183 protein-coding genes, 2 tRNA genes, 1 pseudogene and 1 riboswitch (1 of these 187 cut by a window edge) are annotated in these 230686 nt (G+C 65.4%); of the genes and pseudogenes, 92 read left to right on the top strand and 94 right to left on the bottom strand.

Annotation, left to right across the window (positions count from 1 at the left end; translation table 11 throughout):
* From mnmE to ACT53K_RS13995, 5 genes are all read left to right on the top strand, one after another.
* A protein-coding gene (gene mnmE / locus ACT53K_RS14015) for a tRNA uridine-5-carboxymethylaminomethyl(34) synthesis GTPase MnmE (RefSeq protein ID WP_476229302.1) crosses the window boundary here: on the top strand, positions 1-532 show its 3' portion. Its footprint begins 755 nt before the window's first position; only the last 532 of its 1287 coding nucleotides appear in the window; the start codon falls outside the window, past its left edge; it ends in the stop codon at positions 530-532.
* An 81-nt stretch (positions 533-613) separates the two neighbouring features.
* On the top strand, positions 614-2452 hold the full coding sequence (gene mnmG / locus ACT53K_RS14010) for a tRNA uridine-5-carboxymethylaminomethyl(34) synthesis enzyme MnmG (RefSeq protein ID WP_476229301.1): 1839 nt from the start codon (positions 614-616) through the stop codon (positions 2450-2452).
* A complete protein-coding gene (rsmG, locus tag ACT53K_RS14005; RefSeq protein WP_476229300.1) occupies positions 2449-3072 on the top strand; it encodes a 16S rRNA (guanine(527)-N(7))-methyltransferase RsmG in 624 nt (207 codons plus the stop codon). The genes mnmG and rsmG overlap by 4 nt, the downstream gene beginning before the upstream one ends.
* Positions 3069-3851: a ParA family protein gene (locus ACT53K_RS14000; protein WP_476229299.1), complete on the top strand. Its 783-nt coding sequence runs from the start codon at positions 3069-3071 to the stop codon at positions 3849-3851. The genes rsmG and ACT53K_RS14000 overlap by 4 nt, the downstream gene beginning before the upstream one ends.
* On the top strand, positions 3848-4750 hold the full coding sequence (locus tag ACT53K_RS13995; protein WP_476229298.1) for a ParB/RepB/Spo0J family partition protein: 903 nt from the start codon (positions 3848-3850) through the stop codon (positions 4748-4750). Before ACT53K_RS14000 ends, ACT53K_RS13995 begins: the two co-directional genes overlap by 4 nt.
* A 40-nt stretch (positions 4751-4790) precedes the next feature.
* On the opposite strand, the gene holA is transcribed toward ACT53K_RS13995, so the two are convergent.
* Genes holA through ACT53K_RS13975 form a run of 4 tightly spaced genes read right to left on the bottom strand, consistent with a single transcriptional unit; the run spans position 4791 to position 9331 of the window.
* The gene (gene holA / locus ACT53K_RS13990) at positions 4791-5813 is read right to left on the bottom strand and encodes a DNA polymerase III subunit delta (protein ID WP_476229297.1); all 1023 of its coding nucleotides are present in this window, start codon (positions 5811-5813) and stop codon (positions 4791-4793) included.
* On the bottom strand, positions 5810-6316 hold the full coding sequence (lptE, locus tag ACT53K_RS13985; RefSeq protein ID WP_476229296.1) for an LPS assembly lipoprotein LptE: 507 nt from the start codon (positions 6314-6316) through the stop codon (positions 5810-5812). The genes holA and lptE overlap by 4 nt, the downstream gene beginning before the upstream one ends.
* The gene (gene leuS, locus ACT53K_RS13980) at positions 6313-8880 is read right to left on the bottom strand and encodes a leucine--tRNA ligase (protein ID WP_476229295.1); all 2568 of its coding nucleotides are present in this window, start codon (positions 8878-8880) and stop codon (positions 6313-6315) included. Before leuS ends, lptE begins: the two co-directional genes overlap by 4 nt.
* A 13-nt stretch (positions 8881-8893) precedes the next feature.
* Entirely contained in the window at positions 8894-9331 is a 438-nt protein-coding gene (locus ACT53K_RS13975) for a DUF3576 domain-containing protein (RefSeq protein WP_476229294.1), read from the bottom strand.
* A 206-nt stretch (positions 9332-9537) separates the two neighbouring features.
* Between ACT53K_RS13975 and ACT53K_RS13970 the strand changes: the two genes are divergently transcribed.
* Complete coding sequence (locus tag ACT53K_RS13970; protein WP_476229293.1) at positions 9538-10263, top strand: hypothetical protein; 726 nt, start codon at positions 9538-9540, stop codon at positions 10261-10263.
* Here ACT53K_RS13970 and ACT53K_RS13965 read toward each other — a convergent pair.
* Positions 10260-10745 carry a thiamine phosphate synthase gene (locus ACT53K_RS13965; RefSeq protein WP_476229292.1) on the bottom strand — a complete coding sequence of 162 codons (486 nt, stop codon included), beginning with the start codon at positions 10743-10745 and terminating at the stop codon, positions 10260-10262. The genes ACT53K_RS13970 and ACT53K_RS13965 overlap by 4 nt on opposite strands.
* A 61-nt stretch (positions 10746-10806) precedes the next feature.
* Between ACT53K_RS13965 and ACT53K_RS13960 the strand changes: the two genes are divergently transcribed.
* Together ACT53K_RS13960 and ACT53K_RS13955 are read left to right on the top strand one after the other, a co-directional pair.
* A complete protein-coding gene (locus tag ACT53K_RS13960) occupies positions 10807-11475 on the top strand; it encodes a YggS family pyridoxal phosphate-dependent enzyme (protein WP_476229291.1) in 669 nt (222 codons plus the stop codon).
* Entirely contained in the window at positions 11472-12140 is a 669-nt protein-coding gene (locus ACT53K_RS13955; protein ID WP_476229289.1) for an HAD family hydrolase, read from the top strand. Before ACT53K_RS13960 ends, ACT53K_RS13955 begins: the two co-directional genes overlap by 4 nt.
* 31 nt (positions 12141-12171) lie before the next feature.
* On the opposite strand, the gene ribA is transcribed toward ACT53K_RS13955, so the two are convergent.
* The 4 genes from ribA to ACT53K_RS13935 all read right to left on the bottom strand — a co-directional run bounded on the left by ribA (position 12172) and on the right by ACT53K_RS13935 (position 17295).
* Positions 12172-13227: a GTP cyclohydrolase II gene (ribA, locus tag ACT53K_RS13950; protein ID WP_476229287.1), complete on the bottom strand. Its 1056-nt coding sequence runs from the start codon at positions 13225-13227 to the stop codon at positions 12172-12174.
* Positions 13227-14009, bottom strand: coding sequence for an exodeoxyribonuclease III (locus ACT53K_RS13945; protein ID WP_476229286.1), 783 nt, complete (start codon positions 14007-14009; stop codon positions 13227-13229). Before ACT53K_RS13945 ends, ribA begins: the two co-directional genes overlap by 1 nt.
* Before the next feature lie 237 nt (positions 14010-14246).
* A complete protein-coding gene (locus ACT53K_RS13940) occupies positions 14247-14810 on the bottom strand; it encodes a LolA family protein (protein WP_476229403.1) in 564 nt (187 codons plus the stop codon).
* Positions 14811-14943: 133 nt separating this feature from the next.
* Positions 14944-17295: an FtsK/SpoIIIE family DNA translocase gene (locus ACT53K_RS13935; RefSeq protein WP_476229285.1), complete on the bottom strand. Its 2352-nt coding sequence runs from the start codon at positions 17293-17295 to the stop codon at positions 14944-14946.
* 141 nt (positions 17296-17436) lie between these two features.
* Here ACT53K_RS13935 and ACT53K_RS13930 point away from each other — a divergent pair, with 141 nt between their 5' ends.
* A complete protein-coding gene (locus ACT53K_RS13930; protein ID WP_476229284.1) occupies positions 17437-18654 on the top strand; it encodes a UbiH/UbiF/VisC/COQ6 family ubiquinone biosynthesis hydroxylase in 1218 nt (405 codons plus the stop codon).
* A 97-nt stretch (positions 18655-18751) separates the two neighbouring features.
* Entirely contained in the window at positions 18752-20203 is a 1452-nt protein-coding gene (locus ACT53K_RS13925; protein WP_476229283.1) for a helicase HerA domain-containing protein, read from the top strand.
* 3 nt (positions 20204-20206) lie between these two features.
* Here the strand turns inward: ACT53K_RS13925 and ACT53K_RS13920 are convergent, their stop codons facing one another.
* Positions 20207-20878, bottom strand: coding sequence for a phosphatase PAP2 family protein (locus ACT53K_RS13920; protein ID WP_476229282.1), 672 nt, complete (start codon positions 20876-20878; stop codon positions 20207-20209).
* A 108-nt stretch (positions 20879-20986) separates the two neighbouring features.
* Positions 20987-21060 (bottom strand) — tRNA-Gln (locus tag ACT53K_RS13915).
* A 178-nt stretch (positions 21061-21238) separates the two neighbouring features.
* Between ACT53K_RS13915 and ACT53K_RS13910 the strand changes: the two genes are divergently transcribed.
* From ACT53K_RS13910 to ACT53K_RS13900, 3 genes are read left to right on the top strand one after another with little or no spacing between them, the layout of a single operon-like run.
* Complete coding sequence (locus ACT53K_RS13910; protein ID WP_476229280.1) at positions 21239-22276, top strand: Ppx/GppA phosphatase family protein; 1038 nt, start codon at positions 21239-21241, stop codon at positions 22274-22276.
* Positions 22277-22286: 10 nt separating this feature from the next.
* Positions 22287-22982, top strand: a complete 696-nt coding sequence (locus tag ACT53K_RS13905) for an RlmE family RNA methyltransferase (protein WP_476229278.1) — start codon at positions 22287-22289, stop codon at positions 22980-22982.
* Positions 22983-23037: 55 nt separating this feature from the next.
* The gene (locus tag ACT53K_RS13900) at positions 23038-23319 is read left to right on the top strand and encodes a hypothetical protein (RefSeq protein ID WP_476229277.1); all 282 of its coding nucleotides are present in this window, start codon (positions 23038-23040) and stop codon (positions 23317-23319) included.
* Positions 23320-23390: 71 nt separating this feature from the next.
* On the opposite strand, the gene rpoZ is transcribed toward ACT53K_RS13900, so the two are convergent.
* A complete protein-coding gene (gene rpoZ / locus ACT53K_RS13895) occupies positions 23391-23735 on the bottom strand; it encodes a DNA-directed RNA polymerase subunit omega (RefSeq protein ID WP_476229276.1) in 345 nt (114 codons plus the stop codon).
* Between the two features lie 171 nt (positions 23736-23906).
* On the opposite strand from rpoZ, the gene ACT53K_RS13890 reads away from it, so the two are divergent.
* A complete protein-coding gene (locus ACT53K_RS13890) occupies positions 23907-25118 on the top strand; it encodes a phospholipase D-like domain-containing protein (RefSeq protein WP_476229402.1) in 1212 nt (403 codons plus the stop codon).
* A gap of 34 nt (positions 25119-25152) precedes the next feature.
* On the opposite strand, the gene ACT53K_RS13885 is transcribed toward ACT53K_RS13890, so the two are convergent.
* The 8 genes from ACT53K_RS13885 to ku form a co-directional block, all read right to left on the bottom strand.
* Positions 25153-26046 (bottom strand): transglutaminase family protein, encoded by an 894-nt coding sequence (locus ACT53K_RS13885; protein ID WP_476229401.1) that lies wholly within the window; start codon positions 26044-26046, stop codon positions 25153-25155.
* Complete coding sequence (locus ACT53K_RS13880; protein ID WP_476229275.1) at positions 26046-28526, bottom strand: circularly permuted type 2 ATP-grasp protein; 2481 nt, start codon at positions 28524-28526, stop codon at positions 26046-26048. Before ACT53K_RS13880 ends, ACT53K_RS13885 begins: the two co-directional genes overlap by 1 nt.
* 78 nt (positions 28527-28604) lie before the next feature.
* Complete coding sequence (locus ACT53K_RS13875; RefSeq protein ID WP_476229274.1) at positions 28605-29828, bottom strand: histidine-type phosphatase; 1224 nt, start codon at positions 29826-29828, stop codon at positions 28605-28607.
* A 24-nt stretch (positions 29829-29852) separates the two neighbouring features.
* Positions 29853-32636, bottom strand: a complete 2784-nt coding sequence (locus ACT53K_RS13870; RefSeq protein ID WP_476229273.1) for a TonB-dependent receptor — start codon at positions 32634-32636, stop codon at positions 29853-29855.
* 80 nt (positions 32637-32716) lie between these two features.
* Positions 32717-33685 (bottom strand): FecR family protein, encoded by a 969-nt coding sequence (locus tag ACT53K_RS13865; RefSeq protein WP_476229272.1) that lies wholly within the window; start codon positions 33683-33685, stop codon positions 32717-32719.
* A complete protein-coding gene (locus ACT53K_RS13860) occupies positions 33651-34232 on the bottom strand; it encodes an RNA polymerase sigma factor (RefSeq protein ID WP_476229271.1) in 582 nt (193 codons plus the stop codon). Before ACT53K_RS13860 ends, ACT53K_RS13865 begins: the two co-directional genes overlap by 35 nt.
* A gap of 55 nt (positions 34233-34287) precedes the next feature.
* On the bottom strand, positions 34288-36837 hold the full coding sequence (gene ligD, locus ACT53K_RS13855; protein ID WP_476229270.1) for a DNA ligase D: 2550 nt from the start codon (positions 36835-36837) through the stop codon (positions 34288-34290).
* Positions 36830-37693 (bottom strand): non-homologous end joining protein Ku, encoded by an 864-nt coding sequence (ku, locus tag ACT53K_RS13850; protein ID WP_476229269.1) that lies wholly within the window; start codon positions 37691-37693, stop codon positions 36830-36832. The genes ligD and ku overlap by 8 nt, the downstream gene beginning before the upstream one ends.
* A gap of 97 nt (positions 37694-37790) precedes the next feature.
* Here ku and pdxH point away from each other — a divergent pair, with 97 nt between their 5' ends.
* Genes pdxH through ACT53K_RS13835 form a run of 3 tightly spaced genes read left to right on the top strand, consistent with a single transcriptional unit; the run spans position 37791 to position 40535 of the window.
* Positions 37791-38369 (top strand): pyridoxamine 5'-phosphate oxidase, encoded by a 579-nt coding sequence (gene pdxH, locus ACT53K_RS13845; RefSeq protein ID WP_476229268.1) that lies wholly within the window; start codon positions 37791-37793, stop codon positions 38367-38369.
* Positions 38366-39298: a cation diffusion facilitator family transporter gene (locus tag ACT53K_RS13840; protein WP_476229267.1), complete on the top strand. Its 933-nt coding sequence runs from the start codon at positions 38366-38368 to the stop codon at positions 39296-39298. The genes pdxH and ACT53K_RS13840 overlap by 4 nt, the downstream gene beginning before the upstream one ends.
* Positions 39299-39353: 55 nt before the next feature.
* Complete coding sequence (locus ACT53K_RS13835) at positions 39354-40535, top strand: MFS transporter (protein ID WP_476229265.1); 1182 nt, start codon at positions 39354-39356, stop codon at positions 40533-40535.
* A gap of 65 nt (positions 40536-40600) precedes the next feature.
* On the opposite strand, the gene ACT53K_RS13830 is transcribed toward ACT53K_RS13835, so the two are convergent.
* Positions 40601-40846, bottom strand: coding sequence for a hypothetical protein (locus ACT53K_RS13830; RefSeq protein ID WP_476229264.1), 246 nt, complete (start codon positions 40844-40846; stop codon positions 40601-40603).
* Between the two features lie 276 nt (positions 40847-41122).
* On the opposite strand from ACT53K_RS13830, the gene ACT53K_RS13825 reads away from it, so the two are divergent.
* Complete coding sequence (locus ACT53K_RS13825) at positions 41123-42028, top strand: manganese catalase family protein (protein ID WP_476229263.1); 906 nt, start codon at positions 41123-41125, stop codon at positions 42026-42028.
* Between the two features lie 49 nt (positions 42029-42077).
* Here the strand turns inward: ACT53K_RS13825 and ACT53K_RS13820 are convergent, their stop codons facing one another.
* The 3 genes from ACT53K_RS13820 to ligK are packed head-to-tail and all read right to left on the bottom strand — an operon-like array spanning position 42078 to position 44696.
* Complete coding sequence (locus ACT53K_RS13820; RefSeq protein WP_476229262.1) at positions 42078-42971, bottom strand: amidohydrolase family protein; 894 nt, start codon at positions 42969-42971, stop codon at positions 42078-42080.
* Positions 42968-44029 (bottom strand): 4-oxalomesaconate tautomerase, encoded by a 1062-nt coding sequence (locus ACT53K_RS13815; protein WP_476229261.1) that lies wholly within the window; start codon positions 44027-44029, stop codon positions 42968-42970. Before ACT53K_RS13815 ends, ACT53K_RS13820 begins: the two co-directional genes overlap by 4 nt.
* Positions 44022-44696, bottom strand: coding sequence for a 4-carboxy-4-hydroxy-2-oxoadipate aldolase/oxaloacetate decarboxylase (gene ligK / locus ACT53K_RS13810; RefSeq protein WP_476229260.1), 675 nt, complete (start codon positions 44694-44696; stop codon positions 44022-44024). The genes ACT53K_RS13815 and ligK overlap by 8 nt, the downstream gene beginning before the upstream one ends.
* A gap of 102 nt (positions 44697-44798) precedes the next feature.
* Between ligK and ACT53K_RS13805 the strand changes: the two genes are divergently transcribed.
* From ACT53K_RS13805 to ACT53K_RS13780, 6 genes are all read left to right on the top strand, one after another.
* On the top strand, positions 44799-45959 hold the full coding sequence (locus ACT53K_RS13805) for a LysR substrate-binding domain-containing protein (protein ID WP_476229258.1): 1161 nt from the start codon (positions 44799-44801) through the stop codon (positions 45957-45959).
* Between the two features lie 63 nt (positions 45960-46022).
* The gene (locus ACT53K_RS13800; RefSeq protein WP_476229256.1) at positions 46023-46892 is read left to right on the top strand and encodes a DUF1932 domain-containing protein; all 870 of its coding nucleotides are present in this window, start codon (positions 46023-46025) and stop codon (positions 46890-46892) included.
* A complete protein-coding gene (locus tag ACT53K_RS13795; RefSeq protein ID WP_476229254.1) occupies positions 46889-47914 on the top strand; it encodes an amidohydrolase family protein in 1026 nt (341 codons plus the stop codon). Before ACT53K_RS13800 ends, ACT53K_RS13795 begins: the two co-directional genes overlap by 4 nt.
* Entirely contained in the window at positions 47911-48315 is a 405-nt protein-coding gene (ligA, locus tag ACT53K_RS13790) for a protocatechuate 4,5-dioxygenase subunit alpha (protein ID WP_476229253.1), read from the top strand. The genes ACT53K_RS13795 and ligA overlap by 4 nt, the downstream gene beginning before the upstream one ends.
* On the top strand, positions 48315-49160 hold the full coding sequence (locus tag ACT53K_RS13785; RefSeq protein WP_476229252.1) for a class III extradiol dioxygenase subunit beta: 846 nt from the start codon (positions 48315-48317) through the stop codon (positions 49158-49160). Before ligA ends, ACT53K_RS13785 begins: the two co-directional genes overlap by 1 nt.
* A gap of 24 nt (positions 49161-49184) precedes the next feature.
* Positions 49185-50126, top strand: a complete 942-nt coding sequence (locus ACT53K_RS13780) for a Gfo/Idh/MocA family oxidoreductase (RefSeq protein ID WP_476229251.1) — start codon at positions 49185-49187, stop codon at positions 50124-50126.
* Between the two features lie 114 nt (positions 50127-50240).
* Here the strand turns inward: ACT53K_RS13780 and ACT53K_RS13775 are convergent, their stop codons facing one another.
* A complete protein-coding gene (locus tag ACT53K_RS13775; protein WP_476229250.1) occupies positions 50241-51143 on the bottom strand; it encodes a helix-turn-helix domain-containing protein in 903 nt (300 codons plus the stop codon).
* Between the two features lie 113 nt (positions 51144-51256).
* Here ACT53K_RS13775 and pobA point away from each other — a divergent pair, with 113 nt between their 5' ends.
* The 4 genes from pobA to ACT53K_RS13755 all read left to right on the top strand — a co-directional run bounded on the left by pobA (position 51257) and on the right by ACT53K_RS13755 (position 56722).
* Positions 51257-52426 (top strand): 4-hydroxybenzoate 3-monooxygenase, encoded by a 1170-nt coding sequence (gene pobA, locus ACT53K_RS13770; protein ID WP_476229249.1) that lies wholly within the window; start codon positions 51257-51259, stop codon positions 52424-52426.
* A 2-nt stretch (positions 52427-52428) separates the two neighbouring features.
* Complete coding sequence (locus ACT53K_RS13765) at positions 52429-53439, top strand: aldo/keto reductase (RefSeq protein ID WP_476229248.1); 1011 nt, start codon at positions 52429-52431, stop codon at positions 53437-53439.
* Between the two features lie 1300 nt (positions 53440-54739).
* Positions 54740-55459 carry a sulfotransferase domain-containing protein gene (locus ACT53K_RS13760; protein WP_476229247.1) on the top strand — a complete coding sequence of 240 codons (720 nt, stop codon included), beginning with the start codon at positions 54740-54742 and terminating at the stop codon, positions 55457-55459.
* 507 nt (positions 55460-55966) lie between these two features.
* Positions 55967-56722 carry a hypothetical protein gene (locus ACT53K_RS13755; RefSeq protein ID WP_476229246.1) on the top strand — a complete coding sequence of 252 codons (756 nt, stop codon included), beginning with the start codon at positions 55967-55969 and terminating at the stop codon, positions 56720-56722.
* A gap of 530 nt (positions 56723-57252) precedes the next feature.
* On the opposite strand, the gene ACT53K_RS13750 is transcribed toward ACT53K_RS13755, so the two are convergent.
* The 6 genes from ACT53K_RS13750 to ACT53K_RS13725 all read right to left on the bottom strand — a co-directional run bounded on the left by ACT53K_RS13750 (position 57253) and on the right by ACT53K_RS13725 (position 66112).
* A complete protein-coding gene (locus tag ACT53K_RS13750; protein ID WP_476229245.1) occupies positions 57253-58824 on the bottom strand; it encodes a glycosyltransferase family 4 protein in 1572 nt (523 codons plus the stop codon).
* Between the two features lie 37 nt (positions 58825-58861).
* Positions 58862-61600 (bottom strand): glycosyltransferase, encoded by a 2739-nt coding sequence (locus ACT53K_RS13745; protein ID WP_476229244.1) that lies wholly within the window; start codon positions 61598-61600, stop codon positions 58862-58864.
* A gap of 58 nt (positions 61601-61658) precedes the next feature.
* Entirely contained in the window at positions 61659-62198 is a 540-nt protein-coding gene (locus tag ACT53K_RS13740) for a D-glycero-alpha-D-manno-heptose-1,7-bisphosphate 7-phosphatase (RefSeq protein WP_476229243.1), read from the bottom strand.
* Positions 62185-63645, bottom strand: a complete 1461-nt coding sequence (rfaE1, locus tag ACT53K_RS13735; protein ID WP_476229242.1) for a D-glycero-beta-D-manno-heptose-7-phosphate kinase — start codon at positions 63643-63645, stop codon at positions 62185-62187. The genes ACT53K_RS13740 and rfaE1 overlap by 14 nt, the downstream gene beginning before the upstream one ends.
* A 37-nt stretch (positions 63646-63682) precedes the next feature.
* Positions 63683-64822 (bottom strand): AGE family epimerase/isomerase, encoded by a 1140-nt coding sequence (locus ACT53K_RS13730; protein ID WP_476229241.1) that lies wholly within the window; start codon positions 64820-64822, stop codon positions 63683-63685.
* Between the two features lie 237 nt (positions 64823-65059).
* Entirely contained in the window at positions 65060-66112 is a 1053-nt protein-coding gene (locus ACT53K_RS13725) for a polysaccharide biosynthesis/export family protein (RefSeq protein ID WP_476229240.1), read from the bottom strand.
* Positions 66113-66445: 333 nt separating this feature from the next.
* Between ACT53K_RS13725 and ACT53K_RS13720 the strand changes: the two genes are divergently transcribed.
* The 6 genes from ACT53K_RS13720 to ACT53K_RS13695 all read left to right on the top strand — a co-directional run bounded on the left by ACT53K_RS13720 (position 66446) and on the right by ACT53K_RS13695 (position 73624).
* The gene (locus ACT53K_RS13720; protein ID WP_476229239.1) at positions 66446-67609 is read left to right on the top strand and encodes a KpsE/RkpR family capsule polysaccharide export protein; all 1164 of its coding nucleotides are present in this window, start codon (positions 66446-66448) and stop codon (positions 67607-67609) included.
* Between the two features lie 71 nt (positions 67610-67680).
* Positions 67681-68409, top strand: a complete 729-nt coding sequence (locus tag ACT53K_RS13715; RefSeq protein ID WP_476229238.1) for an ABC transporter permease — start codon at positions 67681-67683, stop codon at positions 68407-68409.
* Positions 68406-69053: an ABC transporter ATP-binding protein gene (locus tag ACT53K_RS13710; RefSeq protein WP_476229400.1), complete on the top strand. Its 648-nt coding sequence runs from the start codon at positions 68406-68408 to the stop codon at positions 69051-69053. Before ACT53K_RS13715 ends, ACT53K_RS13710 begins: the two co-directional genes overlap by 4 nt.
* A gap of 275 nt (positions 69054-69328) precedes the next feature.
* On the top strand, positions 69329-70906 hold the full coding sequence (locus ACT53K_RS13705; protein ID WP_476229237.1) for a glycosyltransferase family 2 protein: 1578 nt from the start codon (positions 69329-69331) through the stop codon (positions 70904-70906).
* A gap of 1 nt (position 70907) precedes the next feature.
* Positions 70908-71744, top strand: coding sequence for a DUF5672 family protein (locus tag ACT53K_RS13700; protein WP_476229236.1), 837 nt, complete (start codon positions 70908-70910; stop codon positions 71742-71744).
* An 89-nt stretch (positions 71745-71833) separates the two neighbouring features.
* The gene (locus tag ACT53K_RS13695) at positions 71834-73624 is read left to right on the top strand and encodes a glycosyltransferase (RefSeq protein ID WP_476229235.1); all 1791 of its coding nucleotides are present in this window, start codon (positions 71834-71836) and stop codon (positions 73622-73624) included.
* 109 nt (positions 73625-73733) lie between these two features.
* On the opposite strand, the gene ACT53K_RS13690 is transcribed toward ACT53K_RS13695, so the two are convergent.
* A tRNA-Ser gene (locus tag ACT53K_RS13690) sits at positions 73734-73824 on the bottom strand.
* 83 nt (positions 73825-73907) lie between these two features.
* Here ACT53K_RS13690 and ACT53K_RS13685 point away from each other — a divergent pair.
* Complete coding sequence (locus ACT53K_RS13685) at positions 73908-74774, top strand: peptidylprolyl isomerase (protein WP_476229234.1); 867 nt, start codon at positions 73908-73910, stop codon at positions 74772-74774.
* Positions 74775-74780: 6 nt separating this feature from the next.
* On the opposite strand, the gene ACT53K_RS13680 is transcribed toward ACT53K_RS13685, so the two are convergent.
* Genes ACT53K_RS13680 through ACT53K_RS13665 form a run of 4 tightly spaced genes read right to left on the bottom strand, consistent with a single transcriptional unit; the run spans position 74781 to position 78271 of the window.
* Positions 74781-75377 carry an ABC-type transport auxiliary lipoprotein family protein gene (locus ACT53K_RS13680; protein WP_476229233.1) on the bottom strand — a complete coding sequence of 199 codons (597 nt, stop codon included), beginning with the start codon at positions 75375-75377 and terminating at the stop codon, positions 74781-74783.
* 8 nt (positions 75378-75385) lie between these two features.
* A complete protein-coding gene (locus tag ACT53K_RS13675; protein WP_476229232.1) occupies positions 75386-76351 on the bottom strand; it encodes an MlaD family protein in 966 nt (321 codons plus the stop codon).
* Positions 76352-76358: 7 nt separating this feature from the next.
* Positions 76359-77165: an ABC transporter ATP-binding protein gene (locus ACT53K_RS13670; RefSeq protein ID WP_476229231.1), complete on the bottom strand. Its 807-nt coding sequence runs from the start codon at positions 77163-77165 to the stop codon at positions 76359-76361.
* Positions 77162-78271 carry an MlaE family lipid ABC transporter permease subunit gene (locus tag ACT53K_RS13665; protein WP_476229230.1) on the bottom strand — a complete coding sequence of 370 codons (1110 nt, stop codon included), beginning with the start codon at positions 78269-78271 and terminating at the stop codon, positions 77162-77164. Before ACT53K_RS13665 ends, ACT53K_RS13670 begins: the two co-directional genes overlap by 4 nt.
* 61 nt (positions 78272-78332) lie before the next feature.
* On the opposite strand from ACT53K_RS13665, the gene ACT53K_RS13660 reads away from it, so the two are divergent.
* Complete coding sequence (locus ACT53K_RS13660; RefSeq protein WP_476229229.1) at positions 78333-79004, top strand: HAD family hydrolase; 672 nt, start codon at positions 78333-78335, stop codon at positions 79002-79004.
* A gap of 44 nt (positions 79005-79048) precedes the next feature.
* Here the strand turns inward: ACT53K_RS13660 and ACT53K_RS13655 are convergent, their stop codons facing one another.
* The 3 genes from ACT53K_RS13655 to ACT53K_RS13645 all read right to left on the bottom strand — a co-directional run bounded on the left by ACT53K_RS13655 (position 79049) and on the right by ACT53K_RS13645 (position 84807).
* Positions 79049-80254 carry a DUF445 domain-containing protein gene (locus tag ACT53K_RS13655; RefSeq protein ID WP_476229399.1) on the bottom strand — a complete coding sequence of 402 codons (1206 nt, stop codon included), beginning with the start codon at positions 80252-80254 and terminating at the stop codon, positions 79049-79051.
* A 186-nt stretch (positions 80255-80440) separates the two neighbouring features.
* Entirely contained in the window at positions 80441-83608 is a 3168-nt protein-coding gene (locus ACT53K_RS13650) for an efflux RND transporter permease subunit (protein ID WP_476229228.1), read from the bottom strand.
* An 11-nt stretch (positions 83609-83619) separates the two neighbouring features.
* Positions 83620-84807 carry an efflux RND transporter periplasmic adaptor subunit gene (locus ACT53K_RS13645; protein WP_476229227.1) on the bottom strand — a complete coding sequence of 396 codons (1188 nt, stop codon included), beginning with the start codon at positions 84805-84807 and terminating at the stop codon, positions 83620-83622.
* A gap of 286 nt (positions 84808-85093) precedes the next feature.
* On the opposite strand from ACT53K_RS13645, the gene ACT53K_RS13640 reads away from it, so the two are divergent.
* The gene (locus ACT53K_RS13640) at positions 85094-85825 is read left to right on the top strand and encodes an SIMPL domain-containing protein (protein ID WP_476229226.1); all 732 of its coding nucleotides are present in this window, start codon (positions 85094-85096) and stop codon (positions 85823-85825) included.
* A gap of 76 nt (positions 85826-85901) precedes the next feature.
* On the opposite strand, the gene ACT53K_RS13635 is transcribed toward ACT53K_RS13640, so the two are convergent.
* The 3 genes from ACT53K_RS13635 to ACT53K_RS13625 form a co-directional block, all read right to left on the bottom strand.
* A complete protein-coding gene (locus tag ACT53K_RS13635) occupies positions 85902-86159 on the bottom strand; it encodes a GlsB/YeaQ/YmgE family stress response membrane protein (protein ID WP_476229225.1) in 258 nt (85 codons plus the stop codon).
* A gap of 197 nt (positions 86160-86356) precedes the next feature.
* Positions 86357-86656, bottom strand: coding sequence for a CtrA inhibitor SciP (gene sciP / locus ACT53K_RS13630; protein WP_476229224.1), 300 nt, complete (start codon positions 86654-86656; stop codon positions 86357-86359).
* A 104-nt stretch (positions 86657-86760) separates the two neighbouring features.
* Positions 86761-86988, bottom strand: coding sequence for a hypothetical protein (locus tag ACT53K_RS13625; RefSeq protein ID WP_476229223.1), 228 nt, complete (start codon positions 86986-86988; stop codon positions 86761-86763).
* Between the two features lie 160 nt (positions 86989-87148).
* On the opposite strand from ACT53K_RS13625, the gene mnmA reads away from it, so the two are divergent.
* On the top strand, positions 87149-88258 hold the full coding sequence (mnmA, locus tag ACT53K_RS13620) for a tRNA 2-thiouridine(34) synthase MnmA (RefSeq protein ID WP_476229398.1): 1110 nt from the start codon (positions 87149-87151) through the stop codon (positions 88256-88258).
* 2 nt (positions 88259-88260) lie between these two features.
* On the opposite strand, the gene ACT53K_RS13615 is transcribed toward mnmA, so the two are convergent.
* The 3 genes from ACT53K_RS13615 to ACT53K_RS13605 form a co-directional block, all read right to left on the bottom strand.
* Entirely contained in the window at positions 88261-89103 is an 843-nt protein-coding gene (locus ACT53K_RS13615) for a fumarylacetoacetate hydrolase family protein (RefSeq protein ID WP_476229222.1), read from the bottom strand.
* A 74-nt stretch (positions 89104-89177) separates the two neighbouring features.
* Positions 89178-91787 (bottom strand): PAS domain-containing protein, encoded by a 2610-nt coding sequence (locus tag ACT53K_RS13610; protein WP_476229221.1) that lies wholly within the window; start codon positions 91785-91787, stop codon positions 89178-89180.
* Positions 91788-91877: 90 nt separating this feature from the next.
* Positions 91878-93581: a histidine kinase famiy protein gene (locus ACT53K_RS13605; protein ID WP_476229220.1), complete on the bottom strand. Its 1704-nt coding sequence runs from the start codon at positions 93579-93581 to the stop codon at positions 91878-91880.
* A 224-nt stretch (positions 93582-93805) separates the two neighbouring features.
* On the opposite strand from ACT53K_RS13605, the gene ACT53K_RS13600 reads away from it, so the two are divergent.
* Positions 93806-94414: a PEP-CTERM sorting domain-containing protein gene (locus ACT53K_RS13600; RefSeq protein WP_476229219.1), complete on the top strand. Its 609-nt coding sequence runs from the start codon at positions 93806-93808 to the stop codon at positions 94412-94414.
* Positions 94411-95010 (top strand): L,D-transpeptidase family protein, encoded by a 600-nt coding sequence (locus tag ACT53K_RS13595; RefSeq protein ID WP_476229217.1) that lies wholly within the window; start codon positions 94411-94413, stop codon positions 95008-95010. Before ACT53K_RS13600 ends, ACT53K_RS13595 begins: the two co-directional genes overlap by 4 nt.
* Before the next feature lie 6 nt (positions 95011-95016).
* Here the strand turns inward: ACT53K_RS13595 and ACT53K_RS13590 are convergent, their stop codons facing one another.
* The 8 genes from ACT53K_RS13590 to ACT53K_RS13555 all read right to left on the bottom strand — a co-directional run bounded on the left by ACT53K_RS13590 (position 95017) and on the right by ACT53K_RS13555 (position 101666).
* A complete protein-coding gene (locus tag ACT53K_RS13590) occupies positions 95017-95709 on the bottom strand; it encodes a GntR family transcriptional regulator (protein ID WP_476229216.1) in 693 nt (230 codons plus the stop codon).
* Positions 95710-95745: 36 nt separating this feature from the next.
* The gene (locus ACT53K_RS13585; RefSeq protein ID WP_476229214.1) at positions 95746-96822 is read right to left on the bottom strand and encodes a Rieske 2Fe-2S domain-containing protein; all 1077 of its coding nucleotides are present in this window, start codon (positions 96820-96822) and stop codon (positions 95746-95748) included.
* A 70-nt stretch (positions 96823-96892) separates the two neighbouring features.
* The gene (locus ACT53K_RS13580) at positions 96893-97336 is read right to left on the bottom strand and encodes a MarR family winged helix-turn-helix transcriptional regulator (protein WP_476229213.1); all 444 of its coding nucleotides are present in this window, start codon (positions 97334-97336) and stop codon (positions 96893-96895) included.
* Between the two features lie 46 nt (positions 97337-97382).
* Positions 97383-98771 carry an L-serine ammonia-lyase gene (locus ACT53K_RS13575; RefSeq protein WP_476229211.1) on the bottom strand — a complete coding sequence of 463 codons (1389 nt, stop codon included), beginning with the start codon at positions 98769-98771 and terminating at the stop codon, positions 97383-97385.
* Positions 98772-98872: 101 nt separating this feature from the next.
* A riboswitch (glycine riboswitch) is annotated at positions 98873-98961 on the bottom strand.
* A 58-nt stretch (positions 98962-99019) separates the two neighbouring features.
* On the bottom strand, positions 99020-99286 hold the full coding sequence (locus tag ACT53K_RS13570) for a hypothetical protein (protein ID WP_476229210.1): 267 nt from the start codon (positions 99284-99286) through the stop codon (positions 99020-99022).
* A gap of 17 nt (positions 99287-99303) precedes the next feature.
* On the bottom strand, positions 99304-100113 hold the full coding sequence (locus tag ACT53K_RS13565) for a response regulator transcription factor (protein ID WP_476229209.1): 810 nt from the start codon (positions 100111-100113) through the stop codon (positions 99304-99306).
* Between the two features lie 58 nt (positions 100114-100171).
* A complete protein-coding gene (locus tag ACT53K_RS13560; RefSeq protein WP_476229208.1) occupies positions 100172-100387 on the bottom strand; it encodes a hypothetical protein in 216 nt (71 codons plus the stop codon).
* A complete protein-coding gene (locus ACT53K_RS13555) occupies positions 100374-101666 on the bottom strand; it encodes an EAL domain-containing protein (protein ID WP_476229207.1) in 1293 nt (430 codons plus the stop codon). The genes ACT53K_RS13560 and ACT53K_RS13555 overlap by 14 nt, the downstream gene beginning before the upstream one ends.
* Positions 101667-101813: 147 nt before the next feature.
* On the opposite strand from ACT53K_RS13555, the gene ACT53K_RS13550 reads away from it, so the two are divergent.
* The 23 genes from ACT53K_RS13550 to ACT53K_RS13440 all read left to right on the top strand — a co-directional run bounded on the left by ACT53K_RS13550 (position 101814) and on the right by ACT53K_RS13440 (position 137385).
* Positions 101814-102701, top strand: coding sequence for a tyrosine-type recombinase/integrase (locus ACT53K_RS13550; protein WP_476229206.1), 888 nt, complete (start codon positions 101814-101816; stop codon positions 102699-102701).
* 620 nt (positions 102702-103321) lie between these two features.
* Positions 103322-103789, top strand: a complete 468-nt coding sequence (locus tag ACT53K_RS13545; RefSeq protein ID WP_476229205.1) for a hypothetical protein — start codon at positions 103322-103324, stop codon at positions 103787-103789.
* Entirely contained in the window at positions 103786-104283 is a 498-nt protein-coding gene (gene nusG, locus ACT53K_RS13540; protein WP_476229204.1) for a transcription termination/antitermination protein NusG, read from the top strand. Before ACT53K_RS13545 ends, nusG begins: the two co-directional genes overlap by 4 nt.
* A gap of 97 nt (positions 104284-104380) precedes the next feature.
* Positions 104381-105799: an O-antigen ligase family protein gene (locus ACT53K_RS13535; protein WP_476229203.1), complete on the top strand. Its 1419-nt coding sequence runs from the start codon at positions 104381-104383 to the stop codon at positions 105797-105799.
* Positions 105800-105811: 12 nt separating this feature from the next.
* Positions 105812-106525 carry a polysaccharide biosynthesis/export family protein gene (locus ACT53K_RS13530; RefSeq protein ID WP_476229202.1) on the top strand — a complete coding sequence of 238 codons (714 nt, stop codon included), beginning with the start codon at positions 105812-105814 and terminating at the stop codon, positions 106523-106525.
* 31 nt (positions 106526-106556) lie between these two features.
* Positions 106557-108746: a GumC family protein gene (locus tag ACT53K_RS13525; RefSeq protein WP_476229201.1), complete on the top strand. Its 2190-nt coding sequence runs from the start codon at positions 106557-106559 to the stop codon at positions 108744-108746.
* A gap of 47 nt (positions 108747-108793) precedes the next feature.
* On the top strand, positions 108794-109951 hold the full coding sequence (locus ACT53K_RS13520; protein ID WP_476229200.1) for a hypothetical protein: 1158 nt from the start codon (positions 108794-108796) through the stop codon (positions 109949-109951).
* Positions 109948-111939 (top strand): polysaccharide biosynthesis protein, encoded by a 1992-nt coding sequence (locus ACT53K_RS13515; RefSeq protein WP_476229199.1) that lies wholly within the window; start codon positions 109948-109950, stop codon positions 111937-111939. The genes ACT53K_RS13520 and ACT53K_RS13515 overlap by 4 nt, the downstream gene beginning before the upstream one ends.
* 36 nt (positions 111940-111975) lie before the next feature.
* Positions 111976-113028, top strand: coding sequence for an SDR family NAD(P)-dependent oxidoreductase (locus tag ACT53K_RS13510; RefSeq protein ID WP_476229198.1), 1053 nt, complete (start codon positions 111976-111978; stop codon positions 113026-113028).
* The gene (locus ACT53K_RS13505) at positions 113025-114161 is read left to right on the top strand and encodes a polysaccharide biosynthesis C-terminal domain-containing protein (protein WP_476229197.1); all 1137 of its coding nucleotides are present in this window, start codon (positions 113025-113027) and stop codon (positions 114159-114161) included. Before ACT53K_RS13510 ends, ACT53K_RS13505 begins: the two co-directional genes overlap by 4 nt.
* Positions 114158-115303: a non-hydrolyzing UDP-N-acetylglucosamine 2-epimerase gene (wecB, locus tag ACT53K_RS13500; RefSeq protein ID WP_476229196.1), complete on the top strand. Its 1146-nt coding sequence runs from the start codon at positions 114158-114160 to the stop codon at positions 115301-115303. The genes ACT53K_RS13505 and wecB overlap by 4 nt, the downstream gene beginning before the upstream one ends.
* Positions 115304-115324: 21 nt before the next feature.
* Entirely contained in the window at positions 115325-116575 is a 1251-nt protein-coding gene (locus ACT53K_RS13495; protein WP_476229195.1) for a glycosyltransferase family 4 protein, read from the top strand.
* Positions 116572-117903 (top strand): lipopolysaccharide biosynthesis protein, encoded by a 1332-nt coding sequence (locus ACT53K_RS13490; protein WP_476229193.1) that lies wholly within the window; start codon positions 116572-116574, stop codon positions 117901-117903. Before ACT53K_RS13495 ends, ACT53K_RS13490 begins: the two co-directional genes overlap by 4 nt.
* A complete protein-coding gene (locus ACT53K_RS13485) occupies positions 117900-119006 on the top strand; it encodes a glycosyltransferase (protein ID WP_476229191.1) in 1107 nt (368 codons plus the stop codon). The genes ACT53K_RS13490 and ACT53K_RS13485 overlap by 4 nt, the downstream gene beginning before the upstream one ends.
* Before the next feature lie 46 nt (positions 119007-119052).
* Positions 119053-120438: an O-antigen ligase family protein gene (locus ACT53K_RS13480; protein WP_476229190.1), complete on the top strand. Its 1386-nt coding sequence runs from the start codon at positions 119053-119055 to the stop codon at positions 120436-120438.
* Positions 120435-121613, top strand: a complete 1179-nt coding sequence (locus ACT53K_RS13475; protein ID WP_476229189.1) for a glycosyltransferase family 4 protein — start codon at positions 120435-120437, stop codon at positions 121611-121613. The genes ACT53K_RS13480 and ACT53K_RS13475 overlap by 4 nt, the downstream gene beginning before the upstream one ends.
* Positions 121604-122755 carry a glycosyltransferase family 4 protein gene (locus tag ACT53K_RS13470; RefSeq protein ID WP_476229188.1) on the top strand — a complete coding sequence of 384 codons (1152 nt, stop codon included), beginning with the start codon at positions 121604-121606 and terminating at the stop codon, positions 122753-122755. Before ACT53K_RS13475 ends, ACT53K_RS13470 begins: the two co-directional genes overlap by 10 nt.
* Positions 122752-123360, top strand: coding sequence for a sugar transferase (locus ACT53K_RS13465; RefSeq protein WP_476229187.1), 609 nt, complete (start codon positions 122752-122754; stop codon positions 123358-123360). The genes ACT53K_RS13470 and ACT53K_RS13465 overlap by 4 nt, the downstream gene beginning before the upstream one ends.
* A gap of 170 nt (positions 123361-123530) precedes the next feature.
* Positions 123531-124745 (top strand): DegT/DnrJ/EryC1/StrS family aminotransferase, encoded by a 1215-nt coding sequence (locus tag ACT53K_RS13460; RefSeq protein WP_476229186.1) that lies wholly within the window; start codon positions 123531-123533, stop codon positions 124743-124745.
* Positions 124746-124768: 23 nt separating this feature from the next.
* Positions 124769-125704: a tetratricopeptide repeat protein gene (locus tag ACT53K_RS13455; RefSeq protein WP_476229184.1), complete on the top strand. Its 936-nt coding sequence runs from the start codon at positions 124769-124771 to the stop codon at positions 125702-125704.
* Between the two features lie 42 nt (positions 125705-125746).
* Entirely contained in the window at positions 125747-126697 is a 951-nt protein-coding gene (locus tag ACT53K_RS13450; protein ID WP_476229183.1) for an ATP-grasp domain-containing protein, read from the top strand.
* The gene (locus ACT53K_RS13445) at positions 126694-127353 is read left to right on the top strand and encodes an HAD family hydrolase (protein ID WP_476229182.1); all 660 of its coding nucleotides are present in this window, start codon (positions 126694-126696) and stop codon (positions 127351-127353) included. The genes ACT53K_RS13450 and ACT53K_RS13445 overlap by 4 nt, the downstream gene beginning before the upstream one ends.
* Before the next feature lie 363 nt (positions 127354-127716).
* The gene (locus ACT53K_RS13440; RefSeq protein ID WP_476229181.1) at positions 127717-137385 is read left to right on the top strand and encodes an autotransporter-associated beta strand repeat-containing protein; all 9669 of its coding nucleotides are present in this window, start codon (positions 127717-127719) and stop codon (positions 137383-137385) included.
* Between the two features lie 70 nt (positions 137386-137455).
* Here ACT53K_RS13440 and ACT53K_RS13435 read toward each other — a convergent pair whose 3' ends face one another.
* The 13 genes from ACT53K_RS13435 to ACT53K_RS13375 form a co-directional block, all read right to left on the bottom strand.
* A complete protein-coding gene (locus ACT53K_RS13435; RefSeq protein ID WP_476229180.1) occupies positions 137456-138571 on the bottom strand; it encodes a PLP-dependent cysteine synthase family protein in 1116 nt (371 codons plus the stop codon).
* A gap of 132 nt (positions 138572-138703) precedes the next feature.
* Entirely contained in the window at positions 138704-139201 is a 498-nt protein-coding gene (locus ACT53K_RS13430) for an Lrp/AsnC family transcriptional regulator (protein WP_476229179.1), read from the bottom strand.
* A gap of 108 nt (positions 139202-139309) precedes the next feature.
* A complete protein-coding gene (locus ACT53K_RS13425; protein WP_476229178.1) occupies positions 139310-141043 on the bottom strand; it encodes a hypothetical protein in 1734 nt (577 codons plus the stop codon).
* Positions 141044-141050: 7 nt separating this feature from the next.
* The gene (locus tag ACT53K_RS13420) at positions 141051-142139 is read right to left on the bottom strand and encodes a protein-glutamate methylesterase/protein-glutamine glutaminase (RefSeq protein ID WP_476229177.1); all 1089 of its coding nucleotides are present in this window, start codon (positions 142137-142139) and stop codon (positions 141051-141053) included.
* Complete coding sequence (locus ACT53K_RS13415) at positions 142136-142954, bottom strand: CheR family methyltransferase (protein WP_476229397.1); 819 nt, start codon at positions 142952-142954, stop codon at positions 142136-142138. Before ACT53K_RS13415 ends, ACT53K_RS13420 begins: the two co-directional genes overlap by 4 nt.
* Positions 142955-143092: 138 nt before the next feature.
* Positions 143093-143578 carry a chemotaxis protein CheW gene (locus ACT53K_RS13410; RefSeq protein WP_476229176.1) on the bottom strand — a complete coding sequence of 162 codons (486 nt, stop codon included), beginning with the start codon at positions 143576-143578 and terminating at the stop codon, positions 143093-143095.
* On the bottom strand, positions 143575-145419 hold the full coding sequence (locus ACT53K_RS13405; RefSeq protein WP_476229175.1) for a methyl-accepting chemotaxis protein: 1845 nt from the start codon (positions 145417-145419) through the stop codon (positions 143575-143577). The genes ACT53K_RS13410 and ACT53K_RS13405 overlap by 4 nt, the downstream gene beginning before the upstream one ends.
* A 54-nt stretch (positions 145420-145473) precedes the next feature.
* Positions 145474-147420 (bottom strand): methyl-accepting chemotaxis protein, encoded by a 1947-nt coding sequence (locus ACT53K_RS13400; RefSeq protein ID WP_476229174.1) that lies wholly within the window; start codon positions 147418-147420, stop codon positions 145474-145476.
* Between the two features lie 90 nt (positions 147421-147510).
* A complete protein-coding gene (locus ACT53K_RS13395; RefSeq protein ID WP_476229173.1) occupies positions 147511-149226 on the bottom strand; it encodes a HAMP domain-containing methyl-accepting chemotaxis protein in 1716 nt (571 codons plus the stop codon).
* Between the two features lie 4 nt (positions 149227-149230).
* Positions 149231-149746 carry a chemotaxis protein CheW gene (locus tag ACT53K_RS13390; protein WP_476229396.1) on the bottom strand — a complete coding sequence of 172 codons (516 nt, stop codon included), beginning with the start codon at positions 149744-149746 and terminating at the stop codon, positions 149231-149233.
* A 4-nt stretch (positions 149747-149750) separates the two neighbouring features.
* The gene (locus ACT53K_RS13385; RefSeq protein WP_476229172.1) at positions 149751-151748 is read right to left on the bottom strand and encodes a chemotaxis protein CheA; all 1998 of its coding nucleotides are present in this window, start codon (positions 151746-151748) and stop codon (positions 149751-149753) included.
* Complete coding sequence (locus ACT53K_RS13380) at positions 151745-152113, bottom strand: response regulator (RefSeq protein WP_476229171.1); 369 nt, start codon at positions 152111-152113, stop codon at positions 151745-151747. The genes ACT53K_RS13385 and ACT53K_RS13380 overlap by 4 nt, the downstream gene beginning before the upstream one ends.
* Positions 152110-152421 carry an STAS domain-containing protein gene (locus ACT53K_RS13375; RefSeq protein ID WP_476229170.1) on the bottom strand — a complete coding sequence of 104 codons (312 nt, stop codon included), beginning with the start codon at positions 152419-152421 and terminating at the stop codon, positions 152110-152112. The genes ACT53K_RS13380 and ACT53K_RS13375 overlap by 4 nt, the downstream gene beginning before the upstream one ends.
* A gap of 258 nt (positions 152422-152679) precedes the next feature.
* On the opposite strand from ACT53K_RS13375, the gene ACT53K_RS13370 reads away from it, so the two are divergent.
* The 4 genes from ACT53K_RS13370 (at position 152680) to ACT53K_RS13355 (ending at position 157878) form a co-directional block, all read left to right on the top strand.
* Positions 152680-153168, top strand: coding sequence for an RNA polymerase sigma factor (locus ACT53K_RS13370; RefSeq protein WP_476229168.1), 489 nt, complete (start codon positions 152680-152682; stop codon positions 153166-153168).
* Positions 153162-154085 carry a FecR family protein gene (locus ACT53K_RS13365; protein WP_476229167.1) on the top strand — a complete coding sequence of 308 codons (924 nt, stop codon included), beginning with the start codon at positions 153162-153164 and terminating at the stop codon, positions 154083-154085. The genes ACT53K_RS13370 and ACT53K_RS13365 overlap by 7 nt, the downstream gene beginning before the upstream one ends.
* A gap of 95 nt (positions 154086-154180) precedes the next feature.
* Positions 154181-156775, top strand: a complete 2595-nt coding sequence (locus ACT53K_RS13360; protein WP_476229166.1) for a TonB-dependent receptor — start codon at positions 154181-154183, stop codon at positions 156773-156775.
* Positions 156776-156777: 2 nt separating this feature from the next.
* Positions 156778-157878 carry a hypothetical protein gene (locus tag ACT53K_RS13355; protein WP_476229165.1) on the top strand — a complete coding sequence of 367 codons (1101 nt, stop codon included), beginning with the start codon at positions 156778-156780 and terminating at the stop codon, positions 157876-157878.
* A 12-nt stretch (positions 157879-157890) separates the two neighbouring features.
* On the opposite strand, the gene ACT53K_RS13350 is transcribed toward ACT53K_RS13355, so the two are convergent.
* Entirely contained in the window at positions 157891-159207 is a 1317-nt protein-coding gene (locus ACT53K_RS13350; RefSeq protein WP_476229164.1) for an MFS transporter, read from the bottom strand.
* A 41-nt stretch (positions 159208-159248) separates the two neighbouring features.
* Here ACT53K_RS13350 and ACT53K_RS13345 point away from each other — a divergent pair, with 41 nt between their 5' ends.
* The 3 genes from ACT53K_RS13345 (at position 159249) to ACT53K_RS13335 (ending at position 164068) form a co-directional block, all read left to right on the top strand.
* Positions 159249-160406: an ROK family protein gene (locus tag ACT53K_RS13345; RefSeq protein ID WP_476229163.1), complete on the top strand. Its 1158-nt coding sequence runs from the start codon at positions 159249-159251 to the stop codon at positions 160404-160406.
* Positions 160407-160500: 94 nt separating this feature from the next.
* Positions 160501-163005: a TonB-dependent receptor gene (locus ACT53K_RS13340; RefSeq protein WP_476229162.1), complete on the top strand. Its 2505-nt coding sequence runs from the start codon at positions 160501-160503 to the stop codon at positions 163003-163005.
* A 94-nt stretch (positions 163006-163099) separates the two neighbouring features.
* Positions 163100-164068 carry a glycerophosphodiester phosphodiesterase family protein gene (locus ACT53K_RS13335; RefSeq protein WP_476229161.1) on the top strand — a complete coding sequence of 323 codons (969 nt, stop codon included), beginning with the start codon at positions 163100-163102 and terminating at the stop codon, positions 164066-164068.
* Here ACT53K_RS13335 and ACT53K_RS13330 read toward each other — a convergent pair.
* From ACT53K_RS13330 to ACT53K_RS13310, 5 genes are all read right to left on the bottom strand, one after another.
* A complete protein-coding gene (locus ACT53K_RS13330; RefSeq protein WP_476229160.1) occupies positions 164056-166488 on the bottom strand; it encodes a TonB-dependent receptor in 2433 nt (810 codons plus the stop codon). The two genes, ACT53K_RS13335 and ACT53K_RS13330, sit on opposite strands and share 13 nt — an antisense overlap.
* Positions 166489-166504: 16 nt before the next feature.
* Positions 166505-167482: a FecR family protein gene (locus ACT53K_RS13325; RefSeq protein WP_476229159.1), complete on the bottom strand. Its 978-nt coding sequence runs from the start codon at positions 167480-167482 to the stop codon at positions 166505-166507.
* Positions 167483-167573: 91 nt separating this feature from the next.
* Positions 167574-168089: an RNA polymerase sigma factor gene (locus ACT53K_RS13320; RefSeq protein WP_476229158.1), complete on the bottom strand. Its 516-nt coding sequence runs from the start codon at positions 168087-168089 to the stop codon at positions 167574-167576.
* Positions 168090-168212: 123 nt separating this feature from the next.
* The gene (locus ACT53K_RS13315; protein ID WP_476229157.1) at positions 168213-168422 is read right to left on the bottom strand and encodes a hypothetical protein; all 210 of its coding nucleotides are present in this window, start codon (positions 168420-168422) and stop codon (positions 168213-168215) included.
* Positions 168423-168518: 96 nt separating this feature from the next.
* The gene (locus tag ACT53K_RS13310; RefSeq protein WP_476229156.1) at positions 168519-168704 is read right to left on the bottom strand and encodes a hypothetical protein; all 186 of its coding nucleotides are present in this window, start codon (positions 168702-168704) and stop codon (positions 168519-168521) included.
* A 254-nt stretch (positions 168705-168958) separates the two neighbouring features.
* Here ACT53K_RS13310 and ACT53K_RS13305 point away from each other — a divergent pair, with 254 nt between their 5' ends.
* Positions 168959-169672 carry an outer membrane protein gene (locus ACT53K_RS13305; protein ID WP_476229155.1) on the top strand — a complete coding sequence of 238 codons (714 nt, stop codon included), beginning with the start codon at positions 168959-168961 and terminating at the stop codon, positions 169670-169672.
* 29 nt (positions 169673-169701) lie between these two features.
* Entirely contained in the window at positions 169702-169860 is a 159-nt protein-coding gene (locus ACT53K_RS13300) for a hypothetical protein (RefSeq protein ID WP_476229154.1), read from the top strand.
* A gap of 8 nt (positions 169861-169868) precedes the next feature.
* On the opposite strand, the gene ACT53K_RS13295 is transcribed toward ACT53K_RS13300, so the two are convergent.
* Positions 169869-171275, bottom strand: a complete 1407-nt coding sequence (locus tag ACT53K_RS13295; RefSeq protein ID WP_476229152.1) for a coniferyl aldehyde dehydrogenase — start codon at positions 171273-171275, stop codon at positions 169869-169871.
* Between the two features lie 167 nt (positions 171276-171442).
* Here ACT53K_RS13295 and ACT53K_RS13290 point away from each other — a divergent pair, with 167 nt between their 5' ends.
* The 5 genes from ACT53K_RS13290 (at position 171443) to ACT53K_RS13270 (ending at position 178099) form a co-directional block, all read left to right on the top strand.
* Positions 171443-172678 carry an amino acid deaminase/aldolase gene (locus tag ACT53K_RS13290; protein ID WP_476229151.1) on the top strand — a complete coding sequence of 412 codons (1236 nt, stop codon included), beginning with the start codon at positions 171443-171445 and terminating at the stop codon, positions 172676-172678.
* Positions 172679-172732: 54 nt separating this feature from the next.
* Positions 172733-174979, top strand: a complete 2247-nt coding sequence (locus tag ACT53K_RS13285; RefSeq protein ID WP_476229150.1) for a TonB-dependent receptor — start codon at positions 172733-172735, stop codon at positions 174977-174979.
* The gene (locus ACT53K_RS13280; RefSeq protein WP_476229149.1) at positions 174979-176142 is read left to right on the top strand and encodes an MFS transporter; all 1164 of its coding nucleotides are present in this window, start codon (positions 174979-174981) and stop codon (positions 176140-176142) included. The genes ACT53K_RS13285 and ACT53K_RS13280 overlap by 1 nt, the downstream gene beginning before the upstream one ends.
* A complete protein-coding gene (locus ACT53K_RS13275) occupies positions 176139-177410 on the top strand; it encodes a D-arabinono-1,4-lactone oxidase (RefSeq protein ID WP_476229148.1) in 1272 nt (423 codons plus the stop codon). Before ACT53K_RS13280 ends, ACT53K_RS13275 begins: the two co-directional genes overlap by 4 nt.
* Before the next feature lie 62 nt (positions 177411-177472).
* The gene (locus ACT53K_RS13270; protein ID WP_476229147.1) at positions 177473-178099 is read left to right on the top strand and encodes a TetR/AcrR family transcriptional regulator; all 627 of its coding nucleotides are present in this window, start codon (positions 177473-177475) and stop codon (positions 178097-178099) included.
* Here ACT53K_RS13270 and ACT53K_RS13265 read toward each other — a convergent pair.
* Entirely contained in the window at positions 178096-178590 is a 495-nt protein-coding gene (locus ACT53K_RS13265; RefSeq protein ID WP_476229146.1) for an Mpo1 family 2-hydroxy fatty acid dioxygenase, read from the bottom strand. The genes ACT53K_RS13270 and ACT53K_RS13265 overlap by 4 nt on opposite strands.
* A 113-nt stretch (positions 178591-178703) precedes the next feature.
* On the opposite strand from ACT53K_RS13265, the gene ACT53K_RS13260 reads away from it, so the two are divergent.
* From ACT53K_RS13260 to ACT53K_RS13235, 6 genes are all read left to right on the top strand, one after another.
* Positions 178704-179390, top strand: a complete 687-nt coding sequence (locus ACT53K_RS13260) for a Crp/Fnr family transcriptional regulator (RefSeq protein ID WP_476229145.1) — start codon at positions 178704-178706, stop codon at positions 179388-179390.
* Positions 179391-179480: 90 nt separating this feature from the next.
* Entirely contained in the window at positions 179481-180545 is a 1065-nt protein-coding gene (locus ACT53K_RS13255) for an AraC family transcriptional regulator (RefSeq protein ID WP_476229144.1), read from the top strand.
* A 93-nt stretch (positions 180546-180638) separates the two neighbouring features.
* Positions 180639-181733 carry an efflux RND transporter periplasmic adaptor subunit gene (locus tag ACT53K_RS13250; protein WP_476229143.1) on the top strand — a complete coding sequence of 365 codons (1095 nt, stop codon included), beginning with the start codon at positions 180639-180641 and terminating at the stop codon, positions 181731-181733.
* Between the two features lie 3 nt (positions 181734-181736).
* Complete coding sequence (locus ACT53K_RS13245; RefSeq protein WP_476229141.1) at positions 181737-184778, top strand: efflux RND transporter permease subunit; 3042 nt, start codon at positions 181737-181739, stop codon at positions 184776-184778.
* The gene (locus tag ACT53K_RS13240; protein ID WP_476229140.1) at positions 184771-186186 is read left to right on the top strand and encodes an efflux transporter outer membrane subunit; all 1416 of its coding nucleotides are present in this window, start codon (positions 184771-184773) and stop codon (positions 186184-186186) included. Before ACT53K_RS13245 ends, ACT53K_RS13240 begins: the two co-directional genes overlap by 8 nt.
* A gap of 15 nt (positions 186187-186201) precedes the next feature.
* The gene (locus tag ACT53K_RS13235) at positions 186202-187065 is read left to right on the top strand and encodes a MipA/OmpV family protein (RefSeq protein ID WP_476229139.1); all 864 of its coding nucleotides are present in this window, start codon (positions 186202-186204) and stop codon (positions 187063-187065) included.
* A 475-nt stretch (positions 187066-187540) separates the two neighbouring features.
* On the opposite strand, the gene ACT53K_RS13230 is transcribed toward ACT53K_RS13235, so the two are convergent.
* The 3 genes and pseudogenes from ACT53K_RS13230 to ACT53K_RS13220 form a co-directional block, all read right to left on the bottom strand.
* Positions 187541-188845, bottom strand: a complete 1305-nt coding sequence (locus ACT53K_RS13230) for a type II toxin-antitoxin system HipA family toxin (RefSeq protein WP_476229138.1) — start codon at positions 188843-188845, stop codon at positions 187541-187543.
* Positions 188845-189090, bottom strand: coding sequence for a helix-turn-helix domain-containing protein (locus tag ACT53K_RS13225; protein ID WP_476229137.1), 246 nt, complete (start codon positions 189088-189090; stop codon positions 188845-188847). Before ACT53K_RS13225 ends, ACT53K_RS13230 begins: the two co-directional genes overlap by 1 nt.
* A 263-nt stretch (positions 189091-189353) precedes the next feature.
* Positions 189354-190460: pseudogene (locus ACT53K_RS13220) on the bottom strand (integrase core domain-containing protein).
* A gap of 262 nt (positions 190461-190722) precedes the next feature.
* Between ACT53K_RS13220 and ACT53K_RS13215 the strand changes: the two are divergent.
* From ACT53K_RS13215 to ACT53K_RS13205, 3 genes are all read left to right on the top strand, one after another.
* Entirely contained in the window at positions 190723-191685 is a 963-nt protein-coding gene (locus tag ACT53K_RS13215; RefSeq protein ID WP_476229136.1) for a LysR substrate-binding domain-containing protein, read from the top strand.
* Between the two features lie 74 nt (positions 191686-191759).
* Positions 191760-193049, top strand: coding sequence for a 4-aminobutyrate--2-oxoglutarate transaminase (gabT, locus tag ACT53K_RS13210; RefSeq protein WP_476229135.1), 1290 nt, complete (start codon positions 191760-191762; stop codon positions 193047-193049).
* Entirely contained in the window at positions 193046-194485 is a 1440-nt protein-coding gene (locus ACT53K_RS13205) for an NAD-dependent succinate-semialdehyde dehydrogenase (RefSeq protein ID WP_476229134.1), read from the top strand. Before gabT ends, ACT53K_RS13205 begins: the two co-directional genes overlap by 4 nt.
* A gap of 35 nt (positions 194486-194520) precedes the next feature.
* On the opposite strand, the gene ACT53K_RS13200 is transcribed toward ACT53K_RS13205, so the two are convergent.
* From ACT53K_RS13200 to ACT53K_RS13180, 5 genes are read right to left on the bottom strand one after another with little or no spacing between them, the layout of a single operon-like run.
* Positions 194521-195672: a serine hydrolase domain-containing protein gene (locus tag ACT53K_RS13200; RefSeq protein WP_476229133.1), complete on the bottom strand. Its 1152-nt coding sequence runs from the start codon at positions 195670-195672 to the stop codon at positions 194521-194523.
* A gap of 22 nt (positions 195673-195694) precedes the next feature.
* A complete protein-coding gene (locus ACT53K_RS13195; RefSeq protein WP_476229132.1) occupies positions 195695-196855 on the bottom strand; it encodes a hypothetical protein in 1161 nt (386 codons plus the stop codon).
* The gene (locus ACT53K_RS13190) at positions 196852-199191 is read right to left on the bottom strand and encodes a TonB-dependent receptor (protein WP_476229131.1); all 2340 of its coding nucleotides are present in this window, start codon (positions 199189-199191) and stop codon (positions 196852-196854) included. The genes ACT53K_RS13195 and ACT53K_RS13190 overlap by 4 nt, the downstream gene beginning before the upstream one ends.
* 36 nt (positions 199192-199227) lie before the next feature.
* Positions 199228-200529, bottom strand: coding sequence for an NAD(P)/FAD-dependent oxidoreductase (locus tag ACT53K_RS13185; protein ID WP_476229130.1), 1302 nt, complete (start codon positions 200527-200529; stop codon positions 199228-199230).
* A gap of 4 nt (positions 200530-200533) precedes the next feature.
* Positions 200534-201904: a glutamine synthetase family protein gene (locus ACT53K_RS13180; protein ID WP_476229129.1), complete on the bottom strand. Its 1371-nt coding sequence runs from the start codon at positions 201902-201904 to the stop codon at positions 200534-200536.
* Between the two features lie 315 nt (positions 201905-202219).
* On the opposite strand from ACT53K_RS13180, the gene ACT53K_RS13175 reads away from it, so the two are divergent.
* Positions 202220-202960: a GntR family transcriptional regulator gene (locus ACT53K_RS13175; protein ID WP_476229128.1), complete on the top strand. Its 741-nt coding sequence runs from the start codon at positions 202220-202222 to the stop codon at positions 202958-202960.
* Here the strand turns inward: ACT53K_RS13175 and ACT53K_RS13170 are convergent.
* Positions 202945-203520, bottom strand: a complete 576-nt coding sequence (locus tag ACT53K_RS13170) for a DUF3237 family protein (RefSeq protein WP_476229127.1) — start codon at positions 203518-203520, stop codon at positions 202945-202947. The genes ACT53K_RS13175 and ACT53K_RS13170 overlap by 16 nt on opposite strands.
* A 99-nt stretch (positions 203521-203619) precedes the next feature.
* Between ACT53K_RS13170 and ACT53K_RS13165 the strand changes: the two genes are divergently transcribed.
* Together ACT53K_RS13165 and ACT53K_RS13160 are read left to right on the top strand one after the other, a co-directional pair.
* The gene (locus ACT53K_RS13165) at positions 203620-204456 is read left to right on the top strand and encodes a type 1 glutamine amidotransferase (protein ID WP_476229126.1); all 837 of its coding nucleotides are present in this window, start codon (positions 203620-203622) and stop codon (positions 204454-204456) included.
* A 516-nt stretch (positions 204457-204972) separates the two neighbouring features.
* Positions 204973-206721, top strand: a complete 1749-nt coding sequence (locus tag ACT53K_RS13160; RefSeq protein WP_476229125.1) for a DUF6055 domain-containing protein — start codon at positions 204973-204975, stop codon at positions 206719-206721.
* Here ACT53K_RS13160 and ACT53K_RS13155 read toward each other — a convergent pair.
* From ACT53K_RS13155 to ACT53K_RS13145, 3 genes are all read right to left on the bottom strand, one after another.
* Positions 206718-208352, bottom strand: coding sequence for a peptide-N4-asparagine amidase (locus tag ACT53K_RS13155; protein ID WP_476229124.1), 1635 nt, complete (start codon positions 208350-208352; stop codon positions 206718-206720). The two genes, ACT53K_RS13160 and ACT53K_RS13155, sit on opposite strands and share 4 nt — an antisense overlap.
* 127 nt (positions 208353-208479) lie before the next feature.
* Positions 208480-211350, bottom strand: coding sequence for a M16 family metallopeptidase (locus tag ACT53K_RS13150; protein WP_476229123.1), 2871 nt, complete (start codon positions 211348-211350; stop codon positions 208480-208482).
* A 262-nt stretch (positions 211351-211612) separates the two neighbouring features.
* Positions 211613-214777 carry a TonB-dependent receptor gene (locus ACT53K_RS13145; protein ID WP_476229122.1) on the bottom strand — a complete coding sequence of 1055 codons (3165 nt, stop codon included), beginning with the start codon at positions 214775-214777 and terminating at the stop codon, positions 211613-211615.
* Positions 214778-214912: 135 nt separating this feature from the next.
* Here ACT53K_RS13145 and ACT53K_RS13140 point away from each other — a divergent pair, with 135 nt between their 5' ends.
* From ACT53K_RS13140 to ACT53K_RS13130, 3 genes are all read left to right on the top strand, one after another.
* Positions 214913-215575, top strand: coding sequence for an RNA polymerase sigma factor (locus ACT53K_RS13140; RefSeq protein ID WP_476229121.1), 663 nt, complete (start codon positions 214913-214915; stop codon positions 215573-215575).
* Complete coding sequence (locus tag ACT53K_RS13135) at positions 215572-216564, top strand: FecR family protein (RefSeq protein WP_476229120.1); 993 nt, start codon at positions 215572-215574, stop codon at positions 216562-216564. The genes ACT53K_RS13140 and ACT53K_RS13135 overlap by 4 nt, the downstream gene beginning before the upstream one ends.
* A gap of 411 nt (positions 216565-216975) precedes the next feature.
* Positions 216976-219702 (top strand): M16 family metallopeptidase, encoded by a 2727-nt coding sequence (locus tag ACT53K_RS13130; RefSeq protein ID WP_476229119.1) that lies wholly within the window; start codon positions 216976-216978, stop codon positions 219700-219702.
* 49 nt (positions 219703-219751) lie between these two features.
* Here the strand turns inward: ACT53K_RS13130 and kynA are convergent, their stop codons facing one another.
* From kynA to ACT53K_RS13090, 8 genes are read right to left on the bottom strand one after another with little or no spacing between them, the layout of a single operon-like run.
* On the bottom strand, positions 219752-220585 hold the full coding sequence (kynA, locus tag ACT53K_RS13125) for a tryptophan 2,3-dioxygenase (protein ID WP_476229118.1): 834 nt from the start codon (positions 220583-220585) through the stop codon (positions 219752-219754).
* The gene (locus ACT53K_RS13120) at positions 220582-222609 is read right to left on the bottom strand and encodes a M3 family metallopeptidase (protein WP_476229117.1); all 2028 of its coding nucleotides are present in this window, start codon (positions 222607-222609) and stop codon (positions 220582-220584) included. Before ACT53K_RS13120 ends, kynA begins: the two co-directional genes overlap by 4 nt.
* Positions 222606-223214: a hypothetical protein gene (locus tag ACT53K_RS13115; RefSeq protein WP_476229116.1), complete on the bottom strand. Its 609-nt coding sequence runs from the start codon at positions 223212-223214 to the stop codon at positions 222606-222608. Before ACT53K_RS13115 ends, ACT53K_RS13120 begins: the two co-directional genes overlap by 4 nt.
* Positions 223211-223558 carry a thioredoxin family protein gene (locus ACT53K_RS13110; protein WP_476229115.1) on the bottom strand — a complete coding sequence of 116 codons (348 nt, stop codon included), beginning with the start codon at positions 223556-223558 and terminating at the stop codon, positions 223211-223213. The genes ACT53K_RS13115 and ACT53K_RS13110 overlap by 4 nt, the downstream gene beginning before the upstream one ends.
* Before the next feature lie 31 nt (positions 223559-223589).
* On the bottom strand, positions 223590-225038 hold the full coding sequence (locus tag ACT53K_RS13105; RefSeq protein ID WP_476229114.1) for a metallopeptidase TldD-related protein: 1449 nt from the start codon (positions 225036-225038) through the stop codon (positions 223590-223592).
* Positions 225035-226387 carry a TldD/PmbA family protein gene (locus ACT53K_RS13100; RefSeq protein ID WP_476229113.1) on the bottom strand — a complete coding sequence of 451 codons (1353 nt, stop codon included), beginning with the start codon at positions 226385-226387 and terminating at the stop codon, positions 225035-225037. Before ACT53K_RS13100 ends, ACT53K_RS13105 begins: the two co-directional genes overlap by 4 nt.
* Positions 226384-228171: an ABC transporter ATP-binding protein/permease gene (locus tag ACT53K_RS13095; RefSeq protein WP_476229394.1), complete on the bottom strand. Its 1788-nt coding sequence runs from the start codon at positions 228169-228171 to the stop codon at positions 226384-226386. The genes ACT53K_RS13100 and ACT53K_RS13095 overlap by 4 nt, the downstream gene beginning before the upstream one ends.
* Before the next feature lie 16 nt (positions 228172-228187).
* The gene (locus ACT53K_RS13090) at positions 228188-230512 is read right to left on the bottom strand and encodes a TonB-dependent siderophore receptor (protein WP_476229111.1); all 2325 of its coding nucleotides are present in this window, start codon (positions 230510-230512) and stop codon (positions 228188-228190) included.
* Positions 230513-230686: the final 174 nt, after the last annotated feature.

Raw genomic sequence — 230686 nt, 5'->3', positions numbered from 1 at the left:
CCGGATCGAAGTGCCGGTGGTGCGCGAGGGGATTGCCTGGCTGTTCATCGACACGGCAGGGCTTGCCGAGGCGACCGATGATCCGATCGAGGCGATCGGCGTTGCCCGCGCGCGCGACGCGATGGCCGAGGCCGACCTGCTGCTGTGGCTGGGCGACGATCCGCCGCCCGCGCATCCTGCCGCCTTGTGGGTGCATGCCCGTGCCGATCTGGCGGAACGGGCAGCGGCGCGGGCGGAACAGATCAGCCTGTCGGCTGCCACAGGGCAGGGGATCGGCGCGCTCTGGGCGGCGATGGCGGAGGTGGCCGAGGCACTGCTGCCGCCGCCTGACATGGTGGCCTTGAACGCGCGGCAGCGTGCGCTTTGCAATGCGGCGGCCGAGGCATTGCTCCGCGCGGCTGCAGAAGAAGATGCGTTGCTGTTCGCCGAAGAGCTGCGTGCCGCCCGCCGTGCGCTGGACGCAGTTACCGGGCGTGCGGGCATCGAGGACGTGCTCGACACGCTGTTCGGGCGGTTCTGTATCGGCAAATAGGCCGCGATGTTTCACGTGGAACGCGCGCGGCCGACGCGAGGTGCTGGACAAGCACGTGGAAAATCCCTCTAGCATTTCGCCATGCAATTCGACGTGATCGTGATCGGCGGCGGCCATGCCGGCACCGAGGCGGCGGCAGCAGCCGCTCGCCGCGGCGCCCGCACGGCGCTGCTCAGCTTCGATCTTACCAAGCTAGGCGCCATGTCGTGCAACCCCGCGATTGGCGGGCTGGGCAAGGGCCATCTGGTGCGCGAGGTCGATGCGCTCGACGGACTGATGGCGCGGGCCGCCGACGCCGCCGGTATCCATTACCGCATGCTCAACCGCTCCAAGGGCACCGCCGTCCAGGGGCCGCGCGTCCAGGCGGATCGCGTCCGCTATGCGGCGGCGATTCAGGCGATGCTCCACGCGCAGCCGGGGCTGACGCTGGTGGCGGGGGAGGCCGAGGCGTTGCTGCTCGCCGGCGGTACGGTTGCGGGTGTGCAATTGCGCGACGGCACGAAGCTTGCGGCGCCCGCAGTGGTGCTCGCCACCGGCACTTTTCTGGGCGGGCGGCTGTTCCGCGGCGAGGAGCGATTCGAAGGTGGCCGGGTTGGCGAAGATTCGGCGCTGCGCCTGGCGGTGCAGCTTCGCGAACTGGCGCTGCCGATGGGGCGGCTCAAGACGGGCACGCCGCCGCGGCTCGACGGGCGGACTATCGACTGGGCGCGGACGGAGGAGCAATTCTCCGACGCCGAGCCCTGGACGATGTCACCGATGAACGCCGGGCGTCCGCTGCCGCAGCTGCACTGCGCGGTCACCCGCACGACGCACGCGACGCACGATGCGATCCGCAGCGGGCTCGATCGCTCGCCCTTGTTCACCGGTGCCATCGAAGCGCAGGGTCCGCGCTATTGCCCTTCGATTGAAGACAAGGTCCACCGCTTCGGCGACCGAGACGGGCACCAGATTTTCCTCGAACCCGAGGGGCTGGACCATCACTGGATCTATCCCAATGGCCTGTCGACATCTCTGCCGGTGGATGTGCAGGCGGCGATGATCGCGTCGATACCGGGACTGGAGACGGCGCGGATCACGGTGCCGGGCTATGCGGTCGAATATGATTATATCGATCCGCGCGCACTCGACGCGCGACTGGCGCTTCCGCCTGTTGCGGGCGTGTTCTGCGCCGGGCAGATCAACGGCACCACCGGCTATGAGGAAGCCGCGGGGCAGGGCCTTGCCGCCGGCGCCAATGCCGCCGCGCACGCACTGGGCACCGAACCGTTGATCCTCGATCGCGCCACCAGCTATCTGGGCGTGATGATCGATGATCTGGTGCTGCAGGGCGTGACGGAGCCTTATCGCATGCTCACCGCCCGCGCCGAGTTCCGGCTGCGGCTGCGGGCCGATAATGCGGAAACGCGGCTGGGGCCGGTCGGCGAAGTGCTGGGTTTGCTGGGCGAGGCGCGGCTGGCGCGGTTGCGGCGGCGCGAAGGCGAGCGGGCGGCGCTCGATTCCGCCTTTGCGGCCGAGCTGACGGCGCATCAGCTGGCGGGGCGGGGTGCGCCGGTGGCGCAGGATGGCGCCCGTCGTTCGGCCCGCGACTGGCTGCGCTTCCCGGGCGTGTCGATCGCCCATGTCGTCGACGCACCGCTTCCCGAATGTGCAGCGGATCTGCTCGACGAATATGTCGAAGACGCGCGCTATGCCCCCTATCTGGAACGACAGGAGGCCGAGGTCGCGCAGCTTCGGGCCAATGATGCGGTGCGGCTGCGGGCCGATATGGACTATGCCGCGATTCCGGGTCTGTCGAACGAGATGGTCGAGAAGCTGACGGCGGCGGCGCCGGCGACATTGGGGGCGGCATCACGGATACGCGGCATCACGCCGGCGGCGCTGTCCGCGATCCTGCTCCATGCGCGGAGATCGGCGGCATGACCGAAGAAGAAGCACGGATCTGGGTCCGCGACCGCTTCGGTGTTTCACGTGAAACAGCGCTGGAGCAGTTCGGGGCGATTCTGGTCGCGGAGTCCGAGCGCCAGAACCTGATAGCCCGTTCGACGCTGGACACGCTCTGGACGCGGCACCTGGTCGACTCGGCGCAGCTCGTGCCGCTGGCGGCGGAGGCGAGGGCAGGGGCCTGGCTCGATGTCGGCAGCGGTGCGGGGCTTCCCGGCATCATCGTCGCGCTGCTGACCGAGCGGCCGATCATCCTGGTTGAGCCGCGCGCCAAGCGCGTGATCTTCCTGCGCGAGGCGGCGGAAGCGCTGGGAATTGCCGATCGGGTGACGGTGGTGGGCAGCAAGGTCGAATCCTTTCGCCCGAAATCGCCCGTCGCCGTGGTCAGCGCCCGTGCGGTTGCGGAGCTGTCGCAATTGCTGGCCGCAACGCAACACGCCACCGATAAATCGACACTTTGGTTGCTGCCAAAGGGGCGAAGCGCGCAATCGGAGGTAGATGCCGCACGCGCGAAATGGCAAGGTGCGTTTCACGTGGAACCCAGTATCACGCAGCCGGATTCGGGCATCGTGGTCGCAAAACAGATAGGCGCCAGATGATCACCATCGCGATCGCCAATCAGAAGGGTGGCGTCGGCAAGACGACCACCGCCATCAATGTCGGAACTGCCCTTGCCGCAACCGGCAAGCGCGTGCTGCTCGTCGATCTCGATCCGCAGGGCAATGCCTCGACCGGGCTCGGCATTCCGCGCGCCAATCGCGAACTATCGACCTATGACCTGCTGCTCAGCGATGCGAATCTTGAGGACGTCGCGGTGCCGACCAAGGTGCCGGGCCTCGACATCGTCCCCGCGACGCAGGATCTGTCGGGCGCCGAGATCGAACTCATTGAGTTCGAGGCGCGTACCCATCGGCTCGATGCCGCAGTGGCGCGCCATCGTGCGGAGCGCTGGGACGTGCTGCTGGTCGATTGCCCGCCCTCGCTGGGGCTGCTGACGATCAACGCAATGGTCGCCGCGCACGCGCTGCTGGTGCCGCTGCAGTGCGAATTCTTCGCGCTCGAAGGGCTCAGCCAGTTGCTCAACACGGTCGAGCGGATTCGCAGCCGCTTCAACCCGGGCCTGTCGATCCTGGGCGTGGCGCTGACCATGTATGATCGCCGCAACCGCCTGACCGATCAGGTTTCGGACGATGTCCGCGCCGTGCTGGGCCGGGTGGTGTTCGACACGGTGATACCGCGCAACGTCCGCCTGTCCGAAGCGCCGAGCCACGGCGTGCCGGCCCTGATCTATGACCATAAGTGCGCCGGTTCCGAAGCCTATATCGCGCTCGCCCGCGAAGTGATTGACCGCCTGCCCAAGCTCAAGAAAGCCGCATGAACGAACCCAGCGCCGCCGCCCGCAAGCCCCGTCCCGGCCTTGGCCGGGGCCTTTCCGCCCTGCTGGGCGACAGCCTGCCCGAAGAACCGGTTTCGGGCGCACCCAATAGCGGGACGGGCGTGCGGATGCTGCCGGTCAGTTCGCTGGTGCCCGATCCGCAGCAGCCGCGCCGCCATTTCGACGAAGCGGCGCTCGAGGATCTGGCCGAATCGATCCGCATGCGCGGCGTGATCCAGCCGATCTTCGTGCGCCCGCATGGCCACAGCTTCCAGATCGTCGCCGGTGAGCGGCGCTGGCGGGCGGCGCAGCGGGCACGGTTGCATGAAGTGCCGGTGATCGTCCGCGAGCTGACCGACGCCGAAACGCTCGAAATCGCGCTGATCGAGAATATCCAGCGCCAGGACCTGAACGCGATCGAAGAGGCCGAGGGCTATGCCCGGCTGATCCGCGAATTCGGCCATACCCAGGAAGCGCTGGGGCGGATCGTCAACAAGTCGCGCAGCCATGTCGCGAATCTGCTGCGTCTGCTCGACCTGCCCGAAGGCGTGCGGCAGCTGGTGGTCGAGCGCTCGATCGAAATGGGCCATGCCCGCGCCTTGATCGGCGCGCCCGATCCGGAGAAGCTCGCTCGTGAAGTGGTGGCGCGGGGCCTTTCGGTGCGCGACACCGAAAAGCTTGCGCGCTCGGCCAAGCCCGCGGCGAAGCGCAAGGCCGGGGGCGGCACGCACGACTATGGCCGCGACGCCGATCTTGCCGCGCTCGAGCGCCATCTGGGCGATGTGCTGGGCCTCAATGTCCGGATCGCCCATGGCGGCAAGGGCGGGACGATCACGATCGGCTATTCGACGCTCGATCAGCTCGACATGGTCTGCCAGCGGCTCACCGGCGAGCGAATCTGAACCGGGGCCGTTCGACGAAGCGGGCGGTCCACGTGCGGCCTTATCCCTTTGCCCGGGCGGCCGCGCGGGCGATGGCGACGCATTCGGCTTCGGCGAGCAGTTCGCCCGCGCTGCCGGAATGCATCATCGCCCGTTCCGCCGCGCGCACCCGTTCGATGGCGCGGGCGATCTGGGGGGCGGACCAGCGGCGCAGCGCGCGGCCGGTGGCGGGGCGTTCCTTGAAGAATATGCGGTGCTTCTCCAGCACATCGTCGACGCTGGCGCCGCCGTCCATATCGGCGCGCAGATCGGCGAGCGTCATCAGCCGGCGGACGAGCTGGCGGAGCAGCGGAATCGCCGATCCGCCGCCTTCGGCCAGCCGCGCAAGCTCTTCGCCGACTTCGCTGACGCGGCCGTCGAGCACGGCCTTGATCGCCCCGAACAGCTCGCCATCGCCCAGATCGGCGCCGATCGCGTCGAGCGCCACGCTGTCGGCATCGCGGGGCGCGTCGGGCGCGGCATCAAGGAACAGCGCGAGTTTTTCGATCTCTCGGGTCAGAATCGCGCGGTCGCCGGCAGCCGCTGCCGCGAGCCGGTGCGGCACGTCGCCCGTGAGGCGCAGGCCATGTTCGCGCGCGATGGTGCTGGCGAGCTGGGCCGCGCCAGCGCCCTCGGGCACATAACAGGCAAAGGCCATGGCGTTGGGCGCGGCGATCGCGGCCTTGACCAGCTTGCCCGTGGTCTTGAGGGCCGGCCCGATTGCCACCACCGGATTGCCCCCGCGCTCGGCGCCGAGCAGCAGCGTGACTGCCTCGGCGGCGCCCTCCTCAATGCCCTGCACGCGAATATAGCGCGCCCCGCCGAACAGCGAGAGCGAGGCGGCTTCGTCCGCCAGCAGCCCCGGTTGGTCGCGCAGCGCCTTCATATCGATGTCGATCCGCTCGACATCGGGGCCGAGCGCCTTGCCCAGCCGGGCGGCAAGATCGGCGGCGCCGGCTTCATCGGGGCCGTGCAGCAGATAGAGGCGAATATCGGGTTTGGGTGCTTCTACCGCGGCACGGATCTGGCCGGCATTGGCCTTCATGGCTTGGCGGCGGGCGCCTTGGCGCGGACGTAGCGGGCGACACGCGCGACGATCTGGTCGGCAACGATGCCCGACAGGCGTTCGAGCGCGCTGCGCTCGGCAGCGATGGTGGCATATTCAGAGCCGACCACGTCGAGGCCGGCATCCGACCCGGCCGTCGCGTCGAGCAGCACCTGCCCGTTGCTCAGGTCGAGCAACTGGTAGCGCGCGCGCAGCGTCACCCGCTCGCGCGACACCGAATCGTCGCTGCGCACGCCCAGGCCGGCGATCTTGTCTTCCAGCTTCACTTCGAGGCGATAGCGGGCCGAGGAGTCGCGATTGTCGAGCCGGTCCTTGAGCGCATTGGCGAGCAGCCAGCCGGTCTGCCCCTGAATCGGCGCGACTTCGACGGCGGCGAGCGTCGATTGCACCGCGCCTGCACTGCCCCCGCCATAGAGCGGCCGCAGCCCGCAACCGGACAGGGCGAACGCGGTGAGGGCGAGCAGGGCAGGGGCGATTTTCATGCGACGAGGTTCACCAGCCGATCGGGTACCACGATGATCTTGCGCGGCGTCTTGCCTTCCAACGCGCGAACGATCTTGTCGGATGCGAGCGCGGCGGCTTCTACAACATCCTTGGCAGCGCCCTTCGGCATCACCAGCGTGTCGCGCAGCTTGCCGTTGACCTGCACGGCGATCGTCACTTCGTCGTCGACCAGCAGCGCCGGATCGACCGCCGGCCATTCGGCATCGGCAATCATGCCGGTTTCGCCCATGGCCGCCCAGGCTTCCTCGGCGATGTGCGGCACCATCGGCGCGACGATGCGGACCAGCGTGCGAATGGCGGCGGTGCGCGAGGCGGAGGGCGCAGCCTTCTCGATGGCCGCGGTCAGCTCATATAGCTTGGCGACGGCCTTGTTGAAGGTCAGCGCCTCAATGTCCTCGGCCACGCCGGCGATGGTGCGATGGAGTCTCCGCTCCAGATCCTTGTCTTCGCCTTCAGCTGCTTCGAGACCATCGAACAGGCGCCATAGCCGCTGGACGAAGCGCCAGGCGCCTTCGATGCCGTTCTCGCTCCATTCGAGGTCGCGCTCGGGCGGGCTGTCGGAGAGCATGAACCAGCGCACCGCATCCGCGCCGTACTGGTCGACGATCGGCTCTGGATCGACCGTGTTCTTCTTAGACTTGGACATCTTCTCGACGCGACCAACCAGGACCTTCTGTCCCGTCGCCTTGTCGACCCAGCCCGTCGCTGTCCGTTCGATTTGCTCCGGCGAGCGCCATTCGATGATGCCATTATCCCCAGCGGGGTCCCAGCCGAAATGTTCCAGCTCGGCTGCAGTCGGCGGCCGTCTTACGGAATACGTTTCATGCGTGACCATGCCCTGGGTGAACAGGCCCGCGAACGGCTCGGCCACGTCGATGCGGCCGATATGGCGCAGCGCGCGGGTGAAGAAGCGCGCATAGAGCAGGTGCAGGATCGCATGCTCGACGCCGCCGATATACTGGCCGACCGGCAGCCATTGCTCGGCCACAGCCTTGTCGAACGGCTTGTCGCTCGGCTGGCTGGCGAAGCGCAGGAAATACCAGCTCGAATCGACGAAGGTGTCGAGCGTGTCGGTCTCGCGCCGGGCGGGCTTGCCGCATTTCGGGCAGTCGACATGCTTCCAGGTGGGATGGCGATCGAGCGGATTGCCGGGGATGTCGAACGTCACATCCTCGGGCAGCGTGACCGGCAATTGGTCCTTCGGCACGCCGACCGGACCGCAATCGTCGCAATGGATGATCGGGATCGGGGTGCCCCAGTAACGCTGGCGGCTGACGCCCCAGTCGCGCAGGCGCCACACGGTGCTGCCGGTGCCCCAGCCGCCTTCCTCGGCACGGCGAATCACTTCGCGCTTGGCATCGGCCACATCGAGGCCGTCGAGGAAGTGCGAGTTCACCAGCGTGCCGGGGCCGGTATAGGCCTCGGTACCGTCGAACTCCGGCGCGGTCTTGTCGCCTTCGGAAACGACGCGGCGGATCGGTAGCTGATATTTGCTCGCGAATTCGAAGTCGCGCTGGTCATGCGCCGGCACGCCGAACACGGCGCCGGTGCCATAGTCCATCAGCACGAAGTTCGCGATGTAGACCGGAACTTGCCAAGCAGAATCAAAGGGATGCTGGGCAGTGAGGCCGGTGTTCCAGCCCAGTTTCTCCTGCGTCTCCAGCTCGGCCGCGGTGGTGCCGCCCTGCTTGCAGCGTTCGATGAACGCCTGCACTTCGGGGTTGCCGGCGGCGAGGCTCTGCGCGACCGGATGGTCCGCCGCGATCGCGACGAAGCTCGCGCCGAAGATCGTGTCCGGCCGCGTGGTGTAGACGGTCAGCCCTTCGCCGTTGGACAACGTCCACGTGAACTGCAGGCCTTCCGACTTGCCGATCCAGTTTTCCTGCATCAGCTTCACCTTGTCCGGCCAATGCTCAAGGCCCTTCAGCCCTTCGAGCAAATCGTCGGCGAAATCGGTGATCTTGAGGAACCACTGGTTGAGCTTGCGCCGTTCGACCAGCGCGCCCGAGCGCCAGCCGCGCCCGTCTATCACCTGCTCGTTGGCGAGCACGGTCATGTCGACCGGATCCCAGTTGACCGCGCTTTCCTTGCGATAGACCAGGCCGGCCTCGTACAAGTCGAGGAACAGCGCCTGTTCCTGGCCGTAATAGTCCGGCTCGCAGGTGGCGATCTCGCGCGTCCAGTCGAGCGCGAAGCCGAGGCGCTTGAGCTGCGCCTTCATCGTCGCGATGTTCTGGCGGGTCCAGGCGCCGGGATGGACCTTCTTTTCCATCGCGGCATTTTCGGCGGGCATGCCGAAGGCGTCCCAGCCCATCGGATGCAGCACTTCCATGCCCTTCATCCGGCGGAAGCGCGCGAGCACGTCGCCCATCGTATAGTTGCGGACATGGCCCATATGGATGCGCCCCGAAGGATAGGGGAACATCTCGAGCACATAGGACTTCGGCTTGGGCGAATCGTCGCGGGCGGCGAAGGTGCGGTTTTCCTCCCACGCCTTCTGCCACGCCGCGTCCGCCTTCAAGGGATTGAAGCGAGACGCCATTTCGGGTTCCGGATTACTTGGTCGCGATGGCGGCGCGGCGCAGGTCGCGGGCTCGCGTCAGGATGATGTCTTCCAGCTTCTGGACCGTCGCGGCCTGGACCGGGGCGGCAACCCAGGCGCCGTTGCGGTTCACTTCGCGCAGCGCCGCGACGCGCAGCGCATCGGCGCGCAGATCCTGGTCGAGCACGGTGACGGTGACTTTCATCCGCTCGGTCTGGACGTTGGGGTTCACATACCAGTCGGTCACAATCACGCCGCCGTTCGAATCCGTCTGGAGCAGCGGCATGAAGCTCAGCGTGTCGAGGCTGGCGCGCCACAGATAGGCGTTGACGCCGATGGTCGTGACCTTGGAGGCTGCCAGGTCGGCCTGCGGACGCCCCTTGTGATGGCCACAGGCCGTGACCGAAACAGCGAGCGACCCCAGGATCGCGATGCGCAACAGGCGGTTCATTGACGTCGATTTCCTACCGGGCAAAGGATTAGCAGATTGCATCTATAGGCCGGGATGTGGCGGGAGCAAGGCGCGAAGCAGCAACGAGGCGCCGCACCGCGCACCCGAATCTGTGTATCGCGTGCAACAGTCGCGGGAAATTTCTCTCACCAGTGGAACGTCGCTTTCGATTCGTGGTAGGCGCCCCAATGTAGAGAGGTATGCAAATGCGGTTTGGACGCTGGATGACGGGATTGGGATTGGGGGCGCTGTGCGTCGCCGGCCTCATCGTCGCACCTGCGATCCAGGCCCAGGAACGAGACCGCAGTGCTAAGGCGGCCGTTCGTCCGGTGTTGCTCGGCATCCGTGCCGCGGCCACCTTCACTCCGGCTGCGGCCGATCCCAAGCTGGCAGCGGTGCTCGCGCGCAGCGGCCTTTCCGATACCGGATTCCGCTTCACCCCCGCCGATTCGCGGGTGGTGGGCAATCGTTCGGTAACGGTGGCAGTGCGCGCACGTTCGACGCGAGTCGCGCAGAATGCCGTGCACCTGCCGGGTGCCGCTTCGCCGACGGTCAATCTGGCGCCGATCGCCTATAATCTGGGCGTTTCGGTCGGCTGGAAGCGCTTTGCCGTTTCGGGTGATGTGACGCATGTCGACCTGGTCAACCAGCCCGGCAGCCGCGACCACAGCGAAGTCGGCGTGAGCTATCGTGGCAAGCGCCTGACCGGACAGATCCAGTTCAGCAACGACCGCCCGCTCGCCGGTACGCCGGTGCTGATCGGCGACAAGCCCAGCTACTCGTTCGATCTGAACGGCTCCTACGCGTTGTCGCGCAACCTCGATGTGACGGCGGGCGTGCGCTACAAGAGCGAGCGCGATCGCCTGCCGCAGATGACCGACACGCGCCGCGACAGCCAGGCGATCTACGTGGGCACGGCCTTCCGCTTCTAACTGGCCCAGGCGTCGATTGCCGCCCAGCCATGCATGCCGAAGGCCGCCAGCGAGGCGGCACGGTGCGCATCCATGCCGCCCAGCGCGATCACCGGTATCGCCAATCCGCGAATCAGCAGGCCGAATCGTACCCGTCCCAGCGCCGGGGCGCCGGGATGCGAGCGCGTGGCAAAGACAGGCGATACGAACAGCGCGTGTGCGCCGGCGCGAATCCCGGCAATCGCCTCGCGCCGCGAATGGGCGGGGAAGGTAACGAGCCCGTGCCCGCGCCGGCCGTGCACGCCCTGCGCCTCACGGCCGAGCGGTTCGGCGCCGGCGCGCAGCAACAGCAGCCGCCGCCGCCGCGCCACCCGCGCTACCGCCGCGAACAGCGCCCGTCTTTCGGCGGGTGGAAGCGTATAATGGCGAAAGATCACGCCGCTCCCCCGCGGCAAGCGCTCCAGCGCGGTCCAAAGCGTGTCGCCCAGCCGCTCGTCGGTCATCAGCCATTGTCGGGGCAAAGGGGGGTGGCGGCGCGGCATGGCGCCTCCTATAGCGCGCGCCATGCTCCCAGACGATGCCCGCCAGCGGCTTGACGCGGTGACCACCGCCATCGGCCGCGCCGCCAAGCTTGCCGACCGCAAACCGGCCGACGTGACGCTGATCGCCGTATCCAAGATGCACGGTGCGGCGACGATCCGCCCGCTGATCGACGCGGGCCAGCGCGTGTTCGGCGAAAACCGGGTGCAGGAAGCGCAGGCGAAATGGCCGGAGTTGCGCGAGACGACTTCCGGCATCGCGCTGCATCTGGTCGGCCAGTTGCAATCGAACAAGGCCGACGAAGCGGTGGCGCTGTTCGATGCGATCCATTCGGTCGACCGGCTCTCGCTGGTCACCGCGCTCGCCCGCGCGATGGACAAGGCAGGGCGACGCCCCCACTGTTTCGTGCAGGTCAATATCGGCGACGAGCCGCAAAAGGGCGGCTGTCCGGTTGCCGATCTGCCGGGGCTGCTCGCCGAGGCACGGTCGGCCGATCTGCCGATCGCCGGCCTGATGTGCGTGCCGCCCGCCGATCTGGAACCCGCGCCCTATTTCGCGCTGCTCGCCAAGCTGGCGCGTGACCATGGGCTGGCGGGGCTCAGCATGGGCATGTCCGGCGATTACGAGACGGCGGTGATGCTGGGGGCCACCCACGTCCGCGTCGGCACCGCCCTGTTCGGAGCGCGCGCATGAAGGTCGGGTTCGACGCGATCATCTTCGATTTCGACGGTGTGCTGCTGGAGAGCGAATATGCCGGCAACAAGCACGTTGCCGACTATCTGACCAGCATCGGCCACCCGACTACGCCCGAACATTCGATGGCGCATTTCATGGGGCTGGCGGGCGCCGATTTCCTCGCCGCGATCGAGCGCTGGATCGGCCGGACGCTGCCCGACGATTTCCACACCGCGCGCGCCGAGGAAGATGCGCGGGCGCTGGAACGGGGCCTGCCGGCGGTGGCGGGGGCAATCCGCTTTCTGGAGAACCTGCCCGCCGATTTGCCCCGCGCAGTCGCCTCGTCGAGCAGAACGCACTGGATCGACACGCATCTGCGCCATCTCGGCGTGCGCGACCTGTTCGGCGACAAGCTATTCAGCGGGCGCGAGCATGTGGCGAACGGCAAGCCGGCGCCTGACCTCTACTTCCACGCCGCCGCGGCGCTGGGCGTGCCGATCGAGCGGTGCGTAATCCTGGAGGATTCGCCGGTCGGCGTGACGGGTGCGGTAGCCTCGGGCGCGACGGTGATCGGCCTGTGCGCGGGCCTGCACTGCGCCGCCGACCATGGCGAGCGACTGCGGGCGCTGGGGGTGCAGCACATCGCCCATGATTTCGACGAGGTTGCGCGGCTGATCGCGTAACGGTGCCCCAGCCTTCGCCGGAGCATCGCGACTAAAATGCGTGCCCGGTCCGATCGCGCTTGGTCGCCAGATACCGCGCGTTATGCGGGTTCGCCGGCAGCACGTGCGGCACGCGCTCCAGCACATCGACGCCCGCCGCGCGCAGCGTCTCCACCTTTTGCGGGTTGTTGGTGAGCAGCCGGATGCGCGGCTGGCCGAGCAGGGTCAGCATCCGCGCCGCCACGCGGAAATTGCGCGCGTCGATGGCGAAGCCGAGTCGGGTGTTGGCGTCGACGGTGTCGAAGCCCTGGTCCTGCAGCGCATAGGCGCGCAGCTTGTTGATCAGGCCGATGCCGCGCCCTTCCTGGCGCAGGTACAGCAGGATGCCCCAGCCGCTCTTGGCAATCTCGGCAATGGCCGCCTTGAGCTGCGGCCCGCAATCGCATTTCAGGCTGCCGAGCATGTCGCCGGTCAGGCATTCGCTGTGCAGCCGCACCAGCGGCGGTTGCCCGTTCGGCTGGCCGATCAGCAGCGCGATATGTTCGCCCGGCATCTCGTCGGTGCGGAAGGCGACGATTTCGGCATCCTCGGCCGCTTCGACCGGTAGCCGTGCGCGGCCGACGATGCGCAGCCGGTCGGCATCCTCATGCGCGTCGATGTCGGCGAGCGTGATCGCGTCGTCGCTATCGCCTTCGAGCACGAAGAAGGCCGGCAGCAGACCGGCAATGCGCGCCAGCCGCAGCGCTGCCTCCGCCGCATCCGGTTGCGTGACCGGAACCGCGCGGAAAGGGCCCTTGAGCGGCGTGGCAAGATCGAATTGCGGGTCGGCGAGCGCAGTCGCGGTATCGAAATCGAGCCAGGGCGCGCGCTCGACCAGCACCGGCGCATCCGGCGTGGCGGCATCGCGCTGATTGGCGAGCTTGAGCGTCACCGCGCGGCCGGCGGAGAGCAGCACCGGCGCGGTGCCGGCAGGATCGAACGCGGCGAGCCGCTCGGCGTCGCCGGTCTCGATCGCCAGCAGGCGCAGCGTGCCGCTCGCGCCGCGGAGGGCGATCGGCCAGCCCCGGCGCAGCGCATCCACGGCTTCGGCGGCGGCGCGCGCGCCCATTAAAAGTCGAACTCGGTCACGATCGGCACATGGTCCGAGGGCTTGAGCCAGGACCGGCACGGCTCGCACACCTTGTGTGCGGTGGCCTGTTCGGCAACCGCCGGGCTGGCCCACATATGATCGAGCCGCCGGCCGCGATCGGACGCGGCCCAGTCCTTGGCGCGATAGCTCCACCAGGTGAAGCAGCGCTCGGGCGCGGGGACGAAGCGACGCCCGAGATCGACCCAGCCATGCGCAGCCTGGAGGCGCCCCAGCGCTTCGACTTCGATCGGCGTATGGCTGACGACATCGAGCAACTGCTTGTGGCTCCACACATCGCATTCGAGCGGGGCGATGTTGAAATCGCCGGTCAGAATCGTCGGCACGTCGAGCTGGGCCGACCATTGGGTCATGCGCTCGACGAAATCGAGCTTCTGGCCGAATTTCGGGTTCACCTCGCGGTCGGGCACATCCCCGCCGGCAGGGACATAGACATTTTCCAGCCGCACACCGTTCGGCAGCCGAACGCCGACATGCCGGGCTTCCTGATTCGCCTGCCAGTCGAGCCGGTCGTCCTCGCTCACCGGCACGCGCGAGAGGATCGCGACGCCATGGTGCATCCGCTGGCCGTGCTTGATGATGTGGTTATATCCCAGTGCGCGGAACGACGCATCGGGGAAGTCGCCGTCGATGACCTTGGTTTCTTGCAGGCACAATATGTCGGGCGATTCCTCACGCAGGAATTGCTCGACGATGCCGATGCGGAAGCGGACGGAGTTGATGTTCCAGGAGGCGATCTTCACGCGCGCCGATGTAGCAATTTCGCGGCGAAGTACCAGTATATCATGCGTGGCCGCGCCAAAAGGAAAGGCCCCCGCTCCGGGGGCAATGGAGCGAGGGCCGACCTGGCGTTCGTCACGCAGGCAGGATGTGGAGCAATCCCGGGCAACAGGGGGAAAAATCCCGGGCGATCCCCACAACCGCCAATGTTGGATAAGCGATTGAACCTGTCGCGCGGATGAACGAGCGACAATTTCGGCTCAGTGTCCCCGCGGGCCTTGCTGGCGCGGGTCGTTCCAGCGGAACGTGCCGTCGGACACGGCACCGTTATAGCGCTGGTTCGACAGGCGGATGGTCGTCCGGTTGTTCTGCGAATCGAGCGCCACCCAGCCTTGCAGGCGCAGGCCGGCGGGGGCTGCGGCGTCCTTCTGGAACACCATGGTAATCCGGCCATATTCGGGGTGTTTGGGGTCGTGTACCTCCACCGAAAGCACGCGCGGATCGGCTGTGGGCTTCAGCGTGGCGAAGGCGCCGATGTCGCGGTTCGGGTCGAGCAGCACGCCCAGCGGCGAATTGCCGATCGGCCAGCGCTGCACCTGCCGCACCTGATAATCGATGAAATAGAGGCTGCGGCCATCGGCGACGATCAGTTGCGGCACACCCTGTTCGTACTGGAAGCGAATCTTGCCCGGCCGCTTCAGCGTCATCGTGCCGGCCACCACCCGCCCATTGCGGTCTTCCTGGGTGAAATCGGCGGTCATCGTCGTCACCGCCTTCAGATGTTGCTGCACCGTGCCGAGTTCGCCGGCGGGCGCCGCCGCCATCAGCAAGGGAGCAGCGAGAAGCGAGAGGGCCAGGGGGCGCGAAAACACGTATCAATTCTCCGATTGGTCGAAGCAGGGCTAGCCGGGACGGCTTGAATGCGCCGTGAACCCCGTTTCGGGCGTTTCGATCCCGCTAGAGCGGCCGCCCGTCGGTATCCATCAGCACTTCGCGGCGGCCGACATGGTCGGGTTTCGACACCAGCCCTTCACGCTCCATCCGCTCGATCAGGCGGGCGGCCGAGTTATAGCCGACGCGCAGCTGGCGCTGCAGCCACGAGGTCGACGCCTTCTGGCTTTCCGCCACCAGCTGAAGCGCGCGACGATAGGTCTGTTCCTCGGGGCTGTCCTCGCCGTCGGGCTCGCCGTCGAGCCTGAAGCCGCCGTCCTCGGGCTCTTCGGTGACGGCCGAGATATAGTCCGGCGCGCCCTGCGAGCGCCAGAAATCGGCGATCGCCTGCACTTCGTCGTCGCTCACGAACGGGCCGTGGACGCGGGTGATGCCTTTGCCGCCGGACATATAGAGCATGTCGCCCTTGCCCAGCAGCTGCTCGGCGCCCTGCTCGCCCAGAATGGTGCGCGAATCGATCTTCGAAGTGACGTGGAAGCTGATCCGGGTCGGCAGGTTCGCCTTGATCACGCCGGTGATGACGTCGACCGAGGGGCGCTGCGTCGCCATGATCAGGTGGATACCCGCCGCACGCGCCTTTTGCGCCAGCCGCTGGATCAGGAATTCGACTTCCTTGCCCGCCGTCATCATCAGGTCGGCCAGCTCGTCGACGATGACGACGATCAGCGGCAGCGGCTGCAGGTCGAGCGTTTCCTCCTCATAGATCGGCTTGCCCGTTTCCGGATCATAGCCGACCTGCACCTTGCGGCCGAGCGACTGGCCCTTGGCCTTGGCGGCGCGAACCTTGTCGTTGAAGCTGGCAAGGCTGCGCACGTTGATCGACGCCATCATGCGATAGCGGTCTTCCATCTGCTCGACCGCCCATTTGAGCGCGCGCACCGCCTTGGGCGGATCGGTGACCACATCCGCCAGCAGATGGGGGATATCCTTGTACATGCTGAGTTCCAGCATCTTCGGATCGATCATGATCAGCCGGCACTGCTCGGGCGTCAGCCGGTAGAGCAGCGACAGGATCATGCAGTTGAGCCCGACCGACTTGCCCGAACCGGTGGTGCCGGCGACGAGCAGATGGGGCATCGGCGCCAGATCGGCGATCACCGGTTCACCGGCAATGTTCTTGCCGAGCACGAGGGGCAGGGTGGCGCCCTGTTCCTCGAACTGCTGGCTGCCGATCAGTTCGTGCAGGTTGACGCCCTCGCGGGTGACGTTCGGCAGCTCGATGCCGATCACGGTGCGGCCCGGAATGGTGGCGACGCGCGCCGAAATCGCGCTCATGTTGCGGGCGATGTCGTCGGCGAGCTGGATCACGCGGCTGGCCTTGATGCCGCTGGCAGGTTCCAGCTCGTACATCGTCACCACCGGGCCGGGGCGCACCTCGACAATCTCACCGCGAACGTGGAAATCGTCGAGCACGCTTTCGAGCAGCCGCGCATTGCGCTCCAGCGCGGCCTTGTCGATGGCGTTGCCCTTGTTCGCCGGCGGGGCCTTCAACAGGTCGAGCGGCGGCAGCTGATAGCTGTCCTTGAAGTCGAGCGAGGTCTGCACCGGCGGCTTGCGCGGTGCGGGCGAGGGGGCCGTGCTGCGGTCGGCGATGACCGGACCCGGGCGATTGTCCGGCACCACCTGCCGGCGCGGTTCGCGGACCGGCTGGGGCGCATCGGCGTCGCCATCGGTATCGAACGGCACCGGATCGGCCAGGCGCGGGCGCGGGCCGGCCAGCAATGGCGTGCTACGCGGCCCGCTGAGCAGCGGCGGCAGCCGGAGCAGACCGGCCGGCACGCGCAGTTCCAGCCGGTGCCACCAGAGCCAGAGGCCACCCAGCGCCAGTACCAGTCCGGCGCCGCGCCCTGCCCAGAAGGAAATGTCCGGGCTGCCCGCCAGCGCGACCAGCCAGTCGATACCGCCCGCAATCGCGAGCCCGGCCAGGCCGCCCATGCCGCCGGGCAGGCGCCAGGCGATCGGCAGCGACCAGTCGAAATGAAGCAGCCCCAGGCCGATGGCGACGAGCAGCGCGGCAATCGCGGCGCTGCCCAGCATCCGGCGCCAGCCCCGGATCGATTCGCCTGCCCATAGCCGGAGGCCGACGATCGCGCCCACCGGCAGCAACAGCAGGATCGGCAGACCGAGCGCCGAATAGAGCAGGTCGGCGATCCAGGCGCCCGGGCTGCCCAGCAGGTTGCGCGCAGGCCCCGCGGCCGCCGTGTTCAGCGCGGGGTCTTCCGAATGATAGCTGGCCAGCGCCAGGAACAGCGCCAGCGTCGCCAGCAGCAGGAGCGTGCCGGTAATCAGCGCGCCGCTGCGGCGGGCGCCCGCTTTCATCGTGTCGCGCCAATGCGGCGCCTGTGCGCGGGACGCCATCGTCCAGCCTCCAAATATGTCCGGAAAAACCGGCGGAATCATCGCCCTTCGGGACTCCGGCGTCAAGGCGTACCGCGTTTGTACCCCGCTTCCCCTCTTGCCGGCTGGCACGCGCGCCCGAACATGCTAGGGCCTTTTGCCATGGACCAGGCGGACATTCTCATCCTTGGCGGCGGGCTGGTCGGCAGCGCGCTGGCCGTGGCACTCGATGCGCACGGCATCACCAGCATTGTGATCGACCCGGCGGACCCGGAGACGATTCTGGCCGCAGCGTTCGACGGCCGCGCTTCGGCGATTGCCAGCGCGCCGATGCGCATGTTCGAGGCTATCGGGGTCGCACCGCGTCTTGCCGGCAAGGGGTGCCCGATCGAGGGCATCCGCGTGTCCGACGGACTGGCCCCCGGCAAGCTCGACTTCGCGCCCGATGCCGACGACGGCGCGTTGGGCCATATGTTCGAAAATCGCGTGCTGCGCACCGCGCTCTACGAAGCGGCGGTCGCTGCGCCGCGCGCCGACATGCGGATGCGGACGCGCGCGGTTTCGGTCGTGCGCGATGCCCAGGGCGTCGTGGCGACGCTCGATTCGGGCGCCACGGTGCGGGCGCAGTTGCTGGTCGCCGCCGAAGGACGCAACTCGCCGACGCGCGAAGCGGCAGGGCTCAAGGTCGCGCGCTGGACCTATGATCATGCGGCGATGATCGCGACGCTGGGGCACGAGCGGTCGCATGAGAACATCGCCTACGAAATCTTCTACCCCGAAGGGCCGTTTGCGATCCTGCCGCTGCTCGACGATGCCCATGGCCACCGCTCGGCGGTGGTGTGGACGGTGAACGCGCGCGATGCGGCGGCGATGCACAAGATTTCCGACCGGGCCTATCTGGCCGAGGCGGAAAAGAAGATGGGCGGCTTTCTCGGTAAGCTCGGGCCGCTGTCGTCGCGCTCTTCCTATCCGCTCGGCTTCCACCACGCCGCCTGGATCACCGGCGAGCGGCTGGCGCTGGTCGGCGATGCAGCGCACGGCATCCATCCGATTGCCGGGCAGGGCGTGAATGTCGGCTTCCGCGACGTGGCGACGCTGGTCGAGGTGCTGGTCGACGGCAAGAGGCTGGGGCTGGACCTGGGCGATCCCGAATTGCTCGCCCGCTATCAGCGCTGGCGCGGGCTAGACACCTTCATGGTGGCGCTGGCAACCGATGGATTGACGCGGTTGTTTGGCATTCCGGGCAAGCTGCCCAATGCGGTGCGCCGGTTCGGCCTGTCGGCGGTCGACCGGCTGCCGCCGCTCAAGCGCTGGTTCATGGGTGAAGCGCGCGGCGAAAGCGGGGATGTGCCGAAGCTGCTGCAGGGCTTCACCGCCTGAACCTTGGGTCGGCGTGGGGCAGCGTTTATCGCTCGCCCACAGCTTTTCGTACCGCCGCCCTTGCCGCTGGCCCCCTTGATCCGGCAAAGCGGGCGCGATGACCGTCAGCGTGGACATGGGCGTCGACGGCACGGGCAGCCCCGTGCCGGTCGATCTGGAGGAGCTGCTTGCCACCCGCTTGCTCGTGCAGGGCAATTCGGGCTCGGGCAAATCGCACCTGCTGCGGCGCCTGCTCGAACAGTCTGCCGGCCATGTGCAGCAGGTGGTGATCGACCCCGAGGGCGATTTCGTCACCCTGTCCGACCGGTACGGCCATCTCGCGATCGAGGCGGTCGACCATAGCGAGCGCGACGTGGCGCGCTTTGCCGGGCGCATCCGCGAGCATCGCGCCTCGGTGGTGCTGAGCCTGGAGGGGCTGGAGGCGGAAGGCCAGATGCGCTGCGCCGCCGTCTTCCTGAACGGGCTGTTCGATGCGCCGCGCGAGCATTGGTATCCGGCGCTGGTGGTGGTCGACGAGGCGCAGCTGTTCGCGCCCGCCGGCGGCGGCGAAGTGGCGGAGGAAGTGCGCCGCGCCTCGCTTTCCGCAATGACCAACCTGATGTGCCGCGGCCGCAAGCGCGGCCTGGCGGGAGTGATCGCGACGCAGCGGCTGGCCAAGCTCGCCAAGAATGTCGCGGCGGAAGCGTCGAACTTCCTGATGGGCCGCACCTTTCTCGACATCGACATGCAGCGCGCGGCCGATCTGCTGGGCATGGAGCGGCGTCAGGCGGAAAGCATCCGCGACCTGCAGCGCGGCCATTTCCTGGGGCTTGGCCCGGCGATCACGCGGCGACCGGTGGCGATCCGGATCGGATCGGTGGAAACGAGCGCGCGCAGCTCGTCCCCGAAGCTGACGCCGCTTCCCCAAGCCCCAACCGAGGAGATCAAGGATCTGCTGCTCGCGCCTGCAGAGCCCGAATGGGTGCCGCCTGCGCCGCCGCCCGCGTCGGTGCAGGCGCAGTCCGAAACGCTGCTCGAGGCGCTGGTGCGCACGGCGCCCGCCGCCAACCCTGCCGAGCCGGAGCGCGATCCCGAGGAAGTGGCCGGCATTATCGCCGATGTGCTGCGCGCGATCGTCGAGGACGAGCAATCCGCGCTGCGCTCGCCGGCAGTGCTCTATCAGGATTTTCAGGTGCGCTGCCGGATGGTGGGGCTGACCCGCCCGCCGCTCGACCTGTCGAATTTCGTGCGGCGGCTGTCGGCGGCGCGCGCCGGCATCCATGGCGACCCGGATGACGACTGGGCGCAGGCGCTGGAGGCAGCCCGGGCGCTGCCCGACGACATGCTGGGGCCGTTTCTGCTGGTGGCGCGCGCGGCACGCGAAGGACTGCCCTGCCCGAGCGATACCGAGATCGCGACCAGCTATGGCACCAGCTCGCTGGGGCGGGTGCGGCGGCTGATGCAATATATCGAGAGCAGGGGCCTGTTCGTCACGCGCGTGGACCTGGCCGGCAAGCGATCGATCACCATCCCCCGGCTCGGCTGGACGACGCAGGCCTCGGAAGGCTGAGTATCAGCGGCGGCGGTGCAGCCGCGCATTGATCGCGAACACCGCCAGCGCCCACAGCGCGCCGAAACACCAGCCGGCCAACACGTCTGACGGCCAATGCACGCCCAGATAGACGCGGCTGCAGCCGATCAGCAGCACCAGCAGTGTCGCAAACCCCAGCAGATAGGCGCGCGCCCACCGGCTCGGCTGGGTCTGGGCGAGCATTACCGCAAGGGTCAGGTAGACGGCGGTGGCGATCATCGCATGGCCGCTGGGGAAGCTGGCGTTCGACACTTGCGCCAGATGGGGCACCACCTCCGGTCGGGGCCGGTGCAGGACCAGCTTCAGCAGCGCGTTGAGGAGTGAGGCGCCGATGAGCGACCCGGCCAGCAGCCCGGCTTCGGCGCGCCGGGCAAAGGCGAACAGGAACAGGATCGTCGCCGTGCCGAATAACCAGAGCAGGGTGTAGCCGCCGAGCGCGCTGAGGTCGATCATCGACTGGAGCAGCCAGCGCGGCCCGATCGGCGTGCCCGGCGCACCGGGCTGGCGCAGTGCCAGCAGGATGGCGCTGTCGAGCGGAAAGCCGCGGGCAAAGCCCAGCGCGAGGTGCAGCGCGATGCCGGCGAGCGATAGCGCCAGCAAGGCCAGCGCGGGCCATAGCCAGCAGGTGCCCGATGTAGGGAAATCGCGCGCCATGTCGCTCCTCTTGCAATCCGTGGCTTGCCCTAACGCGCGGGAGCGGCCGGTGACACTGCGAGACGGTGCGAGGGAAGCGGGACGATTGCGGGAAATGTAGAAAGCGATTGGATGCCCCGTGAGGATTCGAACCTCAATTGACGGAGTCAGAGTCCGTAGTCTTACCTTTAGACGACGGGGCACCGATCAGGCCGCGCCAGATAGGGCGAAGGCGCAGCGGTGTCAACGCCGCATTGGCCGCTCGCCTTGCGCGTGCCGTTTCGCTGCGCTAGCGTTGCATCCAAGCACCGGTCGGGCCGTTTTTGGTCCGTGACGGAAGAACATAAGTGAGTTGAAACCATGGGGGATGGCTCCGCCAGAATGCCCCGCGGGCGGCGCGCCGGGGAGGCCCGTAGTGCCCCGCCACCCGCCGGCAAGCGCCCGGCTTCGCGTTTCCCGGACGCGCGGCATTACGCCGCGCTCGATCTGGGCACCAATAATTGCCGGTTGCTGATCGCCCGGCCGCAGGGCGCGGGCTTTGCCGTGGTCGATGCCTTTTCGCGCATCGTCCGGCTGGGCGAGGGACTGGCGACCACCGGCCGCCTGTCCGATGCCGCGATCGACCGCACGCTCGCGGCGCTGCGCATCTGCGCCGACAAGCTCAAGCGCCGCAATGTCGCGCTGGCGCGGTCGGTGGCGACCCAGGCCTGCCGCCAGGCGGAAAATGGCGCGGCCTTTATCCAGCGCGTCTATCGCGAGACCGGCATCGCACTCGATATCATCACGGCGGAGGAAGAGGCGCGGCTGGCCGTGCTCGGCTGCCATGCGTTGCTGGAACCCGGCGACGGCCCTGCGCTGGTGTTCGACATCGGCGGCGGCTCGACCGAGCTGGTGCTGGTCGATTCGCAGGCGCCGACGCCGCGCATCCTCGACTGGCACAGCGCGCCCTGGGGCGTGGTGTCGTTGACCGAAGCGGTCGGCCATGGCCGTGCGGGGGATGCCGCGGCGCGCGCCGCCAGCTATGCCGCAATGCGCGAGCGGGTGCGGGACAGCTTTGCGCCCTTCGTCGCGCGGCTCCGCACGCCCAAGGGCACGCCGCGACTGCTTGGCACCAGCGGCACGGTGACGACGCTCGCCAGCGTGCATCTGGGTCTCAACGCCTATGACCGCTCCGTGGTGGACGGGTTGATCGTGCCCACGGCGGCGATGCGCGACGTGAGCAGCCGGATCGCCGCGATGGCGCTGAAGGAACGCGCACAGGTGCCGTGTATCGGCAATGAGCGCGCCGACCTGGTGGTCGCGGGCTGCGCGATTCTGGAGACGATCCTTGACATCTGGCCCGCCGAACGGCTGGGCATTGCCGATCGCGGCATTCGCGAAGGTATTTTGCGGCGGCTGATCGGCGGCACCGGATTGTGAGGGATTTTCTATGAGCAGGGGCGGCGGCCGCGGCCATGTCCGCGTGCGTACGGCGCGGGGGCGCACGGCACAATCGACGCGCTGGCTGGAACGCCAGCTCAACGACCCCTATGTCAAGCGCGCCAAGGCGGAAGGCTATCGCAGCCGCGCGGCGTACAAGCTGACCGAGCTCGACGAGAAGTTCGATTTCCTGAAGGGCGCGAAGCGCGTTGTCGATCTGGGCGTGGCGCCAGGCGGCTGGACGCAGGTGGTGCGGCGGCGGCTGCCCAGGGCGGCGGTGGTCGGCATCGACCTGCTACCGGTCGACCCGATCGAAGGCGCGACGCTGCTCCAGATGGATTTCATGGACGATGCCGCGCCCGACCGGCTGATCGAGTCGCTGGGCGGCGCGCCGGACCTGATCCTGTCGGACATGGCCGCAAACACGGTCGGCCATCCGCAGACCGACGCGCTGCGCACCATGGCGCTGGTCGAAACGGCGCTCGACTTCGCAGTGCGCACACTGGAGCCCGGTGGCGATTTCGTCGCCAAGGTGTTCGCCGGCGGTGCCGATTCGGCGCTGGTCGCCGAGATGAAGCGCAATTTTGCGACCGTGAAGCACGCCAAGCCGCCCGCCAGTCGCAAGGGCTCTGTGGAATGGTATGTCGTGGCGCAGGGATTCAAGGGGCGGAGCGAGACTCCTGAACCAGTGGCGCCGCAGGACTGAGGCTCTTGCGCGGGCAATCCGCATCCCCATGTCCCGCAGGAAAGGGGATTGCGCGATGGTCAGCACCTCGAACGAAGGCATTCTTACCGAATATCTGGTGAAATATGGCGCGATCCGCCTGAGCCCGAAGGACCGGTCCGCCGATCTGCTCGAAACGCTGTATATCAGCGAATGCTATCGCGCCGGACAGGATCTGATGGCGGCGCGGGCGGCCTATGATGACTCGGTCTGGCTGGGCGTGACGCCGGAGGAACTGGACGCGCGGCTCGATTCGCTCGAAGCGTTCACGGCCGAGCTGGCGAAGGCGCGGGCCCAGCTTTGGGGCGTGGCACAGTAATTTCTCCCGTCCCGCCAACAAAAAGGGCCGGCGTTTCCGCCAGCCCCTTGTGAACCCGATGCGTCCGGCGATCAGCCGTCGTAATCGCCACCCAGATTCTGGTTGCGCGGCGGTGCAGCTGCGGTCAGGCGAAGCGCCTCGGCCTGGGCTGCGATCGAGCCGATTTCGTCCGGCGCTTCCTCATCGTCGATGCGGACGCGCTGCAGGCTGGACACTACCGCTTCTTCCAGATGATCCGGGCGGATCGTCTCTTCGGCGATTTCGCGCAGGGCGACGACCGGGTTTTTGTCGCGGTCGCGATCGAGCGTCAGCTCGGCGCCGCCTGAAATCTGCCGCGCGCGCTGGGCGGCGAACAACACCAGGTCGAACCGGTTGGAGACCTTGTCTACGCAATCCTCGACTGTGACGCGCGCCATCTACGCTTCCTTGGAGTAATAGTGTCCGGAAAGACCGGCCAGTTAGGCGGCGAGTCCCGAAATGTCAAGGAAAGCGGCAGCCCCGCCACCACCGAACCCTATCGTCGCTCGATCGTTGAGCCCGCGTATCAGCAGGAGACGCGACGCGCGATGGCCGCTTATGCCGAAACCATGCCGCTTGCCGAAGGCGGCGCCGCCCGTCATCACCGGGCCATGCCGCCGCTTTCCCAGCCCAGTTTCACGGTCGACGGCAATCGCCTGACGCTGCTGCCCGAGGGGCCTGAGCGGATGGCGGCGCTGCTCGCGCTGATCGGCGGGGCCGAGCGGACGCTGCGCGTGCTCTATTATATCTATGTCGACGATGCGGCCGGGGTGGCGGTGCGTGATGCACTGATCGCGGCGGCAGGGCGCGGCGTGCGGGTTCATCTGATTGTCGACGGGCTGGGCAGCGAACATGCCGCGGCGCGTGCCTTTTTCGATCCGCTGCGCGCGGCCGGCGTCGAGATGTGCCGCTTCGTGCCGCGCTGGGGGCGGCGCTATCTGCTGCGCAACCACCAGAAGCTGGCACTGGCCGACGAGGCGCGGGTCATCATCGGCGGGTTCAATATCGAGGACAGCTATTTCGGCACTGCCGACGAAAAGGCCTGGCGCGATCTGGGGCTGCTGGTCGAAGGGCCGGCGGCAGCGCGACTGGTCGGCTATTTCGACGCGCTGGCGGGATGGACGCAGCGCCCGCGCGCCTCGCTGCGGTCGCTGGGGCGTACGCTGCGCACCTGGAGCGAGCCCGACGGCACCACGCGCTGGTTGCTCGGCGGACCGATGCGGCGGCTGTCGCCCTGGGCGCGGGTGGTGAAGCGCGATATGGACCGGGCAGCGCTGCTCGACATTATCGCTGCCTATTTCGCACCCAGTCCCGCCATGCTGCGCCGGCTGGACCGCGCCGGTGAGCGCGGGCGGGTGCGACTGGTGCTGCCGTCGAAGATGGATCATGGCGCGGCGGTATGGGCGGCGCGCTTCACCTATGCCGGGCTGCTCCGCAAGGGCGTGCAGATCAACGAATATCAGCCGACCAAGCTGCACACCAAATTGTTCGTGATCGACGATGTCGTGCATATCGGCTCGGCCAATTTCGACATTCGCAGCATGTTCCTGAACCTGGAGCTGATGCTGCGCATCGCCGATCCGGCCTTTGCCGCGCATGTCCGCGCCTATGTCGATGGCGAAGTGGCACATTCCGAGCGGATCACCCCCGAGCTCTACCGAGCGCGCACCAGCTGGTGGACGCGGGTGAAGCAGTTCGGTGCGTATTTCGTAATGGCGGTGCTCGACTATAACGTCACGCGGCGGCTGAACTTCGGGGCAAGGCGCGGCCCGAAGCGGTAGGTTCCAATGCTTCTTTGGCGGGGAAGATCAGCGTTTATGCCGGCACCGCCAGCTCCAGCGGGGCGACGTCGACCGAGACGTGCATGTCCTGTGCGCCCGATCCCAGTACGATGCCGTCGATCGGCGCGATGTCGGCATAGTCGCGGCCGATCGCCACGACGACATGGTCCTCCGCCATCCAGATGCCGTTGGTGGGATCGACGCCGACCCAGCCCATCTCTGGCCCGCACCAAAGCAGCACCCACGCATGGGTGGCATCCGCCCCCACCAGCCGCGGCTGGCCCGGTGGCGGCAGCGTGCGCAGATAGCCCGAGACATAGGCGGCGGGCAGCCCGGCCGCGCGCAGCCCCGAAAGCATGATCTGGGCAAAATCCTGGCAGACGCCGCCGCGCTTGGCGAAGGCCTCGTGCGGGGGCGTATCGACCAGCGTGGCGGTCGGATCGAAGGCGAATTCGCGCTGGATGCGCTGGGCTAGCGCGATGCCTGCCTCGAGGATGCCGCGCGCGGGATCGAGTTCTTGCCGGCACCAGGCGGCAATCTCGCGGTCGAGCGGAATCAGCGGCGACGGAAACAGATAGGCGGCCGGCCCCGCCGGGGTGGGATCGCGGCTTTCGCGCGCCCAGGTGGCAACCTCGGCCAGTGTCGGGTCGCTGGCCGAGGGAAGGGGAATCGGCCGGTCGACGCGGATGCGCGCGCGGCTTTCGATCGTCAGGCTGCTCGCATCCTGCTCGACCACCAGCCGCATCACATTGGCCAGCCCCGCCTCGGCGCGCGCCGGAAAGGTGCGGCCATGCGGTTCGATGGCGAGCGCATAGTCCTCGATCATCTGGCCGGACCAGAGAATCGGCTTCAGCCGCAAGTTGCAGCGCGCGAATGCGACCGGCCGGGCATAATCGAACCGGGTCACGTGGCGGATCTGGTAGAGCATCATGCCAGCACCAGCCCCGTCTGTCGCAGCGGCTCGGCCCCGTGGAGGAAGTAACGGCGGCCGATCGCCTCCGACAGCGTCCATAGTCGCGACTGGAGATCGGCAAGCCAGGTGTCGTCGACGCCGGTTGCCTTGCTCGTGACCAGCGTGGCGGCGATGCCGCGCGCCTGTTCCTGCTGCGGTTCGGCAAGCCCGTCGTCGGACAGCACCGGCAGCGCATTGAGATGCGCCGAAATCGCCGCCGCCTGAAAGGCGATGCCGCGCGGATTGCCGGGATCGAGCGCGAGCAGGTCGAGCACGGGAACGCGCGCCATGCCGGTCAGATAGCGCTGGCGATAACTGATCTGGCTATCGGCAAGGTCGAGCAGCGTCGACAGGTCATCGGCAGTCGCTGCGGGACCGCCCAGCGCGCGCAGGAAGCTGAGGGTCGCCAGTGCGCGTTCGATACGGCGGCCGAGATCGTGGAAGCGCCAGGCATCGGTACGGCCCATATGTTCGCCTGCCTGCCCCGCCAGCGCCGAATAGCGCCGCTGCAGCGATCCGGCGCGATCGAGCAGGACGCCGCGATCGGGGAACGGCGCATCGAGCAGTCGGATCATGTCGGCCGAAAGCCGGTCGCGCGACACGGCGCCGATCATTCGCGCCTGCCGGTTGATCGCCCGCACGCTCTGCACGCCGTCAGTCGATTCGAGCGCGGTGCGGGCGAGCTGGGTCAGGTCGTGCCGCTTCAGCGCGCGGGGGGCCGGGGCCGCGCCGGCGGCGACCACCAGGCCCGCCAGCCGCGCCACTGTGTCGGGCGCCAGCGCAGCCCCGGTATCGGCGCTGATCGAATGGCCGAGCAGCACGCGCAGCACCGACAGCAGGGCCTCGCCGCGCTCCAGATAGCGGCCAAGCCAGAACATGTTGTCGGCCACCCGGCTGGGCAGCGTGCCGGGGTTGCGGCGCAGCTGCGTCGAATCGCCCGAGGGGAGCAGCGACACCGGCGCCACCGGCTCGGGCCCGTGGATGCAGACATCGGCCGACCAGCTGCCTTCGCCCATCACGGCGGCGCGGGTGTCGGGATGCTCGCCGATCCGCGCGAAGCCGCCGGGCAGCACCGCCCAGCCGCCCTTGGCGTCGCGGGCGGCAAAGACGCGGACGGTGAAGGGGCGGGGCACCAGCCGGTCCTCAGCGACGAAGGGCATGGTCGAAAGCTGGACGACTTCCTGCCCGACATAATCCTGCGGCCGGCGCGCCATATCCTCCGCCAGCGTGCCGCGCGCCTCGGCGTCGAGATGCGCGCCCAGCACCGCCTTGCCGTCGGGCAGCCCCAACGGCGCCGCGCCGAACGCCGGCGCGACCAGCAACTGGTCGAGGCGGGCGAGCACTTCCGCCGCCTCGCTCGGCTGGCCGCACCACCAGGTGGCGATGTTGGGGAGTGCGAGCGGCGCCCCGGTCAACACTTCGCTCAGGCGCGGCAGGAAGGCGGCAAAGGCGGGCGATTCGAGCAGCCCGGCACCGGGCGCATTGGCGATCACGACATTGCCGGCGACCATCGCGTCGATCAGTCCGGGGACGCCGATTCCCGAATGCGAATCGAGTGCCAGCGGATCGAGCAGGCGCGGATCCAGCCGGTGCCACAGCGCATCAATCCGCTTCAGCCCAGCGATGGTGCGGACATAGAGCCTGTCGTCGAGCACCGCGAGGTCGGCACCCTCGACCATCAGAAAGCCGAGATAGCGGGCCAGATGCGCCTGTTCGGCATAGCTGGGGTTGAAGCGGCCCGGCGTCAGCAGCGCCATGCGCGGCTCGGCGCGGCGGCAGGCGGCGGCCAGCCCGTCGCGGAACGCCGCAAAGAAAGGGGCGTGGCGTTCGATGTTGAGCCTGCCCTGCAGCTCGCCGAGCGTACGGGCCATCGCCAGTCGGTTTTCCAGCGCATAGCCGGCGCCGGCGGGCGCGCGGAGGTGGTCGGCGAGAACGCGCCATGTCCCTTCCGGCCCGCGGCACAGATCGAAGGCGACGAAATGCAGGTGATGCTCGCCCGGTGGCGTCAGATGGGTCAGCGGGCGCAGGAAGAACGGGCTGCCGGTCAGCAGTGCGGCGGGCACATGCCCGTCCGCGACCAGTTGGGCCGGGCCGTACAGGTCGCGCAGCAGCGCTTCCATCAGCTCGGCACGCTGGACGATGCCGGCCTCGATTCCGCGCCATTCGGCCTGACCGATCAGCAGCGGTACGGGGGAGAGCGGCCAGGGGCGTTCCTCGCCTTCCTCGCCGATCCGGTAGCCGGTACCGATGTCCTCGGCATGGCGATGCGCGCGTTCGCGGGCGATCGTCAGCCCGTCACCGGACAGTGCGGCGAGTTCTTCGAACAGCGCCGTCCAGGCCTCGCACTGGCTGGTTGCGAGCATGTCGCCCGCCGGGGCCTGGCCGCAATAGTCGGCAACCCATCGATCGGCGATGACGCCGGCGTCGAACAATCCTGCCTCGGCGCGGCTGGCCACGAACGCTTCCCCTGTTTCCGCCCGCGTTGATGGGCGAAACCATGCTGCCTTGCAACACGCGAGATGTGCGGAGGCGCGTCAGCCGAGCAGCGCGAGCGCCTCGTCGAGCGTGCACAGCCCCTCAACGCCGCGCGCCTTGCAGCCGGGAATCGGCAGCACGCGGTCATAGGGGCCGGCCATGTCGAGCGGGGCGGCGCTCCGCAGCTGTTCCAGTGTCTGCGCGCGGTAGCGGACACGGACATAGGTGGCGCCGGCCTTGTCGCGCAGCCGCTCGAGGATCAGCGCGCCGCCCGGGGCAGGATCGTCGGCGGCGAAGCCCGGCACTTGCCAGTGCACGTCGAGCAGGCCACCGAGATTGGCCACTTGCGTGTCGTGACCGGAAATCAGCGTGACCCGCGGCCCCTGATCGCCCAGGCCCATGCGGACGATGGGGGCGAGGCCGGCGAAATTGGCGGCGGCGACAGGGCGGGGCCGGGCAAGCAGCCGGAACTCCAGCGCATGGAGCGCCGACAGGCGCGTGACGTCGGCAGCGGTCGCACGGCCCCAGCCGACCTGCTGCATCGGTTTCCCCTCGGCATATTCGAGCAGCAGCACCTGCGCCGCGGTCGAGCCGCGATCGAGCGCGCCCGACAATTTGGGGCGCTTGTCCGGGCGTGCCGGTACCAACCCGGTCGGCGTGGCGGAGATGCCGCAGCCGCTGCGCGCGACGCCGCACAAGATGGCGTCGAGCCGGGCGAGCAGCGGACGGTTCTGCGCATCGAGCGTCGCGGTGCCGCCGGGGCCCACCGCTTCCGCCACGGCGGCATCCGCCGCTGCCGGATCGAGCGGCGCCTTGCCCGATTCGATCGCGGAGAAGCGGACGTCGGGCTCGTCCTGCGGACGATGGTCGATCGCCGGCATGCAGCCGGGCAGTGCTGCCCCCGCCCATGCCTTGGCGGTTTCGATCGTGCGCTGGTCGCTGTCCGCGACGATCCGCAGCATGTCTGCCGTGGGACAGGCCTGCGCCGGCAGCAGGCCGAGGCGGCGCCAGTTGCGGCCGTCGACGCTACCCAGCCGCGCCACCGCCTGCGCGCCGTGCGGCGTCAGCCAGCCGGGCTGAACCGGCCAGTCGGGCCAGCGCTCGGGGGTGACTTCCACCGGCATGGCCGGCGCTTTGGTCGGCGGCCGGACGCCGTGGCGCATCACCACCACGACGCGGTCGACCACCAGCGGATCGGACGGGGCCCTGGCGGACTGTGCCGCCGCGCTGCCAGCGCCGGCCAGCAGCGCTACTGCCGCCAGCCCCAGTCCGATCCTGCGCATAGTCTCTCCTTACTTGTCGTTGGTTCAGAAGTGGATCTGCACGCCGCCGCGCAGCTGCTGGCCATAATGTTCGCGTTCGATCAGCAGATTCTTCGACCCGATATAGCGGCGCCACGGGGCGTCGTTGAGGTTGATCGCATCGCCGAACAGCGTGAACTGCGGCGTGACCTGGTAGCTCAGATGCACGTCGAGCTGGCCGTTGCCGTCGGTATATTGATCGGTCGCGGCACTGCCGCCCAGCGTGTCCATATAGGACGAGCGATAATTGAATGCCACGCGCGCGCTAAGGCCATATTTCTCGAAGAAGATCTGCGCGTTGCCGACATTCTTCGACTGGAAGGCGAGCGGGATATCGCCGGCGCGAACCGCGCTCGCGCTGGCATGGCCCCAGACATGGGTGAAGTTGGCCGACACGCCGAAGCCGCTGAGCAGCCCGGGCAGGAAGGTAAACTGCACCTGCACATTGCCTTCAACGCCGGTCAGCGTCTCGGAATCGGCGTTCACCAGCTGGGTGACGTTCGCTACCGGATAGGTGATACCCGCCGCCGTGAAGTTGGTCTGACGCGAGCCGCTGCTGTAGATCGGGTTGTCGATGTCCTTGTGGAACACGCCGGCCGACAGGATTGCGCCCGGCGCCGGATAATATTCCACCGTCGCATCGTAATTCACCGCGCGATACGGCTTCAGACCCGGATTGCCGAGCGAGATCGCTGCGGCGGCGGGGTCGCTGGTGTCGACGACAACATAGGGCGCCAGATTCGAATAGTTCGGCCGGCCGATCGAGGTCGTCACTGCGCCGCGCAGCAGCAGATTGTGGCCCAGGTCCAGCTTGGCGTTCACGCCCGGGAAGAAGTCGGTGTAGCTGTTGTGGCCGAAGCTGTTATAGCCATCGTTGACGGTGGAATTGGCGTTGACGACCTTCGCCTTCACATCGTCTTCGGTATGTTCGACGCGCACGCCCGGCAGGACAGTGAGGCCGCCGAATTTCAGCGACGCCATCACATAGCCGGCCGTGATCTTTTCATGCACGTCCGAATCGTTCGACAGCGTGTCGCTGATCGTCGAGCTGGTGTTCAGCTTCGCAACCGACGGGTTGGCGTTGAAATAGGCCAGCGCGTTGTCATAGTTGATCCGCTCGCCGAACGCGAACATGCCGTCATAGAAGCTGGTGTTGCGGATGCTCGCGACGGTGCTGTCCAGCGTCCATTTGGTGGTGCCGGTGCCGTAATTCTGCTTGTTCTGGTCGTTGAACTTGTCGCGGCTCAGATATTTGGCGCCGACCTTGATGCTCGAATCGTCGCCAATCGCAATCGGATGGCTATAGTCGATGCGGCCCTGCCACAGCTCTTCATAGGTGAAGCGCCGGTCGAAATTGACCTTGCTGTAGGTGAACAGCGAAGGCGTGGTGAATGCCGCCGTGGTCGGCGTCAGCGTATAGGGATAGGTCGAGGGGTCGTAATTGACCGTCAGCGCGCCCTTGGCCGTGGTGAAGGTGAATTCGCTGCGCAGCGGATCGCGCTTTTCCGCATTGGTCCAGTTACCCGACATTTCCAGCGTGCCGCCGGCAACGTCGCGGAACTCGCCGCCGAGCGTGACCGACTTGGTGTTGTCGTCCTCGTTGCGGTTGCGCACCAGGATCGTGCCGGTCGCCTTGTAGGGCGCCGTGGAGGTGGTGAGCGCCAGCCGGTTCTGGTCGCGGATCTCGTGATCCTTGAACTGCGAATAGCTGGAGCGCAGGTACAGCTTCACCGTGTCGCTCGGGTGCCAGTCGAGATTGCCGACCACGCCCAGCCGGGTGCGGGTGAGATTATAGTCGCGCAGGCCGTTGCCGTCCGGCACGCCGCTGCTGCTCCAGTTGCTCGAGCCCTGATAGTTCTCGCTGCGGATCGGTCGTTCCGAATAATTGACCGAGAGGACCGCGCCGAACTGCTGCTCCTTGCCGAAGCGGCCGCCAACCGTGCCGTCGAGTTCGTACGGCACCTTGTGGTTGAGCGAGTACCAGCCCTGCGCAGCGCGCGCGTCGAGGAAGAAGGGCTTCGCGCTATCGAATGCGGTGCGGGTGCGGATCGCCACTTCACCGGCGATCGCGTTGGCGTCCTGGCTCGGCAGCAGCGACTTGGTGATGGCAACCGACTGGATCATCGCCGAGGGAAGGTCGTCCAGCTTCACCTGGCGGCTGCCCGGTTCGGGCGCCGGCAGCGTCTGGCCGTTCAGCGTGACGTTGAGCAGCGCGGGGTCGATGCCGCGGACGATGGCGTAGCGGCCCTCGCCCTGATCGTTGGCGACCGACAGGCCGGGCAGGCGCTTGATCGCTTCGGCGACATTCTGGTCGGGCAGCTTGCCCACGTCATTGGCGTGCAGCGTCTCGATCACATTGTCGGCGCTGCGCTTTTCCGCCACCGCCTCACGCTGCGAGGCGCGAAAGCCGGTCACGACCACTTCCTGCGGCGCGTCCTGGGGCTTTGCCTCGGCGGCTTCGTTGCGCGATGATTCGGCGGGACGGTCCTGGGCAACAATGACATAGCTGTTCGGCCCGGCACTGCGCGCCACCAGCCCGGTGCGCGCCAGCATCTGGTTCAGCGCATCGGCCACGCGCAGCTTGCCCGACACGGCATTGGTGCGGCGCCCGCCGCCGACGCTGCCGGCAACGATGATCTGCACGCCGCCCTGGTGGGCGAACAGCCGCACCGCGCCGGTCACTTCCTGCGCCGGAATGTTGAAATGCTGCACCTGGGCCAGCGCAGGCTGCGCCAGCGTGGTCATCGCCACGACAGCTGTCGCGCCGAGCCAGCGATTTTTCCGTCCCATGATATTCCACCCCCAAAGCGCCGGAATGGCGCGGTCCTCGATCGCTCGACGAGGGCGGCGGGGTTTTCCTTACGGCCGATTCATCTTTTTTCGTGCCGGGCGATGACGATTCCATCGTCGCCGATCCGTGCGGAGGCGGCGGTACCCATTGCAGCCGCCTGGGCGAAGCCGGCGGGATCGTCGATGCGGAACACGCCGTAGAGCTTTTCGCCGGCCAGTCCCGCGCCCGCCAGCGTGATCTGCAGCCGGTTGTGGCGGTTGAGTTCGGCCACGGCCTCCCCCAGCGTTTCGCCGTCCAGTTCCAGCCGGCCATTGGTCCAGCCAAGTGCGCGGTCGATGCCGGCGGCGTCGATCTGTTCCACCGGCGCTGTGGCCGTCTTCGCATCGGCATCGATGGCGAAATGCGCGCGCTGGCCGGCGGCGAGGCGCGTGGTGCGTCCGCCGCTGCGCACCTCGACCATCCCCTGCGATACCAGCACGTCGACAGTGCCCGCATCGCGGTCGGCCGAGACCTGGAACACGGTGCCGAGGTCGGTGATGGTCACATCGCCGACGATAACGCGAAAGGGCGCCGCGGCATCGTGCCGCACGCGGAACAGCGCCTTGCCGTCTTCCAGCGTCACTTCCCGTCGGGCATTGTCGACCTTTGCCACCAGCGCGCTGCGCGCGTCGACGGCCAGCGATGAACCGTCGTGCAGCGCGACCGAGCGTACCTCGCCGATATCGGTATGGATGCGCTGGCCGCCGGGCAGCAGCAGCGCCACCGCTGCCAGCGATGCCGCCAGCGCAGCGCCGCCGCCGATGGCCCAGCGGGGCCAGTGCCGGGGCCGCCGTTCCTCCGCTTCCGCCGCCGCCGGCGCTTCCGGCACCGCGCCGCCCAGCATTACCAGCGTCGCCTGCGCGCGCAGCAGGGCGCCGCGGTGCGACGGGTCCGCGGCCAGCCATTGTTCAAGGCCGGGGTGGCGGGAAGCGGGCGCTGCGTCGATGCGGGCTGCCCAGGCGGCAGCCTCGTCTTCAAGCCGGGATGCGGAAGTGCCGCGGTTCGCCAACGCCCTTTTCGTCCTTCTCGATCCGTTCCGTCCGCAGCGCACGCTGGATCGTCCGGAGTGCCTTTTGCACGTCGTTTTCGACGACGCTTTCACTTACGCCGAGCCGCTGCGCAATCTCTCTTTGCGGCAGCCCCTCGATTCGCTTGAGCGTGAAGATGGTGCGGCAGCGTTCGGGCAGATCGGCCAGCAGCCGCTCGACCAGCCGAATCTGCTCGCGCGCCGCCACGGCGGCCTCCACGCCCAGTTCTTCTGCCTCGACGAACAGATGGGCACTTTCCGTAACCGCCTCGAAGCGAATAATTTGTGCGCGGCGCAGCTGGTCGCGCCACAGATTCTTCACCAGCTGCATGAAATAGGCGCCCGGCCGGTCGACATGCGTTACGCTTTCCAGCGCGGCGAGCCGGCAATAGCCTTCCTGGATCAGGTCGTCGGCATCGGAATCCGAAACGCCCGCGCGGCGCAGCGCGGCGCGGACATAGGGCTCCTGCGGCACGACATGGGCCGCCACCCAGCGGATGATTTCGGGCGAAGCTGCAAGCACCGACATGCCTTTCCAGACCCGTCGGCTAGGCGATGGATGCGTAAAGCTCGTGACAGCGGCGTTACAGATCCGGCAACATTTGGTCGGCCTCGCCCCAGCCGCGGAGTGCGCGGCCGGCGGCTCTGTCGAGCAACGTGGCGGCGTCGCGGATCGAAAAGGCACGCGGGCTCTCGATGTCGCGCAGCTCAGTCCAGGTGACGGGCGCGGCCACCGGCGCGCCTTCGCGGGCGCGGGCGACATAGGGCAGCACCGCCGTCGCGCCGCGCTGGTTGCGCAGATAGTCGATGAAGATGCGTCCCTTGCGGCTGGCCTTCTTGAGGTTGGCGGTGAACCGCTCGGGCTCGGCCTGAGCGAGTGCGCGGGCAAAGCGCTCGGCAAAGCTGCGCACCGCCGGCCATTCGGCGCGCGGCACCAGCGGCACGATCACATGGATCCCCTTGCCGCCCGAAAGCATCGGCCAGCTGGTCAGCCCCATGTCGGCCAACTGGTCCTTCAGATGCTCGGCCGCCTTCTTGACCGCGGCGAAGTCGAGTCCTTCGTCGGGATCGAGGTCGAACACCATGCGGTCGGGCTTTTCGATGTCGACGACGCGCGCGCCCCAGCCATGAAACTCGATCGTGCCCATCTGGACGCAGGCGAGCATGCCGTCGACATCCGACACGTAAAGATAGGGTTCGACCGACCCGTCCTTTTCGCGGACGTCGACATGGTGGACCTGTTCGCCAAAGCTGCCCGCGTCGTGCTTCTGGAAAAAACATTGCCGCGCGCGCCCTTGCGGACAGCGGACCAGACTGACGGGCCGGTCGGCCAGCCAGGGCAGGGCGATGGGCGCTACCGCCGCATAATAATCGGCCAGGTCGCCCTTGGTCAGGTTCGATTCGGGGAAGATCACCCGGCTGCGGTTGCTGATCTTGATGGTGGAGGCAGCGGCTTCGGGCAGTTTGGCGGGCGTCTCCGCCACCACGGCGCTGGCGGGCTTGTCTTCGCGCAGGCCCAGAAAGCTTGCATGGCGCACCACCTTTTCCGCGGTGAATTCGGCAAAGGCGATTTCGGCGACCAGTTCGGGCTTCACCCAATGCGCGCCCCGTGCTTCGGCGCGGGGCACCTTCGTTGCAGGGGCATCGGTGGCAAGCGCATCCATCCGCTCGCGCAGCGTCAGCAGTGTCTCGCTGCCGAAGCCGGTGCCGACCTTGCCGGCATAGACCAGCCCCTCCGGCCCGTTCAGTCCCAGCAACAGCGACTTGAATCCACGGCCTCTGGCGCTCGAGGCGGTCCAGCCCAGGATCACGAATTCCTGTCGGTGGGTGCATTTGGTTTTCAGCCAGGCTTTGGTGCGGGCGCCGCGATAGGGCGCATCGGCGCGTTTCGACACCACGCCCTCCAGCCCTTCGCGGCACATCGCGTCGAAGAGCTTCTCGCCATTCCCAACGACATGATCCGAATAGCGGATAGCATCGTCCGCGCCGTCGAGCAGCGCGCGGAGCCGTTCCTTGCGCTCGATCTGGGGCAGCGCCGTCAGATCCTCACCGCCTTCCGAGAGAAGGTCGAAGGCGAAACAGGTCAGCCCTTCGCCGCCGGCTGAAATCGCCGCCTGCAGGGCCGAGAAATCGGGCTTGCCGTCCTGCATCGCGACGATCTCGCCGTCGATCAGCGCGCCAGGCGGCAGGGCGGCGGCGGCTTTGGCAATGCCGGGAAACCGATCGGTCCAGTCGAGTCCGGAGCGCGTATAGATTCGCGCGCCGCCCGCACCGGTGGCGATCAGCGCGCGATAGCCGTCATATTTGATCTCGTGGAGCCACTGGTTGCCGGTGGGGACGGTGTCGACCAGCGTGGCAAGCTGGACGGGGGTGAAGGAGAGCTGTTTCGATCCTTTCGCACCGCTGGGCGCCTTCCCTCCCCTCCCGCTTGCGGGAGGGGCTGGGGGAGGGGAGGAGGCAGCGGGAGCGGTTTGGCCTTCAAGCCCCTCCCCCGACCCCTCCCGCAAGCGGGAGGGGAGCGCGTGGGGCGGGCGCTTCCCCTTTTTGGAAAGAGGCGACCTTCCCTCCGCAATTTCCTGCATCGTCCGGCCGGTCTTCACGCTGGTCAGGCCGGTCTCCACCAGCGCGTCGGTGGCCCCGGCAAAAGCGTCGTCGATCTTGCGCAACAGCCAGTTCTCGGCCTTTTCCTTGCCGTGCGGCTTCAGCCGGATCAGCAGCCATTCGCCCTGCATCCGCTGGCCATGCAGCACGAAGTGGAGATGGCCTTTCTCCAGATCCTTCGCGCTCTTGCCCGCAACCGGCTCCCAGCTTCCGCTGTCCCACAGCATTACCGTGCCGCCGCCATATTGGCCCTGGGGGATCGTTCCTTCGAAATCGGCATAGGACAAGGGATGGTCCTCGGTGCGCACCGCCAGCCGCTTTTCGGCCGGGTCCAGACTGGGGCCGCGCGTTACCGCCCAGCTTTTCAGCACCCCGTCCATTTCGAGCCGAAAGTCCCAGTGCAGCCGCGTCGCATCATGTTTTTGCACGAGGAAGCGGTTGCCGGCGCCCTTCGCGACGGTGCCGGCAGGCTCGGCGGTTTTCGCGAAGTCGCGCTTGGCGTTGTAGCGGGCGAGGCGGTCGGTTTCAGGCACGTTTCTTCGCCGCCGGTTTCTTCGCCGGCGCCTTTTTCGCTGCCGGCTTGGCCTTTGGTGCTGCCGCGCTGTCCGATCCCAGCGACTTCTTCAGCGCCGCCATCAGGTCGACCACATTCGATCCGCGGCTTTCGCCCTTGTCCGGATCCTCCAGTATCTTCGCGCCCTTCGCCTTTTTCTTCCGCTCGATCAGATCGCGCAGCGCGTCGACATAGCGGTCGTGGAAACTCTGCGGATTGAATTTGCCCGCCTTTTTCTCGATCAACGTCTGGGCGAGTTCGAGCAGCTCGGTGTCGGGCTCGCTGTCTGGAATATCGCGGAAATAGCCCTGCGCTTTCTGCACCTCATCGGCGTAGCGCAGCGTCTCCAGGATCATGCCGCGCCCGCAGGGTTTCAGGCTGACGACATATTCGCGGCCGCGCATCGCCAGCTGGCCGAGCCCCACCTTGCGCGCGCGCCGCAGCGCCTCGCGCAGCACGATGAACGCTTCCTCGGCCAGGTCGTCGGCGGGCACCACGAAATAGGGGCGCTCATAATAAAGCACGTCGATTTCGTCGGCGTCGACGAACTGGGTCAGCTCGAGCGTCTTTTTCGATTCGAGCTTCACTGCATCGATTTCGTCCTGTTCGAGCAGGACATATTCGCCCTTCTCGACCTCATAGCCCTTGACGATCTCGTCGGGTTCGACCGCGCCGATGCCGGGGGCGACCTTCTCATATTTGATCCGCTGGCCGCTCGGTTCATGGATCTGGTGGAAGGCGATCTGCGCGCCGGACTTGGTGGCGGTGTAGATCTCGACGGGAATCGAAACCAGCGCCAGCCGTATCTGTCCCTGCCAATAGGCGCGCGCGGCCATGCGGATGTCTCCTCGTTGCAGGCCCGATTCAATTCGCCAAGGGTCGCGCTTGTTCCGCCCATCGCAACGGCGGCAATTTGGCTGTAGAGGCAGACCCATGAGCACCGACCCCTTCGCGCTGTTCCACGACTGGTATGTCGAGGCGCGCGCCACCGAACTCAACGATTCCAACGCGATGGCGCTGGCCACGGCGGACTCGCAGGGCAAGCCCTCGGTGCGGATGGTGCTTCTGAAGGGCTATGACGAGCGCGGCTTCGTCTTCTACACCAACCGCGAGAGCCGCAAGGCCGGCGACCTTGCCGCCAACCCGCAGGTCGCCTTGCTATTCCACTGGAAGTCGCTGCGCCGCCAGATCCGCATCGAAGGGCCGATCGGCTTTGTCAGCGACGCCGAGTCCGACGCCTATTTCGCCAGCCGCAGCCGCGATTCGCAGCTTGGCGCCTGGGCATCGGACCAGTCGCGTCCGCTCGATGCCCGCGCGACGTTCGAGGCACGTTACGAGCAAGTGCGCGCCCGGTTCGAGGGGCAGCCGGTGCCGCGCCCGCCGCATTGGGGCGGCTATCGCGTCACCCCCGAGCGGATCGAGTTCTGGCTCGACCGCGAACATCGCCTGCACGAGCGCCGTGTCTTCACCCGCCTGGGTGAGGGCTGGCACGAAGGCATGCTCTACCCGTGAGCAACCTTGCCCGTCGCGCCGCGATCGCCAGTGTCAGCAGCGCCCTCTTCCTCGGCGCGATCAAGGGGTATGCCGCCGTCAAGACCGGTTCGGTCGCGGTGCTGGCGAGCCTGGCGGATTCGGGGCTAGACCTGATCGCCTCGCTGGTCACGCTGGGCGGCGTGCACTGGGCGGCGCAGCCCGCAGACGACGAACATCGCTTCGGCCATGGCAAGGCGGAGGCGCTGGCGGCGCTGTTCCAGGTGGCGATCATCGCGATTTCCGGCTTCGCTATCCTGCTGCGTGCGATCCAGCGGCTGGTGCAGAGCGAGACGAGTGCGCATCCCGCCGATGGCATTGCCGTGTCGGTGATCGCGATCGTCGTGACGCTGGCGCTCACCCGCTATCAGCGCTCGGTGATCCGCCGCACCAATTCGATCGCGATCACCACCGACAGCATCCATTACAGCTCGGACCTCTATCTCAATTCGGCGGTGATCGGCGCGCTGGTGTGCGAAAGCTATCTCGGCCTCGCGGGGGCCGATCCGCTGTTCGGCATCGCGATTGCACTGTGGCTGCTCTGGGGCGCGTGGCGTGCCTCGGTCGCGGCGATCGACCAGCTGATGGACCGGGAATGGCCCGAAGAGCAGCGCCGCCGCTTCGTCGAGATCGCCGCTACCCATCCCGAACTGAAGAGCCTGCACGACCTGCGCACCCGCACCAGCGGACACCGCGATTTCGTGCAGTTCCATGTCAGCATGCGGCCGACCATGACGATCGCCGAAGCGCATGACGTGGTCGAACGGCTCGAGGCGGCGCTGGGAGAGGCGTTTCCGGGGACCGAAATCCTGATCCATGTCGATCCGGACGGCCATGTCGACGACCCCGACAATCACCGGGCGGAAGCGAATCTGCTCGCGGAAAGCGCCTCCCAAACCGTCGCACCGTAACAATAGGGCGCGACGCCCCCTATCTGTGGCGCATCGCTGCTGAGGAGACGCACGCTTGCACGCCCCCGCTGCCCCTGCCGCCACGCCGTTCCGGCTGGGTCGCGGCCTTACGCTGGCCATGGCCGCCGCTGCCGGTATTGCGGTCGCCAATATCTATTACAACCAGCCGCTGCTCGGCATCATCGAGCGCGATCTGCCCGGCGCGGCCACCGGGCTGGTGCCGACCGCCACGCAGCTGGGCTATGCCGCCGGGCTGTTCCTGCTCGTGCCGCTGGGCGACCTGCACGAGCGCAAGCGGCTGATCGTACTGCAATTCCTGATACTCGCCGCCGCGCTGGTGGCGGCGGCACTGGCGCCCGGTGCCGGGATGCTGATCGCCGCGTCGTTGCTCGTGGGGGCCGCCGCCAGCGTCGCGCAGCAGGTGGTGCCGCTGGCCGCCCATCTCGCCGATCCCGACCGGCGCGGGGCGACGGTCGGCACGGTGATGGCGGGGCTTCTCTGTGGCATTCTGCTCAGTCGCACGCTGTCGGGCTTTGTCGGCACCCATGCCGGCTGGCGGGCGATGTTCTGGCTGGGTGTGCCGCTCGCGCTTGGCACGGCGGCGCTGATGGCGTGGCGCCTGCCGCGCAGCCACCCGGAGGCGCAGATCGGTTATGGCGCGTTGCTCCGCTCGCTCGGCCATCTCTGGCGCGCCTTCGGGGAATTGCGGCTGGCCGCGATTACCCAGGCCTTGCTGTTCGCAGGGTTTAGCGCTTTCTGGACGATCCTGGCGCTGTACCTCCAGTCGCCGCGGTTCGGGCTGGGCGCCGATGTCGCCGGACTGTTCGGGGTGGTCGGCGCCGCCGGCATCCTTGCGGCGCCGATCGCCGGGCGCGTGGCCGACCGGCGCGGGCCGCATCGGGTGGTGCTGTTCGGTACCCTGCTCGCAACGCTTAGCTGGGCGATCTTCGGCCTGGGGGGCAGTATCGCCGGCCTGCTGATCGGCGTGATCCTGCTCGATTTCGCGGTGCAGAGCGCGCTCGTTTCGAACCAGCATATCGTCTACGCGCTTCGCCCGGAGGCGCGGGCGCGGATCAACACCGTGCTGATGGGAACGATGTTTCTGGGCGGTGCAGCCGGATCGGCCGCCGCCACGCTCGCCTGGGGGGCGGCTGGCTGGGCCGGCGTCGCGCTGCTGGGGGGCGGCTGTTCGGCCCTCGCCGCGCTGTTGCAGCTATGGGGTCACGCAAAACGCTGAGGTCCGGCGGCGGGGAACGGCCCATCTGCCCCGCTGGTTGGAAGCTGCGGAGAGGAGCGCCGGTATCAGTCCTCGCCCCGCGTGGCGGCATTCGGGTTGGGGCCGCCATGATAGTCGATATGCGACTGCCCGCCATGGCCCATGAAATGCCCTGGCCCTTCCTTGCGTGCTTTGTCCGGATAGGGGTTGGGATAGGCACCGCCCTCACTCTCTCCGGCGCTGCGGCCATGGCTATCTGCGTCGGATACACCATCGGGCGCGCCCTTCTTGCCGTCGCCGCCGGCGGCCTGCATCTTCTCCGTCTCGGCCATGCCAAATTCCTGTATTTGCTGTTCTTAGTCCTGCGAGGTGAACGAAGCGCGGCGTGGCTCCGTTCCGCACCGATACCGGGTCATCGACGCGGCCGAAGGGTGCCGGTCGCAACATCCAGGTTGAGGATCGCGGAACGAGCGGCGTTCCTGCGCGAGTCGCGGCCGCACAATCACCTGCATTACCGACGAAAAGAAATCATCACCGACGGCACTCTGAAACAACCAAGTAATTCAGCCGCTTAACCCTGAACAACCGGCAAATCAGGAGATGGCGCGATGTTCATGCACAACAAACGGCTGCAATATACCGTGCGGGTGGCGGAGCCGAACCCGGCGCTTGGTTCGCTGATGCTCGAGCAGTTTGGCGGCCCCGATGGCGAACTGGCGGCGGCGATGCGCTATTTCACGCAAGGGCTGGCGGAGGACGATCCGGGCCGCAAGGACATGCTGCTCGACATTGCCACCGAGGAACTGAGTCATCTGGAAGTGATCGGCTCGATCGTCGCGATGCTCAACAAGGGCGTGAAGGGGCATTTGAGCGAAGGCGATCTGGAGGAGGCCGATCTCTACCTGTCGCTCAACCAGGGTGGTAACAGCCATACCCAGGCGCTGCTCTATGGTGGCGGCCCCTCGCTCACCAACTCTTCGGGCGTGCCATGGACCGCTGCCTATATCGACAGCCGCGGCGATCCCACCTGCGACCTGCGTTCGAACATCGCCGCGGAGAGCCGGGCAAAGATCGTCTATGAGCGCCTCATCAACATCACCGACGATCCCGGCATCAAGGATGCGCTGGGTTTCCTGATGACACGGGAGATTGCGCACCAGAAGTCGTTCGAAAAGGCGCTCTATTCGATCGAGGATAATCTCCCGCCGGGCAAGCTGCCGGGGATGCCGCAATATGCCAGCACCTATGTGAACGCGTCGCAGGGCGAAGGCGATATGCGCGGGCCATGGAACGAAGGCGAGGAATGGGAGCGGATCGACGATCTGACCGAAACGCTGCCCGCCGATGGCGGCGACGGTACCCCCAGTGTCGAGCTGAGCGGCGCCGACCGCATGGCGCTTACACAGCTTGCGGACCGTACCAAGTCCGATCCGTCGGCCAATCCGACGACCGGTGCCGATCTTGGCGCGGGCCCGGGCGCGGGAAAGACCAAGCAGCTTTCCGAAAGCCTCTGATTCGTTGCGCGCCCGGCCGGTTGAGTCCGGCCGGGCGCTGCGTGCTGCCTCAGCCGGAGAAAGCCGGCACTGCCTCTTCAGGCCAATAGAGCCGCATCGGATTGGCGACGAGCAGCTTGTGCTGCAGTTCTGCCGTCGGGGCGATGCGCGGGATCATGTCGACCAGTGCGCCGTCGTCGGGGATCGCATCCTGCATGTTCGGGTGCGGCCAGTCGGTGCCCCACAGCACGCGGTCCGGATAGTCGGCGACGAGCGGCGCGACGGCGGCGGCAAAGTCGTCCCAGGGCGGGCCCTTGGCGTCGAGCCGGTCGGGGCAGGTTACCTTGGTCCAGATGTCGTCGCGGCTGTCGAGCAGCGCACGGAACGCCCGCATGTCTGGCCCGTCCGGCCCCTGCGCCACGTCTGGCCGGCCCATATGGTCGATCACCAGCAGGGTGGGGATCGCATCGAGGAAGGGGCGGAGTTCAGCGAGGATGTCGGCTTCGAAATAGACCACCACATGCCAGCCGAGCGGCTGGATACGGCGGGCGACTTCGAGAAACTTGTCCTTCGGCGCGTCGTCGACCAGCCGCTTCAGGAAGTTGAAGCGTACACCACGCATCCCGCCTGCGTGCAGCGCCTCCAGCTCGGCATCGCTGATCGCGGGATCGACCACCGCGACGCCGCGCGCCTTGCCGTTCGACCGGGCGATGCCGTTCAGCGTCGCGGCATTGTCGGTGCCGTGGCAGCTCGCCTGGACGATGACGTTGCGGGCGAAGCCGAGCTTGTCCCTGAGCGCGAACAGCATGTCCGGCCCGGCATCCTCAGGCAGATACTTGGCCTTGGCGCTGAACGGGAACTCGGTCATCGGGCCGAAGACATGGCAGTGCGCATCGACCGCGCCCGGCGGCGGGGTGAAGCGGGGTGTGCTGGGATCGGCGTGCCAGCTGGTGATGCGGCTCATGCGAAAACCTCTCCGTCCATCAGCTTGCGCGCAGTGCGCAGCATCGCGGCGCTGGTGACTGCGCCATTTTCATCCAGTTCCATCACGCAGGTCGTCTCGCCGGTCGGATGCTCGACCGACAGCGTCTTGCGGCGCCCCTTCGGTATCACCGCCACTTCGGCGGCCGGAGATCCGGGGATCAGACAGGCAGTGGCGACGCTGACTGCACCGAGCACGCCGATCGAGGCATGGGCTCGGTGCGGGATGAAGCTGCGTACTGTCACCGCGCCGCCGCTGCGGGGCGGGGCGACGAGCATCATCTTCGGCACCGACTTCTCGCGCACATCGCCCAGGTTCATGCGTTCGCCGACGGCCAGCCGGATCGCCTCGATCCGCGCCTTGAGCGCTGTGTCGCCATCGAGCGTCTCGCGATCCTCATAGCCGGTGATGCCGACATCGGCCGCCTTCATCACCACGCACGGCATGCCATTGTCGATCAGCGTGACGGGCACGCCCTCGACCACGTCCACCGCATTGCCGCTCGGCAGCAGCGCACCGCAGGAGGAGCCGGCGGTATCACGGAATTCGAGCGGGACCGGCGCGGCGGTGCCGGGCACACCGTCGATCCGCGCATCCCCGTCATAGCGGACGCGGCCGCTCGGCGTCTGCACGGTGGCGACGGCGATCTGGCCGGTATTCTCCATGAAGATGGTGACGCGGGTTTCCCCGTCCGCCGCAGCCACCAGCCCGCGCTCGATCGCGAAGGGGCCGATGCCGGCAAGGATATTGCCGCAATTCTGCGCGTCGGAAACGATCGCCTGGTCGACGAAAACCTGCAGGAACAGGTAATCGACATCAACGCCCGCGCGCGCCGACTTGCGTACCACCGCAACCTTGCTGGTCAGCGGGTCGGCGCCGCCCATGCCGTCGATCTGGCGCGGATCGGGCGAGCCCATGATGCGCAGCAGAAGGGCGTCGCGCGCGGCGCTGTCGGCGGGCAAGTCGTCGGCCAGGAAATAGCCGCCCTTCGACGTGCCGCCGCGCATCCACATCACGCGGGCGGAGCTCGGCTCAGACATATTTCAGCCCCATCTCGGCAAGCTTCGGGCGCATATTATAGATGTCGAGGCCGAGTTCACCCGCCGCCAGCCGCTTGCGCTTGGCTTCTTCGGCGGCCTCGCGCGCCTGCGCCTTTTCGAGCACGGCGGCAGCGTCGGCGCGCGGTACCACGCAGACGCCGTCGTCATCCGCCACGATCACGTCGCCCGGGTGCACCAGCGCATTGGCGCACACCACCGGCACGTTGACCGAGCCGAGCGTCGCCTTGATCGTGCCCTGCGCATGCACTGCCTTGGACCAGACCGGGAAGCCCATCGCCGTCAGGTCGCGCACGTCGCGCACGCCGGCATCGATGATCAGCCCCCGGCAGCCGCGCGCCTGCGCCGAGGTGGCGAGCAGGTCGCCGAAATAGCCGTCGGTACACGGGCTGGTCGGCGCCAGCACCAGGATGTCACCGTCGCGTAGCTGCTCGATCGCGACATGGACCATCCAGTTGTCGCCCGGCGGGGCGGAGATGGTTACGGCGCTGCCGGCGATCCGCGCGCCGGCATAAATCGGGCGCATGTGCGGGGCGAGCAGGCCGGTCCGGCCCTGCGCCTCGTGCACGGTCGCCACGCCGGCATGGGCGAGGCCGTCGATCACTGCAGGATCGGCGCGTTCGATATTCTGGACGACGATGCCCGACATGGCAGCTCCTCTGTGCAATTTTGCCCGTCGAGGTGCGCGCGCGCAGGCCCGCCGGCCAATCGGAAGGATGGCATGGCCATTAGTTTTTGCTAATTATGCGCCGTGCAGGTCGACCAGCTCAATATCCGCCACCTCGCCGCGATGGCCGCCGCGGTGCGGCTGGGCAGCGTCAGCCGTGCCGCCGATGCTGTCCACCTCACGCAGCCGGCGGTGACGCAGGGAATCGCGAAGCTTGAGGGGCAGCTGGGCCTCGCCCTGTTCGAGCGGCGCGCCACCGGCATCGAGCCGACCCCCGCCGCCCTGCGGCTGGTACCGCGCGTCGAGGCGGCGCTGCGGCTGATCGGCAGCAACCGGGTGACTGCGGCACAGCTGCGCGCGTTCGTCGCGCTGGCGCAACAGGGCAGCTATCCGGCGGCGGCACTGGTAGCCGGCGTGACGGTGTCGTCGCTCCACCGTGCGGTCGGCGATCTCGGGCTCGCGCTGGGGCAAAGGCTGGTCGACCGGCGCGGGCGCGGGCTGGTGTTGACGCATCAGGGCGCGCAGATGGCCCGGCGGCTGCGCCTTGCGCTCGCCGAACTGCGCGCCGGCGTGGAGGATCTGGGCGAGCTGCTGGGCCGCACCTCCGGGCGCATATCCATCGGGGCGATGCCGCTGTGCCGTGCCCGGCTGCTGCCGCATGCGATCCACAGTTTTCGCCAGGCGCATGCGGGCATCGACATACTGATCCACGAAGGCGCGCATGGCGAGCTGGTGGGGCCCTTACGCGATGGCGAGATAGACCTGATGATCGGTGCGCTGCGCGATCCAGAGACGCTCGGCCCCGATCTGGTCCAGACCCGGCTGTTCGACGATCGCCCGACCATTTTCGGGCGTGCCGGCCACCCGCTGGCGAGTCTGACCGGCGACCGGCTGGCGGCGCTGCACCGCTTTGGCTGGATCGTCCCGCCCGAAGGCACGCCGCTGCGCACGCTGTGGCGCAACCTGTTCGCGGCGATCGGCGGGCCGCTGCCGCCGGTGCCGATCGAGTGCGGCTCGGTCATCACCATCCGCGAACTGCTCCAGGCCGGGGATGAGCTGACCCTGCTCTCGGTCGACCAGTTCTCGGTCGAGCTGGCGGCGGGGCTGGTGGTCGATCTCGGTCCCGCCCCGGGCGCGGTGACGCGGACCATCGGCGTCACCCACCGCGCAGACTGGCGCCCCACCCGCGCCCAGGCGGGCTTCCTCGCCACCCTCCAGGCGTCGACTGCAACGCTCTATACGTAAAAACTTATAGCGCCCGGGTGGATTCGATTGGCCGGGGCGACCGCCCTCGGCCATGCCGCCGCAATGCAAGACGCGATCGCCCTGATCGGCTTTGGAGAGGCTGGATCGACCTTCGCCCGGGCGGGCGGATGGGAAGCAGCGTGCGCATTCGATCGCAAGACCGACGGCGCCGAGGCTGCCGCGATGCGCGAGCGCTATGCGGAGGCCGGCCTCACCGGCGCCGCGACGCTGGCCGAGGCGCTGGCCGGCCGCTCGCTGGTCCTGTCGCTCGTCACTGCCGATCAGGCGCTCGTCGCGGCAGAAGCCGCCGCCCCGCATCTCGCGGCTGGCGCGCTCTATTGCGACGGCAACAGCGTAGCGCCGCAGACCAAGCAGGCCGCCGCCCGCGCGGTGGAGGCAGCGGGCGCCTATTATGTCGACCTCGCCATCCTCGCGCCCGTCGATCCCGCCCGGCTCGCCGTACCGCTCCTGCTCAGCGGCGCACGCGCCGAAGCCGCCGCGACGGCGCTGGCCCAGCTGGGCTTCCAGAATATCAGCATCGCCGGCGATGCCGTGGGCCGCGCCTCGTCGATCAAGATGATCCGATCGGTAATGGTGAAGGGCATCGAGGCGCTGACCGCCGAATGCGTTCTCGCGGCCGAAGCCGCGGGCGTGCGCGACGAAGTGTTCGCCTCGCTCGACGCCAGCGAGCGCCCGCGCCCGTGGGAGGCGCGGGCCGATTACAATCTCGACCGCATGATGATCCACGGGCTGCGCCGCGCCGCCGAGATGGAGGAAGTGGTCAAGACGCTGGAGGCGCTGGGCACCGGCGCCGCCATGACCCGCGGCACCGTGATCCGCCAGCGCGCGATCGGCACGCTCGGGCTCGCCACCCCGCCCGAAGGCCTCGCGCCAAAGCTCGCCGCGATCGAGGAGAGGATGCAATCCCAATGACGATGATCATCGACTGCCACGGTCATTACACCGTGCTTCCCAAGGGGCATGATGCCTGGCGCGAGGCGCAGAAGGCTGCCTTCAAGGCGGGCGAAGCCCCGCCGCCCTATCCCGAGATCAGCGACGACGAGATCCGCGAGACGATCGAGGCGAACCAGTTGCGCCTGATCAAGGAACGCGGCGCCGACCTCACCATTTTCTCGCCCCGCGCTTCGGCGATGGCGCCGCATGTCGGCGACGAGACGGTCGCGAAGGAATGGGCGCGGCGCTGCAACGACCTGATCGGTCGCGTCGTCGACCTGTTCCCCGAAACCTTTGTCGGCGTATGCATGCTGCCGCAGAGCCCCAAGGCCGACATGCAGGGCTCGATCGAGGAGCTGGAGCGCTGCGTCACCGAACTCGGCTTTATCGGCTGCAACCTCAATCCCGATCCGGGCGGCGGCCATTTCACCCATCCGCCGCTCACCGATCGCTACTGGTACCCGTTCTACGAGAAGATGGTCGAGCTGGACGTACCGGCGATGATCCATGTCTCGGGCAGCTGCAATCCGGCGATTCACGCGACCGGCGGCTATTACATCGCCGCCGACACGGTGGCGTTCATGCAGCTGCTGGAAGGCGATCTGTTCCAGGATTTCCCGACGCTGCGCTTCATCATCCCGCATGGCGGCGGCGCGGTGCCCTATCACTGGGGGCGCTATCGCGGCCTGGCGGACATGCTGAAGAAGCCTTCGCTCGACACGCATCTGATGCACAACATCTTCTTCGACACCTGCGTCTATCACCAGCCGGGCATCAACCTGCTGGCCGATGTGATCGACAACAAGAACATCCTGTTCGGGTCGGAAATGGTCGGCGCGGTGCGCGGGATCGATCCCACCACCGGGCATTATTTCGACGATACCAAGCGCTATATCGACGCGCTGGCGATCAGCGATGCGGAGCGGCACGCGATCTTCGAGGGTAACGCCCGTCGCGTCTTCCCGCGGCTGGATGCGAAGCTGAAAGCGAGGGGGCTATGACCACCGACATCCACGCCTATCTCGCGGAGTTCGACGACATCCCCGGCACCCGCGTCTATACGGCGGCACGGGCGCGGCGCGGCTATTGGATGAACCAGTTTGCGATGAGCCTGATGACGGCGGAGAACCGCGCCCGCTTCAAGGCCGACGAGCGTGCCTATCTCGATGAATGGCCGCTGAGCGAGGAGCAGAAACAGGCGCTGCTCGACCGCGACTATAATCGCTGCCTCGATCTGGGCGGCAACATCTATTTCCTCGCCAAGCTCTTCTCCACCGACGGCCTCAGCTTCCTGCAGGCGGTCGGCACAATGACGGGGATGAGCCCAGAGGACTATCAGGCGATGATGGTCGCCGGCGGCCGTAGCCCGCAGGGCGTCCGCTCGATCCGGGAGAAACGCTGATGGCACGCATTACCGCCGGCGTGGCGACCAGCCACGTCCCCGCGATCGGCGCGGCGATCGATCTCGGCAAGACCGGGCAGGACTATTGGCAGCCGGTGTTCGCCGGCTATGACTGGTCGAAGCAGTGGATCGCGCAGGAAAAGCCCGACGTCGTGATCCTGGTCTATAACGACCATGCCTCGGCCTTCGACATGCGGATCATCCCCACCTTCGCGATCGGCTGTGCCGAACGCTACGGTATCTGCGATGAAGGCTGGGGGCCGCGCCCGGTGCCGGACGTGATCGGCCATGCCGATCTCGCCTGGCACATCGCGCAGAGCTGCATCCTCGACGAATTCGACATGACGATCATCAACGAGATGCAGGTCGATCACGGCCTCACCGTGCCGATGAGCCTGATGTTCGGCCAGCCCGAGGCATGGCCGGTCAAGGTCGTGCCGCTGGCGGTCAACGTCGTCACCTATCCGCCGCCCTCGGGCAATCGCTGCTGGCTGCTCGGCGAGGCGATCGCGCGGGCGGTCGAAAGCTTCCCCGAGGATCTGAACGTGCAGATCTGGGGCACCGGCGGCATGAGCCACCAGCTCCAGGGTCCGCGCGCGGGGCTGATCAACGCCGAATGGGACAACCGCTTCCTCGAGCTGATGAGCGGACCCCATGGCGACGAACTCCGCGCCATCCCGCACATCGAATATCTGCGCGAGACCGGCTCCGAAGGGATCGAGATGGTGATGTGGCTGATCATGCGCGGCGCGCTGGGGCGCGACGTGCGGGCGCTGCACCGCCATTACCATGTTCCCGCTTCCAACACTGCGGTCGGGCATCTCGTGCTCGAACCCGTCCGCTGATCCAGACTTTCTAGGGAGAACATCATGCGTATTGCCCTGGCCGGCGCCGGCGCGTTCGGCGAAAAGCATCTCGACGGCTTGCAGAAGATTGACGGGGTGGAGATCACCTCGATCATCAGCCGCACCGCCGAACAGGCCGCCGCCGTCGCAGCGAAGTACGGCGCCAAGCACCACTCGACCGAACTGGCCGACGCGCTGGCCCGCGACGATGTCGACGCGGTAATCCTCTGCACCCCCACCCAGATGCATGCGCAGCAGGCGATCGCCTGCATGGATGCCGGCAAGCATGTTCAGGTCGAGATCCCCCTGGCGGACAGCTGGGCGGATTCGCAGGCGGTGCTCGCGAAGCAGCAGGAGACCGGGCTGGTCTGCATGGTCGGCCACACCCGCCGCTTCAACCCGAGCCACCAATGGGTCCATAACCGCATCACCGCGGGCGAGCTCGCCGTCCAGCAGATGGACGTGCAGACCTATTTCTTCCGCCGCAAGAACATCAACGCCAAGGGCCAGCCGCGCAGCTGGACCGACCATCTGCTGTGGCACCACGCCGCGCACACGGTGGACCTGTTCGCCTATCAGGCTGGCAAGATCGTGCAGGCGCATGCGGTGCAGGGGCCGATCCACCCCGAACTCGGCATCGCGATGGACATGTCGATCCAGCTGAAGAGCGAGAGCGGGGCGATCTGCACCCTGTCGCTCAGCTTCAACAATGACGGGCCGCTCGGCACCTTCTTCCGCTATATCTGCGACAACGGCACCTATATCGCCCGCTACGACGATCTGGTGAACGGCAAGGAAGAGCCGATCGACGTGAGCAAGGTCGATGTGTCGATGAACGGCATCGAACTGCAGGACCGCGAGTTCATCGCGGCCATTCGGGAGGGCCGCGATCCGAACAGCTCGGTGGCGAAGGTGTTCGACTGCTACCGCGTGCTCGGCGAGCTGGAGAGCCAGCTGGCGGGGTGAGGCCGCGGAAGGCGGTCACCCTCACCCTTCCGCCGCTTCGCGGCTCCCTCCCTCTCCCAGAGGGAGAGGGAGCGCTCACCCCTCTCCCTTTGGGAGAGGGAGGGGCCCATCGCGTCAGCGATGGGAGGGTGAGGGTGGCCGTGATTTGCCCGCTCCCGCCCGAAACGCCCGCGGCGACACCCCCACATGCCGCGTGAAGAAGCGGGAGAAATAGGCGGGGTCTTCGAACCCCACCGCATCGGCAATCTGCCCCACCGACAGTCCCGAATAGAGCAGTAGCCGCCGTGCCTCGAGCAGCGCGCGGCCGTCGAGCATCGCCGTCGGGCTCGTCCCTGCCACCCGCGAACAGGCGAGCCGCAACGCGGTAACGCTTACGCCCAGCGCCCGGGCATGAAGGCTCACCGGCTCGCGAAGGCGGAAGCGATCCTCGATCCGCGCGCGCAGCCGGGCGACAATTTCCGCCTCGCGTCGGCTGCCTGATCCGGCCGCCGTTGCCGGCCGGGCATGACGCAGGCTGCGCACCAGGATCGCGAGCAACGCCGCTTCCACCGCCGCGCGCTGGCCAGGGGCGGCCCAGTTCAGCTCGCGCTGCACCTCCGACAGCAAGGTGGCGACCGTATTGCCATCTTCCCCCGTCAGCGCCAACGCGCGCGGGCGACGGAACAGCGCCTCCAGCGCAGCGTCGCGCATCGCCAGCTGGGCAAAATAGACGTCGGCAATCGTGCAGACCCAGCCGCGCGATTCGCGGTGCCAGCTAAAGCCATGGACAATCCCTGCCGGCACCAGCAGTAGCGCCGGCGCATCGAACGCGACCGTCTCTGCCTCCGCCGTCATCGACCCGCCGCCTTCGGCGATCAGGATCACATGGTTCAGATCGCGATGCAGATGCGGGCGGATCGTCCATTCGCTGGGGCGTGAGCGATCGTCGAGGCTTTCGACATGGACAAAGCCTTCCGTGACCCCCCGCTGCGGCTCGCCATAGAGATAAAAGGCCGGGACAGGGCTTCGTTCGCGCATCGGGCACGTCTGGCACGATCGGTTGAATCGTCCAAATAAAAGGTTGACCCATCCCTCACACGAAGCGGCGCGCTGCGCCAGCATGGTGCCAACATCATAGTTGGAGAGGCGATATGCGGACTCAGGTTGCGATTGTCGGTGCCGGCCCGGCGGGGTTGTTGCTCGGTCATTTGTTGCGGGCGGAGGGAATCGAGGTGGTGGTGGTCGAGCGCGCCACGCCCGATTATGTACTGGGCCGCATCCGCGCCGGCGTACTGGAACGCACCGCCACCATGCTGATGGAGCGGGTGGGCATTGCAGACCGCATGCACCGCGAAGGCCTGCCGCATGACGGCTTCGCGCTGGCCGATGGCGACCGGCTGATCCGCATTCCCGTGACCGAGCTCACTGGCCATCATGTGCTGGTCTATGGCCAGACCGAGCTGACCCGCGACCTGATGGACGCGGCGCCGGAGCGCGGCCTGCAGGTGATCTATGAAGCTGCCGATGTCGCACTGCACGATGTCGACCGCGATGCGCCCTATCTGACCTATACCAAGGACGGCCGCGCCGAGCGGATCGATGCCGACTTTATCTGCGGCTGCGACGGGTTCCATGGCCCTTCGCGCAAGGCGATCCCGGCCAGCGTCGGCACCGCGTTCGAGAAAGTCTATCCGTTCGGCTGGCTCGGCATTCTCGCCGATGTGCCGCCCTGCGACCACGAACTGATCTACGCCAATCACGATCGCGGCTTCGCGCTTGCCTCCATGCGCTCGGCGACGCGCAGCCGCTATTACATCCAGGTCTCGCTTGACGAGAAGCTGGAGGACTGGCCCGACGACCGGTTGTGGGGCGAGCTGGCAGTGCGTCTGGGGCCGGAAGCGGCGGCAAACCTCACCCGCGGGCCGGCGATCGAGAAGTCGATCGCGCCCTTGCGCTCTTTCGTGTTCGAGCCGATGCGCCACGGCCGGCTGCTGCTTGCTGGCGACAGCGCCCACATCGTGCCGCCCACCGGCGCGAAGGGGCTCAACCTTGCTGCCTCGGACGTGCATTATCTCTCCGAAGCGCTGGTCCGCCATTTCAAGGCGCATGACAGCGACGCGATCGGCGGCTATTCGCAGCGGGCACTCGCCCGGGTCTGGAAATCGGAGCGTTTCTCTTGGCAGCTGACCAAGCTGATGCACCGTTTCCCGGATACGGACGCCTTTGATCGCCGGATGCAGCTGGCCGACCTGGACTATATCGCCACGTCGCGCGCGGCACAGACGACGATCGCGGAAAACTATGTAGGATTGCCGCTCTGACCATGCCGACCCTGCCCACGCGCCAGATTGGCCCCTTTACCGTCTCGGCGATCGGGCTCGGCTGCATGAACCTCAGTCACGCCTATCTGCCGCGTCCCGACGCGGCAGCGGCGGAGCGGCTGCTGCTCCATGCGCTCGACTCGGGGGTGACGTTCCTGGATACCGCCGCGCTCTATGGCTTCGGCGCGAACGAGGAACTGCTGGGGCGCACGGTGATGCACCGGCGACGGGAGTTCACGCTGGCAAGCAAATGCGTGCTGGCCGAAATCGACGGCAAGCGCGGGCTTGACGGCAGCCCCCGGGCGATTGCCCGGGTGCTGGAGGATTCGCTGCGCCGGCTGCGGACCGACCATATCGACCTTTATTATCTCCATCGGCTCGATCCCAACGTGCCGATCGAGGAGTCGGTCGGCGCGCTCGCACGGGCGGTGGAAGCGGGGAAGATCGGGGCGATCGGTCTGTCGGAAATGTCGGCAGCGACGCTGCGGCGGGCGCATGCGGTGCATCCGATCGCGGCGATGCAGACCGAATATTCACCCTGGACGCGCAATGCCGAAATCGCGGTGCTCGATGCCTGTGCGGAGCTGGGGACGGGCTTCGTTGCCTTCTCACCGGTCGGGCGCGGGATGTTGGCGGGGAGCGTAGGCCCGGAGGGCGTGCCGCAGGGCGACCTGCGCGCGAGCATGCCGCGGTTCCAGGGCGAGAATTTGTCCCGCAATTTGGAACTGGCCGCCCGCTTCCGCGAGCTTGCCGAGGATGCCGGCTGCACCATGGCACAGCTCTGCATCACCTGGCTGCTCTCCCGCCGCGAGTTCGTGGTGCCGATTCCGGGCACGACGCGGGTCGAGCATCTCGATGAGCTGCTGGGCACCTTCGCGCGGCCTGTTTCTGCTGAGGTGCTAGCGAAGGTCGACGCGCTGTTTCCTGCGAACGCCGCCGCCGGTCCGCGCTATGCGAAGGAGGCGCAGGCGCAGGTGGGTACGGAGGTTTGGGAGGCGGAGGCGCTGGATTAGGGAGCAAAGTTGCTAATCACCGTGTCATCGTCATCCGTGTTAAGACCGAGAGCGACTGATGGCGGTGAAGCGGGACGAAGTGAGCGATGCGTAACGGCAGCGAATCGCATCGCTGCGACTGGGCGGGGGCGGCGGATCTGCAGCATTCCGGCGCTTTCTGATGGCCGACAACACTATCATGCACGCGCACCAGCAGGCGGCGATGGGATGCTGACGAGCTTGCCCAATCGCTCGCTACGCTTCATCATTACGCCCACCGGCAACATCGCCCCGTCGCCGGCCTTCTCCACGGAAATAGCGGTAACGCCGTTCTCGCCGACAAGGCCATGAAGGCAATGCCGTACGGGTCATCTTCGCTGAAACGGGCGCCGAGGCAATCATAGCCCACGACTCGATAGCCAATAACAGCGCAACTGCATCGAACGACGTTTCAGTCGTCTCAAACACTGTGGACGTTTTCCGAGGCGTTTTACTTGCCGGACCATTCTTCGCTGGTTTCACCCATCTCGCCGCCTCCACGATCTGGGCACGGTGAATGTCGATGCGAACTAGCGGAGTATATGGCCAGCGAATCCGCGTTAGTACATTTATTAGGTGCTCGTCGTGGATCAAGAAGGTGCAAATGACTAGCGCCTGCACAAAGGCGTGGCGCGGGTTTATAACGCTCTGAAATTGGCTACGAACCCGTGATCGTAAATCAGACCAACGAAAGTGCACGGGCGCGATCTTGCCGTCATAACGCTCGTGATTTATCTCTGCTCCGTGAGCCCGAGTCACTGCGGGCCAGATCGACTTTTCGCTATCGAGCCAGTGGCGGCGCTTTTTCTAAATGTGGAGTCGATTGCATGAAAGGACTTCCGGTCGCTTCGTGCACAGACGCGCGAGCAATCGGCGTGACTCGGCGGCCCAGCCGTACGCGGAGCTCCTTCGGCACGATGTCCGTGCGACCTTTCCAGACCTCCGGGAGCTACATGCCAGTCGCGAGGGGATTTCGCTTGCGGTCGCTTCGTCCCGGGAGTGCCGGGTATGCTTATGGTCGGTGCGTGCGCGTTGAAGTAGATGGAACGGCTCGGATACGAGCATCCATTGCGTTTCAGCTCATAACGTTGCTAGTACCCGAGCCTCCCGTTGTGCGCGAATGGTCGAACAACATTACACTCGCGGTCAGCATGCGGTATTCTGCATAAGATTGAATTTACATTTCTGTGCAATTGCGCAGAATTATTTATGCGAAATATAATTTCATGGTTGAATAAATATGATGGATAATTTTTACTAAAAATAGATATGGGAGAAAACATTGCTCAATACCGCAAAATTTATTCTATGCGTCGGCATTCCGAGAAGTGGAAGCACTTGGGCTTACAACGCTGTAATTGAGATTTGTCAAGGTTATGGAAATGTTGTTGCACTATATAGTGATGATATACCAAACAATATTAGTGAATTAAATAATCCTGAAAATATTATAGTTATAAAATGCCACGAACCCACCAGCAGGCTCATCGACTTAGTAAATTGTGTTGGAAGTAAGGTGGTATTGACCGTCAGGGATCCGCGCGATTGCGTTGTTTCGCTTTATGATGCCTTTGGCGTCCAATTTGATGAAGCCATCAGGAGGTTGCAAAACTGTGCTGCGTCGATTGAATATTTAAATAATAAATGTAATGTTTTGTCTTTAAAGTATGAGGATGGAGTAGGCTCGATCGATAATATCATTAAAATAAGCTCTATAATAGCGCCTGTTGTATCGGAAGCGGAAATTCAACGGATTTTCGATTATCTAAAAAAGGAGAGGATTCAGGAATCAATTTCTAAATGGGTTGCTGCAGGAATACTTAATGCTGATACACCAGCATCTAGCTGGACACAAGTATCTCACTGGCATCCGAACCATATAGGTAACGGGATGATTGGGAAGTTTCGAGATCGTCTGTCGGAAGATGAGATTTCTTGTGTTGAAAGATCAGTTTCTGATCTAATGGATATTTTTGGGTATGAAAGATATTTAAATACATAATATAAAATATTTTATATTATAAAAATTAAACTTGAAATGATAAAGTCATTTATCATTGAGCCTTGGTGGGGGGGTGTATATTGTGCGTAGTGCATTCTGAGTGTGTAATTTCTGTGGATTTGCAGCCGGTGTTGCCATACTGGCCTTGTTTTAAATACCGCTGCCACCCGAGGATGCCTTTTGCCGGATAGCTGCGCCGGGGCGCCTACCGGGTCGCAGATCGCCTTCAGCGACCATTTAAAGCGGTGTGCGTGGTGTGCATAATCAAATCCGCGGTTTCCTCAGTGCGTGAAGCTGGGGTGCGTGCAAGGGCATCGTGGGCCGCAGAAGATGGGAATGTCCTAGCCTTTAATCGTTCGTTACGGTACGCTGGTCGACTTCGAGCGCAATGAGTCCATTTGACGACTGGCGCGTTTGTGTATGATGATTTTGATGGAGTAGATCCTAGACGGATCTCTTTATATTGACATTATTAAGAAATATAATGCCATTGAGTGGAGAGTTCGCGTGATAGTAGATGAATCTCACGAGGTTTTCGCTGTTACTGTCAATGTTTTAAAAATGTTCCGTCCAATGAAACTTATTGGATCTGAAAAGATCAGGTTGGGGCGGAGTTTTGATGGTGGATATGTGATGGTTGATGCTTTTGAAGGCGTCGACGCCGCGTATTCTCTAGGTATAAATGACGATGTGTCATGGGATATCGATGTTGCAAACAGAGGGATACCAGTATTTCAATATGATCCTACAATCTCGGGTTTGCCGAGGAGCCATCCCTTGTTCAAATGGGAACCCATTTGGATCGGAGGCGAGGTTAATGAAGAAAGTAACACGCAGACTCTGAAAAGCCTGATTGAGCGTAATGGCCATGTCGACAAAAGAGAAATGGTTCTCAAGTGTGACATTGAAACGCACGAATGGGGTCTCCTGCAGAGCACTCCCAATAGCGTTTTAAAACAGTTTCGCCAGATGGTCTTCGAGATACACGACCTTAAACTGCTTGCCCAACCCGAAAATGCTGAAAATGTCCGCGAAGCTATCGCAAATTTAACGGCATCTCATCATCTTGTTCACGTGCACGGGAATAATTATGGTGGATGGACGATAATTGGAAATGTCGCTATACCAAATGTTATCGAAATAACGATGGTTAGGAAGGATGTGGGGAAGTTTGAACCTGCGAACGAGATTTTTCCGACGTCGTTAGATATGCCGTGTGATCGAAATCGCGCGGACATGTTTATCGGGAATTTCGTATTCTAGACCATCGTGCCGATCCATTGGTATTATAGCATGCACTGCGTGCGCTAGGGAAAAGCGCGGTGGAGTGGCATGCGATCTTGGGCGCCCTTATTGTTGGTGGTTGATGCGCGGCGTATGGCCTTTCCGGGCATGGCGCCCGACGTACTGAGGCTGCGAAAGGACACTATTGTCCCCGGGGCTGCGTCAGACGAGATCGGTTTGCGCTAGCAGTTTGGTGAAGAATGGGTTTCCATCTAACTAGCTCGCTATCATGTCTTTGCATGCGGATTCGTCTAGTTCTGCGCCGCACCAATATATCTTGTTGCGGATGCGGGCACCTGAAGCGCCTGATAGTGAACAAGAGATAACGGTTGCTCGGGACTACCGATCCCGCCGAAGCCGCCGCGGCGGCTTCAAGTAACCCAATGCGCTTGAATTATTTCTTGGGCCTGCACGTGGTTGAGACGGCAAATGGGAAAAGCGGCATCGCCACAATGTAGATCGCTCGAGATTGCGATGGTACATCATGTCCCATATTGAGTAGAGCGTGCTTAGGTTCCTCGTCGCGTCTCTCCGTGCCTAGGAAAGTTCGGAAAAATTCCGATGATCACGGCGAGAAGGGAAGACCGACGATGGACCGGCAGCATGTGCAGAGCCATGTTTAGAACCGGGAGCGCAAGGGCGACAAGCTTGCGATACCAAGGCTTGCCGGCTGAAAGATATGCCAGTTGCAGTGTGCCCTCCCATTCTTTCGGCGATAGCCACGACAGCGGTATTAGGAAGGTCTTGGTCGCGTCGCTTCCTAGTAGCTCCAATCGATCGGGATCCGATCGTGCACTCTGACAGTAACCGACAAGCGCCGTTATCGGGTGGGGTACATATGCTGGAGGGGCCTTCAAGACCGCCTCCATGTGTGCTTCAACCGCTTCTGCCTGTGCGGCGAACGTGAGCTGTTCAACATGCGCCCGGCCGTTCCGGCCGAAGCGAAATCGTTTCTCCGCATTAACGACCAGTTCATCCAGTGCCTCTGCGAGTTCGCCAACACTTCCGGGAGCGACGAGCAGCCCTGTCTTTCCGTGTTCTACGATCTCGGGAATGCCCCCAATCCGGCTCGCAACCACGGCAATACCGCTGGCCATGGCTTCCATAATCGACACCGGCTGGTTCTCGGGCCAGACGGAGGGGAGCACAACGACATCAGTTGTTTGATACAGGCTCGGCATCTCGTCTCGAGGGACGTGTCCCATCCAACGCACCTGCGTTAAACCGAGGCGGCCCGATAGGGCCTCCAATTTGAGCCGGTCAGGTCCCACGCCCGCGATCGTCAAACGCACGCGGTGTGCTTCCCGCATGGCTGACAGAGCTTCTACTAGTGTAGCAATTCCCTTGTGTTGACCGAGATAGCCAACGTAGAGGACTTCCACGATGTCCGGCGGTGTATGCACGGACGAAGTTCGCAGTCTGAATGCGTCGCAGTCGATACCATTCGGCACAACATGCATCCGGCCGGCGGAAATGCCCTCTCTAATGTAGCGTAAGGCCAAATGTTTGCTGGGCGCCAGGAATGAATCTACGTTGGAAAGTGAATGGGCAATCGTATCCGCACGCACACGCATGGGTAGGTTAGTTGAATCGGGTGCAGAGGATGGCGGTAAGCACCCGCGGCAAGCGGCAGTATCCTCACAGATTCGTCCGCTCGGGCGGATCATCGTGTTGCGTAAGCAGAATCCCCAGTAATCGTGCAGCGTAACAATCGTACGGGCACCTTGCGCTCCTGCGATAACGGGCAGGCGGGCGGACAGACCCATTAGATTGTGCGCGTGAACAACATCTGGCTGGAATGCAGCGATCAACGCCTCCAGGTGCGCGTCAACCTCGGAATGGACCATATTTTGGCAAGCCGGATTGAAGTCTCGGGGGCTCAGGGCAACACGGTGGATTTTAAGGCCGTTGTACGAGTCGCGCACGATCGATCCGCGCGGAATGTGTCCGCCTAGATCCCCCACGAAAGCCTCTACGGTGTGGCCACGAGAGGCCAGCGTCATGGCAAGCCGCTCCGCCATCAACTCGGCACCGCCAACAAACTTAGGTGGCCAAATATTGGTGCAGACGAGAATCTTCACAATTCCGTTACCACTACCGACCGCCAATGCAAAAACATCACCTGCCCGCTGCTGTCACGATGTCGCTCACAAATTTTCCATCGTTAAACGCAATGCAATATTTATAGCCCGCGACGCAGGTGTCGAAATGATATCGCTCTTGGTAATTGCACGGCGCGCATGGCGGGTGGTTGGCAACGATGATCGGCTCAGCGCCGGGGTGAACGATATTTTCACGCAAATCGCGGCTAAGAACGAGTATGAAATCATCACGCAGGAATTGTGCGACGTGGGAGGTAAAGCTATCTGTCGTCAACAGCTTCGGTGAATAGCGAATCAACCGAAAGGAATCTATCAACTGATCGATGTTACGCGGCTGCAAGCCTGCCTTGAAGAAATCGCCATGCCAGGCGCTGTCGTCCTGAACGTAACAATTGAATCCGTCTTTGCCGAGTTCCTTGTTGACTCGTGCAAGAACGGCGGGCGGTATTGTCTGAAAAGACTTGCCGGCAGGAAAGGATACGTTCTGCAGGAATGCCGCTCGCTTAGTTTCCGTGGTCCTGTCGTCGACATAACTCTGAAGTATATTTCGAATTGTGCCCAGGGAACGCTTCATCTGCGTCATGAACTGAATCGGGTAAATGTCGTGATGCAGTGCTAGCGGCAACCAGACGCGATAGCCGATATAGGATGGCGTCGCCTTGGCCCAGCCCGTGCGTCCGAACAGGAAATATTCGGAGACCGCAAGCCGAACACGGCTGGCGAACGTCAGCTCGATCCCGCTTCGCGGGAATGTTTTTTGACGGTCGATGGCCTCCACCCAGTTCATTCGCCAATCCCGACCGAAATAGGTCTTACGCCAATCCTTCCAGCTTTCGGGAGGGAGCGGAGAAAATACCGGGCTGACCTGTTTGGCCGGTGCCCCGCCAATCACATGAAGGCCAAACCGGCCAAACAGCGCATTAGCGACGTCTACCAGCAGGTGAGGCACATGGATGGCGCAATCCGGCGCGCACAGGTCTGCGCCGCTTTCCAGCAGTGCAAAAAGGCCGGACCACAGCATCAGGTTGTCGCCCAGCCCCACATTGGAGAGGTCTATCGTGCGGAGGCGCCGCTCGGGAAGGATGCGGACCGAGGTTGCCTTTTTCGCCAGATACACGGGGAGCCCCGCTATCTGCGCCACCTTCAACCCCAGGCGCATGCCACGGGTTCGCGGCGGCTTGGCCGCTACAGAGCTGGGCAATACAGGCAATTTGGGCTGCGGGAAATTGTCGCTGTGCAGGCTGATTAGACGCTGACGCAGAAGATCTATAAGGATGGACATGCTGTCCACGTCCGTCGACGTTGTCGGCGGTGTGAAGGGTGCGCCGCCGACAATTTCGGTGAAGGCCGCGGCCCAGGCGGTGTTCAGATTCTCCGAGATGATCTTCGACACGACGTCCCGTGCCTCCGCCCCCAGCTGACGCCGCTTGGCTGTGTCTGCGAGCAGGTCCACGATTGCGTCCGCCATCGCGACGATATCGCCTTGGGGGGCCGCGATATAGCCCTTGCCCGATCGAAGATATTCCAGCTGTGGTAAGTCGAACAGAACGCTGGGCACGCCGTGTGACCAAACCTCCCCCAGGACCATGGGGTATCCTTCGAAGTCGGAGGTCATCACGTGGACCGACGCTTTTTCAATATAGCGTTCGACTTCGGTGGTGTAGCCGACGAAATGGACTCGCGAACGGATGTTTAGTGAGTCCGCATATTCCCGCGCCCAATCCATATCCGGACCGCCCCCGACAATGAAGAGACGGGCGTCCGGTTCACGCTCAAGCACGAGCGGAAACATCTTCAGCAGCAAATCGACCCGCTTTTGATGGCGCTCGACCCGGGCGATCCAGACGATCGTCTTGTCGGCAAGTGGCGCCGCCTGCGCAGGGAGCGTATCAAAGGTCAGCGGATTGTGGATCATGCGGGCAGCAATGCCCCAGCGTTCGAACCAGACCTGGTCGACTTGACTCAAAACGACCATCAAGTCGGCATGTCGATATGATAGGAACCGCAGATAAGCGATGGCGAGATCATCGACGCTGTTGATGCCTGCATCGAAGCAATTATGCCACCCGATGATGGTCGGAATGCCCAAGCTCTTGGCGACGAGCACATCCCAAATCGTTGAGAGTTCGTACCACTGATTAGTGATGAAGACGTCCACATCCTCGCGGGCTAGAATATCTGCTAGTGCCCTTCCGCGTGGTGGATAGTAGTTGTTGAACATCATCCTCTCAGGCAGGATGAATCGCTCGATTCTGGTTCCGTAGTCGTAATCGTTCAGGGGGTCCGCCTCCTGATCCGTGAGAAGGATCACGCGGTAACCCATCGAAGTCCACATCTTTATCTGGCGGGCGGTTACGCGCTCCGTTCCGCCATTATTCATCCGCCAATAATAAACGGCGATTGTTTTTATCGCCGCGGGCTTCTTTGCTGGAAATTCGATTTTATCCAGTTGCTTGAAAAAATCAATACTGTTGAAATGTTTTTCACTCGCCCTGATGATGAAATCAAGGTCGTGAGTCGGCGAAAGATTCCGATTTCGCCTGACTAGGGTGGGGGCTTCGGTAGGGGATTCGGCGGCAAGCTTGGTTTGATATTCAGAAGAGCTCTGCAGCTCGTTCAAGACCCACAAAGGGGTGGCCCCTTTGCGTAAGGCATCGATGTATCCGCGCGCGCCCTCTTCGTCCGGATCGCGTCCCAACAGGGCTCGGTATAGTCCAGCCACATATTCGTCGGGAGAAAATTTCGCAGCTTTCATGTCGGTACCCTTGTTTCGCGTTCCATGCGGCGCTTCGCCAATTAAATATTTAAAAATATTAGTAATTATGAGTTATGATGCGGCCGACGAATAGGTCCAACCGCCCTCCCGTGAATAGGTGGCCCACAATGCCGGCCAACTGCGCAGCTTCGATGTCACTCTGTCGGTCGCCGATTAGGAAGCTCCTGTCGCGATCGGTCGGGAAGTCCTCCATCGCGCGAAGGAGCATGCCGGGCCGAGGTTTTCGATCGTGATGATCGGCGCGATAACTCGGTACCAAGGCGGCCGGATGGTACGGACAAAAATAGAATGCGTCGACACTACCGCCTGCGGACTCGATTTCCTTTGCCATCCAGTCGTGCAGGTCTAGGACGTCGCGTTCGCTATACAATCCGCGAGCTACGCCCGATTGGTTAGTCACCACGACGGTCCGAAACCCTTTCGCCCGAACCAGCGCCAGTGCCGCCATGGCGCCGTCCATCCATTCTATTTGATCTGGCCTGTGCGCGAAGCCGACCTCTTTGTTGAGAACCCCGTCGCGGTCGAACAAGGCCATCGGGCGCATCACCACATCCCTTATGCCGTTACGATCCTGCATGATAGGATGCACCCATCCGTTCTATCAGCCGCGACGACGACTGGTCAGGCGTGAGTTCCGCTAGCAGTACGCGTCCACCACGGGCGAGGACCAGATCGGCGCCGACCACCTCGGCTACCCTGTAGTCGGCGCCTTTTATTAGTACGTCAGGTTCGAGTTGCTCGATCAGCTCGAGTGGGGTGTCTTGTTCGAACATGACTACTAGATCGACGCCCTTCATCGCTCCGATCACCTGCGCACGCGCCTCTTCAGACTGCAGCGGGCGCGTTGCCCCTTTCAGCCGTCGTACGGAAGCATCGCTGTTAATGGCCAGGATCAAACGATCGCACGCCCGGCTGGCCTGTTGCACCAGAGAGACATGCCCGGGATGGACGATATCGAAACATCCGTTTGTGAATCCCACCGTTAGGCCCTGTTCCTTCCACCGTCGACACACGGTGCGTGCGGTGTCGGAAGACACCAGCGCCCCCTCCTCCCAGAAACGGCTTTCCTGATGCGTATAGGCCTCGGCGATTTCAGAGAGCGTCGCCGTCGCCGTGCCGAGTTTCCCAACCACGACGCCCGCGGCCTCGTTCGCAAAGCGAATTGCCGTATCGACGGCTTCGCCGCAGGCAAGCATAACGGCAAGCGCGGCGACCACGGTATCGCCGGCGCCCGACACATCGAACACTTCCCGCGCCCTAGCGGGGAAGTGCCGCTTTCCTCCGTCGACCGGGAAAAAAGTCATCCCCTTTTCCGAACGAGTCAGCAACACGGCGCCGCCAAACACCGCCTGGACCTCGGCAACGGCTGCGGCTGCTTCCGAGTCGGTTTCGCAGGGGCGGCCGGTCGTAGCTGCCACTTCGGCGCGATTGGGTGTAAGGATGGTAGCGCCGCGATAGGCAGATAGATCCCGCCGTTTTGGGTCCACTACCACCGATTTGCTCTGATCATTGGCGCTGGCTATTACCGCTGCCAGAACGGCATCACTCAGCACGCCTTTGCCATAGTCGGAAAGAACGACCACATCCGCCCAAGACACGCTCTCCAGCGCGCGCTGGACGACGAGCGTCTCGACCGTCTCCGCGAGCGGGTGTGTGTCCTCGAAGTCGATACGGACGACCTGCTGCCCGGCAAGAATGCGTTGTTTGCGAATCGTTCGTCTCGAGGAATCGATCACCAACCCATCATGCCGGCCCAAACCGCGGGAGCCCAGCGCTGCGACAAGGTCGGTACCATCGGTGCCGATGACTCCCACGATGTCGACTTGCGCGCCGAATGCGAGGATATTCGCGACGACATTAGCTGCGCCGCCTGGCACATGTCGCTGCTTTTGCGCACGCACAACTGGGACGGGTGCCTCGGGCGAAATCCGCTCGATTGTACCGTCAAGATATACGTCGAGCATGACGTCACCAATGACCGCCACCCGTGCGTTGTGTACGCGCTCGTAAAGATAATCGATCATTCAAACGGATCCCAGCTGGCGTCTGCTCGTGTTTGCTTCAAAGATCGGGTTTGACCAGCGCCTCCAAAGCGGAGACTATGTGATACAGTGAGCTTGCGCGGACAGTCTCGGGCGTGAACCTGCCCGTTAATGCGTCGCGTTGCTCGTTCCACAAACCGGGTTGCAAGCCATTCGTAAATGCAAGGAGGTAATGCGATATGCGGTTTGGATCGCCTACACCGCTCTTTGGTTCCACAAGCGCTGCGCGAAGCCATTCCGTCAAAACCCAGATGCGGCAGCGGGTTTCGGCAACGCTTCCATCGCGATGGACCGCGCCATATGGCAGACCCGTAGATGGCGAGATGCCATGGCGAATGGCAGTATCCCCCAATGCCTGCTGAAGCGTGAGGCTCTCGCTGGACGACATCAGGCCGATTTTTCTAGACTGGCCGAGCAACCATATCCACTCAAAATGATGACCTGGCTCAAAAACCCAAGCCTCTGGCTCCGGAGGCAAGTCCCAGGTGTCGCCAAAATACTCGAATAATATGCGACCATCGAAAAAGCGTCGAGTAAATAGCTGAAGTAGGGCTTGGGCGCGTTCGCCGAACCCTTCTTCCGGGCGCTGATTTTCCCAAGCCAAATATGCTTCGAGTAGATGCATGTGTGGGTTTTGGCGGCGCGGCAGTGCCGTTGGAAGCGCTTCTACGTATCCTCCCGCGGGATGGCGCATCTCGCGCTCCAAAAACGACACGACAGAATGAGCCTCATCAAGTAACGCACGATCCTGGATTAAACGGTAGGCGCTGGCCAAGGCGAAAATCACAAAGGCGTGATCATATAGATCGCGGGTAGTGTCGAGCGGCTCGCCTAATAGTGTAGTGGAGCGGATAAAGCCCCCTTCCGGATGCCGCAAGCGTGTAAACAAGAAATCGACCCCGCCTAATGCAGCCTCACGCGCGCCGACGACGCCCCATTCCGCCAGCCTAGCAAACACATAAATTTGGCGGGCACAAACCCGCAATCTTTTGAATGAACATGCGTTTTTCAAATCAGTTGGGTCGATTTGATCAAAAAAGCCGCCTTCCGAACGGTCCACCCCATGTTCGACCCAAAGGTTCGCAACCGGTCCAAGGAGCCAGTTGCGTAATGTGTGGGTACCGTGAGAACTTTGCGGATCAACAGCGCCCAATTTCATACGATTTTCCCCAAGTGCTTTGTTTCACATGGAATATTTATAATACGGCTTTTCTATTCGGACCGGGCGGAAACGCGGCTATCGTGAGCCCGCGTTTTCAGGCTACAGAATCGTTGTTGCGCCTGGATGTCGAAGTGTGTGAATTGCTCAGAAAATGGAATAACCAAGGTGATCATGGTAACTCAATAGAGTTCAGCCAGGCTCCGAAAGGCGGTTATACGGGCAACGCAGGTGCCCTCAATTTTTCAACGTTTGCGCCGCTGCTGTAACGGTCACAAGCGGGGTAAACAATTGGCTGATTAGTTGGAAGAGCTTCGCAGGCTGATTGGCTGCGGCGTTGCCAAAGTATAAAACGTCCTTGTCACGCATCATAAAACGTTGGGTGATCAAGTACGCCTTACCGTCCATCAGGTTAATGTGATAGACGACGGGCTTGGAGATGTCGTTCTCGCTCTTTTCGTAACGGAAAAGAAATATCGCGGCAGGGTCGCCGAAATTTTGGTTGACGCCACCAGCCGTGGCAATGGCTTCCGCGAGCGATACTTCCGGGCGTGTGAAGGGAAGTTGCTCCACCCTTCCGGACGCCCCCAGTACCGAAAAGCTGCGAGGTGCGTTTATGAGCATTAATCGATCGCCCGGTACCGCACGGACATCGAGTGAACGGCGTTGCAAGATGTCGTCAAGTCGGAAATCGGCATTTGCGTTTGCGCGGACCACGCGAACAACCAGATCGTGCACGCTTCCGCGGTAGCCGCCAGCCAGCGCAATGACGTCGGTAAGCGTCTCGCGATTGGTTTGAAGGATCAGCCGACCCGGCTTGGCGACTTCACCGCCCACGATTACGGAATTGGTGATCGGCTGAACGACGGAAATCAGGACCTGCGGATTTTGCGACAGGCGCCGAAGGGATCGCTGAATCAGCATTTGGGCTTCGCTGACGGTAAGTCCCTGAATATGCAGCTTTCCCGCGTAAGGCACGAAAATGTCGCCCCGATCATCCACGCGTGTCAAAGGGAGCTTCTGAACCTGGACTCCAGGCGTACCGGAGGTTGGCGCTGTCGAGCCTTGGCCGCCAACGCCGCCGCCGCTGAACAGGGCAACACCCGCCTCATAGATGTTAATTTCCAACATATCACCCGGGCCCACCAAGTCCGTAGGAGGAGGGCTCGCCTCGGGCAGCGGCGATTGAGGTGCCAAAAAATCGACGGGATCTAGGATCGAACTGGTTTGCGTGACTTCTACAATCGAGATCTGCGATTGCGGCGCACCGTCGGCGAGCGATTTGTTCATCTGGGAACCCGTCGGGCCGCTCCGAGGCAGCGTCGCGCACGCCGACAAACCGCACAACAGCACAACGCTGATAACATTCTTACCGCGCATCTGAGTCCCGAAAATCTAAACGCAAGCCAAAGCCCCAAACCTAAAGCCAACCAGCAGGGGCTCGCGGGCTCCTAGCACCCGTTCGCAACGACCGACAAGACGCCGCCACCGAATTTCTCGATTGTCGCGTCTCCCTCTTATATATGGGCCGCATTGCCGCTTGCATGGCAGCGGCCGTTAGCTTAGCGGCGTGGGCATGGCCAGCGAGCGTCGCGCACGCGCGGGGTGTGTTTAAGGTCTTGTATGAACGTCGAGCATTCTCTGAAATTAGCCTCCGCTAAGGCATATATGCAACCCACTTTGATGCAGCGTATCGCAAGGCGCGGCTGGTTTCTGGCAATCGTGGTCCTTCCAACGATATTGGCCGCGATCTACTACGGGTTTATTGCTTCTGACGTATATATTTCCGAGTCGCGGTTCGTAATTAAGAGCCCCGATCAGAAACGTTCGCAAACGTCCACGCTAGCGAATCTGATCCAGACGACTGGATTGTCCGCCGGGCAGGAGCAGACGAGCGAGGTTCTTTCTTTTGCGCGGTCACGCGACGCGCTTCGGCTGCTTGAAAAAGATGCGCAGATCCGAGCGAGATTCTCGTCCAGCTCCGCCGACTTTCTGTCGCGCTTTCCTCGCCCACTGTCGAATGACTCCTTCGAAGCGCTTTACAAGTTCTACGGGAGAATGGTTGAGGCAAGCCTGGATCACGAAACGAGTGTCGCGGTGATACGAGTGAAGGGATTCACGCCCACCGACGCATATCGCATTAACGAGCGCCTACTCGAGCTTAGTGAGGCTTTGGTCAACCGGCTGAACGCAAGGGCTCAGAACAAGGGTATCGAAGAGGCGAAGAAGCAGGTCGATGAAGCGACGGCGCGCGCAAAGGCGGCGCGCGTGGCTCTCGCAGAATACCGTAATCGGAAGGCGCTCATCGACCCCGGTAAACAGGCAGCGGGTGTTTTGGAAATCGCCAACGGTCTCACCGCCCAGCTCGCTGCAATGAAAGCGCAGCTCGAGCAGATGCAACGTGTGGCGCCAGGGAATCCGGGGATTCCCGCGCTGCGCGCGCGCATTGCTGCGATGTCTGGACAAATCGCTTCGCAGGACAGTCGCGTAGTAGGAACGGGCACTGGAATAGCATCGAAAATGGGCGGGTACGAAAACTTGCTCGTAGAACAGGAGTTTTCGGCGCAAAGCCTCAACGTCGCAAATGCCGCACTGGTACAGGCGCATGCGGATGCTCAGCGACAGCAATTCTACCTCGAGCGCATTGTTGACCCAAATCTGCCTGATATGCCGCTTCTCCCAAAGCGGCTAACCGACATCATTGTCGTGGCGGCTGCCGCCACTTGCCTGTATTTCATTGGCTGGATGCTCGTTGTCGGCATTTTGGAACATAAGCCGGATGATTGATGATGAGGCAATCTACTCTTAGTCGATTTCGAAAGAGCGTGAAAATTCAGAGGCGAGTCATTAAGGCGCTTATGATTCGCGAATTGAATACGCGTTTCGGACGTGAGAACATCGGCTTTCTTTGGGTGATGGTAGAACCTCTCCTGTTCGCGGGCCTCGTTGCAATCATCTGGCGCTTCCTAAAGGGGCCGGAAGAGCATGGGGTCGGCATTTCCGCCTTTGTAGTAACGGGCTATATACCGCTGACCTTGTTTCGTCACGCAATCTCCCGCTCAGTAAGTATTTTCACTGCCAACAGTGCGCTAATGTACCATCGGCAGGTGCAGATCATCGATTTTATCGTGGTGCGCTTTGCTATTGAGCTACTAGGTAGCATGATGGCCTATCTTTTTATTGCTTTGGTTTTAATGGTATTCGGTCTTTTTCCTGTGCCGGCTGATCTCGGTTTATTTTTCGCAGGATGGTTTCTGTATTCTTTATTCGTGTTGTCCGTATGTTTCATAATGGCGCCGTTGTCGGAAACTTCGGAAGTGGTTGAAAAGCTTATTCCGGTCACGACTTATGTTATGATTCCTTTTTCTGGCGCATTCAGCATGTTGTCGTGGCTGACCCCCAGCCTTCGGGATTATCTACTATTCTCTCCGTTCGTAAATGGCATGGAGATGATGCGTGCTGGAATCTGGGGGGATGAAGTGGATGCGTATTATGATCCCTGGAATCCAATTTTTTGTTCCGCGATCTCGCTGATTATTGGTTTGATGCTATGCCGACACGTCCGGAAAACGTTGACCGTCGAATGATAACCTGCAAAAATATTAGCAAGATGTACAAGCATGGTGGCGGAACGAAGGTCGTTCTGTCAGATTTGAACTTCGACATCAAGATTGGCGACAGAGTTGCGCTATTGGGACGAAACGGCGCCGGTAAGAGTACGCTCATTAAATTAATCGGTGGCGTCGAACTCCCTAGTCAGGGGCGTATCATCCGAAACATGTCAGTATCGTGGCCGCTCGGTTTTACGGGTGGGTTTCAAGGTAGTATGACCGGCTACGACAACGCACGCTTCATTGCCCGGATATATGGACAGGATTATCATCGAACGCGCGAGTTCGTCGAGGAGTTCACCGAACTGGGCAAGCATCTTCGAATGCCGGTCAAGACATATTCATCTGGTATGCGTGCCCGCCTCGCATTCGCTTTGTCGCTTTCGATTGAGTTCGATTGCTATCTTATCGACGAGATCATCATGGTCGGCGATCAGAATTTTCAGCGCAAATGCCACGCTGAACTCATTGAGAAGCGAGGGGATAGGGCGATGATCCTTGCGTCGCATAATAATGAGTATGTTCGGCAGTATTGCAATCGAGGAATTGTGATTCACAACGGACACGCGGAGTTGTTTGATGACATAGAGGCGGCGGTTCGCACGTACGACGCTCTTTAAATGCCTTACGCGGGCGTTCTGCTATTTCGGCTAGTGATATCACTTTTGTCTCTGCGATACCTAGGCCGGCATCAACGCCCTACGGGGCTTTTATGGTCGGATAATGGCAGCTCACACGAACCGATTGATTGTCCGTTCACTGGAAATGCCCGGTCCGGGCTCGGAGGCGACGAGATCATTGAGCTCACGGTCGATCGCTTCCGCGGCGGACGCAGCGGATCGCAAGTCAAGCTGTTTTGTCGTAGCGCGCAGGCGTACAAAGGTGGTCCCACGGCATGATCGAACGGGCGGTTCTTTCGGCGTTAACTCACATTCAAGCCTTGACGCGGACGCCGAAATCATACGTTCGCGCGCTGTGGTGGCGCTTCCGGGGAAAGCGTCTTCGTTCCCGCGCACAGATGGCACCATTGCTAGGCGCGGCCCCTTCGGCGTATCATCTCTGGCGCTGCCGCAACGAAGTTGCGGCAGCCTCGCCGCCTGAGGAAATGCCACTGATAATCGGACTGATTGACGTGCGCGGTGATCACGCAGCGGAACGAACGCGTTCAAGTTTGGATAGCGAAGGTATACCATCGTTTGAACTGTGCGGTGGGGAGCCAGCTTCCTTCATTGCGCCGATAGAGGCAATCAACTGGGACGCGAAGCCCTGGCTGTTACCGATGCTCTCTGGCGATATTCTTGCGCCCGGGAGCGCTGGCACATACCGCGACGCCGCTCGGCGTGCCACCAAGGCGGTTATTTACGCGGACGATGACTTAGTATCTTCCGGTGGCAACTACCACGCGCCACATTTCAAGCCGAAATGGAATGAGGAACTTTTTCAGCATTTTGATTATGTATCAGGTTCGTCGATAATTAACGTACCCAAAGAAAAATTTGTAGAAACCGCGTCTAAAATAAATTGGATTGAAGAAATCACTCGACACGCGATCAAGGTTGGCGGAGCGCACTCCGTTCCTGAAATCCTTCATCATCGCGTTTCTCGTCCGAATCCCATGCGTGTAAAAGCGGTGGTATCCGAAAGCGCTAATATGCCCCCGGTGACGGTTATCGTTCCTACGCGGAATCGGGTTGATCTTTTAAAAAAATGTCTCGCCGGTCTTAGTGAAACCGAATATAAAAACATCGATATTATTGTCGTTGACAATGATAGCGACGACTTGCAAACCATTAACTTTCTTAGTTCGATTGATAACGGTAACTGTAGAGTTATAAACCATCCGGGTGAATTCAATTTTTCAGCTATAAATAATCGCGCCATCGCAGAGTGCAAGTCGCCATTCGTTTGCTTTCTTAACAATGATATTGAGGTTATTCAACCGGACTGGTTATCGATTATGGTGGCGCAAAGTGTTCGAGTTGACGTCGGGGCGGTGGGCGCGCAATTACTTTATGCGGACGGAAGGATCCAGCATGCCGGTGTGGTGCTCGGTATTGGAGGTGGTGCGGCTCATGCGCATCGCCTGCTGCATCCCAACGAGGATGGCTATTTCCAGCGGCACAATCTCCCGCAATTTGTCTCCGCTGTTACGGCGGCTTGCCTAGTAGTTTGCCGAGACAAATTTCTGTCGGTTGGCGGGTTTGATGAAAGGAGATTTCCAGTCGCGTTCAATGATGTAGATCTTTGCATGCGCCTTAACGTCAAAGGATGGCAAAGTTTGTATGAGCCTCGTTCGGTATTGATTCATCACGAGTCAGTGTCCCGGGGCTTTGATCGCGACGCAGTCGGTTCGGCGCGTTTGGCGCGAGAGCTGGCCAATTTAAAAGAGCGGTGGCATACCGATACCCTGGTTGATCCATACCATCATCCGAATCTTAGTGCCTTTAGTGAGAAGTTTGTTATTCGATTATAGCATGAATTATACGAGCATCATGAATTCTAAGCGCAAAATATCGTTGCCGCAGGTAACGTTGTGCGCGGTAACATCGACTAATGTTGATGCAACGGTTGCTTCGCTGCAGGCGTCTTCGCGATTTATTCAGTTCGCGGAATGCAAATTATTTTCTCATTTTCGGCCGCGCGATTTGAATGATGATATAAATTTTGTTAAAATTAACAAAATTTCTTCATCCGAAGAATATTCTCGATTTATAATCAATCAACTTGTTGATTTCGTCGGCACAACGCATTGTCTTGTCGTTCAGTGGGATGGGTTTGTTTTAAATCCGGACTGCTGGAAAGATTTCTTCCTTGGCTATGATTATATTGGTGCTAGATGGCCGCAATTTAGGGACGGCTTCGATGTCGGAAACGGGGGATTTTCGTTGCGGAGCGTTGAGCTTTTGCGCCAATGTAAGGATTTGGGCTTTCGCGTGTGCCATCCAGAGGACGTTGCTATCGGTAGACTCAATCGACGCCTCCTAGAGAGTCGAGGTTTGCGGTTTGCACCGCCAAACATAGCGGATGCGTTCTCGACGGAACGTGCGGGGAACTTGCGCGAGAGTTTCGGATTTCATGGGGTATTCAACATGCCGGCCGCGCTCGGCGTTCGCAATTTCTGGTCGTTGTATAAGAAGCTGGACGATACGAATACGGTGTGGCATGATTTTCGCCCGATATTCTGGGATTTACTCTTGAACAGAGGTGGCGCTTTGTGTGCCGCGAGGTTCGCCATGGACGGCCTTTTTTCAAAATTGCGTAAGATTTTGTACGGGCGCAGGGCGGTTGATCGGTGGCGTAGGAAGGGGTGAGTGGCGCATTTGGAGCGAATGTATAATTTTATTATCGCGTCCGCTTTGAATGACGTTTTATCTGGCACATCTAAAATGAAGATGCCGTAATGATAGTTTCGTGCTTCAATCGACTGTTAGAAGCTGGCAGCATTTTTTCTGGCACTTTCAAGAAAATGCTCCGCACGCTTTTGTGGCGTCGGCGCGTTCCCTTTCACTTCCGCGTTCCAGGTTTCGTTTTATATATGTGGCGGGAGCGGCGCGATCTGCAGGCCGCCTTTAACATTTCAACCGCGTCCGGTCGGGCGCAATTAGCAAAATGGTTTCTGTTCCACGGTTTTCAAGAAGTCGGCGTTGTTTCGGATGCCCTGTGTTCGACGGCGTTTGCAGAATGGCTTCGCCCTTGGCCTCTCGTTGTGATGAGAGGTCCAGTCGCCATAACATGGCTGATGGTGGAGGCCATGAAGCGTGAACAAATTGCTGCGGATATCGAGTGTGAACAAGGCCAGTTAGCGTTGCTTCGTTGGTATTTTGTATGTGCCGTAAAGAAATATGCTTGGCTCCCATTACTGACCGACGTCGAATGTGTGCAGCTATGTTCGCGGGATCCGATATACGGCGCGCCCTGGATAATTCGGTGGATTTGGGAGACTGACGCTGAAGTGCAGAATCGATTCGCGGATCCAGCTAGCGGCGAATTGTTGAGCTGGCTGTCATCCCGCGGATTAGCGCGATGGCCTATTCTGGGTCATCCGCGGGTCGGCCTTGCACGACCGAGAGTCCGAGCATCGGATGCTTCACGGCCATTTGGGGTAAATCTTATTGGCTATCCCCTAAAACGCTTTGGCATCGGGGAAGACGTTCGTTGCGCTGCCAAAGCGCTGCAGGCGGCAAAAATCCCGTTCACCATCCTCGACGTGTCGGGTGGCCAAGAGCGCGCGGAGGATCTTAGCGTCCGCGCGCATCTCTCCTCGGATGCGCGCTATCGGATTTCTATGCTTTGTACGACCGGTATCGACGCGCCGCGCATTTTCAATCTGCTTGGAGCGGAATCGTTCGAGGGACGGCACACGATCGGATTCTGGCCATGGGAGTTACCCGAGTTTCCCAAGGTGTGGCAGAAAGTTTATGGGCTTGTTGATGAAATTTGGGCATCGTCTCGTTATACGTACGATGCTTTCGTTCGATCCGCCCGCATTCCGGTGCGACATATGCCAATGGCGGTATCCTACAACCAGAGCGATGGCTTGAGCCGGAAAGACTTTGGTTTACCGGAAAGAACATTTCTTTTCATATTTTCGTACGACGCGTTATCGTCCGACGGGCGAAAAAATCCGGAAGCATGCCTTGCGGCATTTGATATGGCTTTTCCTCGAGGGGATGTAGGGGTCGGTCTTGTAATCAAAGGAATTCGTGCTCAGGAATCGGAGGCGTGGCGCGCGCTTCAGCGCCGCTCCCGCAGTGACCCGCGACTATTTCTAATCGACTCTTCCTTGGAGCGAGGTAGCTTGTTGGATCTTTACAGATCGTGCGACTGTTTTGTTTCACTGCATCGGGCTGAAGGTTTCGGGCGAAATATCGCAGAGGCGATGGGGCTCGGACTGCCGGTGATAGTCACGGCGCATTCTGGGAACATGGATTACACGCACCCTGATTCGGCGATCTTGGTCTCTGCTGGCTTGAAGGCGCTTTCGCCAGGGGATTATCCTTTTGGCGAGGGTCAGCGCTGGGCCGAGCCGGACATTAACTCGGCTGCATCGCAGATGAGGTGGGTATTCGAGAATCGTGAGAAAAGTTCTGAGATCGCGCAACGTGGAAAGAGTGTAGTTGAAGAAATGTATTCAGCTACCAATGTTGGTGCGATTTGGGCAGATATAATTAGAAACTTGACTATGACATAATTCTGGGTGAGCCGAAGTCGGCGAATGCGGGTGCACCGTACGGGATGGTGGCGGTAAGCAGTGCCAGTGTTCACCAATCGTCAGTTGACTAAACGGTATGCCGAATAAGTGGCGGAGCGGGAGGGATTCGAACCCTCGATACGGTTTTGCCGTATACTCACTTTCCAGGCGAGCGCCTTCGACCACTCGGCCACCGCTCCGCATGAAAGAGCCTGGAAGGGAGGTGCCCTACCGCCTGCGCGGCCCCTAGGCAAGCGGGCATGGGCGTGCCAAGCTTGTTTCCATGCTCAAGTCCTCGTTGGCGCTGCTTGCGCTCGCCGCCGCCCAGCCGCTTGGCCAGACGTCGCCCCAGGCTGCGCCGCTGCCGTCCGATCCTGTTGCCGGCGACTGGCACGATATTCCCGACGACGAAATCCTGATCATCACACTGGCCGATGGGCGGCAGGTGGTCATTCGCCTAGCGGCCCGGTTTGCGCCGGCCCATGTCAGCAATATCCGCAAGCTCGCCGATGCGCGCTGGTGGGATGGCGAGAGCATCTACCGCGTGCAGGAAAATTGGGTCGCGCAATGGGGCGACCCGACCGAAAAGAAGCCGCTGCCGCCTGAAATCCTTGCGCGCCCCGCCGCCGAGTTCGAAATCGGCGCCTTCACCCCCGCACAGCGCCTGTCCAAGGCGGATTCCTACTCCACGGCGTCGGGCGTGACTGCCGATGGCTGGCCGATCGCCACCGATGGCAAGGCGGCCTGGCTCACCCATTGCTACGGCATGGTCGGCGTGGCGCGCGACCAGCTGCCCGACACCGGCACCGGCAGCGAGCTGTTTACGCCGATCGGCCAGTCGGCGCGCCGGCTGGACCGCAATTACACGGTGGTGGGGCGCGTGATCGAGGGAATGCAGTATCTCTCCGCCCTGCCGCGCAGCGACGCGCCGATGGGCGTCTACGCCACCGCTGCGGAGCGCACGCCGATCAGCTGGGTGCGGCTGGCGAGCATGTTGCCGGCAGACGAGCGGCCGCACTTCCAGTATCGCGCCGCAGACAATCCCCGTTACGCCGCGATGATCGCGATGCGCGAACATCCGGCGGCGCCCACCGTCGCGACCGGGGTGAGCGTGTGCGATTTGCCGGTGGGCGTGCGGCGACGGCCCTGATCGGGACTAGTTGCCCAGCCAGCTGGCGATTTCGCCTGCGACCTGGTTCGCAGCCTGGTTGAGTGCCTGCCCCGCCTCCGGCGTATCAATTCGCGATACAGGCACGCGCGCTTCGAAACGCCGACGTTCGAAACCGGTGGCGTTCTCGCGGGCGAGCATCATGTCGACCGCCACGACCGCCTGCATCTGTGCGGCATCAATGCCAAAGGCGCGGACGTCGCCGGCCAGCGTTGCGCTGGGCGTGGTCAGCGACTGGCGGCGGCTGATCACGATGCGGCCGGTCTGTGCCGCAACGGTGTCGGCGAGCAGCCGGCCGAACAGGCTGGCTGGCCCTTCCACCCACTGCGCATCCTTCAGATAGGCGATCGTCGTTCCGTCCGGACCCGAATGGACCGGCACGCGCGTCGTTGCCAGCTCCTGCGGCGCGCCCAGCGGAGCGATCGAGACTGCCTTGGCATCGCCGGATTTCTGTTCCGCCCCCGCCGGCAGCGCCGTCGCCGCCTGCAGCGTCAGCAGCGAGGCGGGCGGCTTGGCGCCGAACGAGATGCAGCCCGACAGCGGGATGGCGGCGAGCAGGATGGCGGCGATCGCGGGCTGTTTCATCCGGTTTCTCACTTCTTGGCCTTGTAGGTCGGCAGTGCCGGCGGGGAGATCAGGCTCGATGCGCCGCCCTGGTCGAGCCGGTGCGCGACATTGGTGAGCGCGATCGACATTTCGCGCAGATCCTGCACCAGCTGCCCGACCTCGGGCATCGTCTTGTTCGAGAAGCTCTGCAGCCCCGGTCGCGCATCGCCGATCGCGGCGTCGAGCGTTTCGACGCTCTTGCGCGCGGAGGTGATCGTGGCGTTGAGGTTGGCGATGGTCGGCTTGATGTCGCTGGCCATCATGCCGTTGGTAGTCGCGGCCAGTTCGCCGATTTGCTGGGCGGCGGTGCCGGCCTTCTCGATCGCCTCGCGGGTTTCGGCCAGTGTCGCGGCGATTTCGGGCCCGCGATCGGCCAGCGACTTGGACAGGCGATTGGTGTTGGCAAGAATGCCCGAGATCGAGGCCTGGTTCTTGTCATTCAGCAGGTCGGAGACGCGCTCGGTCAGCGTCGTCAGTCGCTCCAGCAGCTTCGGTGCCGAGCTGAGCAGCGCACCCAGGCCGCCCTGCTTGGTCGGGATCACCGGCACGCCCAGCGGGCAGGCGGCGCGGGGATTTTCATCGGGGCAGCGGATCGGCGGTGCGCCCTTCACGGCGCCGTCGAGCTGCACGGCGCTGGGGCCGGTGAAGCTGCCCTGGATCGTCGCCGTCGTGCCTTCGAGGATCGGCACGTCGGGGTTCAGGCTGACGCGCACGCGCACCAGGCTGGGATCGGGCTTCCAGAATTCGATCTCCTTCACCTGCCCCGCCGGCACGCCGGAAAAGCTGACCGAGGAACCGCGGCTCAGCCCGTCGACCGATTGCTTGAAGAAGATGTCATATTCGCGCTCATCGCCGCCGCCCAGCCGCGCAAGCCAGACGATGAACAGCGCCAGCACCGCGAGCAGGATCAGCACGACCGCGCCGACGAGCACATGATTTGATCGCGTTTCCATCAGCCTGTCATGTCCTCTGCGCGGCGCGCTCGGCGCCGGCCACCGCGGCGCGACCGCGCGGCCCGTTGAAATATTCCTGGATCCAGGGGTGATCCAGCGCGAGAAGTTCGTCGATCGTTCCCACCGCGATCACGCGCTTGTCCGCCAGCACGGCAACGCGGTCGCAGATCGCATAGAGCGTGTCGAGGTCGTGCGTGATCAGGAAGACCGTTAGCCCCAGCGTCTTCTGGAGCGAGGCCGTCAGTTCGTCGAACGCCGCCGCGCCGATCGGGTCCAGCCCGGCGGTGGGCTCGTCGAGGAACAGCAACTCGGGGTCGAGCGCCAGTGCGCGGGCAAGGCCTGCGCGCTTCTTCATGCCGCCAGAAAGTTCGGCGGGATATTTGGGGCCGGCATCGGGCGGAAGGCCGGTCATCACCACCTTATAGGCGGCGATTTCCTCAAGCAGCGCCTGGTCGAGGCCGGGATAGAATTCCTTGAGCGGCACCTGCACATTTTCGGAGACGGTGAGGGTGGAAAACAGCGCACCGCCCTGAAACAGCACGCCCCAGCGCTTGCGGATCTCCACCGCCTCGGTTTCCTCGCGCCCGATCGTGTTTTCGCCGAACACTTCGATGGTGCCGGCAAGCGGCGTCTGGAGCCCGATGACCGAGCGCATCAGCACCGACTTGCCCGTACCCGATCCGCCGACCACGCCCAGAATCTCGCCGCGTCGCACATCGAGGTCGAGTTCGTCATGGACGATCTGCTCGCCGAATCCGTTACGCAGGCCGCGCACGCGGATCAGCACGTCCTCGTCATGGGGCGTCTGGCTCATATCCAGCCGATCTCGCTGAAGAACACCGCGAAAAATGCGTCGAGCACGATCACCAGGAAGATCGCCTGCACCACCGCCGTCGTCGTGCGCTGGCCAACCTGTTCGGCATCGCCTTCCACCTGCATGCCGTGGAAGCAGCCTGCCATGGCGATGATCGCGCCGAACACCGGCGCCTTGATCATGCCCACCCACAGATCGGTGAGCGGCACGACTTCGCGGATCCGCGCGATGAACGTCACCGGCGGAATATCGAGGCTGGCCCAGCACAGCAGGCCACCCCCGAGGATCGAGACGAGCGAGGAATAGAAGCCGAGCAGCGGCAGCATCAGCACCACCGCCAGCACGCGCGGCAGCACCAGCGCCTCCATCGGCGACACGCCGATCGTGCGCATCGCGTCGATTTCCTCGGTCAGCTTCATCGTGCCGATCTGCGCGGCAAAGGCAGAGCCCGAACGGCCGGCAATCATGATCGCGGTCATCAGAATGCCGAGTTCGCGCAGCGTGATGCGGCCGAGCAGGTTGATCGTGTAGATTTCGGCACCGAACTGGCGCAACTGCACCGATCCCTGCTGGGCGATGACGATCCCGATCAGGAAGCTCATCAGGCCAATGATGCTCAGCGCCGATACGCCTACTACCTCGAACCGGTGCACCGTCGCGTTAAAGCGGAACCGGCGCGGATGGGTGACGACGTTCCAGAAGGCGATCAGCGTCGCGCCCATAAAGCCGAGCAGGCCGTAGAGCGTGTACCCCGCGACGATCACGCCGTGGCCCACTTCGCTCAGCACGCGCGTGAACGTGCCCAGCGGCGGCGGCGGCAGCTGGATGGGATGTTCTGCAGCGACCACCTGATCGAACAGATTCTGTTCGTCCTGACCCAGACCGCCGACTTCCACCCCCCGCTGGCGGGCGAAACGGTGGACCACCCAGGCGCCCACCGTATCCATCCGCCCTACATCGCTGAGGTCGATTCGCGCTACGGTGCCGTCCAGCCGTTCCAGCCGGTCCGGCAGGTCGCCGAGACAGGCGAGGGACAGGTTGCCGGTAAAGCGGAGTACAGGGCCGCTCCCGGTTTCGGTCATCTCGAAGTCGGCAGCGTTGCTCATCGCGGCCACCTTTCTGCGATTCCGGCTGGAACGGCAAGCTCCTCCGCGCCTAAATGCCGCAATGCAGCACCTCGCCATTTACGATATGGACAAGACGATCACCCTGAAGCCGACCTGGACGCGGTTCCTGGTCCATGCGGCGCGCGCCCGTGCGCCGTGGCGGCTGGCCTGGCTGCCGGTGCTGGGTGTCGCCGGAATCGGCTATTACCTGAAGTATATCGACCGTGCGGGACTCAAGCGGCTTGCACAGCGGCTGATGCTGGGGCGTGCCCTGCCGCCGGAAGAGATGGCGGCGGTGGCAGAGGCCTTCGCCGATGTCGAACTGGAGACGGGCGTGCTGCACGGCGCCCGGGCGCAGATCGCGGCGGATCGCGCCGCCGGCTATCGGCTGGTGATGGCCACGGCCTCGCACCATTATTACGCGCACGCTATCGCGCGCCGTCTGGGGTTTGACGACGTCATCGCCACCAATGCGAAGCACACGCGGGATGGGCATATTCTCTCCGATCTCGACGGCGAGAACTGTTACGGGCTCGTAAAGCTCCATCGCGTCGAAAAATGGTTGGCGGCGGAAGGGCTGGAGCGCGCGGGACTGCATATACGCGCCTATTCGGACCATGTCTCGGATGCGCCGCTGCTTGGCTGGGCTGATGAAGGCTTCGCCGTCAACGCGCATGGCCCGCTGGCGCGGCTGGCAGCGCAAAAGGGCTGGGCGCAGCTCGACTGGCGATAGGCGCGCGGGTTTGCAAACAAACCTGTACTGTGTTTGCAAACCGATTAGAGCAGCACATCCACCGCGTGGATCGCTACGCCGACCATGCCGCCGACCAGCGTACCGTTGATGCGGATATATTGCAGGTCGCGCCCCACGGCGTTCTCCAGCCGCGTGGTCACCGTATCAGCGTCCCAGCCGCGGATCGTGTCCGATACCAGCCGGACGATGCCGTCGCCATAGTCGGAAGCGGCACCCACGGCGGTGCGGCGGACGAAGCGGTTGATGGTACCGGCCAGCCGCGCATCCTGCTGCAGCGTGCCGCCGAACTGGCGAAGCGCCTCACCCATGCGACCGCCGAGTGCGCGCTCGGGATCGCGCGCCAGTCGCAGCATCGCGCTGCGGCTCTGTTCCCACAGGCCGTCGATCCAGCGCTGGAAGGCCTGGTTCTCCAGCATCTCTGCCTTGAACGCTTCCACCCGCGCCCGGAGTTCGGGATCGTCCTGCAATCGCGCGGCGAGCTGTTCCAGCCCCTCTTCGGCCTTCAGCCGCAGGGGATGGTGCGGATCCTCGGCCATTTCGGCGATCAGCCGGTGCAGTCCCTCGATGATCTTGGTCGACAGCGTTTCGTCTAGCCCCGTCCAGCGCAGCACCGATCCGGCGCGGGCATGGACCATGTCGCGGATCAGATGCTCGTTTGCGTCGAGGATGCGCGCGGTCCAGCGGATCATCGCGTCGAGCAGCGGCAGGTGGCGCTGGTTGGCGATGGCGGCGGCGAGGGCCTGGCCGAACAGCGGGGCGATGTCGATACCGCGCAACCGGCTCGCGATCGCGCCTTTGACCATGCCCCCCAGCCGCTCCTGATCGAGCGATTCGAGGATATAGGCGGCCAGCCGCGAAGCCCCGGCGCCGATGCGGCCATTGCCGGGCGAAGGCGCTGCCAGCCAGCGTCCGGCGGCCGCCGCGACGTCCAGCCGCTGCATCCGCCGCGCGACGACGCGGGGAATCAGGAAGTTGGCGCGGAGGAACTGGCCCAGCGTGTCGGCGATCCGGTCCTTGTTGCGCGGGATGATGGCGGTGTGGGGGATCGGCAGGTGGAGCGGGTGGCGGAACAGCGCGGTTACGGCGAACCAGTCGGCAAGGCCGCCGACCATCGCCGCCTCGGCAAAGGCGCGGACAAAGGGAATGGCGGGATGGGCCGGCTCGAAATGGCGGGCCAGCAGGAAGGTCCCCGCCATCAGCAGCAACAGCCCGGTGGCAACCAGGCGCATGCGGCGCAGGCCGGGGGCGACAGGCGGGCGGGGGGACAGGAGCGGCGCGATCATTGCCGGAGAAACGCCGTGCACTGCCTTGCGCTCCCCTGCCGCCGGTGGGGAAGAAGGGGGAAGGGCGGTCGGGCCGTCATGCGCCCGACCATGCCCTCCCCCGCTTGTGCCCGCAAGCTGGGGAGGCGCGGGTCATTCCGCCGGCTGGACGGAGTCGTCGCCCGGGTGATGGTCAATCGCCGCTGCACCGGGCGCCGCCCCGATCACGCGGCTGCCATCGTCGCCCGGACGATAGGTGAGCAGTCGCCGCGACAGCCGCGGCCCCAGCCAGCCTTCCAGCCCCACCGCCAGACTGAACAATGCCGGCACGATCACCAGCGTCAGCACGGTCGATACGATCAGGCCGCCGATCACCACCACGCCCATCGGCGCGCGGAAGGACGAGTCGCCGTTCAGCGAAAGCGCGGTCGGCACCATGCCGGCAACCATCGCGATCGTGGTCATCACGATCGGCTGGGCACGCTTGCGGCCTGCATCGACGATGGCGACGACCTTGGGCACACCCTTGTTCATCTCTTCCAGCGCGAAATCGACGAGCAGGATCGAGTTCTTCGCGACGATGCCGAACAGCATCAGCATGCCGATGTAAACCGGCAGGCTGACCGGCATGCCCAGCATGGCCAGTGCGATCAGCCCGCCCAGCGGCGCATTGAGCAGCGAGCCCATGTTGACGATCGGCGAGACGAAGCGACGATAGAGCAGCACCAGCACCGCAAAGACCAGGAAGATGCCCGATGCCAGCGCGATGATGAAGTTGTTGATCATCTCGTTCTGCCATTTTGCCTGGCCAACGGTCATTTCCGATACGCCGACCGGCAGGGCCTTCATGATCGGAAGGTTGTGAATTTCCTTCATCACGTCGCCCGAGACATAGGGCTTGCCGGTCGCCGGGTTCATCGCCAGGTCGGCGCCGACCACCAGCCGGCGCTGCAGGTTCAGTCGCTCGATCTTGGTGGGGCCGGCGGCAAAGCGAATGTCCGCTACCGACGATAGCGGTACCGAGCCACCCGTCTGGGTCTGGACGCGCATGTTCTGGAGCGTGTCCAGCCGGGTGCGGGCATCCTGATCGAGCGCAACTCGGATCGGAATCTGGCGATCGGAAAGCGAGAATTTCGCGCTATTCTGTTCGATATCGCCCAGCGTCGCGACGCGGATCGCGTTGGAAAGCGCGGCCGTCGTCACGCCCAGATCGGCAGCGAGGTCGAGGCGCGGGGCAATCACGATCTCGGGGCGTTGCAGGTCACCCGAAATGCGCGGTGCGACCGCGGATTTCAGCCCTTCCATCTGCTTGACCAGCGTCAGTGCCGTCTTGTTGAGCAGTTCCGGATCCTCGCCGCCCAGCGTGATCGTCAGGTCCCGGCCCGACGAGCCCCAGCCGAACTGCGAGCGGAAGTTCACCCGCGCATCGGGAATGGCAAGCAGCTTGGGCGCCACGCGCTTTTCGAACTCGGTGCTCGTTTCCTTGCGCGCGCTGCTGTTCTTTTCCGCCAGTGTCGCCATCACGCGGCCGCTCCCGACCTGGGTGCGCGCATAGGTGTGTTCGACGCCGGGTTCGGCGCGCAGGATGCCGGCGACCTGCTGGACGACGCGGTCGGTCTGCTCGAGCGTGCTACCGGGCACCATCTCGATTGTGGCAGTCACGCTGTCTTCGTCCTGCGCCGGCTGAAAGGTCTGCGGCATGGTGACGAGCAAGGCGATTGTTGCCGCCAGCGACAGCACATAGCCGACAATCGCCACCCAGCGGTGCAACAGCGTCCATTCGAGCATGCGGACGTACAGGCGCATCACGGGGCCGCCGCCATGTTCGGCATGGCCGTGCGCTTTGAGGAAATAGGCCGCGATCATCGGCGTGAGCATGCGCGCGACTGCCAGCGACATCAGCACGGCGGCCACCACCGTCAGGCCGAAATTCTTGAAGAACTGGCCGGAAATGCCCGGCATCAGCCCGACGGGCAGAAACACCGCGACGATCGACATGGTAGTGGCGAGCACGGCGATCCCGATTTCGTCGGCGGCATCGATTGCGGCCTGATAGGCGGATTTTCCCATCCGCATGTGGCGGACGATATTCTCGATTTCCACGATCGCATCGTCGACCAGCACGCCCGCGACCAGGCTGAGCGCAAGCAGCGTCATCTGGTTCAGCGTGAAGTTCATCATGTCCATGAACCAGAAGCTGGGGATCGCCGACAGCGGAATGGCCAGGGCCGAGATGACCGTCGCGCGCCAGTCGCGCAGGAAAATGAAAACCACGATGACGGCGAGCACGGCGCCCTCGATCATCGCTTCCATCGCGGTGTTGAACTGTTCCTTCGCGTATTTGCTCGAATTGTCGAGCAGCTCGAAATGGACCTTGGGATTGGCCTTTTCGAGCGCCTGCAGCTTCTTTTGCGACTCTTCGAAAATGGTGACGTCGGAGGCGCCCTTGGCACGCTGGACGTCGAACGAGATCACCGGATGCCCGTCATAGCGCGCGAAGTTGCGCCGTTCGGCAAAGCCGTCCTTGACGGTGGCGATGTCGGCCAGCCGCACGGTACGGCCCGTGCCGGTCGCGATCTGGGTCTGGCCCAGCGAATAGGCGTCCTTGGCGTTGCCGACGACGCGCAGCGACTGTTCGAAGCCCGAAATCTGGGCGCGGCCGCCGGCGGCATTCAGGTTCACCTGGCGCAGCTGCTGGTTCACCTGGCTGGCGGTCAGACCGAAGCTGGCGAGCTTCACCGGGTCGAGCACCACGCTGACCTCCCGGTTCACGCCGCCGTTGCGCTGCACTGCGGCCATGCCGGAAATCGACAGCAGCTCCTTGGAGACGGTGTTGTCGATATACCAGGAGAGCTGCTCGACGGTCATGTCGGTTGCGGTCGCCGTGAAGCTGGCAACGTCGTTGTTGCTGGCGCTGTCGACACGGCCGACCTGCGGTTCCAGAATGCCGTCGGGCAGGTTGCCGCGGATCTGCTGGATTGCGCTGCGGACATCTTCCACCGCGCGGTCGATCGGGGTGCCGATCGCCAGCTGCACCACCGTCTGGCTATTGCCCTCGGAAACGGTCGAGTTGATCTCGTCGATTCCCTGCAGGCTGCGGACGGCGGCTTCGACCTTCTGCGTGATCTGCGTCTCCAGTTCGCTCGGCGCGGCGCCGGGCTGGCTGATCGAGATCCAGACGATCGGAAAGTCGATGTCCGGGCTGTTGTTCACATCCATGCGGTTGAAGCTGACCAGCCCCGCAATGGTGAGGAACAGGAACAGCACGATGGGCGGCACCGGGTTGCGGATCGCCCAGGCCGAGATGTTGCGAAAGCTCATCGCGCCGTCCCTTACTTTTTCTGGAGCTGGGGAATGACCTTCTGGCCCGGGTTGAGGAACGCGCCTGCGGTCATCACCACCCGCTCATTGCCCGAAAGCCCTTCGGTCACCACCACGCCATTGTCGGAAACGTCGCCGGTCTTGACCGGGCGACGCACGGCTTCGTTCCGGTCGTTCAGGATGAAGACGAAGCTGCCCTGCTGGTCGCTCTGGATCGCCGATTGCGGCAGTATCACGCTCGTCACGGCGCCGGCGACGATCCGCGCGCTGGCAAAGCCGCCCGGACGCAGCGCCGGATTATAGGCGAGCGCGACGCGGGCGATGCCAAGCCGGCTGGTCGGGTCGATCACCGGCGAAACCTGCCAGATTTCGCCCTTGAAGGCTTGCTGCGAGCCGACCGGTGTCACCTCGGCAGGTGCCCCGACGTGCAGTTTCTGGATGTCGCTTTCGGAAAGCTGGGTGCGCAGCTCCATCTGGCCGCCCATCGCCATGCGGAACAGCACGCCCGAGCCCGAGCTGACGATCTGGCCCGGTTCGATCTGGCGGGCGAGGATTAGCCCCGCCTCAGGTGCGCGGATGTCGAGCCGGCGGTTGCGGGCCTGGGTTTCGGCGAGCTGGGCAGTGGCGACGCGAACGCGCGCCAGTGCCTGGTCGCGCGCGGCAGTCTTCTGGTCAATATCGGCGCGCGAGATGAAGCCGTTCGACACGAGTTTCTGCGCGCGCTCGAGATTCGCCTGGGCCAGCTTTGCATCCGCCTCGGCGACGCGGATCTGCGCTGCCAGCGACTCGGCGGTCTGCGCCTGCACCGACCGGTCGACGGTGGCGAGCACCTGGCCCTTTTCCACCCAGCTGCCGGCATCGACCAGCACGCGCGTGACAATGCCGCCTTCGCCGGCCACGCCGACCGGCATTTCGCGCTTGGCCGCCAGGCTGCCCGTGCCCGTCACGATCGTCGAAATCGTCGTCCGGCCGGGGATGGCAACGGTGACAGTCGACATTTGCGCGCGGGCTGCGTCGCCGTTGCCGCTGGCGGCCTGCACGGCCGTGGTCTTCGGCTTGCCGAACATCAAAAAGGCAGCCGCCAGGATGACGACGAAGGCACCAAGCCCGATCCACAGCCAGCGCCGGCCCCGCCGCGCGGTGTCGCCCTCGTAACCGAGCCGTTCCTGCCGTCCCAACATCCCTGCCTCGTAGTTCATCGCCCGCCCTCTGCACGGCAGTACGCCGTATCCGTGGCACTGTGTTATATGAATATATCACCCGCCACAAGGGGGCTGATTCCGCTGCGGAAGGCGGCATGGCAGGGAATTCGTGCGCTACGCAAGTCGAAACCGTTTTCATTTAGAAATAATGCAAGTCCGTGCAAATAAATCCAAAATATCGGCTCTTGTTGGAGCGCCGGCCTGGCGTTCTCGCGAAGCTACGTTCATCCCCCGTTCGGGCCGGCTCTGGCAGCCGGATGGCAGCAACGACAAGGAGGAACCGATGAACCGCTGCTTCATGCCTGCGCTAGCACCGCTGACGATAGCTGCCGTCTTGGCGTCGACCGTACCTGCCGTGGCGCAGGAGGCCGCAGTGCCGGCGCTGCCAGCCACCGGTACCGTGCTGACCGTGGTTGCGGAGGGCGCGACCACGCGCGTTCCGGATATGGCGACGATCCAGGCCGGGGTGGTGACCAGCGCGGCCACGGCGGCCGAGGCGATGCGGCAGAACGCGACGCGCATGGCGGCGGTCCTTGCCGCGCTGCGCAAGGCGGGCGTGGCGGAGCGCGACCTCCAGACCGCCGCGATCAGTCTCAACCCCGAATATCGTCAGCAGGACAACAAGCCGCCGGTGATCACCGGCTATCAGGCGTCGAATCAGGTGACGGTGCGGTTTCGCGACATCGCCCGCAGCGGTGCGATCCTCGATACGCTCTTGGCACAAGGTGCGAACAGCATCTCGGGACCGGTCATGGGGCTGGCGGACGAAGACGGCGCGCTCGACGAGGCGCGGCGCGATGCGGTGAAGCGCGCCCGCGAACGGGCTGCTCTGTATGCGCAGGCGGCGGGCCTCAAGGTCGATCGCATCCTGCTCATTTCCGAAGGCGAGGCCACCACGCCGCCGCGCCCGATGCCGATGTTCGTCGCGCGGGCGCAGGCGAGCGCAGAAACGGCGGTTCTGCCGGGGGAGCAGCGCATCACCGCCACGCTGACGGTACGGTTCCTGCTGCAATAGGCCGATAGTAAAAGGGCCGCCCCCGGGGGCGGCCCTTCCGTACGACGCTGACAAGGGGGTCAGCGTAACCTGCGAGTCAGCGGACTGCGCCGCGACGCACCAGATTGACGATTGCCAGCAGGATGATGGCACCCAGCAGCGACACCAGGAAGGTGGTCGGGGTGATGATCCCGCTGTTGATGTTACCGCCGAACAGCAGGCCGCCGATAAACGCGCCGACAATACCGACGACGATGTTCAGGAAGATGCCCTGCTGGGCATCGGTCCGCATGATGATGCTCGCGAGCCAACCGACGACGCCGCCGATGACGAGCCAAACGATAAAGCCTACCATCTGTCCCTCCTGTTCTTGCCCGTCTAGGCGGGCGACAGAAGCGAAAATCCGCAAACGCTCATGTTGGTTCCGTACCGATTTTTGCGATGCTCGCCGGAACTTTTGGCAGACTTGCCGCAGCTTGGCGGAAACGAAACAAAAAGGCCCGCCTCTCGTGCGAGAAGCGGGCCGCGGTTGGGGCGCAAGGGGTGCGCGAATCAGTATTTCTGCTGGCGTTCGTACAGCGAGCGATAATGCTGGATGCGCGTCACGCGCAGCCCCGGCATGCCTGAGCGATCGATCGCGCGTTGCCAGCCGGCGAATTCCTCTACGGTGAGGTTGTAGCGTTCGCAGACCTCGTCCACGGTCAGAAGCCCGCCATTCACGGCTGCGACCACCTCCGCCTTGCGGCGCACGACCCACCGAGTCGTCTCGGGCGGCGGAAGCGTCTCGAGAGTCAGCGGTTCGCCAAGCGGGCCGATGACTTTCGCGGGACGGATCTTCTGGTTCTCAATCATCTACCAACCTCGATCGGGGCCGATGCCCCTGTTACGCATTCACTGAAACGACCATTATCGCCCGGCCTTGAACATCGGCTAAAATGGCAAGGTAAACGCCCGCTTCACTTTTGTGCCCACCGGCTGAGCGCCGCCGCCGCCGCCTGGTGGAATGCACCATGGGCAGGGGACAGCAGCGCGGCTGCCGGGATGGGCATAGAGAGCCGGGTCTGGGCGCGCGCGGTGGGGCTGGCCGCCTGGCGGGTCGCGATGCCGACCATCAGCACCGCCAGGCCTGTGGGCAGGGCGGTTATGGCGACGTCGCGATCCAGCCGGGCAAAACTCAAATCCACAATTACGCACCCAAGCTTCGTATCTCTATAATGTCTCTTTTAGCGGCGAGTGCTGAAAGGCCCGTAAAGGCGACGCAAACCTCGGCTTAACCTAGGTTCCCGATTGCTTGACGTAGCCCTATGGGTGGCGCCTCACCGCAAGCCACCCTATGTGGCGGCGATGGTTCCTGGTGATTTTCAGCTCGAGGCCCCGCTTGCCGGCAAGCGGATCGTCGTCGCCATGTCGGGCGGCGTCGATTCATCGGTCGTGGCGGCGCTGGCCGCGCGCAGCGGTGCCGAGACGATCGGTATCACGCTGCAGCTTTACGACCATGGCGAAGCGGTGGGCCGTGCCGGCAGCTGCTGCGCCGGCCGGGACATTCGCGATGCGCGGGCGGTGTGCGACAAGCTGGGCATCGCCCATTATGTGTTCGACCACGAATCGAGCTTTCGCAGCACGGTGATCGACGATTTCGCCGACGAATATCTGGCGGGTCGCACGCCCATTCCGTGCGTGAAGTGCAATATGGGGCCGAAATTCACCGATCTGTTCGCGCTGGCGCGCGATCTGGGGGCGGACTGCCTGGCGACCGGCCATTATGTCCGCCGCGCGGTAGGGGCGGGTGGGGCCGAGCTGCACCGCGCGGCCGATCCCGCACGCGACCAGAGCTATTTCCTGTTCGCGACCACGGCGGCGCAACTCGACTTCCTGCGCTTTCCGCTGGGCGGGCTGCCCAAGCCGCAGGTGCGCGAGCTCGCCGCCGAACTCGGGCTGGGCGTCGCGGCCAAGCCCGACAGCCAGGACATCTGCTTTGTGCCCGATGGCGACTATGCGTCGCTGGTCAAGAAGCTGCGGCCTGAAGCGGAAACCGGCGGCGAGATCGTCGATGAAAGCGGGCGCGTGCTGGGTATGCACCGCGGTCTGATTCACTTTACGGTGGGCCAGCGGCGCGGACTGGAGATCGGCGGCGCGGCCGAGCCCTATTATGTGTTGCGGCTGGAGCCGGATACCCACCGCGTCGTCGTCGGCCCGCGCCGCGCGCTGGCGGTGCAGGCCGCGCGGATCACCGGAATCAACTGGCTTGGCGGCGATTATCGCGGGCCGATGACCGTGAAGGTACGCAGCCTCGCCAAGCCGGTGCCGGCGCGGCTGGACGAAGACCGGGTGGTGTTCGAGGCACCCGAATATGGCGTCGCGCCCGGCCAGGCGGCGGTGCTTTACGCCGGCGACCGGGTGCTGGGCGGCGGCTGGATCGCGGAGACCGAGCGGGCCGAGATCGCCGCCGCCTGAGTTCAGCCGACGACGTTCTGGTGCTGCTCGCCCAGCTTGTCGATGCCCAGCGCAATCGTGTCGCCCGGCTTCAGATACCAGGGGGCCGGCTTCTGCCCCATGCCCACGCCCGGCGGGGTGCCGGTGGTGATCACGTCGCCGGGCAGCAGCGTCACGAAGCGCGAAATATACGACACCAGATGGGCGACGCCGAAGATCATCGTCGCGGTGCTGCCGGTCTGGACGCGCGTGCCGTTGACATCGAGCCACATGCCCAGCGTCTGCGGATCGCCGACTTCGTCGCTCGTGACCAGCCAGGGGCCGATCGGGCCGAAGGTGGGGCAGCCCTTGCCCTTGTCCCAGGTGCCGCCGCGCTCGAGCTGATATTCGCGTTCCGAAACGTCGTTGATCACGCAATAGCCGGCGACATGCGCGAGCGCGTCTTCCTCGGACACATAGGATGCTTCGGTGCCGATCACGACGCCCAGCTCGACTTCCCAGTCGGTCTTGGTCGATCCGCGCGGGATGCGGACGGGGTCGTTCGGCCCCTGGATGCAGCTCACTGCCTTCGTGAACAGCACTGGTTCGGCCGGGATCGGCATGTTCGATTCGGCGGCGTGGTCGCTATAGTTCAGACCCACGGCGATGAACTGGCGCGTGCCCGCCACCGGCGTGCCGAACCGTTCGGGCGTACCGACCAGCGGCAGCGTCTCGGGATCGATCGCGGCGAGCGCCGCCAGGCTGTCGGCGCCCAGCTCCGCAGGCCCGATATCGGGCACGATGCCCGAGAGGTCGCGGACCTGTCCGCTCGCATCGACAAGGCCCGGCTTTTCCTGGCCGGGCTGGCCAAAACGGCAAAGTTTCATGCGCGCATGTTCCTTTCACGGGAGGATATGCGTGCGGCTATTGGCGGCTGGATGCGGCGCCGTCACGCGCAAAATCACGCCGCAGCGTGCTTCTGCACCAGCGCGTCGAGTGCCTTGGCCAGTTCGGCATGGCGGAAGGGCTTGGGCAGATGGGCGAACTCGCTCGACAGGCCGGCGAGGTCGGCATAGCCCGACACGATCAGCACCGGCGCCGAAGGAAATTGGGCGCGCAGCGTCCGCGCCAGCTCGGTGCCGGTCATGCCCGGCATCAGATGGTCGCTGACAATCAGGTCCGGGTTCAGGCCATGCTCGACCAAAGTCAGCGCGGCGAGGGCCGAATCGGCTTGATGGACTTCATATCCCATGCTGCGCAGCATCTCGGCGGCGGTCGCGCGCACTCCGTCCTCGTCGTCGACCAGCAATACGTGGCCCGAGCCCGGCGCTGCATCGCGTGACGGGCGGATGGTGCGTTCGGGTACCGGCGTGTCGCTGACCGGCAGCCATAATTCCACGGTCGTGCCCTCGCCGGGCACGCTGGACAGCGTCATCGTGCCGCCCAGCTGGCTGGCAAGGCCATGCACCATCGACAGGCCCAGCCCGGTGCCGCGGCCAACGCCCTTGGTGGAGAAGAACGGCTCGACCGCGCGCGCGAGCGTTTCCGCATCCATGCCGGTCCCGGTATCGACCACCGCGAGCCGCACATATGGGCCGGGCGCCAGCTCCGGCGTGTCCGCACCGGCCTCACCGCTCGCAACGCGAATGGTGAGTGTGCCGCCCGTAGGCATGGCATCGCGCGCATTCACTGCCAGATTGAGCAACGCCATTTCGATCTGGTTGGGGTCGGCGCGCGCCGGCGCCAGCGGCTCGTCGCGCGCCACCACCAGTGCAATCTGCGGTCCCAGCGTGCTTTCGAGCAGCGGTACCATATCCTCGACCCGCGCCTCCAGCGCCACCGGCGCAATCTGCAGCGGCTGGCGCCGGGCGAAGGCCAGCAGCCGCTGGACCAGCGTGCTCGCCCGCTCCGCCGAGCGCAACGCACCGTCGATCAGCCGCCGCAGCGCGGGATCGTCGCCGACCTTGCGCAGGATCAGGTCGAGGCTGCCGATGATCGGCGTCAGCAGATTGTTGAAGTCATGCGCCACGCCGCCGGTCAGCTGGCCCATCGCTTCCATCTTCTGGCTCTGGCGCAGCGCGGCCTCGGCTTCCTTCAGCGCGGCAGTGCGTTCCTCGACGCGGCGTTCCAGCGTGTCGCGCGCGCTGCGCACGTCGGCGAGCAGCCGGGCATTGTCGATCGCAACTGCGGCCTGTGCGGCCAAGCTGACGGCCAGCGCCTCGTGCCGCGCGGTGAACCGGGCCGGCTCCGGATGGCCGAACAGCAACCCGCCCAGCACGCCACCGCTGCGCGACACCACCGGCACGCCCAGATAGCTGACGACCTCCGGATGCCCTGGCGGCATGCCCGAAAAGGGCGCGTTGTTGCCATAGCGGGGATCGCGGGTGATGTCGTCCGAGCGGATGATCCGATTGCGGAAGATCGGCCCCAATACACCGGTGGCGCGGGGACGCCCCAACGCGGCGAAATGGCTGCTGTCGTCGCCGGACAGCGTGAACAGATGCAGCCGTTCCCCATCCTCGTCGAGACTGTTGTGGAAAAAGGCGCCCAGCCGTGCGCCGGTCAGTTCGACGCCGGCATCGGTCAGCATCTGCACCAGCCGTTCGAGTGCGTGCTCGGCCGCCAGGGCAGCCCCCACGCGGTTGAGCGTTTCGAGTGCAAGCTGGTCGCGGCGCTCGTCGGTCACGTCCTCGCAGGAAATGGCGATGCCGGTGATCGCGCCAAACTCGCCATAGAGCGGCACCCAGTTCTGTCGCCAGATGCGGGGGCTTTCCGACTGGCCGGGGGTGACGCCGCAGATCTCCAGCCCGGTGATATATTCGCCGGCCAGTACCCGTTCGAACGCGCGGATCGCCTGATCGGCCAGATCGGGCACGATCTCGCGGACATGGCGGCCGATATGGTCGGCGGCAGGAATGCCGTTCCACGCCGCGAGCAGCTCGTTGATTCGGACATAGCGCAGGTCGGTATCCAGCACCGCCAGCCCCACCGGCGAGCCGTCATAGATTGCGGCCAGCTGATGCGTCTGGCTGCGCGCCACCGCCTCGCTGGCGCGCAGGGCCGCTTCGCTGTCGCGCAGCCGCCGTTCGGCAAGCACGCGCTCGGTGGTTTCCGAAACCAGGCAGAGCACACCGCCGATCGAGCCGTCATCATCGGGGACGGCCGAATAGGATACGTCGAAATAGACTGTTTCGCCGAAGCCCCGCCGTTCGATGTAGAAAGGCCGGTCGTTCGCGGCAAAAGTCTCGCCGGTCGCGCGGACATTTTCGAGCAGCGGTCCCAGATCGTCCCACAGCTCGCCCCAATATTCGCGTGCCGGCCGGCCCAGCGCATGGGGGTGCTTGTCGCCGATGGTCGGTGCATAGGCGTCGTTATACAGGGCGACAAAGTCCGGGCCCCAGAACATCACGATCTGGGTGGCGGCGGGCAGGATCAGGCCCAGCGATGCGCGAAGGCTGGCCGACCATTGCGCGCGCGGACCCAGCGGGCTGGCTGCCCAGTCCACCCCGTCGATCAGTCGCGCGACCGGGATATCCCCTCCCGTTCCTTCCCGCGCAGTCGCTTGGTCCATGCAGATCGGCTCCGTCGACACCGGGGGAGAATAACCATGGCACGGTTCTACCGGCCAGTCCCCTTGGCCGATCCCCTTGCAAGGCTCGGGCTAGCCTTCGGCCGCGCCGAAGGGAGAGCCCGTCCGCCGCTGCTCGGGCGAACGTCGTTCCAGCGCCGTGCGGATCCGGTCTGCCAGTTCCTCGCGGCGATAGGGCTTGCCTATCACGTCCAGATTGTTTCCGCGCGGAATATCTGCAACGAGATCCTCGTTATAGCCGGTCGTCATCAGAATCGGCGTGTCCGGGTGAAGCTTCCGGAACTTTTCGACCAGCTCCAGGCCATTCATGCCGCCCGGCATGACAATGTCGGTGAAGAGAAGGTCAATCGTTTCGCTCTCGGCATATTGCAACGCTTCTTCGCCACTTGCCGCAGTAAGTATGCGATAGCCCAGCGCGCGCAGTTGTTCCTGCGCCAGCGCGCGGACATCGTCGCTGTCTTCGACGAGCAGAATGGTCTCCTTTCCACCCGTCACGATCGGCTTCGCCTGCGGTCGCACTGCTGGCATAGCCGGGGCATTGCCCGCGGCGGTGGGGAACAGCATGCGCACCTGGGTGCCCTTGCCGGGCGTGCTGTCGATTTCCAGCCGCCCGAGCGATTGCTGGACAAAGCCATGCACCATCGGCAGCCCCAGCCCGGTGCCGCGCTCGGCTCCCTTGGTGGTGAAGAACGGCTCGGTGGCGCGGCGCCGTACCTCTTCCGCCATGCCCATGCCTTCGTCGCTGACGGTCAGCACGACATAATCGCCCTCCGGCAACTGATGCATCGGTGCGTCGCCGTTCAGCTTCCAGAGGCGCGTGGAAATGGTGACGGTGCCGCCGCGGGGCATGGCGTCGCGTGCATTGAGCAGCACGTTCAGAATCGCCATTTCCAGATGATTGGGATCGATATTGACCGCAGGCAGGCGGCGTTCGAGCATCGTCACCAGCCGGATCTGCGCGCCCACCGTATTGTCGAGCAGGTCACCGAAATCATGGATCAGCTGGTTCAGGTCGACCAGCCGGGGCTCGAGCCGGGTCTTGCGGGCAAAGGCGAGCAGCTGGCGGGTCAGCTTCGATCCGCGGTCGGCCGCGCGCGCCGCATTGCCAAGCAGACGTTGGTGCCGCTCGTCGCTTTCCTGCCCCAGAACAATGTCGATATTTCCGGATACGACCTGCAGCAGATTGTTGAAATCATGCGCCAGCCCGGCAGTAAGCTGGCCGATCGCTTCCATTTTCTGTGCCTGCCGAAACGCCTGTTCGGACGCGCGCCGCCGCGTGACGTCGAGCTGGCTGGCGAAGAAATAGAGGAGCTGGTCGTCCTCGTCATACACGGGGGCGATGAACACCGCATTCCAGAAGGGCGACCCGTCACGGCGATAATTGAGGATTTCGAGCGAGATGGCCTGGCGTGCCGCCACCGCCTCGCGCAGTTCGCGTACGGTGTCGCGGTCGGTTTCCGCGCCCTGAAGGAAGCGGCAGTTGCGGCCGACGATTTCGGATTCCTCATACCCGGTCAGGTCGAGAAACGCCTTGTTGGCAAAGGCGATCGGATTGTCCGGCTGGCGCGGATCGGTGAGGATCATCGGCATGCGCGTCATCTGCAGCGCGGCAAAGAACACGCCACCGCGATCGTCCAGTCCCGGCTTGGTGATCGTCGACCGCTTCCAGTGACTGCGCGGCGGGGTGCCGGTGGGGCTGTAGGAAGTTTCATCCTTTAGGTCGGTCGCGGGCTCTCCTACGGCCTCGCCTCGCACTTCGCCTTCTTCGCTGTTCACGCGGTTTGCTTTCCTCATCGTCGCACGGCCACCGTCCATAATTCACGGCGCCCGTTTCGGTTGCGAACCTTCAGGATTCAGAGGCTATTTTCTGGCGCGGCCGGGGCAGTCGAAAAGCGAGTTGCTCGCCTGATCGCGAAACTAAATCGCGTCGACGCAGTTATCTGTCTGATAACCGTAATTTTCGTACCGCTCGCAACGGGCGGGCGCAGGGAGGGCTGGCCATGTCGCGTCCGGGCAAGGGTGCCGCGCGCCGAATTGCGTGTATCTGCCTTCCGGCGCTGCTCGTCAGTACGCCGCTGGCGCCTGCGGTGCCCGCCGTTACGCATGCAGGGAAGGTTGATGTCGCCGCGCTGTTCGCGCTGCTCGACGCGCGATCCCCTGGTGCGCGCGGCGCCGTTACCATCGACAGCAAGGCGCGCAACGGCAGTCGTGGCGGCGTTCCGGGTAGCGGATCGGATGGCGGTTCGGGGTCGGGGCACCCCGTCTGGTCGATTACGCCCGACGCCGCCGGGGTACCGCGCCCCCCTGCTGCGGGGCCCGGCAGCGGTGGTCTGGTTCCTGACGGTGCTGCCAGCCCTTCGCCGGGCGGCATCGCGGAGGGGGCCGGGCCTCCCGGTACTGGTAGTACCGTGCCGTTCTCCCCGCCGCCCGGGGGCATTGTGGTCCCGGGCGGTCCGGTAGGCGTCGTGCCGCCTGGAAGTCCCGGCGGACCCTCCGGTCCACCGGGTGCGCCGGTGCCGGAACCGTTCAGCTGGGCGCTGTTGCTGTTGGGCACGGCCTTGGTCGGCGCCCGGGTCCGCCAGCGCCGCGCAGCCACCATCCGGGCATGACGGGAAAGGCTGTCATCGCGCTGGCGCTGCTTCTTCCGTTCGCCTGGAGCTGGTCCGCGCCGCGCGCCGCACCCCCGCCAGCAACGCGGCCGGCGACGGTTGTCTCGGGTGACCGCGTCCGCTTTCCTGCCGCAGCGGCGCCGACGCTCCGTCTGCCGGATGGCAGCACAAGGCGTGTCGAAAGCCTGCTCGCCGTTCATGGCCGCCTCCACCACGGTGCCTTCGCCTGGAATACGGCGGGTGTGCCGCCGGGGCCGTTATGGATCTGGATCGATCCCGCACGCCAGTTGCTGTCGGTGTTTCGTGGAGGGCATGAGATCGGCACGGCGGTGCTGCTGTTCGGTGCCGATGGCCGGCCGACGCCCGGCGGCACGTTCCGCATTCTGGGCAAGAGCGAAGCCTATCGCTCGCGTGCCTTCGATGCGCCGATGCCCGATGCGCTGTGGATGACGCGCGACGGTGTCGCCATCCACGCCAGCAATGTGCGCGAAGGCGCGGCGACGCATGGCTGTATCGGCGTGCCGCCCGATTTCGCCCGGCTGTTGTTTCAGGCGACGCACGTCGGCGACCTGGTGGCGATCCAGCCTTATCGCTGACGCCGGCTAGCCCGTCCCCAGCATCCGGAACGCCTTGCGGTTGGCGACAGCAGTGCCGGCATGGGCGCGCATCAGCCGCTCGGCGCGGTCGGCATCGCCCATCCGAATCGCGTCGAACACGGCATGGTGCTGGTGATGGGCCGCCAGCAGATGGTGATACTCGCCTTCCAGATCGTCCCAGTCGAGCGCCAGCGCCGCCGCCGAGGCGAAGGGGAGATGGTTGTTGCGCCCCAGCGCCAGCGCGATCGAGGGATTGCCGCTGGCGGCAATCAGCCGGTCGTGGAAATCGAGATTGTAGCGATAGAAGAGATCGAGATCGCCATCCGCCAGATGCCCCTTGGCGAAGATCGCATCGCCTTCGGACAGGGTGGCGGCGAGTGCCTGTTCCTCGCCCGGGGTGGGGCGGCGTTCGGCCAGCCGGCGCGCGGCCAGCCCCTCCAGCACGCCGCGCACTTCGATCGCGCCGGTGATCGCGGCGGCGTTGACGGCGCGCGGCGTATAGCCCCGTGCGCCGAGCTTCTCGACCAGCCCTTCATGCTCCAGCGTACGCAACGCGGTCCGCACCGGCATCCGCGACACCCCCAGCGCCGCAGCGGTCGGGATTTCGGCAATGCGTTCGCCCGGCCGGAACGTGCCGTCCGCGATCATGCGACGGAGCGTGACGAGCACATGCTGGCCGGGCTTGATGCGATCTTCCATGCGCCGCCTTCTAGGCAAAAGAAGCGCGGCTGGGAATCAGGCGGCGGCGCTCTCCGGCTCGGCCCGTTCGGCGGCGATGATGCGGTCGATCACCAGCCGCGAGCGGACGCCGCCGGCGTCGATGTTCAGCTTCATCAGTTTGCGGTCCGGATAGCGCAGCAGATTGGCCTGTTGGCGTTCGAGCATCTCCAGATCCTCGCCGAAGATCTTGCCCTGGCCGGTGCGGATTGCGTCGGTCAGCGCCGCGTCGTCCACCGAGAAGCGACGCGCCATGCCCCAGAAATAATGGTGCGAGGTCTCCGTCTCCGGGGTGATGAAGTCGACGACGATGCTGGAGGCCTTGTACCGGTCCTCGGCATGGTAGCCGCCCTTGCCGGCGAGCGCGACGCCCACTTCGATCAGCACATGGCTGGGTGGCGTGAAGCGGCAGATCTGCCAGCGGTCGACCGGCTGATCGTCGGGCAGGCCCGCAGCCCGCAGCGCCATTTGCCAGAAGGGCGGCGCGAGAATGCCTTCCATGAAGCGGCGCGTGACGACCTGCTCGCCTTCGATCAGCGTCTCGACCGGCGCCTCGTCGATTTCCTTCTGGCCGATGCTGGTGCTGTGGACATAGGTCTCGTGCGTGAGGTCCATCAGATTGTCGATCATCAGCCGGTAATCGCAGTGGATGTGATAGCGGCCGCCGCCATAGGCCCAGTCGGGGCTCTCTGCCCATTCGAGGTGGTGGAGCTGGGCGGGATCGGCGTCTTCGAACGCGCCGGGCCAAACCCAGACAAAGCCATAGCGCTCGATCGTGGCGAAGCGGCGGATGGTGGAGAATTTGTCGACGCGCTGGCCGGGCATGGATGTGGCGCGGCCGGCGCAGCCCATCACCAGCCCGTGATAGCCGCATACCAGCTCGCCATCGCGGACGAAGCCAAGCGAGAGCGGTGCGCCGCGATGCGGGCAGAAATCCTCGAGCGCGACGGTCGCGCCGCCTTCGCCGCGATAGAAGACCATCGGCTGGCCGCAGATGGTGCGGGCAAGGGGTTTTTCGGCGAATTCGTCCGCCGTCGCCGCGACATACCAGGTGTTGCGCGGCCAAAGCGCGCCGCTGCCAGCGATCCGACTCATCAGCCTCTCCCTTATCGATATTGGATCCAATTCATCATGAATCGTATCCAACGTCAACGGAGGTTCGGCGTCAGCGCGCGGCAATCCGCTTCAGCGTCGCGGCGAGCAGCGGCCGTTCCTCGGGCGGGACGATCTCGGCAAAACGTGCTTCGTGCGCGTCCATCGCGGCTTCGGCGGCGTCGCGCATCCGCGCGCCTTCCGGGGTCAGCGACAGCGCGGTCGAACGGCCGTCGAGCGGGCTGCGCTGCACCAGATCCTTGGCGATCAGCCCGGCAATCAGCGGCACCATGTTGGCGCTCTTGATCGCCAGCCGCCGGCCCAGTTCGCTCTGGCTGCAACCCGGATTGGCACCGATCAGGATCAGCAGTGTCGCTTCCACCGGGCGCAGGTCGAGCTCGGCCAGCGTCGCCCCCAGATCGGCCATCATCACCAGCGACGCACGACGGAGCAGATAGCCGAGGCGAGTGGAGACGGGTTCAACGAAGCCGTCGGGTTCGCGCAGAAGGTCAGTCATCGCACGACCTTATCGCGCGCGGCCGGGGTGGGCAAATGGCGCGCCGTCAGCACTCGACGACGTTCACGGCAAGCCCGCCCAGGCTGGTCTCCTTATATTGCGAGGCCATGTCGCGGCCGGTCTGGCGCATGGTCTCGATCACGGCGTCGAGCGACACCTTGTGCGACCCGTCGCCATGCAGCGCCAGCATCGCTGCGTTGATCGCCTTCACGGCGCCCATCGTGTTACGCTCGATGCAGGGGATCTGCACCAGCCCCCCGATCGGGTCGCAGGTCAGGCCCAGATTATGTTCCATGCCGATTTCGGCGGCATTCTCGATCTGGAGGTTGTTGCCGCCCAGCGCAGCAGCGAGTCCCGCCGCCGCCATCGAACAGGCAACGCCCACTTCGCCCTGACAGCCCATTTCAGCGGCGGAGATCGACGCCTGCAGCTTGTAGAGAATGCCGATCGCCGCCGCCGTCAACAGCAGGCGGCGACTGCCTGCTGGCGTCGCGTTGCCGACAAAGCTCTCATAATAGCGCAGCACGGCCGGGATGACGCCCGCCGCGCCGTTGGTGGGGGCGGTGACGACCTTGCCGCCGGCGGCATTCTCCTCGTTCACCGCGAGCGCCCACAGGCTGACCCATTCGAGCACCGAGGCCGGCTCGATCCGGGGGCCGCGGGCGAGCAGGGCCTGGTGCAGCTTGCGCGCGCGCCGGGCGACGTTCAGCCCGCCTGGCAGCACGCCCTGCTGCGCCATGCCGCGATCGACACAGGCCATCATCGCCGCGCGGATCGAATCGACAAAACCCAGCGTCTCCGCCTCGGGGCGCCACACCGCCTCGTTGGCCAGCATCAGTCCGGCAATGTCGGTGCCCAGTTCATCGCAGCGCACCAGCATGTCGCGCGCGCTGCCAAAGCCGTGATTGGAGCGCGCCGATACCGATGCCGCCTCACCATCGCGCAGGATGGCGCCGCCGCCGATCGAATAATAGATGCGCTCGCGCACGCTGCCATCGTCGAGCGTTGCAGTGAAGTGCATGCCGTTGGGATGGGCAGGCAGGAAGCTGCGCTTGTGAAAACGGATATCGGCATCCGGATCAAAGGCAATGGCGCTCCGGCCGCCCAGCAGCAGCTGCTGCTCGGCCGCGACTTTCCCGACGATCGCCTCCACGGCATCCGGATCGACCCCGTCGGGGCGTTCGCCGGCAAGGCCCAAAATCACGGCGCGATCGGTGGCGTGGCCCTTGCCGGTCAGCGCGAGCGAGCCGTGCAGGTCGCACGTCACCGACACCACGGTGCCTTCGCCCAACGCCCAGGCCGCGAACTGCTCGGCAGCGCGCATCGGCCCTACGGTATGCGAACTCGACGGCCCGATCCCAATGCTGAACACGTCAGTAATGCTGATCGATCCAATGCGCGGATCGACCGTGTTTTCCGCATGCGACAGTGACACCCTGGCTCCTAAGACGATAGAGAGATTCGGGCCCCTTCTGTCCTTGTGCCTGAGATCGCTATCCCGTCGGCGAGCGCCTTCGCGCTACTCTCCAGAATCTGTTGTGCGGACGGTCCTTTTGCCTGAGAGTTTCCGGGGCGGTTGCTCCTTCGGCGATCCGGCAAACCGGATTCTCTCCCGTTCCGACGCGACAAGTGTCGTCGCGCCGGCGAGCCATGTCAAAGCAAATTTCCCGCCCCGGCGGCGGATCAGGGGCTCTTGGGGCTGCCGCCGGTCGATGCGGCCACGATCACGCCGGCAGTTGCCAGCACGGCGAGCCCGGTCCACCAATAGCCGGGCTTACGCTTGCGCAGTCGTCGGCTGCTGCTCTCGTCGGGGCTGCCAAGCGGGCCGCCGATCGTCGCCGCATAGGCTGCGCCATGGGGCCGCATGGAAGGCGTGGTACGAATTGCCTGCGCGAGTACCGGTGTGGATATCAGCAGGCCCAGCGTCACCGCTGCTGCAATTTTACGCATGATGGAACCTCTTTCGGTCATTGGCGTGCGGGGGAATATTGCGCGGCCGGCGCGCTGCCGGCCCCGGGCAGAGCGAGCCCGGCGGGATCGGCCGAACCGTCGTCGAGGAAGAATTTGATGAGCGCGGCTGTCGATGGAACGCCCATCTTGCGGAGGATGCGCCCGCGGTGGATCTTGATCGTATATTCGCTGCGACCCAGGATTGCCGCGATCTGCTTGGTCAGATGGCCTTCGAGCAGCAACGCCATCACCTTGCGCTCGGCCGGCGTAAGGCTTGCGAGCACCGCCTGCTTGGCCTGGGCGGCCCGGTTATCCACGCAGCGCCGCTGCGCACTGGCCAGCGCAGACAGAACCGATGCCTTGAGTTCGTTCATGTCGAGCGGCAGCGCGAACACATTCTCCGCACCCGCTTTCATACATTGCACGGTGAACGCTACGTCGGGCTTGGCCGAAATGAAGATCGCGCCGGCGGTGCTGCCGTGGTCGCGCATCCAGCGATAGAGTGACAGGCCATCCAGACCCGGCAGGCGCGCATCGATGACCGCCACGCCGTTGAAGGGCAGTTCGCAGGCCTGCTGGAACTCGATAGCGTTGTCGAACGCCGTCACTCGGGCGGCCAGACCCGTCAGCGCGCGCGTCACTCTGGAGGCGAGCTTCGAATCGGCCAGCAACAGGCAGATTTCCGCCTCGGCCTTGCCCGATTCAATTCGCCGGCCAGCATCGCCCGCAGGCCCGCGCATATAGTGGACGGACGCCGAGGCCCGCGGCGTTACCCGCGGCCGCGCACCCGCGGGATCGGACTTCAGCAGAAGATTGGCTAAAGGCATGGCGAACTCTACCACTGCAAGAGGGGCAGGATGGCGGGGGCCAGGCGACCGGACTGCATCATGGCAGTGCCCGCCACACCAGCCAGCCGGCGATGATCCAGACCAGCGCGGCAGCCAGCAGCACAACACCTAAAATCGGCGGGGGCGTTTCGCGCTCTTCCTCCGTTTCGGTTGCCACGGTTATCGCCTCGAGCGCCTCGCGATCCTCGGCCGGCGTGCGGAAGGCGAGCGTGGTTGCTGCGCCCGCGTCGCGATCGATTTCATGCCTCTGCATGCTGTACCTCCCGGCAATGGAGGCCAGGGCGGACGCTGACCGGCAATCGCGTGCGCCAGGGGCGGATCAGGCTGGGGCAACCCCAATGATGGCCCTGCTGCCAGCGCCCGCCCGCCTGGCGCGCCAGCGCCGCCTGTTCGGGTGTCTCAACGCCGTCGACGATAACCGTCGCACCGATCGCCGAGGCTGCGCCGATCAGGTGGAACAACAGCGCCTCTCCCTGCGCTGACAGGGTCGCGCGATGCACGAAGAGGGGATCGATCTTCGCGAAATCCGGGGTGAGTGCGAGCAACTGGCGGAGCGAGGCATGGCCCGCGCCAAAACCGGCCAGCGCAAAGCGGCAACCAAGGCGGCGCATGCTGCTCACAAATTGTACGGCGGGCGATATATCGGTTAACGGCGCGGTTTCCGTAATTTCCAGTACGAGCCGACTGGCGAGCCCAGGCGTCGCCTCCAGCCGTGCCTGGATCGTGTTCCACCAGCGATCCGCGCGCAGACTCTGTACGGACAAGGGAACGCCCAGGGTCACGTCCGGCGCGGCGACCAGTTCTTCTATTACCTGTAGCACCACATGGTGGTCGACCCAGCGGGCGAAGCCGAGTCGCTCCATGGCGAACGATAGCGGACCGGCATTTTGCGGCGTGCCGTCTGCCCCGGCCACGCGCAACAGACTTTGCTGATACAGTATCGTGTCTGGCGCCTCGGTATCGCATATGGGTTGCCAGGCAAGGCCGCTGGCGCGCGCACCGTGCACGCCCGGTTCCGGCGCATGGGGCAGCAGGCGCGCTGCAGCCGCCATATCGGCGCAATACTGCGCTGCCCAGGCGGAGTTGCTGGCATTGGTGTTGCCGAAAAAGAAGGGCGCGCCGGGTGGGGCGCTCGTGCGCTCGTCTGGCGCTGGACGGGGGCTCGCCCAGAAATGGATCGTGCCCGATTGCGTGTCGAAACCGTGGCGCGGCAGGCGCCGGCAGAAACTGTCTGCCCAGCGCATGTCGCCGCCCTGCGGCCAGCTGTGATGCGGAAGGTGTAGTACAACCGAACCGTCGCCATCGGGCGCAGCCGTGCCACCGGGGTGCCCGCAGGATTGCTCGATCAGCCGGCACAGGCCCTGCATCGCCTCTTGGGCCGCTGATTCGCCAAATGCCTGACGAACCGGCGCGAGATTGTCGATTGCCAGCGAAACGGAATGCGCAGATGCATCAATGGCCCCCGCGCGTGGGCGCAGTGACGGGCCGGATGCCCATTTGGGCTGGCTTCGCACCTCGGCTACCTGGCTCATGACGCCCCCCAAAGTTCCGCAGTACAGGGTCGGATACTGTGTGACGCTCTAGCCAAAACTGTAACAGATCGAGACAAAAAACGTTTTGGTAATGAGTCGATCGCAGATGGTGCTGCTTCCGACCCGAAAATTGGAAGGAGCCGTCAGATGACATGGAACGTATACAATTCGGAGGGACAAAGGAAATATTTAACTTCAAATGAAATTGAGATGTTTTTGAAAACATCTCGAAAAAGGCCGATAGAAATTAGAACATTTTGTTTAACTATGGCTTATACAGGATGTAGAATTTCAGAAGCTTTATCTATGACGACCAGAAATATTGATTTCGAATCCAAGCAGATCGTGATAAGGTGTCTGAAAAAGCGTGGGGATAGGGTGTTCAGGGCAATACCAATTCCACAGGAACTGATTAAATTGCTGGAGAATTGGTTCGATACGATAGAATCGGAAGATGATCTTCTATGGCCTTGGTCGCGCATGACGGGCTATCGCCGGATCTGCGAGGTGATGGAGGAGGCGGGGATTCGCGGCAGTTACGCGACGCCGAAAGGGCTGCGCCATGGTTTTGGCGTGCGGGCGATCCAGTCGAGCGTGCCACTAACGCTCGTGCAGCGCTGGCTGGGGCACGCCAACATCAAAACAACCGCAATCTATACCGGCGCGATGGGGCCTGAAGAGCGTGAAATCGCTGCAAGAATGTGGCGGGGCGGTGGCGAGAGCAGTTCGGCCGCCGGGGAGCGGCGACTATGGTCCAACATCGATCTGGATGGCGATCTTGGCCCTTATACTGTCGACGCGGTCGTTCCCTTGTCGCCAATTCGGTCGTCCAAGCCTGAAAAGGCGGTGTCCTCGCGCCGAAGCGCAGGCGCTGCCGCTAAGCAAGAAAGTTACGAAAAGGGGCTTGGAGGCCGCTTAAAGCGAATGCTGGCTTGCTCGTTGTTACAGTTTTGGCTAAAGCGTCGCGTGAAAAATCCTTATGAATCAATGGAATGTCCTTCTTTGATACAGTTTCTCCCCCTCGTTGTCCGGTAACTTCCCACGTTACCTGAACCCCTTTTACAATCGCCGGTGACCCCCCGGGCCGGTGATAGGTACAACAGGCATCAAGATTGCGCCTACGCGCGGACCCAATCGCCTGTTCCGTGTTGACAGCAGAGCCCGAGCAGGTCTGAGGCAGACCGCCGCAAAGGGCAGACTTGGCGTTGATCGTATTTGATCCGCATCCGCCCCGTTGCTGTCACGTCGCGCATCCTGCCGCACCCAATGTACGAGCGCATTAAGCGCATTACCGAATCTGACATGCATTCTGTGCATGACGGCCACCTGAACCATTGCGATGCCTCGCGCGGATTAATGCGCGCATAGATCACCGGCGGCTTAAGTGGCTTGTCCGGATGATTACAGGTGCGCCCTCCTTCGAGGGGCCATCGGCAATGGCGGCGTTACCGTCCGATTTCTGCGGGTGGACAGTCGCCGCATAGCCCTTTGGGGCTATAGCGTATAGGCGTCAAAGGTTACTTAAATTTACGGGCTAAATCAATTAAATACAACGCAAATGGCGGGGCGTCCGAGGATATCCCGATGGCGTCGCGTAAGATGGAGTTCCGTTGTTCATGGATCCGCTTTGTACATACGGTTTCCTGGAACGGACGGTGCATCGTCTGGAAGCTGCGATTAATGCGGAAGAAGGCGTAATCTATTGGAAGGATTGCGTTTCGATACTTGAAGATATCGAAGAATTTCTGCGCGGCTATGATCGCGGTGCGCCGCCCGTGCCTGCGCCCGAGGACGCGATCGAGCGCATTCTGCGCCTTGGGGCGCCGGGGCCTGCGCTGGCGAAAATGCTCTTCCTGCTGCTCAACACGCCCGATGGCTATTGCAGCAAGGACGATCTGGCCCGCTTCGCCGATTGCGCGATCGGCAGCGTCGCTGTCTATCTGACGCGCCTGCGCACCTTCCTCGCCGGCCTGGGCCTCGAAGGCGAGCTCAAGCCGCTGTACAAGACCGGCTATCGCCTCTCCGTTCTCGCGCGCTACCGGGTGCTTGAATTGCTCGGTCGGCTCGCGCCGGTCGAGGACATGGCTGAACCGCTCGACGAAGATTTGCGGGTCGACGCATGAGACACTGGTATGTCGTGGAAACGCAGCCGGCGTCCGAGGCGCGTGCGCTGCGCAATGTCGAGCGCCAGGGCTTTTCCTGTTTCAATCCGCTGCTGCCGCGCCGGACGCGGCGGCGCGGGAAGCTGGAAACGGCGATTGTTCCGGTCTTTCCCCGCTACTTCTTCGTGCATCTCGATCTGGATGCGGAGCCCTGGCGGTCGATCAACGGCAGCTACGGCGTCAAGCGTCTGGTGCAGATGACGGCGCTTCGCCCGCAGCGGGTGCCAGACGGCGTGGTCGACTCACTGCGCGCGCGTTGTGTCGACGGCGTTCTCGCCGAACCCGAACAGCCGCTGCGCGTAGGCCAGAGCGTTCGCGTGGCAGACGGCCCCTTTCTCGATACGATTGCGACCATCGAACGCTTCGAAAGTCGTGATCGCGTTCGCATCCTCATGGAATTGCTGAACGGCGTGACGCCGGTCAGCCTCTCGCGGAGCGCGCTCGAAGCGCTCTGATCCGCCCGGGGCCATGTGCCTCGGGCTGCGGTGTTGCACCGCGCGATACAAATCCAGCCCTTGGCGGGTGCTTCCCGCCGAGTGCGGTAGCCTTGCCATGATCCGATCCGCTTCGATCCTCACCGGCCTGCGTGCCCCGTCCGCAGATGCCTCGCTTCGCCTCGCGCTGCTGGCGGGCGGGCTGCTCATCGCGTTGGCGCTGGGCGGCAGCAGTCGTGCGGATGCGATCACCATGCCGGTCCTGCGACCGCTGGCGCTCGCGCTGTTCGTTGGCGCGCTGGTACTGGCGACCGGCGACGCGACAAGGGTACCGCGCGGCCCGGTCGTCTGGGTCGCCGCCTTGTTCCTGACGGCGTCTTTCTACTGCCTTCCCCTACCTGCGGGCATGGCGAACGCGCTGCCCGGCCATGGGCTGATCGCCGCAATCGATACCCGCGCCTTTGGCGGCGCGCTGCCCCGGCCGGCTTCGGTCGATCCGGCGGCAAGTCGCGATTTTCTGTGGGATCTGCCGCTGCCATGCGCCATCTTCCTGCTCGCGATCGGCATGCCTGCCGCCGCGCAGGCCCGCGTCCAGAGCCTGTTGCTGGGTTTCGGCCTGGTCTCGGTCGGGCTGGCGGTCCTGCAATTAAGCCATGTCGGCGGTGCGAACTGGCAGATCCACACCATCGCCAATTTTGGCGACGCCTGCGGCTTTTTTGCCAATCGCAACCATTTCGCGCTGTTCCTGGCGTTGCTGATCCCGCTGCTGTTCCTCTGGGCGCCCGACCATCTGCCGCATCATCGCGTATTTCGCGCCGTTGGATGGGCCGCCGTGGCAATCGCCCTGGCCTGGATCCTGTTGCTGATCGCGGTTGGCGGCGCGCGGATCGGCGCGGTGGCGAGCGTGGCGGCACTGCTCACCTTGCCGTTCCTGTTCTCGCGGCGGGTTGGCCGGATCTCGCGGCGCGGTTGGCTTGCGACGGCCGGCCTGGTCGGCGGGATGGCGCTGCTGCTCGCGTTCGCCTTCGCCAATGGGCGGGCGACCACGCTCGAGCGGCTGGGCAGCATCGCGGTCGACGGATCGCGGATCGAACTATGGCAGGGCTCGACCGTGCTGCTTACCCGGTTCTGGCCGATCGGCGCGGGGCCCGGCAGTTTCGCCACGGCGTATCGGATGCTGGAGCCCGATGCGCTGCTGTCCCCCGACTATGCCAATCATGCGCATAACGACTGGCTGGAGACCGCCGAGACGCTGGGTCTGCCAGGTGTGCTCTGGATGGCGGCGGGGTTGCTGCTACTCGCCGCGCGCCTGTGGCACCTTGCCCATCGCCCGGCCGAGCCTGGCGCCCAGCGTCGGCTGCGGCGCTGTGGCCTGGCCATTGTCCTGATCCTGCTGCTCGGCAGCGTTACCGATTATCCGCTGCGCACGCCGGCGCTGGCGAGCCTGTTTGCGCTCGCCTGTGCCTGGCTGTGGCGCGGCGCCCGCACTTCCGGTGCGATACCCCATCCCCCCGAACTGCCCAGTCCTCGAGCGTAAGAGAGTAGAGTAATGCAACGCTTAAGCGCCGCGCTGCTGTGCACGGCGGCTTTTCTGCTGGCGCCTGTTGCGCCGGGCCACGCCCAGACCGGCACGGCAGCGCAGAAATCACCGCTTACCCGGCTTCCACCCCCTGACGGCTATCCCGCCGATGCGGCGACGCCCGTCTATCGCATCGGGCCGTTCGACAAGCTGCAGATCGACGTGTTCGGTGTGCCCGAACTCAGCAACAAGGAGATCCAGGCGGATTCCACGGGGCGCATTTCCTTCCCGCTGGCCGGCATCCTCGACGTCCGCGGGCTGACCCCGGCCGAAGTCGAGGCTCTGCTGCGCGAGCGTCTCAGCGCGCGCTATGTCGAGGATCCGCAGGTCACGGTGAACATTTCCGAAGCCGTGAGCAACGTCGTCACCGTCGACGGCGAGGTTCGCAATCCCGGGCTCTATCCGGTGATGGGGCGCATCACGCTCTTGCGCGCGATCGCCCGCGCGGGCGGCACGGCGGAGTTCGCCAAGCTGAAGAACGTGATCGTGCTGCGCGAGGTGCATGGCGAGCGGCTGGCGGCGGTCTTCGACGTCCAGCGGATCCGCGACGGTGTGTACGAGGATCCGGTCCTTTATCCTGAGGACGTCGTCATCGTCGGGCATTCGAAGGGGCGCCAGATCTTCAAGGATTTGCTGACCGCCTCGCCGCTGCTCGCCCCCGTCATCTACCTGCTGCGCAACTGAGCGCGGGCAGCCGGAACCGGAAGGTCCGACCATGAACAATGCACTTTCCGTCGGCGCGGCCCCGCAGGGCGGCGCAGCGTCCATCGCGCCCGTGGCAGGCACGGAATCCCGTCTGCCGCCGGCGCTTGTCCAATATTGGCGCGCATTTCTCCGCTGGCGCTGGGTGGTGGCCGCCGTCGTCGGCGGCTTTCTGGTGGCGGGGGCAGTCGTTACCTTTCTGAGCCCCGCCGAATATAGCGCGACTGCGCAGGTCCAGATCGACCGCAACCAGAAAAACGTCACCAACGTCGCGGGGCTCCAGTCGGCAGCCGCCGACCGCGATCTCGAATTCTACGAAACGCAGTACAACCTCCTAAAGGCCCGCACGCTGGCGGAGCGGGTGGCGCGCGTGCTCAAGCTGGGAGAAAGCGACGTCTTTTTCGCGGCACATGGCGCCAAACTGCAAACGGGAACCGAAGCGAAGCTGAGCGCAGGCCGGCAGGCGGCCAAGCGCGAAGAGCGGGCGGTGACGCTGCTCCTCCAGCATGTTTCCATCATGCCGGTAAAGAATTCGCGGCTGGTCAACATCCGGTACACCAGCCGCGATGCCGGGTTGTCGGCGCGGATCGCCAACGCCTGGGCGGAACAGTTCATTGCCGCCAGCCTCGACCGAGAATTTGCCTCGACGGCCGATGCCCGCAAGTTTCTGGAGGAGCGGCTGGCGACGCTGAAGGGCCATCTGGAGCAGTCGGAGCGCGAGGCGGTGTCCTATGCCACCGGGCGCGACATCGTCCGGCTGGAAGATACGCATGGCAATGACGGCAAGAGCCAGACCGGCCGCACGCTTGCGGCGATGGATCTGGTGGCGCTCGACCAGGAACTGGCGCGCGCCGTGGCGGACCGGGTGCAGGCGGAAAGCCGGATGCAACGCGGCCGGGTCGACGTGACGTCGGATGCGCTGTCGAACCCGACCATCGCCAATCTGCGGCAAATGCGTGCGGCGACTGCGGCCGAGTATGCCAAGGTGCGGGTGCAGTTCAAAGCCGATTATCCTCCCGCAGTCGCACTGGCGAAGCAGCTCGATACGCTCGATGCAGCGCTGGCGCACGAAATGGGCCAGATCCGCAGCAGCCTGGTCGAGCAATATCGCCAGGCCGTCGCCCGCGAAGCCGATCTTCGCCGTCAGGTCGAGGCACTGAAGTCGAAGCTGGACCGCGAACAGCACGACACGATCCAGTATAATATCTATCAGCGCGAGGCGGATACCAACCGCCAGCTCTATGACGGCCTGCTCCAGCGCTACAAGGAAATCGGCGTTTCCGCGGGCGTGGGCGTCAACAACATCGCCATCATCGATCCGGCTGATGTGCCGCGAAAGCCCTCCTCGCCCAACCTGTTGCTCAACATGGCGACGGCGCTGATCCTGGGCATCTCGGTGGCGATGGTGCTGGTGCTAGCGCTCGAACAGATCGACGAAGGCATCCGCGACCCGGACCAGGTTCAGCCCATGCTGGGCCTGCCGATGCTCGGCCCCGTGCCCAGGGCGGAACGGCCGGTGCGCGAGGAAGTGGCCGATCCCACGTCCGATTTGTACGAAGCCTATTTCAGCATTCGTTCGAACCTGGATTTCTCGACCAGCCACGGCTTCCCGCGCTCCCTGATGCTCACCAGCAGCCGCGCGGCTGAAGGCAAGAGCAGTTCGGCCTTTGCGCTTGCCTCCGGTCTCGCGCGCACCGGCAAGCGGACGATCCTGATCGACGGGGATCTTCGCTCGCCCTCTGTCCACAAATTCTTCGATTTCCCGAACCGCGCGGGCCTCGCCAACTATCTGGCCGGGCAAGACGACTGGCGGGCGCTGGTGCATCCGGTTCCGGATACCGGCCTCAGCGTCATCACCAGCGGACCGATCCCGCCCAGCGCCGCCGAACTGCTGAGCACGGAGCGGCTGGGGCTGCTGGTGGACGCGCTGCTGGCTGAATATGACCATCTCATCGTCGATGCGCCGGCACTGCTGGGCCTGTCCGACGCGCCGCTGATCAGCCGTACGGTCGAGGGAACGGTCTTCGTGATCGAGGCCGCCCGCGTCGGTGTGCCGGATATCCGGGCCGCCATGGCGCGACTGGACATGGCCCATGCGCGGCTGTTCGGCGCGATCCTTACCAAGCTGGAAATCCGGCACGGCGGCTATGGCTATGGGTACGGCTATGGCTATGGCCGGCGCTATGCGGAGGCACGGGGCTGAGCATCGTCCGGGCCGGCCGGCCCGGACACGCGATCCCGACAGCAACCATGTCCCGCAATTTGATGGCCATTGTTGCCGCGCTGCTGTGCGGCCTGCTCGCGCTCGGCGGTGAAGGCGTCGCCGCACGGCAGAACGGGCAGGTGAATGCGCTGCTGGCGGAGGCGGATCGTGCACCGCTGGCAGTGCGGCGCGACCCCGCCCGGCTGGCGGCGCTGGCGGCGGCGGCGCGCGCACGGCTGCGGGCAGGCGCACTCGATCCGGGCGCGTTATACTGGCTGGCCATGGCCGCGCCCGCCCCGGAGCGCCACGCGTGGCTTGCGCTCGGTGCGGCAGTGTCGCGTCGCGATGCGCGGATCGGGCTGGCGTTGCTCGCCGAAGCGGCGACGGCCGGCGATGCTCCGGCGGCACTGGGGCATCTCGACCGGGTATGGACCACTCATCCGGAGCTGGGCGACCGGCTGGCGCCGCTGCTCGTCGCGGCGCTGGAGGATCGGCGGGTGCTCGCGCCCTTCGTCGCGCGCATTCGGCAGGGACGGCCCTGGGTGCGGGCACTGGTCGATATTGCCGTGCGCGGACAGCTCGATCTGGAGCCGCTCGCACGCGGACTTATAGCAGCCGGGCCACCATCGCCCGGCGGGGACTATGGTCCTGCGACCCCCTTGCTCCTCGGCTTGCTGGAGCAGGGGTATCCGGCCGTGGCGCTGGCACTGGTGGCAAAGGGAATTGCCAACGGCCCCGCGCTGCTCGCCGAGCCGGGCTTTACGCCCGCAACGGTGGAGGGGAGCGCGCGGCCCTTTGCCTGGTCGCTTTCCGAGGACGGCGATGTCGGCGCCCGGCTGGAGGACGGCAATATCCTGCGGCTGGCGGCGCAGCCGGGCGGGGCGGCCGAATTCGCCTCGCGGCTGATGGCGCTGCCGCAGCGCCCGCTACGCCTGCAGCTCGCTTTCGCAGCCGGAGAAGACCCGCGGCCGGACGCGATCACGCTGCGGCTGGATTGTCTGGTGGACGGCAACAGTGCCCGCTCGGCCCGCTGGCGCTTCGCCCCTTCCCCGACGGCGCCTGTCGCGAGCGCTGACTGGCAGAATGAAGGCTGCGCACTGACCGTGCTCAGCCTTTCCGTCGAGACGCTGGCGGCGCCCGTCGCCACCGGGCTCGCGATCACCCGGTTCCGTATCCAACCTATTGGACCTTCCCTACGGCCATGATCCAGTCCCTGACTGCGCTTCCGCGCCTGCAAAAGCGGTTCGTCATCGCCCTGTGCGATTATCTTGCCTGTCTGGTTGCCTTCGAGGCGGCGATGGCGTTGCGGCTCCAATATCTGCCCGGCGATCTGGTCCGGAACCAGCCTGTGGTGGCGATCTATTTCCTCGTCTACCTGATGGCCCTTCGCCTGTCCGGCGCGCATATGCCCGTGCTGCGCCATAGCGGATGGGCCTCGCTCGCCCAGCTCTTCCCTGCCTTTTTCTATTATCTGGCGGTGGCGGGGATGGTCACGCTGGCGGGCTGGCTTCCCGGCATTCCCCGTACGCTTGGGATCATCCACGCCTTCCTGTTCTTCACGGCGATTGCGGCGATCCGGTTGCTGGCAGGCACGGTGCTGCGCGGTGGTGTAGGGCGGGACCGTGCCCGGCGGCGCGAGGCGGTGCTGATCTATGGCGCCGATCAGGACGGCGTGCAGCTCGACCTGGCGCTGTCGCATCGCCGTCAGACGCGCGTGGTGGGATTTGTCGACCGCGACCGCCACCTCTGGGGACGCACGCTCAACGGGAAGAAGGTGCACCCACCCGCGCGGCTGGATGCGCTGATCGATCGTCATGCGGTGTCGCAGGTGCTGGTCGCGCCCGCCACGCTTCGCCGCCGCGAGCGGCTGGAACTGGCCGAGCGGCTGCGGCAGCGGGGCGTGGAAGTGCGCATCCTGCCGGAACTGTCGGACATCGCGACCGGCAAGGTGGACGCGGCGCAACTCCACGACATCGACATCGGCGACATTCTCGGCCGCGAGATGATCGCGCCGGACGAGGGGCTGATGGACGCGCGCATCGCCGGTCGGGTGGTGCTGGTGACGGGTGCCGGCGGGTCGATCGGCAGCGAATTGTGCCGTCAGATCCTGCGCCGCCGACCGGCGACGCTGCTGCTGGTCGAACATGGCGAATTCGCGCTCTACGAAATCCACCGCGAGTTGCTGGCGATGGCGGAAGCGGCAGATGTCGACATCGTGCCGCTGCTGGGTTCGGTCTGCGACCGGCCGCGCATCGGCTCGATCCTGGCGGCGTGGCAGCCGCAGACGATCTTTCACGCCGCCGCCTACAAGCATGTGCCGCTGGTCGAGCATAACTGCCTCGACGGCATCACCAACAATGTGCTCGGCACGCTGGCGATGGTGGTGGAGGCGGAACGGCATGGGGTGGCCGATTTCGTCCTGATCAGCACCGACAAGGCGGTGCGGCCGACCAATGTGATGGGCTGCACCAAGCGCGTGGCGGAACTGATCCTGCAGGCGCGGGCCGGGATGACGCGCACCACCTGTTTCTCGATGGTGCGGTTCGGCAATGTGCTGGGGTCTAGCGGGTCGGTGGTGCCGGTATTCCGCCGCCAGATCGCGCAGGGCGGCCCGGTCACCGTCACGCACCGCGACATGACGCGTTATTTCATGACCATCCCTGAAGCGGCACAGCTCGTGATCCAGGCCGGCGCCATGGCGCGATCAGGGGAAGTGTTCCTGCTCGACATGGGCGAACCGGTCCGCATCTTCGATCTGGCGCGCAACATGGTGCGGCTGTGCGGGCTTACCGTGCGCGATGCGGCGCATCCTGATGGCGACATCGAGATCGTCGAGATCGGCATGCGCCCGGGCGAGAAGCTCTATGAGGAACTGCTGATCAGCGTCGATCCGGAGCCGACCCGCCATCCGCTGATCTTCAAGGCGCGCGAACACAGCCTGGCCTGGCCGGAGCTTGAGGCGCGGCTGGCCGAACTGCAGCGCTGCATCGCCCGGCGCGATCCTGCGGGCGCGCGGGCGGTGCTCTGCGCGATCGTTCCCGAATATCGGCCCGCCGACCGGGTCCATGATCTGGTGCTCGCGGCCGAAGCGGCTGCCGAAGGCGAGGCGGAGGCCGGGCATATCCCCGCCATCGCGCTGCAGCCCGAGCCCGACCTGCTTTTGTACCCCGCCGCCCTGGCGCGGCGGGCCTGACCGAGTGTTGCGATCCACCCGCATTTCGAGCGAGCTATGACCATCAGACAATTGGATGCAAACGCCACGGTGCTCATCACCGGGGGCACGGGATCGTTCGGCAAGACGATCCTCTACGATCTGCTGCGCGAAGGCGTGGGCGAGATCCGGATTCTCAGCCGCGACGAGGAAAAGCAGGACGCGCTGCGCACCCAGCTGTGCGATCCGCGCGTCAAGTTCTTCATCGGCGACGTGCGGGACCGGACCAGCGTGGACCGCGCGATGCGCGGCGCCGATGCGGTGTTCCACGCCGCGGCGCTCAAACAGGTGCCTAGCTGCGAATTCTTCCCGCTGGAGGCAGTACGGACCAACGTCGTCGGTTCCGACAATGTCATCCGCGCCGCGATCGAGCAGCGGGTCGGCAGTCTGGTCTGCCTCTCCACCGACAAGGCCGTGCTGCCGATCAACGCGATGGGTCTTTCCAAGGCGATGATGGAAAAGCTCGCCCAGTCGGCCGCGCGCGAGATCGGCCCTGACGCACCGACGACGATAAGCTGTGTGCGCTACGGCAACGTCATGTGCTCGCGTGGATCGGTGATCCCGCTATTTATCCGCCAGATCCGCTCTGGCCGCCCGATCACCATCACCGAGCCGACGATGACGCGCTTCCTGATGCCGCTGCGTGACAGCGTGGCGCTGGTCCGCTTTGCCTTTGTCCATGCCCGCCAGGGCGATCTGTTCATCAAGAAGGCGGCAGCGTCGACCATCGCCGATCTCGCCCAGGCGCTGATCGAGCTGTTCGGCGTACCCGACCATCCGATCGACGTGATCGGATGGCGCCATGCCGAGAAACTCTATGAGACGCTGGCCAGCGCACAGGAGCTGACCACGGCAGAGGATATGGGCGCCTATTGGCGGCTGCAGCTCGACGCGCGCGACCTCAATTATGCACGCTTCTTCAGCGAAGGCACCGAGCAGACCGCCGAGGGCGAGGATTATCACTCGCACAATACCGAGCGGCTGGACGTCGCAGGCGTGCAGCAGCTGCTGCTGACGCTGCCCGAAATCCAGGCCGAACTGTCGAACTGGCCACAGGCGATTGCAGCATGAAGATCGTCGTCACCGGCGCCCGCGGGTTGCTGGGCTGGCACAGCGCCGCCCGGCTGCATGCCGCCAACTGCGCCGCGCGCTATAAGGGCGAGGAGGCGCCGTTCGAGCTTGAACTGCTCGATCGCGCGCGCTTTGCCGATGTCGATGCGCGCGACCGTGCGATTGAAGGGGCGGACGCGATCCTTCACTTCGCCGGCGTAAACCGCGGCAGCGAAGCGGAGGTGCGCGAGGGCAACCCCGCCATCGCCTGCGCGCTGCTGGCGTCGTGCGAGCGGGTCGGCACCTATCCGCACATCGTCTATGCCAACAGCATCCACAGCTGTGCCTCGACCGTTTATGGTGCATCGAAGCGAAGGGCCGGCGAGATTCTGGCGGCGGTTGGCAGCCGTTATACCAACCTGTTGCTGCCGCACATTTTCGGCGAATGCGCCCGCCCCTATTACAACAATGTCACGGCGACGCTGATCGACAAGCTGTGGCGCGCCGAAGTGCCGGAGATCGATCCGACGGGGCGGGTTTCGCTGCTCCATGCCGGCAGCGCCGCCGAACTGGCCATCGACTGCGTGCTCGACGGGATCGAAGGCGAAGTGGCGCCGACGGGCAAGGACATCACCGTGCCGGATCTGTTCCGCCGGCTGCGCGATTTCCACGCCAGCTATATCGGCGGCGTGTTTCCGGCGCTGACGGACCCGTTCGATCTGGCGCTGTTCAACAGTTATCGCACCGGCGGCTTTCCGGCCCATGCGCGGCGGCCACTCGCACCACGTCGCGATGCGCGCGGCGTGCTGTTCGAAACCGCCCGCGCGATGGGCGGCTCGCAGAGCTTCGTCTCGGTCACGCCGCCGGGGCAGCGCCGCGGCGACCATTTCCACAGCGATCTGGTCGAGCGGTTCGTCGTGGTGCGCGGCCGGGCGACGATCCGCATCCGCCGGGTGCTGACAGACGAGGTGCACGCCTTCGCAGTGGACGGTGACGATCCGGTCGCGATCGACATGCCACCATTTCACACCCACCATATCGAAAATGACGGCGACGCCGATGTCGTGACCTATTTCTGGTCGCACCGGCTGTTCGATCCGGACCGGCCCGATACCTATGCCGATCCGGTCCTGGCGGAAGGCAATCCCCGATGAGCAGACTGAAGATCGCGACCGTGCTCGGTACGCGCCCCGAAATCATTCGCCTGTCGCGCACGCTCGCGCGGCTCGATGCCTGCACCGATCACCGGCTGATCCATACCGGTCAGAACTGGGACCATGCGCTCAGCGACGTTTTCTTCAACGATCTGGGTGTGCGCCGGCCGGATCATTTCCTGAATGTCGACACCAGCAGCCTCGGCACGGTGCTGGGCGGCATCCTGATCGGCGTTGAACAGCTGTTCCGCGCCGAACGACCCGACGCGCTGCTCGTGCTGGGCGATACCAACAGTGCCGTCGCTGCGATCATGGCGCGGCGAATGAAGATCCCGATCTACCATATGGAGGCGGGCAATCGCAGCTTCGACGGCAATGTGCCCGAAGAGACGAACCGTCGGCTGATCGACCACATCGCCGATTTCAACCTGGTCTATACCGAACATGCCCGCCGTCATTTGCTGTCGGAGGGGCTGTCGCACCGCCGCATCTATCTGACCGGATCGCCGATGCGCGAAGTGCTCGACCATTATCGCGCCCGGATCGAGGCGTCGGACATTCTCGCCCAGCTCGGGCTCGAACGGGGGCGCTATTACATCGCCTCGCTCCACCGGGAGGAGAATGTCGACAGCAAGCCGCGCCTGGCGGCGCTGGTCGCGGCGCTCAATGCGCTTGCGGCGCGCGACGGGCTGCCGGTTGTGCTTTCGACGCATCCGCGCACCCGGCGGCGGCTGGACGCGATGGCCGACTGCGCGTTCGATCCGCTGGTCCGGCACCTGACGCCGTTCGGCTTTCACGATTACAACCATCTCCAGCTGCACGCCCGCTGCGCGATTTCCGACAGCGGCACGATCGCCGAGGAAAGCGGGATCCTCGGCTTTCCCGCGATCACGCCGCGCGATGCGATCGAGCGACCCGAAGCGCTCGACACCGGGGCGATCCTCGTCACCGGGGTGGAGCCGGACGCGATCCTGTCCGGTGTCGACGCCGCGGTCGCGATGCATGGCGAGGGCGGCGGCGCAGCGCGCATCCCGGACGATTATGCGATCACCAACACCTCCGAACGGGTGGTGAAGCTGATCCTCGGCACGGCGCGCCTGTCCAACGCATGGGACGGCATCCGCCTCCACGACTATGTCTGAGCGGCGCGCGGAGCGTTGAGCATGCGCATTTTGTACGTAACCCAATGGTTCGATCCGGAACCTGCCTTCAAGGGCGCCGCCTTTGCGCGCGCGCTCGCCGATGCGGGGCATGAGGTGCGGGTCGTCACCGGCTTTCCCAATTATCCGGGCGGCAAACTCTATGCCGGCTATCGCATCCGGCCGTTCCGGCGCGACGTGATCGACGGCATTACCGTCGACCGGCTGCCGCTCTGGCCCAGCCACGACCAGTCCTCGCTGGGGCGGGTCGCGAATTATCTGAGCTTTTTCCTCTCGCTGCTGGTCTATTGCCTGTGGAATCTGCGGCGATACGACATCGCCTATGTCTATCATCCGCCGATAACCCCGGCACTGGCCACGGCGCTTGCCGGCGCGGTCCACCGCGTGCCCTTCGTGCCCGAAATCCAGGATCTCTGGCCGGACAGCGTTGCCGTGTCGGGCATGGCCAATCCGCGGATGGTGGCCATGCTCGATCGGGCGTGCCGCTTCGTCTATCGCCGGGCGGCGCACATCGTGTGCCAGTCGCAAGGGATGCGCGACCGGATCGTCGCGCGCGGCGTGCCGCGCGAGCGCACGAGCTGCATCTACAACTGGTCGAACTATCACTCTGCCGCCGGCGAAGCCGCCGCGCTGCCCGAACCCGTTCGGCTGGCGTTCGCGGACCGGATCAACTTTGTCTATGGCGGCAATATCGGCGGCGCCCAGGCGCTCGAGCATCTGGTCGAGGCGGCGCGGCTGGCGGCGGCGCGGGTACCGGGGCTGCGCCTCCATCTGTTCGGCAAGGGCATTCGCCTGACCGAGATCGCGGCGCTGGCGGCGGCATCCGACGGCACTGTGCTGGTGCATCCCGCCGTGCCGCGCGCGGAAATGGACCGGATCTTTGAGGCAGCCGACGTGCTCGCGCTGCACCTTGCCGACGATCCGTTGTTCGAAGTGACCATCCCGTCGAAGCTGCAGCATTATCTGTCGGTCGGCAGGCCCGTGGTCGCCGGGATCGGCGGCGAAGCGGCGCGGCTGCTCGCGGAAAGCGGCGCGGCATTGGTGGCCCCGCCCGCCGATGTGCCAGCGCTGGCCGAGGCGATGGTGGCGCTGGCGCAGCGGTCACCGGCCGAGCGGACCGCAATGGGCGCGCAGGGGGCCGACTATTATCGCCGCCATATGGCGTTCGACCATGCCGTCGCGGAAACGCTCGCCCTGCTGGAACGCCATGTCCGCACGCCAGATGGCGCAAGAACGGTAGGGATGCCGGCATGAGCGGAGCGGCACTAGCCCGCCAGCGCGACCGCAGCCTGATCCTGGCGCGGTCGACGGCGGTCGCCGGCCGCTTCGCCGGGCTGGCGCTGCAATTGTTCAGCCTGCCCGTCGCCGCGCGTGCGCTGGGTTCGGCGGGGTTCGTCCATTTCTCGATGGCAACGGCGACGCTCGGCTTCCTGATGATGGCCAATATCGGCGTCGGGCCCGCCATGGCGCTGCGCATGGCCTATCGCCGCGGCCAATCCCGCACAGGCGACAGTGCGATGCTGTTCGCCACGGCCTGGTGGACCACGCTCATCCTGTCGCTGGCGTGCGGCGCGGTCGTCGCGGCGTTGTTCTTCGTAGCGCCTGGCGTCGTGGCATCGGCACCGGCGGGCGTTGCCGGTCGCGACGTGACGCGGGTGATGGGTGTCGTCGTCGCGCTGTTCCTCATCAGCAGCCCGCTGACGATTGTCGAACAGGCGCAACTCGCCTTCCAGCACCAGCATCGCGCCAATATCGCCCAGATGGCCGGCACGCTGATAGCGGCGGTGCTGGTGCTGCTCGTCGCTCGCTTCGCGCCGTCAACCGCGCTGCTGCTGATCGCGGTGTACGCGCCCTTGCTGTTCTTCCGCTGCGCCAACGCCCTTCAGTTCCTCGCGCGGACACCCGATCTGCTGGGCGGGCGGTTCAGCCGCGCAACAATGCGCGATCTGGTCCGTGAGGGGCTGGCCATGTCCGCCGGCAGCACCTTGTCCCATTTTCTCGCGCACCTGCTGCCAATCCTGCTATTCGGCGTCTGGCTGGCCCATGACGAGGCGGCCCGGCTTTCGGCGCTGATGAACGCGCTGGTGCTGTGCACCACGGGCTTCGCCATCATCCATGGGCCGCTCGCTGGCGCGTATCCCGATGCGCGGGCGCGGGGCGATCTGCGCTGGATCCGCCGCCAGTTCTGGGGCGCGACATTGGCCACTTTGGGCATCGGCATGGGCGTCTGCCTGATGCTGAGCGTGGCCGGGCAGCTGGTTTTTCGCATCTGGTATCACGGGGCAATAGTGCCAGGGGAGGCAATGTTGATCTGGGCTGGAGTATATTTTGTGGCGCTCGCCGCCGAACGGGCACTGTATTCCTTCGTTCTGGCGTTCGAAAAGATTGATGGCGGATCGATTGCCATTCTCGCACGCAGTGTGGCCGGTGCTGCGCTGTTCGTATTGTTTGGCCGCCAGATCGGGGCGGCGGGCGTGTTTCTGGTGCTGGCGTGCTGCACCATCTTGCTGTCGGTGCTCCCGCTCGCCTGGATGACGGCGCGCATCCTCGCCAGCTCGGACGCGCGGATGGCGACGGCATGAGCGGCGGGTCTGCGGTCGTGTTCCTTCAGCCCGCCCTGCCGCACTATCGCTATGATTTCTTCCGGCGCCTCGCCGAAAAGCTCGGCGGCCGAGCGGCGGTATATTATTCGGCCTCGGCACTGGAAGGCGGCGGCGATGCGCTCAACCGTGCTGACTGGGCACGGCAGATCGGCGCGATCCGCCCATTGTTGCCTGGCATCGAATGGCAGCAGGGGGCGATCGGTATCCGCATACAACGGGGCGATGTGCTGGTGCTGTCCGGCAATCCTCGCTCGCTCTCCACGCTGGTTCTGCTGCTGAAGGGCCGGCTGCGGGGCGCGCGGATCGTCTGGTGGTCGCATCTGTGGAGCAGCAGCAGCCGTTTCCACCGTTATGTGCTGCGGTTGCTGTTGATGCGGCTGGCGGATGAAGTGCTGTTCTATACCGATCGCGAGGTCGAGGAATATCGCGGCAGCCGGCTAGGTTGGTGCGACCGGCGGCCGATTCACGCGCTGAACAACGGTATCGACATCGCGCCGGTACAGGCCGTGCGGTTGCCCTTTCGCGCCGCCGAGCGTGCGCGCAGCCTGTTGTTCATCGGGCGGCTGACCGCCAAGGCGCACGTCGAGTTGCTGCTCGCGGCGCTGGCCGACCCTGCGCTGGAAGGCGTGGTGTTGGAACTGGTCGGCGGCGGCGAGGAACAGACTGCACTGGCGCGGCGCGCCGAGGCGCTCGGCGTCAGCGGGCGGATCGTCTGGCATGGCAGCATTACCGAAGAGGCGCAGATCGCTGCCATCGCCAATCGCTGCCGTCTGTTTGTCTATCCGGGCGGCGTCGGCCTCAGCCTGATTCATGCCATGGCCTATGGCTTGCCGGCGATCGTTCATGACGACCGACATCGGCATATGCCGGAGATAGCGGCCTTCTCGGAAGGATTGACCGGAGCCAGCTTTCCGGAAGGCGACGCGGCTGGGCTTGCCGCAGCCATCGCCGGGCTGATCGACGATACGATGCGGCTGGATGCGATGGCGGCGTCGTCGATCGATATCGTCGAGCGTAAATACAACACCGAACAAATGGCTGAAGTGGTCGCGGCGATCTGCCGCGCAGAACCGGCCGCCTGACGGGCTCAGGCCGTTACCCCTTTCTCCCTCCAAGGCAGTAAAATCCATGTTTCCCAGCGTATCCGGGATCGGAGGGCGCGGCCGCCTGGTCGCGCAACTCCAGCTTTATGGTGTGGCTCTCTATTTGCCTTTGTCCGGCATCGTCTGGGTGCCGGGCGTGCCGTATGAACTGATCGCGGCCGCAAAAATCCTCGTCTATGGCGGCATCGTGCTGCTGGCGCTGTTGTCGCCGGCCCAGCCGAGCCGCGACACCCGGGCTATCCTGACGCCGGTATTCGCCTGCATGCTGGCCGCAGCACTGTCTGGCGTGATTGTCGCCGGGGGGCAGGGGGCCTATGCTGCCGCGGGCCAGTTCATCGGCCCGCTGATCTGGCTCTATGCCCTGTCGCGCATTCCCGTGGAGCAGACCGGGCCGGCGCTGGTGCTGTTCCGCCGCTCGATGTGGCTGTTCCTGCCCTTCATTCTTTACCCGGCGGGCGCCGCGCTCGGCGTCCTGCCCAATCTGCTTGCGCCGGCGGCGTTCGGCAGGCCTGATTATGAGAGCCTGGCCTTTGGCGATACGGCGGCCAGCGTTCTTACCGGCGGCTTTGCCGGATCGCGTACCGGCTGGGGTACTGCGGCATCGACCGCAACCATGATGCTGCTGGCGCTGAACGGCGCCAGCTTCTTCCGCGGCCCCCGGGCGACGTTCCTGCTGTTCCTGGCGATGGTCGCGGGCGTGCTCAGCATCGCCGTCACCGGCGCGCGGGGCGGGCTGATGGCGATCCTCGCCGGTACCATCCTGTTCATCGTCACCCAGTGGCGCGCACCGCTGCTGGCCAAACTGTGCCTGTTCGGTGCGATCGGCGTGCTCGTCGTCGGTGCGATCAGCGCCGACAGCAGCGGTGCGATTGCCGACAAGCTGATGCGCGACATGGGCGAGGGGCACAGCATCGGCGAGCAGGTGGATGCGATCAGTTCGGGGCGGTTCGACACCTATCGGCTCGGCTGGGACGCCCTGCGTGACAATCCGGCCTTCGGGGTGGGTGTGGAGGGCGCGAAGCTGTGGCTCGACTCGATCGTCTATCTCCAGATCCACAATGTCTTCCTGCGCCTGCTGGCCGAATCCGGGCTGCTGATGCTGTTGCCGCTCACGCTGCTGACCGCGCGGCTTGCGGCCATCACGTTGCCGCGACGGCAGGGCGAAACGGCAGGCGACGCCGGCGCGCGCTATGATTTCGCCCCCGTCATCCTGTGCGGCTTTGTCGTGTCGATGGTCGAACCCGCCGTGTTCTTCGGGACGATGAACGCCAATCTGGTGCTGTGGACGGCGATCTGGGCGCAGGCCCGCCTGCGCGCACCGTTTCTCCCGCCGCCCGTGGCGCTGGCCCGCTCCGCAGTCTTCCCCTCGCTTCGCCCTCACACAGAACACAAGAAGGTATCCCCGTTATGACCGCGCAACCGGCGCAGCCGATCCAGCGCATCTGGTTCTGGCAACGCTATGTCTCCCCGCATACCGTCGATCTGATGCGTCAGCTCGCCGGCCGGGGCATCGAAGTCACGCTGGTGTCGTGCGCGCAGATGGACGCGGATCGCCGGCGGCTGGGCTGGGAGGATCCCGATCTCCACCCCGTCCGTCACGTCGATGCGTCCGACCCCGGCGTCATGCAGCAAACGGCGGCGACCTGTCCGCTGGATGCGGTGCACATCGTCTCGGGGCTTCGCGGCAATGGCCTGCTGCCGGTTGCGCTTGCCGAACTCGCCCGACGCCGCGCCCGGCTGTGGATCTGGCTGGAAACCGTCGAGAACCGCGGCCTGGGCGGATTGGCCCGGCGGATCCTCTATCATTTGCTGCTCCGGCGCTGGGCGCCGCATGTGAAGGGCTTCCTCGCCGCCGGGTATCGCCTGCCGGCCTGGCTGCGCTCCTGCGGCGCGCCGGGCGACCGGATTTTCGAGTTCGCCTATTTCCTGCCGCCTTCGTCCGGGGCGCACACCGCGCGGCGCGAGGCAGACGATACGATCGAATTCCTGTTCGTCGGCCAGATGATCCGCCGCAAGTGCCTGCCGCTGCTGATCGCCGCCCTCACCGCGCTTGCCGGCGTGCGCTACCGCCTGACGGTGGTGGGCACCGGCCCGCTGGAGGCCAGCCTGTCCGCCCAGGCGCATGCGCGGCTCGGCAGCCGGGTAAACTGGCTGGGCCAGCGGGCGATCGGCGACATTCCCGCCATCATGGCCGCCGCCGACTATCTGATTCTCCCCAGCCGGCACGATGGCTGGGGCGCGGTGGTCAACGAAGCGCTGATCGCCGGCACCGGCGTGATCTGCAGCGATTGCTGCGGCGCCGGGGGTATCGCCGTGGCGAGCGGCGCTGCGGCGCTGTTCCGCGCAGGCCGCCGCAGCGACCTGTACCGGGCGCTCCGCTGGGCAGTCGCGCGCGGCAAGCAATCGCCCGAGCGGCGCGGCTGTCTTGCTTCCTGGGCCCATTGCGTGACCGGGCCGGCAGGGGCCAGCTATCTGCTCGACATTCTCGCCTGCTCGGACCTTGGCGCACCCGCGCCCATCCCGCCCTGGCGGGTCGCCGGGCCTGCTTTTGCTGCCGGTAACAATGGGGCGCCGTCATGCGCCTGATGCTGGATTGCACCCAGCTGCAGGTAGGCGGCGGGATCCAGGTCGGCCTTGCCGTGATCGACAATGCGCTGCGCACGAGCGGTATCGATGTGCGACTCGCCAGCTCGGCGCAGCTCCACGCCCAGTTGCCGGACAGCCAGCGCCAGCAGATCGGCGACATCGCCGTGGTAGGTGATACGCTGAGCGCCAACCAGTGGGTGCGGGCCCGCCAGATGCGTCGGCTGGAAGCACGCTGGCAGCCGGACTTCGCCTTCACGGTGTTCGGCCCCACGCTATGGCGTTCGCGCACGCCCAATCTGCAGGGCTTCGCGCGTGGGCTGATGCTCCACCCCGATATCCAGTCGCTGGGGGCGGGCCCGGTTGCCCGCCTGCGCTACTGGGTGCAGAACCGGATCTGGTTCTTCTGCCTGCGGCACCATGCCGATCATATCGTCGTCGAAACCGAAACGGTGCGCCGCAAGCTCGCCCAGGCCGCGCGCATTTCCGAGGAGCGGATCGCCGTGGTGGGCAACAGCTACAGCCCTGCCTTTTTGCGGCAATGTGCCGCGCTGGGCAGTGCACCGCCCGAGGATGGCGGTTTCCACATCTTCGTGCCGGCGGCCGATTATCCGCACAAGAATCTGGATGTCGTGCCCGAAGCGGCGGTGCATCTCGCGCGGATCGGCCGCGCCGACGTGACCTTCGTCTTCACGCTCGATCCGCGCGGACCCGGCTGGAGACGGATTGCGGCACGGGCTGCGGCACTGGGCGTAGAAGCGATGTGCACGACTGTCGGCGTGGTGGACAATGCCGCGATTGCCGCGCGCTACCTGAAGGCCAACGCCATTCTCTGCCCCAGCCTGATCGAATCCTCGACCGCCGTGTTTCCCGAGGCGTTCTGTGCCGGCCGGCCGGTACTCGTCTCGGATCGCGATTATGCGCACGAGGCGTGCGGGGCGGCAGCGCTCTATTTCGATCCCGTCGATGCTGCCAGCCTTGCGGCGGCCGTGGCCCGGCTGGTCGAAGAGCCGGGGCTGTCGACGCAACTTGTGGAGGCCGGGCATCGCCGCTTCGCCGCCGTCTATCCTTCGCCACAGGAGAAATGGCGCCAGCAATGGGAATTGATTCAGAAACTTTCCGGATCGCGGAGGGCGGTGCGATGAAGCGCGCCTTCGACCTCGTCACCGCACTGGCGGCGCTGGTGCTGTTCAGCCCGATCCTGCTGGGGGTCGCGTTGCTGGTCCGCACCAGGCTGGGGCGGCCGATATTGTTCCGTCAGATCCGCGCCGGGCGTAACGGAGCGCCCTTCGAGATCATCAAGTTCCGCACGATGCTGGACGCCGTCGATGCCGAGGGGAACCGCCTGCCCGACGAACTGCGGCTCACGCCGTTCGGCCGCTTCCTGCGCGGCTCGAGCCTCGACGAACTGCCCGAGCTGATCAACATCGTCCGTGGCGAGATGAGCCTCGTCGGTCCGCGACCGCTGCTGATGGACTATCTGCCGCTCTACACCCCAGAACAGGCGCGTCGCCATGCGGTGCGGCCGGGGCTTACCGGGCTGGCGCAGGTGAGCGGCCGCAATGCGCTTAGCTGGGAAGCCAAGTTCGCGCTCGACAGCTGGTATGTCGAGCACCGCAGCTTCCTGCTCGACCTCAAGATCCTCTGGCGCACCGTGGCGAAGGTGCTGCTCCGTCAGGGCATCGCGTCCGACGGCCACGCAACGATGCCGGTGTTCACGGGGGAACCCGATCAGGAACGCCAGGCCTGACAAGGACCTGAGAGCGGCGGCATCAGGATCGGCCCGACGCCGGACCAGAAACGTGCTCAAATCAGGTAACGCAGCATTGGTTACCAATAGCTTTTTGCTGTCATTGCGCCCCCGTACCAAAGTCTCTTTGCGCATCCATCGATACGTTCTTGATCCAAATAGGGATTGCTATGCTCGATACCAGTTTGCCGCCTTGGCCCGCCTACACGCCCGAGGAGATCGAGGCGGTCGCGGGGGTGCTGCGCTCGAACCGCGTCAATTACTGGACAGGTGACCAGTGCCGCCAGTTCGAGCGTGAATTCGCGCACTGGTGCGGCACGTCGCATGCGATCGCGCTTGCCAACGGCACGGTGGCGCTGGACCTCGCACTCCACGGGCTCGGCATTGGCGCGGGGGATGAGGTTATCGTCACGCCCCGTACCTTTATTGCGTCGGTATCCTGCGTGGTAAATGCCGGGGCCATTCCGGTGTTTGCCGATGTCGACCCCGATAGTGGCAATCTCAGTGCGGAGACGATCGCCGAAAAGGTGACGCCGGCCACGCGCGCGGTGATCGTCGTGCATATGGCTGGCTGGCCTGCAGACATGGACCCGATCATGGCGCTCGCCGGAACCCATGGCTTTGCCGTGATCGAGGATTGCGCTCAGGCGCATGGCGCCCGCTACAAGGGGCGGAGCGTGGGATCGATCGGCCATGTCGGCGCCTGGTCCTTCTGCCAGGACAAGATCATGACGACCGGCGGCGAAGGTGGCATGGTGACGACCAGCGACCCGGCATTGTGGTCGCGCATGTGGTCGTTCAAGGACCATGGCAAGGCGTGGGATGCCGTGTACGAGCGTCGCCACCCGGCGGGGTTCCGCTGGGTGCACGAAGGCTTCGGCACCAACTGGCGAATGACCGAGATTCAGGGCGCGATCGGTCGTATCCAGCTTGCGCGGATGGGCGAGTGGACAGCGGCACGCCGCGCCAATGCGGCGGCACTCGCGGCTGCACTGGCACCGCACACCGGCCATGAAGGCTGCCTGCGCCTGCCCTCGCTGCACGCGGGCGACGGCGTCCACGCCTACTACAAACTCTACGCCTTTGTGCGGCCCGAGCGGCTGCGCGAAGGCTGGAGCCGCGACCGGATCGTCGAGGCGATTACGGTGCGCGGCGTGCCCTGCTATCAGGGCGGTTGCTCGGAAGTCTATCTGGAGCGCGCTTTCGAAGGCACCGGCTGGCGGCCCGAGACGCGGCTGCCGGTGGCACGGGTGCTGGGCGAGACCAGCCTCATGCTGCTTGTCCACCCGGGGATTACGCCGACGCAACTTCGGACAATGGGTGAAGCCGTAGAATCGGTGCTCGCGGAAGCTAGCCTTGCACCCGCGGATGCAGCCATCGCCTGAACCATGCCGAAGGACTTCCGGCCATGACAGACCGGCGAACGATCCGCGGATGGAAATCGATCGGCGGTTATCTGGGGGTGGCGCCCAGCACCGCGATCCGCTGGGCCAAGGATCAGGGGCTGCCCGTCGTCCAGGCGGCGAAAGGCTCGACAGTCTATGCCCTTCCGGAGGAGCTGGACGGCTGGCAACTCCGCCGGCGGGAAGCAAATCCGCCGGCTGAAACGGCGGTCGCAGCTAGTATCCCGCAGCCCGCGCCCTCGCCGCCACGTGCTGCACGGCGGCAGGCGTGGGGCGCACTGGCCGCGATCCTTTTGCTTCTCGGCGGTCTGGGCACGTGGCTTGCGGTTCGCGGAGCGCTGGCGTCTGGCCTTGCGGGAGGCGTGGCCGGCGCCGATCTGCGCTGGCAGGAGCAATATCTCGCCGCGCGTGCGCTGTGGGCCATCCAGCGCCCGACCAGTGTGGAGGGTGCGATCACGCGCTATCAAGAGATTCTGCGCCGGTATCCGAACGCCGGCAAAGCGCTTGTCGGTCTGGCCGACGCGTATCTGACCCGCTGCATGCTAGGCACTAGCGCTCCCGCGATCGCGATGGCGCGCGCCGGTGCTGCCGATGCCCGGGCGCTGGGACTTGTGCCAGGCGATGCCGACGCGCACCGCATTGCCGGCTTCCTCGCCTATTGGACACGGCACGACCTTGTCACGGCCCGCACGGAATTCGATGCAGCGGTGCGTCTCGCACCGGAGAATTTCCTGGCCCAGCTCTGGTACGGCGAAGTGCTGCTCGATGCCGGTGACGTGCATGGCGCCTTGCCGCGCCTGGCCACTGCCTTGTCACTGGCGCCGGATTCGGAAAAGGCGCGAGCGGCATATGCGGACGGGCTGCGGCGTGCCGGACGTGCGGAGGAAGCCCAGGCGCTCGTGGCCGCTGGCCTGCGGCGAAGCGCTTGCCCGATGCTTTAGCGACCTCAATCCATCAGATCAGACAGACAGGATGGCCTGCCGATGACGATATCGATTCTACTCTGCTCCGCGGGCCGTCGGGTAGGGCTCAGCAATGCATTTCGCGACGCCGCGCAGGCACTGGGGCGCAAGGCGCGGATCGTTGCGGCGGATCAGAAGCCGGCGCTGAGTGCCGCATGTGCACTGGCGGATGTCGCCTATGCAGTGCCGAGGGCAACGGACCCCGATTATGTCCCAGCCCTCCTCGATCTGTGCGCGCGCGAAAGCGTGCAATTGGTCGTGCCGACGATCGATACCGAATTGCTGCCTCTGGCATTGGCTGCGGATGCGTTCACGGCCGCCGGCGCGCGTGTCCAGATCGCAAGCGCGGACTTTGTCGGCATGGCGCGCGACAAACAGCAGACGGCGGAGCGGCTGCTCGCGGCCGGCGTCGCCACGCCCCGAACCATTGCGCCGCCACAGTCGCCCGCAGGCATGGACCTACCGATGATCGTCAAGCCGCGCGGCGGCAGTTCCTCAATCGGGCTGCGTATCCTCGGGACCGAGGCCGATCTCGCGGGGTTCGAGCTTCCTGCGGATTCGATCGCTCAGGAGTATCTCCAAGGCCCCGAATACACGGTAAACGTGTTCTACGACGCGGAGGGCAATTTCCGCGCGGCAATTCCGCATCTGCGGATGGAGGTGCGTGGGGGCGAAATGTCCAAGGGGTGCACCGAACGCCACGCGGCCCTCACCGAAATCGCCCGGCAGATCGGGGACAGCGCCAAGGGCGTTCGCGGGGTATTCTGCTTTCAGGCGATTTGGACGGCGCGGGGGCCGGTCGTATTCGAAATCAACGCACGGTTCGGCGGCGGCTATCCTTTGGCGCATCATGCCGGGGGGCGCTTCGCACAATGGCTGCTGGAGGAAGTGCTGGGGCTCGAGCGCACCGCCGCGGATGCGTGGCGATCGGGTGTCACGGCACTGCGATACGACAGCGAAGTCTTCCAGTGACCGTGACCCTTCCGCAGGCAGTGGTTCTGGACCTCGACGACACGCTTTATCTGGAGCGGGACTATGTCCGCTCCGGCTTCGCGGCAGTGGGCGAGCATCTTGCCCGAAGCGGGGTGATGGAGGATTTCGCCGCGCAGGCCTGGGCCTTGTTCGAGGTCGGGCTGCGCAACACGATATTCGATGCGGTGCTGGGCAGTTCCCCGGCGGTTCCGATCGCCGAACTCGTCGAGATCTATCGCGTGCATGTGCCCGACATCGCCCTGTGCCCCGACGCGGCACGATTTCTGGACCGGCTTCCCGTGGAGCGGCCGATCGGCATGATAACCGACGGCCCGGTCGCCAGCCAGTCGGCCAAGATCCGCGCGCTCGGGCTGGACCGGCGCATTGGCGCCATCGTAATGTCGGACAGTTTCGGTACCGCGTTCCGCAAGCCGCACGACCGACCGTTCGAGACGATGGAACGGGCGCTCGGCGTCGCGCCCGAGCGGATGGTCTATATCGCCGATAATCCGCGGAAGGATTTCATCACCCCGCGCCGCCGTGGCTGGCAAACCATTCGAATCTCGCGCCCGCTCGGTGAGCACGCCGCGCTGCCGATGGTCGGGGAATATGCGGCGTCCGCGACCGTGACGACGCTGGACGCGCTGGGCCTCTAGGCGGCGGTCCGCAGAATCTTCTCAAATCTTCTCAAATTCGTTCAAATCGACCGATCCGCCCCTGCGCATATGGCGCAGGGCGCTGGATCCCCTGCATCAGTCCCGGAACGAAACGCGCGACGCCGGGGGAGGCGGCGCGCGGGTGCCTTTTTGGCACGCATGTCGGGAAGCGGGGGAACAGGCACCAGGCAGATCACAGCAGCGCGCGACGCGGTCGCCGATCGGGACGGACGAGTCCCGACGGTCGCCGCTTGGCCGCGCGTGCGTGCCCGGCCCGGGTTGTTTCCCGCTGATCAGATCGTTGCCGCAGGCTCGAGGGGCGAGCTGGCGGGTCATGTTGGAAATATCGAAGGGGTGCAGATAATGCGTCGACGGGGTTTGCTGGTTTCGACTTCGGCTTTGGCAGTCAGCACGCTCACCTTGTGGGCTGCGCCTGCACTCGCACAAAACGGCACGCCGCAGCCGACGGTGATCAACGGCAACGGCGGTACCGGCATCGTGGTCTCCGGCGATGCGGGCCTGGCGTCGGCGAACAGCAATGTCGTCGGCAGCACGGCCAACCTCGGCAATGCGAACAGCCAGACCGTCTATACCAACTTCGCGACCCAAGGCGGCGCGGGGTCGGGCGGCGGTGCCGGCCTGGGCGGCGTGTTCTTCGTCGACAATGGCGGCAACCTCACGCTCACCAATGTCAGCTTCGCCAACAACACCGTGAAGGGCGGTTCCGGCGGCGGCATCGCGACCTCCTCGGTCGCACCGATCTCCTTCACGGTTACCGGCACCACCGCCGACGGATCGGCAGCGCAGATCTTTCGCCCGACGCTGGGCGCATCAGACCTGCGGATGACCAATGTCGGTGGTGTCGTCACCTTCAGCCTGCTCAGCGTAACCCAGACGGGCGACAATTCGCTGATCACCACCGGCGCCAATGTGTCGGTGGCGGGCCTGAACGGCAGCCAGACCGTAACTGGTCCGATCGACGGCACGATCGCCTCGATCACCAATGTCGGTCAGGATGCGAACGGAAACAGCCTGAACAAGGTTGCCTTCAGCCAGCCGGTCACGCTCAGCGCCTCGAACGTCCTGGCGGGGCAGATCACTGATGGCAGCAACAAGGTCACGCTGTCCTCGGGGGCCGATCCCTCGCTGCTTCAGAAAGGGCAGGTCGTCTATCTTTCCGATGGCACGACCGCGACGATAACCTCCGTCACCTATGATACGTCGGACCAGTCGAACCCAAAGGTTTCCGGCTATCAGATCGACCGGAACTTCACCGGCGCCGTCTATGCGGTGAACGTGCCCGAGGTCGATGTCTCTCGCTTTCAAGCCACCACGTCGGGCAATAGCACCGTGATCACGCCCGTCGCGCCGATGTCGGGCTTCCAGGTCGGCATGACGGTGACGGGCAATGGTGTCCCTGCCGGCACGACGGTAACGAGCATCGATCCCTCGACGGGCGCCATCACGCTGTCCAACGCGGTCGACGTTACCAAGGTTTATTCCATCAAGGCGTCGTTCAGCCCGCTGATCTCGAACAGCGGCAATGCGGTGCTGAAGGTCAATTCGCTGACCGGTCTTGCCCAGGGTCAGGCGATCACCGGTACCGGTATTCCCAACGGTACCACCATTCTCAGCATCGATCGCACCACCAGCCAGATCACGCTGAGCAACGCGATTGCCTCCAACGGCGTGGCCGCGATCAATAACAGCAAGGAGATCGTCACGATCAATCCGGTGCTGCAGGTCGATAGCGGCGCCCATATCGTCTATCTAGGCAGTACGCAGGGCCTTACTGTCGGCAGCCTGCTGGTGGGTCAGGGCGTGCCCGACAATGCCATCATCACCGGCGTCAACAACGCGAACAACACGGTCACCTATGTCGTGAACGCCACGCTGGCCAATCTGAACAAGGGCGGGTCGATGAACGGCCTTGCCACCTCCGGCGCACCGGGGGCGTCGGGATCGAGCGGAGCGGCGGGCAGCAGCTTCAACGGCATCTTCACCAATGGCGAAGGCTCGCCCGGCAACAACGGCCATAACGGCAGCGGCGGTACCAATGGCACCGGCGGCAATGGCGGCGTCGGCGGCAGCGGCAGCAATGGCGTGGCGTTCAACGCTCAGGCTACTCTCGCGGTTATCAACGACGGCTTCGCCCTGGGCTTCGACATTTCCGAGGCCTCGGCAGCCCTCGCCCAGTTCACCCCCAACTTTGCGGAATCGGCCATCAAGATCGCGCGTGCAGCCGTCGACGGCGTCACGCTGGCGGATGACACGGCCGCGCTGGTGGCCTGGAACGTCGCCCTGGCGCAGGGAACGGTGGCGCATGGCGGCGCGGGCGGCGCGGGTGGCACGGGCGGTGACGGCTCCGACTATTATGGCGGCGGCGCGGGCGGTGCCGGCGGCAAGGGCGGCGGCGGCGCGTTGTCGCAGACAGACGGCGGCACCGGCGGCACCGGCGGCAATGGTGGCGCGGGTGGCTTCGGCGCAGGCGGTGGCTCCGGCGGCCTGGGCGGCAAGGGCGGCGCCGGCGGCCAGAGCGTCGACGGCGCGAACGGCGCGGGTGGCACGGCCGGCTTCGGCGGCGGCGCCGGCTCCAGCGGCACCACCGGCGGCGGGGGTGGCTCCGGCTATGGCGGCGCGATCTTCGTGCGCAACGGCGGCGCGCTGACGATCAACGGCAACGCGATCTTCCAGAACAACGCCGCGATCGCGGGCTCGAGTACCAATGGCGGCGCGGCAGGTCAGGCGGCCGGCGGCGACCTGTTCATGATGACGGGGTCCACCGTCACGCTGAACCCTGGCCAGGGCCACACCATCACTTTCTACGATTCGATCGCCGACGACAGCTCTTCGAGCATCGGCACTGCGTCAATCGCGGCGGGCAATGGCGCGTCGATCCATATCGGCGGCGGCGGCACCGTCCAGTTCTTCGGGACCAACACTTATTCGGGCACCACCGAGATCTCGGGTGCCACGCTGGAGACGCAGGACGGCGTCGGCATCAATCCGTTCAGCCATGTCCTGCTCGACGGGTCGGGATCGATCGGCCAGAGCCTGTCGTTCAGCACCGCCGGTGTGATCCTGACGGGCGGCACCTTCGCCCGATCGGTCGGCAGCCAGCCGAACAGCATCTCGTGGAACGGCAGCGGGGGCTTTGCGGCACTCAACGGCGGCCTGACGGTCAATCTGGGTTCGATCAACGGCGGCAACGGCCCAACCCTCAACTGGGGCAGCGGCGGATTCGTCAATGCCGGCTCGACGCTGGTGTTCGGTTCCGACGCGGTCGATGCGACCGGCAATGTCACTTTCGTCAACGCCATCAATCTCGCCACGAATAACGGGCAAATCGCGGTTTATCACAATGCCGGCAGCACCGCCGACGGCGTGACCAGCTTCGATGCGACGATGAAAGGTGCGATCAGCAACGGCACCTTGACGGTGGGCGACACGGGTTATGTCGGCTCGTTGCTCCTTGCTGGCCAGAACAGCCTGTCGGGCATCACCGTCAATACGGGCATTGTCTCCACCACCAACGGCACGACCAGCGGGCGGCTGATGGATGCGGTGAACGGCGGTTCGGTGCAGGTCAACGGGGGCACCCTCCTGCTTGGCGGGTCTGAACTTCTGACCACCGTAGGTGTCGGCACCCACGGCAATTTCATCGCGCAGGGCAGCGTCACTGCGGGTGCGATCACCAATGCCGGCATCGCCACGTTCGGCAATCACGGGCTGAACGCCGCGTCGATCACCAATTCGGGTACGCTCAGCCTGTTCGGCACCACCAGCGTGAGCGGCGCAGTAACGAACCAGAGTGGCGGCACGCTGATCCAGTTGGCCGATGCCAGTGTCGCCAGCGCCAGCAATGCCGGCATCTGGAACCAGTTCGCCGATCTCACCGCTTCGGGCAGTGTGAGCAATGACGGCACGCTCAACATTCTGGGCACGCTGTCCGGCACGCCGGCGGTTGAAGTTGCCGCTACGCGGACCCTCTCTACCACGGGTTTGAGTGGCGGTGCGAACGGTGTCGTCAATCTGGGCGGCATCAATGGCACCACCACCAACACGCTTGTTCTCAGCCAGTCCGGCAATAGCAGCTATGCCGGTGTCTTCACCGGCGCAGGCTCGCTGACCAAGCAGGGCGCGGGCACGCTGACGCTGACCGGCGCCAGCAGCTTTACCGGCGGCCTGGACATCAAGGCGGGTGGCATCGACACCACCGGCGGCGGTACGCTGGCCGATACGCTCGATGTGACGGTGGAATCGGGTGCGACGCTGACGGCGGGCACCAACGACACCATCCGCTCGCTCACCAACAGCGGCACCAGCACAATCAATGCCGCGCTGACGGTGACGACGCTGACCAACCAGAGCGGCGGCACGGCAACGGTCAACGGCGGTCTCCATGCGACGGGCGCTTCTACCAACGCCGGCACGCTTGGCGTCGCTGGCGCCGGCGTCGCCTGGTTCTCGGCCACGCTGGGCAATAGCGGTACGCTCACTTCCGCCGGCACGCTGAAGGTCGACGGGCAGATGACCAACAGCGCGGGCGCGACGACCACGCTTGCCAGCGGAGGCAGCACGCATTTTGCCAGCCTGGCAAATGCCGGCACCTTCGCGTCTAACAACAGCTTCGTTGTCGACGGCAATGTCAGCAATAACGGCACGCTGACGCTCAACGCGAATAGCGGAAGCAGCCCCTATTTCGGCAGCCTGACCAACAGCGGGACCGTCAACGTCCATTATTCGCTCGCGGTCGGTGGCGCCTATGTCCAGAATGCCGGCACGCTGAGCGTCGATGACGCTACTGGTTTCGGCACCGGCAGTCTGTCGGGCAGCGGGGGCACGGTGGCGCTGGGCAACACGGTCTGGACTATCGACCAGACCAGCGATGGTACCTTCAGCGGCACCATCGCCGCCCAGACTGGCACCACCAGCGCGGCAACGATCTACAAAAACGGCAGCGCGGCGCTGACGCTGAACGGCGGTGCCGGCAGCGTCGCCGCCTCGCAGTTCCGGGTCAATGACGGCACGCTCAACATCGCCGACGCGAATGCGCTCAGTGGTAATTTGACGATGGTCGTCCAGGGCAGCGGCAATAGCGTCACGCCGACGCTGAACCTGCTCGGCGACCAGTCGATTGCGTTGCTTGCCACGGATCGCGCTACCGTTACCAACCTGTCGGGCGATCTCACCACCGCAGCCTATATCTATACCGACGGTACACTGAACATCCTGGGCGGCGGCACGCCCGAAGCTCCGGTGACGCGGACCATCTCCACCTCCGGCCTGACCGGCGGATCGCACGCCATTCTCAACCTGGGGGGCACCGACGGTACCATCGCCAACACGCTGGTGCTCGACCAGCGCACCGACAACACCGTGTTCGCAGGCGTGATCTCCGGCGCCGGCGGTCTGACCAAGCAGGGCGGTGGCTGGCTGACGCTAACCGGTGCCAACAGCTTCACCGGCCCGCTGGTAATCAATGCCGGGCGCATCGACACGACTGGCGGGGGTACGCTGGCCGATACGCTCGCCATCACCACCGGCACGGGCGGCACTTTCATCGCCGGCACCAGCGACACGGTGGGCTCGCTGACCAATGCCGGCGTGTCGACCATCAACGCTGCGCTGACGCTGACCACGCTGACCAACCAGAGCAGCGGCACTGTGCAGGTCAACGGCCTGCTCCACGCAACGGGCGCTTCCAGCAATGCGGGCGCTGTGACGGTTGCCGCACAGGCGGGCGCTACCTTTGACACTACATTCGACAATAGCGGCTCGGTGACCTCCGGCGGCGTGCTGCTGGTCGGCGGGCAGATGACGAACGAGGCGGGGGCGACCACTACGCTCACCGGCGGCGGCAGCACGCAGCTGGCCAGTCTGGTGAATGGCGGCACCTTCACCGCCACCGGCACGCTCGCCATCCTCGGCAATGCGAACAACAGCGGCACGCTGACGCTCAATCCGGGTTCGGTGCCCGTGTTCGGCAGCCTCACCAACTCTGGCACGATCGATGTCCATGACGGCTTCACCGTTACCGGCGCCTATGTGCAGAATGCCGGCTCGCTCAGCCTCGACGACGGCCTGACGCTTTCGACCGGCAGCTTCTCGGGGGCAGGCGGCGCGGTGCAGCTCGGTGCCAGCCGTTGGGTGATCAACCAGACCAGCGACGGCACCTATAGCGGCACGATCGCGCCGCTTACCGGAAGCACGAGTGCCGCCAATATCTACAAGCAGGGCGCTGCGGCGCTGACGCTGGCGGGCGGTAGCGGCAGCGTTTCGGCTGCTTATATCCAGGTCGGGGACGGCACGCTCAACGTTGCCAGTGCCAATGCGCTGAGCACCAACATGGCCTTGTACGGGTCGGCCAGCGGCAACAGCGTCACGCCGACGATCAACCTGCTGACCGATCAGTCGATCACCACGCTGGACGTGGGCGCCCAGACGGTGACCAACCTGTCGGCGAACCTGGCTGCCAGCACGGTCGTGAACGACGGCACGCTCAACATATTGGGGAACGGCACGCCCGAAGCGCCGGCGACGCGCACGATCAACACCGCCGGCCTCTGGGGGCATGGCGTCGTCAACCTGGGCGGCGGCAACGGATCGGTTGCGAACACGCTGCTGCTCAACCAGTCGGGCGATAGCGCCTTTGACGGCGCGATCACCGGCGCTGGCGGTCTGACCAAGCAGGGCGCGGGCCGACTGGTCCTGACCGGCGCCAGCAGCTTCACCGGTCCGCTGCTGGTGAGCGCCGGCCTGATCGACACCACCGGCGGCGGCACGCTTGCCGACACCCTTGATGTTACCGTGGCCAGAGGCGCCGGCGTGCTGTTCGCGACGAACGACACGATCCGCAGCGTCACCAACAGCGGCACAGTAGAAATCGACGCGGCGCTGAAGATGGCGACGCTGGCCAATCAGACCGGCGGGAGCACGCTGGTGACGGCATCGCTCACGACGACCGGCGCCGTTACCAACGCCGGAAGCGTCACGTTCGCATCGGGCTCGACCGGGCAGATCGCCGGCTCCGTTACCAATAGCGGTACGCTCAGTTCTGGCGGCACTCTGGCGGTGGGCGGCACGCTGGCCAACCAGGCCGGCGGTACCGTCACGCTGGGCGCAGGCAATACCGGCACGACCACCTTGGCCGGGCTGAGCAATGCGGGCACGCTGGACACCTTCACGGCGCTGGCGGTCAAAGGCGATGCCGGCAACAGCGGCACCATGACCGCGCGCGCAGCGTTCACCGTCACGGGCACGCTCACCAATGCGACGACCGGCACGCTGACCCTCACTACGGGCGCGACCAACACGCTGGGCGCGCTGGCGAATGGCGGCACGATGACGGTGTGGCCGGCGCTTACCGTCACCGGGGATGCCGGCAACACCGGCCAGCTGACGCTCAACGGCAGCCAAAATGCAGTGGGCAGCCTGACCAATGGCACCGGCGCCACCGTGACTGCGGCCGGCTCAATCCTCGCGGCGGGTGCCGTCTACAACAATGGCCGGCTCGCCGCAGCAGGGGTCAGCGCCGGTTCGTTGAACAACGATATATCGGGCGCATTCGCCAACAGCGCCGTGACGCTGGTTTCTGGTGCAGCAGCGAACAGCGGCACGCTGACCACCGCCGGCTTCGGTGCGGGGTCGTTCGCCAATAGCGGCACCTTCACCAACACGGCGCTGACTCAGGTCAGCGGCGCGCTCAACAACAGCGGCACCTTCACGGCGGCCGACATCACCGGCGGCACCCTTACCAACAGCGGGACCATCACCGCTTCGGGCCTGGTCAACATCGCTGGCGCCTATGTGCAGAATGCCGGCACGCTTACCGTCAGCAACGGCCTGTCCACGGGCTCGCTGTCGGGTAGCGGCGGTACCATCCGCCTGGCCAATTCGAGCGCCTATGTGCTCAACCAGACGGCTGACGGCACTTTCTCCGGTTCGATTACCGGCACCGGCGCCGTGCTGAAATATGGCGCGGCGACGCTGACGCTGAACGGCGGCGTTGACAGTTTCTCGCCGTCGGCGCTGGCGATCAATGCCGGCCAGGTGATCGTCGCCACCGCCGGCGAACTTGACAAGGCGCTGAACGTCAGTGTCGCTACCGGTGCCACGTTGACGTTGCAGGCCGCACAGACGATCCACAGCCTGACCGGCAACGGCGCGCTCAACACCGGGTCGAACACGCTCACTCTCGCCAATGGCGGCACCTTCCAGGGGACCATCACCGGTTCGGGCGGTATTGCGGTCAGCTCGGGTTCGCTTCAGCTCAGCAACACGGTGAACACGAGCGGCAGCTTCGCCGTCGACCCGGGCTCGACGGTGAATGTCGCGGGCACCGGCTCGGTCACGACTTCGGCGCTGAACATTGCCGGGGGCACGCTCAATCTGGCCGGGTCCGCCAACGCCAGCAGCGCCACTGTCAGCACCGGCGGCGTGCTGCACCTGGGCAACGGCATCGACATCGGTGCGAACGGCGCGCAGCTGGGCACGCTCACGACGCAGGGGCTTGTCGTCAACAATGGCGGCTCGCTCACGGGCAACGGCGCCATCAATGGTACCGTCACGGTCGGCAGCGGTTCCAACGGCACGCTGGCGCCAGGCAACTCGCCCGGCCTGCTTACCGTCACCAACCTGGTGCTGGGCGCGTCGTCGACCGCGCAGATGCAGATCGACGGCACCGCGGGTGCCGGGGTGGTCGGCGGTAACGACCAGGTCGTCATTTCGGGCACGATGACGATCAATCCGGGCGCGACGCTGGCGATCAGCAAGTCGAACCAGGGCAACGGTTTCGAGCTCAAGCTTGGCCAGCAGATCCAGCTGTTCAAGTTCGGTGCCGGCAAGGTTTCCGGCAGCTTCGGGACGGTTTCCACCACCGGGTTCAACAACGCGGTGCTGTACAATATCGCGACCGGGTCGGTGATCGGTCTGGGCAGCAATACGCCGGCCAGCTTCACGGCGGCGGTGGGCGACACGGCCAATGCGCGCTCGATCCTGGGTGCGCTGATGGTCGGTTCGTCGGGCGGGGTCAGCCAATATTATGGCGGCAACCTGATGAGCTATGTCACCGGCGCAATGGCGCAGAGCGGATCGACCGACGCGGTCATCGCCCGCTGGTCGCCCGAGGCCTATGCCGGCATTGTCGACCAGATGAAGCTGGCGGCGCTCGACAGCCTGCCGGACATGTCGAGCTATGCCCAGCTGCAGCCGGGCCGCACCTATGCGATCGGCAATATCGCCCGCAGCGGCATGGATGGGCAGAAGGGCGCGGGCTATGCTACCAACAGCTTCCGCAACACCATGGCGACGATCGGCTTTGCCCACCAGTTCCGGCTGGGCGAATTGAGCCTGCAATATGGCCATGCCGACGGCAACGTCACCGGCGCCAACCTGCAGGATAAGACGATCGGATCCTCGGTGATCGCCGGCCTGTCGGTGCCGGTGGACGGCCGCCAGCGCCTGCGCATCATCGGCCATTTCTCCTATGGCGATTACAGCAGCCACGGTACCCGCGCCACGAACAGCGGCGGCGCAGCGTTCGGCGATGTAAAGGGTCAGACCACGGCCTATGGGCTGGGCCTTGCCTATCACCAGGACGGCAAGCTGCTGTTCGACATGTCGGGCGAAGTGCTGGGCATGTGGCAGGTGCTGCACGGTTTCACCGAAACCGCTGCAGCGGGCGCCAATACCAGCACGCTCGACCTGATGCAGCTGGGCGACATCCGGCGCCAGGCATGGGTCGGCCGCGTCAGCGCCAGCCTGGGTACCAACCTGACCCAGCGTCTGGTCGGCTATGCGACGCTGGGCTATGACCATGAAATGGGCCGCGAGCGGACCCCGGTTACCGGCAATGTCGTGGTGGAGACGACGCGCTTCACGATCGAGAATCTGGGTCTGGCGCGCGACCGCGTGACTGCCGGGCTGGGCCTGAAGGAAGCGCTGGCGCCGAACCTCGAGCTGAATTTCAGCGCGCGGGCCGGCAGCAACGCCAGCTACAATCTGAACGGCGGGCTGCGCTTCAGCTTCTGATCAGCCCCGAAAACGGGAACGGCCCGGCGGAGACCTGCTCCGCCGGGCCGTTTGCATTTCCGAAGGGTGCTCAGTCCGGCAGCCGGCCGGTGGTCAGGAACGCCTTCACGCGGGCTTCATCGGCGGCGGTGTCGATGCCGTTCGCTGCCAGCCAGTCGGGGTTGTAATAAGTCGAGGCATAGCGCTCGCCCGAATCGCACAGGATCGAGACGACCGATCCGCTCGCCCCCGCCTCGGCCATTTCGGTGATCAGCCGCGCGCAGGCGATCAGGTTGGTCCCCGTCGAGCCGCCGACGCTGCGGCCGAGATGGCGCGACAGCACCCGCGCCGCCGCGATCGAGGCGGTGTCGGGCACCACTTCCATCCGATCGATCACCTGGGGCACGAACGACGGCTCGACGCGCGGGCGGCCGATGCCCTCGATGCGGCTGCACGTCCCGCACTGCATCGTCACGCTGCGATCGTGCCAGTGGCGGTGGAAAACCGAGGCCTCGGGATCGGCGACGCAGATGCGCGTGGCGTGCCGGTGATAGCGCACGAAGCGACCGAGCGTGGCGGAGGTGCCGCCGGTGCCGGCGCCGCACACGATCCATTCGGGAATCGGCGCAGGCTCGCGCGCCATCTGGGCGAAGATGCTCTCGGCGATATTGTTGTTGCCGCGCCAGTCGGTCGCGCGCTCGGCGTAGGTGAACTGGTCGAGATAATGGCCGCCCAGCGTACGGGCGAGCCGTTCGGCTTCGCCATAGACGGTGGAAGGATCGGAAACCTTGTGGCACTGGCCGCCCAGCGCCTCGATCGCGGCGATCTTCTCGGCGGCGGTCGTCGTCGGCACCACGGCGACGAAAGGCAGGCCCAGCATTCGCGCGAAATAGGCTTCCGAAACCGCCGTCGAGCCCGACGAGGCTTCCACCACGGTGCTGCCCTGGTCGATCCAGCCATTGCACAGCGCATAGAGGAACAGCGAGCGCGCCAGGCGGTGCTTCAGGCTGCCGGTGGGGTGGCTGCTCTCATCCTTCAGATAGAGCGCGATATGCGGCAGCGCGGGTAGTGCGACGGGAATGAGATGCGTGTCCGCCGAACGGGTATAGTCTGCCTCGATCCGCGCGATCGCCCAATCGGCCCAGCGGGTGGGGGTGCCGCCACGGACTCTTGCGTCTTCCTGCGTCCAATGTTTTGCCTGATGCACCTGTTGCCTCCCTTTCGGGCACTATAGCAAGTGCACGATGCAGAAGGTTTGCAAAATTTGCCCGCGCGGGCCTAGCTCTGCAAGTCGAGCGCGGAAAATATGCGAATGGTGCAATTGGGATGTGCGAGGGGCTCAATCCTCGTCGGAGCCATGCACCGGCAAACGTCCTTCGGCGAACGCCAGCGGCAGCGCCTCAGAATTCTTCACCGTCTCCATTGCGATAGAAGCGCACACCACATTCATTTCGATCCGTTCGACCAGCGCGCGATACACGCGGTCGTAATCGTCGACGCTGGGCAGTACGATCTTCAGCAGATAGTCGATGCTGCCGGTCAGCCGATAAACTTCGATGATTTCCGGAATCTGCGCGACGGCGGTGCGGAAGCGTTCGGTCCAATCGGCGCTGTGGACGCGCGCGCTGACCGTCACAAAAATGGTCGTCGGCAGCCGCACCAGCGCGCGGTCGAGTACTGCGACGTTGCGCTTGATATATCCCGCCTCGCGCAGGTGCGCGACGCGCCGCGAGCAGGCCGAGGGGGAAAGATGGACCTTTTCGCCCAGCACGCTGAGCGGCGTGTCGCTGTCGCGTTGCAATATGTCGAGAATGGCTGCGTCGCGGGACGAGAGCATGGGCTAGACCTTTGTTGCCGCACGCTTTGGGCGCGCTTCGCGACCGGGCATCGCCCGGCCGGCAAACCGGGTCAAGCGGCCGGTGCTGCGGACCGGGCGCTGTCCAGGTCAGAACAGCCCGTCGTCGTCATCCTCGTCGTCGCTGCCCGTTTCGACACCTGCGGCTTCTTCGCCGCCGCCGATCGTGAAAGTGCGGTGGACTTCGCGCTCGCGCGCCATGGTGTAGCTGCGCGCCATCTGGTCGAGCAGCGGGCCGAGTGCCATGGCCGCGGCTTCCTCAGGTTCGGGGCAGGCCGCACCCAGCAGCGCCAGTGCCGCAACCGCCGCTTCGAGGTCGGCGCCAAAGGCTGCCTCGCAGTCGATTTGGTTGGTTGTGTCCTGCAGTATCTCCACAACGGTCGCTGCGTCGCGGTCGAGTCCGGTCAGTCCGTCGCGCATCCGCTGGGCACCGTCGCCGATACAGGCGAGCGAGGCGAGCAGCGCCTCGCCGACATCCTCACCGGCATCGCCATCGGGATCGCGGATCGCCTGCACGGCAACTGCCAGATCGTCCACCGCCGCGCGGATCGTCGCGGATATGCTCGACAGCGTGTTGGCAAAGCCGCGGATCTCGGAGGCGACCATCGCCAGCCCGCGCCCGTCGGTGCCCATGCGGTGGCAGCGCAGATCGGTGTTCCAGGCCATATGGTGCACGTCCTGGTTGACCCGGTGCACCGTGTTCAGCCGCTGGACCAGTCGTTCGGCGGTATCGGAAATGGAGGCGCCCAGCTGGTGCGCGCGCAGATCGGCCTCGCGCAGGCGCGCGGTGACGGTGGCGATCTCTCCCACGCTCTTTTCCAGCTCGGCAAGAAAGGCGCCCTTGTCGCTTTCCCGCGCGTCGCCGCCATTGCCCTTGGCCTTGATTTCCAGCAGCGCCGCCGCGCTGGGGGCGATGCCCCGCACGCTGCCGGTGAGCACCCGCGATTCCGCTTTGAAGGCATCGACCGTGTCGGCCACCTGTGATGCGAGCAGGGCGAGCATGTGCCCGGAAACCTGCATCGCCACCGCTTCGTCCACCTCGCCGCAACGCTCGCGCCAGGCCGCAAGCGCGCGCAGCCCGTCGGCGACATGTTCCAGCCGCTGGCGAGTGATGTCGCCGATCTGCATGGCGCCGATCGCGGTCGCCACCTTGGTGCGAATATCGCGCGCGACCGTGGCGATCTGCGCGGCGCGGGCGGCATCCTCTGCCTGATGCTGTTGCAGCGAGGCAGCGTCGGCAGCGAGCTTGCGCGGCACGTGCGGGATCACCTTGGTGCATTCCTGCGCAAGCTGGCGGTCAATGGCGACCACGGCGGGAATCCCCGCCATCAGCCGGTCAATCTCGCCCGCGATGCCGGACATTTCGCCTTCGCCCACGTCCAGCCGCGCGAACATCGTGTCGGCAAAGGCGGAGAAGCCATTGGCCCCGGCCGCGGCAACCTTGATGTTCAGGCCGCAGATGCGGAGGAAGTCGAGCGTCCGGTTCACCTGGCCGATGCTGTCGCGCAGCGGCTTGGCGCTATGCTGGATGCGCACCAGCGCCGCCTGGCGATCGGCTTGCACCGCGGGCAGCCGCTCCAGCCGGTCGGCGGTCGCGCGCATATTTTCCACCGCCGCTTCGGCGGCGTCGCGGCCCAGCGCCTGGGTGACGCCTTCCAGCGCCGTCACCAGATTCTCGACAATCGAATAGGCTTGGGAGAGCGCCTGCCCCGCCGCGACGAAGCGCGCGTCGAGGCCGCTGGCGACGCGGTCGAGGGTCGCTTCGACGTCCGCCAGCGACAGTTCGGATTCAGGGGAGGGTCCGGGGATGGGGGCTATATACATCAGGGCCTCATCGTGCCGTTGCCGCCAGCAGCTCGCGGGCGATCTGGTTGAGCGGAACCACCTTGTCCGCCGCCCCCCGCGCGATCGCTTCCTTCGGCATGCCGAACACGATGGAGCTCGCCTCGTCCTGCGCAAAGGTGCGTGCGCCGGCCTGCTTCATTTCCAGAAGCCCGCGTGCCCCGTCGTCGCCCATGCCGGTCATGATGATGCCAACCGCGTTCGATCCGGCTGCGCGCGCCGCCGATCGGAACAGCACGTCCACCGACGGGCGATGGCGCGATACCAGCGGCCCTTCGCGCACCGAGACATGGTAGCGCGCGCCCTGCCGTTCCAGCATCATGTGCTTGCTGCCGCCCGGGGCGATCAGCACATGGCCGCGCAGCACAGGATCGCCGTCCACGGCTTCCTTCACATCGACTTCGCACAGCGTGTTGAGCCGGTTGGCGAAGGCGCGGGTGAAATTCTCCGGCATGTGCTGGACGACCACGATGCCCGGCGAATTGGCCGGCAGCGCCTCCAGCACTTCGCGCAGCGCCTCGGTACCGCCGGTGGAGGCGCCCAGGCACACCACCATTTCGGTGGTGCGGCTCATTGCCTTGCCGCTGGGCGGCGGCAGCACCGCATCGGCGGTCAGCTTCTTCGGCGGACCGCTGGCGATGACCGAGCGCTGCGCCGGCCGCCCTTGCACCCGTGCCCGCGCGGCGCCCTTCACGACGTCGCGGATCTGCAGATGATGCTCGGCAAGGTGATCGGCCACGCCGATGCGCGGCTTCAGGATCACGTCGACCGCGCCCGCTTCCATCGCCTGGAGCAGGGTTTCGGAGCCTTCTTCGGTCAGCGACGAGCACATCACCACCGGCACCGGGCACTGCGTCATCAGCTTGCGCAGGAAGGTGATGCCGTCCATGCGTGGCATCTCGACGTCGAGCGTGATGACGTCGGGTACTTCCTCCTGGATGCGGCGGGCGGCCGTGAACGGGTCGTTGGCGGTGCCCATCACCGTGATTTCGGGATCCTCCTCAAGGATCGCCGTCATGGTGTGCCGGACGCTGGCCGAATCGTCGACCACGAGCACGCGGATCTTACCACTCTTCATACGCGATCCTTCTGGAAAACGGTGTTCGCCACCTGGGTCAGCGGCAGCGCCTGTCCGGCGATGCTCTCGGAATGGCCGAGGAACAGGAAGCCGCCTGGTGCGAGGCAGTCGACGAGCTGCGACACGACCTTGCGCTGGGTTTGTTTGTCGAAATAGATCAACACGTTACGGCAGAAGATCAGGTGCATCGCCGAGCCTACCGGATAGCGATCGTCCATCAGGTTCAACTGGGCGAAGCCGATCGCGCTGCGCAGCCGCGGTACCATGCGCACCTCGCTACGCCGGGGATCGTTCGGCGTCATTACATAGGCGCGGCGCAGTGCCGGTGGCACCGGGTCGATCAGCTCGGCGGGATAGATGCCGGCACGGGCCGTGGCCAGTACCTCGGTGTCCAGATCGGTGGCGAGGATGCCGTAGTTCGGGCCGCCATGGTGTGCGGCATAGTCGTCGAGCACCATCGCCAGCGTATAGGGCTCCGGGCCCGTCGAGCAGGCGGCGCTCCACACCCGTACGCTGCGAACGCCGCTGTCGACCAGTTCGGGCAGCGCCTGTTCGACCAGAAAGTCGAAATGCGCCGGCTCGCGGAAGAAGTCGGTCTTGTTGGTCGTCACCGCATTGATCAGATGCGGGCCTTCGGTGTCGAGATGATTGCCGGAAAATACGAAGTCGCAATAGCCGTCGAGCGTGTCGACGTCGCAGGCGCGCAGGCGGCGGCGGAGCCGTCCCTCCAGCATCGTCTTCTTGCTCGCCGGCATCTTGATGCCTGAGGTTTCGTAGATATAGGCCGCCACGCGCGTGAAATTGCGCGTGCTCATCATATCCTGGCCGGGCTGCGGGGGGAGCGATCGGGCGGCTGCTGCGGACAAAGGTTGCTCCATCACTTCGCGCGATCCGGGATCGCGGCGGCAAACAGGTCTTCCGCCTGCCCGGGGGGTGGCAGGCGGAAGTAGCGGTCAGGCGGCTCGGGCGGCCGGCTGGTCCAGGGTCACCGCTTCCTCGGCAGAGAAGATGCGGCTCATATCGACAAGGACGACGAACCCGTCGGCGCGTTTCACCACGCCGCCGATATAGTCGGAGCGCCAGCGCACCCCGACATCGGGCGCGGCTTCGAGCTGGTCGCTGCGGAAGGTGCAGACCTCCAGCACGCGATCGACCACCAGCCCCAGCATCAGGGTGCGGTCGGCCACTGGCACGTCGACTACCAGAATGCGGGTGCCGGGCGTCGCCTCGAACGGAGGCAGGCCCAGCCGCATCCGGAAGTCGATGGTCGTGACACCCTGGCCGCGCATATCGGTCAGGCCCAGCAGATAATCCGGGCCGTTCGGGATGCGGAACGTCTCGCGATAGTCGAGAATTTCGCGCACCAGCGTGACCGGCACGGCGAACACTTCGGCCCCGAGGCCGAAGGTCACCACCTGGATGTCATGCACCTCGCTCATGCTGCCTGTGCTCCAAAGGCCTCGTCGTCGGCGTCCGGGCCACCGGTCGACATTTCCAACGCGAAGCCGTTCACGCGTGCCTGCTGGTCGGCGATCGAGTTGGGTTTGGGACGCGCGCCCGGCTTGGCGGCCGGCTTTGCTGCGGCGCGCGCAGGCGCGGCCTTGGCCGGGGTGGCCTTGCGCTGCGCTGATGCCGCCGGACGTGCCGTGCTCTTGCGTACGCCGTTCGCGGCGGATTCGATCCGGAAATAGGCGATGCTGTTCTGAAGCTCTTCCGCCTGGGCGGCGAGTTCCTCGGACGTGGCGCTGATCTGCTCGGAGGCGCTGGCATTCTGCTGCGTTACCTGGTCGAGCTGCTGGATCGCCTCGTTGATCTGCGCGGCGCCGATGTCCTGCTCGCGGCAGGCGGCGCTGATTTCGCTGACCAGTTCGGCAGTCCGGCGGATGTCGGGCACCAGCTTCTGGAGCATGTCGCCGGCTTCTGCAGCGGCCTTGACCGTCTCGGACGAGACCGAGCTGATTTCGGCGGCGGCACCCTGGCTGCGCTCGGCAAGCTTGCGGACTTCCGACGCCACCACCGCAAAGCCGCGACCATGTTCGCCGGCGCGTGCCGCCTCGACGGCGGCGTTCAGCGCGAGCAGGTCGGTTTGGCGGGCGATTTCCTGAACGATGCCGATCTTGTCGGCGATCGTCCGCATCGCACCCACCGCACGATCGACCGCGACGCCGCTGACTTCGGCATCCTTGGCCGACTGGCGGGCGATCTTCTCGGTCTGGGCGGCATTGTCGGCGTTCTGCTTGATGTTCGCCGCCATCTCTTCCATCGCAGCCGATGCCTGTTCGGCGGCCGCCGCCTGCTCGGTGGCGCCTTGCGACACCTGTTCCGAGCTCGACGAGAGCTGCTGGCTGCCGGACGAGACATTCTCGGAGGCGGCCGAGGCATCGCCGACCACACCGCGCAGGCGATCGACCATGCGGACCAGCGCGTGGCCCAGCATGTCCTTGTCGGACAGCGGCTGGTGGTTCACGGTCAGGTCGCCGTCGGCGATCTTGTCGGCCAGATTGGCGCTGACGCGCAGATTGGCGACCATGCCGTTGACAGTGTCGACCAGATCCCTGATCTCGTCGTTCGAGTTGATCTGCACTTCCTGCTCGAGGTCGCCGATCGCTACCGCGCCGACCGCCACCGACACGCGGCCGAGACCCGTCGAAACGATGCGGGCGATCCAGACTGCGCCGCCGACCGCGATCAGCAGCGCCACGCCGGCAACGGCATAGAGCGTCTTGCTCGCGCTGTCGTACAGGGCGTTGGTGTCCTGGTCGGCCTGGGTCATCTGCTGCCGGGCGATCGCGACGATCTGGCCCACCAGTTCGGTAATCGAACCGGCCAGTTCGCGCGAGCGGGTGATCGAAAGCTTGCCAGCTTCGGCATTCTTGTTGGCCATCGCCAGCGCGCGGACCTGATCGTTTACCGGCACATATTCGTTGAACTTGGCCTGGATCTGCATCCAGATCGGCTTGCCCTGCTCGGTGGAGGTCGAAACGCCCTTGGCGATGAGTGCCTGCACTTCGGCGCGGGCCTTCATCAGGTCGTTGTCGAACTTGCGGGTCAGCGCTTCATCCTCGGTGAGCGCCATGTTCTTTTCCTGGCGCAGGATGTAGCTCACCTTGCCATCCACCGACAGCGCGACCTCAAGCCGTTTCGCCGGCCCATTAATCACGTCGGTGGTGGCCTGGTTGAGAATGCTCAATCGGGAGTTGGCGACGCCAACCACGGCGATCAGCAGCGCGATCAACACGCCGAATGTCACGCCGAGCTTCAACTTGATTGTTGCTCGCATCTTAGCGGTCCTTCCGGTTCAGAGTAGTGCGCATGTCGCGCGGGAGGTTCAGGGTCACGCTGCCTGCTCCGCGAAGTCGGAGTCGGCTGCGTCGGGGCCACCGGTGTTCATTTCCAGTGCGAAGCCGTTCACGCGCGCCTGCTGGTCGGCGATCGAGTTGGGCTTGGCCTTGGTCTTGACCGGCGGCTTGGGCGGGGTGCGCCGGGCAGGTGCCGGTGCGGCCGTGCTGGAACGCGGTGTCGGCGCCGGTGCACGGCGATGGCTTCGGGCATCCATGTCGGTGCGGAAATAGGCAATGCTGGCCTGGAGCTCGTCGGCCTGGGCGGCGAGTTCTTCCGAGGTGGCGCTGATCTGCTCGGAGGCGCTGGCATTCTGCTGCGTTACCTGGTCGAGCTGCTGGATCGCCTCGTTGATCTGCGCGGCGCCGATGTCCTGCTCGCGGCAGGCGGCGCTGATTTCGCTGACCAGTTCGGCAGTCCGGCGGATGTCGGGCACCAGCTTCTGGAGCATGTCGCCGGCTTCTGCAGCGGCCTTGACCGTCTCGGACGAGACCGAGCTGATTTCGGCGGCGGCACCCTGGCTGCGCTCGGCAAGCTTGCGGACTTCCGACGCCACCACCGCAAAGCCGCGACCATGTTCGCCGGCGCGTGCCGCCTCGACGGCGGCGTTCAGCGCGAGCAGGTCGGTTTGGCGGGCGATTTCCTGAACGATGCCGATCTTGTCGGCGATCGTCCGCATCGCGCCCACTGCACGATCGACCGCGACGCCGCTCACCTCGGCATCCTTGGCCGACTGGCGGGCGATTTTCTCGGTCTGGGCGGCATTGTCGGCGTTCTGCTTGATGTTCGCCGCCATCTCTTCCATCGCAGCCGATGCCTGTTCGGCGGCGGCGGCCTGTTCGGTGGCGCCCTGCGACACCTGTTCCGAGCTCGACGACAGTTCCTGGCTGCCGGCCGACACATTGGTCGCCGCTGCGGTGGCGTCACTCACCACGCCGCGCAGGCGCTCGACCATGCGGACCAGCGCATGGCCCAGCGTGTCCTTGTCGGACTGCGGCTTGGGCTGCACCATCAGGTCGCCGCCGGCAATGTCCTGCGCGATGCGGGCAATGGCTTCGAAATTGGCGCGCAGCCGGTCGAGATGCGCGCCCAGTTCGTCGGTAAGACCGCCATAGCTGCGGCTGGCGCCGACCGAGGTGTCGCCTAGCGAAACCGCCGTGACGATCGTGCCGATCTCGTTGTAGGCCGCTTCCACCGCTGCCACGCTGCCCTGCATGCTGCCGATCTCGTCCTTGCGATCGGTGGCGAGCGGGTTGGCGAGGTGGCCGAGCGCTTCGGACACCTGGCCGATCGGGCGAGCGATGGTGCGGGTCATCAGCAGGCCGATGCCGATCGCGACGACGACGCTGGCCGCCATGCCGATCCAGATCGCCATGCTGATCGACGTGAACGCCTGGGCCTGCGCCTGCTGGCGGGTGGCGAGCAGCGCGCGTTCGGTGGAGACCATTTCGTTCACGCGAGCGCGCAACTGATCCATCGCATTCTTGCCGGCGCCGCTGGCTTCGAAGGCGCGCGCCTGTTCGCGCGTTTGCGGTGCGGCCATCATGCGGATGCCGCGTTCGGCGACGTCGCCATGCCAGCTTTCGGCCAGCCGCTTGATGTCGTCGAGGCGGCCCTGCTGCACCGGATTGTCGGCGGTCAGGTTCTTTGCTTCGTTCCAGGCGCGCGAGAAATCGGTCCAGCCCTTGTGATAGGGCTCGAGAAAGTTTTCGTTGCCGGATACCAGGTAGCCGCGATAGCCGGTTTCCTGGTTGACCATGTTCTCCACCATGTCACCGGCCGTGCCGATGACCTTGTAGGTGTGTTCGTTGATGCTGGTCGTGCCGCGAACCTGATCGGCGTTGTACAGGATTACGCTGTCGACCAGCACGGTGATGCCGATGATGAAGCCGAGACAGACGATAAGCTTCTTTGCGATCGAGATATTGTTGAAGAAAGCCATGGTCTAGACGTCCTTGGGCGAAGAAGGGGGCTTGCCTCCCGGGAGGCGCAAACGGGGGTTACGCGAGGGTACGGGCAGTTCCGGGCGGGCTCATGCCGCCTCGGATCCGAAATGGGCGTCGTCCGCATCGGGCCCGCCGCTGGCGAGATCGAGCGCGAAGCCGTTCACGCGCGCCTGCTGGTCGGCGATCGAGTTGGGCTTGGGCTTCCTGGTGCCCTTGGCTGCCGGCTTTCCTGCTGCTGCCTTGGCCGGCCCTGTCTTGCGCCTGGGCGCTGCGGCAGGGCGTGTGGCGCCCAGGCGGGGGGCGGCTGCGGCAGTATCGACCCGGAAATAGGCGATGCTGTTCTGAAGCTCGTCGGCCTGGGCGGCGAGCTCTTCGGACGTGGCGCTGATCTGCTCGGAGGCGCTGGCATTCTGCTGCGTCACCTGGTCGAGCTGCTGGATCGCTTCGTTGATCTGCGCGGCACCGATGTCCTGCTCGCGGCAGGCGGCACTGATCTCGCTGACCAGTTCGGCGGTCCGGCGGATGTCGGGCACCAGCTTCTGGAGCATGTCGCCGGCTTCTGCAGCGGCCTTGACCGTCTCGGACGAGACCGAGCTGATTTCGGCGGCGGCACCCTGGCTGCGCTCGGCAAGCTTGCGCACTTCGGAGGCGACGACGGCGAAGCCGCGGCCATGTTCGCCGGCACGGGCCGCCTCGACGGCTGCGTTCAGCGCGAGCAGGTCGGTCTGGCGGGCGATTTCCTGAACGATGCCGATCTTGTCGGCGATCGTCCGCATCGCGCCCACCGCACGATCGACGGCGACGCCGCTGACTTCGGCATCCTTGGCCGACTGGCGGGCGATCTTCTCGGTCTGGGCGGCATTATCGGCGTTCTGCTTGATGTTCGCCGCCATCTCTTCCATCGATGCGGATGCCTGTTCGGCAGCGGCGGCCTGCTCGGTGGCGCCCTGCGACACCTGCTCGGCGCTCGACGAGAGCTGCTGGCTGCCGGCCGAGACGTTCTCGGACGCGGCCGAGGCATCGCCGATTACGCCGCGCAGGCGATCGACCATTCCGTTGACGGTATCGACCAGATCGCGAATCTCGTCATGGCTCCGGATTTCGACCCGCTGGTTGAGATCACCTTCGGCCACCGCACTCACGGCGACGGAGACGCGACGCAAGCCGGTCGAAACGGTCCGCGCGATCCACAGGGCCGCGCCTATGCCGATCACCAGCACTACGACGACAAGGCCGATGAACAGGCTCCGTGCCGCAGCATAGATTTCGTCGCCCTGGCGTGAGGCGTTGGCGCCGCCCTCGGTGTTCAGCTTCACCAGCGCGAGCAGGTCGTTCGCGAGATCGTCGTAAAGCGGCTTGCTGCTCGCCAGTGCGGCGGCGGCGTCCGCATTGCGGTTCTGCCGCGACAGCGCGAGCACCTGATCGACCGTCTGCTGGTAGCGCTGGAACTTCTCGCCAAAGCGCGTGTAGAGTGCGCGCTCCTCGTCCGAAGAGATCAGCTTTTCGTAGCGGACGCGGGTTTCCTTGATGCTGGCGAGAAGTTTCTCGATCTCGCCTTCCAGCTTGCGCATTTCGGCTTCGTCGGTGGTCGCGACATGGGCATATTGCGTCACGCGCAGGTCGGCGAAGCCGGTGTTTAGCCGGTGGACATCGTCGATGCTGGGCATCCAGTTGTCGGTGATCTCGGTCGACTTGGCGTTGATGGCCGACATCTTGGTGATGCCCACGACGCCCAGCGTCGCGGTCAGCAGTACCAGCGCCGCAAAGGCGAGGGCGAGTTTGGCTTTGATGGTGAAGCGCATGGGATCAGCCCCTGCTATGTGCGAGGGCCGGTTCGCCGCCGCTGTGGTGAGACGCGAAAATCGTCTGGAGATCGGGCAGGACGACGACGCCGCTGGTCCGGCGGACCAGTTCCCGGACGAACTCGCGGCGCCAGCGCATGCCGACAGCCGGCGGTGCCTCGCTGGCCGCCTGGCTGAGCGTCGTCACTTCGTGCACCTTGTCGGTGCGGATTCCGATCTGGGTCGGCTCGCCGTCCAGCTCGATTTCGATGACGACAATCCGGCTGTCTACCGTGGCCTCGGCCTGCTGCATGGCGAAGGCCAGCCGCAGATCGGCGATCGGAATGATCTTCCCGCGGAAATTGACGACACTGCGCACCAGTGGCGGCGCACCGGGCACCATGGTTTCGGGCAGCAGGTCCAGGATTTCGCGGACCAGCATCGCCTCGATCGCGAAAGTCTCTTCGCCCAGATCGAAGGTCAGAACCTCCAGATTGCCGGCCTCGTCCCACTGCGTGGTGGTGGTGTGTGCTTCCTGCATGGTCTTATCCGGCTGCACGCAGCCGCTCCTCCTGGTGCTGGCCGGTCGTCACGAGCTGGACGACGTCGAGGATCAGGGCGACCCCGCCATCGCCCAGGATCGTCGCCCCCGCGAAGGTGGCGACGTCACGGTGCAGCGGCGACATCGACTTGATGACGGTCTGGTGGCTGCCGATGATCTGGTCGACGACCAGCCCGACGCGCTCGGCGCCGGTGGCGATGACGACGATCTTCTGGTGCGGATCGGGGCGCGTGCCCGTCTCGAACATCTCGCGCAGACGCAGGAACGGCACCAGCCGGTCGCGCAGCGTAATGAAGCTGCGGCCGCGCGAGCGCAGATCCTCTTCCAGGCTCAGCTCGAGGCATTCCTCGACCGCAGCCAGCGGGATCACATAGCGCCCCTCGCCGACGCGGACGAGCAGCCCGTCGATGATCGCCAGGGTGAGCGGGATGCGCAGTACCACGGTAGAACCCTCGCCGGGCGTGGAGGTGATGTCGATCGCGCCGCGCAGGCTTTCGATCGTGCGCTTGACCACATCCATGCCGACCCCGCGGCCCGACAGGTTCGTCACCTGCGCGGCGGTGGAGAAGCCGGGGTGGAAGATCATCTGCAGCAATTCGCTGTCGCTCAGCTGCTGCCCTGGCTGGATCAGCCCCTGCGATTCCGCCTTGGCGCGCACACGCTCGCGATTGATGCCCCGGCCGTCGTCGCGGATCGTGATCAGCACTTCGCCGCCGGCCTGGCTGGCGGAGAGGCGGACATGGCCCGCCGCCGGCTTGCCGGCTGCCAGACGTTCTTCCTCCGGCTCCAGCCCATGGTCGCAGGCATTGCGGATCAGATGGACCATCGGGTCGGCGAGCCGCTCGATGACGGTTTTGTCGACTTCGGTCGTCTCGCCTTCGGTGGACAGTTCGATGGTCTTGCCGGTTTCGCGCGCCAGATCGTGGATCAGGCGGCGGAAGCGGCTGAACAGGCTGGCGACGGGCACCATGCGCAGCACCATCATCGTGTCGCGCAATTCGCTGACCAGCCGCTCGATTTCCTCGGAGATCGAACGCAGGGCCAGGTCGGCCGCGCTGCTGTTGGCGAGCTGCGACAGCCGGCTGTGTACGATCACCAGCTCGCCCACGCGGTCCATCAGCTCGTCGAGCCGCTCGGCGGGAACGCGAACGCTCTCGCCGGTCTTGGCGGCGGCCTTGCCGGCCGGGCCTGCGGCGGCGGGTTCCGATGCTTCGGCGCGGGCTACCGGAGTGACCGGAGTGCCCGGCACGGCGTCGGCCGGCGTGTCGACTGCGGTATCCGCAGGGGCGTCGGCATCGCTGCCCATCGCCTCGACCGACAACTCCATGTCGTCCATCACGAAGATGAACACGTCGTCGATGTCATCGCGCGAGATGTCGCCGAACAGCTCGACGTCCCAGCCGATATGGCATTCGACCGGCACCAGCTCGTCGAGCGGCGGCACCCGGTCGGTCCGGGCGACGATCCGGCATTCGCCGAGTTCGCGCAGCTCGTCGAGCAGCGTCAGCGGGTTGGTGCCGTTCGCCATCGATTCCGGCGGCAACCGGAACGACAGCCGCCAGCCCTGCCGCGCGGCTTCCGCCGGGGCGGCAGGGGCGGTGCCCGATGCGGCATCGACTTCGCGTTGCAGTTCGGCGAGGATCGCGTCACCCGCCGCTTCCAGGCCGGTGCCGTCGCCATCGACCAGCGCACGCATATGGTCCTTGGCCGACAGGATCACTGCCACCAGGCCTTCGGTTGCCGGTGCCAGGCCCTTGCGGACACGGTCGAACGCGGTTTCGCAGTGGTGGGTGAAGCTCGCCAGCGCATCGAAGCCGAACATCGCGCCCGAGCCCTTGAGCGTGTGCAGCCCGCGGAACACGGCGTCGACCAGATTGCGGTCGTCGAGCCGGTGGCTCAGGTCGAGCAGGCCCTGTTCGATCTGGTCGAGCAGGTCGCCCGCCTCCACGCGGAAGGCGGCAATGGGATCGCCGCCGCTCACCGGCCGAGCACCTTGCGCGAGACCTTGATGAGCTGTTCGGGCACGAACGGCTTCACCAGCCAGCCGGTCGCCCCGGCGGTCTTGGCCTGCTGCTTCATCGAATCATCGCTTTCCGTGGTGAGGAAGATGATCGGCGTGCCGCACTGGGCGGGGTCCTTGCGGAGCTCGCGGATCATCGTCAGCCCGTCCATGTTGGGCATGTTGAGGTCCGTGATGATCAGGTCGAAGCGGCTGCCCTTGGCCTTGTTCAGGCCTTCGACGCCGTCGCCGGCTTCGGTGACGCTATAGCCAGCGCCGGTCAGGGCGATCTTGATCGCCATCCGCAGGCTGGGGGAGTCGTCAACGGTGAGGATTGAGGCGGTCATTGCGCACGTTCTCCGTGGAACCAGAATTCGAGATCTTCGGGCGCAAGCGCCGTCAGGAAGCCGGCACGATCGAGCAGTGCCGCGATCACAGGGCCCGCAGGCTCGCGCAGGCGGATCGCCTTGCCGCTGCGCCGCGCTTGCTCGCGCGCTGCGTGCATCAGCTGCAGGAAGCTCAGGTCGACTTCGGCCACGGCCGAGGCGTCGACATCGATCTGGTCGTCGGCTTCAAAACCGTCCAGCAAGGCCTGGCGGAGCGCCGCGGCCGTGCGGACCGTGAGCGACGGGGGAACCTCCACTATAACGGGCATGCTTGTCCTCCGGTGACGCCGCCCGGAGCGACCGGAGCAATGCTCACGGCCGGTCGGTTGGCTGTTTCATGACCATTTTAGGAGGACGCTATGGTGAACAGGGATTCATGCGTGAAAATTGGTGGTTTCGTTACCGGGTGACGTCTTGGCGGGCGAATCGCCTGCCCCGTCACGAAACCGACCCGCGGCGCTGCTAGCGGGCGGCGCGGCATGCACGCGATGCGCGTCGGAGCGCGTGCACCTGGGGAAGCGGACGGAATGGCGGAACTTCCATGGCCGGAACAGGTCTGGCAGCGGCTCGCCAGGCAGGTGCGGCGCGTCGCCGGCACGCATGATGCCGAGGATCATCTTCACAGTGCGCTCGTTTCGCTGCTGCGCCAGAAGCGGTCCGAACCGGTGCGCAATGCTGAGGCCTTTCTGGTGCGTTCCGCCGTCAATAGCGCGAATGGAGAACGGCGGACGGCGCGACGGCACCCCACCGATACGCTGGAGGAGGCGCCAATCCATGCGCTTGCCGATTTCAGTCCCGGGCCGGAAGAGATATTGATGGCGCGGGAGCGGCTGGCCCAGGTGCGCAGCGCCATCGCTGCGCTAACCCCACGGACCCGCGAAGTATTTCTGCTCAACCGGCTGGAAGGTTTGAGATACCGCGAGATTGCCACTAGTCTTGGCATCAGCGAAAGCGCGGTGGAAAAGCATATCGCCAGGGCCGCCCGCGCGCTCGCCGAATGTTCAAGGGAATGGTGACGCCGGTCATGGCCGACGGGATGGGCAACGCAGATCGCGAGGAACAGGCGGCCCTGTGGCTGTCGCGGCTGCGCTCGTCCGAAGGCAGCGCCTGGAAGGCGCCGTTCCACGGCTGGCGCGCCGATCCGGAAAATGCGGCCGCGTTCGAACGGCTGGTCGATGCCTGGGACGTGGCAGGGGGGCTGCAGAGCAGCGACTTTCCGCCTGCGCACCACTGGGACCGACGCCGGGTGCTGGCTGGCGGGGTTGTCGCGCTATGCGTAGCGGGCAGTGGCGCGGCTTTCGCGCTGATGCCGCGCGGTACCGTCTATCGCACCGCGCTGGGCGAGATGCGCCGATTCACACTGGCCGATGGCACGCGGATGATGCTCGATACCGACAGTGAGGTACGGGCGCGTTTCAGCAGCAGCGGCCGGTATATCGACCTCAACAGGGGGCAGGCGAATTTCCTGGTCGCTTCCGCACCGCAACCCCTGGTCATCCAGGCGGCGCGCCAACGCATTCTGGCCGAGGGTGCCGAACTCGACGTCCGCCTCGACCCAGATCGGGTGAGCGTGGTGCTGATGCGCGGCGCGGCGCAGGTCGGTGGTGACGATAGCGTGGCGCGACATGTGCGGGCCGGCGAGCGGTTCGCCGATGACGGCCGCGTGGCGCGCGTGGAAGCCGTCGATCTCGCCGATGCCACGGCTTGGCAGGAAGGGCGGCTGGTGTTCCGCGCCGATACGTTGGCGCGCGCGGTGGACGAAATGAACCGCTATGGCCCGGTGCCGCTGGTCGTGGCTCCCGACATTGCCAATCTGCGTGTCAGCGGGTCCTACCGGGTGGGCGACAGCCGGGCTTTCGCCGAGGGTATCGCCGCGCTGTTGCCGGTGCGCGTGCGCACCGACGGTGAGCGTCTGCTGCTCTATCGCGCCTGAGCGCGAAAATTTTTTCGTCAGGGGGGTGGGGAAAATCGACCCGCCGACATCGGAACCGCGGGGGCGTGCCACGCACGCCATTGGGGAGAAGACCGATGCGACGAGTTTCGATGCGGCCCGGCTGGTCGTTGATGGCGTTGGGGGCGGCGCTAGCGATGGCGCCTGCCTCGAGCTTGGCACAGACTGCGCCGATGCCGGTGCATCTGCCGGCCCAGCCGCTGGGTGCCGCGCTGGAGCAACTCGCGGGGCAGCTGCATATCGACGTTCTGTTCACGCCGGAGGCGGTTGCCGGGCTGCGCGCGCCTGCGGTCGACGGGCGGATGACGCCGCGTGAGGCAATCCAGCGGCTGATCGGCCATAACCCCATTGCGGTCGAGGCGCAGGGCGGCAGCCGCTTCGTCTTGCGGCGGGCGGCTGCCGCGAGACAGGCTGAGGCCACGCCCGCCGTGGCGTCGGTAGCCGACATGCCGGAGGAAGTCGTGGTAACGGCCCAGAAGCGCGCCGAGCCGCTCGCCAAGGTACCGGTCAGCGCGCTGGCACTAACCGGCAAGCAACTGGAGCGCCAGGGCGTGCAGGACATTGCTGACCTGGCAAGACTGGCGCCGGGCGTGAACTTGCAAGGCACGGACGATTCCGGCGACGTCAATCTCACGATCCGCGGCATCATTTCGTCGGTAGGGGCGCCGACAACGGGCATCTATATCGATGATGTGCCGGTGCATGTCCGCAAGGATGCGGGTGTGTGGAGCGATCCGTTCCCGCGCATCTTCGACCTCGACCGCGTCGAAATCCTGCGGGGACCGCAAGGGACGTTCTTCGGCGGCAGCTCCGAAGGCGGTGCGGTGCGGTTCATCACGCCGGAGGCAAGCCTGACGAAACGCGAGGGCTTTGTACGCGCCGGCGCCGAAGTGACACAGGGCGGTGCGCCCGGTGGCCAGCTAGGCGGGGCGATCGGCATGCCGCTGGTAGCGGACAAGGTCGGGTTGCGCGTCAGCCTTTGGCACCAGAATGACGGAGGCTATGCGCGGCGCGTGGACCCGGTGACCGGCACCACGACGGCCAACAATGTCAATGGCAGCCTGGCGACTGTGGGCCATGCCAGCCTGAAGGCGGTGTTCGGGCCGCTGACGCTGACCCCGTCCTTCTTCTTCCAGAGCACCGTGCAGCAGGACCGAGGGCTGTTCTGGGAGCGCGCCGGGGGCGACTATGCTATCGCCTCGCGCATCCCCGCGCGGCAGCGCGACAGGATGCTGCTCCCCAGCCTCACCGCTGCCTATGACCTGGGCGGAGTGGAGCTGCGGTCGATCACCGCCTGGATCGTCCGCGATGTCACCTACACCTATGATTCGACCCAATATCAGTTTGCGTCCTACGCGCCCGACATCACCTATCTGCCGACCAAACCCGATTATCTGGTAACGGCGACCTACCCCTCGACCCAGCGCAGCTTTTCGCAGGAGGTGCGCCTTACCTCTCGCGGCGGTCGGGATGTTCCGCTCAGCTGGGTGGCCGGCTTCTTCTATCAGAAGATGCATGAACATTATGGCGGTCGCTATGCCGATACGATCGACGATCTCGCCAATTTCGTGTCGCAGCGGAACGGCACTGGCCCGGCTAATGCTGCCACGCAGTTTGGCGAGGCGCCGATCGATGGCCGCTATTCCTATGTCCGCAGCTACTCCGATCAGGTCGAGGAAGTGGCTGGATATGCCAATGCGACCGTACTTCTTCTGCCGCGGCTGCGGGCGGCGGCGGGGGTGCGCGTGTCGCGCAGCCGTTTCGCCTTCACGGACTTCCAGGACGGCCCATGGGGACCAGCCGCTCCGACCAGCCGCGCAGGCCGTACGAGCGATCCTGCCGTACTTCCCCGCTTCAATCTCAGCTACGACCTGCCCGGTACCGGGATGCTCTATGCCACCGTCGCCAAGGGCTTTCGCATGGGCGGCGTCAATCCCATCGTGCCGGCCAATCTCTGCCAGGCCGATCTCGCGACGCTGGGGCTGACCAGCGCGCCTGCGGCGTATGGCGCAGATAGCGTGTGGAGCTATGAGGCGGGCGCCAAGAGCCGTTGGTTCGGCGGTCGGCTGAAGCTCGACGGGAGCGCCTATTGGATCGACTGGAATCAGATTCAGCAGTCGGTTTATCTGTCGCAGTGCGGTTATAGCTATGTTGCCAATCTGGGGCGCGCGCGCAGTCGCGGGTTTGACCTGCAATGGGAAGTTCGTCCCCTTCGGGATCTGAGCCTGTCCGGGACCGTCGGCTATACCGATGCCGAAAATCGCGAAACGGTATTGGTCACTGGCAATTTGCTCGCGCATCGCGGGGACCAGCTCGCGATCCCGCGCTGGACCGCTACCGGCGGTGCGGAATACCGCGTGCATCCGTCGCATACCGTGCTGGGTTATGTCCGTGTCGATGCCCAATATGCCGAAGGCTATCCGCGCGTCGGCTCGGGCCAGATTTACGGTGCCGACCCGCTGCTGCTCCGGCAGCCTTCGATCACGACTCTGGACGTGCGGCTGGGGGCGAGCACTGCCGCATGGGAGGTGGCCTTTTATATCCGCAATGCGTTGGACAGCTATACCTCACTTTACCGCTATCGCGACAGCAGCAATACCACGCCGTTGGCGCTGCGCGACACCCGGCTAACGCCACGCACCTTCGGCATCACCCTGACCCGGAGCTTCTGATCATGAAGAATCGTTTCTTGCCGGCCCTGTTGGGCGCGGCACTTCTCTTGCTTGCAACGCCCCATGCTGTGCGCGCGCAGGCGCAGCTTGTCGAACCCAAGGTCGTGCTGGTCACGTTCGACGGCGTGCGCTGGCGCGAGATTTTTCGTGGAGCCGATCCCGCCCTGATCGACGATCCGCGTTTCGTGAAGCCCGATATTAAATCCGACGTGCTCGACCCCGCCTATGTCGCTCCGGCCGACCGGGCGGCGGCGCTGATGCCGTTCCTGCATCAGGTCGTGGCGCGCCAGGGCGTGCTATATGGCGACCGCGACAAAGGCGAATGCGCGCGGGTCGCGAACGATCTGTGGTTTTCCTATCCCGGCTATAACGAGCTACTGACCGGCCATCCCGACCCGACCATCACCAGCAATGACAAGAATCCGAATCCGAATATTTCGGTGCTCGAATATCTCGATCATCTGCCGCCCTTTCACGGGCAGGTGGCAATGGTTGGCACGTGGGACGTGTTTCCCTTCATTCTGAACACCGTGCGGAGCCATCTTCCCGTCAATGCGGCGATCCAGGGCTATCCCACCGATGTGAAGACCGAGCGTGAGGGGATGCGGATGCTGCAGCAGCATCGTCGGGTCAGCTATATCGCGTTCGGCGATACGGACGAGTTCGCTCATGCCGGCGACTATGCCCATTATCTGATGGCGCTGGAGCGGGGGGATGAGTTCCTCCGGCGCGTCTGGGACTATCTTCAGTCGGATCCCTGGTATCGCGGCCAGACGACGCTGATCGTGCTGACCGACCATGGCCGCGGCGAAACGCCGCTCGCATCGTGGCGCGAGCATGGATCGGCGCGATCCTATCAGCTCGCGCCCAAGGAAGCGCCCGAATACAACGCCATGGGCGCAGTGGGATCGGGCGCGATCTGGTTCGGCGCCGTCGGGCCGGGCATCGACCGCACGGCGCTTCCGGCGGCCGGACAATGCGTGCTGCAGGCGCAGACGCCGGCCAGCATCCTGACGCTGCTGGGGCTTGACTGGCACGGCTTCCACCCGGTGGCCGATCAGTCGACGTTGCTCGCCGCCGCGCCGTTGCCTTTCGTTCGATAAGGAGCCGGGGTCTCAGGCGCGCTGGTCGCTCAGACCGCGTTCCTGCCGCTCTTCCAGCCATTGCCGGCCGAGCAGCGCAAGGATGCCACAACAGCCGATAGCGGGAAGGACGAGCGCGGCAATCGCCACCGGGGGGAAGCCGGTGCCCCCCGGTGTGCCAGAGGCGCCCACCAGCCAGGCGAGCAGAGCATTGCCCAGCCCGGAAGAAAATTTCAGAACGGCAAGGAACAGCCCTACCGGCAAAGCCTCCAGCCGCGCTTCGCGATGTTGCGGGGCATGGACGCAAAGCGCCAGCAATGCCCAGATCGCCATATTCATCCCTGCCTGTGCGACGCCGAGCAACAGCAATGCGAGCTGGGCGAGTGGGGTCTGCGCGACCGCTGCCATCATGCCCATCGACACCATGGCCAGAATATGGGCGCCGGCCAGCAGCAAGGCCGGTCCGTAACGGCGCGACAGCAGCATCCATGCCGGCAGCGACAGCGACTGGGCGAGCGTTATCGTCGCCAGTGCATAGCCCGCCCATGCCGAGCCGCCCTTCACGGTTGCGCCGAAAAAGGGCAGCGCGCGGTTGAAGGCCGGCAACATGCTCGCCTGCAGGGCAATGATTACCAGCAGCAGCCGGAAGCGGCGATTGCACCACAGCGCGTGGAACAGGCCCGTTGTCGCTGCGCCTCCCGCCGGGCGCTCGCCGCCGGGCAGGCCGCGCGTGACGCCGATCGCGCAGAACAAGGTCGCCATATAGATGCCGCCGGCGACCGCCGCATAGTCGCCGAACATGCGCTGCTGTGCGGCCGGATCAGCGACGGCGAGCAGCCGCGCCGCCGCGAGCCCCACGGTCGCGCCGCCCGCCGCGCTGAAGATCAGCCGCAGTCCTGATACGATCGAGGCGTCACGCTCGCTGGTGGCGACGCGGACCAGAAGCGTGTTGTGGCCGATGTCGCACAGCGTATAGCCAATCCGGCACAGCAGAATGGCGGCCACCACGGCGATCCAGCTATTGCCGCCCAGGGGGGCGAAGGTCAGCCAGAACCCCGCCGCGCCCAGCGGCGCCCCCCATAATACCAACCGCGCGAGCGAGCTCGATCTGCCATGGCGGTCGGTAAGATAGGCGACGCCCAGATCGGCCATCCCGTCCCATAGCATCGCGGCCGCGAGTACGGCACCAGCCAGCCAGGCGGAGAAGCCTGCGATGGTGACGAGATAGAAGAGCAGGAAGCTCTCGAAGCTCGACCAGAGGATGCTCTTGCCGAGATTGCCGCTGGCATAGCCGATCTGCACCCCCAGCGGGGTGATCGAACGGATTCGGGTGCAGAGCGAGGCGATCATGGATGCGGGCGATAGCCATAAGAGGCTTTCGTTTTTTTGACATGATGAAAATATATGCCAGCACCATGCCGCTTTCGCCCCGCCCGCAATTGCTGCTAACCGAAATGCAGAAGCGTGTGCTGCTGCATTTGCGGATCGCCGGGGCGATGCCGCGCATCCAGCTTGCGCTCGCGCTCGACACGAACAGCGCGACGATCACGCGCGTCACCCAGCAACTCGTTGCGCTCGATCTGATCGCCGAGGAACAACCCACCGAGCAGGGCATTCGCGGGCGTCCCACGGTACCGCTGGCCATTTCCGGGCGGGGCGGCTGGTCGGTGGGGGCGACGGCGCAACCCGGCTGGCTGGAACTGGTGCTGGTCGATTTTGCCGGGCGACCGGTACTGCACGATACGCAGCCTTTTGACGATCCGGACCCGCGGATGTTCGCCCGCGCGCTCGATGCCAGGCTGCGCGCGCTGGTGGCGCAGCATGGCTTCTTGCGCGGGCGCTTCCTCGGCCTGGGCGTAGCAGTTCCCGGCTACGCGCTGGATGGCGATCTGAACCGACGGGCGGTGGTACAGCGCCTCGCCGGGTGGAGCGATATCCCACTGGCGGAAACGCTGGGCGATGTGCTCGACATGCCGATCTGGATCGAGAATGACGCAACCGCGGCGGCGCTTGCCGAATATTACCAGCCCGGCATCATTGATCGCTATAGCTCGATCCTGGTGCTGTTTCTGGGGCATGGCATCGGCGGCGGGCTGGTTGCCGTGCGCGACCTGTTTCGCGGCGACCATGGCAATGCCGGTGAAATCGGCAAGCTGTTCCCCGGCACCGGCCCCCGGCCCTCGGGAATCGACCTGATCGAAACGCTGCGCGCGGCGGGCGTCAGCATTGCATCGCTCTCAGAAGTGGCGGCGCTGATCGAACCGCACCGCCCCACCGTTGATGCCTGGATCGAGCGGGTGGCGGGGCAGCTCGAACAGGCCGTCACCGGCGGCGTGGTATGGCTCGATCCTGGTGCGGTGGTTATATCGGGGGCTTTGCCTGCGGAAATACTGGAGCGGCTCGCAGCGCGAATCGCAGAGCTCAGTGCGCCTCGACACCGCGGCTATCAGGCGCCGACGCCTGCCATTTTGCCCTCGCCGCTGGGCAGCCGGGCCGTCGTGATCGGCGCGGCCCTCGCCCCGATTCATGCCATTACGGCAGTGGCATGAAGCTGCGCGATTTAATTTCATGTAAGCAAATAAAAGAGTCACAAAACACCGCCAAGCGCCCCCCCATCGAAACCGGAATGGGGGTAATACAGACATGATGAAGCGAGCTTGGCTGGCCGGCGTGGCGATGCCCGCCTTGTGCATGGCGGCAATCCCCGCCCTTGCCCAGCAACAGCAGCAACCGGCGGAAACCACGTCCGCCGCGACCGACGACCAGCCGCAGGATATCGTCATTACCGGCTCGGCGCGTGCGCAGCGCCGCTTCGACGTTTCCTATGCGGTCAACACGCTGTCCAAGGACGATGTGCAGAAGCTGGCGCCCAAGAGCATGACCGACCTGGTCGGTGCGCTGCCCGGCATCCATGTCGAGCAGACCGGCGGCGAGGTGCAGAACATCACCCGCGTGCGCGGCATCCCGACCGATCGCGGTTATCTCTATTATCAGCAGGACGGTCTGCCGCTCTATCACGAGACGGACGGCTATTTCTTCAACCAGGGCGACGGCATGAACCGCTTCGACCTGATGACCGAGCGCATGGAAGTGGTGCGCGGCGGCCCGGCGCCGATCTATGCATCGGGTGCGGCGGCGATCGTCAACGTCATCACGGTCAGCGGCGAGCAGACGCCGCATGGCGCGGCGGAAGTGACGCTGGGCACGACCGGCTTCTATCGGCTCGAGGCGTATCAGTCCGGCCCGCTCGGTGCGCGCACGACCTATGCCGTGGGCGGCTTCTATCGCTACAATGACGGCTATCGCGACAATGGCTTCCCCTCGGACAAGGGCGGCCAGATCCGCGGCAACATCAAGCGCGAGTTCGACAATGGCTATCTGAAGGTGTCGGGCCAGTACACCAACGATCACAACCTTTTCTATCTGTCGATCCCGACCGCCGACCCGCGCAACCCCTCGGTCAGCCTCAACAACTATATCGACTATTTCACCGGCACGCTGAACACGCCGGCCCTGCGCGCGGCGACGATCAAATATCGCGACGGCGCCGGCGCAATCGAAACCCGCACCGGCGATCTGTCGAACGGCCGTCATATCCGCTTCGGCAATGTCGCGCTCGATTATGAAGGCGATTTCGACGCCTGGCACGTTTCCGCCAAGGCCAGCTATACCGATGGTCGCAACGATTTCGACGCGCTCTATTCCACGTCGAATCCGACTGACGGCGTCGCCTTCGCCAACAGCTATCTTGCCAAGTCGCAGGCGGCGTTCGGCACCGGCGTGACGCGGATGGGCTATGCGATCGCCGGCACCAACGGCGCCACTGCCTATAATCCCGCCACCGCTTCGGGCCTGGTCGTGCAGGCGCAATATCGCTCGATCAGCGCCAGCTTCTATTCGGGCCAGGGCGATTTCAGTGTCACCCGCAAGTTCGAAACCGGGCTGGGCAGCCATGACATTCGTGTCGGTGTCTACGGCGCGCTGTGGGGCAACACCATGTTTTCGGTCTATCAGAACTATCTGATGCAGGTGCAGTCGAAGCCGCAACTGCTCGACCTGGTCGCCTATGGCTCGGACGGGTCGGTCAAGGGCTATGTTACCGACCGCGGTTCGCTCAACGACGCTGCTTCGCTCAATGCCGGCGGCTTCGACGCGAAGGTCATCGCGCTTTATGCCGCCGATACCTGGGACGTGACCGACCGGCTGCGCATCGACGCCGGCCTGCGCAAGGAATGGTACCATTATGACGGCTTCGGCCTGATCACCGGTACCGCCAATCTCGGCGATCCGACCACGCTCGCCGATGATGCGACCCGTGCCTTTACCGGCCAGGTGGGCACCAGCAAGCTCGACTTCCAGGCGACCAACTGGACGCTGGGCAGCAATTACGATTTCAGCCCGCATATCGGCATCTATGCCCGCGCTTCGCGGCTGGAGATTCCGGCTACTGCATCGGTTACCACCACCTATCCGACGCCCTCGCTCGCGGCTACCAAGGCGCGGATGTACGAGGCCGGGCTCAAGCTCGCCTTTGGCCGCTCCTATCTCTATGTCACTGGCTTCTACACCAAGTTCGACCCGCTCAATGCCAGCTTCACGGCCTTCAATCCGCAGACGGGCCGCAGCGACCAGACAGTGAATTTCGTCGGCACGGCGGAGAGCAAGGGTATCGAAACCGACGGCCAGCTCCACATCGCCGGGCCGTTGTCGATCGCGGGCGCGTTCACGGTCCAGAATCCGAAATATCTGAACTTCAGCAGCAACACCGGCGCCGACGGCAGCCTGGCGAACGGCAAGCAGATCTTGCGCGAGCCGAAGCTGTATCTCAACGTCCGGCCCAATCTCGACTTCCACCTCGGCGCCGACAAGCTGAGCGTCTATGGCCGCTATGACTATATCAGCCGACGCTATGTAGACTTCTTCAACAACACGGCGCTGCCTGCCTATGGCTATTTCGGCCTGGGCACGATGCTCGAACATGGCAGCTGGCGCTTCCAGCTGGCGGGCGACAACATCACCAATGCGCACGGCCTGACCGAAGGCAACACCGCCGGCGACCGGCTGGCAGGGCAGGGGACGCCAACGGCGATCTTCGGCCGCCCGCTGTTCGGCCGCAGCGTCCGCCTGTCCGTCACCAAGAAATGGTGAGGCAGGGGTTCCCTTCCTGCTGAATCGTCCCTGGGGGAAGTCTGGCCGGGCGCCGGGCTTCCCCGCTTCTTTTCCTTCCCCGAGGCCCATGCCCATGAAATCGCTGACTCGTTTCCTGCTTGCCCTGCTGCTCGCCGCTCCGCTGGTCCCGAATGCGCATGCCGGCGACGCTGCCGAGATGATGCGTCGCCTGCGCGATCCTAAAGGCGGCATCATCGTCGTCGCCCACCGCGGCTGCCACCGCGCAGCGCCCTACAAGGAGCTGGGCACCACGCCCGAAAACTCCTTCGCCGCGCTTGACCAGTGCGTCGCGCTGGGGGTGGACGTGATGGAGACCGACGTCCATCGCACCCGCGACGGCTATCTGGTGATGGTCCATGACGACAGCGTCGATCGCACCACCGATGGCCATGGCAGGATCAGCGATCTCACGCTGGCGCAGATCAAGGCGCTGCACCTGCGGCAGGACATGGGTGGCGCCGGTCAGCCGCTGACCGACCAGACCGTACCGACACTGTCCGAGATGCTGGCGCACGCCAAGGGCCGCATCCTGCTCAACCTGGACGTCAAGGACGCCATTTATGGCGAAGTGGTCGCCGAAGTGGCGCGCGCCGGCATGCAGGACGGGGTGATCGTGAAGACCTTCGCCGGCACGGGGTCGCTGCCGCTCGCCGCCATTGCGCCCTATGACCAGGTGCCGTTCGCGGTGATCCCGGTCAGCGGCGACGGCAGCGCTGCCGATGTGCCGGCGATCGTCGATACGCAGATGGCGGCCCGCGTGCACCCGATCGCCTTCGAGCTGCCCTATCTCGATGAACCGCGCGTCGCGCCGATCGCGGCGCGCACTCGGGCGCAGGGGGTGCGCCTATGGGTGAACACGCTGTTCGACGGCTTTGTACGCGGCGGTTTCAGCGATCTCGACGCGCTGCGCGACCCCGATGCAGTATGGGGGCGGCTGTGCCGCGCCGGCGTCTCGATCTTCCAGACCGACGAGCCGGCGGCGCTGCTGCGTTTCCGCGCAGAACAGGGCCGCGACTGCGTGCGTGCGGCTCAGAAGCGATAGCTCGCCCCGATCCGCAGCGTTCTGGGTTGCTGGGGGGTGCGCTGGTTGCCATCGGTGACCGTCAGCGGATTCCCTAGCGAGAAGCGGTTGCCGCGCCCGTCGAGCAGGTTTGCGGCATCTAGCGTCAGGGTAAGCGGCCCCTTCGACCAGGCGAGTGCAGCATTCAGCGTGGCATAATTGCCTTGCGGAATGTGCAGGTCGCCGACGCCCAGCCAGGATCGCCCGACATAATGCGCCGTGCCGCGTAGCAGCAGATGCGCACCATCGGGCAGCGCCCATTCGCGTTCTGCGGCGCCGCGCAGCGTGATCGCCGGGGTGTTCGGCAGCGCCTGCAGTCTGTCGCGCGCGAACTCCGGGTTCGGCCGGTCTAGCACTGCGCGGGCCAGGAACATCGCTCCCGACAGGCGCAGACCGTCGGGCGAGTGCCACTGGAGACTGGCCTCCAGCCCGTGGATTCGGCCGCTGCCGATATTGGCGGTGACCGGCCCCGAAACGCCGTAGAGGTCGGACTGGATGTGCCGCCAGTCTGTCGTGGAAAGGGCGATGTTGCCGGACAGTCCGTCATCGCCTTCGCGCAACCGCACGCCCGCTTCGACGGTATCGAGCGTGTCCGGACGATAGACGACGAAGCCGTTCGCCGTCGACGTGGCGGGATCGGTGACGGACAGTTCGGTAAGCGCATAGCCGCCGAGCCGATAGCCGCGCTGGTAGCGCAGATAGACGGTCGTGCGCGGCGAGTGTTGCCAGCTCAGCGCGGCGCTGGGCAGAACGCTGACATTGCCCGCGCCGGGCACGTCGATCGTCGCAAGATCCTGGTCCCCGTCGGGGAGGATGTTGGTGCCTTGCAGGTCAGTATAAGCGGCCCGGCCGCCAAGGGTCATGTTCAGCCGCGGCAACAGGCCGAACGTCGCTTCGCCGAACAGCGCGATGTCGATCGTCTTGTTGCCAACGCCGCGAAAGGGTTGGGCGAAGCCGCCGACCGTCGCCGACTGGGTCAAGCGGTCGTCGCTCAGCGTCGCATAGGCACCTAGTACGAGCCCGGTACCGTCCCTGCCATGGCGGGCAAGACGCACTTCGCCATTATATACGCGCACGCGATTGTCGGTGGCGATGCCGAGAATCTGACCGTCGCCGCCAAGCCGGGTCGAATCGTACAGCGCGGTCAGGTGGTTCTCGATGATGGACAGGGCCGCCGTTAGCGTCTGTCCGTCTGCCCAGCGATGCGTTGCGGTCACATAGCCAAGGCGAAAGTCGTTGAGCGCGGGCTGGGCAATCGCCGCGGCATGGGCAAGCGGGGGCTGGTCGGCCTCGGTATATTGGCCGTCCGCATGATAGAGGCGCTGATAGACGGCACCCAGGTCGACGGTCCAGGCATTGCCCGCCTCCAGGCGCAAGGTGGCGCGGCCGCCGGCGAGATCGGTGCGATTGACATTGCGGCGATGGCGCAGCGTATCGTCGATATAGCCCGGATCGCGGCCGCCATAGCCGACCAGTCGCAGTGCCATTCGGTCGCCGATCGGGACATTGACCATCGCCATGGCATCCCCGCCAACGCCGCCATGCGTCACGGCAGTAGCCCCGGCGGCCACTTCCCCTTCCCATCGGCCTGTCCTGGGCGCCCGCGGCGTGATGCGCACGATGCCCCCCAGCGCGCCGGCGCCGTAGAGCGTGCCCTGCGGCCCTTCGAGCAATTCCACCCGGGCCATGTCGTACAACGCCAGATTGGGGTCCGGTGCGCTGTAGTTGAGCTGCACATCGCCCAGATATTGCCCGACCGTCGCCTGGCTGGCGCCGGTAAAGCTGCTGTCGGCAACACCGCGCACGAACAGCTTTTCGCGGCCCGGCCCTAAATTGGTGGCGGCGAGTATCGGCAGCGCGGCGACAATTGCGCGGCTGTCGCGGGCGATACCGCCGCCGAGCGTCAGCTGGTCCGCATCGAGTATCCAGGCCGAGCCGGGATATTGGCGCAGGGTAGTACCGCGCTTGGTGGCGGTAACGACGACTTCGGCAGGTTCCGCGGACGGTGGTGGCGCCTTTTCGGGAGGCGGTGGCTTGGGGGGCGCTGGGCGGGGCACCGGGGCAGCTTCGATACGATATAGGCCGCGCGCCACCCGTACTGCATGCAGGCCGCTGCCGCGCAGCACCCGCGCCAGTGCTTCCTCCACCGTCATCCGTCCCTGGACCGGCTTTGCGAGCCGGCGGTGCGTCAGCGTAGGATCGGTGGTCGCAACGCTGATACCTGCCTGGCCGCCGATCGCAATGATCGCGCTGGCGAGCGTGCCCGCCGGAATGCGATAGTCGCGCCGCTCGCTCGCAGCCTGTGCATGCGCGCCGCCGCTCGCCAGCGCCATGCTCGCAAGGAGTGCGCCGGCAAGGGGCCAGTTGAGCGGACGGTGGCGGCACCAGGGGGCATGCTTCATGCTGCTACGCTTCGTTTCACTGGGCGCGGACGAGCCTCCGTTCGCCATTCGCCTTCACGATGCGTATCGGTAGCAGCGCCTCAATCTGGCGGTCCAGCGCCGCCGGGTTGCCGATGGTGAGCACGCCGCTGAAGCGAAGACCCCGCAGTTCCGGTGCCACGCGCACGGGCGTACCCGAATAGCGTTGCAGGTCACGGGCGAGATCGTCGATTGTGCTGTCGGCATAAACCAGCCTGCCCTGCGCCCAGGCGAGCATATCGTTCGGCTCGATCGGTCGCACCCGGTCGGCCTTGTCAGCGGGCGTGCGGAGCAGGCCGGTACCGGCCGGCAGACGGGTCAATGCCTGCCCTTCCTGTCCCGACGAGACCGCCACCAAGCCGCGCCGCACATTCACGCCGAACGTGCCGTCCTGGTTGAGTACGTCGAATTCGGTACCGAGCACCCGCACTTCGCGACCCGCCGCGGCGACGGTGAAGGGGCGCGCGGGCTCGTGATGTACGTCGAAAATCGCCTCGCCTGAGCGAAGCTCGGCCGAGCGGGTCTTGTCGCCAAGCGTCACCACGATCTCGGTATTGCGATTGAGCGTGAGCCGCGATCCATCGGCCAGCGCAACGACGCGCGTGCTGCTGCCGTCGGTGCGATAGGTCTCCGTGGCAGGTGCCGACCATGGCATCAGCTGGGGAAGGGCGACGATGGCCGTTACGGCAGCGGCAACGGCGGCCGATGCGGGCAGCCACCAGCGGGGCGCGGTTCGTTTCGCGCGGTGCGCATCGAGCGATACGATCACGGCCTCAGCCATGGGCGCGGCGGGCGCCGCTTCCGTCGGCAGCGCATCGGCCGCCACCCAGAGGCGCTCGACCTTCGCATAGGCTTCGGCATGTGCCGGATCTGCTTCGATCCAGGCAAGATGGTCGAGCCAGAGCTGCTCGTCTTCGCAATCCTGCAGCCGGACGAACCATTCGACCGCTGCCTGTTCCGGATCCACCCGTGCCATTAGCTTTTCGTCCTATCGACTGGCTGCCACGGCACGCCATGGGCCGAGGCCCGGCGCCGTGCGCTGCAATATTGATTTGCGATCGACCGCGTCATCGGCCGACCCTCGCCATCAGATGGCGCAAAGCGCGCATCATGTGTTTTTCAATCAGGCTGCGCGAAACGCCCATGCGTTCGGCCACTTCGGCATGCGACAGCCCTTCGAGCTTGTGCATTCGAAAGCTGCGCTGCACAGCCTCCGGCAATTCTTTCAGAGCCGCTGCCAGCCGCGCCACCTGGTCGCGGGCGATCAGTGCCTCGTCGGCGGGCACGGTATCGCTCACATCCTCGCCGGTCGGGGTTACGACGTGATGGGTATCGCGCCACGCATCGTCGCGCGCGGCGCGCGACTGGTTCTGCCGCAACCGGTCGAGCATGATGTTGTTGCCCAGCCGGTAGAGATAGCCGCCGTGGTTGCGGATATCCTCGTCCGGCAGATTGGCGATGCGGAGGTAGATTTCCTGCACGATATCTTCGGCATCGGCTTCGCCGGTCCGCCTGGCAAAGTAATGGAGCAGCGCTGCGCGTCGCATCAGGAACGCTGCGACCAGCGCAGAATGGTGGGTCATGGACCGGGATCGCGCCTTTCCGCTTAAACTGGGGCTATCCTGTCTGCGCATAGGTGCCGATCCACAGGGCGCCAAGTGCGGGATGTTTCGGGGGCGGGCGGCGGTGCGGAGCGGGGACAAGGCTCAACGCTCCCGTGCTGCGCCGAGCAGCATCAGGATGCCCCAGCCTGCCGCAAGCGCCAGCGCCCACGACGTCATCACGCCGGCTGCCAGGATGAGCAACCTGGTGCGAGGGGGCAGCTTCTCCGTCGGTTGCTCGTCCGGCACGGGCGGACCCCAGGGGGGTGCTGCACGGCCTTCCGATTTCCAGTCAGGCTTGATGTCGTAATGCACGGTCTCGTTCCGCTTTGGGGGGCTGCGAACGACGCAGCGATGATCCGCAGGGACAGGGTAAGCGCCCGCCCGAAGGAGCACGGGCGGGCGCCCGCCTCAGCGCTTCGGCGAGGCGATCGGAGGCTTCGCCTGACTCTGCTTCGCCGGCTTGTGCGGCTTCGACAGATGCGACGGGGGGACCGCTTTCTGCGCGGGAGCGGCCGGCTTGGTCGATTGCGCCAGGGCGGGGGAACCCAGGCTCACTGCGACGGCAGCGGCGAACATCCATCCGATAGACTTCATGGCAGACCCTTCCTTGCTGGTTCGGATCGCGCTTTGCGCAGCGCTTCCGATCCCATGACGAAGCGGTCGCCCGGGCACCGGAAGCGCGCGGCGCATTTTTTTGCCACGGGCGATGTTGCCCTCCTGGGACGCGAGGGCGCGACGGGGGCAAAGGGAAAAAATCGCGTCCGCCATTGCGGTGCCGTGGCCCAGGCTTCGTCGAGGAAGCGGAGGCCCGCAGCAAGCAGGGCCGTTCTTCAGAACAAGGTGCAGATATGAACTTGGTGTACAACCGTGCGGTACAGATGGCGGCGTTCGGCCTGGCAATCGGAGCGGCGATGCCGGCCCTGGCGCAGGATGCAGGGCGGGGCGCGGAAGCGGGCCCCTATGTCGTCGGGCGGATCGGCTCGCAGATCGATGCCGACCTCAAGTTCAAGGGTAAGGATGCACGTTCGCCTTCGACGCTGCCGAACAATGTCGATCTCCGCGCCGGGCAGGCGTTCGAGGGCGGCGTGGGCTATGCGTTCAACCATTTCCGGCTGGAAAGCACGATCGGCTACACCGCCGCGAACGTCGACGCTTCCTCGCTCAACACCGGCGGTCTCGTAACCCGCGGCCGCACCAAGACGCTGAGCATCGGCGTTGCCGGCTATTACGACATCGACACCGGCACGCGCCTGCGCCCCTTTGTCGGCGGCGGAATCGATGCCGTGCGCGTGACGGAGCGCCTCTCCCGCGTATCTGCCGCGACCGGACAGGGCAGCAGCCTGTCGGGGCGTGACTGGGGCTTCCGCTGGCACCTTGATGCCGGTGTCGGTTACGCGCTCACCAGCAAGACAACCGTCGAACTGGCCGCGCGCTACGCAGAAAGCTCGGGCCTGGGGTTCGCCGGCCGCATGCCGCTCGCAGCAGGCGGCAGCGGCGCCGCCACCTATCGGCCGAAGCTTTCGGCGACTTCGATCACCGTCGGACTGCGTCAGCACTTCTGATGGTGGGGGCCGGCGGTCTCGCGTCCCCCATGGTGGACCGCCGGCCCCAATTATGGCTGAGCGCCGTTGGTTTCGCTCAGGGACTGACGCTCGTCGAATGCGCGCCCGGAATCACGATATCGCACCTGCGCAACGTGACAGGTGCCGAATTCAGCGTCGCGCCGGGCGTGGCGGCGCTGGACGGCTAGCCGCTGCCTCAGCCGCGTCCCGTGAGCAGCCGCACGGTCAGGCGTGCGGCGGCGCCCCAGGGCGGCCCGATGCGTTCGAACATGTTCAGCGGCCCTGCCTTGTGGACGCCGCGCGCATGGCTGAACCGGCGGAAGCCGTCATGGCCGTGATAGGCCCCCATGCCGCTGGCGCCGATCCCGCCGAAGGGCAGGTTGTGCTGGCCGACATGCAGCAATGTGCCGTTGATGGTTGCGCCGCCAGAGGTCATGCCATCGAGAATCGCGCGCTGCAGGAGTGTATTGGTGGCGAAGCAATATAGCGCCAGGGGTCGCGGACGGGCGCGGACAAAAGCAAGTGCGGCGTCGAGCGAGTCATAGCCGCGGACCGGGAGGACCGGCCCGAAGATCTCGTCGCGCATCAGGATGCTGTCGTCGGGCGCCCCCAGCACGACGGTGGGGGCAATGCGTCGACCGTCCGTCGCGCCGGCCGGGTGCGTCAGTATCTCGGCGCCGCGGTGGCGGGCTTCTTCGATCGCCTCGGTGAGGCGCTGATGCTGGCGCGCGTTGATGACGTTGCTGTAGTCGCCGTTGCCGTCGATGCTGGGATAGCGACGGACCGCAGCAGCCAGTACGCTTTCGGCGAACGCGCGGACCGATGCCGCAGGCACCAGCGCATAATCGGGGGCGACGCAGGTCTGGCCCGCGTTGAGATAGCGACCGAAGGCAATCGAGGCGGCCGCCCGGTCAATCGCGAAGTCCGGTGCGACGATCGCCGGCGACTTGCCGCCCAGTTCGAGCGTCACCGGCGTCAGGTGCTCGGCGGCGGCGCGCAGTATGTGGCGGCCCACCGCCGTCGAACCGGTAAAGACGAGATGGTCGAGCGGCAGGCTCGCCAGTGCCTGTGATACCTCCACCCCGCCCGAAACTACGGCCAGGCGATCAGCTTCGAAGCGTTCGGCAACCAGTCGTGCCAGCAGCGCCGTGAACGCGGGCGCGGATTCGGATGGCTTGATCAGCACGCGGTTGCCCGCCGCCAGGGCATCGACCGCCGGCCCCAGCGCGAGCAGCAAGGGATAGTTCCAGGGAGCGATCACCCCAACGACGCCGAGGGGCTCGTACCGGATCCAGCCGCGACCCGGCTGCATGCTGAGATCGACACGTCGCGGCTCGTCCCGCATCCAACGTTTGAGGTGGACCCGGGCGTGACGCAGCGCCGTGAGCAGCGGCACGAATTCCAGAAGATCGGTTTCGTCGGGAGAGCGCCCGCCAAAATCCTCCGCGATCGCTTCTGCCAGCGCCGGACGTCCATCGACGAGCAGCCCGCGCAGCGTCTCGAGCAAGGCCCGGCGCGTCGCATAATCAGGCGCGGGTGCCTCCCGTGCGGCCCGGTGCTGCCGGTCGAAGATGGTGTGCAGGGCCTGCAGATCGGCGGTCATCCTGGTCCTCTCCACCGCCACTTCCTTTCGCGGCGTTGGGCGATCCTATGACAGGCTTTCCGACCAAACAAGAGCAATGCTCATATTTAGATATGGTACTGCGCATAAAAACTGTTACGCTCGTCGAGTCGACTCGGGATCGAGCGATCAAATGAGGGAGGGGCGGCATGGCCGACCGCGACAGCGGTGCGCCTGTACGAATGGATGCGTCTGCGGCCGATCACTATCGGCGCTATGCGGACGCGCTGCGCGGCGAGCGCCTGCCCGCAGCCTTTGTCGATCTCGACGCGCTGGAACGGAACGGCGCGCTGCTGGGTGTGCGGGCGCAGGGCCTGCCGGTCCGTCTCGTCACAAAATCGGTGCGTTCGGTTGCAGTGCTTCGGCACCTGCAGGCCCGCTTCGCCTATCTGCAGGGGCTGCTCTGCTTCTCCCCCGCCGAAGCGGCGTGGCTGGCCGAACAGGGGTTTGACGACATCGTCGTCGCCTATCCCACCGTGGAACCGAGCGAGATCGCGCTGGTCGCGGCTGCGGTGCGGGGCGGCGCGTCGATCACCTTGATGGTGGACGATGCCGGCCAGCTGGACGTGATCGAGCGCTGCGCGGCCGCGGCCGGCACGGTCCTGCCGCTGGCGATCGATATGGATGCGTCGACGCGCTTTCCCGGTCTGCATTTCGGTGTCTATCGTTCGCCGGTCGGCACGCCCGCGGCGGCGCTGGCGCTTGCCGCCGCGATCGCGCGTCGCCCGCACCTCCGGCTCGATGGTTTGATGGGCTATGAGGGCCAGATTGCTGGCCTGGGTGATGCGATTCCCGGCCAATACCTTCGCAACCGCATCATCCGCGCGCTCAAGGCGGGTTCGATCCGCGACGTGCATCGGCGGCGCGGCGCGATCGTCGCGGCCCTGACCGAAGCGGGGCATCGCCTGCGCTTCGTCAATGGCGGCGGTACGGGCAGCTTCGAGAGCACGGCCCGCGACCCGAGCGTCACCGAGCTGGCGGCGGGCTCCGGTTTTTACCTGCCCGGCCTGTTCGACCATTATGCGGTGCATCTCGGCGAGCCCGCGGCGGGGTTTGCGCTGCCGGTGACGCGCCGCCCCCAGCCGGGGATCGTGACCTGCGCGGGGGGAGGATACCCCGCATCGGGGCCGATCGGGCCCGATCGGCTGCCCCGCCCCTGGTTGCCGGAAGGTGCCACGCTGATCCCCAACGAGGGCGGCGGCGAGGTGCAGACGCCGGTGCGGATCGCCGTGCAGGACACGCCGGGAATCGGCGCGCCAGTGTTCTTCCGTCACGCCAAAGCCGGGGAGCTTTGCGAGCGGTTCGACACGCTGCTGCTGGTGCGCGGCGACACGATTGTCGACCGGGCGCCGACCTATCGGGGCGCTGGCCAGTGCTTCTTCTGACGCGCCGCAACCGAACTGAGAGGACGGAAGTCAACCTATAGGAGAGGGGTCACGATGAAACGGCACGAATTGCGGCACGGTTTGGTCCTCCTTGCGCTGGTCGGCACGACCCAGGCACGCGCGCAAACGGCGGATCAGAGCGCACCTGCCTCCGAAGGGGACATTGTCGTCACGGCACAACGCCGATCCGAACGACTGCAAGATGTGCCGATCGCCGTGACAGCCATCACCGGTGACGACGCGCGCGACCGCGGCGTCGCCGATGTCCTCGACTTATCCAATCGCGTGCCGGGGCTTCAGATCCGTTCGGCGGACAATGGCGCCAATCCGCGCATCTTCATTCGCGGGGTGGGGCTCAACGACTTCAACCCGGCAACGTCGAGTGCAGTCGGCATCTATGTCAACGGCGTTTATATCGCTTCATCGCTGGCGCAGCGGGATGCGTTTTTCGACCTGGCGCAGGTGGAGGTGCTGCGCGGTCCGCAGGGGACGCTGTACGGCCGCAACACCACCGGCGGCGCGGTCAACGTCACGACGCGAAAGCCCGGTTCGACCCCCGAAGCCGATCTGTCGATCGACTATGGCCGGTTCAACGCGCTGACGGTGGAGGGCGGCGTGAGCGCGCCGATCGCACGGGACCTGCTGGCGGTGCGACTTGCCGGGCTCTATCAGCGTGACGACGGCTATGTGCGCAACAGCCTTACCGGCAACAGCGGCAACAATGTCAACCGTTGGGCGATCCGGGGCAGCGTCCATTTCACGCCGTCGAGCGCGATCACCGACGACCTTACCGTCAACGTCAGTCGATCGAATGGCGGGTCGCTGCAGCCCTATCTGCGGACACTGACCCCGCAGACCGCGGCGGCCACCGGCCCGGACGGGCTGTGCGCCCCCGCTTTCTATACCTCGGGGCAGTGCACCAACATTCTGGGGTACGCCAATACCAGCCGTAACCTCTATGAGGGCGCCTATCGCTTCGAGGGCAAGGACCGGGTCGACCTCGCCGGCTTCGGCAACACCCTGTCGGCCGATTTCGGCGGCATCAGCCTTTTTTCGGTCACGGGCTTCCAGCACGCCAGCCGCAATGATCAGGAAGATACCGACGCCAGCCCGGTTCCGGTCTTAGCGGCATCCTATATCACCAAGCAGGACACGTTCAGCCAGGAGCTGCGTCTGCAGTCGAACGGCGAGGGCCGCCTCCGCTACGTTGCTGGCCTCTATTATGCGCATGACGTGATCCGCAACGGATCGTCGCTCGACGTGCTGCCCGTGTTGCGCACGCCGACCCCGGACAATCCCTCCGGCATCAACATCGCTGCCGGTATCGGCGATTTCGCCTGGCCCTCGCGGCAGGTGACGAACAGCTATGCCGTATTCGGGCAGCTCGATTATACGATTGTGCCGCGCGTTACGCTGACGGCAGGGCTGCGCTGGTCGGCCGATCGCAAGCAGTTCAGCTATCGCGCCGATGCCGCGAGCGACACGATCACATTGTTCACCTTCGCCGATACCAAGACCTTCCGCTCCTGGTCCGGCCGCGCGGGAATCGCGTATCGCGTGTCCGACGCCGCCAATCTCTATGCCAGCTATAATCGCGGCACCAAGAGCGGGGGTTTCTTCAGCGGCTTCGCGCAGGATCCGTCGCTGCTCGGCCCCTATCGCGACGAGACGGTCGATGCCTATGAGGCCGGCGCCAAGACGCAGTGGCTCGATCGCCGGCTGGGCCTCAACCTTTCGACCTTTTATTATGATTACCGCAACCTGCAGGTATACACCACGATCGTTCAGGGGCTGATCACCACCCAGCTCTTCACCAATGCCTCGGCGGCCCGCGTCTATGGCGCCGAGCTAGAGATGACCGCGCGGCCGATCGACGGGCTCAACCTCAGCGCTTCGGCCTCGCTGCTCGACGCGACCTATCGCAACTTCATTTCGCAGGGCAGCGACTATTCGGGCAACCGGCTGCCTTCGGCGCCCAAGTTCAGCGGGCAGGCGAGCGCCGAGTATCGCAAGCCTATCGGCCGCGGCGCGCTGGTGGCGCGCGCCGACCTCTCCTATCGCAGCCATGTCTTCTTCGACACGTCGAACGCGGCCCGGCTCGGCGATCGCGCGCGGGCCTTTGTCGACGGGCGCATCGGCTGGCAGTTTGCGGGCGGCCATTATGAGGCGGCCCTGTGGGTCCGCAACCTCTTCGACGTGCCGGTCATTTCCGACATGACGCCGCTGCCCGCGCTCGGCTTCGATGCAATCATCGTCGGTCGTCCCCGGACCTGGGGCCTGTCGCTCCGGGCACATTATTGATGGCGCCGGCCGATATGCCCCGGGGCGCCTATGTCGCCACCTTCGTCCTGGGGATTTACGGCGTCCTGATGGCGGGACTGGCGCCGCTGCTGCTCGGTACCCTCGTCGACGAGGGGCATTTGTCGGCCGTGCAGCTTGGGCTCGCCGGCACTGCCGAACTGGTGACGATGGGGCTTGCTGCCGGGGGTGCAGGCCTGCTGGTCGAGCGCCAATCGCCGCGGCTGCTCGCTTTGGCAAGCGTCGCTGCGATCATCGCGCTCGACCTGGCGACGTGCCGCGCGCGCGGTGGCGGCATCATCCTGCTGCGTGCGCTGGCGGGATTGCCGAGCGGCAGCCTGATCGGCCTTGTCACTGCGACGATCATTCGCACGGCGCAGCCGGCGCGGCAGGCCGGGCTCTACCTGACGCTGCAGACAGTGGCGCAACTGCTTTGTGCGGCAGTGATCGGCGGGTTCGTCACCCCGCGCTTCGGCGGCGCCGGCGGGTTCGCGGCGCTGGCGGCACTCGGCGTGCCTGTTGCGCTCGCCGCGCTGGGCAGTCCGGTGCGGCTCGCCGTGCATCGCGACGCGCAACGCCTTGCGCTTCCCGATGCGCATGGATGGCTGGGACTGGTCGCCGCCTTCTGCTTCTTCGCGGGCATTCTCGCCATCTGGATCTATGTCGCGCCGCTGGCCCATCAGGCGGGTCTTTCGCCGACCACCGGCAGCATGGCCGTCGCGCTGGCGCTGGCCGGGCAGGTCTTGGGCGGCGTGATCGGAACGACGACCGTGCCGAACTGGCCGTGTCGTGTCGCCTTGCTCGGATCGGTCCTTGCCCTGGCCGGCGCGGCGGCGTTGTTCGCGGCGCTGCCGGGACCGGCCCTGTTCCTCGCCACCGCAATCGGCTTCGGCGTGGTCTGGGCCTTTGCCAGCCCCTATTTCACCCGGCTGCTGATCGAGGTCGATCCCAGCCAGCGGGCGGCCCTGTTGGGTTCCGCAGCGCTGCTGCTCGGCTGCGCGGCCGGCCCTACGATGGCGGCACTGGCCGTCAATGATGTCGATGTGCGCGGCTGCCTGGCGCTGGGCACAGCTTTCCTTACCCTCTCGGGCGGCATCGTGCTCATTCTCCCCCTTCTCCGGCGCGTGGCTCCGACCACCGCTCTGCAAGCGAAAGGCCGATCATGACTGAGTGGAGCAACTGGTCGGGCAGTGTCGTCGCACGCCCCAATCGTATCGCGCGCCCGCGCGGGCTCGACGAACTGGCCGGGATCGTGGCGACGTCGAATCGCGTGCGCATGGTGGGGGCGGGGCATTCGTTCATGCCCCTGTGCGAAACCGGGGGGACGCTACTGTCGCTGTCCGACCTCGAAGGCGAGATCGAGATCGCGGCCGATCGCCGATCGGTATGGGCGCCGGCCGGCTGGAGCCTGGCGCGGCTTACCGAAGCGCTGTGGCAGGCAGGCCTGTCGCTCTACAACCAGGGCGACGTGAACCCGCAGTCGCTGGCGGGGGCGACGGCCACAGGCACGCACGGCACCGGCGAAACGCTGGGCAGCATCTCGACCCAGGTGAGCGCCGTCCGCCTGATGCGTGCCGACGGCACGATCGTCACCTGCGACGCACAGACCGAGCCGGCCTTGTTCCAGGCGCAGCGGCTCGGCCTCGGCCTGCTCGGTGTCGTCGTCGCGATGCGGATCGAAGTGCTGCCTGCCTATCACCTTGAAGAGCGGGTGGAGCGCTGGCCGCTCGACCAGGCGATCGAACAGTTCGACGAACTGGCGGCGGCGTCGCGGCACATGGAATTCTGGGTCTTTCCCTATGCCCGCCACGTGATCCTCAAGCGGCTGCATCCGGCCGAGCCGGACGGCCCCTATCGCCACGTCAACGACGTTAATGAAGGGGCGTTTCGGGTCGCGTGCAACATTTCCAGGCGCGTGCCGGGGCTGATTCCAACGCTCCAGCGCGGCATGATGTGTGCGATCGGTGGTGCCAAGCGGCGCATCGGGCCCGCCTATCGGATTTTCGCGCAGGAGCGGACGGTGCGCTTCGAGGAAATGGAATATGAGGTTCCGCGCGCCGCGGGTCTGGAGACGCTGCGCGAGGCGCTGGACCATGTCCGCAAGGCGCGGCTGCCGCTCGCCTTCCCGTTCGAGGTGCGCACGGTGGCGGCGGACGATATCTGGCTGAGCCCGTTTCATGCCGGCCCGTGCCTGTCCATTTCGGTGCACCAATATGCCGGGATGCCGTGGCGGCGGGAATTTGCCGAAGTCGAGGCCATTCTGGCCGGCGCCGGTGGTCGCCCGCACTGGGCGAAGCGCCACAGCCTTACGGCCGCAGACGCGCACCGCCTCTATCCTCGCCTGCCAGACTTCCTCTCGGTGCGGCGCGCGGTCGATCCCGAAGGAAAGTTCGTCAACGCGCATTTCGGCACGCTGTTCGACATCCGGGATTGACGTGGCCGAGGCGCGAACGCGGGTTTGCCTTTGGCAGCGCGCTGCGCCACAGCGAATTGGACATGGTTCAACCGCGCCGACAACCGATGCAGGAGCGCAGCCTCCGTCGCCGCGACGCAATCCTCGTCGCGGCGCAGGAACTGCTCGTCACCGAAAACCCGGAAGACCTGGCGATGCGCGAGGTCGCCCGCCGCGCCGGCATTTCGATCGGCTCGCTCTATCAGTATTTCCCATCCAAGCCCGCGATCCTGCGCGCGCTGGTGATGCGCAACCTGGAAAAGGTCGGCGAATTGCTGCGGCGGGAAGTCCAGTCGCTATTGGCGGATCATGCCGGACGGCCGACCATCGCCCAGGCTGTCAACTGGATGATCGATGCCTATGTCGACCATTATCGCAGCCATCCCGAAGCGGTGGCTGTATGGGCGGCGGCGCAGGCCGATCTCGAGCTGCGCCGCCTCAACGTGGTCGATACGCATGCGACCGCGGAGTTCATGGTCGCACCGATGATGGTGCTGCTGTCCTCGTCCGACCGCGAACGGATCCTGTCGCTCGCCCTGCTCATCACCGAACTCGCCGGGCACGCGATCCGGCTCGCGCTCGCAGTGCCGCCGCCGCTTACCGACGGAATCATTGCGCAGTTCAAGACGATGGTGATCGCGGTGCTCGAAGCCAATCGCGAGCCGGACTAACGTTGCTGGGCCGCCATGCCCCGCCGAACCTCGCGCCGCATGCCGGCGAGAAAGGCGAGTTCGGCCACCACGAACAGTGGCCCCACGATCAGCCCGGAGAGATCGTCGAGAAAGGCGGGTTTGCGCCCCTCGAAATAATGGCCGAGAAATTGGATCGCCCAACCGATCACGAACGCGCCGATCCCCACCGCCAGCCACGTCGCGGTCGGCAGAGCGGCAATAACGATGCCCGCCCAGCAGGCCAGTGCGAGCAGCGCGGTCATGACCAGACCGAAGCGCAGATCGAGGCGGAGATAGAAGGCGGCGGCCGCCGCAGACAGCAGCATCGCCGGCGTCAGCCACGCGGTGCCCTCTATGGCGAGGGCAGGACGCGATGCGAGCACGGCAACCGCGAACACGATCAGCGGAATACCGAGCATATGGGTCGCGATGTTGCGCGGGTCGCGATGATAGTCGCCATAGGCGGCGAGATGCCGGACCAGATCGGTCATACTCCTTCTCCTCCTTCTTTTTTCGCGATGATATATGCTCGGCATCGCGCCGGCTGTCGTGCGCGCGACATTGGGGGTGCGCGATGACGCCCGAGGCGTTTCATGAGACCCTGATGCAAGGTGCATGGTTTCGCCGCCTCACGCCGGACTTCCGCGCCGCGCTTCTCGCCGATGCGCGCCTGGTCCATCTTCCGGCGGGCGCGCCGATTTTCTGGCGGGGGGATGCCGCCGATGGCCTGTACGCAGTGCTGGAGGGGGCAGTGGAAATCGGCGCGGTCGATTCCGCCGGGCGCGCGGCAATCCTGACCCATGTGCAGGCGGGCATGTGGTTCGGTGAAATCGCTATCCTCGATGGGATGCCGCGTACCCATGATGCGCGCGCGGCGCGCGCGACCGTGTTGCTGCTGGTCCCCCGCGCGCCGCTGCTGGCGCTGCTCGATCGCGAGCCCGGCTGGTGGCAGGCGCTTGCCTGGCTGGCGACTGAAAAGCTGCGCCTTTCCTTCCAGCTGGCGGAGGCCAACGCGCTGCTGGATGCGCCGCAACGGCTTGCGGCCCGGCTGCTGATGATTGCCGGCGGCTATGATGGCACGGGTGTGCGCCAATCGACGCTGCGCCTGTCGCAGGAGCAGCTCGCCACGATGGTCGCGCTGTCGCGCCAGACGGTCAACCGCATCCTCAACCGCTTCGAGGCGATGGGCGCGGTCGCGCTGCGACCTGGCACGATCGAGATTCTCGATGCGACGCCACTGCGTAGCCTGTGCGATGGCGAAGCGGGTTCGTCGCCCGATCCGCTTGCCTGAGGGCGCCCAGCGCCACTTCCCGCTGGACAGGTTGCGCGCCGGATGCTTCAGCGCCGGAACGATCGGTCCCCGGGAAGACCCGTTTTGCCTATGCTGGAAGCCCTGTTGCAGGGTGGCGTCATGGCGCTGCTTGCGCTTGCCTTCGTCCTGTTCGTCAAGGCGAAGCCGTCGCGTTCGAGCCGTTATGGCGCGGCGCTGACGCTTGCCGTGCTGCTGTCCCAGCTGGGCGGACCGCCGCTGGCGGATGTCGCGCCATGGTGGAGCACCCTGTTTCAGGTCGCAGGAACCGCCTACATCCCGCTGTTCTGGCTGTTCGCGCGATCCTGGTTCGACGATGCGTTCACGCCCGGCGCCTTCGATCTCGTGCTGGCGCTCGGCTATGTGCTGCTCAGCGCGGCCGCCTTGTGGGCGGGACACGGCCCGGCCTCGCCGGTGGGGGCGATCGATGCGGTCGTCTATGCAGCAAGCTTCGCCTTCACGCTCGATGCGCTTCGCTGCGCCTGGCGCGACCGCGCAGCCGATCTGGTCGAGCCGCGGCGGCGCGCGCGCGTATCCTTCGTCGTGATCGTGACGGTGCTCATCTTCTGGACGGTGGGCGCGGAAATCGCAGGGCGCGTGCTGGGGGCGATCACCGCTGCTGCGCTCGCGAGCGCGCTCGGCACGCTGACCGGGATTTTCGGCCTGGCCCTTATCCTGTTCGGCCTGCGCCACGACGACATGTTCGCCCGGCTAGCGCCCGCCGGCAGCACGGCTGTGGCCCCTGCGCTGCCCCCGGCGGCCGCCGAGGAGGCGGATGCGCCGCTCGCCGCGGCGCTGGACGCGGTGATGACGCAAGAGCGGCTGTACCGCATGTCGGAACTGACGATCGGGGCAATCGCGGCGCGACTGGGCGTGCCCGAATATCGCCTCCGCCGTCTGGTCAACGGCCAGTTCGGCTATCGCAACATCAACGAATATCTGAACAGGCTGCGCATTGCCGAAGTGTGCACGGCGCTGGCGGACCCCGAACAGGCGGAGGTGCCGATCCTGACGATCGCGATGGATGCCGGCTTCGGCAGCCTCGCCGTTTTCAACCGCGCGTTCAAGGCGCGGCACGACGAGACGCCCAGCGCCTATCGCCGCCGCCTTCTGGAGTTCGGGCGCACAGCTGACTGATCGATTCCGGAATCGACCGGTCGAAACCCGCAATCGCGCAGGCAAGCGCGGTCGGGTCGGTCACGGGCATCGGGCCTTCTCAAGGGTTCTCCGATGCCGATTCGCTCTCGCCTTTCGATCGCCGCTGCTGCGGCGCCGCTGCTTGCCGCCGCCTGTTCGTCGCCGCCGCCCGTCCTCCCGAACCGAAATGCCGCCATTGTCGAGACGGTGCCGGTACAGAATGCCGACGACACGCAGCGCAGCTTCAGCGGCATCCTCCGTCCCCGCAGCGAAACCACGCTCGCCTTCAAGCGCGCGGGGCGCCTGCTGACCCTGATGGTGCAGGTGGGCGACCATGTCCGCGCCGGGCAGCTGCTCGGCCGGATCGGGCAGGTCGAAGCCGACGCTGCCACGCGCGAAGCTGCCGCCGCGCTGGCCGCCGCCGATGCGGAGGCGGCGCAGGCGAGCGATGCCGCCGAACGCGCCGCCGGTCTCGATCAGGCGGGCGCCCTGTCGAGCGCCGAGGTCCGCCAACGCCGGCTGACCGCGCAAGCGGCCGCGGCACGGCGCTCCGCTGCGGCGGCCGCCCTGGCGCGCGGACGCGCCGCCCTGTCCGACACCGAGCTGATCGCGCCCGTCGACGGCATCGTCACGGAACGCCTCGTCGAACCGGGCGCGGTCGTCGATGCCGGGACGCCGATCGTAAAACTGGCGAGCGGCGCACCCGAAGTCGAAATCCGCATCCCGGCCGATCTCCAGCTCCCCGCAAGCGCACCGGCAGAACTGCGCGTGACCGATGCGTCCGCCCCGATTTCCGTCCGCCTGCGCATCCTCTCTCCCGAGGGCGATCCGGCACTGCACCTGCGGCAGGCGCGTTTCGCGCTGGTCGACGGCAGCGTCGCGCTTCCGCCCTATAATAGCACGGTCACGCTCACCCTCCGGCAAGCCGCGCCGCAGGCCCATGGGGTGGCGTCGTTCCGCGTGCCGCGTTCGGCGATCGGGGCGGTGGGCGGGCAGCCCTATGTCTGGCGCATTGCGTCGTCCGATCAGAAGATCCACCGCCAGCCGGTGCGCATCACCGCCTGGCGCGGCGACGATGCCCTCGTCACCGGCCTGGCGAACGGCGACGCCATCGTCGCCACTGCCGCCGACACGCTGGTCGAAGGCGAAACGGTGGTAAATGCCGGTATCGCGCCGGGATTCCATTGATCCATGGACCGGTTCAACCTCTCGCGCTGGGCGGTCCGCCACCCGCAGCTGATCGGCTTTGTGATCGCGCTGCTGTTCGCGGCGGGGACGTTCCAGTTCCTGTCGCTGGGCCGTGACGAGGATCCAGGCTTCACGCTCAAGGAAATGATCGTCTCGGCCCGCTGGGAGGGCGCCAGCCCCGCCCAGATGCAGGCGCAGATCGCCGACCCCGTCGAGCGCACGCTGCGCGGCATCGACGATCTCGATTATCTCCAGACCTATTGCCTGGAGGGAGCCTGCGTCGTCACCGTCGAGCTGAAGGACGGCACGCCGGCATCGCAGGTGAAAGACCGTTGGGCGCATGTCCGGCGCAAGCTCAAGGATCTCGAACCGAGCCTCCCCACCGGCGCCGCGCTCGCTGCCAGCGAGGACAATGCCGATCTGTACGGCTATGTCTTCGCCTTCACCGGGGCGGACAATGCACGGCTGGTCCGCGCGGCTGAGCGGGCGCGCGACACGCTGCTGCGAGTGCCCGGCGCGGGCAGGGTCGAGATTCTCGGCGAGGTGCCGCAGCGCCTGTTCGTCGAGGCCGACCCGCGCCGCCTGGCCAGCATCGGCCTGTCGCCTGGTCGGCTCGCACAGGCGCTGGCACAGCGAACTGCTGTAACGCCTGCCGGCAAGGTTGCGGGCGCCATGGACACGCCCGTGCGGCTGGGCGGGGCGGTCGATGGCGTACAATCGCTCGACGCTGCCGCGATCCCTACCGCCGCCGGGTCCGCCCGGCTGGGTGATGTGGCGCAGGTCACGCGCGGCTATGCCGATCCGCCGGACTCGCTGGTGCGGCATGGCGGCCGCCCGGCGGTGGTGCTCGCCCTGTCGATGGCGCCCGGTGCCGACGGGCTTGGCTTCGGCAAGGCCGTGCGCGCCGCTGCCGACGAGATCCGCCATACCCTTCCCGCCGGCACGACCCTGACGCAGGTGGAGGACCAGAGCGAGAATATCCGCGAGGCGGTGAACACCTTCCTCATCAAGTTCTTATGCGCGCTCACGGTGGTGCTGGTCGTCGCCTTCGTGGCCCTGGGCTGGCGGACGGGAATCGTCGTGGCGCTGTCGGTGCCGCTCACCCTCGCTTGCGTGGCTTTGTTCATGGGTGTGGCGGGGATCGGGCTGGAGCGGATTTCGCTGGGCGCGCTGATCCTGTCGCTCGGGCTGCTGGTCGACGATGCGATCATCAGCGTCGAGGCGATGGTGGTGCAGATGGAACAGGGGGCCAGCCGGCAGGAAGCCGCCGCCTATGCCTGGACCCACACTGCCTTCCCGATGTTGACCGGCACGTTGATTACGATCGTCGGCTTCCTGCCGGTGGGCCTCGCCCAGTCGACGACGAGCGAATATGCCGGCGGTATCTTCTGGGTCACCGGCTCCGCGCTGATGGTCAGCTGGATCGTCGCGGTTGTCTTCACCCCTTATCTCGGCGTGCGGCTGCTGCCGGCGATTCCGCGAGATGCGGGGCCCGCCGCGGGGCATTCGCGCCTCTATCGCTCGCTTGGCGCGGCGCTCGACTGGGCGCTCGACCGGCGCCTGCTGGTGATCGCCGCCACCGGCGCCATGCTCGCCGCAAGCCTGTTCGGCGCGACGCTGGTGCGCCAGCAATTCTTCCCGCCATCTGACCGGCCGGAAGTGGTGGTCGACCTCACGACCCGACCGGGATCGTCGCTGGCGGCGACCTCGCGGGCGGTGGCGCAGCTGGAAAAGATGCTGCACGGCGATCCGCGCATCCGGGCGATGGACAGCTATGTCGGCAGCGGCGCGCCGCGCTTTTACCTGCCCTATGGCCCGGCCTTGCCCAATCCGGCCCGCGCCACGCTCATGCTGGTCGCCACGGACCTGAAAGCGCGCGAATCGCTGATCGCGCAGCTCGAACGCATGCGGGCGATCCCCGGCGCGGACCTGCACGTCAGTCGCCTGTCGCTGGGGCCGACTCAGGGCGCGCCGGTCCAGTATCGCGTGCTGGGAGACGATCCGGCCACGCTGCGCGCGCTTTCGGAACGGATCGCGGCCGTGCTGCGCGCGATCCCCGCGGCGACGGCGGTCCAGATCAACTGGGGCATCGCTGCGCCCGCCGCCCGCTTTGCCGTCGATCCCGATCGCGCCGCCGCTTTGGGCATCGACCGTGCGCAGCTTGCCGGCGATCTCGCCGCGACCTTGTCCGGCGCGCCCGGCGGCGAGGTGCTGCAGGGGACGAAGCGCATCGGCATCGTCGTCCGCGGAAGGCCGCAGGATCGCGCCGATCCGGGCGGCCTCACCGATCTGCCGGTCGCGACCGCGCAGGGCATGGTGCCGCTGGGCGACGTGGCGCGTGTCGCACCGGACATGGAGCAGCCGATCGTGTGGAAGCGCAACGGCGCGCTGGCCATGACCGTACAGGCCGACATGACCGGCGACGTGCAGGCTTCCGAAATCGTCGACGTCGCCGCCGCCAGGATCGATGCGATCCGTGCGACGCTGCCACCTGGCTACCGGATCGAGGATGGCGGCGACGGCGAACTCTCCGCCAGCGCCAACAAGGCGATCTATGCGCTGTTGCCCGTCACCTTCGCGATCATGCTGCTCCTGCTGATGATCCAGCTGCAGAGCGTGGGGCGGATGCTGCTGGTGCTGGCGACGGCGCCGCTCGGCATCATCGGCGCGGTGGCGGCGCTGCTGCTCACCGGCGCGCCGTTCGGCTTTGTCGCGCTGCTGGGGCTCATCGCGCTGGCGGGGATGATCATGCGCAACTCGATCATCCTGGTCGATCAGGTGCAGGCGCATCAGGCGGAAGGGCTGGCGCTGCGCGACGCGATCACCACGGCAACGATCGGCCGGGCGCGGCCGGTAGTGTTGACCGCGCTAGCGGCCGTGCTGGCCTTCATCCCGCTGTGCTTCAACATCTTCTGGGGGCCGATGGCGATCGTGATGATCGGCGGGCTGATCGGCGCGACGGTCCTCACCCTGATCGCCTTGCCCGCGCTGTATCTCGCGCTGTTCGGGCGCGCGCCTTCTGCCGAGGAGACTGCCCGTGGCTGATCGCCGCCGAATCGCTAGCCTGTTGCTTGCGGCTGCCGTTGCCGGCTGCACCGTCGGACCCGATTTCCACCCGCCCGTCGCGCCGTTGCCGCCCGTGTGGCAGGGCAGCGCCGGCGTCCCGGCAGTGTCGGACGGCGCGTGGTGGCGCGCTTTTGGCGATGCGACGCTGGACCGGCTGGAAGCGCGCGCCGCCAGTGGCAATCTCGATGTGCAGATCGCCGGCGAGCGTCTGGTCGCCGCCCGGATCGCCCGTGGCGCGCAGATCGGCGAAGGCCTGCCGCAGATCGGTGGCCAGCTCGGCTATACGCGCGAGCGAATCGGCACCGCCGGACTGGCCGAAGCGCTGGCGCCGCTGCTCGGCACGCAGGTCCAGGGGCCGCAATCCTCGGGCTATGCCTTCGATCTCTATCAGGCGGGAGTGAGCGCAAGCTGGGAGCCCGACCTGTGGGGGAAGCGCCGCCGCAGCATCGAGGTCGCCACCGCCGGGGTGGCCCAGGCCGAGGCTGCGGCGCAAGGCGCGCGGCTTTCGGTCGCGGCTGCGGTCGCCCAGACCTATTGGCAATGGCGCGGGCTGATCGCAGAGCGCGACCTTGCCCGGCGTGCGCTTGCCCTCGGTGCTCGGAGCCAGGGCATCGCCGCTGCGCTGCACGCACGCGGGCTCGGTACTGCGGTCGATCTCCGTCAGGCAGAGGCCGCGCAGCGGGCGCGACAGGATGGCCTGCTGGCGCTGGACGAGGCGATCGGGCGGGCGGCCCGATCGCTGGCGGTGCTCACCGGCGACACGCCCGATTCCCCTCCGGCCGCGGCGCCCGATGCACCCCTCGCGCCGGTGCTGGCCGAACCCGCACCGGGGCTGCCCAGCCAGATGGCGCGGCGGCGCCCCGACATTCTTGAGGCCGAAGCCGTGCTCCACGCCGCCACCGCCGCGATCGGCGTCGCCCAGGCTGATTTCTACCCGAGCCTCAACCTCTCGGGTCTGTTCAGCATCGACGTGCTGAAGCTCGCCGATTTCGGCTGGGACGCGCGCAGCACCAGCATCGGGCCGGCGCTGTCGATCCCGATTTTCGCCGGCGGTCGGCTCCAGCGGCAGCTCGACCTGCGCCGATCCGAAGAGCGCAGCGCGGCGCTTGCCTATCGCAAGGTGGTGCTCGACGCCTGGCGCGAAGTGGACGATGCGCTCGCCGCCATGCGCGCGCTTGATGCCCGCCGCGTGCTGGCGGCGGCCGATCGCACCGCCAGCGCCGCAACCGTCGTCGCCCTCGAAGCACGCTATCGGCGCGGTGACATCGCCGCCGGACCGTTGATCGACGCGCAAATGGCCGAAATCGCGGCCGAACGTGCGCATCTCCGCCAGATCGTCGCGGGCGCGCTTGCCCGCATTCAACTCCAGGTCGCGCTCGGCGGCTGAAGAAAAGGCGAACCCATGCGAAATCGAAGTCGGAAGACCACCGCGCCCATGCTGCTGCTGATCGGCGGCTGCACCGCAACCGCTGCCGTCGCACAGGACACGGCTCCGCCAGCTTCTGCGCCCCAAGGCGATGTCGCGACGATCGGGCTCGCGCTCGCGTTGGTGCCCGACTATGAAGGTAGCGGACACTATCAGCTGCGGCCGGCGCCGGCGGCCGCCGGGTCGATCGGCGGGCACAGCTTCCTCCTCGCCGGCAACCAGCTCAGCGTCGATGCGCTGCACGAGCATGCGGGCCCGGTATGGAATCTGCAAGTCGGGCCGATCGGGGCGATCAATCTCAACCGCAGCGCGGTCAGTCTCGTCCACGATCGCCGCGTCAAGGCGCTGGGGTCGGTCGGCACCGCGATCGAGCTGGGCGGCTATGTCGGCATTTCCAAAACGGGCGTTGCAACCAGCGCTTATGACCAGCTTACGGCGACGCTCTCCTATCGCCACGACGTGGCGGCCGTGCACGATGCCGGCATCTGGCAGCCAGGTCTCACCTATTTCACCCCGCTCTCGCGGCGCGCGGCGATCACCCTGACGGCATCGGCCGAAATCGTAGAGGAGCGCTATGCGCACACCTATTATGACGTGTCGCCGCAAGGCAGCGCCGCGAGCGGCCTGCCGGTCTATGCCGCCAAGGGCGGGCTGAAGAGCTGGACGATCGGTGTTTTCGCAGCGCGGTCGCTGACCGGCAATCTGATGCATGGCTTCCAGCTCATCGGCCTTGGCAGCTATGGCCGCGTCGCCGGCAGCATTGGCGACAGCCCGCTCGTCGCGCGGGCCGGCAATCGCGAGCAATGGCTCGGCGCGATCGGGCTGGCCTATAGTTTTTGATGCAGGAGGCGAAGGGGGGGGCTCGGGCTTCACGGGGCGAAGCGCGTCCCCCGGTCAAATTGCGCGGGAGAGCCGGGCTAGGAGCCGAAGGTCTTCAATTTGGGGATATCGGCGTTTCGCCCCCTTGCGGGGGAAAATGGTGCCAGAAGAGGAGACTTGATCGCTCCGCAAAGGCTTGGTTTCAAAGCGGGAATTCCAACGAACACTCGCCTGGAGTCACACTAGCATACACAGCTTCGTTCGCAAACGCGTTTGAGCTCGGACGGCGACTTTTTGAACGTGTCCTAGGTCATCACCGGCGCTTCGACGGCAACGACGACGCGTGATCTCGCTGCTTTGGTCCGGCTTGGCGGTTTCATGTGGACCGGTGAGCAGAAAGGGGCACGCTATCGGCTCACCCCTCGCAGTCGGCCCAGTCACACCTATCGACGTCGCGGGTCTCGTCTGGCGAAGTAATCCACAGGATGACGCTCGCTTACAAAAGATCGATCTTTCGTAGGCGCGAGCGGAAGGCATCGCCGATCGGGCCAGTGACGGCGTCGGAAGTGCCGGTCGGCATCGCCGCCACTGCACGCTCCAATGCGGCTTCCCCTGCGCCGCGGAGTTCACCGAAGATCGCCATCATCTCGCGTACATCATACTCGGCGCGGATCGCACTTTGCACGAAATGCCGGGGGGCGATCTCCGTGATCCGGTAGCGCCGCTTGTATCCGATTGCCATTGCGAGCCGCATCTGCTTCTGATTGATCTGGTGCGCGGCCAGGCTAGGATCCACCGAGAGCACGTCGTAAAGCGGCGTTGTGGTGAAGCGACCGCCCGGCATCAGGAAGATGCTGAAATTTTTGGCGTGCCCATCGGTCGCACCGATCAGCCACAATGCGATCATCGCCTTCATGAAATTGCGGCGATCACGGTCGGGCGTGTCACTTGCCGCGAGCAGTTTCATGATCTGTAGGACGCCCGGCCCGCCATGATCCTCATATTTCCGGGTAGGCGGAACGGAGAGGGCCTGACAGACATCTTCCTGAGGACGGCGTAGCAAGCGCCCGCCCCGGCCGTGTTGCCGGTCGAAGCGCTCGACGATCAGAACCTTGCGGTCACCAAATGCGGCCATCCGGGTCGATGCGACCGGAAGACCGAGCTCGCCCAGCAGGGTAAGGCAGAAATGCTCGTTCTCGACACTGTTTGAAAGGTCGATGCCGTTGGGCAGTTGACCGATCTGCGGCTTGAAGATGTGGGTGGTCGGCGTCGTGCCGATTGGCTTTTGCCATCGCTCCTCCCACCAAAGCAGTGCGGTCTTCTCCTGCGCGCCGGCGATAGAGATTCGAAAGGCATCGTCGGGCTCCAGTCCCAGCGGAGCGGCGGCCAGATTGGCCAGAATATATGCGATTTCGTCATCGCTGACCGGTTCGGCCTGGACAGTCTTGGGTAGGGCTTCTTCTTTGCCGGTTTCCAGGAACTGAAGCGCACCGACACAGTCTCGTCCGACGATCGACAGCAGACTATAGGCGTCGGTCCCGTCGGCGCCGATCCGCTCGGCGATCCGCCGGCGGATGCTGTCATTGTCCGGCAGCAGATTGTCGAACACAGCCGATACCGCCGCGCCCGTATAGCGCTTGTCACTGAGCGGCAGCGAGAGCGAGACGGGTATTGCAAATTCCCAGGCGAGCCAGTCTGGCGAATAGCGGAAGTCGATTGCGCCATTGGCGGCCCGGTTGAGCCAGCCAAGCAGACGGCCATTGAGCAGGATGGACAGCGTCGAGGATCGGCGCTTGGCCATCAGAAGATTTCGTCCAAGTCAGCTGGGGACGTGGACCGCGTTTCCAAGCGCATTTCGAGCTTGAGCTCGGTCACGACCTTGAAGAGAGAGTCCAGCGTGCCGCCTTCGCCGTTCTCAAGGCTCGAAATCGTGGCTTGTCGAAGGCAGGTTTTCTGGCCGAGCTCCAGTTGCGTCAGGCCTGCCGCGCGCCGCGCTTCTCGGAGCGCAGAGCCAAGGGTTTGGGCCGATCGGATGACAGTGCGCATATGCTCTCATACGATGTTTCGTATGCGACGCGTATATACGGTTTTTCGAATTTGACAAGATAATACGAAAAAACGAATAAAATGGTCTTATGCGGAATACCGTATGTAACGGTGCAAATTTTGTCAGCCGCCGAGCGGGATCATGTCAAAGGCCCAGTTCAGCGATGCGCTGCGCTGTGGCTGACGACGTTGAGGATTCGGGGTCACCTTGGAGGCTGATGGCGACGGTGAGAATGAGCGACCAGTTTTTGAGGTGCATGTCGCTATTGTCGACTGGACTGCCTGCGATGACTGGTCCGGTTGCATAGTTGGTTGATATGCGCCTCCGATGCCAGCTTGGACGGGAGGCAGAGCGTAGCGGAGGCGAGCGGCCAAGCTGGCATCCTGATTGTTTCTGGGGCCGGCGGTCGATATCCGAGGCTGCTTTGGGGCCGTGCCCGGTTGTAATGATCGCGCCACCAGCCGGTGACGGCACGGACCTCCTCAAGCTGCAGAAGATCTCACCATTGAGCAGTTCGTCGCGTAGGCGAGCGTCGAAGCTTTCGATATCGCCGTTCTCCCAAGGGCTGCCGGGCTCGATGTAAAGCGTGGTCACGCCGAGCCGCACCAGCGTGTCCAACTCCCGGGCAACCCGCACGCCGGAGATGCTGGTGTCGCCCATCAGGCATAGGCTTTCGCGGCAGCAATCGTCATTGATCGCCAGGATACGCAGTCGCCGCGAAGCTCCGAAAGTGTCGGCAACGAAGTCCATCGACCAGCGGTCGTTCGGCCGCAGCGGCAGCGGCATTGTCGTGCGGCTGCCGCAGGCGTGCTTGCGCCCCCGCCGCCGGCGCACGGACAGCCCTTCTTCCCAGTACAACCGGTAGAGCTTCTTGTGGTTCATGACATGCCCCTTGCGTTCGAGCATGACGCCGACGCGCCGATAGCCGAAGCGGCGGCGTGGCGGCGATCTCGCGCATCTCCGCGCGGATCTCGGCATAGTCGGGCGGACGTTCTCGCCGAACCGTCTTCGGATCGACACCGAGCAGTATGCAGGCATGGCGCTGCTAGACCTGGTATGCCCGCATCACGCCAAGCGCCGCATCCCGTCGCTGCGACGGCGTCGTCAGACTTTTCCCAACAGATCCTTCAAGATCGCTTTATCCAGCACGCTCTCCGCCAAAAGCCGCTTCAGCTTCCCGTCCTCGTCCTTGAGCTGCCGCAGCCGCCGGGCGTCCGACACCTCCATCCCGCCATACTTCGCCTGCCGCTTGTAAAACGTCGCCGGGCTCAGCCGCATGCTTGCGGCAGACTTCCGCTGTCGGCAGCCCTGCCTCCTGCTCCTTGATCATCCCGATGATCTGTTCCTCGGAAAAACGGCTCTTCCTCATTCGTCTGCTCCTTCCTGGTGCAGACTCTACATCAAAGCGAGGGAGCCAACGGGGGGCAGGTCACGACAAACAAGGTGGAGGGCGCCTATAATCGCGCGGCCTATATGGAACGGCGGCGCGAACTGGCGGAGCTCTGGGCGGGAGTGCTGTCGGAAGGCTTGGTGGAGCCGGATGCGGTGCTGCCGCTTCCTGGAAAGGTTAATCCCTTCAACCAAGTAATCGAGCTCTTCCCGTGCGTAGCGCGGCAGGCCATAATCGGGTGATGCCCGCGCCGCCTCATACCCTGCCCGATGCCAGCGCGGTGCCCCCGCTGGCAATGCTGCGCGCCTTTGACGCATTTGGGCGGACCGGCGGCATTCGCAAGGCGGCCGAGGCGCTGGGCGTCGACCATGCCGCCGTGAGCCGACATCTGCGCGCGCTGGAAGATTTTGTCGGTACCGCCTTGGTCGATCGCGACACCCCTGGCGGCCATAGGCTAACCGAAGATGGTACGCGCTATCATGCGATTGTCGCCGGCGCGCTGGCGGAGATCGCTGGCGAGACGCGCCGACTGCGTCGCCGGGACGACGGCCGGCTTACGCTCTGGTGCGTGCCTGGCCTTGCCTTTCAGTGGCTGGCGCCCAGGCTGAACGGATTTACCGACGCGCATCCGGACATATCGCTGGAACTGCGGCCTAGCGATTCTCCGCCCGCTTTTCAGACCAGCCAGGTGGATGCCGACTTGCGCTATGTCCGCGATGGCGATGCGCCACCGACCGACGAGACTCGGCAGGTGGCACTTGCCCGACCGCCGGTCTTCCCGGTTTGTAGCCCAGGCTTTCTCGTGGCCAGCGGCTTGCCACCGACCAATGCGGCTGCGCTTTCCACTCTGCGGCTGCTCCACGAGGAAAGCGACCTCGAATGGCGGCTGTGGTTCGCGGCGCAGGGCGTCAGTCCTGCGGACGATGCGCTGCCCGGCCCGCGGCTTTGGCACGCCCATCTGGTGCTCGATGCTGCCCGGGCGGGGCACGGCATCGCGCTCGCCAATGCCTATCTACTCGGTGACGACCTCACCGCCGGGCGATTGGTGCGGATCGCGCCGGAGCACGGTGCCTTTGTCCAAACGAGCCTTGGCGCCTATGTCCTTACCGGTCGGCGGGATCGCTGGAACGAGCGCAGCGTCGCTGGCTTCCGTAGCTGGATCGAGCGCGAAATGCGCCGGTTTCGGGAGGGTGGTGACTCTTAGTCACCGATTGCGACCACCCCGACATCTACGCACCGGCCTGTAGCGCGTGCATGGAATTCGCTGAGGAGAATCCCATGTCGACCAATACTGCACTCGCCGCTCGCCACGCCCATGCCATTCCGCGCGGTGTGGCAACGGCCACAACGCTCTATGCCGATCGCGCGCTGAACGCGGAGATCTGGGATATAGAAGGCAAGCGCTATATCGATTTTGCCGGCGGCATCGCCGTGCTCAATGTCGGCCATCGCCATCCGCGCGTGATGGCGGCGGTGACGGCGCAGCTCGAACGCTTCAGCCACACCGCGTTTCAGGTGATGCCCTATGACGGCTATGTCGGATTGGCCGAGCGGATCAACGCGCGCGCGCCCGTTGCCGGGCCGGCCAAGACGATCTTCTTCACCACTGGTGCCGAGGCGGCCGAAAATTCAGTGAAGATCGCCCGCGCCGCCACGGGCCGCGACGTGGTGATCGCCTTCGCCGGCGGCTTTCACGGCCGCAGCCTCTATGCCTCAGCGCTGACTGGAAAGGTCGAGCCGTACAAAGCACCGTTTGGCGGCATGGCGGCGGGCGTATATCATGTGCCTTATCCGGCCGCCGAAGCCGGCATCACGATTGAGGACAGTCTGAAGGCCCTCGACTTCGTGTTTCGCGCCGATGTGTCCCCCAGCTCCGTCGCAGCGATCATCCTGGAGCCGGTACAGGGTGAGGGCGGCTTCTACATCGCCCCGCCGGAGTTCCTCCGCAAGCTGCGCGCAATCTGCGACGCACACGGCATTCTGCTGATCGCCGATGAAGTGCAGACCGGCTTTGCCCGTACCGGAAAGCTGTTCGCAGTGGAGCATAGCGACGTGAAGCCTGATCTGATCGCGATGGCAAAGTCGCTTGGGGGCGGCTTTCCGATTTCAGGCGTGACCGGTCGCGCCGACGTGATGGACGCAGTCGCGCCCGGCGGGCTGGGCGGCACCTATGCCGGATCTCCGGTGGCCTGCGCGGCTGCCCTGGCGGTGCTCGATGTGATCGAGGAAGAAGGACTGCTCGCGCGGGCGCTGGTAATCGGCGACACGCTGGTCGCGCGGCTCCAGGGTTTTGCGCAGCGTAATGACATGGTGGCGATCAGTGGCATCCGAACGCTGGGCGCGATGACGGCATTCGACGTGGTTGACCGCGCTACTGGCGAGCCTGCGCCGCAACTGGTCAAGGAGGTGCTCGCCCATGCCCGCGAGGCAGGGCTGATCCTGCTGTCATGCGGCGTCTATGGCCACACCATTCGCCTGCTGATGCCGCTGACGATTGAGGACGACGTGCTCGACGAGGGGCTGGCGATCCTCGAACAGGCGCTGGTTCGTGCGGGAGCGGCGGCATGAGTCTGCCGCTGCGGAACGAAGCCGGCTTCATCGATGGCGTATGGGTCGATGGCGCAGCGCGCATCACCGTTACCAATCCGGCGACGGGCGAAACGATCGGGTCTGTGCCCGATCTGGGCGCGGCCGGCGCGGAAGCGGCGGTCGATGCCGCGCACAGGGCGCTGCCCGGCTGGCGCGCGACGCCGCCGGCTGCGCGCGCCGAAATGCTCCGCCGCTGGTATGATGCGATCGTCGCGCATCAGGATGCACTCGCCCGGCTGATGGTGACAGAACAGGGTAAACCCCTGGCCGAGGCGACTGGCGAGATTGCCTATGCTGCCTCCTACGTCCGCTGGTTCGCCGAGGAAGCACGGCGCGCCTATGGCGAGATCATTCCGTCGAGCGATGATAGACGGTTGCTGGTGCTGCGTGAGGCTGTGGGGGTGGTCGCGGCAGTAACGCCGTGGAATTTCCCCGCAGCGATGATCACCCGCAAGGTGGCGCCCGCGCTGGCGATGGGCTGCACCGTGGTCCTCAAACCTTCCGAACTGACGCCGTTCACGGCGCTCGCGCTTGCGCAACTGGGCGCAGAGGCCGGCATTCCGGGCGGTGTGTTCAACGTAGTGACGGGGGCGCCGCAGGCGATCGGCACTGTACTGACCGACGACCCGCGGGTCCGCAAGTTCACTTTCACCGGATCGACGCCGGTGGGCAAGCTGCTCGCGGCGCGGTGCATGGGCACGGTGAAGCGGGTGTCGCTCGAACTCGGCGGCAATGCGCCGTTCCTGGTGTTCGACGATGCCGATCTGGATGCGGCGGTGGCGGGGCTGATCGCTTCGAAATTCCGCAACAGTGGCCAGACCTGCGTCTGCGCCAACCGCATCTATGTCCAGCGCGGCATCCATGCCCGGTTCGCCGAGGCACTGGTACGCGCCGCCGCGAAGTTGCAGCCGGGCGAGGGAATTGTCCCGGGTGTCAACCAGGGGCCGCTGATCAACACCGCTGCCGTGGAAAAGGCCGAGCGGCACGTCGCCGATGCAGTAGCGCGTGGCGGCAAACTGATGCTGGGCGGTACGCGGCTCGATCGGCCGGGTAGCTTCTTCGCACCGACGGTGATCGACGGCGTGCCTGCCGATGCGCTGCTCTGCCGCGAAGAGACGTTCGCGCCAGTCGCCGGGCTGGTGGTGTTTGACGACGAGGCAGATGCAATCCGGTTGGCGAACGATACCAGCGCGGGCCTTGCCGCCTATTGTTTCACCAGCGACCATCGCCGCATCTGGCGCATCAGCCGGGCGCTTGAATATGGCATGGTGGGGATCAACACCGGGCTGATCTCGTCCGAAGTCGCGCCGTTCGGTGGCGTGAAGGAATCAGGCATCGGTCGCGAAGGCTCGCACTTCGGGCTTGATGACTATGCCGAGCTGAAGCTGGTCTGCGACGCAGATCCTGTGGCCTGAGTAGCGCGGGCGGGGGCTTCTCCCCGCCCGTTTCCTTATCCCCGCTGTGCCGTCGCCGCTTCGCCGATGGCGTGGCAGAGCGCGAAGTGGCGGCGATCGACCAGTTCTTCCTCATCATGGTCCTGGCCATAGGGCGCGTGCGCCGTGGTCTTGGCGATCACCACATCGTTGGCGCGATCGACCCAGATCATCTGGTGATAGACACCCAGCGCGCTGAACACGCCGCTCTCGTCAGGTAGCCACCACTGATAGGCATAGCCCCAGGGATAGTTGGCGGAGGCGCGGCGACCGGGTTTCAGATGTGGCGCAGTCACGGTCGAGCAGGCATCGGGCCAGCCGGCTTGCAGCAATAGCCGTCCGTCGGGCGTGCAACCCCCACGTCGCATCATTTCGCCCAGCTTGGCCATGTCGCGCAGGCTGACGCTGAGGCCCATGCCCGCCGCTTCCATGCCGGTCGCGTCCACGGCGATGAAGGCGTCGTCCTCCATTCCCAGCGGTTCCCACAAAGAGCGCTGGAGATATTCCGACAGTGACGTGCCGGTGGCACGCACCAGCACCATGCCGAGCACATGGGTGTCGCAGCTATTGTAACGGTTGAAGGTGCCGGGTTCGAACTCGCGCGGCAGCGATGCGCAAACGCTGTCGAAACCCGGTCCGCCGGCCAGCGCGGCTGCGAAGCGCGCAACGTCCGAATGCGGGTCGCCATAATCCTCGTTCCAGCGCACGCCCGATGACATGTTGAGCACATCGTGCAGCCGCACGCCTGCATAGCCCGATCCCTTGAGCTCAGGCGCGTACAGGTCGACCGGATCCTCGACCGATCCGATCGCCCCGTCGCGCAGCGCAACGGCGATCAGCGTTGAGATAAAGCTCTTGGTGCAGGAGAAGATCGACGCCTGGGTATCGGGCGCATAGCCGTGCCAGTTCTGCGCATGCACCAGCGCTCCCCGGTGCAGCACCATCAGCCCGGTGGTCGTCACCGATTCCAGGAACGCCTGGGTGTCGAGTGTCTCCCCGTCGCATACGAAGCTGCCGGGCAGGACGAAACTGTCTCGGGCCTCCGCCGGGCGGTGCGCTGTTCGTGCCCGCTCAATGCGGCGCGAGGGGTGAATAGTGCCCATACGGCGGAAATTTTCCACCTGCGGGACGCCCCGAAACAGTTCGGGATCTTTGGTCAGCCAGGCCATGCTTTTCAGTGTCCCAGAAAGATCAGGCGTGGGCACGCTCGGGCGAGCGGCAGGCTGCAGCGAACAGCAGCACGGCACCCAGCCCGAACAACAGGCCCACCAGATAGGCCGGCCGGACCGTATCCGCCGACACAAAATTGGCAGCCACGAGCGGCCCCAAGCTGAGCCCGATCATCTGCGCGGCAGCCGTCAGGTACAGGGCCTGCTTCTCGTGCTCGATCTCGCAGATCAGCTTGATACTCAGCGGCAGCAGCGCCAGCCAGCAATAGCCCATCACCATATTGGCCAGCACGAATTGCAGCGCGTTGCCCGGATGTCCCAGCCAGAACACCGATGCCGCGAGCGTCAGGCTGCCCAGTAACAGCGCAGGCCCTGCGGGAAGCCGATAACCGAACACCGCCACGCTGGTCGCTCCGCCTACTTGCGCCAGAATGCCCAGTGCCGCCGAAATCGCCAGCGTATCGGCGCCAAAGCCGTGCGCACGCGCTGTAGAGTCGAGGAACACCCAGCCGGAAATGACAGCCGCATTCTGCGCGACGATCGCCAGCAGTACCAGATAGGCACCGACCGGCCATCGCCTCCAACCGGTGATGGGCATCCGCATCGGCACAGGTCGGTGCCGGATCGCCAGCGCCGCCACAGCGCCCGTGATTCCCACCGCAGCCATAAGGAGAAAGCTGCCCGCGGCGCCGAACGCCGGCAGGATGTGCGTCGGGATCAGATAAGAAACCACTGCGACGATGCTGTTCGACACGGCAAGAAAGAGCGCGTTCATCCGCTCCGGATCGCCCCCCGAGAACAGCACGACGAAGCAGCCGGCGAGAATCGCGCCTTCCGCCAGCCCGCACAGCATCCGGACTGGCAACAGCAGCAGTGGATGGGGCAAATAGGGCGTCACGAGGTTACACAACGCCATAATCGTCGCCACCACGGTCAGCTTGAGGTGGAGTGATCCCCGGCTGAACCAGCCGGGGAGAACCGCCGAGGTCAGCGCAATGCCGGCCGTCTCCAGCCCGGCGATCTGCCCGAGCTGGCTTTCCGTGATGGTCCCCTGCACAACCAGGGGGCCGAACGCCAGCGGCTGTAGCGAGAGGATGATGACACCGGCGAGCCCGCACAGGAGCGCCGCTGCTACATCCCCCCTGGCGGGGCCCTGAAGAAGGCCGCTGCCACCGCCGCTCACCACTTGTAACCAAGGCTGATGCCGATCGAACGCGGCTCGCCATAGACTCTGTAGTAACTGCCCACGCCGTCATTGCCGGCATCGGTGATATAGGCCTTATCGAAAATGTTCTTCGACCACAGCGACACCGTCCAATGCTGCTGGGATTCAAGCGACAACCGGGCATTGCCAATGCCATAGCCGGGCACGCCGCGCAGGGCATGGTCGACCGCAGTGAGCCCCTGGCGCAGTGTCGAGCGGAAATTATAGTCGAACGCGCCGGTCAGCGACAGCCCCGTGCCTACCGGTCGGGTATAGCTGGCGGTAAGGTTGCCGCTCCAGGTCGGGGCATAATCGAGGCGTTGCCCTTGCCAGGGAATCGACTGATTATCGAACGAGAACTGGACCTTGTCCGAATTGGTGATCTTGGTCTTGAGGTAGCCGATGTCGGCCCCCAGCCGCAGCCCGGTAACGGGGCGTGCCACGATGCCCAACTCCGCACCAAAATTATAGCCATCGCCGATGTTGGTCAGGCGGAAGGCAAATTGGCCAGGCGTCAGCGTGCTTGGCAGTGTCGTGAATGCCTGGATGTTCTTGTGGTCGTAATAGAAGACCGATCCGTTCACCTGCAGCTTGCGGTCCAGCCATTCGGTCTTGAAGCCACCCTCGAAGTTGAGGATCGTTTCTTCCTTGTACGGCAGCGTGTCGTCGGTGGTCTGGGGGAAGCCGCCGGGAATGCCACCTGACTTGTAGCCCCGCGAGATGGTCAGATAGAGCATCTTGTGGTCGATCGGCGTGTAGCTGAGCGTCGCCGAGCCGGTCCAGTGATCGCCCAGCTTATAATCGCGGTCGATCGTGCCGATGGGGATCAGATCGATTCCGTTCGGAGCGGGAAAGCTGGTGATCCTGCGAAAGCCGGTGCGGCCGTCGCGATAGCTGGTCTTCTCGTCCGAATAGCGCAGCGAACCGCTGAACGTCAGCTTCGACGCCAGATCATAATCGAACTGGCCGTAAAGACCCCAATATTCGGTCTTCTGGCGGTAGGTTACGTCGAGGTACAGATCCTGCAGGTTCAGCCCGAAGATAGGATTGAAAGTATCGAAAAGCAGCGGGTTCTGCGTCCAGTCGAACTGCTTGAACTCGCCGAAGCGGTAGTTGGTGTACAGCGCGCCGAATTGCCACCGCAGCGGTCCTTTCCCCGCAGAAGAGAGGCGCAGTTCCTGATTGAAGTTGCGCAGCTTGGCGCGCTCCGTCCAGCCGCCGAGGCGAAGCTGGGTGGCGTCGTAGTCGAAGTTGAAGCCGAAATTGAAGCTGTCGAACCCGGTGATCGAGGTGAGCGTCGTGCTTCCCAGATCGGCCGAGAGGTTCAGTGTGGCGGCGAATTCCTCATTGTCCAGCCGGTTGCCGGTCTGCGACAATACGCGGCTGCCATTGTTCGACTGTGCCGCTGCGCCTGCCAATCCCGGTTGCACTGCTTGCGCGAAGGTGAGGCAATTGGCCTGATCCAGCCGGCCGGCCAGAATGGCAGGACAAAAGGCGGGAGCCGTTGCCGAGCCGGCCGTGTAGGCGGTCGCGTAGGCGCCTTCTGCTGTCGCGAGCGTCGTGTCGCTCTTGTCACGCGAATAATAGAGCTTCAACTTGGCGGTGATCGGTCCCAACTCGCTGTGGAGCAGGCCGCGCGCGGCGATACGGTCCGGTTCGCCCCATTTACGACCGCCGGCGAGGCTGGTCTGCCAACCGCCGCCCAGACTGCCGTCGCTCAGGAACGACAGACGGACTGCCGTAGTGTCGCTCAGCGTCAGCGACTGAGCCGCTTCGATGCGATAGCGGTTCCAGGAGCCATAGTCGATGTTGACATAGCCGTCCTTGTCGCCCGGCCGGGCCTCGTGCGACAGGATCTGCACCGCGCCGCCAATGGCGTTGCGGCCGTACAGGCCCGATTGCGGCCCCTTCAGCACTTCGACGCGCTGCAGGTCGAAGATGCCGCCGGCGCCCATCACGAGCGAAGGCTGGTAGACATCGTCAATGTAGATCGCCGTTGACGGGCTGTTGTTGACGTTGAAGTCGAACAGCGAAACGCCGCGGATGGTCCAGTTGGGCTGGCTGCCACCCTTGTCCTGGTAAATCTGGGTATTGCTGACGCCCTTGCCGATTTCGTCGACCGTACGGACCGACTGTTCGCGCAAGGCGTCGCCAGAGATGGCGGTGATCGCGATCGGCACGGCTTGAACATTCTGTTCGCGCTTTTGCGCCGTGACGACGATTTCCTGGTCGCTGGCCGGGGCGTCGCTCTTCTGCGCTAGTGCCGGTTGAGCGAAGAGGGATAAAAAGGATACGGATGCCAAAAGATGGCGCATTGCACTCTCCCCTTCATGAAACCAGGCTCCAATATTTTAGATGCCCAGCTTGTCTCTCAGCCCGTAATACCACGAGCCAAGCACACAATATGGAACGCGAAACACCTTTCCTCCCACAAACGGAATGTAGGGAAGATTTGCAAATACATCGAATTTAGTCAGCTGATTATCAATCGCTTCCGCCAACCTGCGTCCTAGCATTTGCGTGGTAGTTACGCCGTGCCCACTATCCCCCTGCGAATAGTAAACGGATTCGGAGACTCGCCCGACTTGCGGATATCGGGTCATCGTCAGCGCGAAATTGCCGCTCCACACGAAATCGACCTGCACACCGCGCAGTTGTGGGAACGTCTTGTAAAGCTGGGGTAGGATCTTGCCCCTGATATTGGCCGGATCGACGCCGCCATAGACCGAGCCGCCGCCATAGAGGATGCGATGATCGGCCGAGCGGCGGTAATAGTCCGGAATGTAGCGGGTATCTTCCATCGCCGCGTTCGAGGGGAGGAGCTGGTTCACCAGCTCCTCACCCAACACTTCGGTGGCGATGATCTGGCTGGAGACCGGAAGGACACGGCCGGATAGATCGGGCGCCGCATCCCCCAGATAGGCGTTACCGCACACCAGCACCTTGTTGGCGAACACGCGCCCCTTGGCGGTGTGGACCACCGGTTGAGCGCCGCGATCCACATGGGTGACGCGCGATCCTTCGAAGATGCGACCGCCCAGCGCCTCGAACGCGGCCGCTTCGCCCAGCACATAGTTGAGCGGGTGCATATGGCCGCCGCGCGGATCGAGATAGCCGCCGAGATAGCGGTCGCTGTTGACCACGCTGCGGATTGCATCGCCTTCTAACAACTGGACATCGGTGAAGCCGTGGCGGTGCCATTCTTCCACGCGCCCGCGCAGGAAGCGCATATGCGCCTCGTGCATGCCGACGATGCTGTTGCCGTCGCGCAGGTCGCACGCGATGCCGTATTTCGCCACGCGGGCGCGGATGATATCCGATCCTTCGCGCGCCATTTCGCCGAACCGCTTTTCGGCCTCGACGCCATAATGTTTGCGGACTTCAGCGAGCTTTCGGCTGTATCCGTTGACGAGCTGGCCGCCATTGCGGCCCGATGCGCCCCAGCCAACGCGCTCGCCTTCGACCACGATTACTTTGTAGCCGCGCTCCGCCAGTTCGAGCGCCGCCGACATGCCGGTGAAGCCGGCACCCACGACCGCAATGTCGCACCGTTCGTCGCCCAGCAGCTCGGGGCGCTCAGGGGCCGGATTGGCCGATGCGGCGTAATAGGAGGGCAGGCCCGCATAGGGCAGGCGGATCGGCTGATGCTCCATGGTTTTACACGGTCCCCAGATAGGTTTCGTATTCGGCGTCGGTCACGCGGGCGAGCAGGCCGTCAAAATCCTGCCACTTGCACGCGGCGATGACGTGCCGGACGTCCGTGCCGAACTGGCGCGCAATGAAATCGGATTGCTCGAAGCGCGTGATCGCACTGCGCCAGTCGAGCGGCAGCGGCGTGCCTTGCGGCGCGGTTGCTGCAGCATCCTGCGGTACGCCGGGGTCTAGCCGGTGCTCCAGACCATCATGCACACCTGCGAGCAGCGCAGCGAGCACCAGATACGGATTGGCGTCGGCACCGGGTACGCGAAGCTCCATGCGGATCGCACGCGGATCGCCATCGATCAGGCGCAGCGCGGCGGTGCGATCGCCCCAGCCCCAGGCGGCGGCGGTCGGCGCGTGGCTGTTGCGGCGGAAGCGGCGATAGGAATTGCCATGCGGCGCGAACAGCAGCATCGCATCGGCCATCGACCCGACAACGCCGCCGGCGGCATGGAGTAGCGCCGGGGCGGCGCCGCCGTCCGCTGCCGCAAAATGCGGTGCCCCCTGTGCATTCAACAGGCTTACATGGACGTGCATCCCGCTGCCGGCCAGCGCGCCGAACGGCTTTGCCATGAAGCAGGCGCGCATGCCGTGCCGCCGTGCGACCGCCTTGACGATGCGCTTCAGCAACACGGCGTGGTCGGCGGCGAGGCACGGGTCTGCGACATGTTCGAGGTTGATCTCGAACTGGCCGGGGCTGTTTTCGTGCAGGATCGCTTCGGACGGGATGCGCTGCATCCGGCACGCCGCAACCACTTCGTTCATGAAGGCTTCGTGCTCGCCGAGCAATTCGACCGACAGGATGTTGCCTGCGGCCTCGGGCTGCTCGCCATCGCCGGGCAGGGCAGCGCGAAAGGGGCGCGGCGCGCCGGGCGCGTCTGCCAGGAGGTAGAATTCGAGTTCGACCGCAGCGATGGCGGTCAGGCCTCGGCCGGCGAGCCGGGACACCTGACGCGCCAGGATTGCGCGCGGATCGGCGAAATAGGGCGCACCGCTCGCTTCACGCATCGTAAGCAGCACCTGTGCGGTCGGCACGGCTGCCCAGGGAAGCTGGGCGACCGAACTTGCAACCGGAAAGCAAAGGCCATCCGGGTCGCCCGTTCCAAAGGCCAGACCTGCGGCCTCGACGTCGCAACCCCAGATGTCCTGGGCGTACAGCGAGCGGGGCAGCGGCAGGCCCTTTTCGGCCAGCCCCCGCGCTTTTGCTGCCGGCACCCATTTGCCGCGCGGCACGCCGTTCACGTCGACCAGAAACGCCTCGACTCGCTCCACGGGCCCACAGGCGTCCAGCGCTTCAAGGAAAGAGGAGGTGGCATCGCTGCGTGTCATATTGTGATCACATATCGCGCCCATTATGCACCGTCAAGCGGAGCGCCTGGCGATCTCGCACGGAAATAAAGTGATCATTTCTTCTGTCGCCGACGCATATGCGCCGATCTCATCGCCGCTCGCGCATTGAAATTGCCCGTCTTTTCCCGCTTGCGGCAGCAATGTATTTTTCGTGATCACAAATGTCCGCCCCTCCCGTTATGGGCAACACCGCAAGATAGAGGAGGATTCTAGCGATTCCTGCGAATCGCAATGGCTATGCGCGTCGGGCCGGCGGCGCTTGCAACGGCAACTAGTGATCACTATCTGGCTCCCATGGGCATCAGGGACATTGCCGCCGACCGGCAAGGCGACAACGACATCGGCGCGCGCGCGGAAACCGTCGCCAATCGGGTGTTTCACCAGCTCCGCGAGGATATATTGCTTGGCCGCATCGCTCCCGGCCAATCGTTGACGATCCGTGGATTGGCCGAGCAGATGGGCGTCAGCGCCATGCCGGTGCGCGAGGCGCTGCGCCGCCTGATTGCCGAGCAGGCACTGGAGATGCAGGACAATCGTCGCGTCCGTATTCCGGCGATGACGATCGAGCGATTCGAGGATCTGCTTGCCGCGCGCGTCACGCTGGAAACCGAAGCCGCCGAACGGGCGCTCCCCTATATCGATCAGGCGCGGCTGCGGCTGCTCGAGCAGATCGATCAGGAAGTGAACGAAGCCACCCATGGTGAGCAATATGACCGTTGGATGGACCGCAATTTCGCGTTTCACGCCTGCATATACGACGCGCGACCGGGTTCCGCATTTCGCGCGTTGATCGAATCGGTATGGCTTCAACTGGGGCCGTTCATGCGCCAGGCCCTGATCCAGATCGACGAACATTATCCCGAGGATCGTCACGCAGAGGCCTTGAACGCAATCCGTGACCGGAACCGTACGGCGCTGCGGATCGCTATCGAAGCAGACATTCGCGATGGCATTTCGCACATCGGCAACCTGTTGATCCGCGGGGAAGCGAAGCGGACCCAGCCCCGCCGTCGCGCCGCTCAGGCCAACTTGTAAACTGCGATCCGCACGCCGGGCCGCGAACCTTCCACCGGCGCAATCGTGCCGGTGAAAATGTGGCGGTTGAGCCAGGCATAGCGCCCCTCCTGCACTTCGAAGCTGGGGGTGGAAACCGCATAGTCCGCTGGCCAGCCGTCGGTTTTGCCGTACCAAAGGCCGCGATTGACGACGTGGATCTGCACACCATCGTCTGTCTCCATGAAATAGTCGGCGCACAGTTCGAAATAGCGGTCTGTGCGTTGCAGCTGCCAGTCGGCTCCGCCGGGGACGATCCGCCCGCGAAAGCCAGGTCCGGCAAAGGCACCGCCCGTGATCGGGGCGCGGAAACGCTTGCCCACCGGAGTGGTGCCATGGGGAACGGTGTCGGCAAGCCAGACCAGCGCGTCGTACACAAATTGCAGGCGTGGCACGGCCGGGCGCGTGGCGGGGGGCAGCATGGCCCAGGCTGCCGTTGCCCCGCCATCCTGCACACCCCCCGCATCCTGACCGAAAGCGGGGGCGCCGGCCCCCAGAGCCGCTGCTACGCCCAGCGCAGTTCGCCGCGACACATACGACATCGCATTCCTCACATTGTGATCACATAATGGATCATGTGCCTTGTCATCTGTCAATGTCGGGCTATGGTATTATGTGATCACATTTTCAGGGCATGCATAATGGTTCGTCTGTTGATGATGGAGGGAAACCCTCGTGCGGCGCGCGAACGCGCCCAGGCGAGCGGCGTCCGGACGCCGGGGGAGACCTATGCAGAGGCGATCTGCGGCGTCGCTCCGCACGTGCAGATCGATACCTATTTCGGCGCAGATGCATGCGCTGCGCTGCCGCCCGGCCGCAGTTTAGGCGACTATGCGGGCTTCGTTGTCACCGGCTCATCGCTCCACGCCTATGATGCAGAGCCGGCGGTGCGGCGCCAGATCGAAATGGTCCGCGCAGCCGCCGACGCCGGCCTGCCCATCCTCGGCAGTTGCTGGGGTTTGCAGATCGCCGCGATAGCGGGCGGAGGCATGGTCGCGCGCAATCCCGGACGAGGCGAACTCGGCATCGCCCGCAAGATCGTTCCTACGCAGGCGGGACGCGACCACCCCTTGCTTCGGGGCCGGGGCGCGGCATTCGATGCACCGTGCATCCATTATGATGATGTTGTGCGCTTGCCGGAAGGCAGCACGCTGATCGCCGGCAATGACCATTGCCCGGTGCAGGCGGCAGTGATTCCGCTGGGGCGCAGCGCGGTGTGGGGGGTGCAATATCATCCCGAGTTCGATCTGCCGCATATCGCGGATCTCTACGCCTATTATGCCACGGACTTGGTAGCGGGCGGGTTTTTCGAGGATGCAGCCGCGCTGGCAGGGCATATCGCAGCGCTGCAGGCCGCGAACGCCGGCGGCCCCCACAGCGCCGCCGCCTGGCAACTAGGGCTTGACGCGGATCTGCTCGACCCCGCGCGCCGCCGCACCGAGATTCGCAACTGGTTGCAATATCTGGGCGTCATGTAAGTGAGCAGCCCCTTCTGAGTGGCACATCCACTATCGAAGTCTGGATCGCGACTGGTTCGATCGATGGCGGCAACAAGCGTCGCTGATACCCTCCCGATCGGCAAACTTGGCAAACCAGCGGCACCGCCTGCGGGTCATATGGCCCGACGCCGAGCTGCGTGGGCCGGGTAGCGGCTGCGGGATAGTTGGCGAAGAGGAGTGCCGTGTTCTCGATCGGACTGTAGATATTCATCCGCCCGTCGCGCACGCGGGCATAGGAATAGAACAAGTTCGCGGAAAACGCGCCGCCTGCATCGTGCGCCCGCCGCCCGACGCGGTTCCGCTCGGCTCAAGGGGCGGCCCGTTACGGGTTTTCGCTGCTCGATTGTCTGGCAGCGATGGAGGCGGTTGTGGTGCCCGCCAGCGGGCTTCCTGCTTCCTATCCGTTCCGCCCCGCCACGCTTCTGCGGGGCGAAAGGTAGACGATACACGGCCTCTGCCATGGCCCCGAACAGGAAGGTGCTTGATATCTTGCCGATGAAGAAGAGGATTGCCGGGTTCGCGCTGCTGCCGTTGCTCGCCTGCGCGGTATCCTCATGGGGGAACGGAGCCCTTGCTGCTCCGGCGGACGGTTGCCGCAGCCGGACGGACGCGGCGCCCTGGGGCCGCTATCCGCTGCGCCGCTGGACGCCGGTGCAGATCGCACCGAGGCCGCCGAAGCTCGACGAGGACAGCCACGCGACCGCCGGCATGGCAACCGGTGCGCCATTCCGCGCGCGGCTGGTGCAGGCCTATGGCATCGACCAGGGCGACGCGCGCCAGATGGTGGAGATGGTGACGGCGGCGGGCTGCTATCGCGCGTTCCGCGCCGATTCCTTTTCGCCTGCGGACCGCGCGTTCGTCGAGGCCGAGATCGCGCGGCATCCCACTGCGCCGGATCCCGCGACGTACGTCACGGTGCTCGAGCCGGGGCAGGTGGAACCGGGAGACCTGGAGACCGGCAGGGTCGGCAAGTACGAGACGCAGCATTTCGTCTTCTGGTACGGCACCAACCCGGCCGGGGAGAGCTACGCATTCGTGCGCGAGAAGGGAGAGGATTGGCAGACCTTCCTGAAGCGCGCCGGCGACTGGGCAGAACGCGTGTGGCACTGGAGCCGCGACCTTACGCGCGCGCCGATGCCCTATGCCGATGCGCCCCCGGGCGATCGCCGCCGCATCGCCATCTATATCTACGGCACCGGCCGCCCCCATGTGCAGGACGGCGACCTGACCACGCACATTCCCAACGCCTCGCCGGCAATGTGGATGAGCGCGGAGGTGCTCTCGGCGCGGCCGCAGACAGTCGCGCACGAGTTCGGCCATGTGATCGAATATTATTCGGGGGGGCTGCGCGACACGCCCAGCGCCGGGCCGATCTGGGAGTCCACCGCCAACTGGCTCGGCGATCTTCTGGTGCCGGCGGCGACCAGCTGGATCGCCAACTATGGCAGCCATCTCAACCGCGGGCCGCTCTGGTCCGATGCGCGCTACGGAGCCTTTCCGTTCATCAACATGCTGTTCGAAGACCGGCGGACGCGCCCGCTGGTCTGGGGCGTCTGGACCCAGAACGCCCGCGCCGCCGGTGGCGCCTCCACCGAGGATTTCGTGCCGACGCTCCTCCGGCTCGGGTTGGCATCGGGGGCCTATCCCCGGGGCATGCGCTCCTTCGCCGACGACATGGGCTGGTATGGTGCGCGGCTCGTGACGCTGGACTTCATGAACCAGCGCGCGCTGCTCGACGCCGCCGCCGCCACGCGTTTTCTGTTCGGCGGCACGCGCTGGGCGTCGCTGGTTCCCGGCGACCGGCCGGGCCGCTTCGTGCCGCAGCCAGAGCAAGTGCTGCACCAGTTCGGCAGCGATCTCGTCCCGCTTGCGGTGACCGGGCATGGCACCATGGTGACCGTGCGGCTGACCGGCGGCACGACCGCGAGGGATGCGGCATGGCGCTTCGCGCTGGTGGCGGTGCGCGGCGAGGCGGAGGCGTCCTATTCCCGGCTGGGCGTTGTCGAGGGTACCGGCAGCGCCACCCTCCGCTATCGCGTCCCCCCAGATGCGCGCCTCTATCTGGCGATCACCGCGACACCCGGCGTGTATGAGTCGCTCGGCTGGCAGGAGCCCGGATCGGCGGCAGGTGCCCGCTTTCCCTATGTGTTGGAGATCACCGGCGCGACACCGCGGCTGAAGGGCGAGGTCGATTGCGCCAAGCCCGAACTGCTGCTCGCGGGGCAGGCGCCGCGCGACTGCTAGGGCGTCGCCGGCACACCGGCTGTCGGGCTTGAGCCCAAATTCCGTTCGGACCGTGTGACATGGTCATCGGCTACCGAGGCATCCAGCTGGCGGCGGCCGTTCGCATCCTCGACCAGCGAGGTCACGGTCACGCGGTTCGGTGTCGGCTTGGCATCGGTGAAGACCGAGAAGCTCGGCGCGAAGCTGGTGATCGTCTGGAGCGTGTGCGTGTCGCGATCGCCCGCGCCGGTGACGGTCCGTTCGCTCGACTGGGTGATCCGGGTTCCGTTCTTCACGCCATAGAGCGGCGGCTTCACGCCGATATCGATCGCCAGCGTGTCGTGTTCGTCGATGCGGCGGCGCGTCGGTTCGCCGCCGTGTGTGGTGATGGTGATCGACTGGTGCGCGTCGTAGCGTTTGCTCGACTTGCCGGCGTCGCGGGTGGTAACCAGCCGCTGGTCGAGCGCGTAGGCGACGCGCGTTGTCACGCGCCCGCGGCTGGTCTCGACATAGCCTTCGGCGAACGCTGCCCGGGTGGCGACCGTCTCGATCGTGCCGATCGCGCCGGGCGCGCGGGGCGGCCGGACCTGCCGCGTCGGCGCCTTTGCCGGCGCGAGCGTGTTCGCGATCAGCCCGCCCGGCACGACGGCACGTTCAGGATCGACCTCGCCGATCAGGGTGGCCGAGACGCGGAAGAAGCTGCCCGCCATCGGCATGGCGAGCGCGACGACGTGGGGCTTTCCGTCGTTGAGCAGCCCGGCGAACGGCGTCAGGTCCACTCGCGCCGAGGGCAGGTTGAGCGCATCGAGCGCCGGCGCGCGGCGCCAAAGGGCGGGGTTGATGCCGCCGGTGAAGATCGCCGGCTGGACCGAGCGGACGCCCGCGAGCTGCCCGTCGATCCGCACCTCCACTTCGCGAAAGGGCGCGGCGCAGGGGGGCGGGCCGAACACGTTGCGCAGGGCAAGGTTGCCGGGCGCGCAATCATACCAGAATTCCTCGCGCTCCTGCCCGATCGCGAACAGATCGATCGCGACCCGCGTGAGGTTGCGCGGCAGGGTGAGGGTGCGCGCTACCATCCGCTGCTGCGGATCGAGGCGGGCAAATCCGGCGGTCACGGGCACGAGGATGCGGTTCGGGTCCGGTGCGTCGCCGGCGTAGAAGACCAGCCGTGCGCTCCAGAATGCCTGCGCATCATGCTCCGCATCGACATAGTTGACCAGCGTCGCCGCACCGTCCGCCGGCTGGTGCAGGAGCGCGGCATAGTCGGTCAGGTCGCGCTCGACATGCCAGTGCGGGGCATAGGTTGCATCCGGCTCCATCGTGGTACCGACGAACAGCGTGGTGCCGCCCAGCGTCAGATCGGCGGTGCGATCGAACTGGGTGCCGGTGGTGACGTCGAAATCTGCTTCGAGCACCACCTTGCTCCATGTTCCCGGACAATCGGCGGGCGGGCGATAGGTGATCGGCAGCGGGGTATCGCCCTGGAATGCGCGACGCCCGAACAATTCGACGACGCAGCGCTTGCCGGCCGGCCGCGCAAGGGCGGGCGCCGGCGCAACGACGCCGTTGCCGATGGACTTGGACGCCGCCTGTGCCGCGGCTTGCGTGCTCGTGAGGAGCAGCGGGGCGAGCAGCGCGCCGCGAGCCTTCATCCTTTTGCGGGAAGCGGGGTGCGCCGGAATGTCCACAGCAACGGCCTAATCAGTTTGGGAAACGGTCGACACTTTCGGGGTGTCCAGACGGAAAGGGGCGGGGGTGATACCACCGCCCCGCTATCGCTCAGTTCTTGGCGAGGATTTGCGCCGGCGTTACGACCTCGATCGGCAGGCCCAGTTTTTCGAGCTGCGGGCGGATCGTCTTGGCGTCCCCGACGACGCCCCACACCCATTTCGACGGTTGCAGATAGTGACGCAGCGACGCATTGGCCTCGTCGAGCGTCAGCGCACGCAGCCGTGCGTTGAAGGTGTTGAAGAAATCGTCGGGCCAACCGTTGCGGCGGAGTATCGACGCGGCGCCCATGACCTGCGCGCCGAAGCGGAAAGAAGCGACGTTCTTGCGCAGGATGTTGACGACGCCGCTTTCGAACTCCTCGCGCGTGATCGGCTTGTCGGTAAGGATCGCGTTCAGTTCGCGCTGCACCTCGGCAATGGCGGGCCCCACCTTGTCCGGCTGGATCTGCCCCTCGAACTGGTAGCTCGAGCCGAGATCGTCGGTATCGAAGCTGGCGGACGCGCCATAGGTCCAGTGCTTGTCCTCGCGCAGGTTCATGTTGATGCGTGACATGAACTCGCCGCCAAGCGCGAGGTTCGCGACGCGCGGGGCGAGACCTTCGTCGGTGCGCGGCAGATCGATGAGTTGCCCGCCCGTGACGATCGCCTGGACCTGGCCGGGCATGTCGACCAGCACGATCTTGGCCGGGCCGGTGGCGAGCGCAGGCTTAACCTTCAGCGCCTCGGGCGCAGGACCACGCCCCGCCGCGCTCCAGGCGCCCAGCGTCGCATTGAGCTTGGGTAGCAGGGTTGCGAGCGGCTCGTCGGAGACGATGACCAGGCTGGCCTCGTCCGGACGCATCCAGCGGTGGAAAGCGGTCTCGAGATCGGCGCGGGTGATCGCCTGTACCTCGGCCGCAGTCGGCACCTCGGCTGCCTTGGCGAGCAGCGTGCCGGGCGCGAGCGCCTGGGTGAACGCCTCGTTGAGCAGCGCTGCGGGGCTCTTCGGTGCCGCGTTCACGCGCGCCATTTCTTCCCGCCGCAGATCCTCCAGCCGATCCTGGGGAAAATCGGGCTTGGTCAGCATCAGCATCATCGTGTCCAGCGCCGATTCCAGGCTGGCGCTGGGCGCCGCAAGGCTGATGCCGGAGTCGGTGTTCTGGGCGCTGCCATAGATCGATGCGCCGGTCCGCTCGCGCATCTGGCTGAACCAGTGATCGTCATGGCCGCCGGCACCTTCGGCCAGCATCTGGAACATCCAGCCGATCACGCCGCGCTTGTCCGCCGGATCGTCGACGCGGCCCACGTCGAACGTCAGTTCTGCGGTGGTGAAGGGCACGGTGGCGTGCTGGACATACAGGACGGGAATGCCGTTGGCGAGCTTGGCGTGCTGCACCGCCGGGAAGCGGGCGGCGTCGGGCGCGCCGATGCCGGGCACCGGCCCGCGAGTGCCGTGCTGCGCAGGCACCACTGCGGCCTTCGGCGCATCCGGCACCTCGCCGCCGGCGACGCTTTCGTCACCCGGCGGAGTCATGCGCTCACCCGGCTGCAGCGTCGCGCGATAGCCGGGGCGGCCCAGCCATTCGCGGGCGGCCGCCATTACCGACTGGGGCGTCAGCGCCAGATAGGCCTCGAGGTCGTCCTTGTACCTGTCGGGTGAACCGAGCACCGAATTGGCCTGCATCAACAGTCCCCCGCGCGCCTCGATCGTCTCGTTGTTGCGGATCAGCGGGATGATCCGCGTGCTCTTGTAGCGGTTCAGTGCGTCAATCGAGGGGGTGCTCTTCAGGAAGGCGGCGATCGCCTCGTCCAGTGCCTTCGCCGCGAGCGCGGGATCGACCCCCTGACGCACCGAGCCATAGACAGTGAACTCGCCGACGCCGCGATAGGTGGAGTTGTCGGCGCTCAGATAGTTGAACAGCTTCTGCTCGCGCACCAGCTTGTCGGTCAGTGGCGCGCCATCGATGCCGGTCATCAGGCCGGAAATCGCATCGAGCGCGAAATTGGCCTTGTCGCGTCCCCCCGGTACCGGCCAGGTCCGCGCGATCTGGACGGTGGAGACGGGACCGGTCAGCGTCTGGTTGATCGGCGCCTTCAGCACCGGCACCGATGCCACCGGCTCCGTGATCGCGCGCCCGCGCGGAATGTCGCCGAAATACTGCATCACCTTGGCCTTGGCGGTGGCGAGATCGATGTCGCCGGCCAGCAGCAGCGTCGCGTTGTTGGGGCCGTAATAGTCTTTGAACCACTGGTGCACATCGGCCAGCGATGCGGCGTTCAGATCCTTCATCGATCCGATGACGCTGTGGCCATAGGGATGCGAGGCCGGATAGATGGCGCTGCGGCGGCTGTAGCTCAGGATGCTGGCCGGGTTATTGTCGCCATTGCGCTTCTCGTTCTGCACCACGCCGCGCTGCTCGTCGAGCACGGCTTGCGTTACGGCGCCGAGCAGATGCCCCATCCGGTCGCTTTCCAGGAACAGGACGCGATCGAGGCTGCCGGTGGGCACCGCCTCATAATAGTTGGTGAAGTCATAGCCGGTGCTGCCGTTCATGCTGATCGAACCGGCGTCCCGCAGATATTGGAAATAGTCGCCTGGGGCATTCTCGCTGCCGTTGAACATCAGATGTTCGAACAGATGCGCGAAGCCACTGCGCCCGGCGGGTTCGAAGGTCGAGCCGACGGCATAGTTGATGCTGGTAAAAACGATGGGAACGCTGTGGTCGGTAAGGACGATGACCTTCAGGCCGTTAGGCAGCGTGAAGGTCTGGTACGGGATGGTGAAGTCCTTGACCAGCCTGACGAGCTCGGCCGGCGCTGTCGCCGTGGCCGTCACCGCCTCCGCCGAAGGTGCGCCGGCGGCCGAGTGCGGCGCCGCGTTCGCGGCGGCGGGCGCCAGCAGCAGCGCGGTACCGGCCATCAACATCGTACGCAATGTCATAACATATCCTTGATCGAGATGCGGCTGGCGCCGCTGGAATGCCGGTTCGCCCGGATGGGAAAAACTGTGGTTCGTCTTGGTTGAAGACAATCGGCCGGCGCAAACCCGTAACGACCGGGAAAGTTTTCACCGCCGCAGGCGCGCCGGCACGGGATCGCTGCCATCGAAATGACGCGCCCAGCGATTCCGGGTACGGAATCGCTGGGCGCGGAGTGCCCCGCCGCCCCGCCGCAAGGGATGAGAGCGGTACGGCGAAGGTAAATCAGAACGACTTGGTCAACCGCAGATAGAAGTTACGCAGTCGCGGATCGCCATAGGCGCTGTAGAAGAGCGGCCTTTGCGAGACGTCGAGCGGCGGCATCTTGTTGAAGACGTTGTTGATGCCGAAATATACCGTCATCTTGATCGGCAGCCGGTAGCTGATGTTCATGTCGTGATACATCTGGCTGTCGACCTTGGCCGAGCCTTGTGCGGTGACGACGGAATGGTCCGCAAGCAGATAATAGCTGCTCATGTAACGCGTCTGCCAGCCCAGGCTGAGCCGGTTCTTGCTCCATTGCACCGAAGCGCTGCCGCGGAAGCGCAGCGATCCCTGCCCGCCGCTGCCGGCCGAGAACGCGGTCGTCGCAACGCCGGCGTAATTGGTGGCCGGGGAGTCGGCGAAGGGGGCGATGGTGAGCATATCGACATAGGTCGCGCGGCCCACGGCGGACAGCGTGCCGCCGAACAGCGTCGTATCGTAGTTCATCGTGAAGTCGAAGGCCTGGGTTTCCATCGACTTGAGGTTGATCATCGAAACGTCGAGCGACGTTATCGGCCCCACGGCATAGCCGCCGGACGCGGGCCCGCGGACTACGCGACCCGGGTTATATTTGAGGAATTCATCGAACTGCAGCTGCGAGCTGCCGAAAATGGTGCCGAGCAGGATGGACGGATCGAAGTAGAGATCGCGCTTCTTCAAATGCGTCCAGTCGACCGAGAAGCGGAAGCCATCGAGGAAATGGGGCTTCAGGATCACGCCGCCCGTCCAGGTCTTCGACGATTCCGGCTTCAGGTTCGGATTGCCGCCCGAAAAGCCGGGGATGGCGCTCAGGCCGAATCCGAGGTCCATGCCGATCAGTTCGCCGCCGCGGGCGGAATCCCGCATGTTCACGATCATGAACGGCTGCGGGGTGCGGACGAGCTGGTTGAGCTGCGGCGGCAGATAGCCCGTGGTGTAGGAGCCGCGCAGCGTGATGCCGTCGATCGGCGTCCAGAGCAGGCTGACGCTGGGATCGGTATGGGCATTGCTGGTGATTGAGCGCGGGATGATCGTTCCCGCCGGCGGGCAGCTCGAAAAATAATCACTCTGGTTGGGCACGGTCGGCACTTGGCATGGATAGGGGTCGGCCCCGTCGCCCCGGTAGGATTCATGGCGGGCGGAAAGGCGCAGTTCCAGCAGCTTGACCAGCGGAAGCTGATGCTTTTCGCCCAGCAGCGGGAACAGGATCTCGGCATAGACCGATTTGGTGGTCTGCATCGCCCTGGGAATATAGTTGGTGAGCGCGGTATCGTCGTTCAGCATCGTGTTGGCGGTTGCCTGGATCCGAGCGGTATTGATTTCGGTATTGGCGGTGATGCGTACCTTGCCGCCCGGCAGCGTCAGCGGCAGCGGGCCGGCGAGCCGCAGGGAGGGGGCGAGGTTCGATGCCTTGCCGTCCGCATTGCGGTTGGAATAGGGCGTGGTGTTATAGGGCAGCTTCAGCGGGAACGATGTCGTGTCGAGAAAGCCGTTGATCGTTCCGTCCTGGAGATTGTAGGTCGCATTGACGCTGGCATTCGGCGGGCTGTCCTGCGATTGATAGGATGAGGTGGAATAGGCCAGTTCGGCGATGGCCTGCCAATCCTCGGGCAGCTTGATGATGGCACCGGCAAGGCTGCGGAAGGTCGATGCCTTTCTCTTTACCCGCGTGTCGAACTGCGCATTCGCCGGGAAGGTCACCGCGATCGACTGGGTGAAGGGGTTGTTGGGCGCGCTCGCATCCAGCGTATAGGAATTGATGGTGTTCGAATAGGTGTTGTACGCCGTCGACGACGTGATGCCGACTTCGGCATACATCGTCAGCCAGCGGCTGAACTCGCGGCGGATCGCCAGTGATCCGCTATATTGATCCACCGGATAGATCAGCGGTGCCCGCGCGCCATAGCCCGATGCGGTGTTGGGCTGGTCGAGATTGTACTTGCCGACCGACGCCAGCAGCGGCGCCACGCCCGCGGTCTGCAGACCGGCATAGCCGATCGGGATCGTTCCCAGGCTCGTCGTCAGCGTCTGCCCGCCATATTGCGGCTTGAGCTGCAGCATCGAACCGTCGTCGGTCTTGTAGTTGACGGCCGTTCCCTGCGGGGCCTGAACGTAGCTGCCGTAAAAGGCGTAGGGATCGTTCGCCAGCTGTGCCTTGATCCCGCGCTGGCGGATGTTTTCGCGGTCGCCATAGCTAAGTGCGTCGCCCTGGGTCCAGTTGCCGGTGAACGAGATGCGGGTCCGCCCGCCCTCGATCGGCAGGCCGCCGACGAGGTCCACCGTCTTGCGGCCTGCCGCGAAATCGGTGGTGTTGTCGTAATTGACCGAGAGGTCGGCGCCCTTGAAGTCGCGGCGCAGCACGATGTTGATCACGCCGCCCGAGGCGCCGCTGCCATAGATGCCGGAGGCCGAGGATGCGAGCACCTCGATGCGCTCCACCGCCGAGATCGGGATGCCAGTGATCGACGGCTGGCTGATGTCGCCGCTGCCGATGTTGATGCCCGGCTGGCGACGGCCGTCGATCAGGATCAGCGTGTCGCGCACGCCGATGCCGCGCAGGTTGATCGAGCTGACGCCGACCGCCCGGTTGGAATCGTTGGCGCCGCCCATCGCCTGGTCGCCCATGATCGGCGAGGTGTTGACGTTGAGCTGGTTGCGCAGGAATGCTTCCAGGTTCGGCGCGCCGCTCTGCTCGATCTCCTTGCGGCTCATCACGATGAACGGCTGGCTGTCGTCCTGCGTCCGCTCGATACCGGCGTTGAGCGACCAGTTCAGCTTGCGGGTGACGAGAATGTCAGGAGTGACGCTGGTGTCTTCTTCCGCCAAAGGGCGGAGAGCGATCGCGCCATCCTCCGTCGTCACGACCTTCAGGCCAGTGTCGATGAGCAGGACGTGCAACGCGAACAGCGGCGGCAAATCACCCTGCGCGCCATGCGTACGCTTGTTACCGACATCGTCCATCCGGTACACGATCTCGCGCTTCGCTATCTTGCTCCAGGCCTGCAAGGCCTCGGCCAGCCCACCCGCCGGAATTTCGAAATGTTGCGTGTCGCGAGCCTTCTGCGCGGCTTGTGCCGCCGCATAGCTCGGCATCAACGGACTCAAAACGGTCGCCCCCAAGGCGATTGCGACAAAATTCTTTTTCATCTGCTTGCCCTTCCCCCGAGCGACGTGCGTGTCACACCGCTCGAGAAGATTGTCATTCCTCGGCCACAAATCCGTAACATCAGATTTCAAAAAATTTGGAGATGTTGGAACTTTTCGCTAAATTCGATCTGTCGGGTGGCTCTGGGCATTTTTCCCGTTACGGCTTTGCCATTGCGGATTGTCCTTGAGGATGAAACACCTCTGGCAAAGGAGTGCTTTGGACGGACGATGGTAAGCGATGCGCAGTTGGAGCGTTGGTTTTGTGACGAGGTGCTTCCGCTGGAAGCGTCGCTGACCCGCTATCTGCGCCGCAACTGGCGTACCGCCGAGCAGATCATGGACATCCGTCAGGACATATATGAAGCGGCACTGACCGGGGGGCGGCAGGCGCTGCCGACCAATACGGCCGGCTATGTCTTCACCATTGCGCGCAATATCCTCGTGAACCGATCTAAGCGCGAACGGATCGTTCAGTTCGAACAGTTTGCGGACATGGAGGGGGTGGAACAGGCGGTCGATATGTCGGCGACCGACCGCCACCTCGAGGCGCGCGACGCATTGCGGCGCGCGCAGGAAGGAATCGAACGGCTTCCCCCGCGCTGCCGCGAGGTCGTGCGCCTGCGCAAGATCGAGGGGTTGTCGACCCGCGAAGCCGCAGCGCAGATGGGTGTCGGGATCGATACCATTGAGCGGCAACTGGTGCTGGGTGTCCGGGCGATGGCCGATGCGATGCTCGGCGGCGCTGGTAAGATCCGGCGCGAAGCTCCCTCCCGCCTGCGCAAGGCGCGTCGCCAATGAACCGGGCGGTGGAGATCGAGGATGCCGCCGCGCTCTGGATCGTCAGACAGGAGAGCGGAGAGTGGTCCACAGAGGATGACTCTGCGCTGGCGGCATGGCTGGACGAGCACATGGCGCACAAGGCTGCGTTCTGGCGGCTGCGGCACGGCTGGGCGGCTGCGGACCGCATCGGCGCGCTCGGTTTCCAGGCCGCCGCGCCCCGGATCCGTCGCATCCGATCCTGGCGCACCTGGGTACAGGGGCGTCCCCGTGCCGCCGCGAGCGCCATCGCTGCGGGCCTCGCGCTCACCATCGGTATCGGCAGCTTCGCCTTGCTGTCCTCGCCACAGGCTCCGCCGTCACCGGCGCCAGCGGTGGTCCGGACCCCGGTCGGCACCCAGCGGACGATCGCCCTGCGTGACGGCAGCCGGATCGAACTCAACACCGCTACGGTTGTACGCACGGCAACAGGAGAGCATGAACGCGAAGTCTGGCTCGACAAGGGCGAGGCCTATTTCGACATCGCGCATCGGCCTGACGATCCTTTCGTGGTGCATGCCGGGCCCCGCACCGTCACTGTGCTCGGCACCCGCTTCATCGTCCGCCGCGAGGGCGAAAAGGTGACGGTCGCAGTGCTCTCCGGACGTGTCCGGATCGAAGATGCGACCGAAGGCGCGAGCACGCGCGCGGCGGTTATCGGCCAGGGGGACATCGCCTATGCGCAGTCGCCCGGCACGCTCGTCGCGCTTGCGGCGCCATCCCGCGTCGATGCAATGGCCGGCTGGCGCGAGGGCGTTCTGGTATTCCAGAACGAACGGCTCGCCGATGCCATTGCGGATTTCAACCGCTATACTAACCGTCCGATCCGCATCGACGACCCCGCCGTGGCGAACATTCGGATCGGCGGAACCTTCCAGATCAGCAACAGCGCCGGCTTCCTCGACCTTCTCCACTCCGCCTACGGGCTGGAGATACGGTCGGACGGGGATTCGATCGTAATCGAACCCTGAAGTCACGACCACGCGCGACGACCGGCAGCGTACGCGCTGCCGGAAAGGTCGGAGCCGGCGCCGGTTCCGCTGGCGGCGAGCGGGATGCGCCCGGTGAAGTCAGGCCCCAACTTTCCGCATGGCGTGCGGCAAGTTCGACGGTGGTCTTGCCGGTCAGCGCATAGCCGAGCCCGGCGTCGACGTGCCAGCGGAAGCCCGTGTCATGCCCCGACATATCCCGGGGATTCCTGACGGTGGCCGTGCTTGCTTCATTGGCCGGGTTACCCCGGACAATACACGTCGGATCAACCGTCCCGGCCAGAGGGGGCGGAACAGAGCTCGTCACAACTATCTGATGTTGTTATGTGGCCATAAAATCTATCGATAGGTCAGCTGCTAGCGCGACGCCGGTCGTCGCGTCAACATATGACCATGACAACTGTTTCACGCGTCTTCCTGATGGCAGCATTTGGCGCCTCCCTGATAACCGCGCCAGCGCAGGCCAGCAGCTCGCCTGCCGGGGGCCTGCAGGCGGAAGCGACGCCGCGCGTAACGGCATTCACCTTGTCCAACGGACTGCGCGTTGTCGTCCAGCCCGATCGGCGCGTCCCGATCGTCACCGTCGCATTGGTGTACAATGTCGGGTCGAAGGACGAAAAGCCGGGGCAGTTCGGCTACGCGCATCTGTTCGAGCATCTCATGCTGCAGGGCAGCCTGCACTGGAATCAGGATGCCACCCGCTCTTACCACGACATGGGCGCGCCCGGGGCCAATGCGACAACGACCGAGGACAGGACGATCTTCTACGCGACGGTACCCAGCGCTGCGCTGGACCGTGCCCTGTTCCTCGAAGCGGACCGGATGGGCTTCCTGGCAGAGGCGCTGACGCCCGAGCGCGTGGCGCGCGAGGTCGAGGTCGTGCTCAACGAGAAGCGCCTGCGAGGTGATGCCCCCCATGGCGAGGACTGGGCGGCGATCCATGCCGATCTCTACCCGGCCGACCACCCCTATCACCACAGTGTGATCGGCACCGAGCGCGATCTTCGGGCGGTTACGGTCGATCAGGCGCGACAATGGTTCCACGACTTTTACGGCCCGGCCAACGCCACGCTGATCCTGACCGGCGACCTTACCGTCGAGGCGGCGCGCGTGCTCGCCGAGCGCTATTTCGGCGGCCTCGCGCCGCGCCAGCCGGTCGACCGACTGCTGACCGACACTGCGCCGCTGCCCGGGCCGATCCGGCGGCAAACCTTCTATGCCGTGCCCGCCGCGCGCCTCTATGCCACCTTCCGCGCGCCGCCCGCCGGCACGCCCGCCATCGCCGATCTCGACCTGATCGCGCAGATCATGGCGAACGCGCCAGCATCACGGCTGAAGAAGCGGCTGGTCGACGAACTCGGCATCGCAGGATCGGTGATGGTGACCTTTGATGAGAGGCTGCTGTCGAGCGAGATGGGGTTCGTCGTCGACGGCGTGCGCCCGGACCAGACGGCGCGCGTGGAGGCGGAGCTTGATCGTGCACTGGCGACCTTCGTGGCGGAAGGCCCGACGGCCGCCGAGCTCGACCGCGCGCGTGAGGCCCGCATCCGCCACATCAAGCAGTTGCAGGAAAGCACGTTCGGCGAGGCCTTCGCGCTGATGCGCGGCGCGTCCCTCACCGACGATGCGGACTATGACGCTACCTATCTGCGCCAGTTGCGCAGCGCGACGCCGGAACGGGTGCGGGCCACGGCCGCAGCGGTCTATGGTAAGCCGGGCCATCTGCTGATTGCCAGCCCGATACCGCCGTTCAAGGCCGAAACGGGGGAGTATGATCTCGCCAAGGGGCCGCCGGCCATGGCGCCTGTCCAGCCGATCGCCTTTCCGGCGGTCACGCAGGCGCGCCTGTCGAACGGGCTGGCGGTGGTGTTTGTGCCGCGCGCCGGATCGGGTGCAGCCAACCTGTTGCTGCGGATCGATGCCGGATCGGCGAGCGCCGCCTGGCCGATTGCCGATACTGCAGTGACGCTGATGGCCGAGGACAAGACGCTGCCGGGCCGGGCCGAAGCGCTGGGCGGCCAGTTCAGCCGCCGGGTCGCAGCCGATTATACCGACTTCATACTTTCGGTGGACACCGCCGAACTGGCAAAAGGTATCGCCCTGCTCGGCGATGTCCTGGCGCAAACCGATCCGGACCCGGCGGCTCTTAAGACCCAGCAGCAGCGCCGCCTGGCAGCGCTGCACGGCGAGGAAATGCGGCCATGGACCAGCGCACAGCGCGTGCTCCGCAACAGCGTCTATGGCGCGAACCATCCCTATGGCGAGCCCGCAACCCCTGATGACGACGTGCGCGCCATACAGGCGCTGGACGTGGCCGCACTCCGCGCCTGGGATCGCGGGCATGTCCGCCCCGACCGCGCCACGCTGTACGTCGCAGCGGATACCGACATGGCGACGCTGCGCCCGCTGCTCGAAGCGGCGCTGGGCCGATGGAAGGCGGCCGGACCGGCCGCGCCGATAGCCGCCATCCCCACGGCCCCAGCACAGACCGCGCCGACACTGACTGTGCTCGACAAGCCCGGTGCGTCGCAGACCTTCATCGCAGCGGCGCGTCTGTTGCCGCCCAGCACGCCTGCGGGCGACATCGCGCTCGACGCCGCAAACGAAGTCTATGGCGGCAACAACACGTCACGGATCAGCGCCAATCTGCGGCAGAGCAAGGGCTGGACCTACGGCATCGGCTCGGGAACCCAGGATGCGCGTGGGCAGCGGCTGTGGCAGATCGCGGGCAGTGTTTCACCCGATCACAGCGCCGCCGCCATCGCCGAACTGATCGCGGAACTCCGCGCGCTCGGCAAGGACCACCCGCCCGCGCAGGCGGAGCTCGACCGGATCGCGGCAGCCAGCATCAACCAGACTGCGGCACGGCTGGAGGATGGTGCGGACCTGCTGCAGGCGATGGCCAACGCGCAAAGCTATGGCCGCCCCTATGATTCGGTCGTTCGCGATCCCGCACGGTACCGGGCTTTGACGCTCGATCAGGTGCGCGCTGCTGCGCAGACGCTGGCCGACCCGTCGGTGTTGCACTGGATTGTGGTAGGCGACTGGCAGAAGATCCGCGACCAGTTCCAGGGGCTCGGCCTCGGGGTGCCGACAGTCATCCGCGTGCAGGACAAGTGACGGTGCAGGGGGTGTGGGCCGGTTCCCACACCCCTGCACGCCGCGTTCTTCAAAGGATCGTGCGTACCCGCCACAGTTCGGGGAAGAGCACGACTTCGAGCATCCGCTGGAGATAGGCGACGCCGGACGTGCCGCCGGTACCGCGCTTGAAGCCGATCACCCGTTCCACCGTGGTTAGGTGGTTGAACCGCCAGCGGCGGAAATAATCCTCGAAGTCGACCAGCTTCTCGGCAAGCTCATAGAGATCCCAATGCGCCTCGGGATCGGCATAGATGCGCGCCCAGGTATCGACCACGGCATCGTTGGCGGTGCGCTGGCTGGTCAGGTCGGTGCGTTCTTCCCCCACCGCAAAGCCGCGCCGCGCGAGCAGCCGCAGCGCCTCGTCATACAGGCTGGGCGCAGCGAGGATCGCTCGAAGCTGTTCTTCCAGGTCGGGGCGGTGGCTGTGCGGCTTCAGCATCGCCGGATTGCGGTTGCCGACGGTGAACTCGACCGCACGATACTGGAACGACTGGAAGCCGGACGACTGGCCCAGCGACCGCCGGAAATCCGAGTATTCGCTGGGCGTCATGGTCCGCAAAACGTCCCAGGCGCCGTTCAACTGTTCGAATATCCGCGTGACCCGGCTCAGATTCTTGAACGCCACGCGCGGCCGGTCTCCGGCAATCGCCGCGGCTGCCGCGCGCAATTCGTGCAACGCCAGCTTCAACCACAGCTCGCTTGTCTGGTGCTGCACGATGAACAGCAGTTCGTCGTGCGCCGTCGAAAGCGGATGCTGTGCATTCAGAATGCCATCAAGCGACAGATAGTCGCCATAGGACATGCGCGCTCCAAAGGCGGTTTCCGCGCCGTCGGTGACCGGATCGAAAGGAGTGTTGCTCATGCGAGCCCCCGCCGGATCAGCAGTGCCCCCACGTCCGGATCGCGACCGCGAAACGCCCGGAAGCTCTCTGCAGCCGGTCGACTGGCACCCCGCGCAAGAATCTGGTCGCGAAGCGCATCGCCGGTCGCGCGGTCGACCACCCCGGCCTCGACAAAGCGCTGGAACGCATCGGCCGCCAGCACCTCTGCCCACAGATAGCTGTAATAGCCCGCAGCGTAGCCGCCCGCGAAGATGTGGGTGAACGCATGCGGGAAGCGGTGCCATTCGGGCGGGCGCACCACCGCGACTTCCTCGCGAACGATTTCCAGAACCTCCATCGGGTCGCCGCCCAGCGTGCCGAGATGGAGCAGCAGGTCGAACAGGGCGAACTCGATCTGGCGCACCACCGCCATGCCCGACTGGAAACGCCGGGCGGCGAGCAGCTTCTCGAACATCGCCGCCGGCAGGGGAGTGCCCGTGCGATAATGCTCCGACATGCTGGTGAGGACCGCCTGATCCCAGGCGAAATCCTCCATCAACTGGCTTGGCAGTTCCACCGCGTCCCATTCGAAGCCGGTGACACCGCCGATGCTGGGACGATCGACGCGGGTGCACAAATGGTGCAGGCAATGCCCCGTCTCGTGCAGCAGCGTCAGCACGTCGCTGTGGGAGAGGAGCGCCGGCACATCTTCCCCGCGCGGCGCGAAATTGCATACCATATAGGCGACGGGCAGGCCGATTTCGTTGCCGTCGCGCAGCCGCGGGCGCGCCTCCGACATCCACGCGCCGCCGCGCTTGCCGGCGCGCGCATGCAGGTCGAGATAGATGCCGGCAAACACCGTGCCGGCCTCATCGATGAGATCGTAATAGGCGGCATCCGGATGCCAAAGCGCGACATCCTCGCGCCGCCGCAGACGGATGCCGAACAGCCGTTCGATCAGCGCGCGCCACCCGCGCAGCACCGCCTCTACCGGGAAGTGCGCGCGCACCGCCTGTTCGTCGAGCGCATAACAGGATGCCCGTCGATGCTCGCTCGCATAGTCGATGTCCCAGGGCTGGAGATCGTCTATGCCCAGCTCGCTGGCGGCAAAGTCGCGCAACCGCGCCAGCTCCGCTGCCGCGATCGGGCGCGCGCGGTCGGCAAGGTCACGCAGGAATTCGAGCACCGTCGTCGCGTCCGGCGCCATCTTGGTGGCGAGCGACCATGCGACCGGGTCGACGAAGCCGAGCAGATGCGACAGCTCGTGTCGCAGCGCCAAGGTGCGTGCGATGCGCGGGCCATTGTCGAACTGGCCGGCCTGCGGCCCGCGATCCGAGGCACGGGTGCCGAACGCCGCATAGACGCGCGCGCGCAAATCGCGATCATCGGCGAAGGTCAGGATCGCGCGGACACTCGGATGATGGAGCGTGACCACCCAGCCCTCAATCCCCTTGGCTCGCGCCGCGTCGGCGAACATGGCAAGATCCGCTTCAGGGACGCCGGCCAGCTGGGCGGGATCGGTGATCTGCTCGAACCAGGCGTCGGTTGCGTCGAGCACCGCGCTCCCGAAATCGGTCGCGAGCTGCGACAGCTCCAGCGAAATGTCGGCATAGCGCGCGCGCTGCTCGGGCTCCAGCGCAACGCCGGCAAGCGTGAAGTCGCGAATCGCGTGTTCCACTGCCGCGCGATCGGCCAGCGGCAGATCGGAAAAGCCGGGGGTGGCGGCCAGAGCGACGAGCACGTCATAGAGATCACGGTTCTGGCGCAGCCGCGTCCCAGCCGCCACCAGCAACCGGTTTCCTTCCGCATGCACCGTCCGCAGTGTGGGACTGTCGGCCACGCTCTTCAGGTGCGACACCGCCGACCACAGCGCGTCGATTGCGTTGGCCGCGCGCTCGAGCGGCATCCACACCGCAGCAAAGCTGGTCGGCCGGGTGCGGACCAGTGCGTCGATCACCGCATCCTGATCGGCGATCGCCTGTCCGAGCGCTGGCAGGATGGTCTCGGGCGTCAGCGCCGCGAAGGGCGGCAAACCGGTCGGATCGGTCAGCGTTGCAAGCGTCATCGCGTCGCTCCCGCAATCCAGGCCGCCACTTCGGCGCGAAACGATCCGAATGCCGCGTTCGAGGCATTGAGCTGCGCGACAAAACGCCGGGCAAGTGCCGGATGGACGGCCTCGAACAGTGCGGGAATCTCGTGACGTTCGGGTGCCTTCGTGCCGTCGCCCTTCGCAATGCCGTTCAGTGTCTCGGTTGCCTCCGCCTCTGCTTCCGCAGTCCAGCCGGTCCCGACCGAGGCGCGTTGTGCCCGCAAGTGGCAGACCGCACGCATCAGCTCGGTCAATCCGGCGATCGAGGTGCCCAGCGGCCATGCGGCCGCCTCTGCCACCGCTCCCAGCGCCCTGATCTCGCGGTCGGCATGATCGCCCAGCGCCACGGCATCGCGCCGCAGCTGTCGCCACCCCGCAGCGTCGGCCATACCGCTGCGATGCGCATCGACGAGCGCCTCCAGGGTATCCCGCGCAGCTTCCGGCCAGGGCTGCGTCTGCGTGATCATCCAGCAGGCCAGCCGAACGTCGGTGTCTTCGGGGACGTAATGTGTCCCGGCTTCCGTCAGCGCGAGTGCCTGGCGCAGCGCTGCCATGGCCGGCGACACCTGTACGCCGATCATGCCGCCGCATCCCCCTTTTCCAACGCGGCATCGAGCATCATCGCCAGCCGCGTGCGGGTGAGCGCGCCGACATGGCGGTCCAGCTCGGCCCCCCGGCGCACCACCAGCGTGGGCACCCCGCGCACCTCGAACGCCTTGGCGATACCGGGCGACTGTTCGATATCGATCTTTGCGACCGCGACTTCCTGCACATAGGCACTGGCGATTTCCTCGACTACGGGCGCCATCGCCTTGCACGGCCCGCACCAGGTTGCACTGAACACCAGCATCTGCAGCCTGTCGCCCGCAACGGCATCGATCGGTGCCAGGCTGTCGTCGTTGATCTGGGTAATAACAGAAGTCACGGCCGGTTCTTTCGTTGTGGAAGGGAGGAAATCATGCGGTGGCGCCGCCGACCATGATGCGGTCGATGCGGATGGTAGGTTGGCCGACACCCACGTCGAGATGCTGGCCCTGCTTGCTGCAACTGGCGACACCTTCGTCCAGCGCCAGATCGTTGCCGATCATCGAGATGTGCTGCAGCGCTTCGTGCCCGACACCGATCAGCGTCGCGCCTTCGACGGGAGCCGTGATGCGGCCGTTCTCGATCAGCCAGGCCTCCGTGGTGGTGAAGTTGAACCGCCCGCTGACGATGTCGACCCTGCCGCCGCCAAAGGCCGTGGCATAGATCCCGTCCTTCACCGACGCGACGATGTCTGCCGGATCGTCCTTGCCGCCCTTGAGAAACGTGTTCGTCATCCGCGGCAACGGCAGATGCGCATAGGACTGTCGACGGCCATTGCCGGTCGGCCGCGCATTCATCAGCCCGGCGTTCAGCCGGTCCTGCAACAGCCCCGTTAACATGCCGTCTTCGATGAGGGTGGTGGGGGCACCCGCCGTGCCTTCATCGTCGACGCCCAGCGAACCGATGCGACCTGGCAGGCTGCCGTCGTCCACCACGGTGACTCCGGGCGCGGCGATCCGCTCGCCCATCTTGCCGTCAAATGCCGACAGCTTCTTGCGATGGTGATCGCCTTCCAGCCCGTGCCCCACGGCTTCATGGAAAAGCACGCCGGGATAGCCCGGCCCCAGCACCACCGGCATGGTGCCGGTGGGCGCGGGGCGCGCCTCGAGATTGGTGATCGCCATGCCGACGGCCCGGGCGATCATGGCATCGACGCTCGTCTCCGCCAGTTCGCCCGCGCCGTGGCGGCCGCCCAGCCCGGCTTGGCCGCGCGCGCGGCGACCGCCGGCTTCGGCGATCACGTCGACGAACAACTGCACCGTCGGGCGCAGATCGGTGGCGAAGCGACCGTCGAGATCGGCGACGAGCACGGCCTGATCGACCACGCGCAGAAAGCCGTTCACGCGCACGATGCGGGCATCGCGCGCCCGCGCCCGGGCATCGATCGATGCCAGCAGCGCGATCCATTCGGCGGCATCCCCCGCGCTGTCCAGATCGATTGCCGGATACAGGGCGTGGTCCTTGGCAGGCGACGCGAGCGGCACCTCCGCCTCACCGCCAGTACCGCCGTCCAGCGCACGCACGGCCTCGGCCAGCGTCGCCAGCGCACTGCGGCGCATGTCGGCCGAATGGGCGAACGCCACCTGCCCGCCGCGCGCCGCCCGCGCGCCGACGCCCTGATCGATCTTGAAGGAACCGCCGGCAACACGCCCCTCCTCCAGCCGGAAGGTGCGCGACCGCTTCGATTCGAAATAGAGATCGGCAAGATCGGTGCCCGCCATTCCCAGCGCGCCCAGCGTCCGCGCCAGATCCGCCGGTTCCAGCCCGGCCGGCGTCAGGATGCGCGCCGCCACCGCGTCGAAGCGCTTGTCGCCGCTCATGCCGCGCCTCCGATCTGCATCCCGTCGATCAGGATAGAGCCGGTGCGGAACGCGCCGCTGCGGTGCACATCCTCGCCCACGGCGTCGATCGCCATCAGCATGTCGCGCAGATTGCCCCCCACCGTAACGTCGCTGACGGCATGGACTGGCACGCCATCTTCCACCCACAGCCCCGCGACGGCATAGGTCCAGTTGCCACTGACCGGGTCGGCGGCGCCGCCGTTCAGCCGCGTGACCACCAGCCCGCGGCCCAGCCGTCGGCACAAGGCGGCGAAGTCACCGCCCGGCGCGCGGCTGGTGAGCCGCAGATTCCAGGGGCCATCGGCATTGCCGGTCGAAACCATGCCCAGCCGGCGAGCCGAGCGCGTGCCGAGGAAATAGCCGAGCGCCATCCCGCCGTGCAGAATTGCCCGGCGCTGCCCGGGCACGCCTTCGCTGTCGAACGCGCCGCTGTTCAGACCGAACGGCTCGAAAGGATCTTCCGCAAGGTCGAGATGATCGGCGGCGACCTTCTTTCCCAATGCGGCGGGAAGGAATGTGCGCCCCTGATGCTGGGGGGTACCGGACAGCGCGCCCACCAGCTCGCCCATGAGCGCCGTCGCCACCCGCGCCTCGAACAGCACCGGGCCGCGGTGGCTCGCCACCGCACGGGCGCCGAGCTGCCGCGCTGCCCGATCGACGGCCCTTGCAGCAAGCACCTCGACCGGATCGAGCACGTCGAACCGGCGGTCATAGCTGTCGGCATGGTCGTTCACTGCGCCCCCGGCGTCGCGGGTAAGCGCGACCGCCCACGCGCCCTGGTTTGAATAAGTCTGTGTCCGGCAGAATCCGGCGCTGGTCGCAAGTGCGAGCACGCCTTCGCTCGAAGACACGCCCATCGCGACTGTCTCTGCCGTCACGCCGGGAGGTGTCACGGCGCCACGGATTGCGGCATCGCCTGCCAGCGCCATTGCACGCAAGGCGCCCGGATCGCGACCCGCCGGGGCATAAAGGGGCGGCAGCACCGTATCGACCGCCATGTCCGCCAGCGCGGCTGGTAGACCATCGGCATCCTCCTGCATCAGCGCGGCGAGCGCGAATGCCTCTTCGGCTGCCCGCCGCATGGCCCCCCGATCCAGTGCGGCGGTGGTCGCGACGCCCATCCGGCCGCCGCGATACAGTTTGAGCGTCAGCGATTGCTGCGCGTCACGCAGTGCCGTTTCGACCGCGCCACCGCGCGCAGTAACCCGAATGCTGGCCGTGGCGCGGACCGATGCCACCGCATGATCGGCACCGAGCGTCTGCGCCGACGCGATTGCCTCGCGCGCGACGGCTTCCATTTCCGCTGGATCGGTGGCGAGCAAGCTCACCGCGCCGCCTCCGCGAGGGGGCCTGCGGTGGCGCGCCCCGCTTCGATCACCAGCGCATGGTCATGATAGCGATGGAGCCGCTCGTCATGGACCACGCTGACCAGCGTGACGTCCGGCAGATATTTGTCGATCTGCTGGTGGAAATGCAGGGTATTGGCGGGATCGAGCGCGCTGGTCGCCTCGTCCAGGATCAACAGCGCTGGCCGTTGAAGCAGTATTCGCGCCAGCGCCACCCGCTGCTGCTCGCCGGGCGACAATTCCTCCTGCCACATCCGCTCGGCGTGGAGATCGTCGGCGAGGTGGGCGAGGTGCACGGCATCTAGCAGCGCCAGTATCTCGCCATCCTCGTGCATATCCGCTGCGTCTGGGAAGCAGATCGCCGCCTTCAGCGTGCCCATAGGCAGATACAGCCGCTGCGGCACGAACATCGCGGTGGTGCGATCAGCAAGCGCGACCTGCCCCTCGCCATCGGGCCACAGCCCGGCGAGCGCGCGCAGCAGCGTGCTCTTGCCCGCCCCGGATGCGCCGCGGATCACCCAGCGCTCGCTTGCGCGGACCTGCCAGTCACCGACTGCAACCAGCGGCTCGCCATGCGGCCGGCGGATCAGCAGGTTCGACGTGGCGAGCGCGATATCGGCGGGCGCACCTGCACCGGTGGCGATGCCGGCAACGCGCTCATGGTCGATGGCCTGATCTAGCGCGCGGATACGATTGACGTACGAGACCTGAGTCGCGATGCGCGGATAGAGCTGTACGAAGAAGCCCAGCGCCGGGATCAGGTTCGCGAATGCGTCGCGCCCGCCCATCACCTGGCCGAAGGTGATAGCCCCGGCGAAATAGCGCGGTACCAGGATGAACAGCGGGATGATCGAGGCCAGCCGTTCGTAGAGGCCGTTAGCAGTGTTGAGCCCGATCTGCGCCAGGATGACCGATCGCCAGCTACGCCGGATCTCGCGAATGTGGGTGCGCAGCGATGCGCGTTCGATCGGCACCGCATCGGCCAGCCCGATCTGTGCCGCGTTGCGCCGGACATGCACCAGATTCGAGCGGAAATCGGCTTCGCGATGCTGCCACCACATCATCGCGCGGACATAGGGCTTGCCTAGCAGCACAATGACGACGCTGCTGACGAGCACATAGGCGAGCGCGTACCAGATGGTGCTGCCGGGGATCGAAACCGAGTGGCCGAAGGCGGCGAGGACGAGCGGCGGCGCAGTTTCGAGCAGGATGTGGACGATCGCCCAGATCGAAACGGCCGAGTGGATGGCTTCGAGAAAAACCGGCATCGATCCGAGTTCGGGATCGGTGATGAAGCGCAGATCGTCGGCGATGCGCTGATCGGGATTGTCGATCATTCGCAGCCGCTCGATTTCCGCGTAGCGGTTCCGGTCGAGCCAGCGGTCGACATATTTTTCGGTGAGATAGACGCGCCAGTGCAGGCACAGAAGCCGCTTCACCATCGGTGAGATGACGACGTAGGTCATCTGCAGCGCGAGGATACCGACAAAGGTTAGGATGAACCCGCCGAATGCCGACACCTGATGCTGCTCGACGCTGTTGAAGAAACGCTGCTGCCAGCGGTTCATCAGCACGAACACATAGACGCCGCTGAACTGGAAGGCGATCATAACGAGCAGCAGTGCCCAGGCGGTCTTCCAGTGCCGCGACGTCCAGTAGCTGGTGTAGAAATGCCATGCATGCCGCCAGCCGCCAGAGGCCGATTGCGAAGGGGTTCCCCCCGTCTTGCGACGGGAGGAATCGGAAGAAGCGGGCTGGGGCTGCATCGTCAACGAACCTTCTTCAACGGAAGCGATACCCAAGCGTCAGCCGCCAGGTACGCGGCTCGCCGAGCGGGACATAGTTGGTGCCGGCGGTGACGCCGTAGTTCACGCGATCGAGGACATTGCGCACGCCGAAATTGACGTCCAGCTTGCCGATCGTGAGAAAGGTGTTGAGATCGACCTGGTTGGTGGGCCCGATCCACACCTTGCCGAGCTTGTCGACTGCTGCGCTCGACCGCCCATAGACGCCGGCCCCCACGCCCGCCGTCACGCCGTTGCCGACGCGGTGGTGGTAGGAAGTGTAGAGGCTGTACTGATCGCGGGGCGCCAGCGTGACCGTGTTGAAGCTCGGCTGGGGGACGAGATAGCTATATTCGGTGCGCGTGAAGCTGCTGCTCACCAGCCAGCCCTTCAGTACTTCGCCCGAGACGTTCAGGTCGACGCCTTCGCCCACCTGCCCTGGCAGTGCGATCGAAAAGCCGCGATGCTGCGGATCCGGCGCGCGCACATTGCTCTGACGGAGCTTGAAATAGGAAGCATTGATCAGCACCCGCTTGTGGAACAGGTCGAGCTTGAAGCCGCCTTCCGCATTGCGCGTACGGATGTCGGGCAGCAGGTTGACCCGCGTATAGTCGAACGTCAGGCTTGGCGAGAAACCATAAGCGAGCAGGCCATAGGCCGACAGGTTCTTCGTGATCTCCAGCACCGCGCCGAAGCTGGGCGTGGTCGCCCCGTTCGAATGGATGGTCGGCGCGGGCCGCCCCGGAATGATGCTGACTGCATCGGCATCGGTCTTGCGGACGCTTGCCATGAGCGCCAGCTTCCAGAATTTCGCCAGATACTGGGCATAGAAGCTGGTCTGGTTACCCGTCGCGCGATTGGCGAAAACATAATTGGTGGGAAGCGCCGGCAGCGTCGGCGTCCGCGTGAGGAAGTTGTACGGGATCATGGTTCCCGCAGGCGGCTGCTCGGCCGTGATGTCGTACTTGTAGTACATCGCGCCCACGACCAGCTTGTGCTGGATCGGCCCGGTCGTGACCTTGGCACGCAGATAGCCGTCGACCGCGTCGTTCCTGCTGATCTGGCTGACCCCGCTGGTCAACACCATCGCGACTCCTGCCGGATCGATCACTCCGAGCGGCGAATACTGGTTCAGGAACAACGTCGTCTTCTGGTGCTGGTAATGGGCCGAAGCCGTCAGCCATGAACCGATTTCCTGCTTGGCCTGCAGATCATAGGTCGTGCCCTGGATCTGCACATACTGGTCTCTGCCTCCGATAACGGGCTGGGAGGGATCGAGCGGATAGGGCTGGAGCGTCTTCGGGTTGAAGATCGTATAGGGCGTCATGCCCATGATCTGGTTGCCCAGCGTCACGCTGGCGATGATATCGGTATGCGCGTTCTTGAAGCGGAGGGAAGGCGCGAACAGATAATCGCCGTTGCCGCGATAGCCACCGGCATTGTGGTCGGCGTCCGCCGCCGTGGCGACGATGCGCGCGCTCAGATGCTTGTCGGCAGTGATCGCATCGTTGGCGTCGACGGTGATCCGTCCCGAGGTGAACGAACCGCCCTCGATTGAAACGTAGAGCCGTTCCTCGGCGCTCGGTTTCTTGGTGACGATGTTCACCGTACCGCCCAGGCTGTCGCCGCCCAGCAGGATCGCGTCGGGGCCCTTCAGCACCTCGAGCCGCTCGACATTTGCCAGGGGCTGGGTGCTGCCGGCCGCGAAGGTGCTGCTCGACGGCGTCGGCAGCCCGTTTACGGCGCCGCCGGTGGAAAAGCCGCGCACGCTGTACGAGGCGCCCCCCTGCACCGTCGCAGTGTTGACCGTCACCCCGCCGGCATTGCGCAGCGCGTCCGGCAGGCTCTGCGCCTGCTGCTCGGCCAGCAGCTTGGCCGAGATCACCTGCGTGTTGCGCGGCTGGTCGCGGAGCGATTCGCCGGTGCGGCTGGAGCTGGTTTCGCCGCGAACAAGCACATTGTCTTCCGCCTCGTCACGCTGGGCAACGACCAGCACCTCGTTGACGACGACGATCCGGCCATGGTCGGTCTCTACACCGACGGGCTTGCCGTGCGTTGCCTGGCGCACTGCGTCCAGCGCATCCTTTGCGTGCTTGACCGGATTGGAGGAAACGCCGGCGACAGCATCCGGATCGACATCGATCGTGGTGCCGGTCTGCTCCCGGATGCGCGCCAGGGCGTCCTTCAGCGGCATCGACGGCAGCGAAATCGCATGCTGCTGATCCTGCGCCATCGCAGCGATCGGGGTTATCAGGGCAATTGCTGCCGACGCCGTCGCAACCATGGCGACACCCGACAGGAAGATTCCGCGACTCGCGTTCATTTTTATCCCTCCCATTGCGTGCGACGCACAGACCCGGGCTGCGACCGGCAGCGGTCGCAGTTGCCCGACGGGTTGCCCGTGGCACGTTGATGCAGTGACGCGCCCTGGCAATGCAGGGCGACCGGTCATCGGCAGCGCGCACTGGCCCGCCGAAGGTTCTTCTGCGGGGTCGAT

The organism is Sphingomonas sp. DMC8 (assembly GCF_056314185.1).
This window is presented reverse-complemented; position numbering and strand designations above follow the sequence as displayed.

Excerpts from the sequence above, each read along its gene's own strand:
- mnmG (WP_476229301.1), top strand. The coding sequence starts at position 614 with ATGCAATTCGACGTGATCGTGATCGGCGGCGGCCATGCCGGCACCGAG.
- rsmG (WP_476229300.1), top strand. The coding sequence starts at position 2,449 with ATGACCGAAGAAGAAGCACGGATCTGGGTCCGCGACCGCTTCGGTGTT.
- ACT53K_RS14000 (WP_476229299.1), top strand. The coding sequence starts at position 3,069 with ATGATCACCATCGCGATCGCCAATCAGAAGGGTGGCGTCGGCAAGACG.
- ACT53K_RS13995 (WP_476229298.1), top strand. The coding sequence starts at position 3,848 with ATGAACGAACCCAGCGCCGCCGCCCGCAAGCCCCGTCCCGGCCTTGGC.
- holA (WP_476229297.1), bottom strand. The coding sequence starts at position 5,813 with ATGAAGGCCAATGCCGGCCAGATCCGTGCCGCGGTAGAAGCACCCAAA.
- lptE (WP_476229296.1), bottom strand. The coding sequence starts at position 6,316 with ATGAAAATCGCCCCTGCCCTGCTCGCCCTCACCGCGTTCGCCCTGTCC.
- leuS (WP_476229295.1), bottom strand. The coding sequence starts at position 8,880 with ATGGCGTCTCGCTTCAATCCCTTGAAGGCGGACGCGGCGTGGCAGAAG.
- ACT53K_RS13975 (WP_476229294.1), bottom strand. The coding sequence starts at position 9,331 with ATGAACCGCCTGTTGCGCATCGCGATCCTGGGGTCGCTCGCTGTTTCG.
- ACT53K_RS13970 (WP_476229293.1), top strand. The coding sequence starts at position 9,538 with ATGCGGTTTGGACGCTGGATGACGGGATTGGGATTGGGGGCGCTGTGC.
- ACT53K_RS13965 (WP_476229292.1), bottom strand. The coding sequence starts at position 10,745 with ATGACCGACGAGCGGCTGGGCGACACGCTTTGGACCGCGCTGGAGCGC.
- ACT53K_RS13960 (WP_476229291.1), top strand. The coding sequence starts at position 10,807 with ATGCTCCCAGACGATGCCCGCCAGCGGCTTGACGCGGTGACCACCGCC.
- ACT53K_RS13955 (WP_476229289.1), top strand. The coding sequence starts at position 11,472 with ATGAAGGTCGGGTTCGACGCGATCATCTTCGATTTCGACGGTGTGCTG.
- ribA (WP_476229287.1), bottom strand. The coding sequence starts at position 13,227 with ATGGGCGCGCGCGCCGCCGCCGAAGCCGTGGATGCGCTGCGCCGGGGC.
- ACT53K_RS13940 (WP_476229403.1), bottom strand. The coding sequence starts at position 14,810 with ATGGCGGCGGCGCCCGCCGGCGAACTCGGCACGGTGCAGCAACATCTG.
- ACT53K_RS13935 (WP_476229285.1), bottom strand. The coding sequence starts at position 17,295 with ATGGCGTCCCGCGCACAGGCGCCGCATTGGCGCGACACGATGAAAGCG.
- ACT53K_RS13930 (WP_476229284.1), top strand. The coding sequence starts at position 17,437 with ATGGACCAGGCGGACATTCTCATCCTTGGCGGCGGGCTGGTCGGCAGC.
- ACT53K_RS13925 (WP_476229283.1), top strand. The coding sequence starts at position 18,752 with ATGACCGTCAGCGTGGACATGGGCGTCGACGGCACGGGCAGCCCCGTG.
- ACT53K_RS13920 (WP_476229282.1), bottom strand. The coding sequence starts at position 20,878 with ATGGCGCGCGATTTCCCTACATCGGGCACCTGCTGGCTATGGCCCGCG.
- ACT53K_RS13910 (WP_476229280.1), top strand. The coding sequence starts at position 21,239 with ATGCCCCGCGGGCGGCGCGCCGGGGAGGCCCGTAGTGCCCCGCCACCC.
- ACT53K_RS13905 (WP_476229278.1), top strand. The coding sequence starts at position 22,287 with ATGAGCAGGGGCGGCGGCCGCGGCCATGTCCGCGTGCGTACGGCGCGG.
- ACT53K_RS13900 (WP_476229277.1), top strand. The coding sequence starts at position 23,038 with ATGGTCAGCACCTCGAACGAAGGCATTCTTACCGAATATCTGGTGAAA.
- rpoZ (WP_476229276.1), bottom strand. The coding sequence starts at position 23,735 with ATGGCGCGCGTCACAGTCGAGGATTGCGTAGACAAGGTCTCCAACCGG.
- ACT53K_RS13890 (WP_476229402.1), top strand. The coding sequence starts at position 23,907 with ATGCCGCTTGCCGAAGGCGGCGCCGCCCGTCATCACCGGGCCATGCCG.
- ACT53K_RS13885 (WP_476229401.1), bottom strand. The coding sequence starts at position 26,046 with ATGCTCTACCAGATCCGCCACGTGACCCGGTTCGATTATGCCCGGCCG.
- ACT53K_RS13875 (WP_476229274.1), bottom strand. The coding sequence starts at position 29,828 with ATGCGCAGGATCGGACTGGGGCTGGCGGCAGTAGCGCTGCTGGCCGGC.
- ACT53K_RS13870 (WP_476229273.1), bottom strand. The coding sequence starts at position 32,636 with ATGGGACGGAAAAATCGCTGGCTCGGCGCGACAGCTGTCGTGGCGATG.
- ACT53K_RS13860 (WP_476229271.1), bottom strand. The coding sequence starts at position 34,232 with ATGTCGGTGCTTGCAGCTTCGCCCGAAATCATCCGCTGGGTGGCGGCC.
- ku (WP_476229269.1), bottom strand. The coding sequence starts at position 37,693 with ATGGCCGCGCGCGCCTATTGGCAGGGACAGATACGGCTGGCGCTGGTT.
- pdxH (WP_476229268.1), top strand. The coding sequence starts at position 37,791 with ATGAGCACCGACCCCTTCGCGCTGTTCCACGACTGGTATGTCGAGGCG.
- ACT53K_RS13830 (WP_476229264.1), bottom strand. The coding sequence starts at position 40,846 with ATGGCCGAGACGGAGAAGATGCAGGCCGCCGGCGGCGACGGCAAGAAG.
- ACT53K_RS13825 (WP_476229263.1), top strand. The coding sequence starts at position 41,123 with ATGTTCATGCACAACAAACGGCTGCAATATACCGTGCGGGTGGCGGAG.
- ACT53K_RS13820 (WP_476229262.1), bottom strand. The coding sequence starts at position 42,971 with ATGAGCCGCATCACCAGCTGGCACGCCGATCCCAGCACACCCCGCTTC.
- ACT53K_RS13815 (WP_476229261.1), bottom strand. The coding sequence starts at position 44,029 with ATGTCTGAGCCGAGCTCCGCCCGCGTGATGTGGATGCGCGGCGGCACG.
- ligK (WP_476229260.1), bottom strand. The coding sequence starts at position 44,696 with ATGTCGGGCATCGTCGTCCAGAATATCGAACGCGCCGATCCTGCAGTG.
- ACT53K_RS13800 (WP_476229256.1), top strand. The coding sequence starts at position 46,023 with ATGCAAGACGCGATCGCCCTGATCGGCTTTGGAGAGGCTGGATCGACC.
- ACT53K_RS13795 (WP_476229254.1), top strand. The coding sequence starts at position 46,889 with ATGACGATGATCATCGACTGCCACGGTCATTACACCGTGCTTCCCAAG.
- ligA (WP_476229253.1), top strand. The coding sequence starts at position 47,911 with ATGACCACCGACATCCACGCCTATCTCGCGGAGTTCGACGACATCCCC.
- ACT53K_RS13785 (WP_476229252.1), top strand. The coding sequence starts at position 48,315 with ATGGCACGCATTACCGCCGGCGTGGCGACCAGCCACGTCCCCGCGATC.
- ACT53K_RS13780 (WP_476229251.1), top strand. The coding sequence starts at position 49,185 with ATGCGTATTGCCCTGGCCGGCGCCGGCGCGTTCGGCGAAAAGCATCTC.
- ACT53K_RS13775 (WP_476229250.1), bottom strand. The coding sequence starts at position 51,143 with ATGCGCGAACGAAGCCCTGTCCCGGCCTTTTATCTCTATGGCGAGCCG.
- pobA (WP_476229249.1), top strand. The coding sequence starts at position 51,257 with ATGCGGACTCAGGTTGCGATTGTCGGTGCCGGCCCGGCGGGGTTGTTG.
- ACT53K_RS13765 (WP_476229248.1), top strand. The coding sequence starts at position 52,429 with ATGCCGACCCTGCCCACGCGCCAGATTGGCCCCTTTACCGTCTCGGCG.
- ACT53K_RS13745 (WP_476229244.1), bottom strand. The coding sequence starts at position 61,600 with ATGAAAGCTGCGAAATTTTCTCCCGACGAATATGTGGCTGGACTATAC.
- ACT53K_RS13740 (WP_476229243.1), bottom strand. The coding sequence starts at position 62,198 with ATGCAGGATCGTAACGGCATAAGGGATGTGGTGATGCGCCCGATGGCC.
- rfaE1 (WP_476229242.1), bottom strand. The coding sequence starts at position 63,645 with ATGATCGATTATCTTTACGAGCGCGTACACAACGCACGGGTGGCGGTC.
- ACT53K_RS13730 (WP_476229241.1), bottom strand. The coding sequence starts at position 64,822 with ATGAAATTGGGCGCTGTTGATCCGCAAAGTTCTCACGGTACCCACACA.
- ACT53K_RS13725 (WP_476229240.1), bottom strand. The coding sequence starts at position 66,112 with ATGAACAAATCGCTCGCCGACGGTGCGCCGCAATCGCAGATCTCGATT.
- ACT53K_RS13720 (WP_476229239.1), top strand. The coding sequence starts at position 66,446 with ATGAACGTCGAGCATTCTCTGAAATTAGCCTCCGCTAAGGCATATATG.
- ACT53K_RS13715 (WP_476229238.1), top strand. The coding sequence starts at position 67,681 with ATGATTCGCGAATTGAATACGCGTTTCGGACGTGAGAACATCGGCTTT.
- ACT53K_RS13710 (WP_476229400.1), top strand. The coding sequence starts at position 68,406 with ATGATAACCTGCAAAAATATTAGCAAGATGTACAAGCATGGTGGCGGA.
- ACT53K_RS13705 (WP_476229237.1), top strand. The coding sequence starts at position 69,329 with ATGATCGAACGGGCGGTTCTTTCGGCGTTAACTCACATTCAAGCCTTG.
- ACT53K_RS13700 (WP_476229236.1), top strand. The coding sequence starts at position 70,908 with ATGAATTATACGAGCATCATGAATTCTAAGCGCAAAATATCGTTGCCG.
- ACT53K_RS13695 (WP_476229235.1), top strand. The coding sequence starts at position 71,834 with ATGATAGTTTCGTGCTTCAATCGACTGTTAGAAGCTGGCAGCATTTTT.
- ACT53K_RS13685 (WP_476229234.1), top strand. The coding sequence starts at position 73,908 with ATGCTCAAGTCCTCGTTGGCGCTGCTTGCGCTCGCCGCCGCCCAGCCG.
- ACT53K_RS13680 (WP_476229233.1), bottom strand. The coding sequence starts at position 75,377 with ATGAAACAGCCCGCGATCGCCGCCATCCTGCTCGCCGCCATCCCGCTG.
- ACT53K_RS13675 (WP_476229232.1), bottom strand. The coding sequence starts at position 76,351 with ATGGAAACGCGATCAAATCATGTGCTCGTCGGCGCGGTCGTGCTGATC.
- ACT53K_RS13670 (WP_476229231.1), bottom strand. The coding sequence starts at position 77,165 with ATGAGCCAGACGCCCCATGACGAGGACGTGCTGATCCGCGTGCGCGGC.
- ACT53K_RS13665 (WP_476229230.1), bottom strand. The coding sequence starts at position 78,271 with ATGAGCAACGCTGCCGACTTCGAGATGACCGAAACCGGGAGCGGCCCT.
- ACT53K_RS13660 (WP_476229229.1), top strand. The coding sequence starts at position 78,333 with ATGCAGCACCTCGCCATTTACGATATGGACAAGACGATCACCCTGAAG.
- ACT53K_RS13655 (WP_476229399.1), bottom strand. The coding sequence starts at position 80,254 with ATGCGCCTGGTTGCCACCGGGCTGTTGCTGCTGATGGCGGGGACCTTC.
- ACT53K_RS13650 (WP_476229228.1), bottom strand. The coding sequence starts at position 83,608 with ATGAGCTTTCGCAACATCTCGGCCTGGGCGATCCGCAACCCGGTGCCG.
- ACT53K_RS13645 (WP_476229227.1), bottom strand. The coding sequence starts at position 84,807 with ATGAACTACGAGGCAGGGATGTTGGGACGGCAGGAACGGCTCGGTTAC.
- ACT53K_RS13640 (WP_476229226.1), top strand. The coding sequence starts at position 85,094 with ATGAACCGCTGCTTCATGCCTGCGCTAGCACCGCTGACGATAGCTGCC.
- ACT53K_RS13635 (WP_476229225.1), bottom strand. The coding sequence starts at position 86,159 with ATGGTAGGCTTTATCGTTTGGCTCGTCATCGGCGGCGTCGTCGGTTGG.
- sciP (WP_476229224.1), bottom strand. The coding sequence starts at position 86,656 with ATGATTGAGAACCAGAAGATCCGTCCCGCGAAAGTCATCGGCCCGCTT.
- mnmA (WP_476229398.1), top strand. The coding sequence starts at position 87,149 with ATGGTTCCTGGTGATTTTCAGCTCGAGGCCCCGCTTGCCGGCAAGCGG.
- ACT53K_RS13615 (WP_476229222.1), bottom strand. The coding sequence starts at position 89,103 with ATGAAACTTTGCCGTTTTGGCCAGCCCGGCCAGGAAAAGCCGGGCCTT.
- ACT53K_RS13610 (WP_476229221.1), bottom strand. The coding sequence starts at position 91,787 with ATGGACCAAGCGACTGCGCGGGAAGGAACGGGAGGGGATATCCCGGTC.
- ACT53K_RS13600 (WP_476229219.1), top strand. The coding sequence starts at position 93,806 with ATGTCGCGTCCGGGCAAGGGTGCCGCGCGCCGAATTGCGTGTATCTGC.
- ACT53K_RS13595 (WP_476229217.1), top strand. The coding sequence starts at position 94,411 with ATGACGGGAAAGGCTGTCATCGCGCTGGCGCTGCTTCTTCCGTTCGCC.
- ACT53K_RS13590 (WP_476229216.1), bottom strand. The coding sequence starts at position 95,709 with ATGGAAGATCGCATCAAGCCCGGCCAGCATGTGCTCGTCACGCTCCGT.
- ACT53K_RS13585 (WP_476229214.1), bottom strand. The coding sequence starts at position 96,822 with ATGAGTCGGATCGCTGGCAGCGGCGCGCTTTGGCCGCGCAACACCTGG.
- ACT53K_RS13580 (WP_476229213.1), bottom strand. The coding sequence starts at position 97,336 with ATGACTGACCTTCTGCGCGAACCCGACGGCTTCGTTGAACCCGTCTCC.
- ACT53K_RS13570 (WP_476229210.1), bottom strand. The coding sequence starts at position 99,286 with ATGCGTAAAATTGCAGCAGCGGTGACGCTGGGCCTGCTGATATCCACA.
- ACT53K_RS13565 (WP_476229209.1), bottom strand. The coding sequence starts at position 100,113 with ATGCCTTTAGCCAATCTTCTGCTGAAGTCCGATCCCGCGGGTGCGCGG.
- ACT53K_RS13560 (WP_476229208.1), bottom strand. The coding sequence starts at position 100,387 with ATGCAGAGGCATGAAATCGATCGCGACGCGGGCGCAGCAACCACGCTC.
- ACT53K_RS13555 (WP_476229207.1), bottom strand. The coding sequence starts at position 101,666 with ATGAGCCAGGTAGCCGAGGTGCGAAGCCAGCCCAAATGGGCATCCGGC.
- ACT53K_RS13550 (WP_476229206.1), top strand. The coding sequence starts at position 101,814 with ATGACATGGAACGTATACAATTCGGAGGGACAAAGGAAATATTTAACT.
- nusG (WP_476229204.1), top strand. The coding sequence starts at position 103,786 with ATGAGACACTGGTATGTCGTGGAAACGCAGCCGGCGTCCGAGGCGCGT.
- ACT53K_RS13535 (WP_476229203.1), top strand. The coding sequence starts at position 104,381 with ATGATCCGATCCGCTTCGATCCTCACCGGCCTGCGTGCCCCGTCCGCA.
- ACT53K_RS13530 (WP_476229202.1), top strand. The coding sequence starts at position 105,812 with ATGCAACGCTTAAGCGCCGCGCTGCTGTGCACGGCGGCTTTTCTGCTG.
- ACT53K_RS13525 (WP_476229201.1), top strand. The coding sequence starts at position 106,557 with ATGAACAATGCACTTTCCGTCGGCGCGGCCCCGCAGGGCGGCGCAGCG.
- ACT53K_RS13520 (WP_476229200.1), top strand. The coding sequence starts at position 108,794 with ATGTCCCGCAATTTGATGGCCATTGTTGCCGCGCTGCTGTGCGGCCTG.
- ACT53K_RS13515 (WP_476229199.1), top strand. The coding sequence starts at position 109,948 with ATGATCCAGTCCCTGACTGCGCTTCCGCGCCTGCAAAAGCGGTTCGTC.
- ACT53K_RS13510 (WP_476229198.1), top strand. The coding sequence starts at position 111,976 with ATGACCATCAGACAATTGGATGCAAACGCCACGGTGCTCATCACCGGG.
- ACT53K_RS13505 (WP_476229197.1), top strand. The coding sequence starts at position 113,025 with ATGAAGATCGTCGTCACCGGCGCCCGCGGGTTGCTGGGCTGGCACAGC.
- wecB (WP_476229196.1), top strand. The coding sequence starts at position 114,158 with ATGAGCAGACTGAAGATCGCGACCGTGCTCGGTACGCGCCCCGAAATC.
- ACT53K_RS13495 (WP_476229195.1), top strand. The coding sequence starts at position 115,325 with ATGCGCATTTTGTACGTAACCCAATGGTTCGATCCGGAACCTGCCTTC.
- ACT53K_RS13490 (WP_476229193.1), top strand. The coding sequence starts at position 116,572 with ATGAGCGGAGCGGCACTAGCCCGCCAGCGCGACCGCAGCCTGATCCTG.
- ACT53K_RS13485 (WP_476229191.1), top strand. The coding sequence starts at position 117,900 with ATGAGCGGCGGGTCTGCGGTCGTGTTCCTTCAGCCCGCCCTGCCGCAC.
- ACT53K_RS13480 (WP_476229190.1), top strand. The coding sequence starts at position 119,053 with ATGTTTCCCAGCGTATCCGGGATCGGAGGGCGCGGCCGCCTGGTCGCG.
- ACT53K_RS13475 (WP_476229189.1), top strand. The coding sequence starts at position 120,435 with ATGACCGCGCAACCGGCGCAGCCGATCCAGCGCATCTGGTTCTGGCAA.
- ACT53K_RS13470 (WP_476229188.1), top strand. The coding sequence starts at position 121,604 with ATGCGCCTGATGCTGGATTGCACCCAGCTGCAGGTAGGCGGCGGGATC.
- ACT53K_RS13465 (WP_476229187.1), top strand. The coding sequence starts at position 122,752 with ATGAAGCGCGCCTTCGACCTCGTCACCGCACTGGCGGCGCTGGTGCTG.
- ACT53K_RS13460 (WP_476229186.1), top strand. The coding sequence starts at position 123,531 with ATGCTCGATACCAGTTTGCCGCCTTGGCCCGCCTACACGCCCGAGGAG.
- ACT53K_RS13455 (WP_476229184.1), top strand. The coding sequence starts at position 124,769 with ATGACAGACCGGCGAACGATCCGCGGATGGAAATCGATCGGCGGTTAT.
- ACT53K_RS13450 (WP_476229183.1), top strand. The coding sequence starts at position 125,747 with ATGACGATATCGATTCTACTCTGCTCCGCGGGCCGTCGGGTAGGGCTC.
- ACT53K_RS13440 (WP_476229181.1), top strand. The coding sequence starts at position 127,717 with ATGCGTCGACGGGGTTTGCTGGTTTCGACTTCGGCTTTGGCAGTCAGC.
- ACT53K_RS13430 (WP_476229179.1), bottom strand. The coding sequence starts at position 139,201 with ATGCTCTCGTCCCGCGACGCAGCCATTCTCGACATATTGCAACGCGAC.
- ACT53K_RS13425 (WP_476229178.1), bottom strand. The coding sequence starts at position 141,043 with ATGTATATAGCCCCCATCCCCGGACCCTCCCCTGAATCCGAACTGTCG.
- ACT53K_RS13420 (WP_476229177.1), bottom strand. The coding sequence starts at position 142,139 with ATGAAGAGTGGTAAGATCCGCGTGCTCGTGGTCGACGATTCGGCCAGC.
- ACT53K_RS13415 (WP_476229397.1), bottom strand. The coding sequence starts at position 142,954 with ATGAGCACGCGCAATTTCACGCGCGTGGCGGCCTATATCTACGAAACC.
- ACT53K_RS13410 (WP_476229176.1), bottom strand. The coding sequence starts at position 143,578 with ATGAGCGAGGTGCATGACATCCAGGTGGTGACCTTCGGCCTCGGGGCC.
- ACT53K_RS13405 (WP_476229175.1), bottom strand. The coding sequence starts at position 145,419 with ATGCGAGCAACAATCAAGTTGAAGCTCGGCGTGACATTCGGCGTGTTG.
- ACT53K_RS13400 (WP_476229174.1), bottom strand. The coding sequence starts at position 147,420 with ATGGCTTTCTTCAACAATATCTCGATCGCAAAGAAGCTTATCGTCTGT.
- ACT53K_RS13395 (WP_476229173.1), bottom strand. The coding sequence starts at position 149,226 with ATGCGCTTCACCATCAAAGCCAAACTCGCCCTCGCCTTTGCGGCGCTG.
- ACT53K_RS13390 (WP_476229396.1), bottom strand. The coding sequence starts at position 149,746 with ATGCAGGAAGCACACACCACCACCACGCAGTGGGACGAGGCCGGCAAT.
- ACT53K_RS13380 (WP_476229171.1), bottom strand. The coding sequence starts at position 152,113 with ATGACCGCCTCAATCCTCACCGTTGACGACTCCCCCAGCCTGCGGATG.
- ACT53K_RS13375 (WP_476229170.1), bottom strand. The coding sequence starts at position 152,421 with ATGCCCGTTATAGTGGAGGTTCCCCCGTCGCTCACGGTCCGCACGGCC.
- ACT53K_RS13370 (WP_476229168.1), top strand. The coding sequence starts at position 152,680 with ATGGCGGAACTTCCATGGCCGGAACAGGTCTGGCAGCGGCTCGCCAGG.
- ACT53K_RS13365 (WP_476229167.1), top strand. The coding sequence starts at position 153,162 with ATGGTGACGCCGGTCATGGCCGACGGGATGGGCAACGCAGATCGCGAG.
- ACT53K_RS13360 (WP_476229166.1), top strand. The coding sequence starts at position 154,181 with ATGCGACGAGTTTCGATGCGGCCCGGCTGGTCGTTGATGGCGTTGGGG.
- ACT53K_RS13355 (WP_476229165.1), top strand. The coding sequence starts at position 156,778 with ATGAAGAATCGTTTCTTGCCGGCCCTGTTGGGCGCGGCACTTCTCTTG.
- ACT53K_RS13350 (WP_476229164.1), bottom strand. The coding sequence starts at position 159,207 with ATGATCGCCTCGCTCTGCACCCGAATCCGTTCGATCACCCCGCTGGGG.
- ACT53K_RS13345 (WP_476229163.1), top strand. The coding sequence starts at position 159,249 with ATGATGAAAATATATGCCAGCACCATGCCGCTTTCGCCCCGCCCGCAA.
- ACT53K_RS13340 (WP_476229162.1), top strand. The coding sequence starts at position 160,501 with ATGATGAAGCGAGCTTGGCTGGCCGGCGTGGCGATGCCCGCCTTGTGC.
- ACT53K_RS13335 (WP_476229161.1), top strand. The coding sequence starts at position 163,100 with ATGAAATCGCTGACTCGTTTCCTGCTTGCCCTGCTGCTCGCCGCTCCG.
- ACT53K_RS13330 (WP_476229160.1), bottom strand. The coding sequence starts at position 166,488 with ATGAAGCATGCCCCCTGGTGCCGCCACCGTCCGCTCAACTGGCCCCTT.
- ACT53K_RS13325 (WP_476229159.1), bottom strand. The coding sequence starts at position 167,482 with ATGGCACGGGTGGATCCGGAACAGGCAGCGGTCGAATGGTTCGTCCGG.
- ACT53K_RS13320 (WP_476229158.1), bottom strand. The coding sequence starts at position 168,089 with ATGACCCACCATTCTGCGCTGGTCGCAGCGTTCCTGATGCGACGCGCA.
- ACT53K_RS13310 (WP_476229156.1), bottom strand. The coding sequence starts at position 168,704 with ATGAAGTCTATCGGATGGATGTTCGCCGCTGCCGTCGCAGTGAGCCTG.
- ACT53K_RS13305 (WP_476229155.1), top strand. The coding sequence starts at position 168,959 with ATGAACTTGGTGTACAACCGTGCGGTACAGATGGCGGCGTTCGGCCTG.
- ACT53K_RS13300 (WP_476229154.1), top strand. The coding sequence starts at position 169,702 with ATGGTGGACCGCCGGCCCCAATTATGGCTGAGCGCCGTTGGTTTCGCT.
- ACT53K_RS13295 (WP_476229152.1), bottom strand. The coding sequence starts at position 171,275 with ATGACCGCCGATCTGCAGGCCCTGCACACCATCTTCGACCGGCAGCAC.
- ACT53K_RS13290 (WP_476229151.1), top strand. The coding sequence starts at position 171,443 with ATGGCCGACCGCGACAGCGGTGCGCCTGTACGAATGGATGCGTCTGCG.
- ACT53K_RS13285 (WP_476229150.1), top strand. The coding sequence starts at position 172,733 with ATGAAACGGCACGAATTGCGGCACGGTTTGGTCCTCCTTGCGCTGGTC.
- ACT53K_RS13280 (WP_476229149.1), top strand. The coding sequence starts at position 174,979 with ATGGCGCCGGCCGATATGCCCCGGGGCGCCTATGTCGCCACCTTCGTC.
- ACT53K_RS13275 (WP_476229148.1), top strand. The coding sequence starts at position 176,139 with ATGACTGAGTGGAGCAACTGGTCGGGCAGTGTCGTCGCACGCCCCAAT.
- ACT53K_RS13270 (WP_476229147.1), top strand. The coding sequence starts at position 177,473 with ATGGTTCAACCGCGCCGACAACCGATGCAGGAGCGCAGCCTCCGTCGC.
- ACT53K_RS13265 (WP_476229146.1), bottom strand. The coding sequence starts at position 178,590 with ATGACCGATCTGGTCCGGCATCTCGCCGCCTATGGCGACTATCATCGC.
- ACT53K_RS13260 (WP_476229145.1), top strand. The coding sequence starts at position 178,704 with ATGCAAGGTGCATGGTTTCGCCGCCTCACGCCGGACTTCCGCGCCGCG.
- ACT53K_RS13255 (WP_476229144.1), top strand. The coding sequence starts at position 179,481 with ATGCTGGAAGCCCTGTTGCAGGGTGGCGTCATGGCGCTGCTTGCGCTT.
- ACT53K_RS13250 (WP_476229143.1), top strand. The coding sequence starts at position 180,639 with ATGCCGATTCGCTCTCGCCTTTCGATCGCCGCTGCTGCGGCGCCGCTG.
- ACT53K_RS13245 (WP_476229141.1), top strand. The coding sequence starts at position 181,737 with ATGGACCGGTTCAACCTCTCGCGCTGGGCGGTCCGCCACCCGCAGCTG.
- ACT53K_RS13235 (WP_476229139.1), top strand. The coding sequence starts at position 186,202 with ATGCGAAATCGAAGTCGGAAGACCACCGCGCCCATGCTGCTGCTGATC.
- ACT53K_RS13230 (WP_476229138.1), bottom strand. The coding sequence starts at position 188,845 with ATGGCCAAGCGCCGATCCTCGACGCTGTCCATCCTGCTCAATGGCCGT.
- ACT53K_RS13225 (WP_476229137.1), bottom strand. The coding sequence starts at position 189,090 with ATGCGCACTGTCATCCGATCGGCCCAAACCCTTGGCTCTGCGCTCCGA.
- ACT53K_RS13215 (WP_476229136.1), top strand. The coding sequence starts at position 190,723 with ATGCCCGCGCCGCCTCATACCCTGCCCGATGCCAGCGCGGTGCCCCCG.
- gabT (WP_476229135.1), top strand. The coding sequence starts at position 191,760 with ATGTCGACCAATACTGCACTCGCCGCTCGCCACGCCCATGCCATTCCG.
- ACT53K_RS13205 (WP_476229134.1), top strand. The coding sequence starts at position 193,046 with ATGAGTCTGCCGCTGCGGAACGAAGCCGGCTTCATCGATGGCGTATGG.
- ACT53K_RS13200 (WP_476229133.1), bottom strand. The coding sequence starts at position 195,672 with ATGGCCTGGCTGACCAAAGATCCCGAACTGTTTCGGGGCGTCCCGCAG.
- ACT53K_RS13190 (WP_476229131.1), bottom strand. The coding sequence starts at position 199,191 with ATGCGCCATCTTTTGGCATCCGTATCCTTTTTATCCCTCTTCGCTCAA.
- ACT53K_RS13185 (WP_476229130.1), bottom strand. The coding sequence starts at position 200,529 with ATGGAGCATCAGCCGATCCGCCTGCCCTATGCGGGCCTGCCCTCCTAT.
- ACT53K_RS13180 (WP_476229129.1), bottom strand. The coding sequence starts at position 201,904 with ATGACACGCAGCGATGCCACCTCCTCTTTCCTTGAAGCGCTGGACGCC.
- ACT53K_RS13175 (WP_476229128.1), top strand. The coding sequence starts at position 202,220 with ATGGGCATCAGGGACATTGCCGCCGACCGGCAAGGCGACAACGACATC.
- ACT53K_RS13170 (WP_476229127.1), bottom strand. The coding sequence starts at position 203,520 with ATGTCGTATGTGTCGCGGCGAACTGCGCTGGGCGTAGCAGCGGCTCTG.
- ACT53K_RS13165 (WP_476229126.1), top strand. The coding sequence starts at position 203,620 with ATGGTTCGTCTGTTGATGATGGAGGGAAACCCTCGTGCGGCGCGCGAA.
- ACT53K_RS13160 (WP_476229125.1), top strand. The coding sequence starts at position 204,973 with ATGAAGAAGAGGATTGCCGGGTTCGCGCTGCTGCCGTTGCTCGCCTGC.
- ACT53K_RS13155 (WP_476229124.1), bottom strand. The coding sequence starts at position 208,352 with ATGAAGGCTCGCGGCGCGCTGCTCGCCCCGCTGCTCCTCACGAGCACG.
- ACT53K_RS13150 (WP_476229123.1), bottom strand. The coding sequence starts at position 211,350 with ATGACATTGCGTACGATGTTGATGGCCGGTACCGCGCTGCTGCTGGCG.
- ACT53K_RS13145 (WP_476229122.1), bottom strand. The coding sequence starts at position 214,777 with ATGAAAAAGAATTTTGTCGCAATCGCCTTGGGGGCGACCGTTTTGAGT.
- ACT53K_RS13135 (WP_476229120.1), top strand. The coding sequence starts at position 215,572 with ATGAACCGGGCGGTGGAGATCGAGGATGCCGCCGCGCTCTGGATCGTC.
- ACT53K_RS13130 (WP_476229119.1), top strand. The coding sequence starts at position 216,976 with ATGACAACTGTTTCACGCGTCTTCCTGATGGCAGCATTTGGCGCCTCC.
- kynA (WP_476229118.1), bottom strand. The coding sequence starts at position 220,585 with ATGAGCAACACTCCTTTCGATCCGGTCACCGACGGCGCGGAAACCGCC.
- ACT53K_RS13120 (WP_476229117.1), bottom strand. The coding sequence starts at position 222,609 with ATGACGCTTGCAACGCTGACCGATCCGACCGGTTTGCCGCCCTTCGCG.
- ACT53K_RS13115 (WP_476229116.1), bottom strand. The coding sequence starts at position 223,214 with ATGATCGGCGTACAGGTGTCGCCGGCCATGGCAGCGCTGCGCCAGGCA.
- ACT53K_RS13105 (WP_476229114.1), bottom strand. The coding sequence starts at position 225,038 with ATGAGCGGCGACAAGCGCTTCGACGCGGTGGCGGCGCGCATCCTGACG.
- ACT53K_RS13095 (WP_476229394.1), bottom strand. The coding sequence starts at position 228,171 with ATGCAGCCCCAGCCCGCTTCTTCCGATTCCTCCCGTCGCAAGACGGGG.
- ACT53K_RS13090 (WP_476229111.1), bottom strand. The coding sequence starts at position 230,512 with ATGAACGCGAGTCGCGGAATCTTCCTGTCGGGTGTCGCCATGGTTGCG.